General features: G+C 64.8%; 200 protein-coding genes, 1 tRNA gene, 2 other RNA genes and 1 riboswitch (2 of these 204 only partly in view). Of the genes, 121 read left to right on the top strand and 82 right to left on the bottom strand.

Annotated elements, in window-relative coordinates:
* A protein-coding gene (locus K6301_RS09985) for a glycosyltransferase family 4 protein (protein ID WP_425475331.1) crosses the window boundary here: on the bottom strand, positions 1–954 show its 5' portion. It extends 114 nt beyond the left edge of the window; only the first 954 of its 1,068 coding nucleotides appear in the window; it begins with the start codon at positions 952–954; the stop codon falls past the left edge of the window.
* Between the two features lie 11 nt (positions 955–965).
* The gene (gene greA / locus K6301_RS09980; RefSeq protein WP_134647113.1) at positions 966–1,442 is read right to left on the bottom strand and encodes a transcription elongation factor GreA; all 477 of its coding nucleotides are present in this window, start codon (positions 1,440–1,442) and stop codon (positions 966–968) included.
* 221 nt (positions 1,443–1,663) lie between these two features.
* Here greA and K6301_RS09975 point away from each other — a divergent pair, with 221 nt between their 5' ends.
* Genes K6301_RS09975 through K6301_RS09950 form a run of 6 tightly spaced genes read left to right on the top strand, consistent with a single transcriptional unit; the run spans position 1,664 to position 6,397 of the window.
* Entirely contained in the window at positions 1,664–1,927 is a 264-nt protein-coding gene (locus tag K6301_RS09975) for a hypothetical protein (protein WP_247216577.1), read from the top strand.
* Positions 1,928–1,936: 9 nt separating this feature from the next.
* Entirely contained in the window at positions 1,937–2,365 is a 429-nt protein-coding gene (locus tag K6301_RS25060; RefSeq protein ID WP_343298926.1) for a hypothetical protein, read from the top strand.
* Positions 2,362–2,679: a hypothetical protein gene (locus K6301_RS09965; protein ID WP_247220568.1), complete on the top strand. Its 318-nt coding sequence runs from the start codon at positions 2,362–2,364 to the stop codon at positions 2,677–2,679. The genes K6301_RS25060 and K6301_RS09965 overlap by 4 nt, the downstream gene beginning before the upstream one ends.
* Positions 2,680–2,689: 10 nt before the next feature.
* The gene (locus K6301_RS09960; protein WP_247216575.1) at positions 2,690–3,655 is read left to right on the top strand and encodes an SDR family oxidoreductase; all 966 of its coding nucleotides are present in this window, start codon (positions 2,690–2,692) and stop codon (positions 3,653–3,655) included.
* A gap of 58 nt (positions 3,656–3,713) precedes the next feature.
* The gene (locus K6301_RS09955) at positions 3,714–4,943 is read left to right on the top strand and encodes a putative DNA modification/repair radical SAM protein (RefSeq protein WP_247216573.1); all 1,230 of its coding nucleotides are present in this window, start codon (positions 3,714–3,716) and stop codon (positions 4,941–4,943) included.
* Positions 4,943–6,397: a UdgX family uracil-DNA binding protein gene (locus tag K6301_RS09950; protein ID WP_247216571.1), complete on the top strand. Its 1,455-nt coding sequence runs from the start codon at positions 4,943–4,945 to the stop codon at positions 6,395–6,397. Before K6301_RS09955 ends, K6301_RS09950 begins: the two co-directional genes overlap by 1 nt.
* A 6-nt stretch (positions 6,398–6,403) precedes the next feature.
* Here K6301_RS09950 and K6301_RS09945 read toward each other — a convergent pair whose 3' ends face one another.
* The 3 genes from K6301_RS09945 to blaOXA all read right to left on the bottom strand — a co-directional run bounded on the left by K6301_RS09945 (position 6,404) and on the right by blaOXA (position 11,391).
* Positions 6,404–6,598 carry a DUF2283 domain-containing protein gene (locus tag K6301_RS09945; protein ID WP_247216569.1) on the bottom strand — a complete coding sequence of 65 codons (195 nt, stop codon included), beginning with the start codon at positions 6,596–6,598 and terminating at the stop codon, positions 6,404–6,406.
* Positions 6,599–6,860: 262 nt separating this feature from the next.
* Complete coding sequence (gene carB / locus K6301_RS09940) at positions 6,861–10,343, bottom strand: carbamoyl-phosphate synthase large subunit (protein WP_247216567.1); 3,483 nt, start codon at positions 10,341–10,343, stop codon at positions 6,861–6,863.
* Between the two features lie 241 nt (positions 10,344–10,584).
* Entirely contained in the window at positions 10,585–11,391 is an 807-nt protein-coding gene (gene blaOXA, locus K6301_RS09935) for a class D beta-lactamase (protein ID WP_247216559.1), read from the bottom strand.
* Positions 11,392–11,501: 110 nt separating this feature from the next.
* On the opposite strand from blaOXA, the gene K6301_RS09930 reads away from it, so the two are divergent.
* On the top strand, positions 11,502–12,389 hold the full coding sequence (locus K6301_RS09930; protein ID WP_247216558.1) for a LysR family transcriptional regulator: 888 nt from the start codon (positions 11,502–11,504) through the stop codon (positions 12,387–12,389).
* A gap of 2 nt (positions 12,390–12,391) precedes the next feature.
* Here K6301_RS09930 and K6301_RS09925 read toward each other — a convergent pair whose 3' ends face one another.
* Positions 12,392–13,417 (bottom strand): zinc-dependent alcohol dehydrogenase family protein, encoded by a 1,026-nt coding sequence (locus tag K6301_RS09925; RefSeq protein ID WP_247216556.1) that lies wholly within the window; start codon positions 13,415–13,417, stop codon positions 12,392–12,394.
* A 56-nt stretch (positions 13,418–13,473) separates the two neighbouring features.
* Positions 13,474–14,133 carry a dihydrofolate reductase family protein gene (locus K6301_RS09920; protein WP_247216554.1) on the bottom strand — a complete coding sequence of 220 codons (660 nt, stop codon included), beginning with the start codon at positions 14,131–14,133 and terminating at the stop codon, positions 13,474–13,476.
* Positions 14,134–14,355: 222 nt separating this feature from the next.
* Here K6301_RS09920 and ypfJ point away from each other — a divergent pair, with 222 nt between their 5' ends.
* The 3 genes from ypfJ (at position 14,356) to K6301_RS09905 (ending at position 18,240) form a co-directional block, all read left to right on the top strand.
* On the top strand, positions 14,356–15,288 hold the full coding sequence (ypfJ, locus tag K6301_RS09915; protein ID WP_247216552.1) for a KPN_02809 family neutral zinc metallopeptidase: 933 nt from the start codon (positions 14,356–14,358) through the stop codon (positions 15,286–15,288).
* A 176-nt stretch (positions 15,289–15,464) separates the two neighbouring features.
* Positions 15,465–16,718, top strand: a complete 1,254-nt coding sequence (locus K6301_RS09910; RefSeq protein ID WP_247216550.1) for a TCR/Tet family MFS transporter — start codon at positions 15,465–15,467, stop codon at positions 16,716–16,718.
* A gap of 151 nt (positions 16,719–16,869) precedes the next feature.
* A complete protein-coding gene (locus K6301_RS09905; RefSeq protein ID WP_247216548.1) occupies positions 16,870–18,240 on the top strand; it encodes an MATE family efflux transporter in 1,371 nt (456 codons plus the stop codon).
* 84 nt (positions 18,241–18,324) lie between these two features.
* On the opposite strand, the gene carA is transcribed toward K6301_RS09905, so the two are convergent.
* The gene (gene carA / locus K6301_RS09900; RefSeq protein WP_134647138.1) at positions 18,325–19,533 is read right to left on the bottom strand and encodes a glutamine-hydrolyzing carbamoyl-phosphate synthase small subunit; all 1,209 of its coding nucleotides are present in this window, start codon (positions 19,531–19,533) and stop codon (positions 18,325–18,327) included.
* A 323-nt stretch (positions 19,534–19,856) separates the two neighbouring features.
* Here carA and K6301_RS09895 point away from each other — a divergent pair, with 323 nt between their 5' ends.
* The 3 genes from K6301_RS09895 (at position 19,857) to recQ (ending at position 24,342) form a co-directional block, all read left to right on the top strand.
* Entirely contained in the window at positions 19,857–20,306 is a 450-nt protein-coding gene (locus K6301_RS09895) for a GatB/YqeY domain-containing protein (RefSeq protein ID WP_134647140.1), read from the top strand.
* Between the two features lie 124 nt (positions 20,307–20,430).
* Positions 20,431–22,428, top strand: coding sequence for a DNA primase (dnaG, locus tag K6301_RS09890; RefSeq protein ID WP_247216546.1), 1,998 nt, complete (start codon positions 20,431–20,433; stop codon positions 22,426–22,428).
* A 75-nt stretch (positions 22,429–22,503) separates the two neighbouring features.
* Positions 22,504–24,342, top strand: coding sequence for a DNA helicase RecQ (gene recQ / locus K6301_RS09885; protein ID WP_247216545.1), 1,839 nt, complete (start codon positions 22,504–22,506; stop codon positions 24,340–24,342).
* 55 nt (positions 24,343–24,397) lie between these two features.
* Here the strand turns inward: recQ and K6301_RS09880 are convergent, their stop codons facing one another.
* Positions 24,398–25,168, bottom strand: a complete 771-nt coding sequence (locus K6301_RS09880) for an SDR family oxidoreductase (RefSeq protein WP_247216543.1) — start codon at positions 25,166–25,168, stop codon at positions 24,398–24,400.
* Between the two features lie 229 nt (positions 25,169–25,397).
* On the opposite strand from K6301_RS09880, the gene K6301_RS09875 reads away from it, so the two are divergent.
* The 5 genes from K6301_RS09875 (at position 25,398) to K6301_RS09855 (ending at position 32,345) form a co-directional block, all read left to right on the top strand.
* Entirely contained in the window at positions 25,398–26,585 is a 1,188-nt protein-coding gene (locus K6301_RS09875; RefSeq protein ID WP_247216541.1) for a glycine C-acetyltransferase, read from the top strand.
* Positions 26,586–26,618: 33 nt separating this feature from the next.
* Positions 26,619–27,656 (top strand): L-threonine 3-dehydrogenase, encoded by a 1,038-nt coding sequence (tdh, locus tag K6301_RS09870; protein ID WP_247216539.1) that lies wholly within the window; start codon positions 26,619–26,621, stop codon positions 27,654–27,656.
* Between the two features lie 43 nt (positions 27,657–27,699).
* Entirely contained in the window at positions 27,700–28,047 is a 348-nt protein-coding gene (locus tag K6301_RS09865; protein WP_247216536.1) for a GFA family protein, read from the top strand.
* Positions 28,048–28,463: 416 nt separating this feature from the next.
* Positions 28,464–30,518 carry an RNA polymerase sigma factor RpoD gene (rpoD, locus tag K6301_RS09860; RefSeq protein WP_247216534.1) on the top strand — a complete coding sequence of 685 codons (2,055 nt, stop codon included), beginning with the start codon at positions 28,464–28,466 and terminating at the stop codon, positions 30,516–30,518.
* Positions 30,519–30,698: 180 nt separating this feature from the next.
* On the top strand, positions 30,699–32,345 hold the full coding sequence (locus K6301_RS09855; protein WP_247216532.1) for an alpha/beta hydrolase: 1,647 nt from the start codon (positions 30,699–30,701) through the stop codon (positions 32,343–32,345).
* A 95-nt stretch (positions 32,346–32,440) separates the two neighbouring features.
* On the opposite strand, the gene K6301_RS09850 is transcribed toward K6301_RS09855, so the two are convergent.
* Entirely contained in the window at positions 32,441–33,547 is a 1,107-nt protein-coding gene (locus tag K6301_RS09850) for a branched-chain amino acid ABC transporter substrate-binding protein (RefSeq protein ID WP_134647163.1), read from the bottom strand.
* Positions 33,548–33,846: 299 nt separating this feature from the next.
* On the opposite strand from K6301_RS09850, the gene K6301_RS09845 reads away from it, so the two are divergent.
* The 6 genes from K6301_RS09845 to K6301_RS09825 all read left to right on the top strand — a co-directional run bounded on the left by K6301_RS09845 (position 33,847) and on the right by K6301_RS09825 (position 36,428).
* On the top strand, positions 33,847–34,419 hold the full coding sequence (locus tag K6301_RS09845; protein WP_247216529.1) for a transglycosylase SLT domain-containing protein: 573 nt from the start codon (positions 33,847–33,849) through the stop codon (positions 34,417–34,419).
* A 97-nt stretch (positions 34,420–34,516) separates the two neighbouring features.
* Entirely contained in the window at positions 34,517–34,870 is a 354-nt protein-coding gene (locus K6301_RS09840) for a DUF1428 domain-containing protein (protein WP_247216527.1), read from the top strand.
* 51 nt (positions 34,871–34,921) lie between these two features.
* Positions 34,922–35,044 carry a hypothetical protein gene (locus K6301_RS25025; protein ID WP_256365802.1) on the top strand — a complete coding sequence of 41 codons (123 nt, stop codon included), beginning with the start codon at positions 34,922–34,924 and terminating at the stop codon, positions 35,042–35,044.
* Positions 35,045–35,057: 13 nt separating this feature from the next.
* Complete coding sequence (locus K6301_RS09835) at positions 35,058–35,480, top strand: secondary thiamine-phosphate synthase enzyme YjbQ (RefSeq protein ID WP_247216525.1); 423 nt, start codon at positions 35,058–35,060, stop codon at positions 35,478–35,480.
* 58 nt (positions 35,481–35,538) lie between these two features.
* Complete coding sequence (locus K6301_RS09830) at positions 35,539–35,889, top strand: nuclear transport factor 2 family protein (protein ID WP_247216523.1); 351 nt, start codon at positions 35,539–35,541, stop codon at positions 35,887–35,889.
* 110 nt (positions 35,890–35,999) lie between these two features.
* Positions 36,000–36,428, top strand: coding sequence for a hypothetical protein (locus tag K6301_RS09825; protein WP_247216521.1), 429 nt, complete (start codon positions 36,000–36,002; stop codon positions 36,426–36,428).
* A 203-nt stretch (positions 36,429–36,631) separates the two neighbouring features.
* Here K6301_RS09825 and K6301_RS09820 read toward each other — a convergent pair whose 3' ends face one another.
* A complete protein-coding gene (locus tag K6301_RS09820) occupies positions 36,632–37,393 on the bottom strand; it encodes an SIMPL domain-containing protein (RefSeq protein WP_247216519.1) in 762 nt (253 codons plus the stop codon).
* Between the two features lie 157 nt (positions 37,394–37,550).
* Here K6301_RS09820 and K6301_RS09815 point away from each other — a divergent pair.
* Positions 37,551–37,626, top strand: a tRNA-Ile gene (locus tag K6301_RS09815).
* Positions 37,627–37,812: 186 nt separating this feature from the next.
* Positions 37,813–38,262 (top strand): DUF2383 domain-containing protein, encoded by a 450-nt coding sequence (locus K6301_RS09810; protein WP_247216517.1) that lies wholly within the window; start codon positions 37,813–37,815, stop codon positions 38,260–38,262.
* A 262-nt stretch (positions 38,263–38,524) separates the two neighbouring features.
* Here K6301_RS09810 and K6301_RS09805 read toward each other — a convergent pair whose 3' ends face one another.
* Entirely contained in the window at positions 38,525–39,271 is a 747-nt protein-coding gene (locus K6301_RS09805; protein ID WP_247216515.1) for an SDR family oxidoreductase, read from the bottom strand.
* Between the two features lie 92 nt (positions 39,272–39,363).
* Between K6301_RS09805 and K6301_RS09800 the strand changes: the two genes are divergently transcribed.
* Positions 39,364–40,296, top strand: coding sequence for an AraC family transcriptional regulator (locus K6301_RS09800; protein ID WP_247216513.1), 933 nt, complete (start codon positions 39,364–39,366; stop codon positions 40,294–40,296).
* A 94-nt stretch (positions 40,297–40,390) separates the two neighbouring features.
* On the opposite strand, the gene catB is transcribed toward K6301_RS09800, so the two are convergent.
* Complete coding sequence (gene catB, locus K6301_RS09795) at positions 40,391–41,017, bottom strand: type B chloramphenicol O-acetyltransferase (protein WP_247216511.1); 627 nt, start codon at positions 41,015–41,017, stop codon at positions 40,391–40,393.
* 241 nt (positions 41,018–41,258) lie between these two features.
* Positions 41,259–42,176 carry a LysR family transcriptional regulator gene (locus K6301_RS09790; protein WP_247216509.1) on the bottom strand — a complete coding sequence of 306 codons (918 nt, stop codon included), beginning with the start codon at positions 42,174–42,176 and terminating at the stop codon, positions 41,259–41,261.
* 137 nt (positions 42,177–42,313) lie between these two features.
* On the opposite strand from K6301_RS09790, the gene K6301_RS09785 reads away from it, so the two are divergent.
* From K6301_RS09785 to K6301_RS09775, 3 genes are all read left to right on the top strand, one after another.
* Positions 42,314–42,643, top strand: coding sequence for a nuclear transport factor 2 family protein (locus tag K6301_RS09785; protein ID WP_247216507.1), 330 nt, complete (start codon positions 42,314–42,316; stop codon positions 42,641–42,643).
* The gene (locus tag K6301_RS09780) at positions 42,640–43,419 is read left to right on the top strand and encodes an SDR family oxidoreductase (protein ID WP_247216505.1); all 780 of its coding nucleotides are present in this window, start codon (positions 42,640–42,642) and stop codon (positions 43,417–43,419) included. The genes K6301_RS09785 and K6301_RS09780 overlap by 4 nt, the downstream gene beginning before the upstream one ends.
* A gap of 203 nt (positions 43,420–43,622) precedes the next feature.
* Positions 43,623–44,609, top strand: a complete 987-nt coding sequence (locus K6301_RS09775; protein ID WP_247216503.1) for an aldo/keto reductase — start codon at positions 43,623–43,625, stop codon at positions 44,607–44,609.
* A gap of 68 nt (positions 44,610–44,677) precedes the next feature.
* Here the strand turns inward: K6301_RS09775 and K6301_RS09770 are convergent, their stop codons facing one another.
* The gene (locus K6301_RS09770; protein WP_247216501.1) at positions 44,678–44,875 is read right to left on the bottom strand and encodes a hypothetical protein; all 198 of its coding nucleotides are present in this window, start codon (positions 44,873–44,875) and stop codon (positions 44,678–44,680) included.
* Between the two features lie 479 nt (positions 44,876–45,354).
* Here K6301_RS09770 and K6301_RS09765 point away from each other — a divergent pair, with 479 nt between their 5' ends.
* Genes K6301_RS09765 through K6301_RS09750 form a run of 4 tightly spaced genes read left to right on the top strand, consistent with a single transcriptional unit; the run spans position 45,355 to position 49,174 of the window.
* Entirely contained in the window at positions 45,355–46,380 is a 1,026-nt protein-coding gene (locus K6301_RS09765; protein ID WP_247216499.1) for a sulfate ABC transporter substrate-binding protein, read from the top strand.
* A 5-nt stretch (positions 46,381–46,385) separates the two neighbouring features.
* Positions 46,386–47,249, top strand: coding sequence for a sulfate ABC transporter permease subunit CysT (gene cysT, locus K6301_RS09760; protein WP_247216497.1), 864 nt, complete (start codon positions 46,386–46,388; stop codon positions 47,247–47,249).
* Positions 47,239–48,102: a sulfate ABC transporter permease subunit CysW gene (cysW, locus tag K6301_RS09755; protein ID WP_134647197.1), complete on the top strand. Its 864-nt coding sequence runs from the start codon at positions 47,239–47,241 to the stop codon at positions 48,100–48,102. Before cysT ends, cysW begins: the two co-directional genes overlap by 11 nt.
* 19 nt (positions 48,103–48,121) lie before the next feature.
* Positions 48,122–49,174 carry a sulfate/molybdate ABC transporter ATP-binding protein gene (locus K6301_RS09750; protein WP_247216495.1) on the top strand — a complete coding sequence of 351 codons (1,053 nt, stop codon included), beginning with the start codon at positions 48,122–48,124 and terminating at the stop codon, positions 49,172–49,174.
* Positions 49,175–49,189: 15 nt separating this feature from the next.
* Here K6301_RS09750 and K6301_RS09745 read toward each other — a convergent pair whose 3' ends face one another.
* The gene (locus tag K6301_RS09745; RefSeq protein WP_160869614.1) at positions 49,190–49,333 is read right to left on the bottom strand and encodes a hypothetical protein; all 144 of its coding nucleotides are present in this window, start codon (positions 49,331–49,333) and stop codon (positions 49,190–49,192) included.
* A gap of 168 nt (positions 49,334–49,501) precedes the next feature.
* On the opposite strand from K6301_RS09745, the gene K6301_RS09740 reads away from it, so the two are divergent.
* The 5 genes from K6301_RS09740 to K6301_RS09720 all read left to right on the top strand — a co-directional run bounded on the left by K6301_RS09740 (position 49,502) and on the right by K6301_RS09720 (position 54,506).
* Complete coding sequence (locus tag K6301_RS09740) at positions 49,502–51,142, top strand: phosphoethanolamine transferase (RefSeq protein WP_247216493.1); 1,641 nt, start codon at positions 49,502–49,504, stop codon at positions 51,140–51,142.
* 94 nt (positions 51,143–51,236) lie between these two features.
* Positions 51,237–51,893 carry a response regulator gene (locus K6301_RS09735; RefSeq protein ID WP_160869610.1) on the top strand — a complete coding sequence of 219 codons (657 nt, stop codon included), beginning with the start codon at positions 51,237–51,239 and terminating at the stop codon, positions 51,891–51,893.
* A complete protein-coding gene (locus tag K6301_RS09730; protein ID WP_247216491.1) occupies positions 51,890–53,233 on the top strand; it encodes a histidine kinase dimerization/phospho-acceptor domain-containing protein in 1,344 nt (447 codons plus the stop codon). The genes K6301_RS09735 and K6301_RS09730 overlap by 4 nt, the downstream gene beginning before the upstream one ends.
* A 171-nt stretch (positions 53,234–53,404) precedes the next feature.
* Positions 53,405–53,626: a hypothetical protein gene (locus K6301_RS09725; RefSeq protein ID WP_247216489.1), complete on the top strand. Its 222-nt coding sequence runs from the start codon at positions 53,405–53,407 to the stop codon at positions 53,624–53,626.
* Between the two features lie 103 nt (positions 53,627–53,729).
* Positions 53,730–54,506, top strand: coding sequence for an SDR family oxidoreductase (locus K6301_RS09720; protein ID WP_247216487.1), 777 nt, complete (start codon positions 53,730–53,732; stop codon positions 54,504–54,506).
* A gap of 7 nt (positions 54,507–54,513) precedes the next feature.
* Here the strand turns inward: K6301_RS09720 and K6301_RS09715 are convergent, their stop codons facing one another.
* Positions 54,514–54,768 (bottom strand): hypothetical protein, encoded by a 255-nt coding sequence (locus K6301_RS09715; protein WP_247216485.1) that lies wholly within the window; start codon positions 54,766–54,768, stop codon positions 54,514–54,516.
* 63 nt (positions 54,769–54,831) lie between these two features.
* Complete coding sequence (locus K6301_RS09710; protein ID WP_247216483.1) at positions 54,832–55,680, bottom strand: LysR family transcriptional regulator; 849 nt, start codon at positions 55,678–55,680, stop codon at positions 54,832–54,834.
* A 130-nt stretch (positions 55,681–55,810) separates the two neighbouring features.
* On the opposite strand from K6301_RS09710, the gene K6301_RS09705 reads away from it, so the two are divergent.
* Genes K6301_RS09705 through K6301_RS09695 form a run of 3 tightly spaced genes read left to right on the top strand, consistent with a single transcriptional unit; the run spans position 55,811 to position 61,532 of the window.
* Positions 55,811–58,261: a GcvT family protein gene (locus K6301_RS09705; RefSeq protein WP_247216481.1), complete on the top strand. Its 2,451-nt coding sequence runs from the start codon at positions 55,811–55,813 to the stop codon at positions 58,259–58,261.
* Complete coding sequence (locus K6301_RS09700) at positions 58,258–60,705, top strand: GcvT family protein (protein WP_247216479.1); 2,448 nt, start codon at positions 58,258–58,260, stop codon at positions 60,703–60,705. The genes K6301_RS09705 and K6301_RS09700 overlap by 4 nt, the downstream gene beginning before the upstream one ends.
* Positions 60,702–61,532 (top strand): isocitrate lyase/PEP mutase family protein, encoded by an 831-nt coding sequence (locus K6301_RS09695; RefSeq protein ID WP_247216477.1) that lies wholly within the window; start codon positions 60,702–60,704, stop codon positions 61,530–61,532. Before K6301_RS09700 ends, K6301_RS09695 begins: the two co-directional genes overlap by 4 nt.
* 2 nt (positions 61,533–61,534) lie before the next feature.
* Here K6301_RS09695 and K6301_RS09690 read toward each other — a convergent pair whose 3' ends face one another.
* The 10 genes from K6301_RS09690 to K6301_RS09645 form a co-directional block, all read right to left on the bottom strand.
* A complete protein-coding gene (locus K6301_RS09690; protein WP_247216475.1) occupies positions 61,535–62,050 on the bottom strand; it encodes a hypothetical protein in 516 nt (171 codons plus the stop codon).
* 59 nt (positions 62,051–62,109) lie between these two features.
* Complete coding sequence (locus tag K6301_RS09685; protein WP_247216473.1) at positions 62,110–63,213, bottom strand: ABC transporter substrate-binding protein; 1,104 nt, start codon at positions 63,211–63,213, stop codon at positions 62,110–62,112.
* Positions 63,210–63,965: a siderophore-iron reductase FhuF gene (fhuF, locus tag K6301_RS09680; protein ID WP_247216471.1), complete on the bottom strand. Its 756-nt coding sequence runs from the start codon at positions 63,963–63,965 to the stop codon at positions 63,210–63,212. The genes K6301_RS09685 and fhuF overlap by 4 nt, the downstream gene beginning before the upstream one ends.
* A 169-nt stretch (positions 63,966–64,134) precedes the next feature.
* Positions 64,135–64,308: a DUF1328 domain-containing protein gene (locus K6301_RS09675; RefSeq protein ID WP_134647228.1), complete on the bottom strand. Its 174-nt coding sequence runs from the start codon at positions 64,306–64,308 to the stop codon at positions 64,135–64,137.
* A 262-nt stretch (positions 64,309–64,570) separates the two neighbouring features.
* The gene (locus K6301_RS09670) at positions 64,571–65,998 is read right to left on the bottom strand and encodes a gamma-aminobutyraldehyde dehydrogenase (protein WP_247216469.1); all 1,428 of its coding nucleotides are present in this window, start codon (positions 65,996–65,998) and stop codon (positions 64,571–64,573) included.
* Positions 65,999–66,114: 116 nt separating this feature from the next.
* Positions 66,115–66,930 carry an ABC transporter permease gene (locus K6301_RS09665; protein WP_247216467.1) on the bottom strand — a complete coding sequence of 272 codons (816 nt, stop codon included), beginning with the start codon at positions 66,928–66,930 and terminating at the stop codon, positions 66,115–66,117.
* The gene (locus tag K6301_RS09660) at positions 66,920–67,873 is read right to left on the bottom strand and encodes an ABC transporter permease (protein ID WP_247216465.1); all 954 of its coding nucleotides are present in this window, start codon (positions 67,871–67,873) and stop codon (positions 66,920–66,922) included. The genes K6301_RS09665 and K6301_RS09660 overlap by 11 nt, the downstream gene beginning before the upstream one ends.
* The gene (locus tag K6301_RS09655) at positions 67,873–68,865 is read right to left on the bottom strand and encodes an ABC transporter ATP-binding protein (protein ID WP_247216463.1); all 993 of its coding nucleotides are present in this window, start codon (positions 68,863–68,865) and stop codon (positions 67,873–67,875) included. The genes K6301_RS09660 and K6301_RS09655 overlap by 1 nt, the downstream gene beginning before the upstream one ends.
* 318 nt (positions 68,866–69,183) lie before the next feature.
* Positions 69,184–70,344 carry an ABC transporter substrate-binding protein gene (locus tag K6301_RS09650; RefSeq protein ID WP_247216462.1) on the bottom strand — a complete coding sequence of 387 codons (1,161 nt, stop codon included), beginning with the start codon at positions 70,342–70,344 and terminating at the stop codon, positions 69,184–69,186.
* A gap of 961 nt (positions 70,345–71,305) precedes the next feature.
* Positions 71,306–72,214, bottom strand: coding sequence for a LysR family transcriptional regulator (locus K6301_RS09645; protein ID WP_134651242.1), 909 nt, complete (start codon positions 72,212–72,214; stop codon positions 71,306–71,308).
* Between the two features lie 134 nt (positions 72,215–72,348).
* On the opposite strand from K6301_RS09645, the gene K6301_RS09640 reads away from it, so the two are divergent.
* Genes K6301_RS09640 through K6301_RS09625 form a run of 4 tightly spaced genes read left to right on the top strand, consistent with a single transcriptional unit; the run spans position 72,349 to position 74,666 of the window.
* The gene (locus K6301_RS09640) at positions 72,349–72,984 is read left to right on the top strand and encodes a LysE family translocator (protein WP_247216461.1); all 636 of its coding nucleotides are present in this window, start codon (positions 72,349–72,351) and stop codon (positions 72,982–72,984) included.
* Positions 72,985–72,997: 13 nt separating this feature from the next.
* A complete protein-coding gene (locus tag K6301_RS09635; protein WP_247216460.1) occupies positions 72,998–73,909 on the top strand; it encodes an alpha/beta hydrolase in 912 nt (303 codons plus the stop codon).
* A complete protein-coding gene (locus K6301_RS09630) occupies positions 73,906–74,325 on the top strand; it encodes an ACT domain-containing protein (protein WP_247216459.1) in 420 nt (139 codons plus the stop codon). The genes K6301_RS09635 and K6301_RS09630 overlap by 4 nt, the downstream gene beginning before the upstream one ends.
* Positions 74,322–74,666 carry a PAAR domain-containing protein gene (locus K6301_RS09625; protein WP_247216458.1) on the top strand — a complete coding sequence of 115 codons (345 nt, stop codon included), beginning with the start codon at positions 74,322–74,324 and terminating at the stop codon, positions 74,664–74,666. The genes K6301_RS09630 and K6301_RS09625 overlap by 4 nt, the downstream gene beginning before the upstream one ends.
* Positions 74,667–74,728: 62 nt before the next feature.
* On the opposite strand, the gene K6301_RS09620 is transcribed toward K6301_RS09625, so the two are convergent.
* Genes K6301_RS09620 through K6301_RS09605 form a run of 4 tightly spaced genes read right to left on the bottom strand, consistent with a single transcriptional unit; the run spans position 74,729 to position 79,875 of the window.
* Positions 74,729–76,360, bottom strand: a complete 1,632-nt coding sequence (locus tag K6301_RS09620; protein WP_247216457.1) for an ABC transporter ATP-binding protein — start codon at positions 76,358–76,360, stop codon at positions 74,729–74,731.
* Positions 76,353–77,180: an ABC transporter permease gene (locus tag K6301_RS09615; protein ID WP_134651230.1), complete on the bottom strand. Its 828-nt coding sequence runs from the start codon at positions 77,178–77,180 to the stop codon at positions 76,353–76,355. The genes K6301_RS09620 and K6301_RS09615 overlap by 8 nt, the downstream gene beginning before the upstream one ends.
* Positions 77,177–78,286: an ABC transporter permease gene (locus K6301_RS09610; protein WP_134651229.1), complete on the bottom strand. Its 1,110-nt coding sequence runs from the start codon at positions 78,284–78,286 to the stop codon at positions 77,177–77,179. The genes K6301_RS09615 and K6301_RS09610 overlap by 4 nt, the downstream gene beginning before the upstream one ends.
* Positions 78,286–79,875: an ABC transporter substrate-binding protein gene (locus K6301_RS09605; protein WP_247216455.1), complete on the bottom strand. Its 1,590-nt coding sequence runs from the start codon at positions 79,873–79,875 to the stop codon at positions 78,286–78,288. The genes K6301_RS09610 and K6301_RS09605 overlap by 1 nt, the downstream gene beginning before the upstream one ends.
* Positions 79,876–79,925: 50 nt before the next feature.
* Here K6301_RS09605 and K6301_RS09600 point away from each other — a divergent pair, with 50 nt between their 5' ends.
* Complete coding sequence (locus K6301_RS09600) at positions 79,926–80,066, top strand: hypothetical protein (protein WP_160869578.1); 141 nt, start codon at positions 79,926–79,928, stop codon at positions 80,064–80,066.
* A 92-nt stretch (positions 80,067–80,158) separates the two neighbouring features.
* Here K6301_RS09600 and K6301_RS09595 read toward each other — a convergent pair whose 3' ends face one another.
* From K6301_RS09595 to bcoG, 5 genes are all read right to left on the bottom strand, one after another.
* A complete protein-coding gene (locus K6301_RS09595; RefSeq protein ID WP_247216453.1) occupies positions 80,159–80,941 on the bottom strand; it encodes a carnitinyl-CoA dehydratase in 783 nt (260 codons plus the stop codon).
* Positions 80,938–82,998 carry an acetate--CoA ligase family protein gene (locus K6301_RS09590; RefSeq protein ID WP_247216451.1) on the bottom strand — a complete coding sequence of 687 codons (2,061 nt, stop codon included), beginning with the start codon at positions 82,996–82,998 and terminating at the stop codon, positions 80,938–80,940. The genes K6301_RS09595 and K6301_RS09590 overlap by 4 nt, the downstream gene beginning before the upstream one ends.
* Before the next feature lie 6 nt (positions 82,999–83,004).
* Entirely contained in the window at positions 83,005–84,165 is a 1,161-nt protein-coding gene (locus K6301_RS09585) for an acyl-CoA dehydrogenase family protein (RefSeq protein ID WP_247216449.1), read from the bottom strand.
* A 174-nt stretch (positions 84,166–84,339) separates the two neighbouring features.
* Positions 84,340–85,833 (bottom strand): carnitine 3-dehydrogenase, encoded by a 1,494-nt coding sequence (locus tag K6301_RS09580; RefSeq protein WP_247216447.1) that lies wholly within the window; start codon positions 85,831–85,833, stop codon positions 84,340–84,342.
* 173 nt (positions 85,834–86,006) lie between these two features.
* Positions 86,007–86,921, bottom strand: coding sequence for a 3-dehydrocarnitine:acetyl-CoA trimethylamine transferase BcoG (gene bcoG, locus K6301_RS09575; protein ID WP_134651215.1), 915 nt, complete (start codon positions 86,919–86,921; stop codon positions 86,007–86,009).
* Between the two features lie 114 nt (positions 86,922–87,035).
* Between bcoG and K6301_RS09570 the strand changes: the two genes are divergently transcribed.
* Positions 87,036–88,010, top strand: a complete 975-nt coding sequence (locus tag K6301_RS09570; protein WP_247216445.1) for a GlxA family transcriptional regulator — start codon at positions 87,036–87,038, stop codon at positions 88,008–88,010.
* Here the strand turns inward: K6301_RS09570 and K6301_RS09565 are convergent.
* Positions 88,007–89,176 carry a LysR family transcriptional regulator gene (locus K6301_RS09565; protein ID WP_247216442.1) on the bottom strand — a complete coding sequence of 390 codons (1,170 nt, stop codon included), beginning with the start codon at positions 89,174–89,176 and terminating at the stop codon, positions 88,007–88,009. The two genes, K6301_RS09570 and K6301_RS09565, sit on opposite strands and share 4 nt — an antisense overlap.
* Positions 89,177–89,344: 168 nt before the next feature.
* Here K6301_RS09565 and K6301_RS09560 point away from each other — a divergent pair, with 168 nt between their 5' ends.
* From K6301_RS09560 to K6301_RS09530, 7 genes are all read left to right on the top strand, one after another.
* Positions 89,345–90,883, top strand: a complete 1,539-nt coding sequence (locus K6301_RS09560) for an aromatic amino acid lyase (RefSeq protein ID WP_247216440.1) — start codon at positions 89,345–89,347, stop codon at positions 90,881–90,883.
* Between the two features lie 12 nt (positions 90,884–90,895).
* The gene (locus tag K6301_RS09555; RefSeq protein WP_247216438.1) at positions 90,896–92,272 is read left to right on the top strand and encodes a dihydroorotase; all 1,377 of its coding nucleotides are present in this window, start codon (positions 90,896–90,898) and stop codon (positions 92,270–92,272) included.
* A gap of 2 nt (positions 92,273–92,274) precedes the next feature.
* Positions 92,275–93,543 carry a Zn-dependent hydrolase gene (locus K6301_RS09550; RefSeq protein ID WP_247216436.1) on the top strand — a complete coding sequence of 423 codons (1,269 nt, stop codon included), beginning with the start codon at positions 92,275–92,277 and terminating at the stop codon, positions 93,541–93,543.
* Complete coding sequence (locus K6301_RS09545) at positions 93,543–94,640, top strand: thiohydantoin desulfurase (protein WP_247216434.1); 1,098 nt, start codon at positions 93,543–93,545, stop codon at positions 94,638–94,640. Before K6301_RS09550 ends, K6301_RS09545 begins: the two co-directional genes overlap by 1 nt.
* A gap of 182 nt (positions 94,641–94,822) precedes the next feature.
* Entirely contained in the window at positions 94,823–96,484 is a 1,662-nt protein-coding gene (locus K6301_RS09540; RefSeq protein ID WP_247216432.1) for a thiourocanate hydratase, read from the top strand.
* Between the two features lie 205 nt (positions 96,485–96,689).
* A complete protein-coding gene (locus K6301_RS09535) occupies positions 96,690–97,715 on the top strand; it encodes a glycoside hydrolase family 25 protein (RefSeq protein WP_247216430.1) in 1,026 nt (341 codons plus the stop codon).
* Between the two features lie 153 nt (positions 97,716–97,868).
* Positions 97,869–98,582 (top strand): L,D-transpeptidase, encoded by a 714-nt coding sequence (locus K6301_RS09530; RefSeq protein WP_247216428.1) that lies wholly within the window; start codon positions 97,869–97,871, stop codon positions 98,580–98,582.
* 13 nt (positions 98,583–98,595) lie between these two features.
* Here K6301_RS09530 and K6301_RS09525 read toward each other — a convergent pair whose 3' ends face one another.
* The 7 genes from K6301_RS09525 to K6301_RS09495 all read right to left on the bottom strand — a co-directional run bounded on the left by K6301_RS09525 (position 98,596) and on the right by K6301_RS09495 (position 105,793).
* On the bottom strand, positions 98,596–99,750 hold the full coding sequence (locus K6301_RS09525) for an ABC transporter substrate-binding protein (protein WP_247216426.1): 1,155 nt from the start codon (positions 99,748–99,750) through the stop codon (positions 98,596–98,598).
* A gap of 317 nt (positions 99,751–100,067) precedes the next feature.
* Positions 100,068–100,544 (bottom strand): 6,7-dimethyl-8-ribityllumazine synthase, encoded by a 477-nt coding sequence (locus tag K6301_RS09520; RefSeq protein ID WP_134651195.1) that lies wholly within the window; start codon positions 100,542–100,544, stop codon positions 100,068–100,070.
* 85 nt (positions 100,545–100,629) lie between these two features.
* A riboswitch (FMN riboswitch) is annotated at positions 100,630–100,776 on the bottom strand.
* Between the two features lie 104 nt (positions 100,777–100,880).
* Positions 100,881–101,942, bottom strand: coding sequence for an ABC transporter ATP-binding protein (locus K6301_RS09515; protein ID WP_247216424.1), 1,062 nt, complete (start codon positions 101,940–101,942; stop codon positions 100,881–100,883).
* Positions 101,943–101,951: 9 nt separating this feature from the next.
* A complete protein-coding gene (locus K6301_RS09510; RefSeq protein ID WP_247216423.1) occupies positions 101,952–102,734 on the bottom strand; it encodes an ABC transporter permease in 783 nt (260 codons plus the stop codon).
* Entirely contained in the window at positions 102,731–103,624 is an 894-nt protein-coding gene (locus K6301_RS09505; RefSeq protein WP_247220565.1) for an ABC transporter permease, read from the bottom strand. The genes K6301_RS09510 and K6301_RS09505 overlap by 4 nt, the downstream gene beginning before the upstream one ends.
* Positions 103,625–103,707: 83 nt before the next feature.
* Positions 103,708–104,811 (bottom strand): ABC transporter substrate-binding protein, encoded by a 1,104-nt coding sequence (locus tag K6301_RS09500; RefSeq protein WP_425475330.1) that lies wholly within the window; start codon positions 104,809–104,811, stop codon positions 103,708–103,710.
* A gap of 100 nt (positions 104,812–104,911) precedes the next feature.
* Positions 104,912–105,793, bottom strand: coding sequence for a MurR/RpiR family transcriptional regulator (locus K6301_RS09495; protein WP_425475392.1), 882 nt, complete (start codon positions 105,791–105,793; stop codon positions 104,912–104,914).
* 191 nt (positions 105,794–105,984) lie between these two features.
* Here K6301_RS09495 and K6301_RS09490 point away from each other — a divergent pair, with 191 nt between their 5' ends.
* The 7 genes from K6301_RS09490 to K6301_RS09460 all read left to right on the top strand — a co-directional run bounded on the left by K6301_RS09490 (position 105,985) and on the right by K6301_RS09460 (position 115,180).
* Positions 105,985–106,743 (top strand): N-formylglutamate amidohydrolase, encoded by a 759-nt coding sequence (locus K6301_RS09490; protein WP_247216416.1) that lies wholly within the window; start codon positions 105,985–105,987, stop codon positions 106,741–106,743.
* Positions 106,744–106,875: 132 nt separating this feature from the next.
* A complete protein-coding gene (locus K6301_RS09485; protein WP_247216414.1) occupies positions 106,876–108,396 on the top strand; it encodes an amino acid permease in 1,521 nt (506 codons plus the stop codon).
* A gap of 70 nt (positions 108,397–108,466) precedes the next feature.
* Positions 108,467–109,834 carry a glutamine synthetase family protein gene (locus tag K6301_RS09480; RefSeq protein WP_247216412.1) on the top strand — a complete coding sequence of 456 codons (1,368 nt, stop codon included), beginning with the start codon at positions 108,467–108,469 and terminating at the stop codon, positions 109,832–109,834.
* A 118-nt stretch (positions 109,835–109,952) separates the two neighbouring features.
* The gene (locus tag K6301_RS09475) at positions 109,953–111,338 is read left to right on the top strand and encodes an aldehyde dehydrogenase family protein (RefSeq protein WP_247216410.1); all 1,386 of its coding nucleotides are present in this window, start codon (positions 109,953–109,955) and stop codon (positions 111,336–111,338) included.
* Positions 111,335–112,480 (top strand): iron-containing alcohol dehydrogenase, encoded by a 1,146-nt coding sequence (locus K6301_RS09470; RefSeq protein ID WP_247216408.1) that lies wholly within the window; start codon positions 111,335–111,337, stop codon positions 112,478–112,480. Before K6301_RS09475 ends, K6301_RS09470 begins: the two co-directional genes overlap by 4 nt.
* Before the next feature lie 218 nt (positions 112,481–112,698).
* The gene (locus K6301_RS09465) at positions 112,699–113,400 is read left to right on the top strand and encodes a ParA family protein (RefSeq protein ID WP_247216406.1); all 702 of its coding nucleotides are present in this window, start codon (positions 112,699–112,701) and stop codon (positions 113,398–113,400) included.
* Positions 113,401–113,656: 256 nt separating this feature from the next.
* Complete coding sequence (locus tag K6301_RS09460; protein WP_247216404.1) at positions 113,657–115,180, top strand: globin-coupled sensor protein; 1,524 nt, start codon at positions 113,657–113,659, stop codon at positions 115,178–115,180.
* A gap of 134 nt (positions 115,181–115,314) precedes the next feature.
* Here the strand turns inward: K6301_RS09460 and K6301_RS09455 are convergent, their stop codons facing one another.
* Entirely contained in the window at positions 115,315–116,715 is a 1,401-nt protein-coding gene (locus K6301_RS09455; RefSeq protein WP_247216402.1) for a L,D-transpeptidase family protein, read from the bottom strand.
* Positions 116,716–116,956: 241 nt separating this feature from the next.
* Here K6301_RS09455 and K6301_RS09450 point away from each other — a divergent pair, with 241 nt between their 5' ends.
* Both K6301_RS09450 and K6301_RS09445 read left to right on the top strand, forming a co-directional pair.
* Positions 116,957–117,811 (top strand): DUF4432 family protein, encoded by an 855-nt coding sequence (locus K6301_RS09450; RefSeq protein ID WP_247216400.1) that lies wholly within the window; start codon positions 116,957–116,959, stop codon positions 117,809–117,811.
* 70 nt (positions 117,812–117,881) lie between these two features.
* Positions 117,882–118,220, top strand: coding sequence for a protein tyrosine phosphatase family protein (locus K6301_RS09445; RefSeq protein ID WP_134651159.1), 339 nt, complete (start codon positions 117,882–117,884; stop codon positions 118,218–118,220).
* Positions 118,221–118,320: 100 nt separating this feature from the next.
* On the opposite strand, the gene K6301_RS09440 is transcribed toward K6301_RS09445, so the two are convergent.
* The 4 genes from K6301_RS09440 to K6301_RS09425 form a co-directional block, all read right to left on the bottom strand.
* Entirely contained in the window at positions 118,321–119,970 is a 1,650-nt protein-coding gene (locus tag K6301_RS09440; RefSeq protein WP_247216398.1) for a thiamine pyrophosphate-binding protein, read from the bottom strand.
* Positions 119,967–121,163 (bottom strand): succinate--glutarate CoA-transferase, encoded by a 1,197-nt coding sequence (caiB, locus tag K6301_RS09435; protein ID WP_247216397.1) that lies wholly within the window; start codon positions 121,161–121,163, stop codon positions 119,967–119,969. The genes K6301_RS09440 and caiB overlap by 4 nt, the downstream gene beginning before the upstream one ends.
* Positions 121,164–121,327: 164 nt before the next feature.
* Positions 121,328–122,272, bottom strand: a complete 945-nt coding sequence (locus K6301_RS09430; protein WP_247216394.1) for a DMT family transporter — start codon at positions 122,270–122,272, stop codon at positions 121,328–121,330.
* Positions 122,269–123,228, bottom strand: coding sequence for an alpha/beta hydrolase (locus tag K6301_RS09425; protein ID WP_247216392.1), 960 nt, complete (start codon positions 123,226–123,228; stop codon positions 122,269–122,271). The genes K6301_RS09430 and K6301_RS09425 overlap by 4 nt, the downstream gene beginning before the upstream one ends.
* A gap of 175 nt (positions 123,229–123,403) precedes the next feature.
* Here K6301_RS09425 and K6301_RS09420 point away from each other — a divergent pair, with 175 nt between their 5' ends.
* The 4 genes from K6301_RS09420 to metF all read left to right on the top strand — a co-directional run bounded on the left by K6301_RS09420 (position 123,404) and on the right by metF (position 128,062).
* Positions 123,404–124,168, top strand: a complete 765-nt coding sequence (locus K6301_RS09420) for a ribonuclease T2 family protein (protein WP_247216389.1) — start codon at positions 123,404–123,406, stop codon at positions 124,166–124,168.
* Positions 124,169–124,275: 107 nt separating this feature from the next.
* A complete protein-coding gene (ettA, locus tag K6301_RS09415) occupies positions 124,276–125,925 on the top strand; it encodes an energy-dependent translational throttle protein EttA (RefSeq protein ID WP_134651147.1) in 1,650 nt (549 codons plus the stop codon).
* 210 nt (positions 125,926–126,135) lie between these two features.
* On the top strand, positions 126,136–127,143 hold the full coding sequence (locus K6301_RS09410; protein ID WP_247216387.1) for an ArsR/SmtB family transcription factor: 1,008 nt from the start codon (positions 126,136–126,138) through the stop codon (positions 127,141–127,143).
* Between the two features lies 1 nt (position 127,144).
* Positions 127,145–128,062 carry a methylenetetrahydrofolate reductase [NAD(P)H] gene (metF, locus tag K6301_RS09405; protein WP_247216386.1) on the top strand — a complete coding sequence of 306 codons (918 nt, stop codon included), beginning with the start codon at positions 127,145–127,147 and terminating at the stop codon, positions 128,060–128,062.
* Between the two features lie 484 nt (positions 128,063–128,546).
* On the opposite strand, the gene K6301_RS09400 is transcribed toward metF, so the two are convergent.
* The 4 genes from K6301_RS09400 to K6301_RS09385 all read right to left on the bottom strand — a co-directional run bounded on the left by K6301_RS09400 (position 128,547) and on the right by K6301_RS09385 (position 132,544).
* Positions 128,547–129,482, bottom strand: a complete 936-nt coding sequence (locus K6301_RS09400; protein ID WP_247216384.1) for a DMT family transporter — start codon at positions 129,480–129,482, stop codon at positions 128,547–128,549.
* Between the two features lie 115 nt (positions 129,483–129,597).
* Entirely contained in the window at positions 129,598–130,794 is a 1,197-nt protein-coding gene (locus tag K6301_RS09395; RefSeq protein WP_247216382.1) for a lytic murein transglycosylase, read from the bottom strand.
* Between the two features lie 139 nt (positions 130,795–130,933).
* Positions 130,934–131,713, bottom strand: coding sequence for a glycoside hydrolase family 25 protein (locus K6301_RS09390; protein ID WP_247216380.1), 780 nt, complete (start codon positions 131,711–131,713; stop codon positions 130,934–130,936).
* 156 nt (positions 131,714–131,869) lie between these two features.
* Complete coding sequence (locus K6301_RS09385; protein ID WP_247216374.1) at positions 131,870–132,544, bottom strand: outer membrane protein; 675 nt, start codon at positions 132,542–132,544, stop codon at positions 131,870–131,872.
* 232 nt (positions 132,545–132,776) lie between these two features.
* On the opposite strand from K6301_RS09385, the gene K6301_RS09380 reads away from it, so the two are divergent.
* Both K6301_RS09380 and K6301_RS09375 read left to right on the top strand, forming a co-directional pair.
* The gene (locus K6301_RS09380) at positions 132,777–134,336 is read left to right on the top strand and encodes a putative bifunctional diguanylate cyclase/phosphodiesterase (protein ID WP_247216371.1); all 1,560 of its coding nucleotides are present in this window, start codon (positions 132,777–132,779) and stop codon (positions 134,334–134,336) included.
* 72 nt (positions 134,337–134,408) lie between these two features.
* Positions 134,409–135,815: a serine hydrolase domain-containing protein gene (locus tag K6301_RS09375; protein WP_247216369.1), complete on the top strand. Its 1,407-nt coding sequence runs from the start codon at positions 134,409–134,411 to the stop codon at positions 135,813–135,815.
* Here K6301_RS09375 and K6301_RS09370 read toward each other — a convergent pair.
* Positions 135,800–136,201: a ketosteroid isomerase-related protein gene (locus tag K6301_RS09370; RefSeq protein ID WP_247216362.1), complete on the bottom strand. Its 402-nt coding sequence runs from the start codon at positions 136,199–136,201 to the stop codon at positions 135,800–135,802. The two genes, K6301_RS09375 and K6301_RS09370, sit on opposite strands and share 16 nt — an antisense overlap.
* An 81-nt stretch (positions 136,202–136,282) precedes the next feature.
* On the opposite strand from K6301_RS09370, the gene K6301_RS09365 reads away from it, so the two are divergent.
* On the top strand, positions 136,283–136,870 hold the full coding sequence (locus K6301_RS09365) for a GNAT family N-acetyltransferase (protein WP_247216361.1): 588 nt from the start codon (positions 136,283–136,285) through the stop codon (positions 136,868–136,870).
* Between the two features lie 102 nt (positions 136,871–136,972).
* Here the strand turns inward: K6301_RS09365 and K6301_RS09360 are convergent, their stop codons facing one another.
* From K6301_RS09360 to K6301_RS09350, 3 genes are all read right to left on the bottom strand, one after another.
* Complete coding sequence (locus K6301_RS09360; RefSeq protein ID WP_247216360.1) at positions 136,973–137,896, bottom strand: lytic transglycosylase domain-containing protein; 924 nt, start codon at positions 137,894–137,896, stop codon at positions 136,973–136,975.
* Between the two features lie 131 nt (positions 137,897–138,027).
* The gene (locus K6301_RS09355) at positions 138,028–138,657 is read right to left on the bottom strand and encodes a LysE family translocator (protein ID WP_247216359.1); all 630 of its coding nucleotides are present in this window, start codon (positions 138,655–138,657) and stop codon (positions 138,028–138,030) included.
* 79 nt (positions 138,658–138,736) lie between these two features.
* Positions 138,737–139,951, bottom strand: a complete 1,215-nt coding sequence (locus K6301_RS09350; RefSeq protein ID WP_247216358.1) for a pyrophosphate--fructose-6-phosphate 1-phosphotransferase — start codon at positions 139,949–139,951, stop codon at positions 138,737–138,739.
* Between the two features lie 240 nt (positions 139,952–140,191).
* Between K6301_RS09350 and K6301_RS09345 the strand changes: the two genes are divergently transcribed.
* The 18 genes from K6301_RS09345 (at position 140,192) to aqpZ (ending at position 159,751) form a co-directional block, all read left to right on the top strand.
* Positions 140,192–140,932, top strand: a complete 741-nt coding sequence (locus tag K6301_RS09345; protein WP_134649585.1) for a J domain-containing protein — start codon at positions 140,192–140,194, stop codon at positions 140,930–140,932.
* The gene (locus tag K6301_RS09340; protein ID WP_247216357.1) at positions 140,929–141,693 is read left to right on the top strand and encodes an N-acetylmuramoyl-L-alanine amidase; all 765 of its coding nucleotides are present in this window, start codon (positions 140,929–140,931) and stop codon (positions 141,691–141,693) included. Before K6301_RS09345 ends, K6301_RS09340 begins: the two co-directional genes overlap by 4 nt.
* Before the next feature lie 287 nt (positions 141,694–141,980).
* A complete protein-coding gene (locus K6301_RS09335) occupies positions 141,981–142,613 on the top strand; it encodes a lytic transglycosylase domain-containing protein (protein ID WP_425475391.1) in 633 nt (210 codons plus the stop codon).
* 79 nt (positions 142,614–142,692) lie between these two features.
* Positions 142,693–143,874 carry an NAD(P)/FAD-dependent oxidoreductase gene (locus K6301_RS09330; RefSeq protein WP_247216356.1) on the top strand — a complete coding sequence of 394 codons (1,182 nt, stop codon included), beginning with the start codon at positions 142,693–142,695 and terminating at the stop codon, positions 143,872–143,874.
* Positions 143,875–143,947: 73 nt separating this feature from the next.
* Positions 143,948–144,343: RNase P RNA component class A (gene rnpB / locus K6301_RS09325), an RNA gene on the top strand.
* Positions 144,344–144,958: 615 nt separating this feature from the next.
* Positions 144,959–145,399: a division/cell wall cluster transcriptional repressor MraZ gene (gene mraZ / locus K6301_RS09320; protein ID WP_134649582.1), complete on the top strand. Its 441-nt coding sequence runs from the start codon at positions 144,959–144,961 to the stop codon at positions 145,397–145,399.
* Between the two features lie 14 nt (positions 145,400–145,413).
* Positions 145,414–146,439, top strand: coding sequence for a 16S rRNA (cytosine(1402)-N(4))-methyltransferase RsmH (rsmH, locus tag K6301_RS09315; RefSeq protein WP_247216354.1), 1,026 nt, complete (start codon positions 145,414–145,416; stop codon positions 146,437–146,439).
* A 3-nt stretch (positions 146,440–146,442) separates the two neighbouring features.
* On the top strand, positions 146,443–146,832 hold the full coding sequence (gene ftsL, locus K6301_RS09310; protein WP_134649580.1) for a cell division protein FtsL: 390 nt from the start codon (positions 146,443–146,445) through the stop codon (positions 146,830–146,832).
* Positions 146,832–148,571 (top strand): peptidoglycan D,D-transpeptidase FtsI family protein, encoded by a 1,740-nt coding sequence (locus tag K6301_RS09305; protein WP_247216351.1) that lies wholly within the window; start codon positions 146,832–146,834, stop codon positions 148,569–148,571. Before ftsL ends, K6301_RS09305 begins: the two co-directional genes overlap by 1 nt.
* Before the next feature lie 62 nt (positions 148,572–148,633).
* Complete coding sequence (locus K6301_RS09300; protein ID WP_247216349.1) at positions 148,634–150,085, top strand: UDP-N-acetylmuramoyl-L-alanyl-D-glutamate--2,6-diaminopimelate ligase; 1,452 nt, start codon at positions 148,634–148,636, stop codon at positions 150,083–150,085.
* The gene (locus K6301_RS09295) at positions 150,082–151,515 is read left to right on the top strand and encodes a UDP-N-acetylmuramoylalanyl-D-glutamyl-2,6-diaminopimelate--D-alanyl-D-alanine ligase (RefSeq protein WP_247216347.1); all 1,434 of its coding nucleotides are present in this window, start codon (positions 150,082–150,084) and stop codon (positions 151,513–151,515) included. The genes K6301_RS09300 and K6301_RS09295 overlap by 4 nt, the downstream gene beginning before the upstream one ends.
* A 114-nt stretch (positions 151,516–151,629) precedes the next feature.
* Positions 151,630–152,730 (top strand): phospho-N-acetylmuramoyl-pentapeptide-transferase, encoded by a 1,101-nt coding sequence (gene mraY, locus K6301_RS09290; protein WP_134649576.1) that lies wholly within the window; start codon positions 151,630–151,632, stop codon positions 152,728–152,730.
* Positions 152,731–152,736: 6 nt separating this feature from the next.
* On the top strand, positions 152,737–154,134 hold the full coding sequence (gene murD / locus K6301_RS09285) for a UDP-N-acetylmuramoyl-L-alanine--D-glutamate ligase (protein WP_247216345.1): 1,398 nt from the start codon (positions 152,737–152,739) through the stop codon (positions 154,132–154,134).
* 106 nt (positions 154,135–154,240) lie between these two features.
* Positions 154,241–155,395 carry a putative lipid II flippase FtsW gene (ftsW, locus tag K6301_RS09280; RefSeq protein ID WP_134649574.1) on the top strand — a complete coding sequence of 385 codons (1,155 nt, stop codon included), beginning with the start codon at positions 154,241–154,243 and terminating at the stop codon, positions 155,393–155,395.
* 9 nt (positions 155,396–155,404) lie between these two features.
* Positions 155,405–156,526 carry an undecaprenyldiphospho-muramoylpentapeptide beta-N-acetylglucosaminyltransferase gene (gene murG, locus K6301_RS09275; RefSeq protein WP_247216343.1) on the top strand — a complete coding sequence of 374 codons (1,122 nt, stop codon included), beginning with the start codon at positions 155,405–155,407 and terminating at the stop codon, positions 156,524–156,526.
* Complete coding sequence (gene murC / locus K6301_RS09270) at positions 156,523–157,938, top strand: UDP-N-acetylmuramate--L-alanine ligase (protein ID WP_247216341.1); 1,416 nt, start codon at positions 156,523–156,525, stop codon at positions 157,936–157,938. Before murG ends, murC begins: the two co-directional genes overlap by 4 nt.
* Positions 157,935–158,909 (top strand): UDP-N-acetylmuramate dehydrogenase, encoded by a 975-nt coding sequence (gene murB, locus K6301_RS09265; protein WP_247216339.1) that lies wholly within the window; start codon positions 157,935–157,937, stop codon positions 158,907–158,909. Before murC ends, murB begins: the two co-directional genes overlap by 4 nt.
* Positions 158,910–159,064: 155 nt before the next feature.
* Positions 159,065–159,751, top strand: coding sequence for an aquaporin Z (gene aqpZ, locus K6301_RS09260; RefSeq protein ID WP_247216337.1), 687 nt, complete (start codon positions 159,065–159,067; stop codon positions 159,749–159,751).
* Between the two features lie 74 nt (positions 159,752–159,825).
* Here the strand turns inward: aqpZ and K6301_RS09255 are convergent, their stop codons facing one another.
* Positions 159,826–161,130 carry an MFS transporter gene (locus tag K6301_RS09255; protein WP_247216335.1) on the bottom strand — a complete coding sequence of 435 codons (1,305 nt, stop codon included), beginning with the start codon at positions 161,128–161,130 and terminating at the stop codon, positions 159,826–159,828.
* Positions 161,131–161,569: 439 nt separating this feature from the next.
* Between K6301_RS09255 and K6301_RS09250 the strand changes: the two genes are divergently transcribed.
* The 9 genes from K6301_RS09250 to ligA all read left to right on the top strand — a co-directional run bounded on the left by K6301_RS09250 (position 161,570) and on the right by ligA (position 172,853).
* Positions 161,570–162,496, top strand: a complete 927-nt coding sequence (locus K6301_RS09250) for a D-alanine--D-alanine ligase (protein WP_247216334.1) — start codon at positions 161,570–161,572, stop codon at positions 162,494–162,496.
* Positions 162,484–163,404, top strand: a complete 921-nt coding sequence (locus K6301_RS09245; protein WP_160869489.1) for a cell division protein FtsQ/DivIB — start codon at positions 162,484–162,486, stop codon at positions 163,402–163,404. Before K6301_RS09250 ends, K6301_RS09245 begins: the two co-directional genes overlap by 13 nt.
* Positions 163,401–164,732, top strand: a complete 1,332-nt coding sequence (gene ftsA, locus K6301_RS09240) for a cell division protein FtsA (protein WP_160869487.1) — start codon at positions 163,401–163,403, stop codon at positions 164,730–164,732. The genes K6301_RS09245 and ftsA overlap by 4 nt, the downstream gene beginning before the upstream one ends.
* Before the next feature lie 101 nt (positions 164,733–164,833).
* Positions 164,834–166,576: a cell division protein FtsZ gene (gene ftsZ / locus K6301_RS09235; protein ID WP_247216332.1), complete on the top strand. Its 1,743-nt coding sequence runs from the start codon at positions 164,834–164,836 to the stop codon at positions 166,574–166,576.
* A gap of 21 nt (positions 166,577–166,597) precedes the next feature.
* Positions 166,598–166,852: a hypothetical protein gene (locus tag K6301_RS09230; protein WP_160869483.1), complete on the top strand. Its 255-nt coding sequence runs from the start codon at positions 166,598–166,600 to the stop codon at positions 166,850–166,852.
* A gap of 39 nt (positions 166,853–166,891) precedes the next feature.
* Positions 166,892–167,848 carry a UDP-3-O-acyl-N-acetylglucosamine deacetylase gene (lpxC, locus tag K6301_RS09225; RefSeq protein WP_247216330.1) on the top strand — a complete coding sequence of 319 codons (957 nt, stop codon included), beginning with the start codon at positions 166,892–166,894 and terminating at the stop codon, positions 167,846–167,848.
* A gap of 154 nt (positions 167,849–168,002) precedes the next feature.
* Positions 168,003–168,869, top strand: a complete 867-nt coding sequence (locus tag K6301_RS09220) for an outer membrane protein assembly factor BamD (protein WP_247216328.1) — start codon at positions 168,003–168,005, stop codon at positions 168,867–168,869.
* A 75-nt stretch (positions 168,870–168,944) separates the two neighbouring features.
* Positions 168,945–170,615, top strand: coding sequence for a DNA repair protein RecN (recN, locus tag K6301_RS09215; protein WP_247216325.1), 1,671 nt, complete (start codon positions 168,945–168,947; stop codon positions 170,613–170,615).
* 78 nt (positions 170,616–170,693) lie between these two features.
* Positions 170,694–172,853 carry an NAD-dependent DNA ligase LigA gene (ligA, locus tag K6301_RS09210; RefSeq protein ID WP_247216324.1) on the top strand — a complete coding sequence of 720 codons (2,160 nt, stop codon included), beginning with the start codon at positions 170,694–170,696 and terminating at the stop codon, positions 172,851–172,853.
* 3 nt (positions 172,854–172,856) lie between these two features.
* Here the strand turns inward: ligA and K6301_RS09205 are convergent, their stop codons facing one another.
* From K6301_RS09205 to K6301_RS09190, 4 genes are all read right to left on the bottom strand, one after another.
* The gene (locus K6301_RS09205; RefSeq protein ID WP_247216322.1) at positions 172,857–173,771 is read right to left on the bottom strand and encodes a M23 family metallopeptidase; all 915 of its coding nucleotides are present in this window, start codon (positions 173,769–173,771) and stop codon (positions 172,857–172,859) included.
* A gap of 127 nt (positions 173,772–173,898) precedes the next feature.
* On the bottom strand, positions 173,899–174,309 hold the full coding sequence (locus K6301_RS09200) for a TIGR02588 family protein (protein ID WP_247216320.1): 411 nt from the start codon (positions 174,307–174,309) through the stop codon (positions 173,899–173,901).
* A 7-nt stretch (positions 174,310–174,316) separates the two neighbouring features.
* Complete coding sequence (locus K6301_RS09195) at positions 174,317–175,162, bottom strand: TIGR02587 family membrane protein (RefSeq protein WP_247216318.1); 846 nt, start codon at positions 175,160–175,162, stop codon at positions 174,317–174,319.
* A gap of 67 nt (positions 175,163–175,229) precedes the next feature.
* A complete protein-coding gene (locus K6301_RS09190; RefSeq protein ID WP_247216316.1) occupies positions 175,230–177,203 on the bottom strand; it encodes a DEAD/DEAH box helicase in 1,974 nt (657 codons plus the stop codon).
* Positions 177,204–177,480: 277 nt separating this feature from the next.
* Here K6301_RS09190 and panC point away from each other — a divergent pair, with 277 nt between their 5' ends.
* From panC to K6301_RS09170, 4 genes are all read left to right on the top strand, one after another.
* Positions 177,481–178,365, top strand: a complete 885-nt coding sequence (gene panC, locus K6301_RS09185; RefSeq protein ID WP_247216314.1) for a pantoate--beta-alanine ligase — start codon at positions 177,481–177,483, stop codon at positions 178,363–178,365.
* A gap of 1 nt (position 178,366) precedes the next feature.
* Positions 178,367–179,191 (top strand): 3-methyl-2-oxobutanoate hydroxymethyltransferase, encoded by an 825-nt coding sequence (panB, locus tag K6301_RS09180; RefSeq protein WP_134649554.1) that lies wholly within the window; start codon positions 178,367–178,369, stop codon positions 179,189–179,191.
* A gap of 151 nt (positions 179,192–179,342) precedes the next feature.
* Entirely contained in the window at positions 179,343–180,071 is a 729-nt protein-coding gene (locus K6301_RS09175) for an AzlC family ABC transporter permease (RefSeq protein ID WP_247216312.1), read from the top strand.
* Position 180,072: 1 nt separating this feature from the next.
* On the top strand, positions 180,073–180,384 hold the full coding sequence (locus tag K6301_RS09170) for an AzlD family protein (protein WP_247216310.1): 312 nt from the start codon (positions 180,073–180,075) through the stop codon (positions 180,382–180,384).
* Here the strand turns inward: K6301_RS09170 and K6301_RS09165 are convergent.
* The 4 genes from K6301_RS09165 to K6301_RS09150 form a co-directional block, all read right to left on the bottom strand.
* Positions 180,374–182,209, bottom strand: a complete 1,836-nt coding sequence (locus K6301_RS09165) for an aminopeptidase P family protein (protein ID WP_247216308.1) — start codon at positions 182,207–182,209, stop codon at positions 180,374–180,376. The two genes, K6301_RS09170 and K6301_RS09165, sit on opposite strands and share 11 nt — an antisense overlap.
* A gap of 478 nt (positions 182,210–182,687) precedes the next feature.
* Positions 182,688–183,569 (bottom strand): 50S ribosomal protein L11 methyltransferase, encoded by an 882-nt coding sequence (locus K6301_RS09160; RefSeq protein ID WP_247216306.1) that lies wholly within the window; start codon positions 183,567–183,569, stop codon positions 182,688–182,690.
* A 67-nt stretch (positions 183,570–183,636) separates the two neighbouring features.
* On the bottom strand, positions 183,637–184,236 hold the full coding sequence (locus tag K6301_RS09155) for an SCO family protein (RefSeq protein ID WP_247216304.1): 600 nt from the start codon (positions 184,234–184,236) through the stop codon (positions 183,637–183,639).
* A 122-nt stretch (positions 184,237–184,358) separates the two neighbouring features.
* Complete coding sequence (locus tag K6301_RS09150; RefSeq protein WP_247216302.1) at positions 184,359–184,535, bottom strand: hypothetical protein; 177 nt, start codon at positions 184,533–184,535, stop codon at positions 184,359–184,361.
* Between the two features lie 219 nt (positions 184,536–184,754).
* Here K6301_RS09150 and K6301_RS09145 point away from each other — a divergent pair, with 219 nt between their 5' ends.
* Both K6301_RS09145 and K6301_RS09140 read left to right on the top strand, forming a co-directional pair.
* The gene (locus K6301_RS09145; protein ID WP_134649548.1) at positions 184,755–185,219 is read left to right on the top strand and encodes a chemotaxis protein CheW; all 465 of its coding nucleotides are present in this window, start codon (positions 184,755–184,757) and stop codon (positions 185,217–185,219) included.
* A gap of 167 nt (positions 185,220–185,386) precedes the next feature.
* Positions 185,387–185,740 carry a hypothetical protein gene (locus tag K6301_RS09140; RefSeq protein ID WP_134649547.1) on the top strand — a complete coding sequence of 118 codons (354 nt, stop codon included), beginning with the start codon at positions 185,387–185,389 and terminating at the stop codon, positions 185,738–185,740.
* 54 nt (positions 185,741–185,794) lie between these two features.
* Here the strand turns inward: K6301_RS09140 and K6301_RS09135 are convergent, their stop codons facing one another.
* From K6301_RS09135 to K6301_RS09105, 7 genes are all read right to left on the bottom strand, one after another.
* Entirely contained in the window at positions 185,795–186,298 is a 504-nt protein-coding gene (locus K6301_RS09135; RefSeq protein ID WP_247216300.1) for a CreA family protein, read from the bottom strand.
* 62 nt (positions 186,299–186,360) lie between these two features.
* Positions 186,361–187,107, bottom strand: coding sequence for a copper homeostasis protein CutC (locus K6301_RS09130; RefSeq protein ID WP_343298925.1), 747 nt, complete (start codon positions 187,105–187,107; stop codon positions 186,361–186,363).
* Positions 187,108–187,126: 19 nt separating this feature from the next.
* Entirely contained in the window at positions 187,127–188,182 is a 1,056-nt protein-coding gene (locus tag K6301_RS09125) for a dipeptidase (RefSeq protein ID WP_247216296.1), read from the bottom strand.
* 57 nt (positions 188,183–188,239) lie between these two features.
* Positions 188,240–189,400 (bottom strand): N-acetylglucosamine-6-phosphate deacetylase, encoded by a 1,161-nt coding sequence (nagA, locus tag K6301_RS09120; protein ID WP_247216295.1) that lies wholly within the window; start codon positions 189,398–189,400, stop codon positions 188,240–188,242.
* Positions 189,397–190,419, bottom strand: coding sequence for an SIS domain-containing protein (locus K6301_RS09115; RefSeq protein WP_247216293.1), 1,023 nt, complete (start codon positions 190,417–190,419; stop codon positions 189,397–189,399). Before K6301_RS09115 ends, nagA begins: the two co-directional genes overlap by 4 nt.
* A gap of 22 nt (positions 190,420–190,441) precedes the next feature.
* Complete coding sequence (locus K6301_RS09110; protein WP_247216290.1) at positions 190,442–191,206, bottom strand: GntR family transcriptional regulator; 765 nt, start codon at positions 191,204–191,206, stop codon at positions 190,442–190,444.
* On the bottom strand, positions 191,203–192,090 hold the full coding sequence (locus K6301_RS09105; protein ID WP_247216288.1) for a glucosamine kinase nucleotide-binding domain-containing protein: 888 nt from the start codon (positions 192,088–192,090) through the stop codon (positions 191,203–191,205). The genes K6301_RS09110 and K6301_RS09105 overlap by 4 nt, the downstream gene beginning before the upstream one ends.
* Positions 192,091–192,285: 195 nt before the next feature.
* Between K6301_RS09105 and K6301_RS09100 the strand changes: the two genes are divergently transcribed.
* The 13 genes from K6301_RS09100 (at position 192,286) to K6301_RS09040 (ending at position 209,829) form a co-directional block, all read left to right on the top strand.
* Positions 192,286–193,209: an N-acetylmuramic acid 6-phosphate etherase gene (locus tag K6301_RS09100; protein WP_247216287.1), complete on the top strand. Its 924-nt coding sequence runs from the start codon at positions 192,286–192,288 to the stop codon at positions 193,207–193,209.
* Between the two features lie 14 nt (positions 193,210–193,223).
* Positions 193,224–194,483 carry an ABC transporter substrate-binding protein gene (locus tag K6301_RS09095; protein WP_247216284.1) on the top strand — a complete coding sequence of 420 codons (1,260 nt, stop codon included), beginning with the start codon at positions 193,224–193,226 and terminating at the stop codon, positions 194,481–194,483.
* 301 nt (positions 194,484–194,784) lie between these two features.
* Positions 194,785–195,735 carry a carbohydrate ABC transporter permease gene (locus tag K6301_RS09090; RefSeq protein WP_134649537.1) on the top strand — a complete coding sequence of 317 codons (951 nt, stop codon included), beginning with the start codon at positions 194,785–194,787 and terminating at the stop codon, positions 195,733–195,735.
* A gap of 15 nt (positions 195,736–195,750) precedes the next feature.
* Complete coding sequence (locus K6301_RS09085; protein ID WP_247216282.1) at positions 195,751–196,590, top strand: carbohydrate ABC transporter permease; 840 nt, start codon at positions 195,751–195,753, stop codon at positions 196,588–196,590.
* A gap of 8 nt (positions 196,591–196,598) precedes the next feature.
* The gene (locus tag K6301_RS09080; RefSeq protein WP_202402112.1) at positions 196,599–197,651 is read left to right on the top strand and encodes a Gfo/Idh/MocA family protein; all 1,053 of its coding nucleotides are present in this window, start codon (positions 196,599–196,601) and stop codon (positions 197,649–197,651) included.
* A 10-nt stretch (positions 197,652–197,661) separates the two neighbouring features.
* Positions 197,662–198,663, top strand: coding sequence for an ABC transporter ATP-binding protein (locus K6301_RS09075; RefSeq protein WP_247216280.1), 1,002 nt, complete (start codon positions 197,662–197,664; stop codon positions 198,661–198,663).
* A 187-nt stretch (positions 198,664–198,850) separates the two neighbouring features.
* Positions 198,851–200,128 (top strand): efflux RND transporter periplasmic adaptor subunit, encoded by a 1,278-nt coding sequence (locus K6301_RS09070; RefSeq protein WP_247216278.1) that lies wholly within the window; start codon positions 198,851–198,853, stop codon positions 200,126–200,128.
* An 11-nt stretch (positions 200,129–200,139) separates the two neighbouring features.
* Positions 200,140–203,277 carry an efflux RND transporter permease subunit gene (locus K6301_RS09065; protein ID WP_247216276.1) on the top strand — a complete coding sequence of 1,046 codons (3,138 nt, stop codon included), beginning with the start codon at positions 200,140–200,142 and terminating at the stop codon, positions 203,275–203,277.
* Between the two features lie 5 nt (positions 203,278–203,282).
* Positions 203,283–203,906 carry a TetR family transcriptional regulator gene (locus K6301_RS09060; RefSeq protein ID WP_247216274.1) on the top strand — a complete coding sequence of 208 codons (624 nt, stop codon included), beginning with the start codon at positions 203,283–203,285 and terminating at the stop codon, positions 203,904–203,906.
* 167 nt (positions 203,907–204,073) lie between these two features.
* Positions 204,074–204,769, top strand: a complete 696-nt coding sequence (locus K6301_RS09055; protein ID WP_247220559.1) for a TetR family transcriptional regulator C-terminal domain-containing protein — start codon at positions 204,074–204,076, stop codon at positions 204,767–204,769.
* Positions 204,770–205,028: 259 nt separating this feature from the next.
* Complete coding sequence (locus K6301_RS09050) at positions 205,029–206,447, top strand: amidase (protein ID WP_247216272.1); 1,419 nt, start codon at positions 205,029–205,031, stop codon at positions 206,445–206,447.
* A 251-nt stretch (positions 206,448–206,698) separates the two neighbouring features.
* Positions 206,699–207,901 carry a tlde1 domain-containing protein gene (locus K6301_RS09045; RefSeq protein ID WP_247216270.1) on the top strand — a complete coding sequence of 401 codons (1,203 nt, stop codon included), beginning with the start codon at positions 206,699–206,701 and terminating at the stop codon, positions 207,899–207,901.
* Between the two features lie 224 nt (positions 207,902–208,125).
* Positions 208,126–209,829 (top strand): methyl-accepting chemotaxis protein, encoded by a 1,704-nt coding sequence (locus K6301_RS09040; protein WP_247220556.1) that lies wholly within the window; start codon positions 208,126–208,128, stop codon positions 209,827–209,829.
* A 35-nt stretch (positions 209,830–209,864) separates the two neighbouring features.
* Here the strand turns inward: K6301_RS09040 and K6301_RS09035 are convergent, their stop codons facing one another.
* The 3 genes from K6301_RS09035 to K6301_RS09025 form a co-directional block, all read right to left on the bottom strand.
* Complete coding sequence (locus K6301_RS09035) at positions 209,865–212,339, bottom strand: ATP-dependent helicase (RefSeq protein WP_247220553.1); 2,475 nt, start codon at positions 212,337–212,339, stop codon at positions 209,865–209,867.
* Between the two features lie 102 nt (positions 212,340–212,441).
* Positions 212,442–212,855: a carboxymuconolactone decarboxylase family protein gene (locus K6301_RS09030; protein ID WP_247216268.1), complete on the bottom strand. Its 414-nt coding sequence runs from the start codon at positions 212,853–212,855 to the stop codon at positions 212,442–212,444.
* 48 nt (positions 212,856–212,903) lie between these two features.
* A complete protein-coding gene (locus K6301_RS09025; protein ID WP_247216266.1) occupies positions 212,904–213,725 on the bottom strand; it encodes a cyclase family protein in 822 nt (273 codons plus the stop codon).
* Between the two features lie 299 nt (positions 213,726–214,024).
* Between K6301_RS09025 and K6301_RS09020 the strand changes: the two genes are divergently transcribed.
* From K6301_RS09020 to K6301_RS09005, 4 genes are all read left to right on the top strand, one after another.
* Positions 214,025–215,191: an efflux RND transporter periplasmic adaptor subunit gene (locus tag K6301_RS09020; RefSeq protein WP_247216264.1), complete on the top strand. Its 1,167-nt coding sequence runs from the start codon at positions 214,025–214,027 to the stop codon at positions 215,189–215,191.
* Entirely contained in the window at positions 215,191–218,346 is a 3,156-nt protein-coding gene (locus K6301_RS09015) for an efflux RND transporter permease subunit (RefSeq protein ID WP_247216262.1), read from the top strand. Before K6301_RS09020 ends, K6301_RS09015 begins: the two co-directional genes overlap by 1 nt.
* Positions 218,347–218,438: 92 nt before the next feature.
* The gene (locus tag K6301_RS09010) at positions 218,439–219,860 is read left to right on the top strand and encodes an FAD-binding oxidoreductase (protein WP_247216254.1); all 1,422 of its coding nucleotides are present in this window, start codon (positions 218,439–218,441) and stop codon (positions 219,858–219,860) included.
* A 43-nt stretch (positions 219,861–219,903) separates the two neighbouring features.
* Complete coding sequence (locus tag K6301_RS09005) at positions 219,904–223,704, top strand: AsmA family protein (RefSeq protein ID WP_247216252.1); 3,801 nt, start codon at positions 219,904–219,906, stop codon at positions 223,702–223,704.
* Here K6301_RS09005 and K6301_RS09000 read toward each other — a convergent pair.
* From K6301_RS09000 to K6301_RS08980, 5 genes are all read right to left on the bottom strand, one after another.
* Positions 223,697–223,927 carry a ribbon-helix-helix domain-containing protein gene (locus tag K6301_RS09000; RefSeq protein WP_247216251.1) on the bottom strand — a complete coding sequence of 77 codons (231 nt, stop codon included), beginning with the start codon at positions 223,925–223,927 and terminating at the stop codon, positions 223,697–223,699. The genes K6301_RS09005 and K6301_RS09000 overlap by 8 nt on opposite strands.
* 70 nt (positions 223,928–223,997) lie before the next feature.
* Entirely contained in the window at positions 223,998–224,195 is a 198-nt protein-coding gene (locus tag K6301_RS08995; protein ID WP_134649520.1) for a DUF4169 family protein, read from the bottom strand.
* 8 nt (positions 224,196–224,203) lie between these two features.
* Complete coding sequence (locus K6301_RS08990; protein ID WP_247216249.1) at positions 224,204–224,725, bottom strand: SspB family protein; 522 nt, start codon at positions 224,723–224,725, stop codon at positions 224,204–224,206.
* 112 nt (positions 224,726–224,837) lie between these two features.
* Positions 224,838–225,199, bottom strand: a transfer-messenger RNA (tmRNA) gene (gene ssrA, locus K6301_RS08985).
* A gap of 30 nt (positions 225,200–225,229) precedes the next feature.
* Positions 225,230–226,331, bottom strand: partial view of a putative bifunctional diguanylate cyclase/phosphodiesterase gene (locus tag K6301_RS08980; RefSeq protein ID WP_247216247.1) — the 3' portion only. The gene runs 230 nt beyond the window's last position; only the last 1,102 of its 1,332 coding nucleotides appear in the window; the start codon falls outside the window, past its right edge; it ends in the stop codon at positions 225,230–225,232.

The raw sequence follows: 226,331 nt of genomic DNA, 5'->3' as shown, positions 1-226,331 counted from the left end.
ATCGTCGTCCAGCAGGGCCGCAGTCGCCGAGGTCATCGCCGACAGATCATTTGCGGCAATGAGCGTGCCGGTCTCTTCCGCGCCGCGCACGATCTGCTCGCTAAAGGCCCCCACATCCGTCGCGACGACGGGAACGCCGCTTGCCATCGCCTCGAGCGGGGTGAGGCCGAAACCTTCCCATCGCTGTGGTGCGACGAACAGATCCAGCGCCCGGTACCAGTCATTGATATTGGTGTGCTCGCCGACGAAGAGGATGCGGTCGGACAGGCCGGCATTCTCGACCTTGCGCTTCAGTTCCGCCTCGAAGGCGGCGTGCTGCGGCGTGGTCCGGCCCGCGACGATGGCCGACCAGGCCGGCCGTTGCGGCAAGAGCGCGATCATCGCATCGACGAAAAGGTCCGTGCCCTTCTGGTGGCGCACGCGGCCGAAGCAGCCGACGAATTTCCGGCTCCCATCCAGCCCGCAGGCCTTCTTTGCCGCGGCCTTGTCGGCCGGCGGCGAGAAACGGGCGATATCGATGCCGTGCAGGACGACGGTATTGGGGACACGCAGGTAGGACGCCGTCTTTTCGCTGGTCGCAATGACCGCATCCATCTTCGAGACGAGGAAACGGGTCCATCCGCTATGGGCGCGCTGCGAGGCGGAGGTGAAGACCAGCCTGAGCTTCATGCGCAACAGATCGCGCATCAGGATGCCCGGCAGCATTTCGAGATTGCGCCGGGCGTGCCAGACGCGGAACGGCTTCTGCGCCGGCGCCGTCCAGAGGGAAAGAAGGTGGCGCCAGCGCATCGACGGCAGGCTGGCGGGCAAGCCCGGCCCGAGGGTCGCAACCTTCTGGCCGAGCCGGTTCTGTACGGGGACAAGCTGGATGATCGTGGACGTCACGCCGGACAGCCGCCGCTTGAAATTCGGCGCGATGACCTCGACGTCCTGCATGTCCTTTATGTATGCCATGGAGGAAGGGGTCAGCCCCAGGTCACGGCGAGGATTTCGTAGGCCTTGGCGCCGCCGGGAGCGTTCACCTCGATCGAATCGCCGACTTCCTTGCCGATGAGGGCGCGGGCGATGGGCGAGGAGATGGAAATGCGGCCCTGCTTCACATCGGCTTCCTGGTCGCCGACGATCTGGTAGACCTTCTCCTCTTCGGTGTCCTCGTCGACGAGTTTCACGCGCGCGCCGAACTTGATCTTGTCTCCGGACATCTTGGAGAGGTCGATGACCTCGGCGCGGGCGACGAAATCCTCCAGCTCCGTGATGCGGCCTTCATTGTGGCTCTGGGCTTCCTTGGCCGCGTGGTACTCGGCGTTTTCCGACAGGTCGCCATGGGCGCGCGCCTCGGCAATCGCTTCAATGATTCGCGGACGCTCTTCCTGCTGACGCCAGCGCAGTTCTTCCTGCAGCTTGACGAAACCGCCCTGAGTCATCGGCACCTTTTCAACCATTTTATCCTGTCCTTCAGACTGCACCACGCGGATTTCGGCCCGCGTGAACGCAAAAGAAAACGGCCCCCGGAGAGAAATCCCCGGAACCGTCTGAAACATTCGAACGCCCCTTATAACAGATTGCCCGTTCCGAAAGCCAGTTTTTTCGCCGCAGGGGTAGCCGTTCACCGCTCGGAACATTCGCGCGGGGCTTCCGTTAGCCGTTCAGGCAGGAGGCAACAATGGCCATTGACGACACGATTCATCTGGAAGGCAGGATCAACGCACACAGGCGCCTACTGGTGGAACTCATCTCTGTCATGGCCGGCATTCCTGCGGCGCGCGAGGCGCTTGTCGCCATGGCGCGCGACAATGAAACGGTCATCGACCACGAGGAGGATCCGGGCAGCGACCCTGATCCGGCCTTCGCCGCCCAGCAGATCGCCGACGACGAACTGCGCGCGATCCTCAAGGCAGCGATGGCGCGTCTCGAAACCAGATTGTGAGGAAAGACCATGAGCGTGATGCACAAGATATCCGGTTATTTCAAGCAGCTCGCCGGCGAGGTTTCCGGCAGCCAGGCGCTGCATGACGAGGGCCGCCGCGAAGCGGGTTATCAGGAAAAGGACGAGCAGGTGGTTCCGGTGGTGCCCGTTGCCGGTTCCGGCGATGTGGTGTCCGCGCAGACGGGGCGCAGGACGACGGTCGAGGCCGATGCCGCTCCGCAGTTCGCGGTCTCGCAGGCGGGCAGCACCAATGACGGGGTTGTAAGCGCCAAGCCGCGCGTCATCACCGGCAGCGACGATGCGACGATGCGACGGCGCATCGCACGCCGCCCGGAACGCGTGGGCCGGATGCGGATTGGTCGGCCGGCTTCGACGAAAACGCACCGCGGCAGGATAGGGAAGCACCGGTTGCGGATTATTCCGATGTCGAGCAGCTGAAGCTCTACCGGCTCGTCCCGGTCGCGGCGGCTTCCGACACCAACTGGGACAACGCGCCCAACCAGGGTGAAGTCGTGGTGCGCGCCCGTTCCAGCGGCGACGCGCGCGTCGTGGCGGCGGAAGCGGAGCTGGATTTCACCGAAATCGATGCGCTTCCCGGCGACGGCAATTCCACGACGTCGTCGAGCGCCTTCCGCAACGAGAAGCTCTACACCGTCATCGACGAGACGGACTCGACCTATTCGGCGGACGGTCCGCGTGGGGTCGTCGACGGCACCGTTCGCGTCGACAATATCCGCCCCACCCAGCTTTGAGGAGGTTGTCATGACGCCCCACCAATCCGCAAGAACGGCTGCAAAGCAGCGCGATATCCAGGAGGATGTGGCTGAGACTGACCGCAAGGGCGACAGCCAGGAGCCGGAGGCCATGCAGGCCGGCGCGCGCCTTTATCCCGTGCCGCCTTTTCCCAAACAGCACCAGCCGAAACCCGGCCTGGAGGCGGAGCTCGATCCGCCACCGATGTATGACGCGCCCTTCTACAAGGGATCGGGCAAGCTGGAAGGGAAGGTCGCGCTCATCACGGGCGGTGATTCCGGCATCGGCCGGTCGGTCGCGGTGCTCTATGCGCGGGAAGGGGCTGATATCGCCATCTGCCATCTCGCCGAGGGCCGGGATGCGAAGGATACCATCGCCGCCGTGGAAGCCGAAGGGCGCCGTTGCATCGCTTTTGCCGGCGACGTCAAGGACAAGGCGTTCTGCGTGCAGACGGTGAAATGCGTGGTGCGCGATCTCGGCCGGCTCGATGTGCTCGTCAACAATGCCGCCTTCCAGGTCCACAGCAAGGATATCCTCGACCTCACTGAGGAGCATTTCGACGAGACCCTGAAGACCAATCTCTACGGCTACTTCTATATGGCGCAGGCCGCCATTCCCCATATGGAGCCGGGCTCGGCGATCATCAACACGGGCTCCGTCACCGGGCTTGAAGGGTCGAAGGACCTCATCGACTACTCGACGACGAAGGGCGGTATTCACGCCTTTACCCGTTCGCTTGCCAGCCAGCTGGTGCCGCGGGGCATTCGCGTGAACGCGGTTGCGCCGGGGCCGGTCTGGACGCCGCTCAACCCCTCCGACAAGGAGGCCGAGGATGTCTCGAAATTCGGTGCGCAGACCCCGATGAAGCGGCCCGCCCAGCCCGAAGAGCTTGCGCCCGCCTATGTCTTCCTCGCCTCGCCGCAATGCTCCAGCTACATCACGGGCGAGGTGCTCCCCATCGTCGGCGGCTATTGAGCCGCCGACCCCGCCGTTTTCCGTTGACTCTCCTCATTAGAACATATAGTGAACAAATATGAAGAAATCGCTGCAGGAACGTTTGGCCATTCTTTCGGATGCCGCCAAATACGATGCCTCTTGCGCATCGAGTGGAACGGAAAAACGCGACTCCGTGAAGTCGGGAGGCCTCGGCTCCACGGAGGGGGCGGGGATCTGCCATGCCTATGCGCCGGACGGGCGGTGCATTTCGCTCTTGAAGATCCTGCTCACCAATTTCTGCGTTTTCGATTGCGCCTATTGCATCAACCGCTCCTCCAGCAATGTGGAGCGCGCGCGCTTCACGCCGGACGAGGTGATCTGGCTGACGCTGGAATTCTACCGGCGCAATTATATCGAGGGGTTGTTCCTGTCGTCGGGCATCATCCGCTCGCCCGATCATACGATGGGGGAAATGGTGCGGGTGGTGCGCGACCTGCGCACCGTGCACGGCTTCCGCGGTTACATCCACCTCAAGTCCATTCCAGATGCCGCGCCTGAGCTGATCGAGGAGGCGGGGCTCTATGCCGATCGCCTGTCGCTCAATATCGAGCTGCCGACGGATGCCGGGATCGGGCGTTTCGCCCCGGAAAAGCGGCCGGACGGCATTCGGCGCGCCATGGGCGACCTGCGCCGCAAGATCGAGGCAGCTGGTGAGCCGACGCTGCGCACGAAGCAGCGCAAGCGTTTCGTGCCCGGCGGCCAGAGCACGCAGATGATCGTCGGTGCCGACGGCGCCGACGATGCGACCATTCTCAAGACCAGCGCGCGGCTTTACGGCAGCTATGGGCTGAAACGGGTCTATTATTCCGCCTTCAGCCCCATTCCCGATGCCTCGCGTGCGCTGCCGCTGATCAAGCCGCCGCTGGTGCGCGAGCATCGGCTGTACCAGGCGGACTGGCTCTATCGCTTCTACGGCTTCGGTGTAGACGAGATCACCTCGGCAACCGGCGGCATGCTCGATCTCGACATGGATCCCAAGCTCGCCTGGGCGCTCGCCAACCGTGCGCGCTTTCCCGTCGATGTGAACCGGGCGGAGCGCGAGATGCTGCTGCGGGTTCCGGGCATGGGCACCAAGACGGTGACGGCCATCCTGTCCAGCCGGCGTTTCCGGCGCCTGCGGCTGGAGGACCTGGCGCGGCTCGGCGTTTCGCTGCGCAAGGTGCGCGCCTTCATCGAGGCGGAAGGCTGGACGCCGCGGCGCCTTGCCGACCGTGCGGACCTGAAGACGCTGTTTGCGCGCAAACCGGAACAGCTTTCGTTGCTCTGATGCACACGATCCCTCTCCTTGGCCGGGGTGATTTTTCCGAATGGCGCGATGCCGCGCGCGCACTCGCCGCCGCTGGCATCTCGCCGCGCGAGGTCGACTGGCGGGTCAACGGATCGGAAGAGCTGTTCGAGGTCGAGGTTCCCGAATTGCCCGCGCCTTCCGCCACGGCGCCGCCTCTCACCGTGCCGCCGGCCTTCCTGCCGCTGGCCGAGGCGGTCGTCTGCCATACGGAGCCGGGCCGGTTCCATCTCCTCTACCGGCTGCTCTGGCGGCTGCAATCCGACAAGCGCCTGCTGGAGCTTTCGGCCGACAAGGATGTCGCCTGGGCGCGGATCCTGGCCAAGAACATCCATCGCGACAGCCACAAGATGACGGCCTTCGTGCGTTTCAAGGAAATCCCCGGCGAGGTCGAGGGGCGGCGGCGCTTCTTCGCCTGGTTCGAACCGTCGCATTTCGTCGTGGCCCGCACCGCGCCCTTCTTCCGGCGGCGCTTTGCCGACATGGACTGGATCATCGCCACGCCCAAGGGTACGGCGAGCTGGGATGGCGAGAGCCTGATCTTCGATACACGTCCGGGCGACAATCCCGGCCATGGCGACCCGACGGACGATCTGTGGCGCACCTATTATGCCAGCATCTTCAACCCAGCGCGCCTGAAGCTGAAGGCCATGCAGGCGGAGATGCCGAAGAAATACTGGCGTCATCTGCCGGAAGCCGACCTGATCCCGGAACTCATCGCCAATGCCGAGGCGAATGTGCGCGCCATGGCCGAGCGCGCGGCAAGCGACCCGCCGCTCTTCCACTATCGCCTGCGCGAGAATGCGCCGGCGCTGCCGCAGATCATGCCGGCCGCGGCCGATACCATCGAGGGGCTTCGCGAGGAGGCGCGCCGCTGCCAGCGCTGTCCATTGCATTGTACGGCCACCCAGACCGTGTTCGGGGAGGGGCCGCCGGATGCCCGCATCATGATGGTCGGCGAGCAGCCGGGCGACCAGGAGGACCTGGCCGGCCGCCCCTTCGTCGGCCCGGCGGGCAAGGTGTTCGATGCCGTGTTGAAAGAGGCCGACATCGCGCGCGATACGCTTTATCTCACCAATGCGGTGAAGCACTTCAAATACGAGCCGCGCGGCAAGCGCCGTATCCACCAGAAGCCTGACCGCAACGAAATCGAACATTGCCGCTGGTGGCTGGCCAAGGAGGTGGAAGTCGTCAAGCCGAAGCTCATCGTGGCGCTCGGCGCGACCGCCGTCTTTGCGCTCAGCGGCGAACGCAAGCCGCTCAGCCAGTTGCGCGGCAAGCCGATCACCATGCAGGGCGACGTCGTGCTCTACCCGACCATCCACCCGTCCTTCCTGCTGCGCCTGCCGGATGAAGCCGAACGCAAACGACAACACACCCTCTTCATCGAGGACATGCAGATGGTGCGGCATCTCGCGGAGACGATGGCGGCCTAAGTGGCCTCAGGCGGCTTGAGACAGCAGGTCTTTGGGCAGATGTGTGCGGGCATCCAGCACTTCCAGCCCAACGATACGGCCGTCCTTGTCGTAGTCGAGCATGATGCCCTGCGACACTTCTTCGGTCTCGATAATGTCTTCGTGGGAGAACCGGATATAGGCAGCATCCGCGACGGGGTCGTACTCGACTTTTACGGTCATGCCGGTTTCCTCGCGCCTCTGTCGATAAATGCTGAGACTATTCGTATCTCATCGGCCGTTTCAACACAAACGACGCGCAAGATTCGTCCCTCAAGGGCGGGAATGGACCGATACCGCCTCTGCGCTCCCGACCCTGCCGGGCCGGGCATGATCCATTCCGGTGAGCGCACGGCAGCGGCGATCCATGCCGGATCCAGCTTGCGCTCCCGCATCACGGTTGAGCGTGAAGCGAGTAGCGCAAGGGCTTGTCCATTGCCGACCCTCAGAAATACGCCTGCAACGGACGCACTTCCAGCTGGCCCTGCTTGAGAGCCTGGATGGCCTGGGCGGCGGCGAGCGCGCCGGCCATGGTCGTGTAGTAGGGTACCTTCTGCATCAGCGCGGCGCGGCGCAGCGACTTCGAATCCGAGATCGCCTTGTTGCCGTCGGTCGTGTTGATGACCAGCTGGACCTGACGGTTGCGAATGGCGTCCTCGATATGCGGACGGCCTTCCTGCACCTTGTTGATCTTGATGGCCTCGATGCCCTTTTCGGCGAGGAAGCGGGCGGTGCCCGACGTTGCCATCACCTTGAAGCCGATGCCCGTCAGGATGTTGATGGCGGCGAGCACGCGGTCCTTGTCCTCGTCGCGCACCGACACGAAGACCGTGCCTTCGCGCGGCAGGTCGACGCCGGCGCCGAGCTGCGACTTGGCAAAGGCGAGCGCGAAGTCGGTGTCGAGGCCGATGACCTCGCCGGTCGAGCGCATTTCCGGGCCGAGCAGCGTGTCGACGCCCGGGAAGCGGGCAAACGGGAACACGGCTTCCTTGACCGCGATGTGCTTGAGGTTGCGCGGGTCGGGCTTCTTGCCATAGGCGGCAATCGCCGCATCGAGGCCTTCACCGGCCATGACGCGGGCGGCGATCTTGGCGATCGGCGCACCGATGGTCTTGGCCACGAAAGGTACGGTGCGCGAGGCGCGCGGGTTGACTTCCAGCACGTAGATCGTGCCGTCCTTGATGGCGTATTGCACGTTCATCAGGCCGCCGACATTGAGCGCCTTTGCGAGGGCTTTCGTCTGGCGCTCCAGTTCGTCGACGATCTCGTTGGAGAGCGTGTGGACCGGCAGCGAGCAGGCCGAGTCGCCCGAATGGATGCCGGCTTCCTCGATATGCTCCATGATGCCGGAGACGAAAACGTCCTTGCCGTCGCAGAGCGCGTCGACGTCGACTTCCACGGCATTCGACAGGTAGCTGTCGAAGAGCAGCGGGTTCTTGCCGAGCAGCGTGTTGATCTGGCCGGTCTTGTCGTTCGGGTAGCGCTGCTTGATGTCCTCGGGGACGAGTTCCGGCACCGTGTCGAGCAGGTAGGTCTGCAGCATCGATTCCGAATGGATGATCTGCATGGCGCGGCCGCCGAGCACGTAGGACGGGCGCACGACCAGCGGGAAGCCGATCTCGCCGGCGATCAGGCGGGCCTGCTCGACGGAATAGGCGATGCCGTTGTTCGGCTGGGTCAGGTCGAGCTTCTGGAGCAGCTTCTGGAAGCGGTCGCGGTCTTCGGCGAGGTCGATCATGTCGGGTGCGGTGCCGAGGATCGGGATGCCGTTCTTTTCCAGCGCTTCGGCGAGCTTCAGCGGGGTCTGGCCGCCGAACTGCACGATGACGCCGACGAGTTCGCCATTGGTCTGCTCGGCCTTCAGGATTTCGATCACGTCTTCGGCCGTCAGCGGCTCGAAGTAGAGACGGTCCGACGTGTCGTAGTCGGTCGAGACGGTTTCCGGGTTGCAGTTGACCATGATTGCCTCATAGCCGGCATCCTTCAGCGCGAAGGCGGCGTGGCAGCAGCAATAGTCGAACTCGATGCCCTGGCCGATGCGGTTCGGGCCGCCGCCGAGGATGACGACCTTCTTGCGGTCGGAAATGCCGGCTTCCGAGCGCGTGGCGCCGGCGAACGGCGTCTCGTAGGTCGAGTACATGTAGGCGGTCGGCGAGGCGAATTCGGCGGCGCAGGTGTCGATACGCTTGAAGACCGGGCGCACGTCGAGGCCGTTGCGGAGTTCCGCGACTTCCTTCGGGCGCTTGCCGGAGAGCGTGGCGAGGCGGGCGTCGGAGAAGCCCATGGCCTTCAGCATGCGCAGGTTCTCGGCGTCGGCGGGCAAGCCATGCTCGCGGATGCGGGCTTCCATGTCGACGATGGCCTTGAACTGCTCGAGGAACCACGGGTCGATCTTGGAGCCTTCGTGCACTTCCTCCAGCGACAGGCCGAGGCGTAGCGCCTGGGCGACCATGCGCAGGCGGTCCGGAGTGGGCGTGGAGATGGCGGCGCGGATGGCGTTCTTGTCATTGCCGTCGCCGAGTCCTGGAATCTCGATCTCGTCCAGGCCGGTGAGCCCGGTTTCGAGACCGCGCAGCGCCTTCTGCAGCGATTCGGCGAAGGTGCGGCCGATGGCCATGACCTCACCGACCGACTTCATGGCGGTGGTCAGCGTGGGCTCGGCGCCGGGGAACTTTTCGAAGGCGAAGCGCGGGATCTTCGTCACGACATAGTCGATCGACGGTTCGAAGGAGGCCGGGGTCGCGCCGCCGGTGATGTCGTTCTCCAATTCGTCGAGCGTGTAGCCGATGGCAAGCTTGGCCGCGATCTTGGCGATCGGGAAGCCGGTCGCCTTGGAGGCCAGCGCCGACGAGCGCGAAACGCGCGGGTTCATTTCGATGACGACGAGGCGGCCGTTCTTCGGGTTGACGGCGAACTGCACATTCGAGCCGCCGGTCTCCACGCCGATCTCGCGCAGCACCGCAATCGAGGCGTTGCGCATGATCTGATATTCCTTGTCCGTCAGGGTCAAGGCCGGCGCGACGGTGATACTATCGCCCGTGTGGACGCCCATTGGGTCGATGTTCTCGATGGAGCAGATGATGATGCAGTTGTCCGCCTTGTCGCGGACGACTTCCATCTCATATTCCTTCCAGCCGAGCACGGATTCCTCGATCAGCACTTCGGTGGTCGGCGAGGCGTCGAGGCCGGAATTGACGATCTCGAAGAATTCCGAGCGGTTGTAGGCGATGCCGCCGCCGGTGCCGCCGAGCGTGAAGGACGGGCGGATGATGGCCGGCAGGCCGATTTCGTCGAGCGCCTGTGCGCCGATCGCCATGGCATGGCTCATATAGCGCTGCTTGCGGTCGGTCTCGCCGAGGTTCCACTGGTTTTCCAGCTCGTCCAGCGCCTTGTCGAGCGCTTCGCCGGACAGTTCGGCCTTCAGCTTGGCGCGCTGGGCCTCATGAACCTTGCGGTCCTGGTCCTTGATCTCGGTGGCGTTGGCGAGCAGCGACTTCGGCGTTTCCAGGCCGATGCGGGCCATGGCTTCTCGGAAGAGGGCGCGGTCTTCGGCCATGTCGATGGCGGCGGGCTTGGCGCCGATCATCTCGACATTGTATCGATCGAGAACGCCCATGCGCTTCAAGGAGAGCGCGGTGTTGAGCGCCGTCTGGCCGCCCATGGTGGGCAGCAGCGCGTCCGGGCGTTCCTTGGCGATGATCTTGGCGACGACCTCGGGCGTGATCGGCTCGACATAAGTGGCGTCGGCCAGGCCCGGATCGGTCATGATCGTCGCCGGGTTGGAGTTCACGAGGATGACCCGGTAGCCTTCCTCTTTCAGCGCCTTGCAGGCCTGCGTGCCGGAATAATCGAATTCACAGGCCTGACCGATGACGATCGGCCCCGCGCCGATGATGAGGATCGATTTCAAATCTTGGCGCTTGGGCATATCTCTATCCGTTCTTCCGCTTTGCCGCGTGCGCGAAAAACCGGCATGGCGATAGGTTCACCGGGCCGGGCGCGCAAAAGTGGTCTTTCAAGGCTAGAAGCGGCTTATAGGCAAATGCAGGGGCGAGCGGAACCCCGAAAATTGCCCCGTCGACAGGAAAAATGCAGCGCGCCGGATCAGCCGCTCGGGGCGGCGGCGGGAGGGCGCGCGCTCCCCACACCAAAGCGGGGAGCGGCCGGCCTCAATTCTTCGCGAGAATGGCCGGCAGTTCGGCGAGGATGCCGTCGCGGGCGCGCAGGCTGGTGCGCGGCTCCTCCTTCTTCTCGTCCTGCAACAGACGGGCGAAAACGACGGTGCGATCGTCGCGCCGTGCCCAGCCGACATACCAGCCCCAGGGTCTCGCATAATCGAAATTGCCGTCCGCCTTGCGGGGATACGCCATGCCGGTCTTGCCCTGCACGCGCCAGCCGTCGGCAATGTCCTTTCGTTCGACGATCTCCATGGCCGCGTCCATGGCGTCGGCGGAGACGGGCAGTTCGTGGTTCACGAGCTTGGCCAGGAACGCGACCTGCTCGCGCGGCGATATTTTCAAAGAGGACGCGATCCAGGCCCGCTCAAGCCCGTTGTCCTTGCGGGGGTCGCCTGTCATGTCGCCGTTGCCGTAGCCGAAGGCATCCGCATAGTCGCGCAGCTGCTCGTAGCCGAGGAATTCGGTGATGCGCTGCGAATACCAGACGACCGAAAACTCCATCCAGCGCTTCGGCGTGGTCGGCTGGCGCCAGTTGTCGCCGCCCCAGTCCGGATAGCCCTTCATGAAGGGCAGGACCGGTTCCTCCGCATTTTCCAGAAAGCCGGCGTCGTAGCCCATCACGGCAAGCGGCACCTTGAAGGTTGAGGCGGGCGTCACGCGCGTCTTGCAGTCGCCCTTTTCCAGAATCACCACGCCATCGGCAGCGTCCGTGACGATGGTACAAATAATGCGGGCTTCGGCTGGCGTGGAGAGGCTTGCAGCCAGCAGGGCGCCGGCCGCGAAAAGACGGATATCCATCACGGTTTCCTTGAATTCTGAATGACTTGCGTATTGTGGATAGCAATGATCTGATGCCGGGACAAAAGATCAATACTGGTCTCAGCCATTAGGAAAATTGGGGCATTGCCATGGTTCGGCCCTATCTGCCGCTGAACGCTTTCCGCGCCTTCGAGGCGTCCGCGCGCCATCTCTCCTTCACGCGCGCCGCCATCGAGCTGAATGTGACGCAGGCGGCGGTCAGCCATCAGGTGAAGAGCCTGGAGGAACAGTTGAACGTCGTGCTCTTCAAGCGGCTGCCGCGCGGGCTGATGATCACTGCGGAGGGCGAGAGCCTGCTGCCGGTGCTGCGCGACAGTTTCGATCGCATGGCTGATGTCGTGGAGCGGTTCCGGGGCGGTCATGTGCGGGAGATCCTGACGGTCGGTGCGGTCGGCACCTTCGCCGTCGGCTGGCTTCTGCCGCGCCTTGCTGCATTTCGCGAGCGCCATCCCTTCGTGGAAATCAGGCTTTCAACCAACAACAACCGTGTCGACCTCGCGGCCGAAGGGCTCGATTTCGCCATCCGCTTCGGGGCCGGCGCATGGCACGGCACGGATGCCGTCAGGCTGTTCGATGCGCCGCTTTCCGTGCTCGCCATCCCCGCTATCGCGCGCGGGCTGAAGACGCCGGAGGACCTGCTCGGCCTGACGCTCCTGCGCTCCTATCGGCGGGACGAGTGGACGCGCTGGTTCGAGGCCGCCGGCTTGCCGCGCACCCCGCCGCCGCAGAACGCCATCGTTTTCGATACCTCGCTCGCCATGATGGAGGCGGTGCTGCAGGGGGAGGGCGTGGGCCTCGCTCCGCCGCTGATGTTTTCCCGGCCGCTTTCGGCCGGCACGGTCGTCCAGCCCTTCGAGACCAGCGTCGCGCTCGGCAGCTACTGGCTGACCCGCCTGCAATCGCGCAGCCTCACCCCGGCCATGTCGGCCTTCGCGGCATGGCTGGAGGAGACCGTGGCGGCGGAGGCACTTGCCTAGTCTCAACGTCCTGGCATGACCAGCACCTTCACCTCTCCCGGCCGCGGCGGGTTCGCCAGCGCGTCCGGCAGGGCATCGAGGCCGATGCGGCGCGAGATCAGCGGCTCGACCCGGATCGTCCCCTCCGCGATCAGGGCGGCGGCGCGGGCATGGGTATCGGGATTGAGGAAAGCGGTCAGCACGCGCACTTCCCGGAACAGCAGGTCGAAAGGCTCGATGGCGACCGTCTCGCCCTGCGACATCACGCCGAGAATGACGACGGTGCCGCCGTTGCAGGCCAGTTTCGGCGCGTCCGCCATGGTCTCCGCCACGCCGGCGCATTCGATGACGACATCCGCGCCGCCGGGAAGCAGGCCATTTGGGCCGCCGATACCCTCGATGACATTGCCGCTGCCGGGATCGAAGGACGCGGTCGCGCCGGTCGCTTCCGCCAACTGGCGGCGTGCGGCCTGGCGGGTGACGAGGACGACGGATGTCGCGCCCGCCAGCCTCGCGAGCTGCACCACCAGCATGCCGATGACGCCGCCGCCCAGCACCACGACGGAACTACCCGGCCGGATGCCGGCCATGTCGATGCCGTGCAGGCAGCAGGCCAGCGGCTCGCAGAACGCGCCATGTTCCGGCGGCAGGGACAGGGGCAGTTCATGGGCCTGCCTTTGCGGCACCAGCACATAGTCTGCAAAGCCGCCGTCGCGGTGGATGCCGATCGCCTCCAGGTTCTCGCACAGATTGATGCGGCCGCGCCGGCACTGGGCGCATCGTCCGCAATGGATGTTGGGATTGCCGGTGATGCGCATGCCGGGGCGGAAATCGATCACGGCATCGCCGACGGCCTCCACGATGCCGGAGAATTCGTGGCCGAGCGTCACCGGAGGCCTGCAGGGGAATGTGCCGTGCAGGAGGTGGCGGTCGGTGCCGCAGATGCCGGCGGCCTCGATCCGCACGAGCAGTTCGTCCGGGCCGGGCGACGGCGTTTCCACCGCACGCACGTAAAATTCGCCGATCGCTTCGAGCCGCGCCGCCTTCATGCTGTCCTCCCTTGTCCTCACCGCGGATTGGATCGGGGAAGGGGCGCGCGGTCAAGTCATGTCAGGTTGCGGCGGCGCTCCAGCTCGGCATCGGTCGGTGTGTCGAACTCGAAGGAGCCGGTCGCGACATCGCCGGCGCGGACATAGCGGCTGATGACGATGCCGTTCTGGCTTGTTCTCGAGCTTTCAAGGGTGAGGGCGCGCGGGAAGGAGGCATCGCCGAACAGGCGCTTGCCCTTGCCGAGGATGACGGGGAAGACGAAGACGTTGATCTCGTCGACGAGGTCGTTTTCGAACAGCGTCCTGAGGAAATCGGGCGAGCCCTGCGTGAGGAGATCCGGCCCGTCGCCGCCCTTCAGCGCCTTCACGGCCGCGACGGCATCGGCGCCGAGTGTCTGGCAGTTCTGCCAGGCCGTGCGGAAGGCCGGGTTGCGGGTCGCGACATATTTGGTCACACGGTCGAAGAGCGGGCCGATGGGGTCGTTCGCATCCGCATAGGGCCAGTGGGCCGCGAATATGTCGTAGGTCTTTCGGCCGAGCAGCAGGTCGAAGGGCCGGGCGAACAGCTCGTCGATGACGCTGCCCGCCGTCTCGTCGAAATAGGGCGCGACCCAGCCCCCGAAGCGGAAGCCGCCGATGGGATCCTCCTGCGGCCCGCCCGGCGCCTGCATGACGCCGTCGAGACTGATGAATGCACTGACGATGAGCTTTCGCATGGGGGTACTCCTGGCCCTGATCGATGGATGATATCCAAAGACGATCGACGCGGCGACCGGCCGACAGGGTGGACGAAAAATCTCTGCAGCGCCGCTTCGGAGACGGTGCCGGGTGCCCGCTTTTCGTTTTGCAAGCGGGCCCGGCACGCCCTATAAGCTGTTGCTGAGGAACGAATTCGTGTCGTGAACGTTCGTCGGCAATTCAATGCGGGGAAATGCGCCATGGAATGGAAAGGTCGTCGCCAGTCGGACAATATCGAGGACCAGCGCGGAGCCGGGCCTTCCATGGGTGGCGGCAACCCGTTCGGCCGCGGCGGCGGGTTCCGCATCCCCATGGGCGGCGGGCGTCGTGCCGGCGGCGGCATGAGCATCGGAACGATCATCTTCCTCGTGGTGATCTATTTCATCTTCAAGGCCATGGGCATCGACCTGCTGCAGGTCATGGGCAATGGCGGCCAGGTCAGCGTGCCCGGTGTCGAGCAGACGGAAAGCGCCAACCGGCGCACCTCGCCGCAGGAAGAGGAAACCAAGGCCTTCATGGCGACGGTTCTGGCCGAGACGGAAGACACCTGGAACGGCATCTTCCAGGCGGCCGGCGAGCGCTACGAGGAGCCCAAGATGGTGCTCTTCTCCGGTTCGGTCCAGTCCGCCTGCGGCTTCGCGTCGGCGGCATCCGGCCCATTCTATTGCCCCGGTGACCGCAAGGTCTATCTCGACATGAGCTTCTTCGACGAGCTCGCCAGCAAGTTCGATGCGGCCGGCGATTTCGCCCAGGCCTATGTCGTCGCCCATGAGGTCGGCCATCACGTGCAGAATCTCACCGGCGTTCTGCCGCGCTTCAACCAGCAGCGCCAGCGCATGAGCCAGGAGGAAGCCAACCAGATGTCGGTTCGCGTCGAGCTTCAGGCGGATTGTTATGCCGGCATCTGGGGCAAGTACACGCAGCAGAAGGGCCTGCTGGATGCGGGCGACCTCGATGAGGCGCTGAACGCCGCCACCCAGATCGGCGACGATACGATCCAGAAGCGCATGCAGGGCTATGTCGTGCCCGAGAGCTTCAACCACGGCACGTCCGAACAGCGCCGCCGCTGGTTCAAGCGCGGCTTCGACACCGGCCGCGTCGATCAGTGCGACACGTTCAAGGTCGACGTCTGATCCCGTCGATCCATCGTCAACGAAAACCCTCCGGTCTGCCTGGCCGGAGGGTTTTTTCGTTGGAATGGCCGGCGATTTGCGATGTTCATGGATTGTTTCGCCCGGAAAACTGAAATAGAAGTCGCGGCCTGACATTTCCGTGCCCGATGGCGGGTGTTTTCGTTCGAGGTCTCTTCATGGTCGATGCCAGGTCCACCCGGCGCGGGCTCTTTCTCGTCTTCATGATCATGTTCCTCGACGTGATCGGCATCGCCATCGTCGTGCCGGTGCTGCCCACCTATCTGCACGAACTGACGGGCGACGATATCAGCCAGGCGGCAATCGACGGCGGCTGGCTGCTGCTCGTCTATGCCGGCATGCAGTTCCTCTTCGCGCCGCTCATCGGCAATCTCTCGGATCGTTTCGGGCGCCGGCCGGTGCTGCTGGCCTGCATCCTCACCTTCGCCATCGACAACCTGATCTGCGCGCTGGCGACGAGCTACTGGATGCTGTTTGCCGGCCGTGTGCTCGCGGGCATCAGCGGTGCGAGTTTCTCCACCGCCGCCGCCTTCATCGCCGATGTCTCCGACGACGAGACGCGGGCGAAGAATTTCGGCCTGATGGGCATCGCGTTCGGAACCGGCTTCGTGATCGGCCCCGTCATCGGCGGCGTGCTCGGGGAATTCGGCCCGCGCATCCCCTTCTACGGCGCCGCCGCGATCGCCTTCCTCAACTTCGTCGCCGCCTGCATCCTGCTGCCGGAAAGCCTCGCGCCGAAGAACCGCCGCCGGTTCGAACTCGCCCGCGCCAATCCGCTCGGCGCGCTGCTGCAGATGCGCAACCATCCCGGCGTGCTGTGGGTGGGCGTCGTGCTGTTCTGCTACGGGCTGGCGCATGCCGTCTATCCGGCGGTCTGGCCCTTCGTCGCCGCCCTGCGCTACGGTTGGAGCGAAGGCCAGATCGGCCTGTCGCTCGGCGTCTTCGGCATCGGCGGGGCGCTGGTCATGGGCTTCGTGCTGCCGCGCATCGTGCCGAGGATTGGCGAATACCGCACGGCGGTCGTCGGCATCTGCTTTTCCGTCCTCGGCCTTTGCGGCTACGCCGCGGCCTGGCAGGGCTGGATGGTCTATGTGGTGATCGTGCTGACGGCGCTCGAAAGCCTTGCCGATCCGCCGCTACGCTCGATTGCGGCCGCACGCGTTCCGCCGTCCGCGCAGGGCGAGTTGCAGGGCGCGCTCACCAGCATATCCAGCATCACCACCGTCATCGGTCCGCTGCTTTTCACCCAGGCCTTCAGCTACTTCACCGGCCCGAAGGCGCCGGTCACCTTTGCCGGCGCGCCCTATGCGCTGGCGGCAGCGATCCTGTTCATCGGGCTCATCGTCTTCATCACGACGTTGCGCGGCGCTGGCGCGGGCCCGAAGGCGAAAACGACGCCGGAAACGGCCTGAAGGCGCTTTCAATCGTGACATTTCGACGAAAAACCGTGCGGAAGCGGCCTGTTTCGGGCCGCTTTTCGTCTTTTTGATCAAAGCATCAATTCTATTCGATTGATCGCGGACGGGACTTGTGATCGGAAGCGATGCGAAAGTGAGAACCATCATGCACACCGCATCGCATCACGCCGACAACAGCTGGCGCGCGCATTTCCGCGCAACTTTAACGCTTGGCGTGCCGCTGATCGGCGCCCAGCTCGCGCAGCTCGGCATCCACACGACGGATGTGGTGATCCTCGGCCGGCTGGGTGCTGCGCATCTCGCGGCCATCGTGCTGGGAAGCCAGTTCTTCTTCACGCTGTTCATTCTGGGTTCGGGCTTCGCCAATGCCGTCATGCCCATGGTGGCGCAGGCGTATGGACGGGGTGACACCGTGTCGGTGCGCCGTTCCGTGCGCATGGGCATGTGGGTGGTGCTGATCTATTCCGCGCTCATGATACCCATCTTCTACAATGCGGAGAGCATCCTGCTCTATGCCGGCCAGAAGCCCGAAGTGGCGGCGCTCGCTGGCAGCTACCTGAAGATCGCCCATTGGGGCATGGCGCCGGCACTGCTCTTCATGACGCTGCGTGGCCTTGTCAGCGCGCATGGCCGCGCCGGCATCGTGCTCTATGTCACGATCGTCATTCTGACGGTCAACGCCTTCTTCGCCTATGCGCTCGTGCTCGGCCATTTCGGCTTTCCGGCCTGGGGCATCGAGGGAGCGGCCGTGGTCTCCTTCGGCGTCAACCTTCTCAGCTTCGTGCTGATCACCGCCTATATCCAGTCGCGGCCCGCCATGCGGCGCTACGAGCTTTTCGTGCGTTTCTGGCGGCCCGACTGGGCCGCATTCCGGGAGGTCGTGCAACTGGGATTGCCGATCGGCCTGACCATGCTGGCCGAAGTCAGCCTCTTCACCGGCGCCTCGCTGCTGATGGGCCGTCTCGGCACGCTGGAACTTGCCGCCCACGGCATCGCGCTGCAACTTGCGTCGCTCGCCTTCATGATCCCGCTCGGATTGGCGCAGGCCGGCACGGTGCGTGTCGGCGTGGCGCATGGGCGCGGCGATCGTCTGGGTGTGGTGCGTGCATCCTGGGCGGTGCTCGCCGTCGCCGCGACCATCGCGGTGTTTGGCGGCCTGCTCTTCGCGCTCGTTCCGCGCGAGCTCGCTGCTGTCTTCCTCGACAAGGCCGGCAAGGATTCGGCGGCGGTGCTGGCGATTGCCGGTCCCTTCGTGGTGGTCGCCGGCCTCTTCCAGCTGGTCGATGGCCTCCAGGCCATCGCCGCCGGCCTTCTGCGCGGTCTCAAGGACACGCGCATACCGATGGTTCTGGCGCTCATTTCCTACTGGCCGATCGGCTTCTTCTGCGCGTGGTTCCTGGCCTTCCCGGCGGGCTTCGGCGGGGTCGGCATCTGGTTCGGCTTCGTCAGCGGGCTGGCCGCCGCCGCCGTGCTGCTCAACTGGCGCTTCTACCGCCTCGTGCGGCAGCGGGTCTGATGGACGCCGCGCACTGACGTGTATTGATAAACGAAAAAGGCCCCGGACATGTCCGGGGCCTTCCAATTTCCGTAGCTCGAAACCTTACGCGCGTTCCGGCAGGGCTTCCTCGCCCTTCTTCGCGCGCACCAGATTGATGAAGCGGCGGAAGAGGTAGTGGCTGTCCTGCGGGCCGGGGGAGGCTTCCGGGTGGTGCTGCACGGAGAAGACCGGCTTGCCGACGAGTCGCAGGCCGCAATTCGTGCCGTCGAACAGCGAGATGTGGGTTTCCTCCACGCCGTCGGGCAGGGACGACGAGGCGACGGCGAAGCCGTGGTTCATCGAGACGATCTCCACCTTGCCGGTCGTGTGGTCCTTGACCGGGTGGTTCGCGCCATGGTGGCCCTGGTGCATCTTCTCGGTGGTGGCGCCGACGGCGAGGCCGAGCATCTGGTGTCCGAGGCAGATGCCGAAGATCGGCAGGCCGGTTTCGATCAGTTTCTTGATGACCGGCACGGCGTATTCGCCCGTTGCGGCCGGGTCGCCTGGGCCGTTGGACAGGAAGATGCCGTCGGGCTTCTGCGCCAGCACGTCGTCGGCGCTGGAGGTGGCGGGCATGACGGTGACCTTGCAGCCGAGGCCGGCGAAGAGGCGAAGGATGTTGCGCTTCACGCCGTAGTCGAGGGCGACGATGTGATACTTCACGTCGCTGTCGGCGAGGTCTTCATAGCCTTCGTTCCACACCCAGGGCTTTTCGCTCCAGCGCGAGGACTGGCCGGAGGAGGCGACCTTGGCGAGGTCGAGGCCGACGAGGCCGCCCCAGGCCTTTGCTTCGGCCTTCAGCGTCTCGATGTCGAAGACGCCGTTCGGGTCATGGGCGATGACGGCGTTCGGCGCGCCGTTCTCGCGGATCCAGGCCGTCAGCGCGCGGGTATCGATGCCCGACAGGCCGATGATGCCGCGGGCCTTCAGCCAGGCGTCGAGGTCCTTGGCCGAGCGGTAGTTCGAGGGATCGGTGATGTCGGCCTTGAAGATGGTGCCGACGGCGCCGTGGCGGGCGGCCGGCGTCAGGTCTTCGATATCCTCGTCATTGGCGCCGATATTGCCGATATGCGGGAAGGTGAAGGTGACGATCTGCCCGAGATAGGAAGGATCGGTCAGGATTTCCTGGTAGCCCGTCAGCGCCGTGTTGAAGCAGACTTCCGCGGTCACCTTGCCGGTGGCGCCGATGCCCTTGCCTTCGATGACGGTGCCGTCGGCCAGCACGAGCAGGGCGGTCGGCTTTTCAGAGGTCCATGCGGGGGTCGAGGTCATGTTCATCCCGTTTCCGGCACCGGAGCCGCCGGCTTGAAAGCCGCGGGGCCAGGCACCATTTGAGGTCGCAGGCAAGGGCGCGCGGAAACCCGCGTTGGTTCGCCCTGATTGCCAAATTTCGTGCAGGTGCCGGAAAATAGACAAAGCGGATGGCGGGGTCAACCGCCGCCTGTGGATTGCGTGGAATTATAAAGCGTTTTGAATCATGCGCTTACGCAATCCGTTTGCGGTCGAGCCCGTTGCCGGTCTATGAGCATGCACAATCGAACGACGACAAGGGCCTGTCGCGCATCCGGCGCCGGCGGCCTTTCATGGAGAAAATGATGCGCGAAATCTTCGCAAACGACCTGAAGGAAGCCCTCAAGGCAAAGGACGCCTGCCGTGTCTCCACGCTGCGCCTGATCCAGGCGACGCTGAAGGACCGCGACATTGCCAACCGCGGCGCGGGCAAGGGCCCCGTCGAGGACGACGAAGTGTTGCAGATCCTCGCCAAGATGATCAAGCAGCGCGAAGAATCGTCCAGGATCTTCGCCGATAACGGCCGCCCCGAACTCGCCGCCCAGGAACAGCAGGAAATCGCCGTCATCAAGGGCTTCCTGCCCGAGCAGCTTTCCGACGAGAAGGTGCGCGAACTGATATCGGGCGTGATCACCGAGATCGGCGCGCAGGGCCTGCGCGACATGGGCAAGGTCATGGCCGTGCTCAAGGAGCGCTATCCGGGCCAGATGGACTTCGCCAAGGCCTCCGGCGTGGTGAAGGACTTGTTGAAGTAAGACGGGAAGGGCGGCTTCGGCCGCCCTTTTCCTTTGTGCCGTCGCCTGTGGATTGCTGTGGGTGACGGACTATCGCTGGCGGCGGGGCGTCCGCGTGGTTATATGAACCTCGACCGAGGTAACCATGCGCTTTTCCAATGCCTTCCTAGACGAGATCCGTGACCGCGTTCCCATTTCGGACGTGATCGGCCGGCGCGTGACCTGGGATCGCAAGAAGACCAACGTTTCGCGCGGCGATTACTGGGCCTGCTGCCCGTTCCACGGCGAGAAGTCGCCGAGCTTCCACTGCGAGGATCGCAAGGGCCGCTATCATTGCTTCGGCTGCGGCGTGTCGGGGGATCATTTCCGCTTTCTCACCGATCTCGACGGGCTGTCCTTTCCGGAGGCCGTCCAGCAGATCGCCGACCTCGCCGGCGTGGCGATGCCCCAGCCCGACCCGCAGGCCGAGCAGCGGGAAAAGGAGCGCATGGGCCTCGTCGAGGTCATGGAAATGGCGACGCGCTTCTTCGAGGACCAGTTGCAGACCCCCGCCGGCGCCAAGGCGCGCGCCTATCTGCGCGACCGCGGCCTGACGGGGCGCACCATCGAGACGTTCCGCCTCGGCTATGCGCCGGAAAGCCGCAATGCGCTGAAGGAGCATCTGGCGCGCAAGGGCGTGCCGAAGGAGGCGATCGAGGCCTGCGGGCTCGTTGTGCACGGGCCCGAAATCCCTGTTTCCTACGACCGTTTCCGCGACCGCATCATGTTTCCCATCCATTCGGTGCGCGAGAAGGTCATCGCCTTCGGCGGCCGCGCCATGTCGCCGGATGCGCCGGCCAAATATCTCAATTCCAACGAGACCGAGCTCTTCCACAAGGGCAGCGTGCTCTATAACCATGCCCGCGCCCGAAAGGCCGCGCAGGGGGCAGGCCGCGCCGGAAACGCCGGTCAGGACGACAGGGCGACCGGCACGATCATCGCCGTCGAAGGCTATATGGATGTGATCGCGCTCCATCAGGCCGGCATCGAGAATGCCGTGGCGCCGCTCGGTACGGCACTGACCGAAAACCAGCTCGACCTTCTGTGGCGCATGACGCCGGAGCCCGTGCTGTGCTTCGATGGCGACGGGGCGGGCATCCGGGCGGCCAACCGCGCCGCCGATCTCGCCCTGCCGCTCATCAAACCGGAGCGCACCGTGCGCTTCGCGCTGTTGCCCGACGGCAAGGACCCGGACGATCTGGTGCGCCACGAAGGCCGCGCGCCCTTCGACAAGGTCATGGCCAGCGCACGGCCGCTCGCCGACATGATCTGGAACCGCGAGGTGCAGGGCGCGAATTTCGACACGCCGGAAAGCCGCGCGGCACTGGAGGCGCGGCTGCGCCAGGTCACGGCCGTCATTGCCGACGAGGACGTGCGCCGCCATTACCAGCAGGCGATGCGCGATCGGCTGAACAGCTTCTTCCGTCCAGTGCCGCGGCAGGGCGGCGGCAATTTCGGCGGCAACCGCCAGCAGAGGGGCGGCGGGCGTGGCGGCCAGCAGGGCAATGCGGTCGCGACGGGTATTTCCGACCGGCTTGCCCGCTCGGCGCTGGTGCGCGGCGCGCAGGAACTGCCGGCGCTGCGCGAGAGCGTTCTGGCGCTCACCGTCGTCAACCATCCCGGCCTGCTGTTCAGCGATTACGACGATATCGCCAGCATCGAGTACGACAACCGCGATCTCCAGCGCCTGTGGTCGGCGCTGCTCGGCATCGCCGGCTCCGTCGGCGCGCGGCTGGAGCGCGACCGGCTGATCGAGGATCTCGAAACAGCCGGTTTCGAGACGCTGCTCAAGGGGCTGGAACAGCAGATCCGCAATTCACGCCTGTGGACCGCGACGGCCGAAGCCGCGCCGGAAGATGCGCGCGAAGGCTATCTCCAGGCGCTTGCCCTGCACAAGCGCACCCGCGCGCTGCTGTGGCAGCGCCGCGAACTGGAACGGGAACTGGCCGTTTCCACGGAAGAGGGAGACGACGAGCGCGTGCCCCAGATCCTGCGCGCCCTCCAGGAGGTGCAGCTGGAGACCGTGCGCATGGAGAACCAGGAAGCCATCATCGAAGGCTTCGGCGTGCTCTCCGGCCGCGTGAAGGGGCCGGCCGGCAAGTAGGGGTAAACGACCTCGCAAAGGTTGCCTCCCCACGCTGCAAACCCCATATTCCGCCGTGAACGAAACGGGATTCGCATGCTCGACACCTCCACCGCAACCGCCCGCCCATCTCCCCTCGACGTGTTGAAGCGCGTCTATGGCTACGATGCCTTTCGCGGCAAGCAGCAGGCGGTGGTGGAGCATGTCACCCATGGCGGCGACGCGGTCGTGCTTTTCCCCACGGGTGCCGGCAAGTCCCTGTGTTTCCAGATCCCGGCGCTGTGCCGCGATGGTGTGGGCATCGTCATCTCGCCGCTGATCGCCCTGATGCGCGATCAGGTGGAGGCGCTGAAGCAGCTCGGCGTGAAGGCGGCGGCGCTCAATTCCTCGCTGTCGCGCGAGGAGTTTTTCGCCGTGCGCGATGCCATGCGCGCCGGCGAGCTCGACATGCTCTACGTCACGCCGGAGCGTATCGTTACGGATGGTTTCACCGACCTTGTGGCGGGCGCCCGCATCGCGCTCTTCGCCATCGACGAGGCGCATTGCGTCTCGCAGTGGGGGCATGACTTCCGGCCGGAGTACCGGACGCTCGGCATGCTCGGCGAGCGTTATCCCGGCGTGCCGCGCATCGCGCTGACGGCGACCGCCGATCCGCATACGCGCGAGGACATCATCGAGCGCCTGGGCCTCGACAGTGCGGAGGTCTTCACCACCAGCTTCGACCGGCCGAACATCTCCTACGAGATCGCCGAGCGCGACCAGCCGCGCCAGCAGCTCCTGCGATTTCTTTCCAAACATCAGGGCGAGAGCGGCATCGTCTATTGCCTGTCGCGCGCCAAGGTCGAGGACACGGCGGAGTGGCTGAACACGCAGGGTGTGCGGGCGCTACCCTATCACGCGGGCTTCGACCGGGCGGTGCGCGATGCCAACCAGGATGCGTTCCTCAAGGAGGAAAACCTCTGCCTCGTGGCGACCGTCGCCTTCGGCATGGGCATCGACAAGCCGGATGTGCGCTATGTCGCGCATCTCGACCTGCCGGGTTCGGTGGAGGCCTATTATCAGGAGACCGGCCGTGCGGGGCGTGACGGCCTGCCGTCGGATGTCTGGATGGCCTATGGCATGGCCGATGTCGTGCAGCGCCGCAAGATGATCGACGAGGGCGGGGCGGCCGAAGAGATCAAGCGCATCGAGCGCGCCAAGCTGATGTCGCTGCTGGCGATCTGCGAGACGGCCGGTTGCCGCCGGCAGGCGATCCTCGCGCATTTCGGCGAGAGCCACGCCGGCCGCTGCGGCAATTGCGATACATGCCGCAATCCGGTCGAGACCTGGGACGGCACCGAGGCGGCCATCAAGGCGCTGGCCGCGGTCTACCGAACCGGCGAGCGCTTCGGCGCCGCCCATGTCATCGATGTGCTGGTGGGCGCGGTCAATGAAAAGACCGAGCGTTTCGGCCATACCGAAATGCCGGTCTTCGGCGCGGGCAAGGACATCGCGAAAAGCGTCTGGCAATCCATCTTCCGCCAGCTCATGGCCATGGGGCTGGTCAGCGTCGACCATTCGGCCTTCGGCGCGCTGAAGCTGGAGCCGGAGGCGCGCGCCGTCTTCCGCCGGGAGCGGGAGGTGCTTTTGCGAAAGGACCGGCCGCAGACCGGCCGCAAGGCCCGGGCGGGCGGATCGCCTGCGTCGCGCGAACGCTCCAACCTCAGCGGTTCCGACCTGGCGCTGTTCGAGGCGCTGCGCGCCGAGCGCCTGGCCATCGCCAAGGACCTCGATATTCCGCCTTATGTCGTCTTCCCCGATACGACGCTGATCGCGCTTGCCCGCGAACGTCCCGCCGATCTGGAGGAGCTTCTGGACATTCCCGGCATCGGCGTCTCCAAGCGCGATCGCTTCGGCGAAGCCTTCCTCGCCGTCATCGAGGATTTTGCGGGATAGAGCATTTGCAGCCGAAGCGGGATCGCTTCGGAGTCGGACAATGCGGCGAAATCAGCTACATCCTGACCGTCATGCCGCCATCCACGACGAGCACATGGCCGTTGACGAAGGAGGCGGCATCGCTGGCAAGGAAAAGCGCGGCGCCGGCAATCTCGTCGGGGCGGGCCCAGCGCTGGACGGGAATGCGCTGGCGCACGAAGGGCATCAGCTCCTCGTTTGCGGCCATCGCCGCATTGGTCTCGGTGGCGAACCAGCCGGGCGCGATGGCATTGCTGGTGATGCCGAGCGGGCCGTAATCCACGGCCATGCTGCGCATGAGGCCGGTCAGGCCCTGCTTGGCGGCGGGATAGACCCCGTCATTGGGCATGGCGACATGCCCGCCGATGGAGGTGACGGCGATGAGCCGGCCGTGGCCGTTCTTCTTCATCAAAGCGGCGGCATCGCGCGAGAGGCTGATGGCGGACGAGAGGTCGGTGAGGATGAGGTCGTCGATGGCGGCGTCGTCCATGTCCGCAAGCGCACGCCGGTCGCGCGCACCGACATTGTTGACCAGCACATCCAGCCGGCCATGCATGGCCTCGATGTTCGCAAGCGCCCTGCGCTGCGCCGCCCGGTCGGCGATGTCGAAGGCGGCGGCGGAGGCCTGGCCGCCGCCGGCGACGATCCGGGCGACGGCCTCCTCCAGTGTCGCGGCGGTGCGTCCGCTCACGACGACATGCGCACCGGCCTGCGCCAGCCCCAGCGCGATCTCGAAGCCGAGCCCACGGCCGCCGCCGGTCACGAGCGCCACACGACCCTTCTGGGAAAACCTGTCCAGTATCGTCATTGCCCCAAGCCCCATTGTTCCCGCCACCGGACAATGGGAACGCCGGGCTGTCAAGCCTGCTCTGGTCATCCGCCCGCCATGGTGACTGCCGTCACCCCTCGCTTTTCCGCATGTGGAAAACGCGTTATGTCCTGTTCATTCGCATGTCGAGAAACGGACGCCTGAGGCAAGCCGGCATGCATCGGCCGACACTCATCGGCCGACAATCACTGGGAAGGGAGCCAAGCCCATGACCTCCGCGTTCATCGCCCATCTGCAATCCGAGATCGAGGGCCTCAAGGCCGGCGGCCTTTACAAGTCCGAACGTGTCATCACCTCCAAGCAGGCCGGCGAGATCGCGGTCCAGTCGGGCGAGCGGGTGCTGAATTTCTGCGCCAACAACTATCTCGGTCTCGCCGACAACGCGGAACTGGCCGAAGCCGGCAAGGCGGCGCTCGACCGCTACGGCTACGGCATGGCCTCGGTGCGCTTCATCTGCGGCACGCAGGAGGAGCACAAGCAGCTGGAAGCGCGCATCTCCTCCTTCCTCGGACTGGAAGACACGATCCTCTATTCCTCCTGCTTCGATGCCAATGGCGGCCTGTTCGAGACCCTGCTCGGTGAAGAGGACGCGATCATCTCCGATGCGCTCAACCATGCCTCGATCATCGATGGCGTGCGACTCTCCAAGGCCAAGCGCTTCCGTTACGCCAACAACGACATGGCGGCGCTCGAGGAGGAACTGAAGAAGGCGGAGGGCAGCCGCTTCAAGATGATCGCCACCGACGGCGTCTTTTCGATGGACGGCATCATCGCCAATCTCGGCGGCGTCTGCGACCTCGCGGAAAAATACGGTGCGATGGTCATGGTGGATGACAGCCATGCCGTCGGCTTCGTCGGCCAACATGGCCGCGGCTCGGCCGAACATTGCGGTGTCGAAGGCCGCGTCGATATCATCACCGGCACGCTCGGCAAGGCGCTGGGCGGGGCCTCAGGCGGCTATACGTCCGGCAAGCGCGAGGTGGTCGAATGGCTGCGCCAGCGCTCGCGGCCCTATCTCTTTTCCAACACGCTCGCCCCGGTCATCGCGGCCGCCTCGCTAAAGGTCTTCGACCTCGTCGACCACGGGGATGCGCTGCGCGCGCGCCTCTATGCCAATGCGGACCTCTTCCGCAGCGAGATGACGAAGCTCGGCTTCCGGCTCGCGGGCGAGGGGCATCCCATCATTCCCGTCATGCTGGGCGACGCCGCGCTGGCGCAGGAAATGGCAAGCCGCATGCTGGCAAAGGGCGTCTATGTCATCGGTTTCTCCTTCCCCGTCGTGCCTCGCGGGCAGGCGCGCATCCGCACCCAGATGTCGGCCGCGCACAGCGAGGCGGATGTCCGCAAGGCCATCGACGTCTTCGCTGAGGTGGGACGCGAACTCGGCGTTATTTGAACTGTCTTCTGAATCCCTTGCGGAGGTTTCGTCATGTCGAACATGATGCGTGCGCTGGTTAAGGCAAAGCCCGAGGTCGGCCTGTGGATGGAGCACGTGCCCGTGCCGGAGGTCGGCCCGAACGATGTGCTGATCCGCGTCAAGAAATCGGCGATCTGCGGCACGGACGTGCATATCTGGAACTGGGATCACTGGGCGCAGAAGACCATTCCCGTTCCCATGGTCGTCGGCCACGAATTCGTCGGCGAGATCGCCGAGATCGGTTCGTCCGTCACCAAGTACAAGGTCGGCGAGCGCGTCTCGGGCGAGGGGCATATCGTCTGCGGCAAGTGCCGCAACTGCCGCGCCGGGCGTGGGCATCTGTGCCATTACACGAAGGGCGTGGGCGTCAACCGTCCGGGCTCGTTCGGCGAATTCGTCTGCCTGCCGGAATACAATGTCGTGCCGATCCCCGATGACGTGCCCGACGAGGTGGCGGCGATCTTCGATCCGTTCGGTAATGCCGTGCACACTGCACTCTCCTTCGATCTCGTCGGGGAGGACGTGCTCGTCACCGGCGCCGGCCCGATCGGCATCATGGGCGCGATGGTCGCCAAGCGGTCGGGCGCGCGCAAGGTCGTCATTACCGACATCAATCCCGTCCGCCTCGAACTCGCCCGCAAGGTCGGCATCGATTACGTCGTCGACGCCTCCAGCCAGGACCTCGCGGAAGTGATGACGCAGATCGGCATGACCGAGGGCTTCGATGTCGGGCTTGAAATGTCGGGTGCGCCGCCGGCCTTCCGCTCGATGATCGACACGATGAACAATGGCGGCAAGATCGCCATCCTCGGCATCGCGCCCGATGGTTTCGGCATCGACTGGAACAAGGTCATCTTCAAGATGCTGACGCTCAAGGGCATCTATGGCCGCGAAATGTTCGAGACGTGGTACAAGATGATCGCTTTCGTGCAGGGCGGCCTCGACCTTGCCCCGATCATCACGCACAGGATCGGGATCGACGACTTCCGCGACGGCTTCGAGGCGATGTGCGCGGGCAATTCCGGCAAGGTCGTCATGGACTGGTATTGAGGCTTGCCACGCGGGCGGCGGCCACAGGCAGGGAGGAGACGCGATGATGTATGAGGGAAGCTGCCATTGCGGCAACATCGCCTTCGAGGTGGAGGGCACGTTCGACAGCGGGCTCGACTGCAACTGTTCCCTGTGCCGGCGCCGCGGCGGGCTCCTGGCCTTCGTTCCGGCGGAAAGCCTGCGGCTGACGACGCCGCGCGAGAACCTGTCGACCTACACCTTCAACCGCCACGTCATCCAGCATCATTTCTGTGCCAATTGCGGTATCGCGCCGTATGGCGAGGGCACCGACCCCAAGGGAAACCGCATGGCGGCGGTCAATCTGCGCTGTCTTCCGGCCATCGATATCGAGGCGCTGACGATCACCAAGGTGGACGGGCGTTCCTTCTGATCTCCTGAAGCGAATCGCCTTGGCCGGATTGCCGGACATCAAGCATTGGCAGGCTCTTGTCTTTGGGCGAAGAGCGCCTACATGAGGGACAATCACCCTGCTATGCCGGCTTTCCCGCCTAGAAACCCGAATCGTAGGCTTTTACGGGTTTTTTGCCGGAAAAGCTTGACGCAACCGAAAATTCTGGGAATCACCATTGTTGGCGAGCAAGGAATGGGTACGGCTATCGGGAAGTCATGCAGTCGTGTCGCCTCGGCGGCGCGTTCACAAGCCCGCAGGCCGGGCGTGGTTAATCGGGATTTAATTGTCCATCCGTTAGGTCAGGGATGCTGATTCGCGGTAACGCACGCCGAAGGGCGATCGGCTGCGGACCCCCAACCGCTTGGAAACGGATATTCAGGAAAGCGACAGAGTAAATGGCGACGAAGGTCAAAGAGAACGAGGAAGTCGAAAACGAACGCGAAGGCGCATCCGACGGCCCTCTTCTCGATCTTTCCGATGATGCCGTCAAGAAGATGATCAAGGCCGCCAAGAAGCGCGGCTATGTCACGATGGATGAGCTGAATTCCGTTCTGCCCTCCGAGGAAGTCACCTCGGAGCAGATCGAGGACACCATGTCCATGCTCTCCGACATGGGCATCAACGTCATCGAGGATGAGGACGCCGAAGAGGCGGCCCAGGGCGGCGACGACGAAAGCAGCGACGACGACAACGACGGCGAGGGCGGCGAGCTTGCCCCTTCCGGCGGCACCGCGCTTGCGACCGCCAAGAAGAAGGAACCGACGGACCGTACCGACGACCCGGTGCGCATGTATCTGCGCGAGATGGGTTCGGTGGAGCTCCTGTCGCGCGAGGGCGAAATCGCCATCGCCAAGCGCATCGAAGCCGGCCGCGAGACCATGATCGCCGGCCTCTGTGAGAGCCCGCTGACATTCCAGGCCATCATCATCTGGCGGGATGAACTCAACGAAGGCCAGACGCTGCTGCGCGAGATCATCGATCTCGAAACCACCTATTCCGGTCCCGAGGCGAAGGCCGCCCCGCAGTTCCAGTCTCCTGAAAAGATCGAGGCGGACCGCAAGGCCGCCGAGGAGAAGGAAAAGAACCGCAAGCCGCGCGCGGCAAATGACGACGACATCACCAATGTCGGCGGCGAGGGCCAGCCGGCGGAAGAAGAGGAAGAGGACGACGACGAGTCGAACCTCTCGCTCGCCGCCATGGAAGCGGAACTGCGTCCGCAGGTTATGGAAACGCTCGACACGATCGCCGAGACCTACAAGAAGCTGCGCAAGCTGCAGGACCAGCAGGTGGAAGCCCGCCTGCAGGCCACCGGCACGCTTTCGCCCGCTCAGGAGCGCCGCTACAAGGAGCTCAAGGACGAGCTGATCACGGCCGTCAAGTCGCTGTCGCTCAACCAGAACCGCGTCGACAGCCTTGTCGAGCAGCTCTACGACATCTCCAAGCGCCTGATGCAGAACGAAGGCCGCCTGCTGCGTCTCGCCGAAAGCTACGGCGTCAAGCGTGACTCGTTCCTCGAGCAGTATTCCGGCGCGGAACTCGATCCGAACTGGATGAAGTCGATCGCCAACCTGTCGGCCCGCGGCTGGAAGGAATTCGCCAAGAGCGAGAACACGACGATCCGCGACATCCGCCAGGAGATCCAGAACCTCGCCACCGAAACCGGCATTTCGATCGCCGAATTCCGCCGCATCGTCTCGATGGTGCAGAAGGGCGAGCGCGAGGCGCGCATCGCCAAGAAGGAGATGGTGGAAGCCAACCTCCGTCTCGTGATCTCGATCGCCAAGAAGTACACGAACCGCGGCCTGCAGTTCCTTGATCTCATCCAGGAAGGCAATATCGGCCTCATGAAGGCGGTCGACAAGTTCGAGTATCGCCGCGGCTACAAGTTCTCCACCTACGCGACGTGGTGGATCCGTCAGGCGATCACCCGTTCGATCGCCGACCAGGCCCGCACGATCCGCATCCCGGTGCACATGATCGAGACGATCAACAAGATCGTCCGCACTTCGCGCCAGATGCTGCACGAGATCGGCCGCGAGCCGACGCCGGAAGAACTGGCCGAGAAGCTCGCCATGCCGCTCGAAAAGGTCCGCAAGGTCCTGAAGATCGCCAAGGAACCGATCTCGCTGGAAACGCCTGTCGGCGACGAAGAAGATTCGCACCTCGGCGACTTCATCGAGGACAAGAACGCGCTGCTTCCGATCGACGCCGCCATCCAGGCGAACCTGCGCGAGACGACGACCCGCGTTCTGGCCTCGCTCACGCCGCGCGAAGAGCGCGTGCTGCGCATGCGCTTCGGCATCGGCATGAACACCGACCACACGCTGGAAGAAGTCGGCCAGCAGTTCTCGGTGACGCGCGAACGTATCCGCCAGATCGAGGCGAAGGCGCTGCGCAAGCTCAAGCACCCGAGCCGCTCCAGAAAGCTCCGCTCGTTCCTCGACAGCTGAGCCAGTCCTGAACCGTTCAAGGACCCGGTCGTTTCCGCGACCGGGCCTTTTTCGTTTCCGGATCGGGCCGGGCGGGCAAGAGGCAAGCGTTCATGCCCAAAGCATGGGCAAAAAGCCCGCCTGCGGTTGCCTCGCCGCGGTCGCCGTGCAAGGTTCCCTGTGACTGCGAAGGAGGTGCGGATGCGGGATCGGTTGTGGTCTTTTCTCTTGTCGTTCTCCGTGGTCGGCCTCCTGCTCGGCACGCTGTTCTTCGCGGTTTCGCTGACGCCGAGCCTTTTGCCGCGCACCTATGTCACGCAGGGCATTCTTTCCGGCGTCGCCATGGCCTGCGGCTATGGACTGGGCGTCGCGCTTGCCGCGCTCTGGCGCTGGTTCGAGCTGCCGGTGATGCAGGGGCCGGTGCGGCTGTGGCTTCGGGTCGTGGCCGGCGCGCTCTGCGCCATCGTCGTGCTCGTCTTCCTCTGGCGGGCGGCCGAGTGGCAGAATTCCATCCGCACGCTGATGCATCTGCCGCCGGTCGAGACGGCGCATCCGTTCTATGTCGGCGCCATCGCGCTCGGCATCTTCCTGCTCCTGCTTGCCGTTGGCAAGCTCTTCGCCCTCGTCGTGCGGCTCATTGCCAGCACGTCGCGTGTCGCCGCGCCGCGGCGTCTGTCCTACGTCATCGGCACGGCGCTCGCCGCCACGCTGTTCTGGACCATGGCCGACGGGCTGCTGCTGCGCTTCGTGTTGCATACGGCGGATTCATCCTTCCGGCGGCTCGACCAGGTCATCGAGCCCGACACGGAAGAGCCGTCCGATCCGCTGAAATCGGGAAGTGCCGCCTCGCTGGTGCGCTGGGACGCGCTTGGCCGCATGGGGCGCTCCTTCGTGGCCAGCGGTCCCTCGGCGCAGGACATCGCCTCCTTCACCGGCAAGCCGGCCGTCGAGCCGCTGCGCGTCTATGCCGGGCTCAATGCAGCGGAAACGCCGGAGGCGCGCGCGAAGACCGCGCTCGACGAGCTGATCCGCGTCGGCGGCTTCGAGCGCTCCACGCTGCTGGTCGTGATGCCGACCGGCACCGGCTGGATCGATCCCGAGGCTCTGGATACGGTCGAGTACCTGCACCACGGCGATATCGCGAGCGTCGCCATCCAGTATTCCTATCTTGCAAGCTGGCTGTCGCTGATCGCCGAGCCGGATTATGGCGCGGAGGCGGCCCGCGCGCTGTTCCGCACCGTCTACAATCACTGGACGACGCTGCCGAAGGACAGCCGTCCGAAGCTCTATCTCTACGGTCTCAGTCTGGGTGCGCTGTCGTCGGAGCAGTCGGCCGAACTGTTCGAGGTGATCGGCGATCCCTATCAGGGGGCGCTGTGGGCGGGGCCGCCGTTTCCCAGCCGCATCTGGCGCAAGATGACCGCCGACCGCAATCCCGGCACGCCTGCCTGGCTGCCGCGCTTCCGCGACGGTTCCTATGTGCGCTTCACCAGCCAGAAGAACGTGCTGCCCGAGGCCGGCGACCATTGGGGGCCGATGCGCATCGTCTACCTGCAATATGCCAGCGATCCCGTGACCTTCTACGATCCCTATTCGCTCTACCGCCAGCCCGCCTGGATGGCCGTGCCGCGCGGGCCGGATGTCTCGCCCGACTTCCAGTGGTACCCCGTCGTCACCTTCCTGCAACTGACGCTCGACATGGCGATGGCCACCACCGCGCCGATGGGCCTGGGCCATGTCTATGCCGGCGAACACTATATCGACCCATGGATCGCCGTCACCGATGTGCAGGACTGGAGCGATGCCGATATCGCACGACTGAAGGAGAAGTTCCGCGCCGGGCGATAAGGCGTGGAGGGGAGATACGTGGTTGCCCCTCATCCTCTCCACAAACAAAAACGCCGGGGCAGGGCCCCGGCGTTCGACTATCCACATCGCGCCGCTTACTCGGCGGAGACGATCTTGCCGTCTTCCCACTTGAAGAGCGAGAAGCTCTGCGAGGTGAGGTCGCCGGTTTCGCCGTAGGTCAGCTTGCCGATGGCGGTCGGGATCTCTTCGCCCGACTTCAGCGCGGTCGCGACAGCGGCCGGGTCATCGGCGCTACCGGCCTTTTCGATGCCGGCCTTCAGCACTTCCACGGCGGCATAGGCGTTGAGCGTGAAGGCTTCCGGCGGAATGCCCTTTTCCTTGAGCGCGGCGACGGCGGCCGAGGAATCGGGGTTCTTCAGCGCATCGGATGCGTTGGTGAAGATCGTGCCGGCAGCGGCTTCGTTGCCGATCGCCCAGTATTCGCTGTTCGACAGGCCTTCGCCGCCGATGATGGTGGCGTTGACCGAGAGGTCCTTCAGCTGGCGTGCGAGCAGGCCGCCTTCCGGGTGGTAGCCGCCGAAATAGATGACTTCGACGCCATCGGCCTTGAGGCGGGTGAGCAGCGAGGAGAAGTCCTTCTCGCCCGGCGTGACGGAATCATAGAGCGCCTCGGTGATGCCGCCGGCATTGATCGCCGCCTTGAACGCATCGGCAAGGCCCTTGCCGTAGGCGCCCTTGTCGTGGATCACGGCGACCTTCTTGTCCTTCAGGTTCTTCAGGACATAGGCGGCGGCGACTTCGGCCTGCTGGTCGTCGCGGCCGCAGGTGCGCAGCACGTTGGTGAGGCCGCGGGCCGTAAGATCCGGAGCGGTCGCGGTCGGCGTGACCATCAGGATGCCGTTTTCGGCCAGAACGTCGGAGGCCGGGATGGCGACGCCCGACGTGACCGGACCGACCACGAAGCGGATGCCTTCGCCGACGATCTGGTTGGCGGCCGAAACGCCCTGCTTGGGCTCGCCGCCGTCATCGGCCAGTTTCAGCACGACCTGTTCGCCGAGGATGCCGCCGTTCTTGTTGATCTCGGCGACAGCTGCTTCCGCACCGTTCTTGACCTGGTCGCCATAGGCCGCGACGGGGCCCGTCAGCGGGGCGATGAGGCCGATGACGATATCGGCGTGCGCAAGCGGCGCGAAGGCGACGGAAGCGGCGAGCAGGGCTCCGGCGAAAATGGGCTTCTTCATGATTTTCTCCTCAACGGGGGCCATCGAGGGCCCGGTTGCAAGCGCCCGTGCGAACGGATGGCGTTGGCCGAAAAATCCGGTTGCAGGGCCGTGTTCAGCGGTCCGGAACAATCGTGCGCGAGAGGCCGGCTAGCTATGGATTGATTAGGCTGCAAGGGCAAAAAGAGCAACAAAATAATGCATTTGCATCTTTGATGGGCGGATCAGCCGCGTAGATGGAACGGATATGCGGCAATTGAATCAAAACGAATTGTTAAGATTTACGATTTATAAATATCCGCGATTTTTGAGGAACTGCGATGCGTTGCGTATTGATCGTCGTTCTCCTGCTGCTTGCCGGTTGTGCGTCTGTCCCCAGGCAGACACAGAATGCCTGCGCGATCTTCGAGCAGCGCGATGGACTTTTCGATAACTGGCGGAAAGCCGCCTATGGCGCCCAGCGGGAATACGGCGTGCCCGTGCCCGTGCTGATGGCGACGATCTATGCCGAATCCGGTTTCCGGCACAATGCGCGCCCGCCGCGCACCAAGCTCTTCGGCTTCATTCCGTGGAAACGCCAGTCGACGGCGCTCGGCTTCTCGCAGGCGCTCGATGGCACCTGGAAGCGCTACCAGCGCGAGACGGGCCGCTGGTCGGCCAAGCGCACCAACTTCAGCGACGCGATCCGCTTCATCGGCTGGTATCACACCGAGAGCAACCGCCGGAACGGCATTGCGCTCAACGACACCTACCGCCTCTACATCGCCTATTACCACGGCCATGCCGGCTATCAGCGCGGCAATTGGAGCGGCACGGCGAAGGCCGGCGCGAAACGGGCCTCGACCATGGCGTCGAACTACGCCCGTCAGCTGCGGTCCTGCGGCGGCTGGTAGGCCGCCGTCGCAAGGCACCCAGAAAAAGTTCGTCCCCTTGTCGGATCGGGCCTCGGCCCCGCGTCCTTGTTCTGTGTGAACAGAAGGAGAGACGCTCATGACCTATGTTGACGGTTTCGTGCTGGCCGTGCCGAAGGCCAATATCGAGGCTTACAAGGAGATGGCCCGCACTGCTGGCGATGTCTGGAAGGAACTCGGCGCCATCGACTATGTGGAATGCATCGGCGACGACGTGCCCTATGGCGAGCTGACCTCGTTTCCCCGCGCCGTGCAGGCGCGCGACGACGAGGTGGTGATCTTCTCGTGGATCACCTACGCCTCCCGGGAAAAGCGCGATGAGATCAATGCGAAGGTGATGAAGGATCCGCGCATGCAGGGGGATACGTGGAAAGAGGTCTTCGACGGCAAGCGCATGATCTATGGCGGCTTCCGGCCCTTCCTCGAGTTGTGAGGTTGCACGCCCTGCGCTACTACTGTGCCATCCCACAGGAAAGGATGCAGCATGAACCTCTATTACGCGATCGTCGGCGAAACGACGGATACCAATATGGGTCTCGCCCGCTTCATGGGCGTGATCGTTGTGTTCATCGTGCTGGGCGGCGGGCTGTCCTGGCTCATCGGCTGAGGCGGGTTTCCTCGTGCCGCAACGGCTGATCGAGATATCCACGCGCGGGCAGGGGCTCTACGAGTTCACCCGCGAGGTCGAGGCTTTTGTTCGTGAAGCCGGCGCAGGGGAGGGTCTTCTGACCGTCTTCGTGCGCCACACCTCCTGCTCCCTGCTGGTCCAGGAGAATGCCGATCCCGACGTGCGGCACGATCTCGACCGGTTCTTCCGCAGGCTCGTGCCGCCGTCCGATGATCCCTCCATGCGCTGGGTCGTTCATACGATGGAAGGGCCGGATGACATGCCGGCGCATATCAAGGCGGCGCTCACGCAGGTTTCCATCGGCATCCCCGTCGTGGCCGGCCGGCTTGCGCTCGGCACCTGGCAGGGGCTTTATCTCTTCGAGCACCGTGACCGCCCGCACAGGCGCGAGATCGTGCTGCATCTGAGCGCCTGACGGGAACCCTTTTCGGGCTCGTCCGTTTGGCGCCTTGCCCACCGGAGAGGAGACCCCCATGGCCGATACGACCGACCTTGCCCGCAGCGTGATCGCTGCGCTGAACGCCCGCGATTTCGCCACGCTGTCCGCTCGTGTGCAGGAGGATGTCGTGCTCTCCGGCATCGGCGAGGGCAGCGACAACGGCCGCGAGGCGCTGCGCGACCGTTTCGCCCGCTATTTCCAGTCATCGGACGAGACCTATGCCGATGCGCTCGTCATGAGCGATGCCGGCGGCCAGGCCGTGGCCATCCGCGTGACGGCGCATGGCAAGACGGCGGGCGGCGGCGCCTATTCGCGCGAAAAGATCGTGTTGCTGGAAGTCGATGAGGGCGCGATCAGCCGCATTGCCCTGTTCAACGGTTCATGAAGTTGAACGCAAGCTGAACGGACGATTCCATTTGCGTTCAGCATCGCCGCCATAAGGTGTTCTCAATCGCCGGCGAGAAAAGGTTCTGCCGGAGCCAACAGGAGCCTCTCATGAAGACCTTTCTGACCAAGACCATTGTCGCCGCCGTCCTCGGCCTCGGTGCGCTGACCGCTTCTGTTCCGGCCGCCTCGGCTGCCGGCCTCAGCGTGACCATCGACACCGTCGGCTACCGCAACGGTTTCCTCCAGGTCCAGCAGGGCTGGGGCGATGATGGCGGCTGGGATCGCCGCGAGCGTCGTGACCGGGGCGATCGCTGGGATCGTCGCGACGACCGCCGTCATGGCGATGGCTGGGGCCGTGGCCGCGGCCGCTGCGCACCGGGCCTTGCCATCGAGAAGGCGCGTGATTTCGGTATGCGTCGCGCCAGCATTGCCGACATGTCGCCGCGCCGCGTCGTGGTCGAAGGCTTCCGCCGCGGCGAATACACCCGCATGGTCTTTGCCAACGAGCGCGGTTGCCCCGCCATGTGGCGCCGCTGAACAGCTGCGGGGCCGGCGTGACGCCGGCTCCCGCGAGGAAAGCTGTTCGCCTCGTCACCCCCGGCCGGCGGACGGCCTGCCCTCCCGACACCGTCGGGAGGGCTTTTGCGTTTGCACGCACCGAATAAGCGACCCGATCCTTCCGACAACGAAAAAGGGCCGGTTTCCCGGCCCTTTCGTCCTATCTGCGAGGCGGCGAGGCCTCAGTTGTTCAGCGCGAAGGTCACGTTGACGGTCACCGAGTAGCTGTTTTCGCCGGCCGCGATCGGCACGGCGCCAGCGGCGGCGAAATCCTTGGCCATGGTGCGGGCGATCGGCATCGCCTCGGCGCGGTAGGACGTTTCGGAAATCTCGATCACGCGGCCAAGGCCGACGCCGGCGGCTTCCGTCAGTTCCTTCGCCTTGGCGACGGCGTTCTCGACGGCCTTCTTGCGGGCGGCGCTCACGGTCGCTTCCGGCTTGTCGTTGACGAAGCGGATGCCGCTGCCCTGGTTGGCGCCGAGCGTCACGGTCTTGTCGACGATCTCGCCGAGCTTGGACAGGTCGCGCACGCGCAACGTCACCGTGTTGGTGACCTGGAAGCCAATGAGCACCGGCGGCGGGTTTTCGCCCGTCGAGCTCTGCGGATACTGGTACTGCGGATTGATCATGAAGCCGGAGGTCTGCACGTCGCGTTCCTCGATGCCGGCTTCCTTCAGCGCGGCGAGAATCTCGGCCATCGCCTTGTTGTTGGCATCGAGTGCCTCGCGCGCCGTCTTGGCGTCCTTGACGACGCCGAGATCGACCACGGCCATGTCAGGGGCCACTTCCGCGCTGCCTTCACCGGTTACGATGATGGTCGCCTCGCGTGGCTTCGCGGCGGCGGCGTCCTGGGCCTGTGCGGCGAGCGGGAGCGCGGTGGCGGCGGCAAGCGAAAGGGCGAACAGGTTGGCGGCCGTGCGACGGCCGGTGATTGCATGGAACATGCGCGAATATCTCCTGATGATTGTGTCCCTTGCCGTGTTCATCGTCGTTCATTGTGTAGAGATTACGGCAGTGCTTGTGAGAAAAGACTATTTCGTCTAGACGGTTAACACCGTCGGCCGCCATTGACCGACGTACCCCCGCCCACACGGCCGGGAAGGGCCTGTAGCTCAATGGTTAGAGCCGGCGGCTCATAACCGCTTGGTTGGGGGTTCGAGTCCCTCCGGGCCCACCATTTCTTCTCTTCACGATGAAAACCACAGGACGGTCCGCGCCTCTCTCACCGGGCGGGGATCGAGTTCGCCATTCCGCAGGCCTTCTGCAAGCGCAATTGAGCCCATTTTGCGAACCCTGCAATTCCTGGGAACTTATCGCCGTCGTCTCGGTTCGCATCCTACTGTTTCAAGACTAGGAGAATTCAATGGTCACCATGGTTGGCAATGAATCGACGATCGACAAGCTCGTCACGAACCTCATCTACCTCGAACACGATGCCATCGCCGCGTACGATTCCGTCATCGAACGCCTCGACGATAGGCACTTGAGCGCCCAGGTCGCCGAATTCCGTGACGATCACCTCCAGCATCTGCAGGTGCTCAACGAGATCGCCCGCGAAGTCGGAACGGAAGCGCCCACCGAAGGCGACATGAAGCAGATGCTCACGACCGGCAAGATCGCGCTTGCCGACCTGATGGGCGACGCCGCCATTTTGAAGGCGATGAAGACCAACGAAGACGACACGGTCACCGCATATGAGCGGGCCTCACGACATGAAGACGCCATCCCGCAATCGAAAGCCTTCTTCCTGAAGGCGCTTCATGACGAACAGCGTCATCGTGAATGGTTCGACACAACGGCGAAGACTATGTGACCTTGAAATCGGGCCATCGGGTTCGCATCTACGGATCACACCCCGATTGATGGCCGCCTGCTGTGACGACGACGTCGCGCGTTCGTGGCTGTCCGGGTTCGAAGGGCGCTCCCCTCTGTTAAGGGTCGAGCGCCCTTCGCATGTCCAGCAGATGACGGAAAACCTTCCGCCATTGCGCGGCCTCACCAGGACCCACTATTCCCACCTCAGTCACCTTGCCCGTAGAGACGGAAGAACGCCCGGCAGTCCGCGGCTTCCTCCGTCAGCGCGCCTGGGCCAGTGCGACGGCGTCGGCTCCTGCGGGGAATCGAAGCCGGTTGCCGGTCTCGTGGACGGCCTGCCAGATCGCTTCTGCAACATCGTTTTCCGTCGTGGTCAGGGACGGATTGGCGAATGCCTCGAGGATCGGCCAGGCGAAATCTGCGTAGCCGCCGGGAAGGAGGTCCGAGACGGGAACGATGGCATTCGCCCCGAACCGGGTGGTCGGCGCATAGCCGGGTTCGACGAGCTTCACCCGCACGCCGAAATAACCGAGCTCATGCGCAAGCGAAGCCGAGAAGCCTTCGATGGCCTGTTTCGTTGCGGTATAGGCCGCCGCGAGCGGGAATTCGCCCAAAGCGACGCTCGACGTGACGTTGATGATGGTGCCGGCCCGGCGCTCGCGCATCTGCGGGATGACCGCCTGGCACATGGCCATGACGCCGATCGTGTTGGTCTCGATGAGCTGCCGGATGAGGGACATCGGCATCGCCTCGAATGCCCCCACACCGCCAAGCCCGGCATTGTTCACGAGAACGTCGATTGGACCGGCGGATTCGAAAAGGCTGGCGATGCTGTCGGGGCATGTCACATCGAGCGGCAGCACGCGCAGCCGTTCGTTCGCCGCAAAAAGCGACGGGTCCGGGCGCCGCATGGTCGCCAGGACATTCCACCCGCGGGACAGGAAGTGTTCGGCGGTGGCCTTGCCGTAGCCGGATGATGTGCCGGTAATGAGGATGGTCTTCGTCATGTCGGTCTCCTTGGTTTCGGTGAGACAGGAATAGACAATCGGGGTAAGACGATCTATAATTCTACGTCCAGGAAATTTTATGGATCGTCCAAATGGACCCGCTCAGTGATATCGTCGCTCTCCTGCGGCCCAGGGCCGCGATCGCGAAGCCCATCTCCGGGCGCGGCCGATGGGGCGTTCGTTACAGGGCCTACGACGCGCCCGGCTTCACGCTCGTCCTCACCGGGGAAGCCTGGGTCGCGTTGGGCGACCGGGAGCCGCTTCGCCTTGGCGAAGGCGACTTTCTGCTTTTGCCGACGACGCCGGCGTTCTCCCTGTGCAGTGAACCCGGCGTCGCCTGCATTCCAGCCGAACCTCTGGCGGAAGCTGTCCGCCATGGCGAGCAGGACGGTGAGCCCGACTTCGCGGCGCTGGGCGGGAGCTTTTCGATTGAGAGCGTCAACGCGCAGCTGCTGCTCACACTGCTGCCCGATGCGATTTTTATCCCTGCTTCGGCGGGGCGGGGGACGCGGTTCGGCCGCATGATCGAACTCTTGTCCGAGGAGTGCATGGCTGATCATCCGGGCAAGGAACTGGTTATCCAGCGCCTGCTGGAAATGCTGCTGGTCGAGGCGCTGCGGTGGGACGTCGGCGGCAACACCGCGGCATCGGCGAACCTGTTGAACGGGCTGCGCGATCCCGCCATGGCCCGTGCCCTGCGCGCCATCCACGAGGATGTCCGCACGCGGTGGACGGTCGCCGAACTCGCAGGAATAGCCGGCATGTCGAGATCGGGTTTCGCCGCGCGATTCAACGAGGTTGTCGGTTGCGCGCCGATTGAATATCTCGCGCGCTGGCGCATCGCTATCGCCAAGCAGGCACTGCTGAGCGGCGCAAAGTCGCTCGACAGGATCGCGGATGAAATAGGTTACGAATCTGCCAGCGCGTTCAGCACGGCGTTCAGCAAGCGGCTAGGCTGCTCCCCGGGCCGGTTCGCCAGACGCCATGCCGTCAATGCGGGTGGCGGCGTACGCGCGGCCTCATAACGCCTCCGCCCGCTGATGGCGGAGAGGGACCACCGGTTGTTGCCGGTGGTCGAGAGCTGACAGGCAATCTGAAAAGCGATGGCTGTCGCCGGTTTTATCGTACCGAAAGCCAGTACCGGTGAAGATCATCGATCCGCTCGCTGGTCATGATGGGCATCGCGTCCTTCAGGCGGCCCTCCGGCCACGCCCACCACCGCATCTCCAGGAGCAGTGCGATCTCCCGTTCGGTAAAACGCTTTCGGATCACCTTGGCCGGATTTCCTCCCACGATGGCGTAGGGTTCCACGTCCTTCGTCACGAGGGCCCGTGTCCCGATCACCGCACCGTCGCCGACCGTGACGCCGGGCATGATGATCGCTTCGGAGCCGATCCAGACATCGTTGCCGATAACGGTGTCCCCGGCGGGAAGATAACCATTCGCCGCGCCTTCGAATGCCGCCACCTCCGACATGAAGAAGAAGGGGAAGGTGCTGATCCATTCGTTTCGGTGGCCCTGGTTGCCCGCCATGATGAAGGCTGCGCCGGAACCGATCGAGCAGAAGCTTCCGATGATCAGCTTGTCCGCACCCTCGTCAGGCAGGAGAAAGCGTGCGCAGTCATCGAAGCTGTGACCGTGGTAGTAGCCGGAATAGTAGCTGTACCGTCCGACGATCAGGTTGGGATTGGTGACCTGCTTGTCGAGCGTCACGCCTCGAAAGGGGCTTTCGAAAAAGTTTTCCATCTGTGTATCTCTGCATATGAATCTTCGTTTCCGCGTGCCCAGGCAAGCGGATGCGAGACGCGGAACCTGTAGGGTTCGCGTCGAGGCTCCTCGCGTTCAGCGGGAGCTAGATGCAGGGAATACTCGCGGTCTTGATCATGGGGTTTTCTACCGCACATTCTCGTGCCAGCCAAGGGAGCTCAGACCGCCATGCGCTTCCAGAGGGATATCGTCTTTCAGCACGTCCTGATCAGGACACCGGTCAAGAACCTAGTTGATCTTGTCTGCCATTCGCGAAATCCCGCGCTGACTTGATGAAGGCCGTGAAAGCAGCCGGCGGATTCTTCCTTCCGGGATAGTAAAGGGCCAGAGGCGCGAGGGCCGGGGTCCAGTCCTCAAGGACGCGGACAAGCCGCCCGGCTGCAATGTCCTCGCGCACGTCCGCCTCCATCATATATCCAAGGCCGATCCCGTTCTGGGCCGCGATCCTGACGAGGCTTGGCTCGTCGAGGGTGATCGCGCCCTGCACATCGATCTGGACGGCTTCCCCATCCTTTTCAAATCTCCATCGGAACAAGGCGTTGTTCGGCAGGCGCGCCCGGATGCAGCGAAACCGGTACAGGTCCGCGGGAACGGTCGGTGCACCGTGCGTGCGCAGGAACGCGGGGGACGCCACGACCGCATTGCTGCGCTTCAATCCCAGCGGCACGGCGATCATGTCGTTCGGCACCAGGTCGGCGGGCCGCAGTCCGAGGTCGAACCCGGCCGCGACGATGTCGATCAGCCGCCCCTCCGTGACCAGGTCGATATGCACCTGGGGATGGCGCTGCAGGAACGAGAGGATAAGCGGCTCCATCACCTCCCGGGCTGCCGTGGCGAACGCATTGATGCGCAGTGTCCCGGTCGGAACCTCCTGAAGCGACTGGGCCGCCAGCATGGCGTCGTGAATGTCGGTCATCGCCGGACCGACCCGTTCGACGAATGTCTTCCCCGCCTCTGTCAGCGAGACGCTTCTGGTCGTTCGGTTGAAGAGGCGGATGCCAAGGCGCTGCTCCAGCTTTGCGATGGAATTGCTGAGAGCCGTTGTGGATAGGCCGAGATCCAGGGCGGCGGCCCGAAACGAACCCAGGCGGGCGATGCTGAGAACGGCATCGAGTTCGGCAAGAACGGATCGGGTCATTGTCCCTCTTTTCGCAACGTCTCATCCTCCTTTGTCCCGCTTATTCTGTCAATGAGCGTGATCTACCTTTGAGCCAGTCGATCCCGGACGGAGGTCGAAACCGCAGCCGAGAGGCTCAGCCAGGACTGGAGAAACGAATGACGATCAAACTACCGAAGGCCATCGAGGACTACTTCGATGCGGACAGGACAGGCGATCCGGATGCGATAGCGGCCACGTTCACCGAGGCCGGCGTCGTCAAGGACAAGGGCAAGACCCATCGCGGACGCGATGCCATCCGGGAGTGGATGGTCGAAGCCGGGCAGCTTTACACCTACACGGTGGAGCCCTTCTTCATCGGCACCGAAAACGGAAAGACCCAGGTCACCGCCCACGTCGCCGGCAGCTTCCCCGGCAGCCCGATCGACTTGCGGTTCTTCTTCGTCCTCGCCGGCGACAAGGTATCGGAACTGGAGATCACCGTATGAGCGATTTTCTTTCCCTGGAGGGCCGCAGGGCCCTCATCACCGGGGGCACCTCGGGAGCGGGCGCGGCAACCGTGGCGCTGTTCAAGGAACTCGGCGCGCGCGTGCTGACCACCGCTCGTTCGAAGCCGGAGAACTTCTCCGGTGCGGCATTCGTCGAAGCCGACCTCACGACCAAGGACGGTGTTCGAACAGTCGTCGATGCCGTGGCTCGGGAGCTTGGCGGGCTCGACATCCTCGTGAACGTGCTGGGCGGTTCGTCCGCGCCTTCAGGTGGCCTTGCCTCGCTGAGCGACGAGGAGTGGGACAAGGAGTTCAACCTCAATTTCTTCCCGGCGGTCCGGTTGGATCGCGCGCTCCTTCCCGGAATGATCGCGCAGGGACACGGCGTCGTCATCCATGTGACATCGATCCAGAACCGGCTGCCTCTGCCGCAGGCGACGACGGGTTACGCTTCGGCCAAGGGAGCTCTCAACACCTATAGCAAAAGCATCTCGAAAGAGGTTTCGCCGAAGGGCGTCCGCGTCGTGCGGGTTTCTCCCGGCTGGATCGCCGATCCGGGCTCCAATGGTCTGGCTCTTCGCATAGCCGAGGAAGCGGGCATCAGCTATGACGAAGCCGTTCAGGTGATCATGAACACCCTTGGCGGCATCCCGCTGGGAAGGCCGGCCGCACCCGAAGAGGTCGCCGACCTGATCGCCTTCCTTGCCTCGGACCGTGCATCGTCCATAACCGGGACGGAGCACGTGATCGACGGTGGCACCGTTCCCACTGCTTGAAGACGGGGGTTGCGGCGAACCGCCCATGCCCCGACACAGGGAAGCCGGACCAGCAGCGGCCGGGGAGGTCACTCCGCCCCGGCCGCTTATCCGACGCCTGCACTCGCTGCGCTAAAAAGGATGGCCGGGCAGTGGAACCCATTGGTTTATGCGATAAGGTGCCGACAGCGGCCGGCAGGCCGATGTCATGAGGAGAGCATTGCATGAAGGATAGACAGTTCGGGCGCACGGGCCGTGTGGTCTCGGAGATCGGCTTCGGGGCCTGGGCCATCGGTGGCGCCTGGGGGGACGTTTCGGAGGAAGAGGCACGGGGCGCGTTGCATGCGGCGCTCGATGCCGGCACGACCTTCATCGATACGGCCGACGTTTATGGCGACGGCCGCTCGGAGCGCATCATCGCGGACGTGCTGAAGGCGCGCGGCGGCGAGCGGCCCTATGTGGCGACCAAGGCCGGGCGTCGCGCCGTGCCCCATGTCGCGGACGAGTATAACCGCAAGAACCTGACCGCCTTTATCGACCGTTCGCTGCAGAACCTTTCGACGGATTGCCTCGATCTCGTGCAGCTGCATTGCCCGCCGACCGAGGTCTATTACCGACCCGAGGTGTTCGGCATCCTCGACGACCTCATACAGGCGGGCAAGATCCGCAATTACGGCGTCTCGGTCGAGAAGGTCGAGGAAGCGCTGAAGGCGATCGAATATCCCGGCGTCGTCTCGGTGCAGATCATCTACAACATCTTCCGCCAGCGCCCGGCCGGCCTGTTTTTCCGCGAGGCGAAGGCGAAGGACGTGGCCGTCATCGTGCGCGTGCCGCTCGCTTCCGGCCTGCTGACGGGCAAGATGAACGCCGCCACGCAGTTCGCAGCCGACGACCACCGCGCCTTCAACCGGAACGGCGAAGCCTTCGACAAGGGCGAGACCTTCTCGGGCGTGCCCTATGATGTTGCGCTGGACGCCGTCGAGGCGGTGCGCAAGCTGGTGCCGGACAATGTCACGATGGCGCAGTTCGCATTGCGCTGGATCCTCATGGAGGAGGCGGTGAGCGTGGTCATTCCGGGCGCGAAGAATGCCGCCCAGGCGAAGGCCAACAGTGCGGCGAGCGACGTGGCGGCGCTGCCGGCCGAGACGATGGACGCGCTGCGTGCGCTCTATCGCGAGCGGATTGCGCCGCACGTGCACCAGCTCTGGTAGGCATCGAGCAAGACGGGCGGCGGCGGAGAGCGCCGCTGCCTGACCTGCTCCACCGATCCTGTTGCGGCTCAGAAGTTGAGGAACTGCCTCGGGTCCTGCCGCGCGCGCATCAGCAGATCGAGCTCCCGCTTGGACGGGCCGAACTTTTCGAAAAGCCGTTCGGCTTCCTTGTGCGACAGCCCGTAGGCCGTTCGAAAACTGTCGAGTGTGTAGCGTTCTCCCGAAAGCCGCCGGTGATCGGGAAAGAGTTTAGACTGTTCCTGCATTTGCCATCGTGCCCAAACAAGGTTGCGTGCCCTTTCAACCGGTTGGGGCAGCGATTGTTCCAGGCGTCCGCCGCAAAATCGCGGGCGGATACCGGGCGCGTGGCCGGACGGCGAAAGGCTGTCGCGCCACATCGCGATTCGGCCGCAATCGGACCGGAGGATTGCCGCATGAACCGTGTCGTCGTGACGGGCCCCGACCGCTGCCGAGCGGCGCCGTTGCCCGCCGCGTTAGGCGCAGTGGGCCGGATTTTTCGCTGAACGGACGCCGTGTAAGGCCCCTTCAGGGTGATTTCGCGTGAACGAATATGCTCGCGAAAGTAGGCTTGTCCCCGTTGTCTGTTCCATATGCCGGGTCTTTCGCGATGCGGCTTTTGCCCTATCCCGGCTGAAAGGGAACCGGTTTTGCAAACGTGTCGAGCATTGTTGACTAACTCTAGTAATTCCCTAGGCTTTTGGCGGAAACGCACAGGAGGTTGGACATGTCTATTTTGGTGAAACGGGTAGGGGCCTTGCTCCTGGGTGTCGGGCTGGCCTTTGGCAGCGTCACGGCGACATGGGCGCAGACGACGCTGCTCAATGTGTCCTACGATCCGACCCGCGAACTCTACAAGGATTACAACGAGGCTTTCGCCAAGCACTGGAAGGCCGAGACCGGCGAGGATGTCACCATCCAGCAGTCGCATGGCGGTTCGGGCAAGCAGGCCCGCGCGGTGATCGACGGCCTGGAGGCCGATGTCGTGACGCTGGCGCTCGAGAGCGACATCAACGCCATCGTGGAAAAGACCGGCAAGATCAACAAGGACTGGCGCACGCGCCTGCCCAACAATTCTTCGCCCTATACCTCCACGATCGTCTTCCTGGTGCGCAAGGGCAATCCCAAGGGCATCAAGAACTGGGGCGACCTGGTGAAGGGTGACGTGCAGATCGTGACGCCGAACCCGAAGACCTCGGGCGGCGCGCGCTGGAACTACCTCGCCGCCTGGGCTTGGGCGAATGAGGAATTCGGCGGCGACCAGGACAAAATCAAGGCCTATATCGCCGACCTCTACAAGCGGGCGCCGGTTCTCGACACGGGTGCGCGCGGCGCGCTGACGACCTTCGCCCAGCGCCAGATCGGCGACGTTCTGCTCGCCTGGGAAAACGAGGCCTATCTGGCCGGTGCCGAATTCGGCGCTGACGCCTTCGACATCGTCGCCCCGCCGATCTCGATCCTCGCGGAGCCGCCGGTCGCCGTGGTCGACGGCAATGTGGATGCCAAGGGCACGCGCAAGCAGGCCGAGGCCTATCTGAACTACCTCTATTCCGAGGAAGGCCAGAACATTGCGGCCAAGCACTTCTATCGCCCGTCCAAGCGCGACGTGGTGAAGCCGGAGTTGCTGCAACAGCTTCCCGAGATTAAGCTGGTCACCATCGACGACCCGATCTTCGGCGGATGGGCCAAGGCGCAGCCAGAGCACTTCGGCGATGGCGGCGTCTTCGACCAGATCTACAAGCCGGGGAACTGAGAACCTTGACGACGACTGCTGCTGCTTCCGGGCGGTGGCGACTGAGACAACCGAGCGTCATTCCGGGTTTCGGACTGACGCTCGGTTTTTCGCTCGCCTATCTCACGCTCATCATCCTTATTCCGCTTGCCGGCCTCGTCTGGCGTTCGGCGTCCCTGTCGGGTGCTGAATTCCTCGGCATCCTTTCCGATCCCCGCACGGTCAATGCGCTGAAGGTCTCCTTCGGCACGGCCTTCATCGCGGCCATCGTCAATGTGGTCTTCGGCGTCATCGTCGCCTGGGTCATCGTGCGCTACGAGTTCCCCGGCCGGCGCATCGTCGATGCGGTCGTGGACCTGCCCTTCGCGCTGCCCACGGCGGTTGCCGGCATCGCGCTCGCCGCGCTCTACGCGCCGAACGGCTGGATCGGCCAGATCCTCAACGTCGTCGGCATCAAGGCGGCCTTCAACCCGACGGGCATCGTGATCGCGCTGGTGTTCATCGGCCTGCCCTTCGTGGTGCGCACGGTGCAGCCGGTCATGGAAGAGATCGACAGCGAGATTGAAGAAGCCGCGGCGACGCTCGGCGCCAACCGTTTCCAGACGGTGTTCCGCGTATTGCTGCCGGGCCTGGCGCCGGCCATCCTCACGGGTTTCGCGCTCGCCTTCGCGCGCGGCGTCGGCGAATACGGCTCCGTCATCTTCATTGCCGGCAACATTCCCTATGTGTCGGAAATCGCGCCGCTGCTCATCGTCATCCGGCTGGAGGAGTTCAGCTACGCGGCAGCGACCGCCATCGCCACGATCATGCTTGCGCTGTCCTTCGCCATGCTGCTGGTCATCAACCTCATCCAGGCGTGGAGCCGCAGGAGATACGGTCATGGCGCATAAGTCTTCCCGCCGCCTGCGCTCGCCCACGACGGAGGCGCCCGCCGCCCGCTATACGCTGATGGCGCTGGCCTTCCTCTTCCTGACGCTCTTCCTGCTGTTGCCGCTGGTGGCCGTGTTCATCGAGGCGTTCCGCAAGGGCACCGCGGAGTTCCTGGCGGCCTTCGGCGATCCGGATACGCTGGCCGCCATCCGGCTGACGCTGCTGGTGGCCGTCATCGCCGTGCCGCTCAACCTGGTGTTCGGCGTGGCGGCGGCCTGGGCCATCGCCAAGTTCGAGTTCAAGGGCAAGGCGTTCCTGACGACGCTGATCGATCTTCCCTTCTCGGTCTCGCCGGTCATTTCCGGCCTCGTCTATGTTCTGCTGTTCGGCGCGGGCAGCGTGCTCGGGCCCTGGCTGAAGAGCCACGGCATCGAAATCCTCTTCGCGGTGCCGGGCATCGTGCTCGCCACCATTTTCGTCACCTTCCCCTTCGTGGCGCGCGAGCTTATTCCGCTCATGCAGGAGCAGGGCACGGGCGACGAGGAGGCGGCATTGTCGCTCGGCGCGAGCGGCTGGCAGACCTTCTGGTATGTCACGCTGCCCAACATCAAGTGGGGCCTGCTCTACGGCGTGCTGCTCTGCAATGCGCGCGCGATGGGCGAGTTCGGTGCGGTCTCGGTGGTTTCGGGCCATATCCGCGGCCTCACCAACACGATGCCGCTGCATGTGGAGATCCTCTACAACGAGTACAATTTCGTCGCCGCCTTCGCGGTGGCGTCGCTGCTCGCCGCACTCGCGCTCGTCACGCTGATCGTCAAGACGGCGCTCGAACTTCACTACGGCGCGGAAATCGCCGCCGGCCGCAAGCATTGATCTGAAAGGCACGCCCGCAATGGACGTCAGTGTAAAAAACCTTCGCAAGGAATTCGACCGCTACCCGGCGCTGCACGATGTCTCGCTCGACATACGCTCCGGCGAGCTGATCGCGCTTCTGGGGCCGTCCGGCTCCGGCAAGACCACCTTGCTGCGCCTCATCGCCGGCCTTGAGCAGCCCACCCTAGGCAGCATCCATTTCGGCGACGAGGATGCCTCGCACAAGACCGTGCAGGAGCGCAATATCGGCTTCGTGTTCCAGCATTACGCCCTGTTCCGCCACATGACGGTGGCCGACAACATCGCCTTCGGGCTGACGGTGCGCCCGCGCGGCGAGCGGCCGCCCAAGGCGGAAATCCGCCGCCGCGCCAGCGAGCTTCTGGAGATGGTGCAGCTTTCGGGGCTTGAGAAACGCTATCCCAACCAGCTGTCCGGCGGCCAGCGCCAGCGCGTGGCGCTGGCCCGCGCGATGGCGATCGAGCCGCGCGTGCTGCTGCTCGACGAGCCGTTCGGCGCGCTCGATGCCAAGGTGCGCAAGGAGCTGCGCCGCTGGCTGCGCGAATTCCATGATCGCACCGGCCACACCACCGTCTTCGTCACCCATGACCAGGAGGAAGCGCTGGAGCTGGCCGACCGTGTCGTGGTTATGAGCCAGGGCAAGATCGAGCAGGTCGGCTCCTCCGATGATGTCTACGACCGGCCAAATTCGCCCTTCGTCTTCTCCTTCATCGGCGACAGTGCGAGCCTGCCGGTCAGCATTGCCGACGGCTCGGTGCGTTTCCGGGGCAACGAGATCGGGGCTGCCACGCGTGAGGGCGATATTGCGAGCGGCGAGGCGACGCTGTTCTTCCGCCCGCAGGACGTGGCCGTCGTCACCGATCCGTCCGCGCCCGCGCTGGAAGGGCGCGTCGTGACCTCCCGGCGGCTCGCCGGCACGCGCATCGCGGATCTAGATATCGGCGGGGCGGACGGCCCGCTCCATGTCGAGATCGAGGTGCCGCTGGATGCGCAGGCGGCCAATGGCACGTCGATCCGCTTCCGTCCGCTCCGCTTCAAGCTGTTTGCGAAATAAAGGGAGGGACCGGCCTCAGTCGGTCCCTGTTCCGAAGGCCTGCCGCAGCGCCTCGTCATGCGAGCGCAGGGATGGACCCTGCGCGAGCGGTATGATCAGGACGAGCACGACCAGTGTCGTGATGAAAAGCGCCCCTGGCAGCAAGAACCTCGATTTCACGCATCACCTCATATCTGCACGCGCCCCTTCTTCCCGCTCAACCTGACAGAGGGCTGAATGGGCGGGGCTGCATTCGTTCAGCCGTCTGTCAGCTTGCATGGGCAGGGAAGGCGTCAGGATGGCGGAGCGCGCATGCGCCTTCGCCGGATGGACGTGAAAGGATAGACCATGCGCGAAGGAAGCGGCCGCTTCACCCTGTGGCGGCCCGAATTGGGAAGCGTCACCGTCAGCATTCTGACGGCGCTTTACCTGCTGGCCCTGACGAACTGGAGCTTCTGGTCCAAGGGCTGGCTCTATCTGCAAGGTCGACCGACAACCTTCGCCTCCATCGCCATCGGCATCACCTGCCTCTACATCGCGTTCTGCGTCGCCGTTTCGGTAAAATATGCGATGAAGCCGGTCTTCATCCTGCTTATTCTCGGCGCGGCGTCCGGCGCGTGGTTCATGGACCGCTTCGGCGTCGTCATCGACATCGAGATGATCCGCAACGCCGCGCAGACCAACAGCTCGGAGGCGGGCCACCTCGTCACGCCGGGCTTCCTGCTGCACATGTTCGTCTACGGCGTCCTTCCGTCGATTCTCCTGATCTGGGTCCGGGTGCGGCACAGGACCTTCCTTGCGAAGGTGCGCGGCAACCTCGCCGTCATCGCGCCGGCTCTCGTCATCGCGCTCGTCGCCGGCCTGTCGCACGGCCGCATCTATGCCGCCACCGTTCGCGCCCATCACGACTGGTTCGAGACGCTCAATCCCTTCGTGCCGCTCGTCACGGCCATCCAGTATGCCGCCGGCGAGACGAGCGACAGCAACATCGTGGCCGCCCCGCTGGGCGAGGACGCCCGTGTCGCCGACAGCCCGCTTGCCGAACGCAAGCCGCGCCTGATGATCGTGGTCGCCGGCGAAACGGCGCGCGCGGAGAATTTCTCGCTTGGCGGATATGGCCGCAACACCAATCCCGAGCTTGCCAAACAGGATATCCTTTACTTCCCGCAGACATCGAGCTGCGGCACGGCGACCGCCGTTTCGCTGCCCTGCATGTTCTCGGTCTATACGCGGGCGGAATACACCCATCGCAAGGGGCTGGAGACGCAGAACCTCGTCGACGTGCTCGGCCATGCCGGCGTCAATGTCGAATGGTGGGACAACAACACCGGCAGCAAGCAGATCGCCAGCCGCATCAAGGAGCTGGAACTGTTCAAGAGCGGCATTCCCGGCCTGTGCTCCGGCGAGGAGTGCCGCGATCAGGTGCTGCTTGACAATCTCGATGCGTTCATCGGGTCGGTGAAGTCGGACACGGTTCTCGTGCTGCACCAGATCGGCAGCCACGGGCCGGCCTATTACCAGCGTTATCCGGAGGAATTCCGCCGCTTCACGCCCGAGTGCCGGGCCGCCGATTTCTCCGAATGCAGCCGCGACGAGATCGTCAATGCCTATGACAATTCCATCGCCTATACGGACCATATCCTGTCGACCGTCATCGACAAGCTGCGCGGGCAGGAGGATCGCCTCGACGTCTCCATGATCTACATGTCGGACCACGGCGAATCGCTCGGTGAACTCGGCCTCTATCTGCACGGCACGCCCTACATGATCGCGCCCAGCCAGCAGACCCATGTGCCGTTCGTGCTGTGGCTCGGCAAGGACGAGAAGGCCGCCTATTCCGCGGATTGCCTCAAGGCGGAGACGGAAAGGCCGCAGTCGCACGACAACCTGTTCCACACGGTGCTCGGCATGATGCGGGTGCAGACCAAGGTGCGCGACACCGCGCTCGACCTCATGTCGGCGTGCCGGCGCTCCGGCGCCATCAGCTGAAACGGAGGCGATGGCGAGGTGCGCCGCATCCATGTATTCTCCGGATTCGGAAGGCGGGCGAAAACGCGCCGCTCACAGACGGAGAGCGCGGCGCTTGAGGGTTCTGCTGATCGAAGACGATGCCGTTCTGGGCGAGGCGGTGCGTGATTACGTCGCCGGCCTCGGCCACGCGGTGGACTGGATGCAGACGCTGGAGGATGCGCGGTCTGCGGCGGACGCCGTGGCCTACGATCTCCTCCTGCTCGATCTCAGGCTGCCCGACGGCAGCGGGCTGTCGCTGCTGACGGCGCTGCGCCGCGCAGGCGCGACCATGCCGATCATCATCCTCACCGCGCATGACCAGATCTCCGACCGCATCGAGGGGCTGAACAGCGGCGCGGACGATTATCTCGTCAAGCCGTTCAATCTCGGCGAGCTCGGCGCGCGCATGCTGGCCGTCACACGGCGCTATTCGGGCGCCGCCGTGCCGGTCGTGGCGGCCGGGCCGCTGACGATCCAGCTCGCCGACCGACGCGTGCTGCGCGAAGGCGAAGCCATCGATCTCTCGAGCCGCGAATGGGCCGTGCTCGCGCGCCTTGCGGCGCGCCCGGAGGCGATCGTCTCCAAGGGGCAGATCGAGGAAGCGCTCTATGCCTTCGGTTCGGAGATCGAGAGCAATACGGTCGAGGTCTATGTCAGCCGGCTGCGCAAGAAGCTCGGCAAGGATTGCGTCGAGACGCTGCGCGGCATCGGTTACAGGCTCGGCCGATGAGGGGGATCAACAGCCTTGCCGGCCAGCTCATGCTGTGGATCGCCGGCACCATCACCCTTCTCTGGCTGGTCGCCGTGGCCTTCGGCGCCTTCGTCATGCGCGAGGAATTCGGCGAGATCTTCGACGGTGTCCTGCAGGAGACGGCCGAACGGCTCGTGCCGCTCGCGCTGGACGATCTTCTGGCCCAGGCGAAGGCGGGTGCGGCGCTGCGTCGGGGCTCGCTGCCGGCCGAGCCGGGCGAGGGCAACCTGACCTATCAGGTCCGCGACGGTGCCGGAAACGTGCTGCTCCACTCCCATGCCGCGGCCGAAAAGCCGTTCGACGCGCCGCTGGAGACGGGGTTCTCCGAGGGCAGGGACGGGCGCGTCTATACCGCCTCGGATGAGGATGGCACGATCTTCGTGCAGGTGGTCTATTCCGCAGACGAGCGGCAGGAGGCGGTGATGGAGGGCTCGCTAGCGCTTCTCCTGCCGGTGTTGCTCATCGTTCCGGTTACGCTTCTGGCCGTATGGTTCGTCGTGCGGCGCGTGCTGTCGCCGGTGGAGGCGCTGCGCGCGGCGATCGGCGAGAAGGACGGCGGCAACCTCGCGCCTATCGAGGAGGTGACGCTTCCGCGTGAGCTGAAGCCGATCCAGCGCTCGGTCAACCTGTTGCTCGCCCGCCTGCGCGCCGTCATCGACGCCGAGCGCGAATTCACCTCCAACAGCGCGCATGAACTGCGCACGCCGCTTGCCGGCGCGCTCGCCCAGACGCAGCTCCTCCTCTCCGAACTGAAGGACGGCCCCGCGCAGACCCGTGCCCGCCAGATCGAGGCTGCGCTGCAAAGGCTGACGAAGCTCACCGAGAAGCTGTTGCAGCTCGCCCGCGCCGAGGCCGGCGTCGGCGTGACCGAAGCCACGTTCGACGTCGCCGATGTCGTCAATCTCGTCGTCACCGATTTCCAGCGCGCTTCCGAAGACGCCACGCGCATCCGCCTGCACGGCAATGTTTCGGCCGCTCTCCTGCGCGCCGGCAATGCCGACACCTTCGCCATCGTGTTGCGCAATCTCGTGGAAAACGCGCTTCTGCACGGACGCGACGGCGAACCGGTCGATATCCACATCGCGCCGACCGGCAATGTGCGCATCGTCAACGCAGCGCCAGCCATGAGCGCCACGGAGCTTGCGGCCCTGCGCAAGCGCTTTTCGCGCGGCAAGACGCTTGCCGCCGGCTCGGGGCTCGGACTTTCCATTGCCGAGCGGCTTCTGTCGCAGATGCGCGCCAGCCTCGTTCTGTCCTCGCCCGCACCGGGCCGGTCGGACGGCTTCCAGGCGGAGATCGTGTTTCCCGTCCCGGATTGATGCCCGGTTTGCCCGGTTCTGTTTTCTTTTCGAACATCCTCGTTTCCCGGCGTTCTCTCCTGGAGCGCCGGCGCGGCCCTGTGAGATATTTTCGCGTCTCATGTGAGAAAAATGTGGCTTTGTGCCATATTTTGTGGTTTTCTGTTTTCATAATCAAAAATGGTGGGGAACATGGGACGCAAACCGGAAGACTATGCGCGCCTGCTTGCCAGCGCGCTTTGCAAACTGCATGCGGCAGAGAGCGGCGGGGCACTCCCTCTGATTTCTGAAAACAGTATCCGCGTCATCAGCGAAACCTTCGCGGCAGCCATCGATGAAGCGCGAAAAATCTATATAGAACAGGATCTTGTGGCGCGGCGTGAACGCCACGAGCGCGTTCACCTCCATTCCTGATCCCGTGCCGGCCGCCTACGTCCGTCATGTCCCGCGATGACTTTCCCATCGCCCTGCGCTAGGTGTTCGCGCATCGAGCACGGCGATTGCGGGGAGAACGGATATGACGGACTGGGGCAGCACGGGCGGGGGCAGGGTCGCGCTGGTCACGGGCGGCGGCACGGGGATCGGCCTTGCCATCGCGCGCGGGCTGAGCGCGGAGGGCTATGCCGTGATCATCACCGGCCGGCGCGCGGCCGTGCTGGAAAAGGCGGCGGCGGAGATCGGCGCGGAGACCGGCCATGCCGTGCGGGCGATCGTCTGCGATGTCGGTGATCCCGTGCAGGTCAGGGCGACCTTTACCGAGGTGAAGCAGGATTTCGGGCGGCTCGACCTGCTCGTCAACAATGCCGGCTCCAATGTCTCGCCCGCACTTCTGGAGGACATTCCCTTCGAGGAATGGACGACCATTCTCGCCGCCAATCTCACCGGCGCGTTTCTCTGCACGCAGCAGGCGTTCCGCCTGATGAAGGACCAGAGCCCGCGCGGCGGGCGTATCATCAACAACGGCTCGATCTCCGCCACCACGCCCCGGCCGAACTCGGCGCCCTATACGGCGACCAAGCACGCCATTGCCGGCCTCACCAAATCCACGGCGCTCGACGGGCGCAAATACGACATCGCCTGCGGCCAGATCGATATCGGCAATGCCGCCACCGACATGACGGCGCGCATGAGCGCCGGCGTCTTGCAGCCCAATGGCGAGACGGTGAGCGAGCCGACCATGTCGGTCAAGCACGTCGCCGACGCGGTGATCTACATGGCGAGCCTGCCGCTCGATGCCAATGTGCTTAACATGACCGTCATGGCGACCAACATGCCCTTCGTCGGTCGCGGATAGCCAGGCGTCAGCGCCGCGGCTCGCCGCCCTCCGCATAGACCGTCTTCTGCTGGAACTTGAAGACGTGGCCGCAGCGGCAGCGGATCATGTGCTTGTCGGGATATTTCGATGCCCGCTCCGTCATGAAACCGCGCGGCAGTTCGTCCACCCTGAAATCGGGGTCCTTGCGCGTCGGCATGTCGTCTTCCGACACTTCCGCATAGCCGGAATGGCCGCACATGGCGCATTCGAGTTTGCGCGAATAGCGGTCGCGGGCGGCCATGGGAACTCCTTCGTCGGATCTGATTTGCCGTTAATAGGCAGCGCGTGAAGCAGTTTCAATGCTTCATGCGGCAAGAAGCGCCTGAAGGATGGAGATGATACGCCGGTGCTGGTGTGCATGGCGGGTGCGCACGTTCACCGCGGCATAGACCGGCTGGAGGATGGGCTCGGCGCCCTCCACACGCTGCACCGTGCCGGCGCGCACCAGCCGTTCGGCATCGGCCCGCGTCACGAAGGCGGAGCCGCCGAGCTTTTGCATCAGGGCGAGGATCGCCGTGGTCTCGCCGCTGGCGATCGGCGCCGTCGAGAGATCGGGATAGGCCTGCCGGTGCATCCGGTCGAAGGCAGGGGAATAGACGGCCTGGATGTAATCGTTCGGCCGCACGTCTTCGATGCGGCGCACCCGGTTGCTCACCATCTCGTAATGCATGTCGCCGATGCGCTCATAGTGCAGGTCGGGCAGGTAGTGCGGGGTGAAGAGAATGGCGAGGTCGAGGTCGCCCGCACCGAGGTCGCGGTTCATCTGGCTGGAATAATCCACCTCGAGATAGATGGAGGTGGCCGGCAGTTCGCGGCGCACCGCAGACAGCCAGTCGCCGGCGTAATGGGCGGCAAGATCGTGCTGCAGGCCGATGCGCATGGAGCGCTCGTAGGCGCCGGCCGTCTCCACCGCGCGTGTTGCCTCATGCCATTGATGTTGCAGGGCTTTCGCATGGTCGAGAAAGCGCAGGCCCGCGGCCGTCGGCTGCGTTCCGCCCTTGTTTCGGGCAAAGAGCTTGCGCGCGAAGAGCGCCTCCAGCGCATTGATGCGATGCGTGACCGTGGATTGCGTGACGTTCAGCCGCTCCGCCGTTCGGTTGAAGTTGCGGGTTTCCATCAGGTCCAAGAATGTCTCGATCAGAACGATTTGCATGAAGGCGCCGTCTTTTCCCGAATGTTTCGGGGAAATGTAATCGGTGCTTTCGATTAATAAAGCAAAATCCGCCGGGTTGCCGCCCTTCGCTTTGATTGCCAAAAATCAAGCGCAAAGAAGGGGAACGAGAATGTCCGCACTGCCAACCCATGCCCGCGTCGTCATCATCGGTGGAGGCGCCGTCGGGGCGTCCGCGCTCTACCATCTGGCCAGGGCCGGCTGGACGGATTGCGTGCTGCTCGAAAAGAACGAGCTGACCGCCGGCTCCACCTGGCATGCCGCCGGCAACGTGCCGACCTTCTCGTCCTCCTGGTCGATCATGAACATGCAGCGCTATTCCGCTTCGCTCTATCGCGAGCTTGGCGATCTGGTCGATTATCCCATGAACTACCACGTCACCGGCTCCATCCGGCTTGGCCATTCGAAGGAGCGCTTGCAGGAGTTCAAGCGCGTCGTCGGCATGGGGCGCTATCAGGGCATGGACCTCGATATCCTCACGCCCGACGAGATGCGGGGAAAATATCCCTTCCTCGAAACGCACGACCTGACCGGCGCGCTTTACGATCCCTATGACGGCGACATCGACCCCGCGCAGCTGACGCAGGCGCTCGCCAAGGGCGCACGCGACATGGGCGCGAAGATCTTCCGCTTCTGTCCCGCCACCGGCGCGCGCCGGGACGGCGACGAATGGGTGATCTCCACGCCGCAGGGCGAAATCCGCTGCGAGAAGGTCGTCAACGCTGCCGGTTATTATGCCCGCGAGGTCGGAAAGTGGTTCGGCCGCGACGTGCCGATGATGGTGATGAGCCATCAATATATCCTGTTCGAGGAAATTCCCGAGCTTGCGGCCTGGTCGAAGGACGCCGGCCACAAGCTGCCGCTGCTGCGCGACGTCGATAGTTCCTACTATCTCCGGCAGGAGAAGACGGGCATGAATCTGGGCCCCTATGAGCGCAACTGCAAGGCGCATTGGGTGACGCCGGACGATCCGATGCCGGACGATTTCTCCTTCCAGCTCTTCCCCGACGATCTCGACCGGCTGGAATGGTATCTCAACGATGCCGTCGAACGCGTGCCGATCCTCGGCACGGCCGGCCTGTCGCGCATGATCAACGGTCCCATTCCCTATGCGCCCGATGGCAATCCGCTGATCGGCCCCATGCCCGGCGTGCCGAACGCCTACGAGGCCTGCGTCTTCACCTTCGGCATCTGCCAGGCCGGCGGCGCGGGCAAGGTGCTGGCCGAGTGGGTGACGGAAGGCGAGACGGAGTGGGACATGTGGTCGTGCGATCCGCGCCGCTACACCAGCTTCGCGGCCGACAAGGACTACTGCATCGCCAAGGGCATGGAAGTCTACGGCCACGAATATGCCATGCACTTTCCCAAGCATGCGTGGCCGGCTGGGCGCGACCAAAAATTGTCGCCGATCCACGATCGCATCGCGGCGCTCGGCGCGCAGTTCAAGCCCTATAACGGTTGGGAACGCGCCATGTGGTACGCCCAGCCCGGCGACGACACATCGGAGGAATCGACGCAGACCTGGAACCGCGAGGGGCCATGGCGGCCGCGCATCGAGGAGGAGTGCCGCGCCGTCAGCGAGGCCGCCGGCATTCTCGATCTTCCCGGTTTCTCGCGCTTCCGCGTCAAGGGCGAGGGGGCGACGGCCTGGCTTTCCACGCTTACCACCGGCAAGCTGCCGAAGCCCGGTCGCATCGGCCTTGCCTATTTCGCCGACGACAAGGGTCGCATCGTCACGGAAATGTCGGTCATGATGCTGGCGGAGGATTTCTTCTTCCTCATCACGGCTGCGACCGCCCAGTGGCACGATCTCGAATGGCTGCAAAAGCATCTGCCCGACGATGCCGCCTTCACCATAGACGACGTGACCGACGCCTTCTCCTGTCAGATCCTGTCGGGCCCCAATTCCCGCGCCATCCTTGCAGGCGTTTCGGACGCCGATCTTTCCAAGGGCTGGCTGACGCATCAGAGCTGCCAGATCGCCGGCCGCTGGTGCCAGCTGGTGCGCGTCTCCTTTGCCGGCGAGCTCGGCTGGGAAATCCACACGAAGATCGAGGATACCGCCGCCATCTTCGACGCGGTGTGGGAAGCGGGCCGGAAGCACGGTCTCAAACCCTTCGGCATGGAGGCGCTGGACAGCCTGCGCATCGAGAAGGGCTACCGCGCCTGGAAGGGCGATCTTTCGACCGATTACACCGTTCTGCAAGGCGGCCTCGATCGCTTCGTCGATTGGGCGAAGCCCGATTTCAAGGGCAAGGCGGCGCTGGAGCGCGAGAAGCAGCAGGGCGTCACCAAGCGTTTCGTGCTGTTGACGGTGGAGGCCGGCGACTGCGACGCGCCCTACATGTCGACGCTCTGGCATGGCGGACAGGTGGTTGGCGAGACCACGTCCGGCAACTGGGGTTACCGTGTCGGCAAATCCATCGCGCTCGGCATGCTGCGCGCCGACCTCGCTATAGCCGGCACCGAAATCGAGGTGGAAATCTACGGCGATCGCTTCAAGGCAACGGTCCAGCCCGACGGGCCGCTCTTCGATCCCAACAATGAAAGACTGCGTGCATGAGCAAAGCCATTCCCTCCAAGGCGCGCGCCGTCATCATCGGCGGCGGTGTCTCCGGCTGCTCGGTCGCCTATCACCTGGCCAAGCTCGGCTGGACGGATGTGGTGCTTCTGGAGCGCAAGCAGCTGACATCGGGCACGACGTGGCATGCCGCCGGCCTCATCGGCCAGCTGCGCGCCTCGCAGAACATGACGCGGCTCGCCAAATATTCGGCCGATCTCTACACCAAGCTCGAAGCCGAGACCGGCATCGGCACCGGCATGCGCCAGTGCGGCTCCATGACGGTGGCGCTGACGGACGAGCGCAGGGAAGAGATCTACCGCCAGGCCTCGCTCGCCCGCGCCTTCGATGTCGATGTGCGCGAGATCACCGTCGACGAGGTGAAGGCGATGTATCCGCACCTCAACACGGCGGATATCAAGGCGGCCGTGCACCTGCCGCTCGACGGCCAGTGCGATCCGGCCAATATCGCCATGGCGCTGGCCAAGGGCGCGCGGCAGAACGGGGCGACGGTTTTCGAAGGCGTCAAGGTCACGTCCGTCGAGACCAGGGACGGCCGCGTGACGGGCGTCACCTGCGAGCAGAACGGCGAGACGTTCACCATCGAGACTGAAAACGTCGTCAATGCCGCCGGAATGTGGGGCCGCACGCTCGCCGATATGTCCGGCGTCACCCTGCCGCTGCATGCCTGCGAGCACTTCTACATCGTCACCGAGCCGATCCCCAACCTCCAGCGCCTGCCGGTGCTGCGCGTGCCGGACGAGTGCACCTATTACAAGGAAGATGCCGGCAAGATGCTGATCGGCGCCTTCGAGCTGAAGGCCAAGCCCTGGGGCATGGACGGCATTTCGGAGGACTTCTGCTTCGACCAGTTGCCGGAGGATTTCGATCACTTCCAGCCGATCCTCGAAAACGCCATCAACCGCATGCCGATGCTGGAGACGGCAGGCATCCACACCTTCTTCAACGGTCCGGAAAGCTTTACGCCCGACGACCGCTACTATCTCGGCGAGGCCCCGCAGCTGAAGGGCTACTGGGTCGCGGCCGGTTACAATTCCATCGGCATCGTCTCCTCCGGCGGCGCCGGTATGGCGCTGGCGCAGTGGATGAACGACGGCGAGCCGCCCTTCGATCTCTGGGAGGTCGATATCCGCCGCGCCCAGCCGTTCCAGAAGAACCGTGCCTATCTCAAGGATCGCGTTTCCGAAACGCTCGGCCTGCTCTATGCCGACCACTTCCCCTATCGCCAGATGGCGACCGCCCGCGGCGTTCGCCGTTCGCCCATCCACGAACATCTGAAGGCCCGCGGCGCCGTCTTCGGCGAGGTCGCCGGGTGGGAGCGCGCCAACTGGTTCGCGAAAGAGGGCCAGGAGCGTGAATACCGCTATTCCTGGAAGCGGCAGAACTGGTTCGAGAATCAGAAGGAAGAACACCTGGCGGTCCGCAACGGCGTCGGCCTGTTCGACATGACCTCCTTCGGCAAGATCCGCGTCGAGGGCCGCGATGCGCTGGCTTTCCTCCAGAAACTCTGCGCCAACCAGATGGATGTCGCCCCCGGCAGGATCGTCTATACCCAGATGCTGAACGCCCGCGGCGGCATCGAGAGCGACCTGACGGTGACGCGCCTTTCGGAGACAGCCTTTTTCCTTGTCGTGCCCGGCGCCACCTTGCAGCGCGACCTCGCCTGGCTGCGCAAGCATCTGCAGGACGAGTTCGTCGTCATCACCGATGTCACGGCCGCCGAGAGCGTGCTCTGCGTCATGGGGCCGAAGGCGCGTGATCTCATGCAGAAGGTCAGCCCGAACGACTTTTCCAATGCCGCACACCCCTTCGCCACCGCGCGGGAGATCGAGATCGGCATGGGTCTCGCCCGCGCGCACCGCGTCACCTATGTCGGCGAGCTTGGCTGGGAGCTCTATGTCTCCACCGACCAGACCGCCCATGTCTTCGAGGCGCTGGAGGAAGCGGGCGCGGATGTCGGCCTGAAACTTTGCGGCCTGCACACGCTGGATTCGTGTCGCATCGAAAAGGCATTCCGCCATTTCGGCCACGATATCACCGACGAGGACCATGTGCTGGAAGCCGGTCTCGGCTTTGCGGTGCGCACGAAGAAGGGCGAGTTCATCGGCCGCGATTCGGTTCTGCGCAAGCAGGAGGAGGGCCTGAAGCGCCGCATGGTGCAGTTCCGCCTGACGGATCCCGAGCCGCTGCTCTTCCACAACGAGGCGCTGGTGCGTGACAGCAGGATCGTCTCGACCATCACGTCGGGCAATTACGGTCACTATCTCGGCGGCGCCATCGGCATGGGCTATGTGCCCTGTGCAGGCGAGAGCGAAGCCGATATGCTCGCCTCCCGTTATGAAGTCGAGATCGCGGGCGTGCGGGTTGAGGCGGAAGCCTCGCTCGTGCCGCTCTACGATCCGAAAGCCGAGAGAGTGCGCGCGTGACCAGCCTTGCCGACCGTCATCGCCGTTTCCACGATCTTCACCAGTCGGGCTGCTTCGTCATCCCCAATCCCTGGGATATCGGCTCTGCGCGTTTGATGGCGGCATCCGGCGCCGTGGCGCTCGCCACGACCTCGGCGGGCTTTGCCTTCACGCTCGGCCGGCCGGATATGGGCCGCGTCAGTCGCGAGGAATCGCTCAGGCATGCCGAGGAGATCGTGCGCGCTACGCCGCTGCCGGTATCGGGCGATTTCGAGAACGGCTTCGCCGATGCCCCTGACGATGTCGCCGAGACGATCCGGCTTGCGGCTGAAGTCGGCCTGTCCGGCTGCTCCATCGAGGACACGCAGATGGTGGAGGGCAACCCGGCCTACGCGTTCGAGCTTGCCGTCGAACGCATCCGCGCCGCTGCGGACGCCGCCCGCTCGCTCGGCCGGCCCTTCATCCTGTGTGCCCGCGCCGATGGCGTGATGAACGGCGTCTACGATCTCGACGAAGCGATCCGCCGCATCCAGGCTTTCGAGAAGGCGGGTGCCGATCTCGTCTATGTGCCGGTGCCGCCGGGCGAGGCGGAACTGCGCCGCGTCGTCGGCGCCGTGTCCATCCCCGTCAATGCGCTGGCCGCCGGGCCCTTGCGCGCGCTCACGGTGCCTGACTTCGCCGCGATCGGCGTGCGCCGCATCTCGCTCGGCTCGATGATCGCGCGCGTCACCCATGCAGCGATCGCCGAGCAGATGGAGGCGATCATCAGGGATGGCAGCTTCGCCAAACTCTCGGCCGCCGCCTCGGGCGACCGCATCAACGCCATGCTGATCGCCGGCGCGGGCTGAACCTATCGGGCCACCGCACGCACATCGCGCACGCCGAAATCCCATTCGGGCGCCGTCACGGGCGTCAGGTCGCTGCCGGGGAACACGGCGAAGGTGGTGAAGTCCTGGGTTTCCCCGGGCAGCACGCGCAGCACGACGAGTGCATCGTCGCGGCCCACCTCCCGGCAGGTGCCACCGGGGCAATCCGACAGTACCATGTCGAGCCGGAAGGACTGCATGGGGCTTGTGCCCTTGTTGGCGACGCGGCCCGTGACACGATAGCTCGTTTTCGTCTGGCCCATCGTGGCCTGCATGTCGGAAAGCTGGACCATATCGGCAACGAGGACGGACGTCGCGACGTTTCCGGAAACCGGCTCGCCGGTCGGAATACGGTCCTCACGCATCCAGATCAGCAGGGCCGAGACGAGGCCGATGGCAACCACGATGGTCAGTGCGGGTTCGACCCAGCTTTGGAAGCGCCGGAAGCGCAGTGCGAGATAGAGAATTGTCGCCGCTGCGACCGCAAATGCCCAGATCATTCAAGTCCTCCTGGACCTGATATAGCCTCTGCCATCCGGTCCCGAAAGGGCGCGCGTGGTCAATTCGGCTTGAGGTCGATCCAGTAGGCGCCGTCGAAGGGCACGGCGGCGAAGCGCGCATTGATCTCCTTCAGGGTCGCGGCGGGATCGACGTCCGGAAAAACGTCCGGCCGCAATCGTTGCGCGAAGAATTCGGCGGCGACGATGTTGAGCGGCACGGCGTTGAAGAAGTTCCACAGCGCATGCACCCGCCCTTCGTGCACCGCGCGCAGGCTCGCGAGATGCGGTGCCTCCACCAGGCGGGCCAGCGTCTCGCGCGCCCGCTCGGGATCGACGCCCGGGCCGACGGTCAGCGACGTATAGGCGCCGTCGGGCAGGGCGGTGGCGATATAGACGTCGGGATCGGCGCCGATGACGAACTCCGCGCTCACCGTGCCGCCCTGCCGCGGCAGGTCCGCTGCGATGTTGCGGCTGCCGGTGATGGCGAGGAATTCGCCAAGGCCACCGGTGCCGAAGGCAAAGCAGCACTTGTCCGGGTTCGGCAGCCCATCCATGAAGACGGTGGGACCGGGTTCGGAATTTGCGGCGGCCAGGTCGCGGATGCGCTCCACCCGCGCCTCGTAGAAGTCGGCGAAGGCGTTGGCTTGCTCCTCACGGTTCAGCACGCGGCCGAGAAAGCGCATGTTGCGTGCGGTGTTCTCCAGCGCATTGCTGTTGAAATCTACGACGATGACGGGGACGCCTGCCTGTTCGAGAAAGCCGATCGCCTGCCGTCCCGCATCCGTGTCGGCCTGCCAGTTGGCGAGGATGGCGAGGTCGGCGTTCAGCGACAGCAGCGCCTCGAAGGATACCGATATGCCGTCGCCGATGACGGGCACGGTCTCGATAGCGGGGAATTTCTGTTTGAATTGGGCATAAAGGCCGGACTTGTCGCCCTTCATGTCGCCGGCCCAGCCGGCGAGCAGGCTGACGGGATCGGGATGGATGAGCGACAGCGCAACCAGATCGAGCCCGGTGCCAAGCAGGATCGCCTTCGGCGCGGCGGGGATCGTGACCTCCCGGCCGAAGGAATCCGTCACCGTCAGCGGGTACTGCACCTCGGCGCGGACGGGCAGGGCAGCGAGCAGGAGGAAGGCCAGAAGGGCAAGGGCGCGTTTCGTCATTGTTTTCTCAGTTCCGGCAGGGCGCAGAGTTCGCCGCAGGCCGGAATGCCCGGCAGCATGTAGCGCAGGCAACAGACCTTGCGGCGGCAGTGGATCGCGCCTGCTTCCACATCGTGGCGCAGGCATCCGAAAAAGGGATTGCGGCTGCCGTCGGCAAGGTGCTGGCAGGCGAAGAGCGCGCGCGACGGCCAGTGGTCGTCGCCCTCGGGCTGCGAGCGGTCCGTCGTGTTGAAGGCGTAGTCGATGTAGACGGCGGCGTTGGTCCAGGCCAGCCGCGCGGCGATGCCGGCCTTTTCCTTCAGCGCGTTGACCACCGGCGCCAGATGCGTCTCCACTAGCGGCGCGACGACATCGAGCAGATCGCCGTCCTCGCTCCATTCGCCTTCGTCCGGTAGGCCGAAGGCGCGCGGCAGGCCGTCCTCGGCAAGCGCGATGGTCATGGTGTCGATGGAGACGGGCAGCCGGGTTTCCGCACGCCGCGCCACCACATAGGGAATGTTGAGCGCCGAGAAATAGTAGAGCGACCAGTATGACGCGACCGCGCGGCGGTCTGTGGCCGGGTGGTGCGCCGCATAGCGTTCGAGCGCGTCGCGCAGTCCGTCGCCGTTCAGGAAGTCGCGAAGCGGCATCGCGTCCTCAAGCTCCGACGACAGCATCATCTTCTCGCCGCACCAGGCTTGCTCGCCCGAAAAGATCGCCTTCAGGCCGGGCGCGAACGCACCGGCAGCCTGCATCGTCGTCCCCGCCGTCATGCCACCTCTCCGGCGGCCGGGCGCTGCCGTTTCATGGCGCGGAATATGTGGGGGTGGGGCATGAGGATGACAGGCGATCGTGGGTTATAAGGTGATCGCTTTTATCATCTTTATTGCCGCCGTCACACCCCGGAGCGCGGAAAATCGCGCTCCGGGGTCGCGGGGTTCATCAGACCACAGCACTGCCGGCCATCAGCGCCAGCACGATGAAGATGAGGAAGATCACGAGGGCGATGGCGAAGAGGACCTTCGAGATCGTCGCGGTTGCCGACGACACGCCGGAAAAGCCGAGGAAGCCGGTGATCAGCGAGATGACGAGAAAAATCAGAGCCCATTTCAGCATGGAAGTACCTCCTGTCAGGTCTCGCAAAGACGCGCCAGGGGCGAAAAGGTTCCAGGGGCGGGGTCACCCCCCTCTGCCCTGCCGGGCATCTCCCCCACAAGGGGGGAGATTGGATGGAGCAATGGTTTCCATCCTCTCTATCGCCGTTGATTGCGTGCTACTGCCGTTGCTTAAGCGAAGGTCGCGCCCCTTGCCGATCTCCCCCCTTGTGGGGGAGATGGCCGGCAGGCCAGAGGGGGGTAACCCGCCCCGAGCCCCCAACTCACCCGTGATTGATCATCACATGGCGAACGGCCGTATAGTCCTCCAGCGCATAGATCGACATGTCCTTGCCGTAGCCCGACTGCTTGACGCCGCCATGCGGCATCTCGTTAGTCAGCATGAAATGCGTGTTGATCCAGGTGCAGCCATATTGCAGGCGCGACGCCGCGGTCATCGCCTTGCCGATGTCCTTCGTCCAGACGGACGAGGCGAGGCCGTAATCGCTGTCGTTCGCCCAGGTGATCGCCTGGTCGGCATCGGAAAAGCGCGTGACGGAGACGACGGGGCCGAACACCTCGCGGCGGACGATCTCGTCCTCCTGCGTGGCGCCTGCCACCACCGTCGGCTGGAAGAAGAAGCCGTCATCACTGCCGGCATGGCCGCCGGTGGTGATCTCGATATGCTTCACGTCGGAAGCGCGCTCCACGAAGCTTGCCACGCGGTCGCGCTGGCGGCGCGAGATCAGCGGGCCGATCTCGTTCAGCGTGTCGTCGGGGTCGTTGTACCTGATGGTGGAGACGGCGGCGGAGAGGTCGGCGACCAGCTTCTCGTAGATGCCGTCCTGCGCGTAGATGCGGCAGGCGGCGGTGCAGTCCTGGCCCGCATTGTAGTAGCCGAAGGCGCGAACGCCCGCGACGACCGCTTCCAGATCGGCATCGTCGAACACCACGACCGGCGCCTTGCCGCCGAGCTCCAGATGGGTGCGCTTCACGGTCTTGGCGGCGGCGGTCAGCACCTTCTTGCCGGTGGCGATGTCGCCGGTGATCGAGACCATGTTGATCTTCGGATGGTTGATCAGCGTGTTACCGACGGTCTCGCCGCGGCCGAGCACGATGTTGACCACGCCTTCCGGCAGGATCTCGGCGAGCAGCTTCGCCATTTTCAGCGCCGTCAGCGGCGTCTGTTCGGAGGGCTTGAAGACGACGGTGTTGCCGCCGGCAATGGCGGGCGCGAGCTTCCAGGCCATCATCATCAGCGGATAGTTCCACGGCGCGATCGAGCCGACGATGCCGATGGGGTCGCGGCGCACCATCGAGGTGAAGCCGGGCAGGTATTCGGCGGCAACCGGCGCCTGCAGCGAGCGGATGGCGCCGGCGAAGAAGCGCCAGCAGTCGACGATGGCCGGCAGCTCGTCGTTGCGGGCGGCGTTGATCGGCTTGCCGCAGTTCAGCGCTTCGAGTGCCGCGAAGGCATCGGCATCCTTCTCGATGGCGTCGGCGATCTTCAACAGATAGGCGGAGCGCTCGCCGGGCGTCGTCTTCGCCCAGGAGACGAACGCCTTTTCGGCGGCATCGACGGCGGCGTCGATCTGCGCGTGGGAGGCCTCCGGCAGGTCGACGATCTTGCCGCCGGTCTTCGGGTTCAGGATATGCTCTTCCGCCTCGGTGCCGGCTTCGAAACGCGCGCCGATCAGCATCTGGGTGTCCATGGCATGTTCTCCGTTGTTGGCGGAGCGAATAGCGAATGGCGAGTAGCGAATAGGGTTACCGGATATGCAGGCTGGAAGTCCCTATTCGCTATTCGCCACTCCCTATTCGCTCAGATTCACTTCCCGCTGCCGGCGACCTGGTCGCCGTCGCGGGTGAGGTAGTAGGCGCCGAGGATCGGCAGGAAGGTGACGATGACGACGACCATGGCGACGACATTGGTCACCGGGCGCTGGCGCGGCCGCACCAGTTCCTCCAGCATCCAGATTGGCAGGGTCGATTGCTGGCCGGCCGTGAAGGTCGTCACGATTACCTCGTCGAAGGACAGCGCGAAGGCGAGCATGCCGCCGGCCAGAAGTGCGGTGCCGATATTCGGCAGGATGATGTAGCGGAAGGTCTGGAAGCTGTCGGCGCCGAGATCCATCGAGGCCTCGATCAGCGAGCCGGAGACGCGCCGGAAGCGGGCCACCGCATTGTTGTAGACGACCACGACGCAGAAGGTCGCGTGGCCGAGCACGATGGTCCAGAAGGAGAAGGGGATTTCCGCAAAGGAAAAGGCCGAGCGCAGCGCGATGCCGGTGATGATGCCGGGCAGCGCGATGGGCAGGATGACGAGCAGCGAGATCGTCTCGCGGCCGAAGAATTTGGTGCGGGAAACGGCGGCGGCGCAGAGCGTGCCGAGAACCAGGGCGATCGCCGTCGAGATCGCGGCGACGCGCACGGAAAGCCCGAGCGCCTCCCACACGTCCGGCCGGTTCCAGGTGACGGCGAACCATTTGAGCGTCAGCCCCGGCGGCGGGAACTGGTAGCTCTTCTCCTCCGTCGTGAAGGCATAGAGGAAGATCAGCAGGATCGGCAGGTGCAGGAAGGCGAGGCCGGCGCCGGCGGCGATCTTCAGGCCGAGGGGTGCGGACGTGTTCCGGTCAGAGCGCATCGAAGGCTCCCTGTCGCTTGGCCATCCACAGATAGAGGCCCATGATGACGATCGGCACGACGGAGAAGGCGGCGGCCAGCGGGATGTTGCCGGCCGTGCCCTGCTGGGCATAGACCGCCTGGCCGATGAACAGCCGTGACGAGCCGATGATCTGCGGGATGATGTAGTCGCCCAATGTCAGCGAGAAGGTGAAGATCGAACCGGCGATGATGCCGGGCAGCGCCAGCGGAAACAGCACGAAACGGAAGGTCTGCGCCGGGTTGCCACCAAGGTCGGCCGAGGCCTCGATCAGGTTGCCGGGCACGCGCTCCAGCGCCGCCTGGATCGGCAGGATCATGAAGGGCATCCAGACATAGATGAAGACGATGAAGGTGCCGGTATAGCTGATCGACAGCGAGGACCCGCCGACCACCGGCAGCGCCAGCCAGGCATCGAGCAGCCACATGAGGTGCAGCTTGGCGAGGAACCAGGTGAGGATGCCCTCCTTGGCCAGGATCAGCTTCCAGGCATAGATTTTGACGAGGTAGCTCGACCACAGCGGCAGCATCACGCCGAGATAGAAGATCACCTTCCATTTTCCTTGGGCGTAGCGTGCGGCGTAATAGGCGATGGGGAAGGCGATGACCGCCGAGGCGAGCGTCACCATCACGGCCATGACGACGGTGCGCAGGATGATGTCGAAATTCGACGGGATGAGCAGCTGTCTGTAGGTGGAGAGCGTGAACTCGTAATTGATCAGCCCGGAAAAGTCGTCGATCGAGAAGAAGCTCTGTAACAGCAGCGCGATCAGCGAGCCGAGATAAATGATGCCGAGCCACAAAAGCGGCGGCGTCAGCATCAGGAGCAGCAGGATCCCGGGTTTGCGCCAGAAGAGGTCGGAGAGCCGGCCGGAAAGGCCGCCGCGGCGCGCGAGGATGGAGGTGTCGGTAATGACCGTGCTCATCACGCGTCATCCATCGTATGCAGGTCTTCCGGCAGGAAGGACAGCGTGACCATCTCGCCTTGCGCCGGCACCGCGACGGCGGCGGGTAGCATGGCGGCGATGCGGGTGCCGTTGGCGTCCACCGTCACGCGGTTGGCGGCGCCGAGGAAGCTTGCGGCGGTCACGCGGCCGGAGACATACTTGCGGCCCGGGCCGTCGCCGAGCGCGATCGCCTCGGGGCGCAGGCTGGCATGGTGGCGGCCGAAGCCGAGCATGTCGACGAAATCGGGCGGCAGCACGTTGGAGGAGCCGACGAAATCGGCGACGAAGCGCGTCGCCGGCCGCTTGTAGACCTCTTCCGGCGTGCCGAGCTGCTGGATCTTTCCGTCGTTGAACACGGCGATGCGGTCGGCCATGGAGAGCGCTTCGCCCTGGTCGTGCGTCACGAAGACGAAGGTGATGCCGAGCGATTTCTGCAGGGCCTTCAGCTCTTCCTGCATCCGCTCGCGCAGCTTGAGGTCGAGCGCGCCGAGCGGTTCGTCGAGGAGCAGCACGCGCGGCCGGTTGACCAGCGCGCGGGCGAGCGCCACGCGCTGGCGCTGGCCGCCCGAGAGCTGGCCGGGGCGGCGCGTGCCGTAGCCGGGCAGCTTGACCATGGCGAGCGCGTCTTCGGCCGCCTTCAGGCGCTCGGCTCTGGCCACGCCCTTGACCATCAGGCCATAGGCGACGTTTTCGAGGATCGAGAGATGCGGGAAGAGGGCATAGTCCTGGAACACCGTGTTGACGTTGCGCCGGTAGGGCGGCACGCCCTCGGCCGTCTCGCCGAAGATCTCGATATGCCCCGCCGTCGGCTGCTCGAACCCGGCCATCAGGCGCAGGCAGGTCGTCTTGCCGGAGCCGGACGGCCCGAGCATCGCGAAGAATTCCCCCTCGGCGATGGCGAGGTCCACGCTGTCGACGGCGCGCACGGCGCCGAAATGGCGGGACACTTGCTGGAACAGGACGGCGGTCATGGAGGCTCCCGGTGGTTTTGGACGATGGGCGAAGCGTCCATCGCGTGGAGATCATGGGCAGGAAAACGGTGCAGCTATCCGATCTCCACAAGAGTTGGGGCGTGGCATATGGAACTGTGAGGGCCTTTTGCCTCCTTCTCCCCCGCGGGGAGAAGGTCGCGGCAGCGGGATGAGGGGGTGGCGCAGACGACCGCGTCGTGCAAGCCCCTCATCCGACCCTTCGGGCCACCTTCTCCCCGCGGGGGAGAAGGAAAGAGCAGCATCGCCGTACCTCTTCAATCGCCCGCTTTTCGCGGGGGAGATCGAGAGAGGACGTCCTCACCGCCCGCCGATCACGCCGATATAGTCGGAGACCCAGCGGTGATACGGCACGCATTCGCCCTGGCTTTCGCACTTCGTCACCGGCGTGCGCCAGAAGTGGATCTTGTCGAAGTTGTCGAAGCCGTTGGTCGCGCAGCCTTCGTCGGTGAGCAGGGCATTGCCCTTGCAGGCCGCGGGCACCGAGGGCACCGCGCCGAACCAGGCGGCGGCGTCGCCCTGCACCTTTGATGACAGCGAGTGTTCCATCCACATATAGGCGCAGTTCGGGTGCTGGCTTTCGGCATGCAGCATGGTCGTGTCCGACCAGCCCGTGACGCCCTCTTCCGGGAAGGTCGAGGCGATCGGCTGGTTTTCGGCCTTCATCAGGTTGACCTGGAACGGCCAGGAACCGGAGGCGACGACGCCTTCGTTCTTGAAGTCGTCGATCTGGATCATCGCGTCGTGCCAGTAGCGGCCGACCAGCGTGCGCTGCACGCGCAGGAGGTCGAGCGCCGCCTTGTACTGGTCCTCGTTGAGCTCGTAGGGATCCTTGATGCCGAGTTCCGGCTTGTGCGCCATCAGGTACTGTGCGGCGTCGGCGATGTGGATCGGGCCGTCATAGGCCTGCACGCGGCCCTTGTTGGACTTGCCGTCCGGCAGCGTCATTTCCTCGAACACGACCTTCCAGCTCTTCGGCGCCTCGCCCTTGAAGGCCTCCGTGTTGTACATCAGCACGTTCGGGCCCCAGAGATAGGGGGTGCCGTAATGCACGCCGTTCACCGTATGCCACGGCGCATTCTGCAGCCGCTCGTCGATGGTCTTCCAGCTCGGGATGAGATCGGTGTTGATCGGCTGCACGCGCTTGCCGGCGACGAGCCGGAGCGAGGCGTCGCCGGAGGCCGTGACAAGGTCGAAGCCGCCTTCGTTCATCAGCGCGACCATCTCGTCCGATGTCGCGGCAGTCTTCACCGTCACCTTGCAGCTCGTCTTCTTTTCGAAATCGGTGACCCAGTCATAGGCCTTGTCCGTCTCGCCGCGCTCGATATAGCCGGCCCAGGCGACGATCGATACCTCGCCTTCGCCCGCTCCAAGCGCCTTCAGCGGCTCCTGGGCGACGGCGGATGTGACGAAGGCGAGCGAAAGGGTAAGCGCGGTGCAGGAATGCAGAAGTCGCGTCATGACAGTCTCCCGGTTTGGTCCGCATTCAGCGGTATTGTTCCCGGCGGAAAAGGTGCCGCGCTTTCGCCGCTTTCGCAAATTCATTAATCAGAATGTCGGTATCGGAAATTCCGAAATCGCGGACAGGTAGACCGCGGTCGCAGTCGAGGCCATCGCACAGAAGGTGCGTGTGGGGCACGGATCCTCGGATCAAGCCCGAGGATGACGGAGGGAGGCGTGGGTTTCCAGTCGGTGCAGCGGTGCGGCATGTGGGGCCGTCAGTTTGGCTCCGGCACATCTCTTCTGGCGTCATCCTCGGGCTTGACCCGAGGACCCACAGCCGCATGCGTCGCTGGCTTCACCGCCCCTCATCCGGGGACGTAAACGCATCGCATCCCCTGATTTCCCAGCGAAATCCCGCGCCAATTTCCCCGCCTTCTCCGACCGCGCCTACAATCCTCCCATCCCGCCCTCGGATACACCGCAAGGCGTTGCGGCGAGGCGGGGTCGGCGCGGGGCGTGAGGGGATGACGCGAAACCTCATGTCACGGGCCTGCGGAAAATGGTCTCCCTCCGGCGACACGGGGGAAGCGGCGGGATGTCGGACCGATCCTGTCGTTTCATGCCCCGAACGGCGCGTCGGGCGTGCCTGTGCGGCACACAAGGGGATCGGGATTGGCGGATGCGTCGGCATCGTCCGCCGGCATGGAGAAAGGCCGGGAGGTGGAGACACCTTCCACGGAGCGCCAAGGCGTGCGCGACGGATGTCAAACGGCACTGGCCATTCCGGAAACCGACGAAGGACACCGCCGTGTCGATCTTTGCAGAGAGACCGGAGTCGCGGGCAAAAACCGCCGAACGGGGCGCCGGAAGGTGTCACCTAATTTATTTTCAGTCGAGGCAGCTTCCGGCGCCCCGTCCGATATCTTTCGACACCCGGTGCGCCCGCACGCGGGTCCGTCGCCGCATGCCGTCAAGCCCGCTACCGTCCGCGCCCGCTTCTGAGCGCCTCGGCCAGCCCGACGAAGTCGCGCGCGGCCTGCGGCATGCCGGAGCCCTTGCGCCAGACCATGCCGATCTGCACCACGGGCAGGGCGCCGGAGACGTCGCGGCTTTCGATGCGGTCGCCTTCCAGCGACCAGGGCCGGTAGACGAGGTCGGGGAGAAGGGCGATGCCGGCGCCGGTCGCCACGAGGCTGCGCACCGCCTCCACCGAGCGCGTGCGGAAAGCGACATGCGGGCGCGCGCCAAGCGCCGACAGCAGCTTGCCGGTGTTCTCCTCGATTTCATCGACCGTCAGCATGATCAGCGGTTCCCTGGAAATATCGCTGACGGAGATGATGTCGGCCGAAACGAGCGGATGGCCGATCGGCAGCCACAGGCGATAGGGCGAGGTCTCGATGATCTCGGCCTGCAAGGCCATGCGGTCGCGCAGGTTGGAGATGACCATCACCGCCACGTCCAGCTCGCCGCCCACCAGCAGGTGTTCGAGATAGGAGCCGTTGTCCTCGATCGCGCTCACCTCGATGCCGGGAAAGGCGCGGCGGTAGCGCGACAGGAGGTCGGAGAGCACGTAGCCGGCGACGAGCGAGGTCACGCCGAGATTGAGCTTGCCGCGCTCCGGCGTGCGGTTGTCGGAGAAGGAGCGGCGCGCATCCGACACGTCGGCGAGGATCTTCGTGGCGTGGCGCAGGAACTGGTGGCCGTTATGCGTCGTGGTCAGCCCGCGCGGATGGCGGTCGAAAAGCTCCACGCCGAGATCCGATTCGAGCTCCTTGATCGCCTCGGTGATCGAGGATTGCGAGATCGACAGGTTCTGCGCCGCGCGCGTCACCGAGCCCTGTTCCGCGACGGCGACGAAATACTGCAATTGCCGGAAGGTGAAAGCCATGGCCGCGAGTTAATACGGCCGGCATCGGCGGCGCAAGGCGCCTCGTCATTGTACACATCGTCGTCGCGCTCGGCGCATTCCCCTGCACCCTTTCCTGCGATAAGCTTTGAAAAGAGACTGCGACAGGAGAGACCATGCCGCCCTTCGAGACATTGCTAGCCTTCTTCCTGACCACGGCGGTCTTCGCCTATGTGCCGGGCCCGGCCATGCTCTATGCGACGGCGCAGACCATCGCGCGCGGCCGCTGGTCGGGGCTGATGGCGACGCTCGGCATCCACCTTGGCGGCTATGCGCATGTCATCGCCGCAGCCGCCGGCCTTTCCGCGCTCTTCCATGCGGTGCCGTCGCTCTATCTGGCGGTGAAGCTTCTCGGCGCACTCTATCTCATCTGGCTCGGCATCCGCATGTTCCGCGCGCGGTTGGAGCCGCAGCCGCAGGTTTCGGCTGAGGACATCCGCAGGCGCGGCTGGCGCGCCTTTGCCGAAAGCGTCTCCGTCGAGGTGCTGAACCCCAAGACCGCGCTATTCTTCCTGGCGTTCCTGCCGCAGTTCGTCGATCCCGCGGCCGCTTTCCCCGTGTGGATGCAGCTTTTCATCCTCGGCGCCGTGGTCAACCTGATGTTCACCTCCGCCGATGTGGTCTGCGTCCTGCTGGCGGGCGCGCTCGCCACGCGGCTGAAGGGCTCGGCACGGGTGCAGAAGGGGCTGCAACGCGCCGGCGGAACCATCCTCGTCGGGCTCGGGCTGAACCTTGCCCTGCAGAAAAGCTGAGCGGGGGGCCGACATGAGCGAACGCCCCATGCCGAGCGAGGAAGGCATCCTCGCCTTTCACAAGCGCTGCGAGGATTTCTATCCGCCTGATGCGGTGGATGCGGATATCGTCCAGCAGCGCGCCTGGTACGATGCGCTCTGCGCCGCCTTCGATGCGCCGGCGCCCGCGGGCATGGTCAAGCAGGATGGCATGGTGGCCGGCCGCGTTCCCGTGCGCCGCTACCGGCCGGCGGCGGTCACCACCGACACGCGGCTCTTCTACATCCATGGCGGCGGCTTCGTCGTCGGCTCGCTCGACAGCCATGATGCGATCTGCGCGGAGATAGCGGAGGCGGCCGGGGCGGAACTTCTCGCCATCGACTACCGTCTTTCGCCCGAGCATGTCTGGCCCGCCGCCTTCGAGGATTGCTGGGCGGTGCTTGTCGATCTGCTTTTGAAGCCGGGGAGCGTGGTCGTCATCGGCGACAGCGCGGGCGGCAATCTGGCGGCCGGCATCGTCATGAAGGCGCGCGACGAGGGGCTGAAGGGCATTATCGGGCAGGCGCTGGTCTATCCCGGCCTCGGCGGCGATCTCGTGTCCGGCTCCTATGTCGAGATGGCCGAGGCGCCGGGGCTGACGACGGCCGATGTCGCCTATTACCGCGATATCTACAAGGCGCCGGACGACGCGCCGCACGCTTTCCCCTTGCAGGCGCACGACCTTTCCGGCCTGCCGGCCACCTTCATCACCGGCGCTTATTTCGATCCGCTGCGCGACGATGCGCGGGCCTATGCGGCGCGCCTTGCGCTGGCGGGCGTGCCCGTGGAATTCCGCGAGGAAAAGCAGATGATCCATGCTTGGCTGCGCGCCCGCTTCATGAGCGAGGGCGCGAAGGCCGGTTTTGCGGCGCTGTGCGATGCCGTGCGGCGGATGGCCCGGCCGTGAGCGGCGTCACCGATCTTGCCGCGCTGATCGAAACGATGGAGCCGGTTCTGGTGGAGGGCCGTTTCGTCTATGCCAGCGTGCCGGCGGGTGAACTTGCCTGTTATCTCGGACGTGCGCCGCTTGGCATGTTCCGCGAGGAGGAGGGCGTGACGCTGATCCTGCCGGCGGAGGCGGCCGGCGATCTCGCCGTCAGCCCGCCCATGCGCATGATCACGCTGACCGTGCATTCCTCGCTTGAGGCCGTCGGCCTCACCGCCGCTTTCGCCACGGCGCTCACGGCCGAGGGCATCAGCGCGAATGTGGTTGCGGGCTACCATCACGACCATATATTCGTGCCCGAGCGGCAGGCCGAACAGGCGCTTGCCGCCCTGCGGGCGCTGTCCCGCCGGGCGCGTGAAAAGGGAGAAGCAGGATGATTCTATTGCGGTTTGCCGGTCTCGGCGTGGTTCTCGGGCTTTCGGCGCTCGCCCAGCCATCCTTAGCCAAGGACGCGGCGCCCATCCCGTCCTGCGCCATGTCCGGCTCCAAGAGCGTGTTCATCGGCGGCGCGCCGGCGCTGCGGCTGTCGGACGTGGTGAACTGCCCGCCGGAGCTTTACGAAATCGTGCCCAGCATCATGATCGAGGGCCAGCCCATGGTGAAATTCCGCTCCGGCGCCGGCGAAAAGGGCAACTGCACCGCAAGCGGCGAAGAGACCGTGATGGCCGAAGGCGGACAGACCAGTCGCCTCGGCGATGTCTCCTGCTCGCAGAATTGAGGGGCATCAGGCCTCGGCGGTCCTGAAACGGAAACGGGCGGCCCGAAGGCCGCCCGGTTGGATCAGTTGCCGGCACTTTCCATGCGCCGTGTCGACAGCACCTTTTCCAGCCAGCCGATCTCCATTTCCGGGACGGATTTGAGGAGAAGGTCCGTATAGTCGTCGAAGGGCGGTGCCAGCACCTTCGATTTCGGACCGAAGCGCACGAGCTTGCCCCGATGCATGACGGCCACGCTGTCGGCGATCGCGCGAACGATGGCGATGTCGTGGGTGATGAACATGTAGGAGACATGCGTTTCGTCCTGAAGCTTCAAAAGCAGCTTCAGGATGCCCTCGGCCACCAGCGGGTCGAGGGCCGAGGTCGGCTCGTCGCACAGGATGAGCTCCGGCTGTGCGGCAAGTGCCCGGGCGATGGCGACGCGCTGCTTCTGGCCGCCGGACAGTTCGGCCGGGTAGCGGTCGGCGAAGCGGCCGCCCATTTCGATCTGCTCCAGCAGTTCCTTCACCCGCTCGGTCTTCTTGGCGCCGCGCAGGCCGTAATAGAAGGTGAGGGGGCGGCCGATGATGTCGCGCACCGTCTGGCGCGGGTTCATCGCGGTATCGGCCATCTGGTAGATCATCTGGATGCGGCGCAGCTGGTCGTTCGTCCGCCCTTTCAGCGCCTTGGGCAGCACGGTGCCGTCGAAGCTGATCGTGCCGTCCTGCGGGGGCAGGAGGCCGGTGATGACGCGGGCGAGCGTGGACTTGCCCGAGCCGGATTCACCCACCACCGCCAGCGTCTGGCCCTTCGGCAGGTGCAGCGAGACATTCTGCAGCACCTTGAAGCCGTTGGAATAGCCGGCGGTGATGTTTTCCACCTTCAGCAGCGTGTTCGTCTGGTCGGGCGCCTCGTCGCGGGCGGTGCCGCGCACATTGACGAGCGCACGGGTATACTCTTCCTTCGGCGCCTCGATGATGTCCTTCACCGAGCCGTATTCCACCATCTTGCCATGCCGGAGCACGAGGATGTCGTCCGTGATCTGGGCGACGACGGCGAGGTCGTGGGTGATGTAGAGGGCGGCGGTGTTGGTCTCCTCGATGGCGTGCTTGATGGCCGCCAGCACATCGATCTGCGTCGTGACGTCCAGCGCCGTGGTCGGCTCGTCGAAGACGATGAGTTCCGGGTTCGGGCATAGCGCCATGGCGGTCATGGCACGCTGCAGCTGGCCCCCGGAGACCTGGTGCGGATAGCGCTGGCCGAAGGTTTCCGGGTTCGGCAGGCCGAGCACCTTGAACAGGTAGAGCGCCCGCTTTTCCGCTTCCGCACGGCTCATGATGCCGTGTTTCAGCGAGGCCTCGATGACCTGCTCGCCGAGCCGGTGGGCGGGGTTGAAGGCGGCGGCCGCCGACTGCGCGACGTAGCAGACCTTGGCGCCGCGCACCTTGCGGATGCCCGACGGCGAGAGCTTGAGGAGGTCTTCGCCGTTGAGCTTGACCTCGCCGCCGGTGATGCGCACCCCGCCGCGGCCGTAGGCGAGCGCGGTGAGCCCGATCGTCGACTTGCCCGCGCCGGATTCGCCGATGAGGCCGAGGACCTTGCCCTTCTGCACGTCGAAGTTGACGCCTTCGACAAGGGTGACGGTCCGTGGCGCTTCACCGGGCGGGTAGCTGGTCGCCTCGATCTTGAGGTTTCGGACGGACAGAAGATCAGGCATCGCCGCGCCCTCCCTTGAGGCTGGAGGTTCGTTTCATCAGCCAGTCGACGACGAGATTGACGCAGATGGCCAATGCCGCAATCGCCCCGCCCGGAATGAGGGCGGCGGAAATGCCGAAGATGATGCCGTCCTTGTTGTCCTTGACCATGCCGCCCCAGTCCGCCGCCGGCGGCTGGATGCCGAGGCCGAGGAAGGAGAGGGTGGACAGGAACAGGATCGAGAAGGCGAAGCGCAGGCCGAATTCCGCAAGCAGCGGCGACAGCGTGTTGGGCAGGATTTCCTTGAAGATGATCCAGCCCGTGCCTTCACCGCGCAGCCGTGCAGCCTCGACGAATTCCATGACGGCGACGTCGAGCGCCACGGCGCGGCCGATGCGGTAGACGCGAGTGGAATCCAGGATCGCCATGACGAGGATGAGGATCCAGAGCTGCTGCGGCAGGACGGCCAGCACGACGAGGGCGAAGATCAGCGTGGGGATCGCCATCATCAGGTCGTTGAAGCGCGAGAAGATCTGGTCGATGAACCCGCCCGTCACCGCCGCGATGAATGACAGCAGCATGCCGAGCGAGAAGGAAAGTACGGTCGCCGCCAGCGCCACGAAGATCGTGGTGCGGGCGCCGAAGATCAGGCGCGAGAAGAGGTCGCGTCCGAGGTTGTCGGTACCGAGCAGATACTGGCCGCCCATCGGCTCCCAGACGGAACCGACGATCTGGCTTTCGCTGTAGGGCGCGATGAGGGGGGCGAAGATGGCACAGAACAGGGCAAGCGCAATGCCCAGGATGCCGATCCACGCGCTGACGGGAATGGAGCTTAGTCTCATCGCGGATGCCTCAATCTGGGGTTCGCGATGATCGCAAGGATATCGGCGAACATGTTGAGGAAGATGTAGAAGGCGGCGAAGATCAGGCCGCAGGCCTGGACCACGGGCATGTCGCGCACCGTCACGGCGTCGACCATGTACTGGCCCATGCCGGGATAGACGAACACCACCTCCACCACGACGACGCCGACCACGAGATAGGCGAGGTTGAGCGCGATGACGTTGATGACCGGGGCGACGGCGTTGGGCGCCGCATGCTTGGCGATGATGCGCAGGCTGGACAGGCCCTTGAGCTCCGCCGTCTCGACATAGGCCGAGGACATCACGTTGAGGATCGCCGCGCGTGTCATGCGCATCATGTGGGCGAGGACCACGAGCACGAGCGTCGCCGTGGGCAGGGCGATGGCCGACAGCCGCTGGCCGAAGGTCATGGATTCATAGACCGTGGCAGGGAAGGTCGCGACCCCCATCTGCACGGCGAAGAACAGGATCAGCAGGTAGCCGACGAAGAACTCCGGCAGCGAGATCGCCGCCAGCGAGACGACGTTGATGATCTTGTCGGGCAGGCGGTTTCGGTATTGCACCGCCAGCATGCCGAGCCCCACGGCAAGCGGCACCGATATGATGGCCGCGAAGAAGGCGAGGAACAGGGAGTTGCCGAGGCGCTTGCCGATCTGCTCGCTCACGGAGTTACGCGAGGCCCAGGATGTGCCGAAATCGCCCTGCAGCGCGCCGCCGAGCCACTGGAAGTAGCGCGTGGTGGCGGACTGGTCGAGGCCGAGTTCCTTGCGGATGTTCTCCACCGCCTGCGGCGTTGCGGACTGGCCGAGATAGGTCGTGGCGAAATCGCCCGGCAAGGCTTCCACGCCCCCGAAGATCATCAGGGACACGGCGAAAAGCAAGGCCACGCTGAGCGCGAGGCGTTGCGTGATCAGTGCCGCCAGCGGGCTGCTCTTGGCGAATTTCGCCCAGATTGAAGGCCTGGCTTCGACAAAAGGGGTTCCAGAGGACGCAACCGACCCGGCAGCGCCGGCAGACTGCGGGCTATCGCCCGCAGCCGCCGTTGCCGTCAGTTCCGGACCGTGCGCCGGTCCGCCGCCGCTCATCAGGCTTCGAGCCACACGCGGGTGGCGACATAGCCGTTCGACATGTCGTTGCCGATGTCGTGCACGTAGCCCTTCACGCTCTTGCTGGAGGCGTTCACGAAGTCGTTGAACATCGGCAGGATCAGGCCGCCTTCGTCACGCACCATCATGGCCATGGTGCGGTACAGGTCCTTGCGCTTGGCTTCGTCGAGTTCCGAACGCGCCTCGAGCAGCAGCTTGTCGAAGTCTTCGCGCTGGAAGCGCGTGTCGTTCCAGTCGGCCGTCGAGAGATAGGCGGTGGAGTACATCTGGTCCTGGGTCGGGCGGCCGCCCCAGTAGGAGGTCGAGAAGGGCTGGACGTTCCAGACGTTCGACCAGTAGCCGTCGCCCGGCTCGCGCTTTACCTCGATATCGATGCCAGCCTTCTTGGCGCTCTCCTGGTAGAGGACGGCCGCATCGACGGCGCCGGGGAAGGCGACGTCGGAGGTACGCAGCAGGACGGAGCCGCTGTGACCCGACTTCTTGTAGTGGAAGGCGGCCTTGTCCGGATCGTAGGTGCGCTGCTCGATGCCTTCGGGGAAGAGGGCATAGGTCTCGTTGATCGGGAAGTCGTTGCCGACCTTACCGTAGCCGCCGAGCACCTTCTCCAGCATGGTCTCGCGATCCATCGCATACTTGAGAGCCATGCGCAGGTCGTTGTTGTCGAACGGCGCCGTGTTGCAATGCATGATGAACACGTAGTGGCCGCGGCCGGAGGTGGAGAGGATATCCACGGTCGGCGCGCGCTTCAGGAGGTCCACGGTCTTCGGGCTGACGCGGTTGATGTAGTGGACCTGGCCGGAGGACAGCGCGGCGATACGGGCGGTGGCGTCGTTCATCGCGATCATTTCGACCGTGTCGACGTAACCGCGGTCCTGGCGCCAGTCATCCTTGTTGCGCTCGAAGGTGGCGCGCACGCCTGCCTCGAAGCTCACGACCTTGTAGGGGCCGGTGCCGATCATGGCGTTCGGGTCGTCCAGGCCGCCATTCGGCTGGATGATCAGGTGGTAGTCGGTCAGAAGGAGCGGCAGGTCGGCATTGCCTTCCGACAGGACGAGCACGAGCTTGTCGCCGTCGGCCTTGATTTCCTTGATCGACTTCATGACGCCGAGCGCGCCCGACTCCGATTTCTCATCGGTGTGGCGCTGCAGGGTCTTGATGACGTCGTCGACCGTCAGTTCCTTGCCGTCGTGGAACTTCACGCCCTTGCGGATGGTAAAGGTCCAGGTGGCGGCGTCGGCGGACGGCTCCCAGGATTCGGCAAGGGCCGGGACGGGCTGGCCGGTCAGCGGCTCGGATTCGACGAGCATGTCGCCCCAGTTGCGACCGACGACGAACATGAACTGCGACAGCGCCTTGGCGGGATCCTTCGAGTCGGTGGCGGCAGCGCCTTCCAGGCCGAGCTTCAGGTTGCCGCCGCGCTTGGGCTCCTGCGCGCGGGCTGCGGTGTCGAACATCGTGCCGGCGGCGGCGAGCGTGATGCCGAAGGCTGCGGTGCGGCCGAGGAACTCGCGGCGGTTCATCTTGCCGAGCGAGACCTGGCTCGTGAGGTATTTGGTGTAATCAGTCATTCCCCTGTTCCCTTTGCTGTGCTCGTGCGGGCGAGCATTTGTCGTTGTGATTGGCAGAATTTCTGTTTTTGGCTTTTAAATCAACCGTGCAGGCCGGTTTTTATCCCGGTGCCGGCGCATTCACCGGTTTTGCGAAAACCTGTCGTCGTTACCGCGAAGCGGATCCTCCTTCTGCGAATTTCGATGCCTGATGCATGGTGGGCATGAAAAATTTCTTAATTCTTTTCAAGTGTTTATGCTTTTGAAAGTGGCCGGCCCCGATCGAGGCCGGCCACCGGTTTTCTCATCGTCCCTTCCAGACGGGATCGCGTTTCTCGGCAAAGGCGCGCGCGCCCTCGAGCTGGTCCTCGCTGGAGTAGAGAATATCGACCGTCTTGAACTGCCGACGCGTGATCCTGTTCATCGTCGTCTGGAAGGTTTCGCCCTCGGCGGCGCGCACCACTTCCTTGATGGCGGCGTAGACGAGAGGCGGGCCGCTTTCGAGCAGGCGGGCAAGCTCCCAGGCCCGGTCCATCAGCTTGTCGGCGGGCAGCACCTCGTTGACGAAGCCCCACCGGTGCGCCTCCTGCACGTCGAGCCAGCGGCCCGTCAGGAGCATGTCCATCGCGATGTGGTAGGGGATGCGCTTGGGCAGCTTGATGGAGGCCGCATCGGCCACCGTTCCGGAGCGGATTTCCGGCAGCGCGAAGGTGGCATGCTCGGCGGCGAGGATCAAATCTGTGGAAAGCGCAATTTCCAGCCCGCCGCCGCAGCAGATACCGTTCACCGCGCAGATGATCGGCTTGTTGAGGTCGCGCAGTTCCTGCATGCCCCCGAATCCGCCGATGCCGTAATCGCCATCCACGGCATCGCCTGCGGCGGCGGCCTTCAAATCCCACCCCGGACAGAAGAATTTCTCCCCCGCACCGGTGATGATGGCGACGCGCAGGCTCTCGTCATCGCGGAAATTCGCGAAGATTTCGCCCATGATGCGGCTGGTCACAAGGTCGATGGCGTTCGCTTTGGGGCGATCGATGGTCACTTCCAGGATGCCGCCTTCGCGGCGTTGCAGGATCGGTCCGGTCATGGGTTCTCCCTCAGACGGATCAGTGCGTCGGCTGCGACGACACCGTCGCCAGCAGGCAGCACCATTATGGGATTAACGTCCAGTTCTTCGATTATTGAAGCGTTTGAAACGACATAGGATGCCGCTGATGCGACGGCGGCCACAAGGGCGTCGAAATCCCCCTCCGGTCCGCCGCGATAGCCGTTCAACAGCTTTGCAATCTTGAGGCGATCGATGGATTCCCGGATCGCCTTCTCGTCAGTCGGCAGGGTCAGAATGGCCGAATCCTCGATGAGTTCGACGAGGATGCCGCCGGCGCCGATGGTGAGGACCGGGCCTGCGACGGGATCGCGCATGGCGCCGATGATGAGTTCGGCGACGGGCTTGCCGACCATCTTTTCCACCAGGAAACCGGAGGCGACGCCGGCCATGGCCTCCGCCGCCTGCGCGACGGCCTCACGGCTTTGCAGGTTGAGCTTCACCGCGCCGGCTTCCGTCTTGTGCGCCACGCCGAGCCCCTTGAGCACGACAGGAAAGCCGAGCGTTTCGGCCGCGTCGGCGGCGGCTTGCGGCGTTGGGGCGGTCAGGCCCTTCGGCACGGTCAGGCCATGGGCGGCAAGCGCCTGTTTGGCCTCGTGTTCGGTGAGCGTGATGGCTTCACCTTCCCCGGCAATGCTTTTGAGCAGCGGCGCCGATTGCGGCCTGGACCAGGCTTCGCCGATACCGACGGCCGCATCGGCGGCGGCAAGCGCCTCCTCGATGCCGTAGAAGGGAACGACGCCGTTCTCCATCAGCATTTCGGCAGTCGCCTCCGGCATGTTCTCGCCCATGGAGGCGACAATGCCGGCATTGGCCCCCGTCGCCTTCGACGCATCGATGACGGCGTGGCAGGTGGTGGTCCAGTCCTCGGCATCGCAGCGATCGAGGCGGGGGAAATCGAGCACGACGAGGTTCAGGGCGTAGCCGCCCTGCATCATGGTGGTGAAGGCGGCCGTCTGCTTCTCGCGGTTGCCCCAGACGAAGGTGTGGTAATCGAGCGGGTTGGAGATCGTCACCATCTGGCCGAGCGTCTCGCGCAGCGGCTGGCGCTGGAAATCCCTGAGCGCGCGGTAGGTCACCTTGCGCTTCACCCCGGCATCCGCCATCAGCGACGCTTCGCCGCCCGAGCAGGACATGGAGGAGATGTCGTGGTTGGGAAGGGGGCCCGCGATATGCAGCAGCTTCAGCGTTTCCAGAAGCTCCGGCAGCGTCTCGACCCGGCCGATGCCGAGGCGGGCGAGTAGGGCGGAGGAAACGGCGTCGTTGCCGGCCAGCGATGCGGTGTGGGAGACGGTCGCAAGCTGCGCCTGTTCCGACTTGCCGACCTTGAGCGTCACGACGGGCTTCTTCAGCTCGCGGGAGCGAACGGCGAGGCGTTCCAGCGATTCCAGGCTGTCGAAGCCTTCGATATGCAGGCCGACGGCGGTGACGCGCGGGTCTTCCAGCACGGCGCAGGCGAGGTCGGCGAGGCCGGTCTGCGCCTGGTTGCCGGCCGTCAGGATATAGGCGAGCGGCAGGCCGCGCTGCTGCATCGAAATGTTGCAGGCGATGTTGGAGGACTGGGTGAGGACGGCCACGCCCTTTTCGATGCGCAGCATGCCGTGCTGGTCCGGCCAGAGCAGGGCGCCGTCCAGCATGTTGATGAAGCCGTAGCAGTTCGGCCCGAGGATCGGCATGTCGCCGGCGGCTTCCACCAGCGCCTTCTGCAGGTCGTCGCCGTCGGCAAGTTCGCTGACGGCCTCGCGGAAACCGGAGGCGTAGCAAACCGCGCCGCCGGCACCGCGCGCGGCGAGGTCACGGATGATGCCGATGGTGAGCTCGCGGTTGACGCCGACGAAGGATGCATCCGGCGCGCCGGGCAGCTCGGCGACGGAGCGGTAGCATTTGCGGCCGAGGATCTCGTCCTCGCGCGGGTGCACCGGCCAGATTTCGCCGGAGAAGCCCATCTTGTCGCACTGGAAGATGACCCGCCGCGCCTCCTTGCCGCCGAAGACGGCGATGGATCTGGGCCGGATCAGACGGTCGAGGGAACGGGTCATCTATGACTACGCTCCCAGGGGCCGCAGCAGGTCGCGGCTGATGATGTGGCGCTGGATTTCCGACGTGCCGTCCCAGATGCGTTCGACGCGGGCATCGCGCCAGAAGCGGGCGAGCGGCAGGTCGTCCATCAGGCCCATGCCGCCGAAGATCTGGATCGCCTCGTCGGTGACGCGGGCGAGCATTTCGGTGGCATAGACCTTGGCCGAGGCGATCTCGCGGTTCGACGGCAGGCCCTGGTCGAGCCGCCAGGCGGCGCTGAGCGTCAACAGGTCGGCGGCGTCGATTTCGGTGATCATGTCGGCAAGCTTGAAGGACACGCCCTGGTTTGCGCCGATCGGCTTGCCGAACTGCTTGCGCTCGGCGGCGTAGTTGAGCGCGTAGTCGAAGGCGCGGCGGGCGCGGCCGACGGAGGTCGCGGCAACCGTCAGGCGCGTCGCATAGAGCCAGTCGTTGGCGATGTCGAAGCCCTTGTGCACCTCGCCGAGGATCTGGGAGCAGGGCAGGCGGCATTCATCGAAATTCAGGATGCAGTTCTTGTAGCCGCGGTGCGAGACCGAGTTGTAGCCGTCGCGGATTTCGAAGCCCGGCGTGCCGCGGTCGACGAGGAAGCAGGTGATCAGCTTCTTCTTACCGCGCGGCGTGTCCTCTTCGCCCGTCGCGATGAAGACGATGACGAAATCGGCGATGTTGGCATGGCTGATGAAGTGCTTGGTGCCGTTGACGACCCAGTCGTCGCCGTCCTTGCGGGCGAAGCACTTCATGCCGCGCACATCCGAGCCGGCATCGGGCTCGGTCATGGCGAGCGCGTCGAACTTCTCGCCGCTGACGGCCGGCAGCAGGTACTTCTCACGCTGCTCGCCTTCGCAGGCCATCAGGATGCCGGACGGGCGGCCGAAGAAGACGGTGAGCGCCATGGAGCCGCGGCCAAGCTCGCGCTCGACCAGCGTGAAGGAGGTATGATCGAGACCCGCGCCGCCGACCTCTTCGGGGAAGTTGCAGCCGAAGAAGCCGATTTCCTTGCACTTGCGCGCGATCTCCTGGCCGAGCTCCGGCGGCACATGACCGGTACGCTCGACCTCGTTTTCATGCGGATAGATTTCCGTTTCCACAAACAGGCGGACCGTGTCCACGATCATCTGCTGTTCGTCGGTGAGTGCGAAGTTCATGGCTGTGTTCTCCCAGTATTCTCTTTACGGGAGGTGCGTTTGGTCCCCCCTCTGGCCTGCCGGCCATCTCCCCCACAAGGGGGGAGATTGAATCGTGGCACCGCTTTGCCTCCAGCCGATATCCCCCCTTGTGGGGGAGATGCCCGGCGGGGCAGAGGGGTAAGGGCTTGCGCCCTACGCGCGCTTCTGCCCGACGCTCCGGCCGGCACCTTCCGGCACCGGGAGCGTCGCGTGGGCGTCGGCGATCGGCTTGATCTTCGCCAGCACCTCGGCCGGCGCCTCGACGCTCTTGCCGGCCTTGGAGTCGACATGGACCATCATCTGCTCGGCGGTGGCGATGACGTCGCCGGTCGCCGCGTCGTGGATGCGGGTGAAGAAGTGCAGGCGCTTGGCATCGGATGACAGGAGTTGGAGCGTCGTATAGAGCGCCTGGCCGAGCTTGCCTTCGCCGAGATGGCGGATGTGGGTTTCCACCGTGTAGTAGCTGTGGCCGGCCTCGACATAATCGAAGTCCACGCCGATGAGGCGAAGCAGCGCATCCGAGGTGTCGCCGAACAGCTGGAGATAGCGATGCTCGGTCATGTGGCCGTTGTAGTCGACCCAGGCGGCGTTGACCTTGGTGTCGAGCAGGCGCAGCGGTTCGGCCGCGGAGACCTCGACCTTCGCCTTGCCGGCCTTGGCCCACAGATGCGCCTCGAATTCGGCGAGCAGCTTGCCGGAACCCCAGCCCTTGCCGTCATCGCCGGCCTTCAGCGCATGCATGATGCCGACGAGGTTCTGGTCGCGGATGCGTTCCAGTTCGCGGATGCCGCGCGCGCCGGACTGGGCGTCCGACTGGTCGGCGATCTTCTCGACCAGTTCGTCGTTGAGGTCGACGACATCGGTGAGCTTCGTCCACGGCCAGGAGAGGCAGGGGCCGAACTGGGCGAGGAAGTGGCGCATGCCGGCTTCGCCGCCGGCGATGCGGTAGGTCTCGAACATGCCCATCTGCGCCCAGCGCATGCCGAACGAATAGCGGATCACGTCGTCGAGCGTCTCGGTGTCGCAGATATCGTCCTTGATGAGCCAGAGGCCCTCGCGCCAGACGGCTTCCAGCAGGCGGTCGCCGACGAAGGCCTCGATCTCCTTGTTGATGATGACGCCCTTCATGCCGATGGGCGCGAGCTTGGCCTTGGCGTCTTCCAGCACCGCGCGCGACGTCTTCTGGCCGCCGACAAGTTCGGCGAGCGGCAGCAGGTAGACGGGGTTGTAGGGATGCGCCACGAACAGGCGCTCGGGGTGCTTCATGTCGCGCTGCAGGTCGGTCGGCATGAGGCCCGATGTCGAGGAGCCGATCAGCGCCTTGGGGTCGGCGGCGGCATCGATCTGGTTCAGCACGCCGCGCTTCAGCTCCAGGCGCTCGGGCACGCTTTCCTGAATCCAGTCAGCGCCTTCGACGGCTTCTTCAATGCTCCTGGCGAAGGTGACCTTTCCTTTCGGCGGCAGCGGCGCCATGGTGAGCATGCCATAGGCACGCTCGGCATTGGCCATGACTTCGCCGATGATGCGCTCGGCTTCCGGATGCGGATCGAAAATCTTCACGTCGATGCCGGCCAGCGCGAAACGCGCGACCCAGGCCCCGCCGATGACGCCGCCGCCGATGCAGGCGGCCTTGTGGATGGTGCTCATGCTGTCGTTCCCTCGTGTTTGTATGCGGGGTGGCTACCCCCTCAACCGCCTGCCGGCACCTTCTCCCCGCGGGGGAGAAGGGGATGTGGCAACGCCGTATCCTCCCCTCCCGTCTCCCCGTCGGGGAGAAGATGCCCGAAGGGCGGATGAGGGGGCAGGCGCTGCCGTTCCCGTCAACCGCGCGGCGCGCGCTTCGTCAGTTTCAGCTTCTCGCGCACTTCGGCCGGGCCGATGATGCGCGCACCCATGCTTTCGACGATGGTGACGGCCTTTTCGACGAGCTGCGCATTGGTGGCGAGCTGGCCCTTGGCGACGTAGAGGTTGTCTTCCAGGCCGACGCGGACATTGCCGCCGGCCAGCACGGCCGCGGCCGGATAGGCCATGGCGTTGCGGCCGATCGAGAAGGCCGAGAACGTCCAGTTGGACGGCACGTTGTTGACCATCGCCATGAAGGTGTTGAGATCGTCCGGCGCGCCCCACGGAATGCCCATGCAGAGCTGGATGAGGACCGGATCCTCGATGACGCCTTCCTCGACGAGCTGCTTGGCGAACCAGAGGTGGCCGGTGTCGAAGGCTTCGATTTCCGGCCGCACGCCGAGATCGGTCATCATCTTGCCCATGGCGCGCAGCATCGACGGCGTGTTGGTCATCACGTAATCGCCGAGCGAGAAGTTCATGGTGCCGCAATCGAGCGTGCAGATTTCCGGCAGGCATTCGGCGACGTGGGACACGCGCTCGGTGGCCCCCACCATGTCGGTGCCGGCGGGGTTGAGCGGCAGCGGTTGCTCGGTGCCGCCGAAGATCATGTCGCCGCCCATGCCGGCGGTGAGGTTGAGCACCACGTCGACCTCGGCATCGCGGATGCGCTCGGTGACTTCGCGATAGAGGTCGTTGCGGCGGCTGGGAGCGCCGGTTTCGGGGTCACGCACATGGCAGTGCACGACGGCGGCGCCCGCCTTGGCGGCATCGATCGCGGACTCGGCGATCTGCTTGGGTGAGCGCGGCACATGCGGCGACTTGCCGGCGGTATCGCCGGAGCCGGTGACGGCGCAGGTAATGAAGACGTCGCGGTTCATCGCAAGAGGCATTCTCGTTCTCCCAGTATTCTCGTTAGGGCCATTACGAGCCAAGAGCAGGCGCAATGCTTTCACTTTTCAGATCCATCCTTGACAATTTAAGAGGCGCATTTGCATGCTTGCGCCATGCTCGACCTCTCGTCCGATACGCTCGACATCGATCTTCTCATCCTGCCCGAGACGAACCTCATCCTCGTCGCCTCGGTCATCGAGCCGCTGCGCGCGGCCAACCGCATTTCCGGCCAGGCGCTTTACCGCTGGCGGATGTTCTCGCCGGATGGCCACCCCATCGAGACGCGCAGCCGCATTCCCGTTCCCGTCGACGGCGTGTTCCGGCCGGAAAAGGAGACGGCGCCGCTTTTCGTGCTGTCGAGCTATCAATGGCAGATGAGTGCGACGCCCCTGTTGCGGCGCCAGCTTTCACAGACCGCGCGCTACAGGACGATGATGGCGGGCATCGAATCGGGCAGCTGGCTTCTGGCGGAGGCAAGCCTGCTCGACGGCTCTTCCGTGACCGTTCACTGGGAGGACATGGAGGAATTCGCCTCGCGCTATCCGCAGATCGCCGTGATGCGGGAGCGCTATGTCATCGACGGCAAGCGCATCACCTCCGGCGGCTCGCTGCCGACGCTCGACCTGATGCTGGAGATCATCCGTCGACGGCAGGGCTATTCGCTGGCGCTGGAGGTGTCGCGGCTCTTCATCTACGAGCATGAGCGCACCGGCGGCCTCCTGCAGGTGCCGGCGCTCGGCAATATGCGGGTCGCCGACCAGCGCGTCAGCCAGGCGGTGCGGCTGATGGAGGAGACGGTGGATGCGCCGCTGACGCTGGCACGGCTGGCCAGGCGCGTCGGCATCAGCGCGCGGCACCTGCAGGACCTGTTTCAGGAATCGATGGGCGTGGCGCCGCACCAGCACTATCTGGCGCTGCGTCTCAACGCAGCCCGGCGCAAGGTCATCGAGACCAAGGCGGAGTTTGCCGATATCGCGGCGCTTACCGGGTTCAACTCGTCCTCCGCGTTCTCGCGCAGCTACCGCGCGCACTATCACGAAAGCCCGACGGAGACGCGGCGGCGGCTGCGGGCGGGCGTGAAGGTTTAAGGCGCGCGCCGCGACAGGATGGGGATCACCGTTTCCGCAGCCTGGCGGGACAGCGTGTCGCGCGGCCAGACCAGGCTCAGCGATTGCCGGTAGGCCGGGCCAAGCGGCAGCAGCACCGGCGGCGGGCGGATATTGGCCAGTGAGTTTTCGGGCAGGATCGACAGGTGGCCGTGTTTCAGCACGAGGTTGATGATGACGGGGATGGAATCCACCTCCACCAGCGTCAGGCGCGCCCGCTCGGCCGGCGTGAGCGTCGCCTCCAGAAAATGATCCGTCATCTGGCGCAGGCCGCTACGCGGGCTCGGCACGGCAATCGGATGGCGCCGCAGAAGGGCCGCGAGATCATGGCCGTCGTGTTCCCTCAGATCGCGAGGGGCGGCGAGGGCGAGCGGCGACTGGTCGATCAGGCAGCCGTCGAACTCCGCCGGATAGCGGTCGGTATCAAGTAGGATCAGGTCGAAACGGCGGTTCTTCAGGCCGGAAACGAGTTCGTCTGCCGTGGTCGAGGATAGGAAGAGCGGCTGGCGCGGGCGGGCGGCGCGCCACTCGACCGCCAGCCGCGCCAGCATGCCGGCGATCTCGCTTTCATGGCCGAAGGGAATGATGGCGCCGAGCCGCCAGGTGGCGACGCTGCGCCGGAAGCGTTCCGTCGATGCGGCGGCCAGCGTTTCCCAGGCAGCCGTGATGCGCTCGGCAAGCGCAAGCGCTTCAAGGCCCTCGGGCGTGCAGCCGATGCCCTTGGCCGAACGGTCGAGCAGCGTGCAGCCGATGGCCTTCTCCAGATGCGCGAGCTGGCGGGTGAGCTGCGGCTGGCCAAGGCCGTGGCTTCTGGCGGCGGCATTGATGCTGCCCGCCTTGGCCGCGGCGGCGAAGCGGGTGAGCGACGCCAGCGGAATGGCGTGCCCGCCCGGTGTTCCCTGCCCGAGGGACAGAAGCGTTGCGGCGGCGCGGGCGATCTCGGCAAAATGCGGCAGGCGGTTCTCCGCCTCCAGCGTCGGCACCAGCGCCTGCCCGTCGCGGCGTACCAGCGGCACCGAGAGCGCTGCCTCGACACGGCGTAGCGCGGCGCTCGCGCTGGAGGCCGGACGGCCGGCGCGGGCGGCTGCCCTGCGGATGCCACGCTGTTCCAGTATGTCATGCACGAGGCTGAGGGTGGCCAGATCCACGGGGCGCTTCCGTTTGCAGGATGATGTTCGGTTTGTAACATAGGCCGTGCGGATTTTGGGATATCTGTTTGCGCCCTGTTGCGCTTAACATCCCTCGCGTAGTTTTCTGCTTTCCAGGAGAGGCCGTGCGGCTTTTCCGACAGTGCTTTCGATACAGGCTTTGGGGACATGCTCGCTTCCGCCGATACGCTCTACCTCACCGGCCAGCCGCTCGATTTCGCCACGTTGGAGGCGATCGGCCGGGCGGCCCGGCCATCGGCGGCTTGCGAGATGGGCATGGGACGGGTCGCGAGCGCGCGGCATGTGGTGACCGACCGGCTCGCCACCGGCCTGCCGATCTACGGCGCCAACACCGGCGTCGGCTCGATGAAGGACAAGCTGTGGACGGCGGACGACCTCGTCGAGTTCAACAACAGCCTCGTCAAGGCGCATCATTTCGGCACGGGCGAGCCCTTCACGCTGCCGATCGTGCGCAAGGCGATGGCGATCCGGGTGAACACGGCGCTCGGCGGCTATTCCGGGTGCAGCCCGGAGCTGATCGACGCCTTCCTGGCGCTGCTCGAAAAGGATGTCGTGCCGGTGGTGCGCCGGCATGGGTCGATGGGCTGCGCCGATATCGGCCTGATGGGCCAGATCGCCGCCGTGCTGACGGGCGAGGGCGAGGCCTGGTATCGCGGCGAGCGCCTGCCGGCCGCCGAGGCGCTGAAACGGGCCGGATTGAAACCCCATCACATGCAGCCGCGCGATGCGCTGGCGGCGCTGAGCGTCAACGCCATCTCGCATGCCGCCGCCGCCGACGTCGTGCGCGAGGCGGCCAAGGCGATCCGCAATCTCATGGTGACAGGCGTTCTCTCGTCGCTGGCGCTCGGCGCATCCGCCGATCCGTGGCGGGTCGCCGCGCGCCTTTCGGCCCATGGCGAGGCGATGGCCGGCCGCTGGTTCGAGGCGCAGGCCGCCTCCGGCCACTGGCCGAAGCCATCTGCGATCCACGATCCGCTCAGCCTGCGCATGACCGCGCAGGTCTTCGGCGCCTGCCTCGATACGCTGATGAATGCCGCCGAGCGCATCGTGGAGGCCACCGCGCAGTCGGATGACAACCCCGTCGTCATCGACGGCGTGATCATGGCATCGGGCGGCTCGCTGCCGCTCTCGACCACGCTCTATGTCGAGGCCGCGCAGACGGGGTTCGCGCATCTTGCCCGCAACGTGCTGAACCGCTGCGTGCTGCTCGCCAACGGCGTGCGCCGCAACCTGCCGGTCAATCTCGTGGCGCCGGGCGAGGCGGCGACGGGCTTCGGGCCGCTGCTGAAACTCGCCGTCGAGCTCTACATGCGCATCCAGTCGCTGGCGGTGCCGATCTCCGCGCAATCCATCGTCGTGGCGGGCGGGCTGGAGGAGGAGGCTACCTTCCTGCCGCTGATCGTCGAGCGCATGGAAAGCCAGGTGCGCGACCTTCGCCAGCTTGCCGCGCTCGAAGCCATGCTGTCGGCGCAGGCGGTGGATCTCGCGGGCGACAATGTCGAGGGCGTGGCCGCCATCGCCTATCAGCGCACGCGCGCGATCAGCCCGTTCTATCGCAAGGACCGGCCGCTTTCCGCCGAGATCGAGGCGCTCGACCGCGATCTCGCCTGCCCGGATGCGCTGGCCGCCTTCCTGGACATGGCGCCCATGGCGGATTTCGACACCTTCTTTGCCCTCAAAGCCTGACGGAGACACGACATGGCCGATTTCGATCTCGTTGTGAAAGGCACCGTCGTCCTGGCGGACCATATCGTTGAAGGCGGCCACATCGCGGTTCGCGACGGCAAGGTGGTGCATGTAGGGCAGGGCGCCATGCCGGCGGCCAAAGAGCGGCACGACCTCTCGGGCGCGCTGATCCTGCCCGGCGCCATCGATGCGCAGGTCCATTCGCTGTCGCAGAAGAAGCAGGAGGATTTCATCTGGTCGACGCGTTCGGCGGCGGCGGGCGGCGTCACCACCATCGTCGATATGCCGTATGACGAGGGCAATCTCGTCTGCTCGGCCGAGGCGGTAAAGATCAAGGTCGATCATGCTTCGCCGCAGGCGCGCGTCGACTTCGCGCTTTATGGCACCGTCGATCCCGAGGAGGGGCCGGCGCGCATCGGCGAGATGGTCGAGGCGGGTGTCGCGGCCTTCAAGTTCTCGACCTTCGGCACGGATCCGAAGCGTTTTCCGCGCATTCCCGCCGCGCTGCTCGAAGACTGCTTCCGCGCCATCGCCCCGACGGGACTGACGGCCGGCGTACACAACGAGGACGACGAGGCGGTGCGCGCGGCCATCGCGAAGGTGAAGGCGGCCGGCATCACGGATTATCGTGCGCACGGCCTGTCGCGCCCGCCGCTGACGGAACTGCTCGCCTCCAACCAGATCTACGAGACGGGCGCTGAGACCGGGTGCCCGGCGCATGTCGTGCATTGCTCGCTCGGCCGCGGTTACGAGATCGCCAGCGCCTATCGTGCACAGGGTTTTCGCGCGACCATCGAATGCTGCATCCACTATCTGACGCTTGATGAAGAGAACGACGTGGCCCGGCTCGGCGGCAAGGCGAAGATCAATCCGCCGATCCGCCCGCGCGCCGAGGTGGAAAAGCTCTGGCGCCACGTGGCCGCCGGCAATGTCACCCTGGTGTCCACGGATCATGTCAGCTGGTCGGAGGACCGCAAGACCAACCCGGACATGCTGGCCAATGCCTCCGGCGTGCCGGGGCTGGAGGTCATGGTGCCGCTCTTCGTCAAGGGCGCGCTGGAGCGCGGCATACCGCTGACGCGCGCCGCCGAACTGATGGCGCTGAACCCGGCCCGGCACTTCCGCCTCGACCATGTGAAGGGCGCGCTGCAAGCCGGCAAGGACGCCGACATCACGGTGCTGACGCCCGAGCCTTACACCTATGACGCGGCGGCGAGCGGCAACAATGTCGCGGGGTGGTCGCCCTATAACGGCATCCGCCTGCCGTGGCGGGTCTCGGGCACCTATCTGCGCGGCAGGCTCGCCTTCGATGGCACGAAGGTGCTTGCCGAGCCCGGCACCGGCGCTTTCGTTCGGCCGCTGCCGACGCTCGTTTCCGGGGGAGGCTGAGAATGGCCCGTTCAACCAATCTGCCGGTCGATCCCGCGCGCATCGCTGACGTGATCGACGGGCTTGCCCGGCTTACCGATCCGGGACGGCCCTATACACGGCGTGCCTTTACCGCTCTGTTCCCGGCAGGGCGGGATTTTCTCGAAGGCGCGTTCCGCGCCGCGCGGCTCGAAACGCGGGTCGACGCGGGGGGCAACCTCGTTGGCCGCCGGCCGGGCCGCGCGCCCGATCGTGGCACGATCATGCTCGGCTCGCATTCCGACACCGTGCCGGATGGTGGACGCTATGACGGCATCGCCGGCGTTGCGGTAGCGCTCGAAGTGGCGCGCGCGCTGGCCGACCAGGGCATCGAACTCGAGCACGACCTGGAGGTCGTGGATTTCCTTGCCGAGGAGGTCTCTGTTTTCGGCGTTTCCTGCATCGGCAGCCGCGGCATGGCCGGCGTGCTGCCGGATGAGTGGCTGACGCGCGAGACCGGCGGACTGACGCTGGCGCAGGGCATCCGCGATGTCGGCGGCGATCCCGCGCGGATTGCCGCGGAAGCACGCCGGGACATCGCCGCCTTCCTTGAGCTGCATATCGAGCAGGGCCCGGTGCTGGAGACGGAAAAGCTCGATATCGGCGTGGTGACGGCGATTGCCGGGATCACGCGCATCGAGGTCGTCGTGGAGGGACGAGCCGACCACGCCGGCACGACGCCGATGGGTGCGCGGGCGGATGCGCTGGCGGCGGCCGCCCGGCTCGTGACGGGAATCGAGGCGCTGGCCAGATCGTTCTCCGAAGGGCCAAGCCATTTCACCGCGACCGTAGGCGAATTTTCCATCGAGCCGAATGCCGCCAATGTCGTGCCGTCGCGGGCGCGCCTGCTGATCGACGCGCGCGCCGAAGAGCGTACGACCATGGATGTGTTCGCCGCCTCCGTGGACCAGCTCGCCGAACAAATCGCGCGGGAGACGGGCACGGCCATCGCCGCGCCGCGGCGTCTGTCCGACAATATGCCGACACCCGGCGACCCGCTGCTGCTGGATGTGCTGGACGCCGCCTGCGAGGCCGTCGGTGCCGGGCATCGCCGCATGGCCTCCGGCGCCGGGCACGATACGGCCTTCATGGCGAAGGTGACGCGGGCCGCGATGATCTTCGTCCCGTGCCTAGGCGGGCGCAGCCACGCGCCGGAGGAATTCGCCGAGATCGACGACATCGCGCTCGGCGCGGCGGTGCTTTTTAACGCAGTGATTCAGCTGGATGAGAAACTGATTCAGGAGAACGCCTAATGGGCCGGATTTTAAAGGAAAAAGACGTCGAGGCGGCTGTCCGGGGCGGCTCGGTCTATGCCGCCGGTGGTGGTGGCTGGGCCGACCACGGGCGCATGCTGGGCCATGCGGCGGTGTCCATCGGCAAGCCGGAACTGGTGTCCATCGACGAACTCTCCGACGATGACTGGGTGGCGACGGCCGCGGCCATCGGCGCGCCGGCCTCGACCACGCGGTGGGAGATGCGCGGCGTCGATTACGTCAAGGCGGTGGAACTGCTTCAGGACGCGCTCGGCGAGAAGGTCGCGGCGCTGATGGTGGGGCAGAACGGCAAGTCCTCGACGCTGAACGGCTGGCTGCCGTCTGCCATCCTCGGCACGAAGGTGCTGGATGCCGTTGGCGACATGCGCGCGCATCCGACCGGCGACATGGGCTCGATCGGCATGGCCGGCTCGCCCGAGCAGATGATCCAGACCGCCGTTGGCGGCAATCGTGATGAGAACCGCTATATCGAACTCGTCGTGCGCGGCGCCACCGCGAAGGTCTCGCCGATCCTGCGTACGGCCTCCGACATGTCGGGCGGCTTCATTGCCTCGTGCCGCAACCCGCTGCGGGCGTCCTATGTGCGCAGGAACGCGGCGCTCGGCGGCATCTCGCTGGCGTTGAAACTCGGCGAGGCGATCCTGGCGGCGGAAGGCCGGGGCGGGGCGGCGATCATCGACGCCATCGTGAAGACGACGGGCGGCGCCATCCTGACCGAGGGCACGATCACCGACAAATCCGTGGTCTACACGAAGGAGGCCTTCGACATCGGCACGGTGACGCTCGGCAAGGGCGACACGGCGTCCGTGCTGCATGTGATGAACGAATACATGGCGGTGGAATCCGCCGACGGGACACGGCTTGCGACCTTCCCCGACGTCATCACCACGCTGTCGCCCGAAGGCGAGCCGCTGAGCGTCGGGCAGCTCGAAGTCGGCATGTCGGTCTTCGTGCTGCATGTGCCCAAGTCGATCATCCCGCTTGCGTCAAGCGTGCTGGATCCCACGGTCTATCCCTCGGTGGAGAAGGCGATGGGGATCGAGCTGGCGCGGTATGCGCTGGAGACGGTGGTTTGAGAGAAGAAGGTGCGGTTGCCCCTCACCCTAACCCTCTCCCCGCAAGCGGGGAGAGGGAACGTGCCATACGCGACGCCTGAATTTGAGGAACCGGCGCGGCAACTCCCTTCTCCCAGCTTGCGGGGAGAAGGTGCCGGCAGGCGGATGAGGGGCCGCACCCCACGATACGACAGGAGACACCCATGCCGAAGCCCAACCCACGCCACCCGAATTACCCCATCCCAAGCGGCCCCGTGCTGCGCGCCAAGGGCTGGCGGCAGGAGGGGTTGCTGCGGCTGCTCGAAAACGTGCTGTCGGTGGGTGAGGACCCGGACAATCTCATCGTCTACGCCGCGCTCGGCAAGGCGGCGCGCAACTGGGCGGCGCACAGGGCCATCGTCAAGGCGCTGAGCGAGATGGAGGAGGACCAGACGCTGGTCATCCAGTCCGGCAAGCCGGTCGGGCTGCTCAAGACCCATGCCAAGGCGCCGCTCGTCATCATGGCGAACTGCAACATCGTCGGGCAATGGGCGAAGGCGGAGGTGTTCTACGAGCTCCAGCGCAAGGGGCTGATCTGCTGGGGCGGGCTGACGGCCGGCGCCTGGCAGTATATCGGCAGCCAGGGCGTCATCCAGGGCACCTATGAAATCTTCATGCGCATTGCCGAAAAGCGCTTCGGCGGCAGTCTCGCCGGCCGCTTCATCCTGACGGCCGGGCTTGGCGGCATGGGCGGCGCGCAGCCGCTTGCCGGCCGCATGGCCGGGGCGGCCATCCTCTGCGTCGATATCGACCCGGCACGGGCGGCAGCGCGCAAGGCGGTCGGCTACCTCGAACATGTCGCGCCGGATCTCGATACGGCGCTCGCCATGATCGATGCGGCGGTGAAGGAAAAGCGCGCCACCTCCATCGGCCTCGTCGGCAATGCGGCGGAGGTTTACCCCGAGATCGCACGGCGCGGCATCGTGCCCGACATCGTCACCGACCAGACCTCCGCGCACGACCTCGTCTACGGCTATGTGCCGAAGGGCATGAGCCTCGACCAGGTGAAGGGCCTGCGCGACGACGGGCAGGGGCAGCTGATGGCGGCAAGCCGCGCTTCGATCGTCGAGCATGTCTCGGCCATGCTGGAGTTCCAGAAAAGAGGCTCGGAGGTCTTCGACAACGGCAACCTCATCCGCACGCAGGCGCGGGACGGTGGTGTGGCCGATGCCTTCGACATCCCGATCTTCACGGAAGCCTATCTGCGTCCGCTCTTTGCGCGCGCCATAGGTCCGTTCCGCTGGATGGCGCTCTCGGGCGAAGAGAGCGACATCGCCCGCATCGACGATCTCGTGCTGGAGATGTTCCCCGACAATTCCATCGTCACCAACTGGATCCGCCTTGCGCGCGAGAATATCCCCTTCGAAGGCCTGCCGGCGCGCATTGCCTGGCTGGGGCACGGCGAGCGCACCGCTCTGGCCTTGGCGGTCAACACGCTGGTCGCCGCGGGCGAGTTGAAGGGGCCGATCGCCTTTTCGCGCGATCATCTCGATGCCGGCGCCATGGCGCATCCCAACATCATGACGGAGCGTATGAAGGACGGTTCCGACGCCATCGCCGACTGGCCGCTGCTCGACGCCATGCTGCTCTGCTCGTCCATGGCCGATCTCGTCGTCGTGCATTCCGGCGGTGGCGGCTATGCCGGCTACATGACGAGCTGCGGCGTGACGCTGGTGGCGGACGGAACGAACGGCGGGGCTGAACGCCTCGAACATGCCCTGACCAACGACACCTCGCTCGGCGTGATCCGCTATGCGGATGCGGGCTATGACGAGTCGTTCGACGAGATCAAGCGGAAGGGCATCGGCCATATCGCGCCGGGATGATGTGGCATGCCTGATCGCCCGGCGTCAGGCTGTTTCGAGAGATTAATAACAATTGTCAGAAAACGCGAGGCATTTCGCCTTAAGTGACTGAAATGTCTCAGTCAGCTGTAAACGTTGCATTTAACATTTCGCGGTAATCTTCCGTTAGTAATTCCGTCCCTGCAGCGAGAGGGCGGGCTCCGGTTAGTTTTGCGTGCGAGTGCCTATGCGTCTTTCGATCCTTACGGCGGCCCTCCTTGGCTGTGTTACCCTGGCGGGCTGCGCGTCGAGCGCAGGTCCCGAAACGGTCCTGTCCATCAAGCCGTCGCGCGAGACGACGAGTTCGGTCAAGGCGACCGGGCCGGTGCCGGAAGTGGCGGTCGGCCAGGGCAAGGTGAAGGCCGAAGGTGCGAGCGAAATGCTCGCCTGGGCCGGGCCGGTGCCTGAAACCCATGCCTTCGAAGCCGTTGCCGAGAAGGCGGTGCGTCCTACCGCGCGTCCCGAAGAGGGCGCGGTAACGGCCGAGATGCCGTCCATCGGGAAGCTCGGCAAGCGCTCACGCATCTACAGCCAGCAGTTCCGCGATGCCAAGCCGATCAATTTCGGCAAGCGCGCGCCCAAGCACTACCAGGTCCACGGTGTCGACGTTTCGCGCTGGCAGGGCGATATCGACTGGGTGAAGCTGCGCACGCAGGGCGCCAACTTCGCCTTCATCAAGGCCACCGACGGCGGCGACCACACCGACCCGATGTTCCGTCACAACTGGCGCGCCGCCAAGGAGGCGGGCATCCGCCGCGGCGCCTATCACTTCTTCTACTGGTGCCGCGTGGCCAGCGAGCAGGCGGACTGGTTCATCCGCAACGTGCCGAAGGACCCGGACGCGCTGCCGCCCGTCATCGACGCCGAATACAACGGTGAATCGAAGTGCAAGCGCCGCCTGACGCGTGCGCAGTATGTCGAGAAGATCCGTGTCTTCGCCGAGCGGCTGGAGCGCCATTACGGCAAGCGGCCGATCATCTATACCGCACCGGACTTCTACGCCGACAACCTGTCGGGCGAGCTGAAGGAATATCCGTTCTGGCTGCGCTCGGTCGCCGCCCATCCGTCGGTGCGTTACCCGAACCGCCGCTGGCTGTTCTGGCAGTATTCCGGCTCGGGCCTGTCGCACGGCGTGAGCGGCAAGATCGATCTCAACGTCTTCGTCGGCAGTGAGAACGACTGGCACAACTGGCTTGCCGGCCAGTCGACCTGACCGTTTTGCGGCCGCTGCCGTGTCGTGACGGCAACGGCCGCGACGGTAACGCTGTGCATCCCGAAGATGTGATCTTCCAATCGCTTGCCGCCGGCATCGCCGTTGGCTAGCGATCCTGCATCCATACGGGATTTGCAGGAGTTGTTTCCAGAAATGTCTGAGATCGGTGTCTTGTCGCGCAGGGCCTTCCTCATGGGGGCTGCAGCGACGCTGGCGGGGTGCGCAACCACACAAGGCGGCGTGAAGAATGTGCCCGTTCCGCAGAAGGTCAGCTACCCGATCGTCCCGGCGACGGACGAGGAGCTTGCCGCGCGCTATGCGGCCGTCGAGGATGGCGGACATCTCATTCCCGCGATCCCCTACAAGGAGATCGACCCGAAATACTATCGCCAGCGCGTGAAGGATCCGACCGGCGAAGCACCGGGCACCGTCGTGGTGGATACGCCCGGCCGCTTCCTCTACCTGGTCGAGCCCGGCGGTACGGCGATGCGTTACGGTGTCGGTATCGGCCGCGACGGCTTTGCCTGGGAGGGCGAGGGCATCATCCACTGGCGCCAGCCCTGGCCGCGCTGGAAGGTGCCGGCCGACATGATCGCGCGCACGCCGAGCCTTGCCCGATATTCGGTCGAGAATGGCGGCATGGATCCCGGCATCAAGAACCCGCTCGGCGCGCGGGCGCTCTATATCTTCCAGGACGGGAAGGACACGCTCTACCGCCTGCACGGCTCGCCGGAATGGAAATCGATCGGCAAGGCGACCTCGTCGGGCTGCGTGCGGCTCGTCAATCAGGACGTGATCGATCTCTACAAGCGCGTGCCCTATCACGCGCGCATCGTCGTGCATCAGGGGCCGCTGGGCTCGGTCTGAGGCCGCCTGCGGCTCAGGCCGCCTTGAACCGCGCCATAATCTCGGCGCGGGCCGGATCCGTGAGCGTGACGGCGGCGCCGAATTCGAGCGGCGTGAGCGCGGCCTCGTCGGGATAGACGATCCTGTTGCCGGTGATTTCGGCCGGCAGCAGGGCGACGACGCGGCTGTCGGTGGCCGGCGTGCCATTGGCGATATGTTCGCGCACCGCCTTCTGCGGGTCCATCAGGAAGTTCAACAGCGCGTAGCCGGCTGGCTTGTTGGGCGCATTCTTCGGAATGGCGTAGAAATCCGACCAGATCTCCCCACCATCAGAACCGAGGGTGAAGGCGATCTCGGGCACGTCGCGACTGAGCTGCGCGCCGTCATTGGTCCAGCACATGGTCATCCAGGCATCGGTGCCGCGCATGGCGGGCTGATAGTCGCTGGTGACGGCATAGAGATGCGGCTTGACCTCAAGCAACAGTTCCCCCGCCTTGGCAAGCTCCTCGGGCTTCACCGAGTTGAAGGAGAAGCCGAGCGAGACGAGGGCGTTGCCGATGGCGGTGAGCTGGTAGTCGTGCACGATCGCGCGGCCGTCCGCCTCGTCCATGGCGGCCGCGAAAAACTCCTTCCAGCTCGTGACCTTCACCTTGTCCGTGTTGTAGGCGATGCCGGTCGTGCCCCAGTTCTTCGGCAGCGCAAAGACCTTGCCCTCGGCGGTACCCTGGCTGGTGAAGCGGGCATTTTGGGTGCCTGCATCGAAATTCGGCAGGCGGGACAGGTCGATCGGTTCGATCAGCCCGAGGCGGGCATAGGTGGAGATCGTGTAGTTGGTCGGCACGAACAGGTCCCATCGGGCGCTGTCGGCCCGCAGCGCCTCCAGCATCTCCTCGTTCGAACCGAAGATGTTCACCTCTACCGCGACGCCCGTGGCAGCGGTGAAGGCCTCGAACGTCGCCGGGTCGTGATAGTTCGGCCATGTCGCGATCGACATGCTCGATCCAAGATCGTCGCTCGCATGGGCGGCCGATGAGAACCCCGCCTGGCGGGCGAGAACGGCGGCGGCGAGGCCGAGGCCGGTTACTCCCAGGAAATGGCGGCGGGTGATCGAACCGCGCTTGAGGCGCATGAAGGTGTCCGTCAGCGCGCCGGCCTCCATCGCGTCATGTTTGCTGAACCGTTTCGACATCGCGCTGTTCCCCTGCCGTTAAGTCGGCCTCGTTGCCACGGGCCGGAAGGACGGGCATGCCGGTGGCCGCCGGAAATGAGCCCGCGCAACAGGCGGTCGTGCGCATGGTAAGCCGGGAGAGGTGATTTATCCGTAAATCGCGCACCCCCAACATTGGGACTTGTGCGGTGCATCGGGCATGCGGGCGGGATCGTCCGGCACGGCAGCGCGCCATGCTGGGACCATAGCAAACCCGGCCGGCGCCGGGTCTGCTCTTGTCATTTCAACGCGTTATCGCCATGCGCTGGCAGGACGATTCCGCTCGTTGAGGCATCGATTCAAGCGACGGCGGCGAGAGCGGCCTGCGCGCGGGCGTCGATGATCTGGCGCGCGGCGTTGGCGGCTTCCTTGCCCTTGATGACGAAATGGTCGCGGAAGAAGGCGATATGCGCTTCCGATTCCTGGAAGTTGTGCGGCGTCAGCACGGCAGAGAGAACCGGCACATTGGTATCGAGGCCGACGCGCACGATGGCATCCACCACGGTGCCGGCGACGAAATCGTGGCGGTAGATGCCGCCGTCGACGACGAGCGCGACGCCGAGAATGGCGGCATATTTGCCGGTGCGGGCGAGCAGCTGGGCATGGAGCGGAATTTCAAGCGCGCCCGGCACGTCGATCACGTCGACATCCTCGGCGCGGCCGCCAAGCGCTTTCCATTCGGCGACGAAAGAATCGACCGCCTGATCGACGATGCCGGCGTGCCAGCGGGCGCGGATGACGGCGATACGGGAGGAGGGGGTGGCATTCGCATTCATGTCTAGGCCTTTCAAGGGTTGAGCCATTTTTCAACGGTCCCCTTGGGCGAACATGCAAGCTCTCCGCCAGCGCGGCGGTGGTCCTGCTTGCCCTCTTTCATCCGGACTGTGACCGTCGGCTCCGGCATCGCACCGGATCTGCTGACCCTCCCATTCGCGGAAGGCGCTCGCGGGCTCCCGGATTGCTCCGGATACCGCCGGTGGGGAGTTTCACCCCGCCCTGAGAACATCAGGACCATAACGGGCAAACGCCCGCGGATCAAATCCGCGGGCGACGCAAAGAGCGACTTTCACGACAGAATTTTCCAACCTTCGCTGGAAGGCTGGAATGAACGGCTAGTCGCGGATGATGAGCAGGTCGCTCGCCACGAAACGCAGCGTGACCGTCTCGCCCACCACCGGGGGCACGAGGCCCGGGCTGTTGAACATGTCGAAGGAGATGATGCTTTCGCCGACCTTCATGCGGGTTCGGATGACCGAGCCCAGGAAGTTGGTGGAGACCACCTCGCCGGACAGCGCGGTATCGCCCTTAGCACCCGGCGCGATCGACCCGGCCTCGGGACGCAGCGCCAGCGAGATCGTGTCATCCGCCTTCACGTCGCCGAGCGGCTCGCGCAGGGTGACGCCCTGGTCGCCGATCGACACGCGGTTGGCGGCGGGATCGACGACCTTCGCCTCGATGAGGTTCAGCGTGCCGACGAAGTTGGCGACGAAGCGCGTGGCGGGGCGGTTGTAGATATCGGCGGGCGCGCCGATCTGGTCTGCGCGGCCGGCATTCATGACCACGATGCGGTCTGAGATCGACAGCGCCTCTTCCTGGTCGTGCGTAACGAAGACGGTGGTGATGCCGAGCTGCTGCTGGATCATGCGGATCTCTTCGCGCAGCGACACGCGGATCTTGGCGTCGAGGGCCGACAGCGGCTCGTCGAGCAGCAGGACCTGCGGCTTCGGCGCGAGCGCGCGGGCGAGCGCCACGCGCTGCTGCTGGCCGCCCGACATCTGGTAGGGGTAGCGGTCGGCGAGGTGGTCGAGCTTGATGAGGCCGAGCATCTCCTTGACGCGCTGGTCGATCTCCGCCTTGGGACGACCGGCGACCTTGAGGCCGAAGGCGACGTTTTCGGCGACGTTCATGTTTGGGAAGAGCGCATAGGCCTGGAAGACCATGCCGATGTTGCGCTGGTTGGGGCGCAGGTTCGCCTGGCTCTTGCCGTTGATGGTGATGGTGCCGCCGGAGGGCGTCTCGAAACCGGCGATCATGCGCAGCACCGTGGTCTTGCCGCAGCCGGACGGACCGAGGAACGAGATGAACTCGCCCTTCTCGATGGACATGTTGAAATCCTTGACGACCTGGACGGGGCCGAACGATTTCTGAAGGCTGGTGAGGGTCAGGAAGCTCATAAGGGGTCCTTAGGCGGCGCTTTGCGCGCCCTTCTGGAAACGGGAGACAAGCTGGATCAGGCCGAGGCAGCCCCAGGTGATGCCGAAGGCGATCACGGCAAGAGCCGCCGGCTCGTAGGCCCGGTTGGCGCCGAGCAGCTGCATGTAGGGTCCGAACGCCGGGCGGTTCAGAAGAGCCGCCATGGTGAACTCGCCGATGACGATGGCGAAGGTCAGGAAGGCGCCCGAGAGAACCGCGACCAGCACATTGGGCAGGATGATCTTGGCGAGGATCGTCGTCCAGCCGGCGCCGAGGCTCTGGGCGGCCTCCGTCAGCGTTGCGATGTCGATGGCGCGCAGGCCGGTGTCGACGGAACGGTACATGTAGGGCAGGGCCAGCGTCGCATAGCCGAACATCAGGAGGATGTTCGTGCCGGTCGCGCTGCCTGTCAGCGGCAGCCAGCTCGAGGTGTTGTAGAGCCTGATATAGCCGAAGACGATGACGATGGCCGGGATGACCAGCGGCAGGAGCGTGACGAATTCAACATAGGGGCGCAGGCCCGGAAGCTTCAGGCGGATCCAGTAGGCCGTCGGCACGACGAGCAGCACGCCGAAGGCGATGGTGAACAGCGCCATCACCACCGAGTAGGTGAAGGTTTCCTGGAAACGCGGATCGCTGAGGACGACGGCATAGGCATCGAACGAATAGGAGCCGCGCCGCATCTTGAGCGAAAAATTGGTCATGCCGACCAGCGGGAGAAGGAAATAGAGCAGCCCGAAGATGAGGGCGCCCCAGGCCCAGAACCTTTTCATTTCAGCCACCTTTCACTGCGGGCGCGAAGCCAGATGTAGATGGCGTTGGCGACACCGGTCACGACGATCATGCCGAAGGCGAGGGCATAGCCGAGATGCGGGTTGCCGAGCACATCGCCGCGGATCTGGGCGAAGAGCAGGATCGGCGCGATGTTGAGCGACGAGCCGGTGAGCGCCATGGCGGTGGCAACGGCGCCGAAGGCATTCGCGAACAGCAGTGCGAAGGCGCCGAGAAGAGAAGGCAGCAGGATGGGGAAGGCGACGTAGCGCCAGTATTGCGTGCCGGAAGCTCCCAGGATGTCCGCCGCTTCGCGCCACTCGCGTCTCAGCCCGTCGAGAGCGGGCGTGATGATGAGAATCATCAGCGGAATCTGGAAGAAGAGATAGGTTACCGTCAGGCCCCAGAAGGAGATGAGGTTGAAACCCAGCAGGCGCAGGTCCACACCGATCTGTGTCTTGAGGAAGACCGTCAGGATGCCGACGGGTCCGAGTGTCGCCAGGAAGGCGAAGGCCAGGGGGACGCCGGCAAAATTCGAGGCCACGCCGGAGAATGTCATCAGCGGGCCGCGGATGCGTTTCGGGAGCCCGCCGAGAACCACGCCATGAGCGACGGCGAAACCGATCAGGCCGCCGAGCGATGCCGAGGCGAGGCTGATCTTGATCGACACCCAGAAGGACGAAAGGATCGACGGGGTGAAAAGCCCGCGGATATTTTCGAGCGTGACGCTGCCATCCACCTTCTGGAAAGCCCCGATGACGATGTGCATCGTCGGCAAGATCAGGAACAGAAGGACGAAGATCGCGAAAGGTGCCGCGCCCAGCCAATGAAACGGCAGGCGGAGGGGCCTATGGCTGGCCGGTTGCGCGATGGCGGCAGGGTCTGAAGACATCAGGATCGCCTTGTCGAGGTTGTCTTGCGGGCGTGGCATCGCCGCCCCGGACCTTGCCGGCGCGGCGATGCCACCAGGTCACGTCACTGCACGTTCGCGCCGACCGTGGCATCCCAGCCGCCGGTCACCGCCGCCTTGTTCGCGTCGACTTCCTCCAGCGTCGGGAAGTAGGCCTTTTCGTACGAGGCCGCCGGCGGCAGGGCGTCGATCAGGTCCTGCGGAACCTTGCCGGCCTTGACCATGGCGTTGAAGCGTGCCGGATGGCAGTAACCCTTCAGCCAGCCGAGCTGACCTTCGTCGGAATAGAGGTGCTCCATCCACAGCTTGGCAGCGTTCGGGTGCGGCGCATAGGCCGAAATGCCCTGAACGTAGACGCCGGCGAGAACGCCGGATGCGGGAACGACGACCTCGGTCGGCGGGTTGCCGTTGAGTGTCTTGGCCCAGCCGAGCGCGTTGTAGTCCCACGCGATGATGATCGGGGTGGAGCCCTGAGCGAGCGTACCGGCCTTGCCGACGGTCGGGACAAAATTGCCGGCCTTGTTCAGTTCAGCGAAGAAGGCAAGGCCAGCCTCGCCTGCTTCCTTGCCGGACTTCGCGCCCTTGCCGAGGCCGGCTGCGAGAACGCCGAGGATCGCCTGGTTCGACGTGAGGGGCGGCCCTGCAAGCGCGACCTGGCCGGCATATTCCGGCTTCAGGAGGTCGGCCCAGTCCTTCGGCGTGTTGGCGACGAGGTCCTTGTTCACGAGGAACGACATCACGCCGTAATAGTCGCCGTACCAGTAGCCTTCGGCGTCCTTGATCGTGTCGGGGATTTCGTCCCAGGTCGAGACCTTGTAGGGCTGCAGCAGGCCTTCGGCCTTGGCCTGCGGGCCGAAGGCGAGACCGACGTCGATCACGTCGGGCGACTGCGGGCCCTTGTTGTCCTTGTTGGCCTTGATGGCTTCGACTTCGTCGGCCGAACCGGCATCCGGGTTCAGTTCGTTGACCTGGATTTCCGGATACTTCGCCTTGAAGGAGGCGATGACGTCACCGTAACCGCACCAGTCGTGCGGCAGGGCGATGGTGGTCAGCATGCCTTCCTTCTTGGCGGCTTCGATGAGCTCGGCGCTCGGCTCGGCAAGGGCGAGCGAGGGAAGGGCGATCGCGAGCGCTGTGGAGAGCGAGAGCAGACGTTTCGTAGATGACATCACGGGTGTTCTCCTTTTGTGTGTCAGTCAACTTCGGCGAAGCTGATACTGGTGGCGCGTGAACCTTATGTGACAGTTCCGTATCGCTTTTTTCTTTTGTTTATCGTGGTTTGTCCGGGAGCTCCGGCCGCGGCTTGCGAAAAAGCCGGCTGGCCTCGAACAGGCCCTCCAGCGTCTTCATTCGGTCGCTGGTTTCCTCCCAGCCCGAACTCTGGACGGCCTCGATCAGCGCCTCGACGATGAAGAGCGTCACGACGGAGGAATCCCAGGCCGAGGGCGCCTCGATATGCACGCGGAACATCTTCGCGGCGGCCTTGGCCACGGGCGAGGCCCATTGGTCGGTGAAGAGCACGATCTCGACGCCGCGCTCGCGTGCCACGCGGCCGAGCGTCTCCATCTCCTGCTCGTAACGGCGGATATCGAAGATCACCAGCACGTCGCCGGCCTTCATGTTCAGAACGTAGTGCGGCCAGGACGCGGGGTTGGCGGCGATCTGCGTGACGTTCGGGCGGATGACCTGAAGATGCGTGAAGAGATAATCGGCCAGCGCCTTCGTGATGCGCCCGCCGATGATGTAGATGCTGCGCTGGCGGTCGGCCAGAAGGGCGCTGGCGCTGTCGAAGTCGGCGGTCTCCACCTGCGAGAGCGTCTGGCGCATGTTGTTCATGATCGCATCGGCGAAGCGGTTGAGGATATGCGTGCCGGGCGCATTGGCGGCCCAGCGGTCATGCTTGGTGATCGGGTTGGAGAGCGTTGCCTCCAGCTCGTGGTGCAGACGTGCCTGGAAATCCGGGAAGCCGCGGAAGCCCAGCTTCTGGACCATGCGGGCGACGGTGGGCGTCGAGACGCCGGCATTGTCCGCCACCGTGGTGATGCTGCCCAGCCCGGAGACCGGGTAGTTGTCGAGCAATGATGTGGCGAGCTGCCGTTCGGCGCGCGTCAGCGCATCGAAGTGGGCAGAGATCACATCCGACACCGTCATAGATGCTTGATTGAGTGTCAAATTTTTCCCCTGCAGCCCCGGTCTTCGCCAGGGTTTCAACGATAAAACGCCCTGTCACAATGCGAGTCAAATGTTTTTTTGAAGAGATTTTTTCACGCGGCGGTTGACAGCGGCTGTTTGGTGAAGAATTCTTTTCAATAATGAGAAAAGCCGGTCGAGGGGATCAGGCTATGGGAATTCTGACTGGAGAGGAGGGCGATCCTGTCGCCCTGGAGAATGCTGTTGCGCAGGGCCCGGTGATCCTGGTGTGCGAGCACGCATCGCGCCAGCTGCCGGCCTCGCTCGGCACGCTCGGCCTTTCCGCCGAGGCGCTCGCCAGCCACATCGCCTGGGATCCGGGCGCGCTCGCGGTGTCGCGGCTGATGGCGGAGCAACTCGACGCCACGCTGCTGTTCCAGCGGTTTTCCCGCCTCGTCTACGATTGCAATCGCCCGCCGGAATCGCCGGCCGCCATGCCGGCCAAGAGCGAGGTCTTCGATGTGCCGGGCAATGCCGGCCTCGACCAGGCGGCGCGCGATGCCCGCACACGGGCGCTCTACATTCCCTTCCGCGACCGGCTGCGCGGCCTCGTGGAGGCGCGGATCGCAGAGGGCAGGCCGCCCGTCATCGTGACGATGCACAGTTTCACGCCGGTCTATTTCGGCAAGACGCGCGATGTCGAGATCGGCATCCTGCACGACGTCGATGCGCGCCTTGCCGACGCCATGCTGGCGGCCGCAGGCACGGACGGCCCCTATACCATCCGCCGCAACGAGCCTTACGGCCCCGAGGACGGCGTGACGCATACGCTTCGCGAGCACGGCCTGTCCAAGGGCCTGCCCAACGTGATGATCGAGGTCCGCAACGACCTCATTCAGGATGTAGCCGGCCAGAAGGTCGTGGCCGATTACCTTGCGGGACTGCTCAAACAAAGCCTGCCCGCCGCATAACAAAAAAATGACCTGGGGAGCGGCATGTCCGCGGAGAATGCGGCGGAGCGGGAATCCCCCGGATCTCGCCGAATGCACACCGGGAGCCTCTGCACTGCCTGCAGCGGCCGGCGGAAACAGGAGAGAAGGGACATGGAAAATTCACAGACGGGGGTCAGCTACAAGCGCGCTGATGCCTCTTACTTCGAGAAGCGCGGGCTTTCGCGCTATGCAGGCGTATGGTCGCTCTGGGCCCTCGGCGTGGGCGCCGTGGTCTCCGGGCACTTTTCAGGCTGGAATTTCGGCTTTGCGACCGGCGGCTGGGGCGGCATGCTCGTCGCCGGCATCATCATCGCGATCATGTATCTGGGCCTGACCTTTTCGATCGCCGAGATGAGCCCGGCGCTGCCGCACACCGGCGCCGCCTACTCCTTCGCGCGCACCGCGATGGGCCCGTGGGGCGGCTTTCTCACCGGGCTTTGCGAAAACGTGGAATACGTGCTGACGCCCGCCGTCATAGTGACGTTCATTACCGCCTATGTGAATTCGATCCTCGGGCTCGACCCGGTCTACTCGCCGTTGTTGTGGATCCTGTTCTACGCGATCTTCCTCGGCCTCAACATTTTCGGGCTTGAACTCTCGTTCAAGGTAACGCTGATCATCACCTTGATCTCGCTGGCTGTTCTGGTGTTCTTCTGGATCAGCGCCATCCCGAACATGGACTTCTCCCGATGGGCCCTGAACATCGGCGTCGGCCCCGATGGCGCTGCCGTCGAACTGCCGGAAGGTGGCGGCGACTGGTTCCCCTTCGGCTTCTCGGGCGTGCTTGCCACGCTGCCCTTCGCGGTCTGGCTGTTCCTCGCCATCGAGCAGCTGCCGCTGGCGGCGGAGGAATCGGTCGATCCGAAGCGTGACATGCCGAAGGGCATCATCCTCGGCATCATCACGCTGATGATCTCGGCCTTCATGATCGTGCTGCTCAACCCGTCGCTTCCGGGCGTCGGCGCCTTCCAGCTCAGCACCTCGCTCGAGCCGCTGCTGGACGGCTTCAAGTCGATCTACGGCGACAGCGGCGTGGTCATCCTCGGCCTCGTTGCGTTGACCGGCCTGATCGCGAGCTTCCACACGATCCTCTATGCGCAGGGTCGCCAGGTCTACTCGCTCTCGCGTGCCGGCTACTTCCCGACCGTGCTCTCGCTCACGCATTCCAAGTTCAGGACCCCGCATGTCGCCATGCTGACGGGTGCCATCGTCGGCCTCGCCGTCATGCTCGTCATCTGGTTCTCGCTGGGTGCGGAAACGGGCGGCAGCATCATCGGCAGCGTGCTGCTGAACATGGCGGTCTTCGGCGCGATGTTCTCCTACATCATGCAGGCGATCTCCTTCATCCTGCTGCGCAAGAAGCTGCCGAACATCGAGCGGCCGTTCCGCTCGCCGCTCGGCATTCCCGGCGCGGTGCTGACGATCATCATCGCGGTCGTCACGCTGCTCTACCAGGTTCAGGACCCGAACTTCTCCAAGGGCGTGGTCTGGGTCGCCGTCTGGTTCGCCGTCGCCATCGCTTATTTCGCGCTCGTCGGCCGCCATCGGTTGATCCTGTCGCCGGAAGAGGAATTTGCGATGGAGCACGGCAAGAAGGCCGCCGCCGCCGAGGCGGCTGCGCTGAAAGCCTGAGCCTTTTCTTCAACGACGGCCCCTCCCTGCGGGGCGGGGCCGTCATTCATTCAAACGATCGGACCGCCCCATGACGACCTACACTTTCGATGATCTCAAGAAGGATGTGGCCGACGGCCGTATCGACACCGTGCTCGCCTGCCTTGTCGACATGCAGGGGCGCCTGATGGGCAAGCGGTTCCACGCGCAGTACTTTGTCGACAGCGCCTACGAGGAGACGCACAGCTGCAACTACCTGCTGGCGACCGACATGGAGATGGAAACCGTCTCGGGCTACAAATCCACCAGCTGGGAGGCGGGCTACGGCGACTATACGATGAAGCCGGACCTTGCGACGCTGCGCAAGCTGCCCTGGCTGGAAGGCACGGCGATGGTGCTGTGCGACGTGCTCGACCACCACACCCATGAAGAGGTGCCGCATTCGCCGCGTGCCATCCTCAAGAAGCAGGTGAAGCGCCTGGAGGCGATGGGCCTCAAGGCCTTCATGGCAAGCGAGCTCGAATTCTTCCTGTTCGACCAGTCCTTCGACGATGCCCGCGAGAGCGGCTACCGGGACCTGCGTCTCGCCTCGGGCTACAACGAGGACTACCACATCTTCCAGACCACCAAGGAAGAGGATGTGATGCGCGCGTTGCGCAACGGCCTGCACGGTGCGGGCATTCCGGTGGAGAACTCCAAGGGCGAGGCCTCGGCCGGTCAGGAGGAGATCAACGTGCGCTATGCCGAGGCGCTTACGATGGCCGACCGGCATTCGATCATCAAGAACGCCACGAAAGAAATCGCCTGGCAGCGCGGCAAGTCCGTGACGTTCCTGGCCAAGTGGAACTACACCGCCGCCGGCTCTTCCTCGCACATCCACCAGTCGCTCTGGAGCCTCGACGGCAAGGAGGCGAAGTTCTTCGATAGCCAAGCCAAATACGGCATGTCCGATCTCATGCGGAACTATGTGGCGGGCCTGCTCGCCCATGCCAGCGAGATCACCTATTTCCTCGCGCCCTATATCAATTCCTACAAGCGCTTCGTCGCCGGCACCTTTGCGCCGACCAAGGCGATCTGGAGCAAGGACAACCGCACGGCGGGCTATCGCCTGTGCGGCGAGGGCACGAAGGCCATCCGCATCGAGTGCCGCGTCGGCGGCTCCGACCTCAATCCCTATCTGGCGATGGCAGCGCTGCTCGCCGCCGGCATTGCCGGCATCGAGCAGAAGCTGGAACTGGAGGCGCCTTTCGAGGGCGACGCCTATGGCGGCAAGGACATTCGCGAGATCCCCAAGACGTTGCGCGCGGCCACCGCGGTGCTGAAGGGCTCGAACATGCTGCGCGAGGCTTTCGGCGACGAGGTCATCGACCACTATGTCCGTGCGGCCGAATGGGAGCAGGAGGAGTACGATCGCCGCATCACCGACTGGGAGGTGGCGCGCGGCTTCGAGAGGGCGTAAGGCTCAAGCCAGTCAAGGTCGAAGCGGCCCCGGCGCATAGCCCTTCAGGGATATTTGCCGCGTGGCTGGATCGGCTATTGTCCGGCGGAAAGTTCATATCTGAAACAGGAAATCGATCATGACTGTGATCAAATGCATATCCCCCGTGGACGGCTCGGTTTACGCCGAGCGTGAGGCGATGCCGCTGGCGAGCGCACAGGCGGCCGTGGCCCGCGCGAAGAAGGCGCAGAAGGCCTGGGCGAAGCGCCCGCTCGACGAGCGTATCCAGCTCGTGCTGAAGGGCGTCGCCCGCGTCAACGAGATGGCCGACGAGATCGTGCCGGAAATCGCCTGGCAGATGGGCCGCCCGGTCCGTTACGGCGGCGAGTTCAAGGGTTTCAACGAGCGCTCCAACTATGTGGCCGAGATCGCCGGCTCGTCGCTGGCGCCGATCGTCATCGAGAATTCCGAGCGCTTCGAACGCCGCATCGAGCGCGAGCCGCACGGCATCGTCTTCGTCATCGCGCCGTGGAACTATCCCTACATGACGGCGATCAACACGATCGCGCCGGCGCTGATGGCCGGCAATGTCGTCATCATCAAGCATGCCGCCCAGACGCTGCTGGTCGGCGAGCGTCTCGTGCGCGCCTTCAACGAGGCCGGCGTGCCGGAAGATGTCTTCCAGAACGTGTTCCTCGACCATGACACGACCTCGGCGCTGATATCCGGCAACGCCTTCGACTTCGTGAACTTCACGGGCTCCGTCGAAGGTGGCCGCGCGATCGAGCGTGCCGCCGCCGGCACCTTCACGCCTGTCGGTCTCGAACTCGGCGGCAAGGATCCGGGCTATGTGATGGAGGACGCCGACCTCGACGCTGCCGTCGACACGCTGATGGACGGTGCGACCTACAATTCGGGGCAGTGCTGCTGCGGCATCGAGCGCATCTATGTCAACGAAGCGCTCTACGACGAATTCGTCGAAAAGTCGGTGGCCTGGGTTTCCAACTACAAGCTCGGCAACCCGCTGGACCCGGAAACGACGCTCGGCCCGATGGCGCACAAGCGCTTTGCCGCGACCGTGCGTTCGCAGATCGCCGACGCCGTCTCGAAGGGCGCCAAGGCTCTGGTCGATCCCAAGCTGTTTCCGGCCGATGACGGCGGCGCCTATGTCGCCCCGCAGATCCTCGTCGATGTCGATCACTCCATGGAGTTCATGACGGAAGAGACCTTCGGCCCGGCCGTCGGCATCATGAAGGTGAAGAGCGACGCCGAAGCGCTCGCCCTGATGAACGACTGCAAGTACGGCCTCACCGTCTCGCTGTGGACGAAGGATAGCGAGCGCGCCGCCACCATCGCACGCGACCTGGAGACCGGCACCGTGTTCCAGAACCGCGCCGACTATCTCGATCCGGCGCTGTGCTGGACGGGCGTGAAGGAAACGGGCCGCGGCGGCTCGCTCTCCGTCATCGGCTTCCACAACCTGACCCGCCCGAAATCCTACCACTTCAGGAAAGCACTCGCATGACCATCACCGCCAACTGGAGCTATCCGACCGCGATCAAGTTCGGGGCAGGGCGCATCAAGGAACTGGCCGATCATTGCAAGGCCGTCGGCATGAAGAAGCCGCTGCTGATCACTGACCGCGGCCTCTCTACCATGGCGATCACCCAGGGCGCGCTCGACATTCTCGACGCCGCAGGGCTCGGCCGGGCGATGTTCGCGGAGGTCGACCCGAACCCGAACGACAAGAACCTCGAGGCCGGCGTCAAGGCGTTCAAGGACGGCGGCCATGACGGCGTCGTCGCCTTCGGCGGCGGCTCGGGCCTCGACCTCGGCAAGGCCGTCGCCTTCATGGCGGGCCAGACGCGGCCCGTCTGGGACTTCGAGGATATCGGCGACTGGTGGACGCGGGCCAATTCCGACGGCATCGCGCCGATCGTCGCCGTGCCGACGACGGCCGGCACCGGCTCGGAAGTCGGCCGCGCCTCCGTCATCACCAACTCCGAGACGCATACCAAGAAGGTGATCTTCCACCCGAAGTTCCTGCCGGCAGTCACGATCTGCGACGCGGAACTGACGGTCGGCATGCCGAAGGTCATCACGGCGGGCACCGGCATGGATGCCTTCGCCCATTGCCTGGAAGCCTACAGCTCGCCGTTCTACCACCCGATGAGCCAGGGCATCGCGCTGGAGGGCATGCGTCTCGTCAAGGAATACCTGTCGCGCGCCTACAAGGACGGCACCGATATCGAGGCGCGCGCCCATATGATGTCGGCCGCCGCCATGGGGGCGGTCGCCTTCCAGAAGGGGCTCGGCGCGATCCACTCGCTGTCGCATCCGGTCGGCGCGATCTACAACACGCACCACGGCATGACGAATGCCGTCGTGATGCCGCCGGTCCTGACCTTCAACCGCCCGGCCATCGAGGCGAAGATCGCCAGCGCCGCCGCCTATCTCGGCATTGCCGGCGGTTTCGACGGCTTCTTCGACTATGTGCTTCGGCTGCGCGAGGAACTCGGCGTTCCCGACAAGCTGTCGGCGCTCGGCGTCGGCACGGACCGTATCGACGAAATGGCGGAGATGGCGATCGTCGATCCCACCGCCGGCGGCAACCCGGTGGAACTTACGCTCGAAGCTGCCAAGCGGCTCTTCAGCGAGTGCATCTGACTTCTCACCCGTGACAATTGATAGAAGCCCGGAAAGCCTTGGTTTTTCGGGCTTCTTTATTTTTCCGGCCGAGTTTTCGGCTGCCTGCCAATCCGGGCGGGGCGGATATTTGCATTTCGTTAACCCTGTTTTGAAAGATTCGATTAACCGACGCCATTTCCTTCCGGCGCCCTGAAGAGAGCGATGACGCCGCTCGCCCGCATCGTAAGAGGAACGCCATGCCAGTCATCACATTCGCCAATGCCAAGGGCGGCGCGGGCAAGACCACCGCAGCGCTGATCCTCGCCACCGAGCTTGCAAACCAGGGATACCGCGTCACGATCCTCGATGCCGATCCGCAGCGCTGGATCAGCCATTGGCACGACGTGACCGGCCGCCAGCGCAACATCGACGTGATCTCCGAGGTGTCTATGGCATCCCTTCAGGGCCACATTCGCGAGAACCGGGAGACGACGGATTATTTCATCATCGACCTCGCCGGTGCGCGCGATGCGCTCGTGGCCACCGCCATCGGCCTGTCCGACCATGTGATGATCCCCGTGCAGGGCTGCGCGATGGATGCCCGCGGTGCCGCGCATATCCTCGACCTGCTGGGCCAGCTTGCCGAGAAGGCGGGCATCCGCATCGCTCATTCCGTGGTCCTGACGCGCATGAACGCGCTGGTGACCACCCGCGCCATGACCGCCATCAAGGCGCTGCTGTCGGCCAAGGGCGTGCATGTGCTGGATACGCCGATTGCCGAGCGCACGGCGTATCGCGACATCTTCGATTGCGGCGGCACGCTCGCCACGATGGACCCGGCAAAGGTGAGCAACCTCGACAAGGCGCGCGAGAATGCACGGCTTCTCGCGCAGGAGGTGCTTCGGCTCGTTCCCGCGCGGCGCCGCAGGGCAGGTTCCCTGTCCCGACTGGCGGCGTGACCGGGAAACTTGATGGAATGCAGGACCGGCTGCGACGATTTGTGCAGCCGGGATCATACGGATATCGGGTCGCGCGGTAATCAACAATTTACCATGCATATCTAAGAGTGGCGCATCAGAAAGCCATCCACGGAAGGTCTTGTGCCTTCTGAAAAACCCATGATGGGTTGCGGACGCGCGCATGCCGTCAGGCCTGCCGTCCCGATGGAACCGTGCCGCTTTCACATTCTCCATTTTCTCCGGGGTTGTTTTCAGAATGAAGTCCTTATCGCCCGCTGCCGGACCCAATCACGATATTGCCCGCCGTCTCGATTATCTCGGCCTGGACGCTGCCGCGCTGGAACGGTTGCGCAGCCTGAAGCCCTTCATCGAGAAGGAGCTCGGCCCGGCACTGGACAAGTTCTATTCCGTCGTGCGCAACAGCCCGGAAGTGAACCACCTCTTCTCGAACGACGCCCACATGAACCGCGCGAAGAATGCGCAGCTCGGGCACTGGGCCAATATCGCCGCCGGCGATTTCACCGCCGATTACGCCACCAAGGTCACGACGATCGGGCATGTCCATGCGCGAATCGGGCTTGAGCCGCGCTGGTATATCGGCGGCTACGCGCTGATCATCGAGCACCTGCTAACGGAGTCGGTCCGTTCGCTCTGGCCGAAGAAAGGGCTTTTCGCGCGCGCGGAAATCACGCCTGACGAGTTCTCTGCCCGGATCAGCAGCCTCATCAAGGCGATCTTCCTCGACATGGACCTGTCCATCTCGGTCTATATGGATACGTCCGACGTCGCCAAGCAGCAGGCGGTGCAGGCGCAGGTTCTTGCCGAAGAGCGCCAGCTCGTCAGCGATGCCTTCGGCGCGGCTCTGAAGCGTATTTCGGACGGCGACCTGACCGCGCGCATCACCGGTCCGCTGCCGGAAGCCTATGGCGCGCTGCGCGAGGACTTCAATCACGCCATTTCGGCCCTGTCGCAGGCCATCGGCAATATCGGCGTCGGCGCGGGATCAATCCATCTGAGCGCGCGCGAAATCGCGTCTGCCTCCGACGATCTCGCCAAGCGCACGGAGCGGCAGGCCGCCAATCTGGAGGAGACCGCGGCCGCCGTCGAGCAGGTCACGACCACCGTCCGCCAGACCGCGCAGAGCGCCAACGAGGCCAATGCGCTGGTCATGGCCGCGCGCGACAATGCGCAGCGCAGCGGCGAGGTGGTGGAGGAGGCGATCTCCGCCATGGGCGAAATCCAGGCGTCGTCCGCCGCCATCGCCAACATCATCGAAGTGATCGACGAGATCGCCTTCCAGACCAACCTGCTGGCGCTCAATGCCGGTATCGAGGCCGCGCGCGCGGGCGAGGCGGGCCGCGGCTTCGCGGTGGTGGCTTCGGAAGTGCGGGCACTCGCACAGCGTTGCGCCGAGGCGGCAAAGGATATCCAGGACCTCATCGCCAAGTCGCATGGACAGGTCGAAGGCGGCGTGCGTTCGGTCAACGAAGTCGCCCAGTCTCTGCGCCAGATCGTCTCGCAGGTCGTGGAAGTAAGTTCGGTGTTCAACACCATCCGCGCCAGCACCGCCGAACAGGCAACCGGCCTCCAGGCCGTCAACCAGGCGGTCAACGCGATGGACCAGATCACCCAGCAGAATGCCGCCATGGTCGAGCAGGCCAATGCCGCCAGTCAGGCGCTGACGCAGGAGGCGGCCTCCATCGCCGCACAGCTCTCCACCTTCCGCACCGATGGCACTGCGCGACCGGCGCAGGGCTCGGGCTACACAAGGGCGGCGTGAACCACGCCTCAACGAAAGGCCGGGCAGGACCCGGCCTTCACTTGAGATAAGTCACTTTCCGGTTTCTGATGCTAACAAAGAAAAAGCCGACCTCGAAAGGCCGGCTTTTCTATTTGTGCGTTGATTATCCGCCGTCAGTCGACGAATTCGACCGTGACGCCGGCGCTCGTCATCTTGGCGAGCTCGGTGGCGTCCCAGTTGGTCAGGCGGATACAGCCGTGGCTCTGGGTCTTGCCGATCTTTGACGGCTCGGGCGTGCCATGGATGCCGTAGGTCGGTTTGGAGAGCGCGATCCACACCGTTCCCACCGGGCCGTTCGGACCGGGCTGGAGGGTGAGCACCTTGTCGTTGCTGCCCTGCTTGAAGTTGATCTTCGGATTGTAGGTGTAGCCCGGATTAAGCGCGATGCGCTCGACCGTGACCGTGCCGGACGGCGAGGGCGTATCGGCCGAGCCGATGCTCGCCGGATAGGCGGCGATCAGCGTGCCATTGGCATCATAGGCCAGCACCTGCTTGCGGCCCTTGTCGGCGAGGATCTTGGCCACCTTGCCGGTCTTCGGCTTGCCGATATCCACGACCTTCACGATCGTGCCGGGAATGGTGAAATCCACACCCGGATTGATCTCCTTCAGATAGGCCTCGTCCATGTGGAACTTCTCGGCCAGCATTTCCGTAGTCGAGGTGAAGGACAGGTGCGGAAGGGCCGCCTTGTGAGCGTAGTCTTCCGGGATCGACGCCACGTAGGGACCGGCCGCATCGGCGGCAGTGATCTCATAGGTGGTGAAGGCCATGCCGCCGGACAGGCGCAGGCGTTCCAGGATGTCCTCTGTATTGTTCGGGTCGAGCGTGTCGCCCGTCGCGTTCTGCCAGGCCTCGATGGCCTTGGTGACGTTCGAGCCCTTCTTGCCGTCGATGACGCCGGGCGAGAAGCCCTCGCGGTCGAGGAAGACCTGGAGCGCCGTGACCTCGTTGGACGACATCTTGCCAAGCGCGGTGGCGGGCGCGAATTTCGGGCCGGGCACGAACTCCTGGTTCGGATCGGCCGGCAGGGCGGCCATGTCGTCGTTGTTGAATTCGGGCATGGCCTGCGAGCCGCCGAAATCGGCGTCGGGCAGTTGCTGGCGCTCGATGTCGCCCGGCAGCGCCTCACGCATCTCCGGCACGGAGCCCGTCGTCACGTCGTCGCCATAGTCCGAGCCGGGTGCCGGCGGAAAGTATTCCGGGTTCGTTTCGTCATAGCCGCGCACCGGGCGATAGCGGTCACGACGGGGGCGATAGTCGTCGCCGCGAGCGAAGTAGCGATCTGCCGGCATGGCAGTGGCGATCACGTCACCCCACGAATCGACCAGCACCGGGCGGCCGCGATTGTCGCGGGTCCAGCGTACGCTGCCATCGTTGGGAACGTAGTCGAGAATGTCGCCATCCGGCGAAACGAGAACCGTATCGCGGGGCAGCTGATGCTGCTGCGCGGCGGCGGGCAGGGTGACGATTCCGAGAACGGAGATCGCAGCAATAAGAGAAATGCTTGATTTCAATATCGATTTCACGGTCTCAACCTGCCAGACTGCCTATATCGCGCGGACGGAACACTTGAATTCAGACCTTAATATGAAAAATCTAAATCGATGGTGAACGTAACGTCAACGCATCGTGCAAATAGTTGTTACCAATGCTGCGAGCGGCCAGAAATCTGAGGGCTGGTCCGCGCTGCCGGTGGCGTTGTGTGACTGTTGGCACTAGCATCCCGTTCTTCTCAATCCTCGGCCGGAGCCAATCATGACTTTCGCCCTGACCACCTCGACGGAAGACCAGGCCTTTCACCTCGAGCTGAAGCCGCGGTCTGCACTCGATGTCGGCGCCGCCGTCTTCCATGGCGTGGACATCACCCCCGGCACGGCCATACCGTCCGACGGCGATCCTCGCATTGATAAGGCGCTACCGGGCTTTTTGTTCACCTGCGGGCCCGATCATATCCGCCACCCGGTGCCGGTTGAGGGGTCGACGGACGGCCGCCGCTATCCGCTGCACGGGTCGCTCTCCTCCCATCCCGCCCGCGACATCCAGATCGAGGCGGACGAGGGCGAGGTGGTCTGCGAGGGACATGTCGATGTCGCGCTGGCGCATGGCGGGACGGCGGCGCTCTCGCGCCGCTGGCGGGCCGACCGGCTCACCGGCCACATCACGCTCGACGATCTCGTGACCAATACCGGCGAAACGTCCTGGCCGCCCTTTGCCATGTACCACATCAATTTCGGCACGGGCCTGTTCGATGCGGAGACGCGGCTGACCGGCGCGATGCTGCCCGGCGGCAGCGTTCCCTGGCGCTTCCAGGACGGCGACATGCGCATCTTCTGCGTGCCGGCGGCGGAGACGGCCGTGCACGGCTGGGCCGAGATATCGGTCGGGCCGATCGCCGCGCTTCGCGGACGCAGCGTGCATATCCGCTTCCGGACAGATACGCTGCCCTGGCTTCAGGTGTGGCGCAACCAATCGGCGGGCTGCGCGGTGCTCGGCATCGAGCCGGTGTCCCATCGCCTGGCCGCACGCGAGGAACTGATCGCCAGCGGCGAGGCGCCCGATTTCGCGCCCGGCGAAAGCGTCGGCTACGCGCTCTCCTTCGAGGTGCGCTAGCACGCGCGATTGACGCTCCCGCGGCACGGGCTTAAACGGTGTTCGCATCTTTTTGGGAAAGGACACGTCCATGGATATCCGCGAGATCAACGACGAATATTCGGTTTCCGGCCAGATCACGGTCGAGGACCTCGACGCGATCGCCGCCATGGGTTTCAAGTCCATCGTCTGCCACCGCCCCGACCACGAGGAACCCGGCCAGCCGGAATTTTCGGCGATTGCCGCGCGCGCCAGCGAACTCGGCATCGAGACGGCCCATGTGCCGGTCGGCCCGATGGGCGTGACGGTGGAGGCGGTGCAGGGCATGGTCGATGCGCTCGACGAGCTGCCGCGCCCCATGCTCGGCTATTGCCGCTCGGGCATGCGCTCGACGAAGACCTACGAACAGACCCAGCATATTCGCGGCTGAGGGCGCAAACAGCCCCTCATCCGCCTGCCGGCACCTTCTCCCCGCAAGCGGGGCGAAGATCGTAGCAGAGGGATGATGGGCCTTCGATGCCCGCTCCAGACTACTTCCCGCTCCGGATATCCGAGAGCGTGCGCAGCGGCGTTATCGCTTCCGGGTCGAGCTTCACCTCGATGATCGCCGGCTTGCCGCTGGCGCGGGCGCGCAGGAAGGCCGGCGCGAAGTCTTCCGTTTTCTCCACCGTCTCGCCATGGCCGCCATAGGCGATGGCGAGTGCCGCGAAGTCCGGGTTGGTGAGGTCGGTGGCGCTGACGCGGCCGGGATATTCCCGCTCCTGATGCATGCGGATCGTGCCGTAGATGCCGTTGTTGACGACGACGGCGATGATCGGCAGGCCGTAGCGCACGGCGGTCGCGAATTCCTGGCCGTGCATCATGAAGCAGCCATCACCGGCAAAGCAGACGACCTCGCGCTCGGGAAAGAGCCGCTTGGCGGCGACGGCGGCCGGCAGGCCGTAGCCCATCGAGCCGGAGGTCGGCGCGGCCTGCGTGGCGAAACGGCGGAAGCGGTGGAACCGATGCACCCAGGTCGCGTAGTTGCCCGCGCCATTGGTGAAGATGGTGTCCTCCGGCGTGTTTTCCTCGATCCACGCCATGATCGGGCCCATCTGCACGTCGCCCGGGCCCGTCGTCGGCGGCGTCGACCACTTCAGATAGGCCTCATGCATCGTTGCGGTGCGGGCTGCCCAGCGCGGGGCGGCTTTCGGGGTGAGACCCTCCAGCGCGGCGACGAAATCGTCGGGCGCGGCGCAGATGGCGAGGTCCGGCCGATAGACGCGGCCGAGTTCGGACGGATCGGGATAGACATGCACCAGCGTCTGCTGCGGATAGGGGCTTTGCAGCAGGCTGTAGGTGGACGAGGGCATTTCGGAATAGCGGCCGCCGAGAAGCAGGACGAGATCGGCTTCGCGGATTTCCTTGCCCAGCGCCGGGTTGATGCCGATGCCGGAATCGCCGGCATAGTTCGGGTGCAGGTGATCGAACAGCATCTGCCGGCGGAACGAGCAGGAGACCGGCAGGGACCAGCGCTCGGCGAAGGCGGTGACATCAGCGACGCTCTCCTGCGACCAGCGCGTGCCGCCGAGAATGACGAGCGGGCGTTCGGCTTTTTCGAGCAGGGCGGCGAGTTCGGCCATCTGTTTTGGGCCGGGATGGGCTTCGACCGGCCTATAGGCCTTCGCGTCCACGGCCTCGACCGCGTCCCTCAGCATGTCCTCCGGCAGGGCGAGCACGACGGGACCGGGGCGCCCGGAGGTCGCGACGGCGAAGGCGCGGGTCACGAATTCCGGGATGCGGCGGGCGTCATCGATCTCGGCCACCCATTTCGCCACCTCGGTGAAGGCGCGGCGGTATTCCACCTCCTGAAAGGCCTCTCTTTCGCGCGCGTCGCGCTGCACCTGGCCGATGAACAGGATCATCGGGATGGAATCCTGCCGGGCGATATGCAGGCCGGCAGAGGCATTGGTGGCGCCCGGGCCGCGCGTGACCATGCAGATGCCGGGCTCGCCGGTAAGCCGGCCCCAGCAATCGGCCATCATCGCCGCACCGCCTTCCTGGCGGCAGACGAGCACGTCGATATCGGTATCGTGCAGCGCATCGAGCACGGCGAGATAGCTTTCGCCCGGAACACAGGCAACGCGTTTGACGCCATTGGCGACGAGGGCATCGACGATCAGCTGGCCACCGGTCTTCATGCGTTTTTCTTTCCCGTTTCGAGCGTTGCGAGTTCGGCCATCACGGCTTCGGTGTGCTCGCCGAGCCGCGGGCTCGGCCTGTCGTAGACGAGCGGCGTGCCGGAAAAGACGATGGGCGTGCGCACGCCGGGAATGACGTTGCCATCCGCATCCGGCAGGTCGACGCGCAGGCCGCGCGCCTTGACCTGCGGATCGTCGAAGGTCTCGGCAATCGAATTGATCGGCCCGGCCGGCACGCCGTCCCGTTCGCAGGCAGCCAGGAGCTCGGCCTTGGCGATGGCCGCCGTCGCGGCAGTGACACGGCGGCGCACCTCGTCGCGGTTTGCGACACGCGCGCGGTTGGTGGCGAAGCGCGCGTCGTCCGCCATGCCTTCGAGCTTCAGGATGCCGCAGAGCTTGCGGAACTGCCCGTCATTGCCCACGGCCAGAATGACATGGCCATCCGATGCCGGCACGACCTCGTAAGGCGAGATATTGGGATGGGCGTTGCCGAGACGCGTCGGCGCCGTGCCGGAGGCCAGGAAATTCATGTTCTGGTTCGCCATCACGGCGGATTGCACGTCGAGCAGCGCCATGTCGATGTGCTGGCCCTTGCCCGTCTTCATGACGTGGATGAGGGCGGCCTGGATTGCGGTGACGGCATAGATGCCGGTGAAGATATCGGCGATGGCGACGCCCGCCTTCATCGGCTCGCCGTCCGGCGCGCCGGTGACGGACATGAAGCCCGACATGCCCTGCACGATATAGTCGTAGCCGGCGCGTGCGGCATAGGGGCCGTCCTGCCCGAAGCCGGTGATCGAGCAGTAGATGAGCTTCGGGTGCCGTTTGGCGAGGCTCGCATGGTCGAGCCCGTATTTCACGAGGCCGCCCACCTTGAAGTTTTCGATCACCACATCCGCCGTGGCGATGAGGCGGTGGACGGTGTCGCGGCCTTGCTCGGTCTTCAGGTCGACGGCGATGGAACGCTTGCCGCGGTTGGTGGAATGGTAATAGGCGGCCGAGAGGTTTTCGCCGTCCTTGCCCATCACGAAGGGCGGGCCCCAGGCGCGGGTATCGTCGCCGCCATCCGGGTTCTCGATCTTGATGACATCGGCGCCCAGATCGGCCAGCATCTGCCCGGCCCAGGGGCCGGCAAGGACCCGTGCCAGTTCGATGACCCTGATGCCGGCAAGCGGCAGGTTCGACTTGTCCATGGTGCACTCCTCCGCGATGGCCGCATGCATGCACCCATCGGGCTTTTCGCCTGTTTTCCCCTGGATAACAAAAAGCCCGCGGGCCGCATAGCGGCGGGGACATGGCAGGTGATGACGGCTCAGACTGACTTGATGCCTGCCGCGCGCGCCGCATTTCGCTTTCGTCAGATCGGCGTGTTGACCGGCGGGATGGTGGCGGTCTTGCCGACCTGCCGCTCGCGCCAGATGACATAGAGGCCCGAGCCGATGATGATGGCGATGCCGAGCCATTTGACGGCATCAGGCAGATGATCGAACACCCACCAGCCGAGCACCGTCGCCGAGACGATTTCCAGATATTGCAGCGGCGCGAGTGTCGAGGCCGGCGCGGAGCGGTAGGCATAGACCCCGAGCACGCCGGCAATGGTGGCGGCGATGGCGGCGCCGGCAATGTAAAGCGTGTTCTCCAAGTCCGGCATGACCGGGGTCAGCATGCCGATGCCGAGGCTGTTGCCGACGGCGAGCAGCAGGCCGGCGAACAGCGCACCCCAGAAGCCGGCATAGAACTGCATGGACCAGGGATCCTCCTTCTGGGCAACCAGCCGTGTCAGCAGAAAGAAAAGGGCCAGCGAGAACGCCGCGACGACAGGCATCAGCGCGATGAGACCCACCTCCTGCAGGCTGGGCCGGATGACGAGCAGCGAGCCGAAGAAGCCGACGGCGCAGGCCGTGTAGCGCCGCCAGCCGATGGTCTCCTTCAGCACGATCGAGCCGAGGATCGTCAGGATGATCGGCTCGACGAAGAAGATGGCGATGGCATCCGCCACCTCCATGACGGCGAGCGCCGTGACGAAGCTGATCATGGTGATCGCCATGAGCAGGCCGCGGGCCGCATGCAGGCCCATCTTGCGCCAGGTCACATCCAGCAGCGTGCCGCGCATCAGGCAAATCGGTGCCAGCACCACCATCTGGAAGAGCAGGCGCACGAAGGTGATCTCGGTGGCCGGCACGGCGGTGACGGCGAGCTTGGCGAAGATATCGATGACAGGGGACACCAGCACCGAGAGAACCATGAGGAAGAGCCCGAGGCTGACCTCGTTGCGCAACGGCGTTACGGCAGACGTGCTCATGCGGCTTCGGGGCTCCGGCGTTTCGTTTCCGCCACGCGCCGGCACCAGCCGGAAAAGGCGTCCACGGCCGGGTCGCGCAAAGGCGGGATCTCGTTCAGCGTCTCGTGGCGCATGCCGGGATAGACTGTTGTCGTCACGTCCTCAAGCCGCGATTTTTCCAGCCGCGCTGCGAAGGCGCGCGTCGCCCTGCCGTTCTCCGTCGCTGGATCCTCGCCGCCGCCGACCAGGTGGATCGGCAGGGATTTCGGCAGGCGGCCGAGCCCTTCGGCGGAGGCATCGGCGAAGGTGACGGCGAAAATGTCGAGCCACATCGAGACATTCACATCGAAGCCGCACAGCGGATCGGCGATATAGGCATCCACCGCGGCGGCATCGTGCGACAGCCAGTCGAAGGGCGTGCGCGCGCCGGCGATGCGCTTGCCCCAGGCGCCGAAGGTGAGGCGGGGCAGGATGCCGCTCGGCACATCGGACCCCTTCAGCATGCGCTCCGCGGCCAGCACGACCTGCGCGACCCGCCCGGCCAGTCCCGGCTCCAGGTTGGAATTCCACACGGCCAGCGCATCGATATCGCCGGGACGGGCCTCGGCATAGGCGAGCGCAAGAAGGCCGCCCATGGAATGGCCGAACAGCACGACGGGCAGGCCCGGATGCCGGCCGATGGCCAGGTCGCGGACCGCGCGCATATCCTCCAGCACGCGGTCGACGCCGTTCTTCGGCGCGAACTGGCCGCGCGGTGCATCCCGCGCCGTCGTATGGCCGTGGCCGCGATGATCGTGCGCATAGACATGGAATGCCTCGTCCGCCATGCGCGCCGAAAAGGCGCCATAGCGGGCGCTGTGTTCGGCAAGGCCATGGCTCAGGAGCAGGATGCCGCGCGGCTTACCGCGCGCCGGCGCATGGCGCAGCGCAAGCGTCGCGCCGCTCGGGCTGTTGAGCGTCTGGACTTCGGAAAACACGGCCATTCCTCCCGTTTGCCTAGAGGTCAACGTGATTTGCGCAGGAAAGACAATGGGATGCGACGTGTATTTTCGCCAATGCTCGCGTTTATCGCGATTTTCATTCTCTGGGGTTGCATTTTCATGATTTTTGGTTGCATATGATCTTGTTTTGTTCTCATCAAGGGAGCCCGTCATGAAGACGATCGTCGCCTTGCCTGTTCAGGCCGCATTATCCCTGTTCATCGCCTGCCTCATGGTTTTCGCACCGGCCGCCGCATGGGCGCAATCCGCGCCCGCGAAGGGCGGCACGCGTGAGGTCTTGTCCGTCGGCTGGCAGGCCGGCTATTGCGCGGCGCGGCCGAAGAGCAAGGGCTGCATCGGGTTTTCGGCTTCCACTGGAGCGGTGCAACGTTTCTCGCTGGTCGGCCGTTTCCAGCCGCGCAAGAGCTATTGCGGCGTCGAGACCGGGCTCGCGCAGAAGGCGAAAAAGGGGACATGGACCGATCTGCCCGAGGTCACGCTCGCATCGGCGACCAGGGACCGCCTCATGGCCGCCATGCCGGCCGTGCGATCCGGTTTCGACCGCAGGCTTTGGCTGAAAAGCGGCAGCTGCGTCGCGGCGTCGGCGGAAGCCTATTATGCCCGTTCGCTGGATCTGCTCGACCAGCTCAACGCATCGCCGGTGCTGACGGTCTTTGCCGGCAAGGCCGGCGGCACGGTCACGCTGGCGGAGGTGCGCAAGGCCTTCGATGCCGCCTTCGGCTCAGGCGCCGGCGAACGTGTGCGCCTGACCTGCCGCAAGACCGGCAACCGCACCGTGGTCACCGGCCTGACCATCGGCATTGCTGCCGGCGAGGGGGCGCTTCCAATGCTGATCGCAGACGCCAAGCCCACGACGTCGCGGTGCACGGAGGGTTGGACGGGCGCGCCGACGGCCGACCGGGCGGCCCTGCAATAGACGCCGGCCGCTCGCATGGGCCTGTATGCGCTGGCTTCAAGAGATTGCCGCGGGCGGATAATTCGCCTACATAGCGGGCAAATTTGTCCGACCCGGAGCGCGTTTGCATGGCACGTCAATTCATCTATCACATGTCGGGGCTCAACAAGGCCTACGGCGCCAAGAAGATACTCGAGAACGTCAACCTGTCCTTCTACCCGGATGCCAAGATCGGTATCCTCGGTCCCAACGGTGCGGGTAAGTCGACCGTTCTGCGCATCATCGCCGGCAAGGACAAGGAATATACCGGTGAAGCTTGGCTCGCCGAGGGCGCGACCGTCGGTTACCTCGAGCAGGAGCCGCAGCTCGACCCTGCCAAGACCGCCTTCGAAAACGTGATGGAGGGCGTGGCCGACAAGCAGGCTGTTCTCGACCGCTACAACGAACTGATGATGAACTATTCCGACGAGACGGCGGACGAGGGCGCCAAGCTTCAGGACATCATCGACAGCCAGAACCTCTGGGACCTGGAGCAGCAGGTCGAGATGGCGATGGAGGCCCTGCGCTGCCCGCCGAAGGATGCCGATGTCACGGTGCTTTCGGGTGGTGAACGCCGCCGCATCGCGCTCTGCCGCCTGCTTCTGTCGCAGCCGGACCTGCTCCTGCTCGACGAACCGACCAACCACCTCGACGCCGAAACCATCGCGTGGCTGGAAAAGCACCTGCGCGACTATCCCGGCGCCGTGATGATGATCACCCACGACCGCTACTTCCTCGACAACGTCACGGGCTGGATCCTCGAGCTCGACCGCGGCCGCGGCATTCCCTACGAAGGCAACTATTCCGCCTACCTGCAGGCCAAGGCCAAGCGCATGCAGCAGGAGTCGCGTGAAGAAGCCGGTCGCCAGAAGGCACTGTCGCGCGAACAGGAGTGGATCGCCTCCAGCCCGAAGGCCCGCCAGGCCAAGTCCAAGGCCCGTATCAAGGCCTATGAGCAGCTGGTCGATGCCGCCGAGAACATCCGGCCCGGCGACGCGCAGATCATCATTCCGGTCTCCGAGCGCCTCGGCAACGTCGTCGTCGAACTGGAAGGCATCAAGAAGGGCTTCGAAGGCCGCACGCTGATCAACGACCTGTCGATCAAGCTGCCGCCGGGCGGCATCGTCGGCATCATCGGGCCGAACGGCGCGGGCAAGTCGACGCTGTTCAAGATGATCACCGGCCAGGAGCAGCCGGATGCCGGGTCCATCCGCATCGGCGACACCGTCCATCTCGGCTATGTCGATCAGAGCCGCGACACGCTCGACCCGAACAAGACCGTCTGGGAGGAAATCTCCGGCGGGGCGGAAGTCATCAAGCTCGGCAAGTTCGACATGAACAGCCGTGCCTATTGCGGCGCCTTCAACTTCAAGGGCGGCGACCAGCAGCAGAAGGTCGGCAATCTCTCGGGCGGCCAGCGCAACCGCGTGCACCTCGCCAAGATGCTGAAGGCCGGCGGCAACGTGCTGCTGCTCGACGAACCGACCAACGACCTGGATACGGAAACGCTGGGTGCGCTCGAAAGCGCGCTCGAAAGCTTCGCCGGCTGCGCGATCATCATCAGCCACGACCGCATGTTCCTCGACCGCCTCGCGACGCATATCCTCGCCTTCGAAGGGGATGGCCATGTCGAGTGGTTCGAAGGCAACTTCGAGGACTACGAGCAGGACAAGGTCCGCCGCCTCGGCCCCGATGCCCTCAATCCGGGCAGCCAGGCCTACAAGCGCCTGACGCGCTGAGCCTGCTACCGACGCGTTCGAAAAACCCCGGTTCTCCGGGGTTTTTCTTTGCCGCCGATAATGGGAAGATCGGTATCCCAGCGGCTTGCCGCCAGTCCTGCGATGATCAACGGCGGGGCGGGTTTGCGCGGGACAGGTTCCTGTGGATTGGCTCTTGCAAGTAGCGGGTTAATCACATAAACATATCTTTATGTCTTGATTGGAAAAGCCATGGGCGACGCGCAGAAACTCGGACTTGATGACATCGTTGATATCCTGAAGGCCGCCGGCGAGCCGACGCGCCTTCGTCTGCTCGCGCTGCTTGCCCATGGCGACCTGACCGTGACGGATCTTACCGACATTCTCGGCCAGTCCCAGCCGCGCATTTCGCGTCACCTGAAGCTTCTCGCCGAAGCCGGGCTTGTCGATCGCTATCAGGAGGGGGCATGGGCCTTCTTCCGGCTCAGCCAGGGCGGCGCGGCCGTGGCGCTGGCGCGCCAGCTGCTTGACACGGCCGATGGGGCGGATGCGGTTCTGGCGCGCGACGACGAGCGGCTGCGTGTGCTGAAGAAGGTGCGGGCCGACAAGGCGCAGGCCTATTTCAGCCGCAACGCGGCCGACTGGGATGTAATGCGCCGCCTCCATGTCAGCGATGCGGAGGTGGAGGCGAAGCTTGCCGCGATGATCGGCACCGAGCCGGTCGATGCCTTCCTCGACCTCGGTACCGGCACGGGCCGCATTCTCCAGCTGTTCGAAGGGCTCTACCAGCGCGGCGTCGGTGTGGATGCCAGCCGCGACATGCTGGCGGTGGCGCGCGCCAATCTCGACCGCGCGGGCATCACCAAGGCGTCGATCCGCCACGGCGATATTTTCAACCTGCCGCTCGAGCGCGATGAGTTCGACGTGGTGACGATCCATCAGGTGCTGCACTTCCTCGAGGAGCCCGAGGCGGCGATCGCGGAAGCGGCGCGCATGCTCGCACCCGGCGGCCGCCTCGCTATCATCGACTTGGCGCCGCACGGGCTGGAGCATCTTCGGAACGACCACGCCCATATCCGCCTCGGTTTCTCGCACCAGATCCTTGCCGACTGGCTTGAGAAGGCAGGGCTCGCCGTCGAGGAGATCGTCGATCTGAAGCCCGCGCATTCGGCCGCCGATGCGCTGACCGTGACCATATGGCTTGCCCGCGACCGGCGTGAACCGGCGGCCGGCAAGATCGCCATCCGCAGAAGGAGTTGACATGACCAAGGCGACCGACAATGCGTCCCGGGGCCCATCTCGCAGGGATATCCGCCTGTCTTTCGAGTTCTTCCCGCCCAAGACGGCGGACGCGGAAAAGCAGCTCTGGGAAACGGCCACGCAGCTCTCGGCCTATGAACCGGCCTTTCTGTCGGTGACCTATGGTGCCGGTGGCTCCACCAAGGCGCCGACGCTGGCGACTGTGCGCCATCTGCTCGGGATGGGGCTGCCCGCGGCCTCGCATCTCACCTGCGTCGGCGCGACGAAAGAAGAGGTCAACGCCGTCGTCGCGGAATTCCAGGCCATCGGCGTCAGGCATTTCGTGGCGCTGCGCGGCGATCCGCCGGGCGGCGTGGGCACGGCCTACCAGCCGCATCCGGGCGGCTATGCCAATGCGGCGGAACTGGTCGCCGGCCTGCGCGGCCTTGCCGATTTCGAAGTCTCCGTATCCGCCTATCCGGAAAAGCATCCGCAAAGTGCCGATGTCGCGGCTGATATCGACATGCTCAAGCGCAAGGTCGATGCGGGCGCCACGCGCGCGCTGACGCAGTTCTTCTTCGACAACGACCAGTTCGAGCACTACCTGGAGCGCGTGCGCCGCGCGGGCATCACCATTCCGGTCGTGCCGGGCCTGCTGCCGGTGCACAATCTGGCGCAGGTCCAGAAATTCGCCGGCATGTGCGGCGCCACGGTGCCGGCCTGGCTTGCCGAGCGCCTGTCGCCTGTCGACGACAAGCCGCAGGAGCGCACGGCCGTCGCCGTCGAACTTGCCGTGCGCCAGCTTGAGGATCTCATTTCGCGGGGCATCGACGAGTTCCATTTCTACACGATGAACCGCGCCAATCTCGTCTCCGCGGTCTGCGACGGCGTGGGCCTTGCGAAGATCGACCGCCGTCGGGCTGCCGGCGCTGCGGCGTGATCAAACGACGCTTCATTCCCCGAAACGAAAAATGCATGGCACCGTCTCCGGGCCATGCATTTTTTTCAAAAGGATCCGGCAGGGATTTCTTGTTGTAGCCTGCCGCTCGAGTTTCGCTTGATCGCCTCAGATGAAGATCATCGTCGCGATGAAGAGGAATGCTGCACTGATCATCAGAACATTCAAGGAATGTGTGAGTCCCATGGCGACCTCCTTGCGTTAACTGTTCGATATTACGACCGAAAAAACCGGATTGAAAAGGTGTTTTGTTGCTGCGATGCAACATCGGTCCTACGGCAGCCGGTTATTCACAGGTCTAACATGCTGTAATTTCTGCACAAAAGCACTCGCCACAAAAAATTCACAATCCCTACCAAATGACGAATGCCGGCAATGTTCATTTACCAGTGTGGCGCAACCGTGGCGTCGCAAGGCTGCGTATTTCGCAAAAACGGTGCCGAAAGCCCTTTGTTCCCCGGGGGTATTAACGTTTTGGAAACCGGGCGAGCAGGCGGCCGTCGAGAACCACGAGGCCGAGCAGGACCAGCGCCATTCCCAGCATTCCGAGCGGTGTGAGCCGTTCGCCCAGGAAGACGGCGCCAAGCAGGATGGCGCTGGGCGGCACGAGCAGGGTGACGAGAGAGGTGTTGGTCGCGCCGGCCGCCGCCATGATTCGGAAGAACAGGATGTAGCCATAGGCCGTGGAAACGAGCGCGAGCGCCAGAACGGCAAGGATGGCGCCGGTGGGCGGCAGGGGAAGCTGCCAGGGCGCGTCGAGGGCGAGCGAGACCGGCAGCATGAGCAATGTGGAGGCCGTCAGCTGCCCGGCCGCGATGACCGGCGGAGCGGTGCCGCGGAACCGCTTGCCGTAGGTCGCGGCGAAACCGTAGGACACGGCGGCGAGCACGGGCAGCACGACGGCCCAGAGCGGCGGGCCGCTGTCGCCGGTGAACGGCGCAAGCGCACGCGGGCCGATGAGGACGGCGGTGCCGGCAAGGCCGATCAGGCACCCGGCGATCTTCGCCGGAGACAGCTTCTCGTCCGCGGTCATCCGGTTGGCGATCAGCACGGTGAAGATCGGCGTCGTCGCATTGAGGATGGAGGCGAGGCCGGCGCCGATCTGCGTCTGGCCGAGAAAGATCAGCATATGCGGCACGGCGTTGTTGATGAGGCCGAGCAGCAGGAACGAGCGCCAGCGGGCGCGCAGCGTGGCATAGATCGAGAAGCGGCCGGCGATGTAGATATGCAGGGCGAGGGCGGCGATGGCCACGCGCAGCAGGACCAGCGTGGCCGGCGGCACGTAGGGCACCGCCACGCGCGCGAAGAAGAACGAGCCGCCCCAGATGAGGCCGAGCAGGCTCAGGAGCCCCCAGGTGGCCGCAGATATGCGTGTCGAAGCCGTTGATGCCTGCTGTGTCATCGATTGTTCCAAGCGCCGGGACGAGAACGAAGCGGCGCTGCCGGGATGGGCCGGCAGCGCCGCTCAGGTCTTGCAAGTCCTAGCGCAAGGGATGGCGCCGCGCCACCCGATTTCGTCAGAGCGCGGCCAGCAGCGCGGGCGTCGCCCAGCCATCGGCGGGCATGCCGAGGCGCAGCTGTTCCTTCTGGATCGCCGCGCGCGTGCCGGAGCCGAGAATGCCGTCGATCTTGCCGACATCGTGGCCATGGGCCTGGAGCTTCGTCTGAAGCTCCTTCATGCCGTCTTCCGACAGGCCTTCCTCGGGCGTGCCGCGCTCATAGGGCGGGGCACCGGCCAGGCGCGTGGCGAAATAGGCCGCCGACGTCGTGTAGATGAAGGACTGGTTCCAGGCGAGGTAGATGTTGAAGTTGGGATAGGTGATGAAGGCGGGTCCCTTGCGGCCCTGCGGCAGCACGAGCGAGGCTTCGAGATTGCCGAAGGCGGTATCGCCGTCGCGCGGCTTCACGCCGAGGGCGAACCAGTCCGACGCCTTCATGCCCGGCTGAAGGCCGGTCTTCTCGAAGGGCAGGACATCGGGAACGGATACTTCCTGGATCCAGGGCTGACCCTTCACGAAGCCGAGATGCTGGATGAACTTTGCGGCCGTCAGGATGGCGTCGGGCGCGCTCTGCTTGACATTGACGTGGTTGTCGCCATCGCCGTCCACGCCGAATTCGATGATATCCTTCGGCAGCATCTGCACCTGGCCGATCTCGCCGGCCCAGGCGCCCGTCGTGCCGTTCGGGTCGAGGTCGCCGTGACCGACCATCTCGACGGCGGCGATGAGCTGCGGGCGGAAGAGTTCGGGGCGGCGGCAGTCATGCGAGAGCGTGACGAGCGCGTTGCGGGTGTTGAAATCGCCCTGCACCGCGCCGAAGTCCGTTTCCATGGCCCAGAAGGCGGCGATGACGGGGCCGGGCACGCCGAATTCCTGCTCGGCGCGGCCGAACACGGATGCAAGGTCGTTCAGCTTCCTGCGGCCGATATCGAGGCGCGACTGGCTGACCGTGCGCTTGGAGAACTCCAGGAAGGTCTGCCGGAAGACGCCCTGCGCGCGATCGCGCGACAGGACCTTCTGGTCGATCGCGGCGCCGGCAAGCGCGCGGTCGGCCACATCCGCGGAGACACCGCGCGTGAGTGCTTCGGCCTTCACGCCCTCCAGGAAGGCGCCGAGATCGCCGCCGCAGGCCGCTGCCGTCTGGGCCTGCGCGCCGCCGGCCAGCAGGAAGGCCGCCAGGCCCGCCGCGAGTGTCGTCTTCAGGTTCTGCCGCATCTGGTGCTCCTTGAGTGCGCCGCCCTTGAAACATAGGGCTGTAACATAGGGCCGGCTGTCTCAGATGAATGTGACGGAAGCAAGAAGAAAAAGGCAAGCCCGCAGGCTTGCCGTGATTTCCGTTCTGCGTGTTGCGCGCTCAGCGGGAAACGGAAGCGACCCACTTGTTCCAGTTCTTCGCGGAACCGGCGAAGACGTTGATATCGGTGTTGCCGGAAATGCCGGGCACGACGCCGGTGGAGGTATATTGCCAGAAGGCCCACTTGCGCGCGGGGTAGATGTTTTCCGGGTGGTTGGCGACGGAACGCAGCCAGAAGTGATAGCCTTCGAAATGGCCGACGAGGTTGTCGCGGTGGAAATCCACGGTCGTATAGATGATCGGCCGCTTGCCGTAGTGGGCTTCGAGACGGTCCATGAAGCGCTTCAGCACCGTGCGCACCTCGTCTGCCGGCGGCCGCAGCTTGCAGGTCGGCGAGGCGGCGTTCCATTCGGCGTCCAGCACCGGCGGAAGGTGCACGGCCTCCTTCGGCACATTGGCGATGAACCAATCCGCCTGCGCATCCGCCGTCGAGCAGAAATAGTAGAAATGATAGGGCGCGTGGGCGACGCCCGCGGCCTTTGCGCCGCGCCAGTACTCGGCGAATCGGCTGTCGAGACGGTCGGTGCCTTCGGTGGCTTTCAGGAAGGCGAAGGAGACACCGCCGGCCTTGGCGGCGTGCCAGTCGATATCGCCGTTCCACTTGGAAACGTCGATGCCGTGGACTTCATGACGATGCGGGTTGCGCGCGCCAAAATCCTGCGGATCCTTGTCCTCGAAGCGCGGCGGAACGGACGAGGTGACCCCGAGATCGTAGTCGGTGGTCGAGCAGGCTGTGGCGAGAAGGGCGAGCGGCAGGAGGGCCAGAATGAACCGACGCATGAGTGTCCCGTGGTTGCGCGTTTACCGATCCTGCCTCGAAAGGGGCGGAGCGTAAAGAGCAGCGCGCGAGACGGGTCAAAGACCTGTCGCATATCCTGGTAAAATTACGGTTAGCGGAGCGTTAAGCCGGGGCGACGGATCGCCCCGGCTTCAACCTCAGAACTTCATGCTGACACCCACCATGACGGAGTGAGTCTTGAAGTCTCCGCGCGCGCCCGCCGCATCGAAGACGTCGGACTTGCCGTAGTCGCTGTAGCGATATTCGACACGGCCGACCACGGAGTCGGTGAAGGCCTGTTCGACACCGGCACCGATCGTCCAGCCATGGAGCGTGTCCTTTTCCCGAACGCCGGTCGTCTCGTTTTCCAGAGCGGCGTTGGTGAAGGCGTAACCGCCCGTGCCGTAGATCAGCGTGCGGTCGATGGCGTAACCGAGACGCGCCCGGACCGAACCGCCCCAGAGTGTTTCTGTCTTGAACGTATCGGTGCCGACATCGAAACGATCGTCGTTGAAGTCGTGTTTCACGTCAGCTTCAATACCGTAGACGAAGCCGTTGTTGAAGAAGTTGTAGCCGGCATAGGCGCCGACGGCCCAACCGTTGAGGTCACGGTCGAACAGGGACGCGCCTGTCGCGGCCGAGGAGTAGTCGGCTCCGGTCCAGCCGTAGCCGGTGTTCACACCGACGTAAAAGCCGCCCCAATCGTAGACGCCGGCGACTTCCGTGATCGGCGTTTCCACAGGCGGTTCGGCGACCGCCATGTCAGCGGCAAAGGCCGGCAGGGCGCCAGCGGTAACGATGATGCCTGCGGCACCGAGGATCATGGATTTCATGTAAGGGTCCTTCCCACTCTATGGTCGCGCGAAGCCCCGCACGCGAATGACAACACCCCCCAAACGCCTCAAGGCCGGCTTGGTTCCGAGAAAAATTCCCCCCGTGAATTCTTGTGGTGCGGACGCCAATACACTCTTAACACTCTGTCATCCTTTGTCGGCTAGAACCGTCATGCGCCTCGATGTGGCTGGGCGCGTCTGTTGTCATGATAACAACGGCTTAGGGGGCATGATGTTCAAAACCTCGTCGCCAGGGATCGAGCGGCGCTATGCGCTGGCCGGATCGGTCTTCGGTGCGTTCCTGCCAACGATCTGCCTGGTGGCGGATCACGTCACCCGAACCGAGATGCAGGAAAGCCTCTTCAACCTTTCGGCGCCGACCGCGACGGCGCTGGCGCTGATGCCCGTCTTCTTCGGGGTGGGTTTCTACCAGATCGGCCGATCCAAGGCGCAGCTGATGCGCGAGCTCAACCAGCGGCGCCAGACGGAGCGGCTGTTGGCGCATGAAGCCCATCACGATCGCCTGACGGGGCTTTCGAACCGGTTCTGTCTCGAACGCGATATCCCGGCCCTCGTGGAGGCGAGCGGAAAGGGCGCGCACGCTGCGCTGCTGCTTCTCGATCTCGACCGCTTCAAATTCGTCAACGACAGTCTCGGTCACGATGCGGGCGACCTTCTCCTGGCGACGATTGCCGACCGGCTTTCGCATGCGGTCTCACCGGCCGCTGGGGTTTACCGGCTGGGCGGCGACGAATTCGTCGTGACGATCCCCGGCAGTCCCTCGCAGGGCAAGATCGAGGACGTCTGCCGCACCATCTGCCGTCTTTTCGATATGCCGATGGACCTGAAGGGGAAGCGCGTGACGAGCGGCTGCAGCATCGGGGTCGCGTTGATCGCCGATGGGAGCAGCACGGCGGCGGAACTGTTGAAACGAGCGGACGCCGCGCTCTACCAGGCTAAGGCCGTACCGGGAAACAGCTACCGCTTCTTCGATGCGGCTCTTGCCGCCGACATCGCGGCGGGTGCGGCCATCGAACGCGATCTCGCCCGGGCGATCGATGCGGAGGAATTCTTCCTCGAATACCAGCCCATCGTCGGCGTCGAGAGCGGTTCGGTCCGCGCCTTCGAGGCGCTGCTGCGCTGGCGGCACCCGCAGAAGGGGATCACCGTCCCCGACGCGTTCATTCCCGCCGCGGAGAAGACAGGCCTCATCCTACCCCTGGGGAACTGGGTGATGCGCGAGGCCTGCCGCCAGGCCAGCGGATGGCCGGCGCCCACGGGTGTGGTGGTCAATGTGGCGAGCGCCCAGTTCCGTGACAGGGCGTTCGTGGATCATGTCATGCATTGCCTGGCCGAGACCGGCCTTGCGCCGGGCCGCCTCACCGTGGAGGTGACGGAATCGGTGTTTTCGACCGACGACATGGCCGTCCGCGAGGGCCTTCGTGCGCTGCGTGCCCACGGCGTTCGTGTCGCGCTCGATGATTTCGGCCTCGGCTTCTCGTCGATCAACAACCTGCGCACATTCCCGATCGACCAGTTGACCGTCGACCGCTCCTTTGCCCGCGCGATGATGGAGAACAAGCGGGAGGCCGACCTCGTCGACATCATTCTCAAGCTCGGGCAGGCCTTTCAGGTGACGACGACGGTGAAGGGTATCGAATCGGAGGAGCAGCTCGACTTCATCCGCCAGCGTGGTGCTTGCGAGGCGCAGGGCTATCTGATCTCGGCGCCGGTGCCCGCATCGGAGGTACCAGCAATCCTTGCGAGGCCGAAAAGCCGGCTTTCGGCCTGACTGTCACCTATTCGAAAGGTCTTTCCATGACGGTCAAATCCTGATTGTGTCCGCAATGAAGGGAGAGGCTGCATGAGACGATTCTACAGGCGTCTGGCCTGGACAATCTCCGCGCTCGCATTGTTCATGGCGGTCGCGGCGAGTTGGCTCATCGTTTCGCCGCCGGCACTTCTCAGTGTCGGCTCCGGCTATGCCGCCAAGATCGTCTGCTCCAACACGTTCATCGCCGGCCGCGACCCTGTCGCTGTGTTGAACGAGGACGTGCAGGCACCGGGCCACCCGCTGCTCAAGCTCATGCGGCAGGACGTCGATCTCCAGGAAAAGACCGTAACGACCCGGCTTCTCGGCCTTTTCGCACCCGGCTATGCCGCATGGCATGCGGGCTTCGGCTGCACGGGCGTTCCGGACGGCGACTTTCAGGCGGCGCGCCAGGCCGTCTCAGACGTGCCTCTTGCCTCCATTCCCGTGGGCGATCCGGCCATCGCGTGGCCTGACGGCGAGGGCGTGACGCAGGACGAGCGCATTGCCGCCCTGCTGGCCGATCCGGAATTGACCGGGCCCGGCATGCGGGCGGTCGTCGTCGTGCATGACGGGCGGATCGTGGCGGAAACCTATGGCCCGGGCTTTTCGGCGCAGACACCGCTGCTCGGCTGGTCCATGGCGAAGTCGGTCAATGCCGCGCTCCTCGGCCGGCTGATGCAGGCGGGCGCGCTGTCTCCGCGGATATCAGGCCTGTTTCCCGAATGGCAGGGCGATGCGCGGTCCGCCATCACGATCGCCCAGCTGCTTGCGATGGAAAGCGGGCTCGCCTTCAACGAAAGCTACGGCTCCGTCACCGATGTCACGCGCATGCTCTTCCTCGAGCCCGACATGACGCGTTACGTCATCTCGCTGCCGATGCAGGCCAATCCGGGCGAGGTTTTCAACTATTCCAGCGGCACGTCGATGCTGCTGTCGCGTCTTTGGATGAGTGCGGCCGGTGGGCGGTCGCAGGCGCTGTCCTTTCCGTCGCGGGCGCTGTTTGCGCCGCTCGGCATGGCGAGCGCGGTTCTGGAGCCGGACGAGACGGGCATCTTCGTCGGCTCGTCCTACATGTATGCCACCGCGCGCGACTGGGCGCGCTTCTCGCTTCTGTTGCTGAACGACGGGGTCTGGAAGGAAAACCGCCTGCTGCCCGCCGGATTCGTGACCGCCATGGCCATGCCCACGGAAGCCTCCCGGGGCGCCTACAGCCACATGCAGACCTGGACGAAGGGGCCGGGCGAAAAGACCGATGCGGAATACGGCCTGCCGCCGGGCTCCTTCTGGATGCTCGGGCATGACGGCCAGTCGGCTGCCATCGTGCCGGCCCGCGGGCTCGCTGTGATCCGGCTGGGTCTGACGCCGTCGAAACTCGGCTATCGGCCCCAGCCGTTGGTCAGGCGCATCCTCGATGTGCTGGATGCGTCGGGTGCCGAGGCGGATCAGCCGCCGACCTGAGCGATCCAGTCGTTGAGGTTGTAGGTGTTGGTGATGCGCGCGACCTTGCCGTCGCGGATCTCGAAGAAGGCGCCGGCGGGCAGCACATAGGTCTGGCCGTTGGCTTCCGGCAGGCCCTCGTCCGTTGCCAGATACTGGCCGTTGACGACGAATTCGGCCGCACCGCGCGTGCCGTCCTCGTTCGACATGATGACGATGTCGGTCAGCGTTTCACGATAGCTGCGGTTCATGTGCGCCATGAATTCGCGGAAGGCGTCCTTGCCGACCTGACGTCCGCCCTGGTTGATATCGTGGACAACCTCATCATGCAGGAGGTCGAAGAAGGCCTCCATGTCCTGCCTGTTGAAAGCGTCGTAATAGGCGCGGATTGTCTCTTTTGCTGGCATGTCATCCCTCATATCTTTATGTCCTGGCCGAAGCCGCCCGACTTATAGCACTGTTCAAGCCTCTGGGAACATTCGCATATCATGCAGATCAAGATTGTCCATGGCGATGCCGTGACGCCCCATATCGCCGACCTTGCCCGCCTGCGCATCGCCGTGTTCCGCGCCTTTCCCTATCTCTACGAGGGCAGCGAGGACTATGAGGCATCCTACCTCGCGACCTATGCAAAATCGCCCGAAAGCCTGTTCGTGCTGGCGCTCGACGGGGACCGTATCGTGGGCGCTTCGACGGGCGTGCCGATGACGGATGCGTCCGGTGAATTCACGGCGCCGTTCATCAGCGCGGGCATCGATCCGCAGACGGTGTTCTATTTCGGTGAATCCGTGCTGCTGGACAGCTATCGGGGCAGGGGGCTCGGCGTGCGCTTCTTCGAGGAGCGCGAAGCCTATGCGCGGCGTCTGGGGCGGTTCGACTGGTGCGCCTTCTGCGCCGTCGAGCGCCCGGCCGATCATCCGCTGCGCCCGGCCGGCTATGTGCCGCTCGACGCATTCTGGGGCAAGCGCGGCTATAAGAAGCGCGCGGACCTGCGCACCATGCTGTCCTGGCAGGATATCGGCGAGGCCGAGGAGACCGAAAAGCCCATGACGTTCTGGCTGAAGCCGTCGCGCTAGAGCATTTCCAGCCGAAGCGAAGTCGCTTCGGCGTCGGATAATGCGGTAAAAACAGGAATCTAGAGTATTTCCGGGGAACCGGAAATACTCTAGGACTGCGGCTCAGCGCAGGCCGGTCTCGTCAAGCAGGCCCTTGCGCTTGGCGTGATAGTAGTAGCCGGCCGCATAGAGGCGCACGGCGCCGTCATTCTTGTCGTCGGCGACCAGCCAGGCGCCGCGCAGGTACTTGCCGGCATATTTGATGTTGGTTTCGGCGTCGAACAGGCCCTCGGCCGGGCCTTCGTAGCCCATGCTCCTGGCCGTCGCGTACTTGATCTGCATCAGACCGTAGTGGCCGCGGTTATAGGCTCTGGGATTGTAGGTGCTTTCGCGCCTGACGACGCGATGCAGGAGCGATTCCGGGATGCCGTAGAGGGTGGCATATTTCGTGATGATGTCGTCGATCGGCGTGCCGGACTTCCTGAAGGGCTGTTCGGCGCGCGGCACGACGAGGCCGGTCTGCGTGGTCAGCACCGCGTTGCTGATCGTCGGCTTGGCCAGCGGCACGATCTTGTGCGTTGCGACGAGCTGCTCGAGGCCTTCCGGCTCACCCGTGTCGAAACCGGGTTCCATGACGGAGACGCCGATGACCGTATCCGTCGTCTGGGGCATGTCGGCCACGGCGATCACACCGCCATTCGTCTGTCCGGCAAGCGCGGCTGTCGCGGCGGCGGCACCGGTTACCGCCTTTGTCTCAGTCAGGGCGGAGACAGGGGCATTTTCCGTCACAACCGCCACGGCGATCGGGGTCGGCAGCGCCATGGCGGTGTTTTCCGTACCGGGCTTGGCGACGGGCAGGACGGCATAGGCCACTTCCGTCGTCGAGCCATCGGTGGCGGCAAGTTCCGTCGTCGTGGCTGTCGGCGTCACCGTCTTCGCCGAGGTCGCATCTTCGGCGACGCTGGCGCAGCCGGCGAGCGTCACGAGGAGGCCTGCACAGGCAAGCGCAGGGATGCGCGCCGAACGGAAAACGGGGGTATCAGCCATGATCGTCGTACTCGGTTTGCCGGGATGCGGGGCGCCGGAACGCCCCTGCTTTTGCAAATCAATCGGCCGTGGCCGTCAGACGCTCTTAACCGATCAGGCGCGATGCGGCAACCCGCCCGAGCCGAACAGCCCTAGGCAGAGGCCCGCTTGAGGCCCGCCGTCAGCAGTCCGGCGCCGATGAGCAGCGTCCCGCCCGTGCGGTTGACGACCTTCTGGACGGAGGGTTTCCGGATGGTTTTGCGGGCAGCCGCAGCCACCAGCGCATAGGTGAAGGCGTTGAGCGTCGCCAGCACGAGGAAGGTGATTTCGAAGATCACCATCTGCGGCAGAACGGGCCGGGAAAGATCGAGGAACTGCGGAAGAAAGGCGACGAAGAACACGATGCTCTTGGGGTTGAGCGCGGTGACGACATACGTGTGCGCGAAGACGCGCAACGGCTTTTCGTCTGCGGGTGCCGCGGCATCCGCGCCTGCTGCGACCGGTGCGCGCCACAACTTGATGCCGAGCCAGACAAGATAGGCCGCGCCGATCCATTTGAGCACGGTGAAGATCGCCGCGGAGGTGGCAAGCAGCGCGCCGAGACCGAGCATCGAGGCGGTCATGGCGGTGAAGTCGCCGAGTGCCACGCCTGCGACGGTGGCGCCTGCGGTGCGGCGTCCATGTCCCAGCGCGTAGGAAATGACGAGCAGGATCGTCGGGCCGGGAATGGCCAGCATGACGGCGGATGCGGCCGCGAAGGCCAGCCAATGTTCGAAAGACATGAAAAACTCCCCGGATCGATCTCGATCCGGGGAGCAAGCCATCGCCCGTTCAGGACGTCAAGCGCGTTTTAGGCGGGTTTTAAGCGGCGGGCTTCCACTTCTGGCCGATCACCTCCATCACCTCGCCGAACCACTTGGCAGAGGTGTCGAAGTGCTTGCCGCCCTTGATGCGCGGGAACTCGATGGTGCGTAGCCGCCCGCCCTGGCCCTCGTCATGGCCGGTGACGCCCGAGACCTTGTTCAGCGCGCTCTCGACGGCGAGGTCGGTCATGCTCTGGATCAGGCGAAGATCATCGCGGTTGGCCGGTGCCGAGCGGGCATAATAGCCCGACTTCTGGACCATGGAGCGCTCGGCGCCCAGGAGCGCTGCGAACTGCTTGGAGAACCAGTTGCCGACATTGATCGTATCGATCTTCACATGGCCGAAGGCGTCACGCTTGACGGTTTCGCCGGCGGCTTCGCGCTCGGCGACGATGGCGTCGAGGCAGGCGCCTTCCGACACGAAGAGCGTGACGAAGCCGGTACGCTCCATGATCGCTTTCAGGCGCTCGGCCTCGGCGGCCAGGTTGAAATCCATTTCCGGCAGGTAGAGGCCGTCGATGTTCTTCATCTGCGCATTCATCATGAAGCCGTCGACATATTCGTTGGCGCTGGTCTTCTGGATATAGGCGCGTGCGGTCGCGGCGGTGAGCCAGCCGCTGTGGCGGCCCATCACCTCGTGCACGACGAGCGTCTTCGGCGCCGCGCTCTGCTCGTTGCTGACATTGTCGAAGAAGCCGGCGCCGACTTCGGCCGCCGTCCAGGCGCCGAGCGACTGGCGGATCGGAACGACGTCGTTGTCGACGGTCTTCGGCAGGCCGACCACGGTGAGATTGTAGCCGTTGGCGCCGAGATAGGCGGCGAGGTCCGCCGCCGTCGTGTTGGTGTCGTCACCGCCGATCGTGTGGAGAATGGTGACGCCGTCCTTGGCGAGCCGCTCGGCGGCAACGCGCAGCGGGTTTTCGCCGTCCTTGACGAGGCCGCGCTTCACGCAGTCGGCGGTGTTGGTCAGCTTCACGCGGCTGTTGCCGATCGGCGAGCCGCCGTAGCGGTGCAGGAGAGGGGCCTTCTCGCGCATCTGCGGCGTGATCTCGATGCGATCGGCGAGCAGCAGGCCCTGGTAACCGGAGCGGTAGGCGATGAGCTCGATATCCGGCGCCACGTCGCTGTAGCGTTCGATGAGGCCGCCGACGGCGGACGACAGGCAGGGCGCGAGCCCGCCCGCGGTCAGCATTGCGACTTTCTGCTTGGCCATGATTCCTCCTCGGCTTCTGTACGTCTGGTGGGTTGGCGTTGCTCGTAGCGCAGAATCCCCTTCAAGGGAAACGGCGCGGCGAACTTATCCGCACTCCATGACGGATTGTCTTCATCGTCCACAGGCGTCGCTACGGCGTCCATAAAATTCGGATGACCCACTTAATGAGGGTCATCAAAATTTATTTATCCTGCCGTTCCTGCCTTGCTTTCCCTGCAATTGTCTGATCAAGATCACCTTATGTTCCAGAATTCGCCAAGTTGCTTCATCAGTGCCGTGTGGGATCGCCTCGTCGGCATGGTCTCGGATGCCGCCAGCAATGTGCTGACGGGCGTGGTCGAGGCCGTGCGTACCCTGTTCGAGGGCGACCCGGAAACGCGCCGGCAGGTTGCCTTCTCCGTTGCGATGATCGCGCTTTCGGCCAAGATGGCGAAGGCCGACGGCGTCGTCACGACCGCCGAGGTCGATGCGTTCAAGGATATCTTCAAATACCCTGACAATCAGGCCGCCAATGTCGCGCGCCTCTACAATCTCGCGCGCCAGGATGTCGCGGGCTACGAAGCCTATGCCGAGAAGATGAAGGCGCTTTGCGTCTCCTGCGAGAACAATTGCCCGATCCTTGAGGATATCATCGACGGTCTCTTCCATATCGCGAAGGCCGACGGTCTCATCCATGAGAACGAGATGGCCTTCCTCCAGCGCGTCGCCGATATCTTCGGCATGGCCGAGGATCGCTTCGAGCAGATCACGGCGCGGCATGTCCATGTCAGCGGCCGCGACCCGTACAAGGTGCTGGGCGTCAAGCCGAGTGACGATTTCGCCGATATTCGCAAGCGCTACCGCGTGCTTGCTTCGGAGAACCATCCTGATAGGCTGGTGGCGCGTGGCGTGCCGGCCGAGTTCCATCAGATTGCGAACGACCGCATGGCCGCGCTCAACGCTGCCTATGAGGCGATCGAGAAGGAACGCTGCGCTGCATGAGCGCATTCACATGTGACTATGCCGGCGCGACCCCCGCGCCGTCGCCGAACTTCGGCGGGCGGGCGGGCGGGCGCGTCCCTGACATCATCCTCCTGCATTATACGGGCATGGAAACGGCGGAAAGCGCGCTGAAGTGGCTGCGTGCGCCCGAAAGCCAGGTGTCCTGCCACTACTTCGTGCATGAGGATGGGCGCGTCGAGCAGCTCGTACGCGAGGCCGATCGCGCCTGGCATGCCGGCAAGAGCTTCTGGAAGGGGGAGGTCGACATCAATTCGGCTTCCATCGGCATCGAGATCGTCAATGCCGGCCATCCCGGCGGCCTGCCGGATTTCCCCGAAAAGCAGATCAACGCGGTCGTGGAACTGTGTCTCGATTGTGGCCGAAGGTGGAATATCGCCCCCGAACGGGTGCTCGCGCACAGCGATGTGGCCCCCATCCGCAAGGTTGATCCGGGTGAAAACTTTCCCTGGCAGAGCCTTCATGCGGCAGGGGTCGGGCACTGGGTCGAGCCGTCCCCGATCGCCGGCGGCCGCTTCTTCCAGAAGGGGGATGCGGGCCAGCCCGTCGAGGCCTTACAGACCATGCTGTCGCTCTATGGCTATGCCGTTGAAATCGATGGGGTTTACTCGGAAAAGACCGAGGGCGCCGTGGCGGCTTTCCAGCGGCATTTCCGGCCCGCGCGGGTCGATGGTATTGCCGATTTCTCGACCATCGATACGCTCCACAGGCTGCTCTCCGCGCTGCCGCGTCTGGGCGCCTGAAGCCATATCATTCTCTCCTAATATTACAGAATGTAACGGAAGTTTACCGTTTCGCCACATCCTGACCCGATTGGGGATGTTCTTTCCGCTTGCGTTCGTTGCAGCGCAACATGCGGTCAGGGCCTGATCGCTATCAACAGGATCAAGACGTTTGCGCGGGATGCGCGGCCTGATCGCCGCGCGTCCAAGGCTCTGCCTTTGCGCCTTTTGGAGACGATAACTCGATGAGAAGACTTTCTGCTGCCTTCAGCGCGGCCTGCCTTTTTGCGTCCGTTTTTTCTGCCGGAGTGGCGCATGCGGGGCCGGGCGGCTTTCCGACGGGCGGCAACAAACCCGCTTTCCAGACTGCCGCGAAAGACAAGGCCGACACGGTCAAGAAGGCGAAGAACGAGCGGGCCGATACCGCCGGGAAAACGCGGAAGGTTTCCGGCAAGCGCAACAAGCAAAAGACCGGCGCCGGCAAGGGCGACGTCGTCGTCGGTACGCTGAAGACCTATCGCAGCACCGCAGGCTATCCCAAGGCGGAGAACCCGCTGGTCGCCGGCGTGAAGACCGCGAGCTATTCCGGGCTGATCCAGACCTACGCGAAGACCTATGGGGTGCCCGTCGATCTTGCCCATGCCGTTGTTCGCGTCGAGAGCAACTTCAACCCGCGGGCGCGCGGCAGCGCCGGCGAGATCGGCCTCATGCAGATCAAGCCGGCGACGGCGCGCATGATGGGCTATCGCGGCGGGGCCAAGGGGCTCTACGACCCGGAAACGAACATCAAATTCGGCATGAAGTACCTTGCCATGGCCCATGAACTGGGTGGCGGCACGGTCTGCGGCACGATCCTGAAATACAATGCCGGCCACGGCGCCAAGCGCATGAACCCGGTCTCCAAGCGCTATTGCGGCAAGGTGCAGAGCTACATCGACTGATGGGTGGAAAAGTCCTTTTTCTCCTTGCTGGAATCGGCGCGCCGTCATGCTATGCCTCTGGCAAAGAGTAGGGCGGCACATGGTTCGGCATTTCGATTTCGTGGTGGTGGGAAAAGGCATGATGGGGGCAGCCGCGGCGCGGCACCTCGCGAAGACGGGGGCGACGGTCGCGCTCGTCGGGCGCGGCGAGCCGGCCGACTGGCAGAAGCATGACGGCGTCTTCGCCAGCCATTACGACAGCGGCCGCATCACCCGCACCATCGACAGCGATCCGGACTGGGCTTTGCTCGCCCGACGGTCGATCGCCCGGTACCGGGACATCGAGGCGGAGAGCGGCATCGGCTTCTATAGCGAAGTCGGCTGCCTGATCACAGGTACATCCGGTGGCAGCTTCGTCCGATCCGTGGAGGATGTCGCCCGGCGCTATGCGCTGGAGGCTCCCTCGCTGGACCGGGAAGGGTTGCGTGTCCGTTTTCCGTGGTTCGCGCTGCCGGAAACATCGGCCGGTGTGTTCGAGCCGACGGGCGCGGGGCATATCGATCCGCGCAAGCTTGTCGCCGCCCAGGTCGCATGCTTCAAAAAGGCTGGCGGGGTTTGCATTGAAGACGATGTCGTCGCCGTGACCGACCTCGGCGACCGCGCGTCGGTCAACCTGAAGTCCGGCGGCGCGGTGACCGGCGACCGGGTGCTTGCCGCCACCGGCGGCTTCTCGCGTGCTTCGGGGCTTCTGCCTGACCGGCCGGACCTCGTCGTGCGCGCCCGGACCGTCGTCCTGGCGCAGCTGACACCGGCGCAGGCTGAGGCCTATCGCGACATGCCGTCATGGATCGACGAGAGCAGCAACCCGTCCGAACACTTCTATTTCCTGCCGCCCATCACCTATCCCGACGGCAACAGCTATCTCAAGATCGGCGGCGACCCGACCGATATCGAGGTGGAGGAGCAGGGCGCCATCGTGGACTGGTTCCGGGGTGAGGGAAATCGTGAGGCGAGCCAGCACCTCAAGGCGCTGTTGATGCGGTTCATCCCGGATCTGGAGCCGGTGCGCATGGTTTCCGCACCCTGCGTCACCACCTTTACGGTGCACGGCTACCCCTATGCCGGCTTCGTCGGAGGCGAACGCATCGCGCTTCTGACGGGCGGCAACGGGGCGGCGGCGAAGAGTTCCGACGAGATCGGCCGCATCGGTGCGGACATGCTGTTGCGCGGGCGCCTGGACGAGCCGGACTACCAGACCGACTTCGCCGTCCACTTCCGCTAAACCGGCTTGTGCCTTCGCCGGAATCGCACGGTGCCTCTGGTGTTTCATGCCGGCATGGGCTAGTCAGCGCCTGCCAGTTGGCCGGGCAGCCGCGCCTTGCAAGGGCCGAAAGGCTGCAGGGTGAGGAAAGTCCGGGCTCCACGGAAACACGGTGCCGGATAACGTCCGGCGGGGGCGACCCCAGGGAAAGTGCCACAGAAAGCAAACCGCCTTCCTTGGAAGGTAAGGGTGAAAGGGTGGGGTAAGAGCCCACCGCGTGCATGGCGACATGGACGGCACGGTAAACCCCACCGGGAGCAAAACCGAATAGGGATGACGCGGAGCGCGCAAGCGCTCCAGCCTGTTTCCGGGCCGGTCATCCGGGTGGGTTGCAAGAGGCCGGGCGCAAGTCCGGTCCCAGATGAATGGCTGCCACGTTCCGGTGAAAGCCGGAGCCTTACAGAACCCGGCTTACAGGCCAACTGGCAAATTCTCTTCTCTGACCACGATGTGCAGGCATCCCGGAGGGCGCGCTCCGCCCATTCAAGGTTGTGATTCGCAGCAGATTTGCCTGCCGCAGCGCTGCCGCTGCCGCTGCCCGGCTTTTCGACGAAATATTCCGAATGTAATAATTCGTGATGACAAGCGGCGGGCTGCTTGCGCAAGGGATCGGCCCGCAAGCGGAAACGTGCGCGCTTTCAAACGCCTCCGCTGCATTTCCTGTTTTGTTCCGAGCCACGCTTTTTAACGTCATGTTAACCCTTCCTATCTAAGGTTAACAAACTGTTTTTACGTGCGAAAAATTGTCCGCGAGAGTGAGGTTTCCTGGCCGGTGCCGAGGCACGCACCGGCATGCATCCGACGGTCCAAAGAGGGGAAGTGAGGTTCTCTTCCCATTGACGCCCATATGGTCCCATGGTATCCCAAAATCACACTGCACGAGGACGCATGAGCGTCCGATCATCGCAAAGTCTAGTGGCAAACCGGCCGGGGACGGTGCGGCGCGCAAGCGTTGCATCAGGGTTGGCGCATGGGCGTTGTTTTGTGTCGGTAGTGCCGGGGGGCATGCACGGCGTCCCGGCTTTGGAAGCGGCTGTATCGCGTCATGAACCGGTTCCTGTCGAATGCGACAAACAAGATCGATGCCAAGGGGCGGGTTTCCGTGCCTTCGGCCTTTCGTTCCGTTCTGTCGCAGCGAGACATCCGGGATCTGTATTGCTTCCAGGATTTCCTGTTTCCGGCGATCAGCGTCGGCGGGCTGGATTTGCTCGATCGTTTCGAGCGCCAGATCGTCAGCGAGGATGCGTTTTCGCCGTTGGCCAATCAGATGTCGCTCCTCATTCACGGGGGCGGGGTCTTCATGAAGCTCGATTCGGAGGGGCGTCTGCCGGTCACGGATTTCATCCGCGACTATACGGGGATCACCACGGACGTGACCTTTGTCGGTCGGGCGGATCATTTTCAGCTCTGGGCACCGCAGGCATTTCAAGCCACGCAGGCGGCGGCCCGGGAAGAGTTCAGAATGCGAGGTCTGGGCTCGGGGTAAGACGGAGAGACGGGATGGCGGCGGATCTTGGCGGAGGCTCTTTCGAGGCCGATGGCGGACCGGTCCGTCACATCCCGGTTCTTCTTTCGGAGGTGATCCAGGCGCTGGCGCCGAAGCCCGGCCAGACGATCCTCGACGGCACGTTCGGAGCGGGCGGCTATACATCGGCCATTCTCGCCGAGGGCGCCAACGTCATCGGCCTCGACCGCGACCCGAATGCGATTGCGGGCGGGCAGGATCTGGTCAAGGCATCCGGCGGGCGCCTCACGCTCATACATTCGCGCTTTTCAGAGCTTGCCGAGCATGCGCCCGCGGGCGGGCTCGACGGCATCGTGCTGGATATCGGCGTTTCCTCCATGCAGATCGATGAAGCCGAGCGCGGTTTCTCCTTCCAGAAGAACGGCCCGCTCGACATGCGCATGTCGGCCTCGGGCGTATCGGCGGCCGATGTCGTCAACCGCGCCAAGGTCTCGGACCTCATCCGCATCTTCGGTTTTCTCGGCGAGGAAAAGCAGGCGGGGCGCATCGCCCGCGCCATCGAGCGGGAGCGGGCCAAGGAGCCCTTCACGACGACGCGCCAGCTCGCCAACGTCATCGAACTGACCACGCCGCGCAAGGCCAAGGACAAGATCCATCCGGCCACGCGCGTTTTCCAGGCGCTGCGCGTCTTCGTCAACGATGAACTGGGCGAGCTTGCCCAGGCGTTGCTGGCGGCCGAGCGCGCGCTGAAGCCGGGCGGTCGGCTGGTCATCGTCAGCTTCCATTCGCTGGAAGACCGGATCGTCAAGAAGTTCTTCCAGGATCGCGCCGGCAAGGCGGCCGGCTCCCGGCATCTGCCCGAGGTCCACGACCGCGCCGCAACCTTCACACCAGTCGGGCGCCCTATGGTCGCCGCCAGCGACGAGGAAAGCGTGGTCAATCCGCGCGCCCGGTCCGCGAAACTGAGAGCGGGCGAGCGCACCAGCGCCCCTGCCGGGACAGATGACCTGTCCATCTTCAACCTGCCAAACCTTGCCGCCCTCGAAAAGATGGGAAGCTGAGCCATGTTCCGTACCCTCGATGTCGTGATGATCGCGGTGATGACCGCCGCAGCCACCGTCACCTACTCGATCAAGCATCAGGCCGAGAACAAGCGCGAGGAGGTGCGTAAGCTCGATGCCGAGATCAAGCTCGAGGAAGACACGATCGACCTCCTGAAGGCCGACTGGGCGCTGCTGACCCAGCCGAACCGGCTGACGCGGCTCGTGAAAGCCTTTGAAGCCGATCTCAAGCTCGTGCCGACGGAATCGACCCAGCTCGCCCAGCCGAACGAACTGCCCATGCCGACCGCCGAGCTGCCCGCGCTCGAGCCGGAGAAGGACGACAAGGTGGCGAAGTCCAACAAGAATGGTTCCGCTACGGACACAATCCAAACCGGATCGGTGGCACGCTGATGTCGTTTCTCTCCCGCATCATGGACGTCAAGAGCAAGGCGCACTTCAATGCCGGCGGCAACAACAACCGCACGGGCGGCCCGGCCTTCGAGGGCACGCGCAAGCGCTCGGGATCGCAGGCCCGCAGCCGCGTCGCGGTCATCATCTGCTGCTTCGGCGTGGCCTATGCCGCCATCGGCGGCCGTCTCGTGCAATACGGCATGGCCTCGTCTGAAACGACCTCCAGCATCGGCCCTGCCGATCACCTGATGGCGTCGCGCCCCGACATCGTCGACCGCAACGGCGAGATCCTCGCGACCGACATCCGCACCGTCTCGCTCTATGCCGAGCCGCACAAGATCGTCGATGCCGACGAGGCCGTCGAAATGCTCGCGACGGTCCTGCCCGATCTCGACCGGCGCGGCATCTACCGCAAGCTTACCTCGAAATCCCGCTTCCAGTGGCTGAAGCGCCAGCTCACGCCCAAGCAGCAGAGCCGTATTCTCGCGCTCGGCATTCCCGGCGTCGGCTTCCGGCCGGAAAAGCGCCGCTTCTATCCGGGCGGCGCGACGGCCTCGCACATCGTCGGCCACGTCAATATCGACAACCGCGGCATTGCCGGCATGGAGCGCTACATCGACAGCCAGGGGCTGGCCGACCTTGCCGCCATCGGCATGACGAGCGACGCCAAGCTGGAGCCGGTGCGCCTGTCCATCGACCTGCGCGTGCAGGCGATCGTGCGCGACGTCGTCAAGGACGGCATGGAGAAGTACAAGGCGATCGCCGCCGGGGCCGTCGTTCTCGACGTGAACACCGGCGAGGTCCTCGCCATGGCCTCCTATCCCGATTACGACCCCAACAATCCGGCCGAAGGCGCCAAGGAAGGCTGGATGAACCGCATGTCGAACGGCACGTTCGAGATGGGCTCCACCTTCAAGTCCTTCACCACGGCGATGGCGCTCGATTCCGGCAAGGTGAAGATCACCGACAGTTTTGACGCGCGCGCGCCCATCCGCATCGGCGGCTTCACCATCAAGGACTTCCACGGCAAGCACCGGGTGCTCTCGGTTCCGGAAATCTTCCAGTATTCCTCGAATATCGGCACGGCCAAGATGGCCGATGTCGTCGGCATCGAGGCGCACAAGGAGTTCCTGACCCGGCTCGGGCTTCTGACGCGCATGGAAACGGAGCTGCCCGAGGTCAAGACGCCGAGCCAGCCGCGCGAATGGAAGAAGATCAACTCGATCACCATCTCCTTCGGCCACGGGGTCTCCACCACGCCCTTGCAGACGGCGGTGGCCGGTGCCGCGCTCATCAACGGCGGCAGGCTCATCAACCCGACCTTCCTGCCGCGCACCCGCGAGGAAGCGGACGAGATCGCCAAGGCGGTCATTTCGCAGAAGACCGTGGACAGCATGCGCTACCTCTTCAAGCTCAACGCCAATGACGGCTCGGGCCGCCGGTCGCTCGTGCCGGGCTTCAATGTCGGCGGCAAGACGGGCACGGCCAACAAGGTGGTGAACGGGCGTTATTCCAACACGCAGAACTTCAACGCGTTCCTGTCCGGCTTCCCGATCGACGATCCGAAATATGTCGTGCTGACCTTCATCGACGCGCCGCAGACGGGCGAGGGCGGTGGCCGCACCGCCGGCCTCAACGCCGCGCCGATGGTGGGCGAGATCATTCGCCGTTCCGCCGCTCTTCTCGGTGTAAAGCCGAAATTTGGTGAGGACGGGTCTGCCTTGCTTGTGTCTTATTGAATCGGGAAGACGAGGCGCCGATTCGAGACGGACCGGCGCCAACGAAGATTGCAGAGCGGACAATGAAGATCAGTGACCTCGCCGGAACCGACATCGACACCCTGGGCGCCGCCGCCGCGACTGATGTAAGCGGCATTACCAGCGACAGTCGAACGGTGAAGCCCGGCGATCTCTTCGTTGCCCTTTCCGGCAGCAAGGCCGATGGCAGCCGCTTCATTGCCGATGCCGTCGCGCGAGGCGCCGCCGCCGTGGTCGTCGCCGAAGGCATAACTGCCGATGTTTCTGTTCCTGTTATCCCGGTCGCCGTTCCGCGCCGCTTCCTGGCGCTGGCCGCCGCACGCTTCTACGGCCGCCAGCCGGAAACCATGGTTGCGGTGACCGGCACGGCGGGCAAGACTTCGGTCGCCTCCTTCACGCGTCAGATCTGGGCGCATGCCGGCCATGCCGCCGCGATGATCGGCACGACTGGTGTCGTGGCGCCGGGTCGCAACGATTACGGTTCGCTGACGACGCCCGATCCGGTCTCGCTGCAGAAGCTTCTTGCAGAACTTGCCGATGCCGGCGTGACCCATGCGGCGATGGAAGCCTCCAGCCACGGCCTCGACCAGTCGCGCCTCGATGGCGTTAAGCTTGCTGCCGGCGGCTTCACCAATCTCGGCCGCGACCACATGGATTACCATCCGACGGTCGAGCACTACATGGCCTCCAAGATGCGGCTGTTCGATGCGCTTTTGAAGACAGGCCAGCCTGCGATCATCTATGCGGATGACGAGTGGTCGGGCGTGGCGATCGACGCGGCGCGCAAGGCGGGCCTCGATGTGCGCACCGTCGGCCGCAAGGGAGACTTCCTGGCGCTCAAGCGCGTCGAGCATTTCCGCCACAAGCAGACCGCCGAAATCCATGCCGGCGATGAGATCCACGAGGTTCACATCCCGCTGGCCGGTGATTTCCAGGTGGCGAATGCGCTGGTCGCGGCCGGTCTCGCCATGTCGACGGGTGTGCCGGCCGCCACCGCGATGGCCGCGCTCGAGAAGCTGGTCGGTGCAGCCGGCCGCCTCGAACTGGTCGGCCACGCGAAGAACGGCGCGCTCGCCTATGTCGACTATGCTCACAAGCCCGATGCGCTGGAGAATGTGCTGACCTCCGTGCGTCCCTTCACCACCGGCCGCGTCGTCGTGGTGTTCGGCTGCGGCGGCGACCGCGACAAGGGCAAGCGCCCGATCATGGGCGAGATCGCGACGCGCCTTGCCGATGTGGTGATCGTCACCGACGACAATCCGCGCTCCGAGGTTCCTGCCGTTATCCGCTCCGAGATCATGGTGGCCGCCAAGGGCGCGACGGAGATCGCCGACCGCGCGGAGGCGATCCGCAGCGCCGTCGGCATGCTGCAGCCGGGCGATACGCTGATCGTGGCCGGCAAGGGACATGAAGAAGGGCAGACCGTGGGCGCCGTCACGCTTCCCTTCTCCGACCATGCAGAACTGCGCAAGGCGCTGGAGGGCCTCTCCCGGTGAACTGGCTCTGGACCACTCCCGATCTGATCGCGGCCATGCATGGCAGGCCTGTGGGCAACCTGCCACAAGGTGTCACCGGCATTTCCATCGACAGCCGCGCCATTGCCCAGGGCGAGGCCTTCTTCGCCATCAAGGGCGACCGCGTCGACGGGCATGATTATGCAAGCTTCGCCGTCGCCAACGGCGCGTCCCTGCTCGTGGTCAGCGAAGGCAAGCTGCCGGCGCTCGGCCGTCTCGTCACCCCCATGATCGTGGTGCAGGATGTGCTTCAGGCGCTGGTCGATCTCGGCTGCGCCGCACGTGACCGCACCGCCGCACGGATCATCGCCGTCACCGGTTCCGTCGGCAAGACGACGACGAAGGAAATGCTGCGCCAGGCGCTTTCGCCCTCCGGCAGCGTGCATGCTTCTGTCGCCTCCTTCAACAATCACTGGGGCGTGCCGCTGACGCTCGCCCGCATGCCCGAGAATACCGATTACGGCATTTTCGAAGTGGGCATGAACCATGCCAACGAAATCCGCCCGCTCGTCTCGATGGTGCGCCCGCATATCGCCGTCATAACCACCATCGCGCCGGCCCATCTCGGCAATTTCCGCAACCTTGAGGAAATTGCCGCCGCGAAGGCGGAAATATTCGAAGGGGTGGTGCCCGGCGGGCATGCCATTCTCAACCGCGACAACGCGCAGTGCGACTTTCTGGAAAAGGCCGCCCGCGCCGTTGGCGTCACGCATATTCACAGCTTCGGCGCGGCCGCCGATGCGGAGTTCCGGTTGCTCGATTTCATCAGCGGCCCGGAGGGCGGGCTGTTGCGGGCTGCCGTCGGCGGCCAGACATTGGAAGTGCCGATGGGCGCGCCCGGCCGGCACATTGCCGAGAACGCTGTTGCCGTGCTCGGCGCCGTGCATCTTGCGGGCGGCGATATCGAGAAGGCGATGGCCGGGCTTGCGACGATGCAGCCTGAAAAGGGCCGCGGCCGGCGCTACCAGCTCGCCAAGGACGGCGGGTGGTTCACGCTGATCGACGAAAGCTACAATGCCAATCCGGCGTCCATGGGAGCTGCCATCGCCTTGCTGCGCGATACCGAACCCTATGGCGGCGGCCGGCGCATTGCGGTGCTCGGCGACATGCTGGAAATGGGCGAACATTCGCAGGCGGTTCATGCCGGGCTGGCCGCGCCGCTGCTCGAATCGGGAATAGGCACCGTCTGGCTGGGCGGCCCCGACATGGCGGCGCTGCGCGATGCGCTGCCCGAGGGTATCGAGATCGAATATCGCGAGACCGCGGATGCGCTTGCGCTGCATGCGGTGGAAAATGTGCAGCCGGGCGACGTTCTCGTCGTGAAGTCGTCGAAGGGGACCGGCTTCAGCCGCATCGTTGCGGCGCTGCTTGACAAATATCCGGCATTCTCCGAGAGGGAGCGCCAAAGTTGATGTGAGGTTCGGCCGGGCTTTCGCCTGCCGGACCTTCTTTTATGGAATCTGCTTCTCCTGCGCGGTCGGTCACGCCGCGGATCGATCGGGGAACCTGTTGGGGAAAGGGTGACAATGCTCCTTTGGCTCGTCGAGCTGGCGAACACCGTGCCGGTGTTCAACCTGTTCCGGTACATCACGTTCCGGACCGGCGCCGCGCTGTTCACCTCCGCCACCATCGTCTTCCTGTTCGGGCCGATGATCATTTCCTCCCTGCGCATCCGCCAGGGCAAGGGCCAGCCGATCCGCGCGGACGGGCCGCAGACGCATTTCAAGAAGGCCGGAACGCCCACCATGGGCGGCCTGATGATCCTTGCCGGGATCGTCGGCAGCGCGCTGCTCTGGGCAGACCTTTCCAACGTCTATGTCGTCGCGACGCTGCTCGTCACGCTCGGCTTCGGCGCCATCGGCTTCTATGACGACTATCTCAAGGTCACCAAGCAGACGGACAAGGGCTTCTCCGGCAAGGCGCGCCTCGGCCTGGAATTCCTGATTGCCGGCATCGCCACCTATTTCATGATGCGCGCCACGCTGTCGGCGGGGACCGCCGGCTCCACGTTCGGCTCGTCCATCACCTTCCCGTTCTTCAAGGACATGCTGGTCAATCTCGGCATCTTCTTCGTGCTGTTCGGCGGCTTCGTCATCGTCGCGGCCGGCAACGCGGTCAACCTGACGGACGGCCTGGATGGTCTTGCGACCGTTCCGGTGATGATCTCGGCGGCGTCCTTCGGCGTCATCGCCTACCTCGCCGGCAACGCGGTGTTTGCGAACTATCTGCAGATTCATTTCGTGCCCGGCACCGGGGAACTCGCCGTCGTGCTCGGCGCGGTCATCGGCGCGGGCCTCGGCTTCCTGTGGTTCAACGCGCCGCCGGCCGCCATCTTCATGGGCGATACCGGCTCGCTGGCGCTGGGCGGCCTGATCGGCACCGTCGCCGTCGCCACCAAGCACGAGATCGTCATGGCCATCATCGGTGGCCTGTTCGTCATGGAAACGCTGTCGGTCATCATCCAGGTCGCTTCGTTCAAGCTGACCGGCAAGCGCGTGTTCCTCATGGCGCCGATCCACCACCATTTCGAGAAGAAGGGCTGGACCGAAAGCCAGGTCGTGGTGCGCTTCTGGATCATCGCGGTCGTGCTGGCCCTTGTCGGCCTCTCGACACTGAAATTGCGGTAACAGCCGATGATCCCGGTCACCACCTTCAAGGGAAAGACGGTCGCGCTCTTCGGGCTCGGCGGCTCGGGCCTTGCGACGGCCATGGCGCTCGCCGCCGGTGGGGCCGACGTCGTGGCCTGGGACGACAATCCGGCCAGCGTCGAGAACGCTGCGACGACTGGCATCAGGACCGGCGACCTGCGCACGCTCGACTGGACCAAGGTCGACGCGCTGGTGCTGTCGCCGGGCGTGCCGCTGACCCACCCCAAGCCGCATTGGAGCGCCGATCTGGCGCGCGCGGCAGGCGCGGAGATCGTCGGCGACATCGAGCTTTTCGCGCGCGAGCGCCGCGCCCATGCGCCCGATTGCCCGTTTATCGCGATCACGGGCACGAACGGCAAATCCACCACCACGGCGCTGATCGCGCATATCCTGAAATCAAGCGGCCGCGACACGCAGCTCGGCGGCAATATCGGAACGGCCGTTCTGACGCTCGATCCGCCGAAGTCCGGGCGCTTCTTCGTGGTCGAGTGCTCGTCCTACCAGATCGACCTTGCGCCGACGCTCGATCCCTCTGCCGGCATCCTGCTCAACCTGACGCCCGATCATCTCGACCGGCACGGCTCCATGCAGCACTATGCCGAGGTCAAGGAGCGGCTCGTTGCCGGTAGCAGGACAGCCGTTGTCGGTGTCGACGACAGCCATTGCGCGATGATCGCCGACCGCATCGAGCGGACCGGCACGAAGGTCGTGCGCATTTCCCGGCGCAATGTCCTGGCCGACGGCATCTATGCCGATGGTGCGCGGCTGATTGCGGCGCAGGGCGGGGCGACGCGGGAGATCGCCGACCTCTCCGCCATACAGACCCTGCGCGGCAGCCACAACGCTCAGAACGCGGCAGCAGCGATCGCCGCGTGCCTTGCCGTCGGCGTGAGCGAAGACGAGATCCGCGCGGGGCTCACGACCTTCCCGGGGCTGAAGCATCGCATGCAGCCGGTCGGCCGCAAGGGTGACGTGCTCTTCGTCAACGATTCCAAGGCGACCAATGCGGATGCCGCCGCACCCGCGCTGTCGAGCTTCGAGCGCATCTACTGGATTGCCGGCGGCGTGGCGAAGGAGGGGGGCATCACCACCCTCGGCGGTTTCTTTCCGCGCATTGCCAAGGCCTACCTGATCGGCGAGGCGGCGCCAGCCTTTGCGGCGACGCTCGGCGACCGGGTTCCCTTCGAGATTGCCGGCACGCTGGAGCGTGCGGTCGCGGACGCGGCTGCCGATGCCGGGCAGGATGCAGGCGGCCCCGTTGCCGTCCTGCTGTCCCCGGCTTGCGCAAGCTTCGACCAGTACAAGAACTTTGAAGTCAGAGGCGATGCCTTCGTGAAGCACGTCGCGGCGCTGCCGGGCGTGTCCATGCTGGTCGAGGTTTAGTGACGATGTCGGGCACCACCTCTCTTCCGTCATCTCCGGGGTCGAACCCGGGGATGATGGAGGAGAGGGCTGCGGACCCGAAATCCTTCAACGAGGGGATTTGATCATGGTAAGTCGCGCCGAACGTGGTGCATTGGCGGACTGGTTCTGGACGATAGACCGGTTCTTCCTCGCGGCCTTCATCCTTCTGATGGGGCTCGGGTTCATGCTGTCCTTCGCGGCCAGCCCCGCGGTTGCCGAACGCATCGGCCTCGACAGTTTCCACTTCGTCAAGCGGCACGCCTTCTTCCTGCTGCCGTCGATCGTCGTGATGTTCGGCATCTCCTTCCTCTCGCCGCGCCAGGTGCGGCGCGCGGCGATGATCCTTCTCGTCGCCTCGCTCGCCGCCATGGTGCTGGCGCTGTTCTTCGGCGTCGAGGTCAAGGGATCGCGGCGCTGGCTCGCCATCGGCAGCCTGTCCGTGCAGCCGTCGGAATTCATGAAGCCGGCCTTCGTCGTCATCTGCGCCTGGCTCTTTTCCGAACACGCACGCCAGCCGGAAATTCCCGGCAATCTCTTCGCCATCATCCTCTTCGGCATCGTGGCGGCGCTGCTCATTGCCCAGCCGGACCTCGGCCAGACGGTGCTCACGGCGGCGGTCTGGGGCGGCATGTTCTTCATGGCCGGCATGCCGTGGCTGTGGATCATCATTCTCGGGGGCGCTGCCGTCGGCGGCCTGCTCACGGCCTATACGCTCCTGCCGCACGTGGCCGCGCGTATCGACAAATTCTGGACGGGCGAGGGCGACACGTTCCAGATGGATACGGCGCGCGAGGCCATCATCCGCGGCAACTGGTTCGGCCAGGGTCCGGGCGAGGGCACCGTCAAGCGCATCATCCCCGACAGCCATACCGATTTTATCTTCTCGGTCGCGGCCGAGGAGTTCGGCATCATCTTCTGCATGGTCATCGTGCTGATCTTCGCCTTCGTTGTGATGCGCGGCCTCAATCATGCCTTCAAGGAGCGCAACGATTTCACGCGCTTCGCCGTCGCCGGCCTCGTGCTGCAGATGGGCATCCAGTCGATGATCAACATCGGCGTCAATCTCGAACTCATGCCGGCCAAGGGCATGACCCTGCCGCTGATCTCCTATGGCGGTTCGTCCATGGTGGCGATCTGCGTGACAGCCGGCTTCATCCTGGCGCTGACCCGCCACCGCCCGGAAAAGCGCGCGTCCGAGCGCAGCCTCTTCCGCGGTGGTATCGTGGCGGCGGCCGAATAAGGAACAGGCATGAGCAAAGGCATCGTTCTTCTCGCCGCCGGTGGTACCGGCGGCCATCTTTTTCCCGCGGAAGCGCTGGCCCATGAGCTGAAGGCCGGCGGCTGGTCGGTGCATCTCGTGACCGACAGCCGCGCCGAGCGCTTCGCCGGCAAATTCCCTGCCGACGAAATCCACATCGTGCCATCGGCGACGATCGGCTCGAAGAACCCGGTCAGCGTCGCCAAGTCGCTGTTCACGCTGTGGAAGGGCATGCGTGCCGCGCGCCGGCTTCTGGCGCGGCTGAAGCCGAAGGTCGTCGTCGGCTTCGGCGGTTATCCCACCGTGCCGCCGCTTCTGGCCGCGACCGGGATGGGCATCCCCTCGATGATCCACGAGCAGAATGCCGTGATGGGCCGCGCCAACAAGGCGCTCGCCAACCGTGTGCGCGCCATTGCCGGCGGCTTCCTGCCGGAGACGGGCGGTCCCTATGCGGCAAAGACGGTGACGACAGGCAATCCGGTGCGGCCGGCCGTGCTGGAGGCTGCCGCGGTCCCCTATACGCCCTCGACGGACGGCGAATTCCGGCTGGTCGTGTTCGGCGGCAGCCAGGGCGCGCAGTTCTTCTCCAAGGCCATTCCCTCGGCCATCGCGGCGCTGGAGCCGCAGGACCGGGCGCGGCTGAAGATCACGCAGCAGGCGCGCACGGAGGACAAGGACGAGGTGGTGCGCAGCTATGCCGATCTCGGCATTCCCGCCGATGTCTCGCCCTTCTTCAACGACATGGCGGCGCGCATCGGTGCCGCGCATCTCGTCATCAGTCGGTCCGGCGCCTCCACGGTATCCGAGCTTTCGGTGGTCGGCCGTCCGTCCATCCTCGTGCCCTATCCCTATGCGCTCGATCACGACCAGGCGGCCAACGCCGCGGCCCTGGCAGGTGCCGGCGGCGCCAAGGTGATCCCGCAGGCGGAGCTTTCGACGGAGCGCCTGGCGCGGATCGTCTCGGGCGCCATGCATGATCCGGCTAAGATGGCCACCATGGCCGCAAGCGCCAGAAATGCAGGAAAACCGGATGCCACGCGCTTGCTCGCTTCCATGGTAGAGGCTATTGCGGGCGGCAGGACGATTGCACAATTCAAGGGAGAACGGCCATGAAGATGCCGCAGAGCATAGGGCTCGTTCATTTCATCGGCATTGGCGGCATCGGCATGAGCGGCATCGCCGAGGTGCTGCACAATCTCGGCCACAAGGTGCAGGGCTCCGACCAGGCAGACAGCGCAAACGTGCAGCGCCTGCGTGAGAAGGGCATCGAGGTCTTCGTCGGCCACAAGGCGGAAAATCTCGGCGAGGCGGAAGTGGTCGTCGTTTCCACCGCCATCAAGAAAAGCAATCCGGAATTGATCGCGGCGCGCGAAAAGCTGCTGCCGGTCGTGCGCCGCGCCGAAATGCTGGCCGAGCTGATGCGCTTCCGCAATGCCATCGCCATCGGCGGCACGCACGGCAAGACGACGACGACCTCGATGGTCGCGACGCTGCTGGAGGCCGGTGGCCTCGACCCGACCGTCATCAATGGCGGCATCATCAATGCCTATGGCACCAATGCCCGCATGGGCGAGGGCGAATGGATGGTGGTGGAAGCCGACGAATCGGACGGCACCTTCCTGAAGCTTCCCGCCGATATCGCCATCGTCACCAATATCGACCCCGAACATCTCGACCATTACGGCAACTTCGACGCGGTTCGCGCCGCCTTCCGGCAGTTCGTCGAAAACGTGCCGTTCTATGGTTTCGGCGTCATGTGCCTGGATCATCCCGAAGTGCAGGCCATGGTCAGCCGCATCGAGGACCGCAAGGTTATCACCTATGGCGAAAACCCGCAGGCGGACGTGCGTTTCGGCAATATCCGCATGGACGGCGCGACCTCGGTCTTCGACGTGGAGATCCGCCGCCGCCGCACCGGCCAGGTCATTTCGCTGAAGGACCTGCGCTTGCCGATGCCGGGCCGGCACAATGTGTCCAACGCGACGGCGGCGATTGCGGTCGCGCAGCGTCTCGGCATCTCGCCGGAGCTGATCGCCAAGGGGCTTGCCGGCTTCGGCGGCGTGAAGCGCCGCTTCACCTTCACGGGCAGCTGGAACGGCGTGAACGTCTATGACGACTACGGCCACCACCCCGTCGAGATCAAGGCCGTGCTGCGCGCCGCGCGCGAGGCCTGCGCGGGTCGAATCATCGCCGTGCACCAGCCGCACCGCTACAGCCGCGTCGCGAGCCTTTTCGAAGAGTTCGCCGGCTGCTTCAACGACGCCGACAGCGTGATGATCGCGCCGATCTATGCGGCGGGGGAAGACCCCATCGAGGGCGTGACGGCGGAAGAACTGGTTTCCCGCATCAAGTCGGGCGGGCATCGCGATGCGCGCGTGCTGGCTTCGCCGGATGCGCTGGCCGGTATCGTCGCCGGCATTGCAAAGCCCGGCGATTTCGTGGTTCTCTTGGGGGCTGGCAGCATCACGCATTGGGCGCAGGCGTTGCCGCGGGAATTGGCAGGCATTTCGGGTGAGGTGGCATGAAGCGGGTTGATGGTGCGAAACTTCTGGCGTCGTTGGGTGAAGGCATCAAGGAGGTGCGCGGACGCCTGACACCGGATGCACCGATGGACCGTGTCACCTGGTTCCGCGCCGGCGGCCTTGCCGAGCTGATGTTCCATCCGCACGATGTCGAGGACCTCGTCGCCTTCCTCAAGCTGCTGCCGGAAGAGGTGCCGCTGACGGTGACGGGCGTGGGCTCCAACCTTCTGGTGCGAGACGGTGGTATTCCCGGCGTCGTGATCCGCCTTTCGGCCAAGGGCTTCGGCGATGTCGAGCTTGCCGGCGATAACCGCATCAAGGCCGGCGCCATCTGCCCGGACAAGAACATCGCGGCCATGGCGCTCGACCACAACATCGCGGGCTTCGAATTCTACTACGGCATTCCCGGCTCCATCGGTGGTGCGCTGCGCATGAATGCGGGCGCCAATGGCGGGGAGACCAAGGACCTCGTCGTCGAGGTTCATGCCGTCGACCGCAAGGGCAACCAGCACGTGCTGTCCAACGCCGACATGGGCTACAGCTATCGCAAGTCGTCCGCGTCTGGTGATCTCATCTTCACCCATGCCGTCTTCCAGGGGCAGGCGGGCGAAAAGGACGAGATCCGCGCGAAGATGGACGCCGTGCGCCAGCACCGCGAGACCGTCCAGCCGATTCGCGAGAAGACCGGCGGTTCCACCTTCAAGAACCCCGAAGGCCATTCGGCCTGGAAGCTGATCGATGAGGCCGGGTGCCGTGGCCTGATGATCGGTGGTGCGCAGATGTCGCCGATGCACTGCAACTTCATGATCAATACCGGGCAGGCGACGGGCTACGAGCTTGAATATCTTGGCGAGACCGTGCGCAGCCGCGTGCTGGAGCATTCCGGCATCATGCTGCAATGGGAAATCAAGCGCCTCGGCAACTTCATGCCCGGTTACGAGGTGAAGGAATTCCTAGGCCGCGCCACGGCCTGAAACCCTCTCCCTGAACGGATTGCGCGCATACGGTGATCGCGTGAGTCGCATTTTCCCGTTCAGCTTGCGTTCGTGCGCAATTTCCGAAACCTTGGCTCTGCGTGGTGATCACGCGGAGTGATTCCGGATTTTCGGAAGTGGGACAGGGGGTCCTCATGTTCAAGAAGCTTTCAGCCGAGTTTCTCGGCACGTTCTGGCTCGTCTTAGGCGGTTGCGGCAGCGCGGTGCTGGCTGCCGCTTTCCCGGAGGTGGGCATCGGCCTGCTCGGCGTGGCCTTCGCCTTCGGCCTGACGGTGCTGACCATGGCCTATACCGTCGGGGGCATTTCCGGCGGGCATTTCAATCCGGCCGTCTCTGTGGGGCTCACGGTCGCCGGCAAGTTCCCGGTATCGAGCCTCGTGCCCTACATCGTGGCGCAGGTCGTGGGTGCGGTGGCGGCTGCCGCGGTGCTCTACGTCGTGGCGTCCGGAAAGGCCGGCTTCACGGCGGGCGGCTTCGCATCGAACGGTTACGGCGAGTTGTCGCCAGGCGGTTATTCGCTGACGGCGGCTCTGGTCATCGAGGTGGTGCTGACGGCGTTCTTCCTCCTCATCATCCTCGGCTCGACCCATGGCCGTGCCCCTGTGGGCTTTGCGCCGATTGCCATCGGTCTCGGCCTGACGCTGATCCACCTCGTTTCCATTCCAGTCACCAACACCTCGGTCAATCCGGCGCGTTCCACGGGTGTCGCGCTCTTTGCCGAGACGGCGGCGCTGTCGCAGCTCTGGCTGTTCTGGGTGGCGCCGATCCTCGGCGCGGTCATCGGCGCGGTGATCTGGAAGGTCGTCGGCGAGACCGATTGATCCGCAGACAAAAAGAAACCCGCCGCGTCGGAACGCGGCGGGTTTTTCGATTCAGGCCCTGCGAGAGGGTCGGGTCAGACTTCTTCCTTGCCCGAGAGCAGGATGCAGGCCAGCGTGATCGCGGCGGAAATGCCGAGATAGTAGCCGACATGGGTCATGCCGTAATTGGCCTGGAGCCAGGTGGCGATGTAGGGCGCGAGCGATGCGCCGAAGATGCCGGCGAAATTGAACGTGATCGACGAGCCCGTGTAGCGCACCTTCGTGGGGAAGGGCGCGGCAAGCGCCGTGCCGATCAGGCCGTAGGTCATGCCCATCAGCGCCATCGCGAAGATCACGAAGATGAAGATGCCCTGTTCGCCGCTGGTCATCAGGCCCGGCAGGAAGAACGAGAAGACGCCGATCAGGATGGTCGTGAGGATGAGCACCTCGCGGCGGCCGAACCGTTCCGCCAGCTTGCCGGCGACCGGAATGAACAGGCCGAAGAGCACGGAGCCCAGGATCTGTACCTCAAGCGCCTCGATGAACGGGATGTTCAGGACCTTGACGTTGTAGGACAGCAGATAGGCCGAGCCGATATAGAACAGCACGAAGGTGGCCAGCGCCACGAAGGTGCCGAGCACGAGGCTGCGCTTGTGGTTGCGGAAGAGTTCCATGACGGGAACTTCGACGCGCTCCTGCTTGTCGATCGCCTTCTGGAAGGCCGGGGTTTCCGTGATCGACAGGCGAACCCAAAGACCGACGGCGATCAGCAGGATCGACGCGACGAACGGGATGCGCCAGCCCCAGGCGAGCAGCGCCTCCTGCGACATGAAATGCAGCAGCAGCCAGAACACGCCCGACGACAGGAAGAGCCCGATGGGCGCGCCGAGCTGCGGGAACATGCCGTACCAGCTGCGCTTGCCCGGAGGGGCGTTTTCGGTTGCGAGCAGCACCGCGCCGCCCCATTCGCCGCCAAGCCCGAAGCCCTGGCCGAACCGGCACAATGCCAGCAGCAGCGGGGCCAGCACGCCGATCGTCTCATAGGTCGGCAGGAGGCCGATGATGACAGTCGATACGCCCATCGTCAGCAGTGCGGCGACGAGCGTGGTCTTGCGGCCGATGCGGTCGCCATAGTGCCCGAAGACGATGGCGCCGAAGGGGCGGGCAAAGAAGGCGATCGAGAAGGTCGCGAAGGACGCCAGAAGGGCCGTCGTCGGATCGCTGTTCGGGAAGAACAGCGTCGGGAAGACCAGAACTGCGGCGGTGGCGTAAACGTAGAAATCGAAGAATTCGATGGTCGTTCCGACCAGGCTTGCAAATAGAACACGCGCTGGAGAATTGAGGCCGGCGCGGTTGGACTGCGTTGCGGTCGGCGACCCTGTGTGGAGTGTTTCACTCATTGTGGGTGCCTTTTTAATGTTTTTTCTTGCCGTCGTGGGAGGCAGCGGGGCGTTCCTACGCCACGTGGCCGGCCGATGAAACAATAAAAATGCGTCCGGCATCAAAGAATCATACTTTTCTTTCCTTCGCCGCGATGCCCGCATTTACCAAGGCGTTGGGCCCGATGACGCCACGCTCAAGCGCGAAGCCGCGGGCACTTTGTCGTGCGGTTTTTCTTGCATGGTGAGCAAGGCTCTGATTCTAGAGAGAGAATCGTAGCGTGGCTTGATTCGGGACAGGAAAATTTGATCCACGGTGCGTCCGGTTAACGAAAGTAAACGCTTCATTAACCTTAATGGCGCTCTAGTGGTCCTCACGCGACTCGCCGAAGCGGACCCTGACGAAATCAGGTCCACGCAAGCAGCGCGGAGCAGAATGCGGAATTCAGTTGGGGGTTCTATGAGCGTAAAGCATGTCGCGATGCTGATGGGTGGTTTTTCGTCGGAACGGCCGGTGAGCCTTTCGTCGGGCAACGCCTGCGCCGACGCGCTTGAGGCCGAGGGCTACAAGGTCACGCGCGTCGATGTCGATCACGACGTCGCAACCGTTCTTGCCGAACTGAAACCGGATGTCGCCTTCAATGCGCTGCACGGGCCGTTCGGCGAGGACGGCACCATCCAGGGGCTGCTCGAGTTCCTGCAGATCCCCTATACCCATTCCGGCGTGCTTGCCTCCGCGCTTGCCATGGACAAGGCGCAGGCCAAGATCGTCGCCAAGGCCGCCGGCATTCCGGTCGCCGAGCAGCGGCTGATGAACCGTTTCGATTTCACCTCCGCGCATCCGCTGACGCCGCCCTATGTGGTGAAGCCCGTGCGCGAGGGCTCGTCCTTCGGCGTCGTCATGGTCAAGGAAGACCAGTCGCACCCGCCGCAGATCATCACCTCGGAAGAATGGCGCTATGGCGATGCGGTCATGGTCGAGCGCTATGTCTACGGCCGTGAACTGACCTGCGGCGTCATGGGCGATGTCGCGCTCGGCGTCACCGAAGTGGTGCCGCAGGGCCACGCCTTCTACGACTATGATTCGAAATACGTGAAAGGTGGCTCGAAACACATCATTCCGGCGCAGATTTCACCGAATATTTACCAAAAAGTACAAACACTCGCACTCAAGGCGCATCAAGCGATCGGGTGCCGTGGCGTCAGCCGTTCCGACTTCCGCTACGACGACCGTTTTTCAGAGAATGGCGAGCTTATCTGGCTGGAGATCAACACCCAGCCCGGCATGACCCCCACCTCCCTGGTGCCTGAAATGGCCGTCCATGCCGGCCACTCTTTTGGTGAATTCTTGAGTTGGATGGTGGAGGACGCGTCGTGTTTGCGTTGAGCGCCAAGAAGAGCAGGGTGCGCCCCGTCGGTCTTCCGGAAACGGAAGGCGGTCGTGTGCTGCCGCGCCCGCTGCGCCGTATCGTGCGTTTCCTCGTCAGCCTCGCGGCTGGCCGCATCCATATTCCCCGCCACACCGGCAGCATCGCCACCGCACTGTTTCTCGGTGCGACGGGCTTCTACGGCATGTCGCTCGGCGGTCACTCGCAGGATTTCGCCCAGGCCTCGACGACGGCGATCGGCTTCGCCATCGAAGACGTGAAGGTTTCCGGTAATCGCGAGACCTCGGAAATCGATATACTGGAGCGCCTTGGGTTGGATGGCACGACCTCGCTCGTCGCGCTCGACGTCAAGGATGCGCGCAAGAAGCTCAGCGAACTGCCCTGGGTCGAGGACGTGTCGGTCCGAAAGGTGTATCCGGGCACGATCGAGATCACGCTGAAGGAGCGCGAGGCGTTTGGCATCTGGCAGCATGGCAGCGATCTGTCGCTGATCGAGAAGAACGGCAGCGTGATCGCGCCGCTTCGCGACAACAAGTTTTCCACGCTGCCGCTGTTCGTCGGCCGCGATGCCGAAACGGCCGCCGCCGGCTTTTCCGACGAGTTCGACAACTGGCCGGAGATCAAGTCGCGCGTGAAGGCCTACATCCGCGTCGCCGGCCGCCGCTGGGACCTGCGTCTCGACAACGGCATCGTCGTGAAGCTGCCGGAGCACAACGTGCCCCGCGCCATGGATACGCTCGCCACGCTCGAAGCGGAGGAAAGCATCCTGGAGCGCGATATCGCGGCTGTCGATCTGAGGCTTGAGGACCGCACGACGGTGCGTCTGACGGAAGGGGCGCTCGAACGTCGTAACAAGATGGTCGAGCAGAGGACAAAGGACCTGAAGAAGGCAGCGAAGCGCACATGAGCATTTTCGGTTCGTCCCATTTCGGCCTGCCGCGCTTGAAGCCGCTTTCCTCGAAGCGGGCTCACGTCGTTTCGGTCCTCGATATCGGCTCCACCAAGGTGGTCTGCATGATCGGCCGGCTGACGCCGCGCGCCGAGAGCGAGATCCTGCCGGGTCGCACGCACAATGTCGAAATCATCGGCATCGGCCATCAGAAGTCGCGCGGCGTGAAGAACGGCGTGATCGGCGATCTGGATGCGGCTGAAAGCGTGGTCCGCCTTGCCGTCGACGCGGCCGAGCGCATGGCCGGCCTCACCATCGAGAGCCTGATCGTCAACGTATCCGCCGGCCGCCTGCAGAGCGACGTCTACACCGCGACCATCGACCTCGGCGGCCAGGAAGTCGACGCCAACGACCTGCGCAAGGTGCTTGCCGTTGCCGGCCACCAGTCGCTGCGCCAGGACCGCGCCATCCTCCATTCGCTGCCGACCGGCTTCTCGCTGGACGGCGAGCGCGGCATCCGCGATCCGCTTTCCATGTTCGGCGACGTTCTGGGCGTCGACATGCATGTTCTGACGGCCGAGCGTTCGGCGCTGAAGAACCTCGAGCTCTGCGTCAACCGCGCGCACCTCTCCGTCGAGGGCATGGTGGCGACGCCCTATGCGAGCGGCCTTTCGGCGCTTGTCGACGACGAAGTCGAACTCGGCTGCGCCTGCATCGACATGGGCGGCGGCACGACGACGATCTCGGTCTTTGCCGAAGGCAAGCTCGTCCATTCCGACGCGGTCTCGCTCGGCGGCCACCACGTCACCACCGATCTCGCACGGGGCCTTTCGACCCGTATCGAGGATGCGGAGCGCCTGAAGGTCGTACATGGCTCGGCCCTGCCGAATGCCGGCGACGAGCGTGACATCATCACCGTTCCGCCGATCGGCGAGGACGACCGCGACCAGCCGACCCACGTGCCGAAGTCGTTGATTTCGCGGATCGTGCGCGCCCGGATCGAGGAGACGCTCGAACTCATCCGCGACCGTATCCAGCGCTCGGGCTTCTCGCCGATCGTCGGCAAGCGGATCGTGCTGACGGGTGGCGCAAGCCAGCTGACGGGTCTGCCCGAGGCGGCGCGCCGCATCCTGGCCCGCAACGTGCGCATCGGCCGCCCGCTCGGCGTCTCCGGCCTGCCGACGGCAGCCAAGGGACCGGCTTTTTCGACGGCGGTAGGCCTGATGATCTACCCGCAGGTCGCGGAACTGGAAGAACACGCTGTGCAGGGCGGCATGCTCTCGCAGCTGACGGGGGGTAATGGCCGCATCGCCCGCATGGGACAGTGGCTGAAGGAAAGTTTCTGACGGGTTTGCCGGCGGCGTAGCGAGTGCCGGGAAAGACCGACAACTGAGTTTTGGGAATAGACCGGCTGGGCGAAGCGGCCGGAAACGAAAGGAACACTGCAATGACTATCAAGCTCCAGAAGCCTGACATCACCGAGCTGAAGCCCCGCATCACCGTCTTCGGCGTCGGTGGCGGTGGCGGCAACGCCGTCAACAACATGATCACCGCGGGCCTGGAAGGCGTCGACTTCGTCGTTGCCAACACCGACGCCCAGGCGCTGACCATGACCAAGGCTTCGCGGATCATCCAGATGGGTGTCGCCGTCACGGAAGGCCTCGGCGCCGGCTCGCAGCCGGAAGTCGGCCGCGCCGCCGCCGAAGAGTGCATCGACGAGATCATCGATCACCTGAACGGCACCCACATGTGCTTCGTCACCGCCGGCATGGGCGGCGGAACGGGCACGGGCGCGGCACCCGTCGTCGCACAGGCCGCCCGCAACAAGGGCATCCTGACCGTCGGCGTCGTCACCAAGCCGTTCCACTTCGAAGGCGGCCGCCGCATGCGCCTGGCCGAAGAAGGTATCCAGGAACTGCAGAAGTCGGTCGACACGCTGATCGTCATCCCGAACCAGAACCTGTTCCGCATCGCCAACGACAAGACGACCTTTGCCGACGCCTTCGCGATGGCCGACCAGGTTCTCTATTCCGGCGTTGCCTGCATCACCGACCTGATGGTCAAGGAAGGCCTCATCAACCTCGACTTCGCCGACGTCCGCTCGGTGATGCGCGAGATGGGCCGCGCCATGATGGGCACGGGCGAAGCCTCGGGCGAGGGCCGCGCAATGGCCGCTGCCGAAGCTGCGATCGCCAACCCGCTGCTCGACGAAACCTCGATGAAGGGCGCCCAGGGCCTGCTGATCTCCATCACCGGCGGCCGTGACCTGACCCTCTTCGAAGTCGACGAAGCTGCAACCCGTATCCGCGAGGAAGTCGATCCGGACGCAAACATCATACTCGGCGCTACCTTCGACGAAGAGCTCGAAGGTCTGATCCGCGTCTCCGTTGTTGCAACCGGTATCGATCGCGCGGCCTCGGAGGTGGCTGCACGGAATGCTGACTTTCGCAACCTCAGCAAGCCGGTAGTTCGTCCGTCCGCCGCCATCCAGCCGCAGCCCGTCGCCGCAGCACCCCAGCCGGTCAGCCAGCCGCAGCCGGTGCTGCAGCAGCAGCCGGTCGCCCAGCAGCCCGCCGTCGACCCGATCGCCGAGGCCATCCGCGCCTCGGAAGAAAGCCTCGATCGCGAGCTGTCCATTCCGATGACGCGTCCGGCCCCGGTCCAGCAGGCTGCCGTGCATCAGGAAGAGCCCCGCCTGCAGAACCGCATCTTCGCGGCTCCGGCGGAAGCCCCGGCCGTCCAGCGCGTTGCGCCGGTGCAGCAGCAGGCGCCCGTCATGCAGCAGGCTCCGGTGATGCAGCAGCGCGTCGAACAGGCCGCCCCGATCATTCGTCAGGAGCCGCAGTCCATGCGCATGCCGAAGATCGAGGACTTCCCGCCGGTCGTGCAGGCCGAGATGGATCACCGCGCTGCCCAGCAGCCCGCCGCCCATCACGAAGAGCGCGGCCCGATGGGCCTGCTCAAGCGGCTGACCTCGTCGCTCGGCCGTCATGAGGAAGCCCACCCGGCCCAGGAGCCGGCTCCCGTTGCCCAGCAGCAGCAGCGCCGTCCGCTGTCGGCGGAGGCAAGCCTGTATGCGCCGCGTCGCGGCCAGCTCGATGACCACGGCCGCGCCAACCCGCAGCCGCGTGCCCTGCACGAGGACGACCAGCTGGAAATCCCGGCCTTCCTGCGCCGTCAGTCGAACTGAGCCGCAACGGCTTTGTCACAGATGCCCGGATCATCGATCCGGGCATTTTTGTTTCCTGATTTCTTTCAAGGACTTGCGATGCGGATTTTGCGTAACAAACCGAAAGAAACAGTGATTTGTATGATGACGACCGGCCGACTAAATTCAGGCTGGGCAAAGGGGCAGCAGGAATCACGCCACGGCATGGCCGCGCGCAACGAAACCTTCAAACGTTCCGGCAGGCTTGTCGGCGAACGCAAGGCGTTCAGCCGCGGTACTGTTCGGCCCGCGAATTGAAATGTCGGCGACGAATGCGCCGAGACTAAGACGAGGCGAATGCACATGACGATGCTCGGTTTCCAGACGACGATTGCGGCCCCGGTGACGATTTCCGGAACGGGCGTGCATTCCGGCGCGGCCGTGTCGATCACCCTGAACCCGTCGGAAGCCGACAGCGGCATCCTCTTCCAGCGGCTGCACGATGACGGCACCGTCAGCGAATACCGCGCGGTATCCTCGCAGGTCGGCAACACGGATCTTTGCACCGTTCTCGGCTTTTCCGCCGCGACCTCCATCGCCACGGTCGAGCATGTCATGGCCGCGCTTTACGCGCTTGGCCTCGACAACCTGCTCGTCGAAGTGCACGGCTCGGAAATGCCGATCATGGACGGCAGCTCGGCTCCCTTCATCGATGCCATCGATCAGGTCGGAATCGTGCCGCTTTCGGTCAAGCGCCGCTATATCCGTGTCATCAAGCCGGTTCGCGTCGATGCCGGTGCGTCCTGGGCCGAGTTCTCGCCCTATGACGGTATGCGATTCGAAGTCGAGATCGATTTCGATTGCCCGCTGATCGGCCGTCAGGCCTGGAAGGGCGACATGACGCCCTCGACCTTCCGCAACGAGCTTTCCCGCGCCCGCACCTTCGGCTTCATGCGCGACGTCGAGCGTCTGTGGGCCTCCGGCCATGCGCTCGGCTCGTCGCTGGAGAACTCCGTCGTCATCTCCGACGACAACACCGTGATCAATGTCGAAGGCCTGCGCTACGCCAAGGACGAGTTCGTGCGTCACAAGACGCTGGACGCCGTTGGCGACCTGGCGCTGGCCGGTGCACCCTTCATCGGCCGCTACCGTTCCTATCGCGGCGGCCACAAGATGAACGCCTACGCGCTCAAGGCGCTGCTCAGCGATCCGACGGCCTACGAGGTGGTCGAAGATGCCGGGTCGCGTTCGCGGGCGGGTCAGCGTGAGCTGGTTGCGGTCAATGCGCCGGAATTTGCGCCCTGGGCTTTGTGAGGCCGGGCGCAATTAAGCCTTTCTCCCGTCACGACTGCCATAAAAATGCGTTAATGCGCCGGCATGGCGTTGCGATCTTCACGCTTTTGGAGATACAACGCGGGGCGCATGTGCGGCCCGCCCGCATTTGGTGCCGTTGAACTGGGATTGTCTCATGGTTGTTGCAGGATCTGTTGGTGTGAAGAAGACGGCACGTATTGTCTATCTTACGCTTTTCGCTACGGCGGCGTCTGTCGTTCTTTCCGCCTGCCAGTCGGATCCGGACATCGACATCACCAAACTGACGGGCGAAACCGAATCGTCCCAGACGCTCTACAACCAGGGCCTGGCGAACATGAACGCCGGCAAGGTGGGCGAGGCGGCCCGCAAGTTCGAGGCCGTCGACCGCCAGAACCCGTTCTCCGACGAGGCCCGCAAGTCGCTCGTCATGCTGGCCTTCACGAATTACCGTCAGGGCCGCAATGAAGAAGCCATCAAGGCCGGCAAGCGTTATCTGAGCCTCTATCCGGGCTCCGAAGACGCCGCCTATGCGCAGTACATCGTCGGTCTCGCCTATTGGAAGCAGATCCCGAGCGTGACGCAGGATCAGCGCGCCTCGCAGCAGACGATCGAGGCCATGCAGGCCGTCGTCGACAACTATCCGAAGTCGGAATATGTCGAGGACGCTCAGGCTAAGATCCGTTTCGCCCGCGACCAGCTCGCCGGCAAGGAAATGCAGATCGGCCGCTACTATCTCGAGCGCAAGGAATATATCGCGGCGGCCAGCCGCTTCCGCGTCGTCGTCGAGAAGTATCCGATGACCAACCAGATCGAGGAGGCGCTCGCTCGTCTTGTCGAGACCTATTACGCGATGGGCGTCGACAGCGAGGCGCAGACGGCGGCTGCCGTTCTCGGCCACAACTATCCGGACAGCCAGTGGTATTCCGACAGCTACAAGCTCTTGCAGACCAAGGGCCTGGAGCCGCGCGAAAATTCCGGCTCGTGGATCGCGCGCGCGGGCAAGAGGCTTATCGGGGCTTGACGCCGGCCCGGTTGAGCGGAAAGTGTGCGGCAGTTCTGCGTCCGGAATCGCGATAACAAAGAGATCTGACACGGTATGCTGGCGCAGCTATCGATCCGCGATATCGTCCTGATCGAACGGCTCGATCTTGCGTTCGAGCCGGGCCTGTCCGTGCTGACCGGCGAGACCGGTGCCGGTAAATCCATTCTTCTCGACAGTCTTTCGCTGGCGCTCGGCGGGCGCGGCGACGGTTCGCTGGTGCGACACGGAACGGAGCGCGGCCAGGTCACGGCCGTTTTCGACGTGCCGCTTGATCATGCCGCGCGCGCGCTCCTGCGTGAAAACGGCATCGACGACGACGGTGACCTCATTTTCCGCCGTCAGCAGTCGGCCGACGGGCGCACCAAGGCCTTCGTCAACGACCAGCCCGTCTCCGTGCAGCTCATGCGGCAGGCGGGGCAACGCCTTGTCGAGATCCACGGCCAGCATGACGATCGCGCGCTGGTCGATACGGATGCGCATCGCCTGCTGCTCGATGCCTTCGGCGGTCTCAACGACGCGGCCGCCGATGTCGGCAGGCTTTATCATCAATGGAAGGACGCCGAGCGCACCCTGCGCCGCCATCGCGACAAGGTGGAGGCCGCCGCCCGCGAGGCCGATTACCTGCGCTCCTCGGTCGAGGAGCTCGAGGCGCTGTCGCCGCAGGATGGCGAAGAGGATGCGCTGGCCGAGGTGCGCGCCCGGATGATGAAGGCCGAGCGGATTGCCGGCGACATCAGCGAGGCGAGCGACTTCCTCAACGGCAATGCATCGCCCGTGCCGCTGATCGGCTCCATGGTGCGGCGGCTGGAGCGCAAGAGCCATGAGGCGCCCGGCCTGCTGGAGGAAACCGTCGAACTGCTCGACCAGGCGCTGAACCACCTGTCCGACGCGCAGATGGCCGTTGAGGCCGCGTTGCGCAAGACGGAATACGATCCGAAGGAACTGGAGCGGACGGAAGAGCGTCTCTTTGCGCTGCGCGCGGCCGCCCGCAAGTATTCGGTGCCCGTTACGGGACTGCCGGCGCTGGCGGCGAAGATGATCGCGGATCTCGCCGATCTGGATGCCGGCGAGGAGAAGCTGGTGCAGCTCGAATCGCGGCTCACGGAGGCGCGGGCGGCTTTCGAGATCACCGCGCGCTCGCTTTCGGAAAAGCGCCATCGTGCCGCCGAGGCGCTCGCCGCCGCCGTGATGGCGGAGCTGCCGGCCCTGAAGCTCGAGCGGGCACGTTTCACCGTCGAAATCACCACCGACCCCGAAGGCGGCGCGGAGGAGGGGATCGATACGGTCGAATTCCACGTGCAGACCAATCCGGGCACGCGGCCAGGGCCGATCATGAAGGTGGCCTCGGGCGGCGAACTCTCGCGTTTCCTGCTGGCGCTCAAGGTGGCGCTGGCCGACCGCGGTTCTGCCCCGACCCTCGTCTTCGACGAAATCGACACCGGTGTGGGCGGGGCTGTGGCCGATGCTATCGGCCAGCGGCTGAAGCGGTTGTCGTCGACGGTTCAGGTCCTGTCCGTCACGCATGCCCCGCAGGTCGCAGCGCGTGCGGCAACGCATCTCCTCATCTCCAAGGGGCCGGTCGAGGGCAGCGAAACGGTCGCCACCCGCGTCGCCCGCATGGACGACGGCGCGCGGACCGAGGAGATCGCCCGCATGCTGGCCGGCGCATCCGTGACCGAAGAGGCGCGGGCCGCCGCGGCCCGTCTGCTTTCCGGTGGTGGTTGAGGGGCAACCCCACCCGCACTCCCACCTTTTCTTTCGCCAACTTTGCTCTAAAACCGGTGGCAGAATCCGGAGCATGTCATGGCCAACGCGAAAATCCCTGTCGAGACGCTGACCGAAGAAGAGGCCGCGGCCGAACTGGCCAATCTTGCGGCGGAGATCGCGCGCAACGACGAGCTCTATCACGGGCAGGATGCGCCGGCGATCTCGGACGCGGACTATGACGCGCTGAAGCGCCGCAACGAGGCGATCGAGGCGCGCTTCCCGGCCTTGGTGCGCGATGACAGCCCGTCGCGCCGCGTCGGTGCGGCGCCGCTTCCCACCTTCGCGCCGATCACCCATTCGCGCCCGATGCTGTCGCTCGACAACGCGTTCTCCGACGAGGACGTGCGGGATTTCGTCAATAGCGTCTATCGTTTCCTGGGGCGCCTGCCCGACGAGACGATCGCCTTCACCGCCGAACCGAAGATCGACGGCCTGTCGATGTCCATCCGCTATGAGAACGGCCGCCTCGTATCGGCGGCCACGCGTGGCGACGGAACGACGGGCGAGAACGTGACGGCCAACGTGCTGACCATCAGCGAGATACCGAACCGCCTGCCGCCCGGCGTGCCCGATGTCGTGGAGGTGCGCGGCGAGGTCTACATGGCCAAGAGTGACTTTCTGGCGCTCAACGAGAAGATGGCGGCCGAGGGCCGGCAGACCTATGTCAACCCGCGCAACACGGCGGCGGGGTCGCTGCGCCAGCTCGATGCGAGCGTGACGGCAAGCCGCAAGCTGCGTTTCTTCGCCTATGCCTGGGGCGAGATGTCGTCCATGCCGGCGGATACCCAGTTCGGCATGATCGGCGTGCTGAAATCGTGGGGCTTCCCGGTCAACCCGATGACGCAGCGCCTGACCCGGGTGGAGGATATCATCGCCCACTATCGCGAGATCGGCCTGACCCGGCCGGATCTCGATTACGATATCGACGGCGTCGTCTACAAGGTGGACGAACTGGCGCTGCAGGAGCGGCTGGGCTTTCGGTCCCGTTCGCCGCGCTGGGCGACGGCGCACAAGTTCCCGGCCGAGCAGGCCTTCACGATCGTCGAGAAGATCGACATCCAGGTGGGCCGTACGGGCGCTCTCACACCCGTCGCGCGCCTGACGCCGGTCACGGTCGGCGGCGTGGTCGTCACCAATGCGACCCTGCACAATGCGGATTATATCGAGGGTATCGGCAACAGCGGCGAACGCATCCGCCCCGAGGGGCACGATATCCGCATCGGAGACACCGTCATCGTTCAGCGTGCCGGCGACGTGATCCCGCAGGTGCTCGACGTGGTGATGGAAAAGCGCCCATTGGATGCGGCGTCCTATGTCTTTCCCAAGACGTGTCCGGTCTGTGGCAGCCATGCCGTGCGCGAACGGCACGAGAAGACCGGGCGGCTCGATTCCGTGACGCGTTGCACCGGTGGCTTCGTCTGTCGCGCGCAGGCCGTGGAACACCTCAAGCATTTCGTGTCGCGCAATGCCTTCGATATCGAAGGGCTGGGCGCCAAGCAGATCGACTTCTTCTTCGAGGCGGAGGATGAGGCCCTGCGCATCCGCACGGCGCCCGATATCTTCACCCTCCGGCAACGGCAGGAGGCCTCGCCTCTCGTCAAGCTGGAGAACATCGACGGTTTCGGCAAGGTCAGCGTGCGCAAGCTTTTCGATGCGATCGATGCCCGCCGGTCGATCGCGCTCAACCGCTTCATCTATGCGCTCGGCATCCGCCATGTGGGCGAAACCAACGCCAAGCTTCTGGCGCGCGCGTATGGCACCTACGATGCCTTCGCGACGGCGATGAAGGAGGCCGAAAGCCTGTCCGGCGATGCTTGGAACGACCTCAACAATATCGAGGGCATCGGCGAGGTCGTCGCGCGCGCCATCGTCGAGTTCTACAAGGAGCCGCGCAACCTCGATGTGCTCGACCGGCTGCTGAAGGAAGTCACGCCCGAGGCGGCGGAAGCGGTGGTCGTCTCCTCCAGCCCGGTGGCGGGCAAGACCGTCGTCTTCACCGGTTCGCTGGAAAAGATGACGCGGGACGAAGCCAAGGCCATGGCGGAGCGTCTGGGCGCGAAGGTCGCCGGTTCCGTTTCCAAAAAGACCGATCTCGTCGTGGCCGGGCCGGGAGCGGGTTCCAAGCTCGACAAGGCGCGCGAATTCGACATCGAGGTAATCGACGAGGACGGCTGGTTCGAGCGCATCAAGTCGTGACCGTCATGGCACGCTGACGATCGAGCCGCGGACCAGGAAACGGTCGCCGAACGTTATCGGAACGCCTTCGCCTTCATTGTAGTCGACGGTGCCGCCGAGATAGGCGTGCATGTGCAGATGCGGCTCCGACGAATTGCCGGAATTGCCGACCTGGCCGAGCGTCTGGCCGGCGGTTACCTGTTCTCCCGCGCTGACGGCGATCGACCGGGGTTCCAAATGGGCCAGCAGGACGCGCACCGAGCCGCAGGCGAGGATGACATGGTTCCCGGCCGGCTCCCGGCTGTTCGTTTCCCCGATCGCATTGTCCGCGACGCCGTCATGCGTGGAAATGGCGATGCCGCTGCACGGGCTTTTCACCGTCCTGCCGAAAATCACGTAATCGGCAAGCGCACGCGGCATGACGCCATCGGCGCGCGCACCGAGCCTGTTCAGCGCGACGATGTCGAGCGCGAAGCGCTGGCTCTTGTCGGTATGATGGTTGTTGATCGACGTCGTGCTGCCGCCCTGGCCGATATAGTATTCGCCGCGATCGAAGGGAAACGCGAGGTCGACGGCGGTTTCGTGGTAGCCGTAGCCGGACAGGCCGCGCATCGCGAGCGCCAGGAAGAAGACGCTCATGGCGGCGGTGAAACCGTGTACGCGCACGGGGGAGGCGGCGGTGTTCCACGGACGGTTGCGAACGCGCACGAACGACAGGAAGGCCGCAATGGCGAAGACGGCCGGCAGGATGACGGTGAGCGTAACGCTGAGAAAATCCCAGCGCCCCAGGACCGTGATGAAGACAAGGTAGCATGCACCGTAGAACACGCGCATGAACCACGCCAGCTGGTCGGGCGGGCGCGGCCACCAGAGCCAGATCAGGAAGAAGGCCGGCAGAAAGACCTGTGTCGTCAAGAGGATGGCAAGCGAAAGCTGCATGAGTCAGACCTTGGCGATTGGCCAGGTCTCGCTGATCTCGGACCCCGGCAATTGTCTGCGTTCAATACTCTCCAGCGGGATTGGTTCCGCTTTTCGCGAGTCTATTCCAAGGCTTGCCGTCGTTTTTTTAAGGGCTTGTATAGCCCGCCGGCGCAATCGACATTTCGCCCGCGGCCGGATCGTTGCGGAAGAAGATGGCCCCTTCGGTCTTCGACTGTGCCGCGACATAGTCGAAGAAGACAGGGTTCTCCTCGATCACGCGGCCGTCCTGGATGATCCGGCCGATCACGGTGACGGCCGCGGCTGTCGTCGTGCCTGCATTGGATATATCGAAAGCCACGCGGTAACCGCCGGAGGCTCGTTCCGTCGACACGACGTGGATGGAAAGATCGGGAGGCGTCGTCGGGCGCATGATGGCCTCCCAGCCGAGCCAGCCGAGCATGCCGGCCACGAGGAGTGCGGAGACGACACCGGTCAGCCACTCGATCCAGTGCGGATCCTGTCGTTCGCGCTGACGGCGGTTTTCCTGTTTCGTCATGACATTCTCACAGAATCAACCGTGCGCCGGCAGCACCGAGCGCGGCGGGAAAGCCGAGCACGATCACGGATACCATGATCTCGATTGCCGAACTGTCGCCGAGGCGTTCGAAAATCCAGAGCGTCAGCACGCTGACCGCCAATGCGACGACATAACCGGGCAGCGTGAAGCGCACGAAGGCGTGCCACCACGGCGTTTCGGGCGAAAGCTCGTGTCCGCCGATGAAGGATACGGCATAGACCAGCCCGTGCATCAGCGCGATCGAGAGGAGCGAGACGACGAGAGCGTGCCAGATGGTCATCTTGTAGGAAAGCACCATCATCTCGTCCGTCGGGGCTATGTTGAGCGACAGGAAGAGCGCGCCTGTGCCCATCAGGAAGAGTTCGCTGTGATAGGGCGTTGCTTTTTCCTCGGTGTCGTCGTCCTCATCATCGCCGAGCTGGCTGCGTCCGAGCATGGCGCCGATGCTGGCGGGAACCGATTGCAGGGCAATCTTGCCGATGAGTTCGCTTGCCGACATGTCCCCGCGCAGCAGGCCGAGCGCGGCGAGCACGATGACGCTGGTGAGGATGCCGATACCGTAGGCGACGACCGCGTCGCGCGCGGCATCGCGCCAGCTCACGGTTTTCTCAAAGCCGATGCGGTGCGCCAGAACGACGAGAAGCGGAATGTTGAGGATGAAGAGCAGCAGCAGCCGCTCGCGGGCCATGTAGAAGCCGAGATACCACATTTCCATGGTCATCAGCATGGGCAGTGCGAAGAACAGCGCGCCTGCGACCCCACGGCCGAGGCCCGTTATGAAACGGCTGAATTCGCTTTGATCGTCTTCGGCGGATGCCGTCTGGTCTGCCATCGCGCTTCCCCCACAGAAGTGCGACGGTAACGTGGTGCGGACCCGAATGTTCCGCACCACGAAGGTTCTAGCTGCGATCCGTCTTCTTGAACTTCGGCTTCTTCGGGCCGCCTTCGGGCTTGGCGAATTTCTCGTCGCGCTTGCCCTTGAAGGGCTTCGGTCCACCGAAGGGCTTGCCTGGTTTCTTGGCGGCGTTGTCGTCGCGGTCCTTCCATTGCGGCTTCGCGCTCGCACCTTCGGGCTTTGCGGAATCGGGCTTCTTGTCGAAGTCCTTTTTCTTGCCGAAGCCCGGCTTCTTCTCAAATTCGCCGCGCGGCTTCCAATCGGCGCGACGCTCGCCGCGGAACGGCTTGTCGTAGCGTTGCGTCTTCTCACCCGGCGTGCGCTCGTAGTATTGCGGCGTGAGGTCGGGCATGCCGTCCAGCACGGTCACGCGGACACCACGTTCCAGCATCTTGTCCGGGCCGAGCGCGCCGAGGAAGGCGTCGGAGGCATCGGCGGAAAGCTCGATGTACGTCTCCTCCGGTTGCATCTTGATGGCGCCGATCTCGTTCTTGGTGAGGGCGCCGTTGCGGCACAGCATCGGGATGAGCCAGCGCGGCTCGGCGCGCTGCTTGCGGCCGACGGAAACGGAGATCCAGGTGCTGCGCGCGAAACTGTCACGCGGGCGTTTGGTTTCGGCAGGGATCGCATCGTTGCTGCGCTCGCGCGGCTTGCGCTGCTCCAGCGAGACTTCGACCAGATCCTCCGGCGCAGAGCGGCCGGCCTTGAAGTAGCGCGCGACGGCGGCGGCGAGCTGGCGGGCATCGAACTTGCCGACGAGCGCATCGATGGTCTCGATCTCGTCGTCACCGATCGCGTCGGTCAAAGTCGTATCGGCAAGCAGGCGCTCGTCGTCGCGACGCAGGATTTCCTCGGCCGAGGGCGGGGTCGCCCAGTCGGCCTTGAGGTTGGCGGCCTGCAAGAGGCGCTCGGCCTTGCGGCGGGCACTCAGCGGCACGATGAGCGCGCTCACGCCCTTGCGCCCTGCACGTCCGGTACGGCCGGACCGGTGCAGCAGCGTATCCGGGTTGGTGGGAAGGTCAGCGTGCACGACAAGCTCGAGGTTCGGCAGGTCGATGCCGCGGGCGGCGACGTCTGTCGCGATGCAGACGCGGGCGCGGCCGTCGCGCATGGCCTGCAGCGCGTGCGTGCGCTCGTTCTGGCTGAGTTCGCCCGAGAGCGCGACGACAGAGAAGCCACGATTGTTGAAGCGGGCCGTCAGGTGGTTCACGGCCGCGCGCGTCGAGCAGAACACAATGGCGGTCTGGGCGTCGTAGAAGCGCAACGTGTTGATGATGGCGTTCTCGCGATCGGCCGGCACGCAGAGCAGGGCGCGGTATTCGATATCGACATGCTGCTGGCGTTCCGCGGCCGTCGAGATGCGCATGGCATCGCGCTGGTAGTTCTTCGCAAGCGCTGCGATCTCCTTCGAGACCGTCGCGGAGAACATCAGCGTGCGGCGCTCTTCAGGGGCGGCTTCGAGAATGAATTCGAGGTCTTCGCGGAAGCCGAGGTCGAGCATCTCGTCGGCCTCGTCGAGCACGACGGCGCGAATGGCGGAGAGATCGAGATTGCCGCGCGTGATGTGGTCGCGCAGGCGGCCCGGCGTGCCGACGATGATATGGGCGCCGCGCTCCAGCGCGCGCCGCTCGTTGCGCACGTCCATGCCGCCGACGCAGGAGGCGATGACCGCGCCGGTCAGTTCGTAGAGCCATTCCAGCTCGCGCTTGACCTGCATGGCAAGCTCGCGCGTCGGCGCAATGACCAGCGCCAGCGGGCTTGCCGCGCGGTCGAAGCGCTCTTCGCCTTCAAGCAGCGTAGGGGCGATCGCAAGGCCGAAGGCAACGGTCTTGCCGGAGCCGGTCTGGGCCGACACCAGCGCATCGGCATCGCCGATCTTGGGATCGGAGACGGCGATCTGCACCGGCGTCAAAGTGGTATAGCCGCGTTTTTCCAACGCCTTTGCCATCGCCGGAGCGAGGCTGTCGAAACTCGTCATGTGGGGTCTTCCGGAATTCGGGTTTAGCGGCGATCTTGCACCGCACTCTCAAGCCCGCGGGTGACGGGCATGTTGACGCGCTCTCTACTGGTCAACGGGCGAAATGTACAGTGCGCAAAACGCAAAGCTGCCCGTCAGACGGGCAAAGCGTGCCAAATCCGTTTGCCGATTGTCTTTTTGCGCTGCACAAGATAGAAAATGCCGCCCCGGAAGCGCTCCAGAGAGAATGCACCTGGGATCGCCCGCGGGAGAGGGCGAGAGCAAGGAGGAACCGGCGATGCAGACCTTTACCACCATCGCGGAATTGCGGGCGGCTCTTGCGCCGCACCGGCTGGATGGCCGGACCATCGGCCTCGTCCCGACGATGGGCTATCTTCATGTCGGCCACATGGAACTCGTCCGGCGCGCGCGCGCCGACAACGACATCGTCGTCGCCACCATCTTCGTCAATCCCCTGCAGTTCGGCGCCAACGAAGACCTGTCGCGCTATCCGCGCGATCTCGCGCGCGACCAGGCCATGCTCGAGGCGGAGGGCGTGCACTATCTCTTCGCACCCGGCGTCAAGGACATGTATCCGCAGCCGATGGAGACGGTGGTCGACGTGCCGAAGCTCGGCGCCGAGCTGGAAGGCTCCGTTCGTCCCGGGCATTTCGCGGGCGTTGCCACCGTCGTCACCAAGCTTTTCAATATTGCGGGGCCGGACCGTGCCTATTTCGGCGAAAAGGATTTCCAGCAGCTCACCATTATCCGCCGCATGGTGGCCGATCTCGCCCAGCCGGTCGAGGTGATCGGCGTGCCGACGGTGCGCGAGGCCGACGGGCTCGCCTGTTCGTCGCGCAATGTCTATCTCTCGCCGCAGGAGCGCGCCGCCGCAGCCGTCGTGCCGCGGGCGCTGGACGAGGCCGAGCGGCTGCTTGCCGCGGGAGAGACGGATGCGCGAAAGCTGGAGGCGGCGGTGCGTGCCTTCATCCAAAGCGAGGCGCTGGCCGAGCCCGAAGTCGTTGCGCTTCGCGATCCCCAGACACTGGCCGACGTCACGACCATCGGCGAAAAGCCTGTTCTCCTGTTGCTTTTCGTGCGCTTCGGCAGCACGAAGCTTCTCGATAACCGGGTCCTCGGCCCGAAAAATGCAATGCCTGAACATGCAAAGAAGGTAGCGTGACATGAGCGTACACACCGCCAAGCGCCGTTTGGCCCCCGCCGACATCAAGGCCCTGAAGGGTGAACGCCCCATCGTCAGCCTGACCGCCTATACGACGCCCGTCGCCAAGCTCATGGACCAGCACGTCGATTTCATGCTGGTGGGCGACAGCCTCGGCATGGTGCTCTACGGCCTCGATTCCACCGTCGGCGTGACCCTGGAGATGATGATCGCCCATGGCCAGGCCGTCATGCGCGGTTCGTCGAACGCCTGCGTCGTGGTCGACCTGCCGTTCGGCTCCTACCAGCAGTCGAAGGAACAGGCCTTTGCCACGGCCGCCCGCGTTCTCAAGGAAACCGGCTGTTCTGCCATCAAGCTTGAAGGCGGCGCGGAGATGGCCGAGACGGTGCATTTCCTCACCCAGCGCGGCATTCCGGTGCTCGGCCATGTCGGCCTGATGCCGCAGCTCATCAACACGACCGGCGGTTACCGTTCGCTCGGCCGCAACGACAAGGAAGTCGAAAAGATCCGCAAGGATGCGGCTGCCATTGACGATGCGGGCGCGTTTGCCATCGTCATCGAAGGCACGGTCGAGCCGCTGGCGCGCGAGATCACCGGCGCGGTCAAGGTGCCGACCATCGGCATCGGCGCATCGCCGGCCTGCGACGGCCAGGTGCTGGTGGTCGATGACGTGCTCGGCATCTTCACCGATTTCAAGCCGCGCTTCGTCAAGCATTTCGCCAATCTCGCGCCGCTGATGAGCGAGGCCTTCGCGACCTATGCGCAAGAGGTGAAGGCCCGAAGCTTCCCCGGCCCGGAGCATACGTTCCAGCTCAAGAAGGGCTGACCGCCGGATTTTTTCGGCTCGACTATCGATCAACGGCGTTCGTGCATCGCCGTTGAGGGATCAATTTCGTTGAACGGATCATCAGCCATATTGGTTTGTGAGCGGGGCTTCGCTGCTCTATGGCTTGCAGATTCCCAAGAGAGCGGATGTCATGAGTCCCGAAACGAAAGAAGAATTCCGCGACGCCTTCCGTCGCGGTGGCGCGGTTGCCATCGCGGCCGCCCCGTTCGCCGTGCTGTTCGGCGCGGTTGCCGTCGACAATGGCCTTAGCATCGCCGAGGCGACCTTGATGAGCGCGACGCTCTATGCCGGCGCCAGCCAGCTGGTCGGCGTGGAACTGTTCAACCATCATGTCGCGCCCTGGCTCGTCGTGCTGTCGATCTTCGCCGTGAATTTCCGGCACGTGCTCTATTCCGCCGCCATCGCCCCGCATATCCGCCACCTGACCTTCTGGGAAAAGGCGACATCGCTCTTCCTGCTGACCGATCCGCAATTCGCCGAAACCGAGCGGCGGGCCGACAGGGGCATCCGCGTCAGCTATCTCTGGCTGATGGTGCTGGGCCTCAGCGTCTATGTCCCGTGGCTGTTGCTGACCATTCTGGGAGCTTTCCTAGGCAACCTGATCGGCGACCCCAAGGCTATCGGCATCGATGTTCTGCTGCCGGTCTATTTCATGGGACTGGTGCTCGGTTTCCGCAGCCGGGCGCACTGGCTGCCCGTGGTGCTGGCCTCCGGGGCGGGCTCCATCCTCGCCCTGCATTTCGTCGGTTCGCCCTGGCATGTCAGCCTCGGCGCCCTGGCGGGCATCATCGTGGCCGCGCTGCTGCCGCTCGACAACGCCGAAGCGCCGGCCGGCGACGTCGTCGAAGGGGAGGCGTGACATGGAAAGCCTGTTTCACGCCCAGACGCTGCTCATCATCGCCGCGGCCGCCATCGCGACCTATCTCACGCGCGTCGGCGGCTATGTCTTCATCACGCGCATGAAGCGCATTCCGCCGCGTGCGGAAGCGGCGCTCAACGCCGTGCCGGCCGCGGTCCTGACCACGCTGGTCGCGCCGGCCGCCATTACCGGCGGCTGGGATGTCAGCCTGACCATGGCGATCGCTTTCCTCGTCGGCCTTCGCCTGTCGCTGCTGCCGATGCTCGCCGTGTGCTGGATCGTGGTTATGGTGATCCGTCACCTCATCGTCTGATCGGGGCCGTCGCCTTTTCGAGCCAGGCTTTCGTCGCGTCGTCCGTGAGGAGCGGCGCGATCTTTTCCCGTGTCTGGTCATGATAGGCGTTGAGCCAGTCCAGCTCCTCGTCCGTCAGGAGATGCGCGAGAACGAGCCTGTTGTCGATGGGGCAGAAGGTCAGCGTCTCGAAGCCGAGCATGTCGATATCGCCGCCCGCGACGGGCGCGGCAGGCAGGACATGCACGAGGTTCTCGATGCGGATGCCGAAGGCGCCGGGACGGTAGTAGCCCGGCTCGTTCGACAAGATCATGCCGGGCAGCAGTTCCTGGGTCGCAAGCCGCGAGATGCGCTGCGGACCTTCGTGCACAGAGAGGTAGGAGCCGACGCCGTGGCCGGTGCCGTGGGCGAAATCCGCGCCCGCCTTCCACAAGGCGATACGGGCGAGTGGATCGAGATCGCAGCCGCGCGTGCCCTTGGGAAAGCGGGCGAGGCTGATGGCAATCATGCCCTTCAGCACCAGGGTGAAGAAGCGCTTTTGCTCCTCCGGCACGTCGCCGATGGCGACGGTGCGGGTGATATCCGTCGTGCCGTTGACATATTGCGCGCCCGAATCGATCAGGAACATCGTTCCAGCTTCGATTGCCGTGTCGCTGTCGGTTGTCACCCGATAGTGCATGATCGCGGCATGGGCGCCCGCGCCGGCAATGGTGTCGAAGGACACATCCTTCAGCGGGTTCTGGTGGCGTTCGCCCACTTTGCGGCGGGCCTCCTCCAGCCGTTTCGTCACGCAGATTTCCGTCTGCGAGCCAGGGGTCGTGCTGTCAAGCCAGGCAAGGAACTCCACCATGGCCGCGCCGTCCTGAAGGTGCGCGCGCGCCGAGCCCTGAAGCTCGACGGCGTTCTTGCAGGCGCGGGGCAGGCGGGCGGGATCGGCCGCTTCGACCAGTGTTCCGCCCTTGCTGCGCACGATCTCCGCCAGCGCGAAGGGCGCCTGGTCGGGATCGATCAGGATGCGCTTGCCGGCCGCCGCCAGCTTCGCGACCTCGTCGTCGAACTGCGAGGGCGGCAGCAGATCCGCCAGCTGCGTCAGGTAGGCCTCCGGTTCGATGCCCGTCTTGCGTTTGTCGAGGAAGAGCTGCGGGCGGCCTTCGGCGGGAATGATCGCGCGGGCGAGCGGGTGCGGCGTATGCGGCACATCGCTGCCGCGGATGTTGAAGATCCAGGCGATGGAGGAGGGGTCGGTCACGGCGAGTACATCCGCTCCGGCCTTCGCCGTGGCCGCGGCCATCGTCACCAGCTTGTCCTTCGCCAGCTCCCCGGCATGGTCGATGTCCTGGATGACCACGCGGCCAAGCGGCTCGGCGGGGCGGTCGGTCCAGGCCCGGTCGAGCGGATTGTAGGGCAGGAACACGAGCTGGCCGCCAAGCTCGGCAAGCGCCTTCTCCAAACGGCGCACCTCGGCGCCCGTGTGAAGCCACGGGTCGATCCCGAGACGAAAGCCCTTCGGCCCGTGGTTGCGCAGCCATAGATGCGGCGGTTCCCCGACAAGATCGCCGCCGGTGAAGACAGCGCCGTCGACCTGTTCGGCGAGCTGCGTGACATAGCGCCCGTCCACGAAGACGATCGCCCTGTCGCGCAAGACAAGCGCGATGCCGGCGGAGCCGGTGAACCCCGTCAGCCAGGAAAGCCGCTCGGCGGAGGCCGGCACGTATTCGCCCTGATATTCATCGGCGCGCGGCACGAGGAAGCCGTCGATGCCGAGCGCATCGAAGGTGGCGCGCAGCGCGTCCACGCGCGCGCGGCCGAACTGGGGCGTGGAGGTGACGTCGAAACTCTGGAACATGGGGCTTCCGATGCGGCGTTGAATCGTGAGCGGCAATCTATCCCATCGCCGGGTGGCGTCAAAGGCGGGGCGGTGGTTTCGCACGGGAGAGCGCGTAACTATGCGCTGCGTGCATGGCACCCATGCCCCATTAGCGCTGTCCAGTTTTTCGGAATCGTCTATAAGCGGCGCCAACGAAGCGAACACAAAACGCGCTTCAAGCGAAACGAAGTGAACTCCTCCTCCCACGCTTCGTATCGCGGAATAAATGCCGAAAGGCACAAAGCTAGGTGTTTCGATCAGGCGTCTTTCTGGTCACTCCTCCTCCCTCCTCCGGGAAGGCGTTCGGAACACGTAGGACCGCTTGAGCGCTCCTCCTCCTCAAGCTCGCGGTCTGGCCGGTTCGCCGGTCCAATAGGCGGTGCCTCTGGCACCGCCTTTTCTTTTGCCTGCTCTTCAAAAACTTAAAGGGCGGGGAAATCCCCGCCCGCAATGCCGTTCAGCGCCGGTTGTCGAGATGGATGGTGACCCAGCCTTCGCGCCATATCGTGCGCACGTGGCGCAGGCCGAGGCTGTTATAGGCCGCCAGCACCTTCCAGCGCTGCGAGGCGAGGATGCCCGACAGGATGACGCCGCCGCCCGGGGCAAGCCGGGCCGCAAGCTGCGGGGCCATGCGCATCAGCGGTCGGGCGAGGATATTGGCGATGATAAGGTCGAAGGGACCGTGGCGGCCGAAGGCGGTGGAATGAAAGCCGGGTGCGGTTTCCAGTGCGATGCCCGAGGCGATGCCGTTGAGGCGAACGTTCTCGCGCGCGACACGGGTGGCGATCGGGTCGATGTCGGTGGCCAGCACCGTGACGGGGGCGAGCTTGCGGGCGGCGATGGCGAGCACGCCGCTGCCGGTGCCGAGGTCCAGCACGCGCCTGACCCTGCGTGCGCGCATGACGTTATGGATCATCTCCAGGCAGCCGGCCGTCGTTCCGTGATGTCCCGTGCCGAAAGCCTGGCCGGCATCGATCTCGATGGCGATTTCGCCGATACGGGCCGTACCGCGGTCATGCGAGCCATGCACGACGAAGCGTCCGGCGCGCACCGGCTTCAGGCCTTCCAGCGACTTGGCGATCCAGTCGATATCGGGCAGCTCCTCGCGTTGGATCTGAACACCGGGGAAGTCGGCGGCGAGCAGGGCGGCGAACCGGTCGTAAACCTCGGCCTCGTCGGGCTGGAAGACGTAGACGGAGGCTTCCCAGATGTCGTTCTTCTCGTCGATCTCCATCGTCGCGATGGCGAAGCCCTCTTCTTCGAAAGCATCGCTCATCAGCGCGAGCGCGTGCTCCGCCTGCTTTTCGGTGGTGGAAATGTAGAGGCGGATTTCGCTCACGGCTCTTGGTCCCTGTTGTTTGCGGACCGCCTAGCATGTCCGAAAGTCGAGGGCAAAGGCCGAATGGTCATCGCGTGATGAGGTTGGCCAGCTTCTGTTCCGCGGTCTCGGCATTCTCGCCATAGGCGATGGTCCCGACGAATCGGCCTTTCGCATCGAGCAGGAAGACCGAGGCCGTGTGGTCCATGGTGTAGTCGCCGTCGGGCTTTGCCTCGTCGAGCGGCACCTTGCGGTAATAGACGCGGAAACCCTTGGCCATGTCCAGCACCTTGGACGGTTCGCCGGAAATGCCCGTGATGCGCTTCGAGACGTTGCCGACATACTGGCCGATCAGCTCGGGCGTATCGCGTTCGGGATCGATCGTCACGAAATAGGCCTGCAGCTTCGAGCCATCGGGATCGACCTTGCCGAGCCAGCCGTTCAGTTCGAACAGCGTCGTCGGGCAGACTTCCGGGCAATGGGTGAAGCCGAAGAACAGCGCCGTGGGCTTGCCGGTGAAGGCCTTTTCGGTGATCGGCGTGCCGTCCTGCGCGACAAGCTGGAAGGGAACGCCAAAGGGTTCGCCGGCGATCTGGTCCTTTGCCCGCGTCATTTCCAGCGTCAGCCAGCCGAGCAGGCCGGCGATGAGCGCGACGGCGATCCAGAGTACGAGACGCAGGGTTTTCATGGCAATCCTTCGAGAGGCGGGGTCGGCGCGTGTTCCCGCGCTTCTTAATCCCTAGCGCAGGGTCGCGCAAACGCGCCATTTGACGCAAGGGGAGACACCGCGGGCGGCTCGCGCAATCGTGATCAGAAGCACCAAGCCATGCCCGATTCGGCGAGGCTGAGCAGGATCGCCGGCCCGTGCTCGAGCCAGCCCGCGAACGCCGCCGTTGCCGCCATGATGCTGAGCCCCAGCGCGATCAGCACGGCGGGAAGGAGCGTATATCTGCGCGCAGTATCCTTCATCGCCGCAGTATAGGCCAAAAGAGGGCATTTTCCAACCGCGCCTGCGCGCCACCGGCCTCCACAGCCGGAAATACCGTTTCAGGCTACGGTCCTTTAGTCTTTGTTTAATCTCTCTTTGCCACTTTCGAGCAACGCGCAAAGGGCGGCAAATCCGCCGGACATGATGTCCGCCGTGCGCCGGAGACGGCGAGCTGCGCAATTCAAACCGTTTCCTTGTCTCTGGAAAGAGGTCCATCCATGTCCAATGCCATCAAGCAGTCCGGCGCCTATCTCGAAATCGTCTCGTTCCATCTGGGCGAGCAGGAATTCTGCATCGACATCATGGCCATCCGCGAAATCCGCGGCTGGGCTCCGGTGACGCCGATGCCGCATACGCCCCCCTATGTGCTGGGCCTCATCAACCTGCGCGGCGCCGTCATTCCCGTGATCGACATGGCCTGCCGCCTCGGCATGAAGATGACGGAGCCCTCCGAGCGCTCGGCGATCATCGTCACGGATATCGCCGGCAAGCTGGTCGGCCTGCTGGTCGAGCAGGTATCCGACATGATGACCATCAAGAGCGAGGAGCTCCAGCCGGCACCGGAAATCATTCCGGAGGCACAGCGTGCCTTCTGCCGTGGCATCGTCGCCCTGGAGAAGTCGATGGTCTGCTTCCTGAACCTGGATACGGTCATCGCGGACGAACTCGCCCAGGCTGCCTGAGGCGACGCCGGGCGACAAGCTGATCTTGCGCGGGTTTTGGCGTGTATAACGCGCCGCCGAAAACATTAATTATCGTTCATGTTGGGTTTTTCGCAAAACCCGGCAGGAACAATCGCGGGATGTTCCCATTCTCCCCCTGCATTTCAATCCAACAGTGGAGAATGAAAATGAACAAGACTGTTACCATCGCCCTTGCTTCGCTTCTCGCCGTTTCGCCGGTTGCCGGCATCGCGCATGCCCAGTCCGCCACCACGACGGAAACCATGACGACCGGCTCGATCTCCGCCGACAACGTGTCCGTCGTGACGCTGTCCTCGCTGGAAAACGACAGCTCGTCCAAGGGTGAATACGATCGCCTGAACGCCAAGGCCCAGGACGCCGCTGCTGTTGCCAAGACGCAGGACGAACTGCGCACCGATACGGCCCTGACGGACGTCCTCGTCTCGAAGAACGTTCAGCTCGAGAACGTGATCGACGTAACGACCGCAGCGAATGGCGGCAAGATCGTTTACGTCAAGTAAGCGGCTTCCACCGTCAAGAAAAAGCCCCGGTCACCGTAAGGTGCCGGGGTTTTTTTACGGCTTGCCGTTCGTCCAAGTGACGTTTTCGCCATAGAGCGGCACGGTCGATATCGACATCTTCGCCGAACCGTCCGTCAATTCGCGGGAATGGGCGAGATAGATCAGCGTGTCGTTCTTCTTGTCATAGACGCGCGTGACGATCAGCGATTTCCAGATCAGCGACAGGCCGGACTTGAACACCTCCTCGCCGCCGCGCGATAGGTCGATCTCGCCGATCGTGACCGGCCCCGTCTGGCGGCAGGCGATGGCGTTGTTGGACGGATCCTCGAACCAGTTTCCGTTCTTCAGCCGGTCGATGACGCTGCGGTCGAAATAGGTGACATGGCAGGTGACGCCGGAAATCTTCGGATCGCTCACCGCATCGATGTAGATATCGTTGCCGATCCAGTCGACGCCCACCTTGCCGACGGTTTCTGCCGCCGCGGGAAGGGCGGCAAGCGTCAGGAGGGTGGCGGCAAGCACGGTGCGCAGGCGCGGCAGGACGGATGACAGGGGCATGGCGGTCTCCATTGTTTCGCTGACACGTAAGGATGGCCGCCCGCCGCGCGCAAGTGGCGCGGTCAGGATTTTGCAGCGGCGATGGTTTCGCGCACGGCGTTCTCGTCGGTGATCGTCAGCTGATATTCGCGATCCTTCTCGGTGCCGCCCATGCCGACATGCGGATTTCGGAAGACCATGCCGCTTGGAACCGTTGTGAGGGCGGCGAAATGCAGCTCGGTGAGGCCCGTCGCATCCCGCACGGCGCGAATGTTTGCGGCATCCAGCCCGCCGCAGCCCATGATGACGATGCGGCCGGCCGCCTGTTCTGCCGCTTGCTTCAGGATGGCAATGCCTTCCACGGCGGTGTCGCGCTGTCCGGACGTCAGAACGCGGTCGACGCCGCAGCGCACGAGCGCTTCCAGCGCTTCACCGGCATCGGCCGTCATGTCGAAGGCGCGGTGGCAGGTGACGGACATGGGGCGCGCGGCTTCCACCAGCGCCTTGGTGCGTGCCTCGTCGATCCGCCCATCCGGCGTCAGGCAACCGATGACGACGCCCGATACGCCTTCGGTGCGAAGCGCCGTCACGTCCTCCAGCATGCTGGCGAACTCGGCCTTGGAATAGAGGAAATCGCCGCCACGCGGGCGGATGATGACGTGAACCGGGATATGCGCCGCCTTCACGGCGGCGCGGATGGTGGCAAGGCTCGGCGTCAGGCCGCCTTCCAGCAGGCTGGCGCAGAGTTCCACCCGGTCCGCGCCGGCGGCCTGGGCGGCAAGGAAGCCGTCTATGCCTTCGACGCACAGTTCGATGAGAGGCTTGGACATGACGGGTCTCCGCAGTTGCTCAGGCTTCATGCCAGACGGTTTTGAGAAGTCGCAGCCAGTTTTCGCGGCACAGTTTCGCCAGGTCGTCTTCGCCGTAGCCCGCCGACCGCAGGGCTTCGACGAGCGCCTGGTTTCCGGCGGCGTCGCCGATGGCGGAAGGAATGGTCGCGCCGTCGAAATCCGAACCGAGCGCCACGCAGTCGATGCCCATGCGCTCGACCATGTAGTCGATATGCCGCACCATGTCGGACAGGGGGGTGTCCGGGTTTTCGAGACCATCGGGCCGCAGCATGGTGGTGGCGTAGTTGAGCCCGGCGATGCCCTTGCGTTCGCGGATCGCGTCGAGCTGGCGGTCCGTCAGATTGCGCGAGATCGGTGTGAGGGCGTGCGCGTTGGAATGGGTCGCGACCAGCGGCTGCGTGCTGACGCGCTCGACATCCCAGAAGCCTTGTTCCGTGATATGGGCAAGGTCGATCATGATGCCCATGCGGTCGCACGCCTTCACCAGTTCGATGCCTGCATGCGTCAGTCCGGGGGCCGTATCCGGCGAGGAGGGGAAGGCGAAGGGCACGCCATGGCCGAAGCGGTTGTGCCGGCTCCAGACGGGACCGAGCGAGCGCAGGCCGGCGGCGTAGAGCGTTTCGAGCGTCGACAGGTCCTCGGCGATCGGTTCGCAGCCTTCGACATGGAGCACGGCGGCGAAGCGGCCAGCGGCCATGGCCGCGCGGATGTCGGCGGTGGAGCGGCAGATGGCAAGCGCCTCGGCGCGCTCCAGCCGGAAAGCGATGGCCCCCATCGACAGCGCCGTGTTCAGCGCCTCCTGCTGGTTCAGCGGGCCGACCATGCGGATGTTGTAGTGGCCGTTCGCATCGACCTCGCGCGGCGGGTAATCCTCGTTGGGCGGGATGAAGATGGCGCAGAAACCACCGGCAAGGCCGCCCTTGCGCGCACGCGGGCCATCGATATGGCCGAGTGTCGTTCCCTGCACGAATTCGGCAACCGGATCGGCGCCCGCCTTCGCGTTCTCCCACAGCCGCAGCAGTACGTCGTTATGGCCGTCGAAGATCAGTTGCATGCGCCGCTCCTATGCTTGTCGCGCCGGTAGAGCCGATTCCGCCAGCATCGGCAAGGATCAGGCGGCGAAGACCGGCGTGCCGCCGATCCAGGTCGAGACCACGTTTACGCCATCATCGATGACGGCGAAATCGGCGTCGTGGCCATGGGTCAGCCGCCCCTTGCGTCCCGTCATGCCGATGGCCTCGGCGGGATAGAGCGAGGCCATGCGCAGCGCTTCCTCCAGGTCGACGCCGACCGCCTTGTGCATGAACCGGATGCAGGACGCCATGTCGATATCGGCCCCGGCCAGCGTGCCGTCGGCGAGCGTCAGGCGTCCGCCTTCGCGGAAGATCTCCCGGCCGTTGAGGAAGAAGCTCGTCATATCCGTGCCGAGCGGCGACATGGCGTCGGTGACCAGGAAGATGCGGCCGGGGCCGCGCTTGGCGCGCAGCGCCGTGCCGATCGATACGGGATGCACATGGTATCCGTCCGCGATGAGACCGGCATTGATATGGCCGAGATCGAGAGCCGCGCCCACCATGCCGGGCTCGCGGTTGCCGAGCTGGCTCATGGCGTTGAAAAGGTGCGTCGTCATGTGCGCGCCGGCCGCGACGGCGGCGGCCGCGGTGGCGTAGCCGCAATCGGAATGGCCGAGGCTGACGGTGACGCCGGCTGCGTGCAGGGCGGCGATCTGCTCGTTGGTGGCGTTCTCGGGCGCGAGCGTCATCAGGAGGGCATCGAGACCCGTGCGGGCCGCGATGGTGCGCGCAAGGTCTTCCTGTTCCATGGGCCGGATGAAGGCCGGGTCATGTGCGCCCTTGCGCGCGATGGAGAGATGCGGGCCCTCCAGGTGAAGGCCGAGAAAGCCGGGAACGGCTGCGGCCCGCGCCGCAAGGCCGGCATCGATCGCGGCCGTCGTGACGGCAACGCTGTCGGTGATCAGCGTCGGCAGGAGGGCCGTGGTTCCGAAACGGGCGTGCGCCGCGCAGATGGTGCGGATGCCCTCGACATCGGGACGCTCGTTGAGCAGTACGCCGCCGCCGCCATTGACCTGCAGGTCGACGAAGCCGGGAACGAGCGACAGCCCGTCCATCGGCACGATACGGGCTTCGGCCGGCACATCGCGGTACGACGCGATGGCGGCGATCCTGCCGTCCGCAATCAAAAGCGCGCTGTGCTCATGCCAGAGATCGCCATCGAAAATGCGGGCGCCGGTAATGGCGGTGAGCGCTGTCATCGGGTTTCCGTCACTTTCTTGAGGTTGACCGGCTTGTCGGGGTCGAGGCCCTTGCCGCGCGACCAGGCCTCCACGAAGCCGTAGAAGGGCACGATCAGCGCCAGCGCATCGGTGATCGGATGGCCGGTGGCGACAAAGGGCAGCGTGCGCGCCGCCTTCGCGGTGTCAGAGGTCACGCAGGCATAGGCGCCCCGCTCGGCAAGGCCATCGGCCATGCCGGTGACGGAGGCTTCCGCAGCGTCGCGTGCGGCGAGCGCGATGACGGGAAACGACGGGCCGACAAGCGCCACCGGACCATGCACCACCTCTGCCGAGGAATAGGCTTCGGCATGCATGCCCGACGTTTCCTTGAACTTCAGCGCGGCCTCGCTGGCTATCGCCAGGCCGGGGCCTCGGCCGAGAACGTAGAGCGACTGGGCGTCCTTCAGGTCGCCGGCGAGGTCAGACCAGTCCAGCGCCACGGCCCTGGCGAAATGTTCCGGCAGGTCCTGAACGGCCCGGCCGAGCGCGGTGTCGCCCGTCCATTCGGCCAGCACGGCGAGGCCTGCGACGATGGAGTTCACATAGGACTTCGTCGCGGCGACGGAGAGTTCGGGACCGGCCGACAGATCGAGCGAGTGCGTGCAGGCTTCAGCGAGCGGCGAGGGCAGGGTGTTGGTGAGCGCGATGGAGACCGCACCGCCCTTCGTGGCGCCATCGGCCATGGCGACGATATCGGGGCTCTTGCCGGACTGGGAAATGGCGATGGCCGCGCCGCCGGCCAGTTTCAGGCGTGCACCGTAGATCGAGGCGAGCGAGGGGCCGAGCGAGGCGACGGGCCGGCCGGCCGTCAGTTCGATGGCATATTTCAGGAAGAGGGCGGCGTGGTCGGACGAGCCGCGTGCGACGGTCACGAAAAACTGCGGGTCGCGTTCGCGCAAAGCCAGGCCGGCCGCTTTGATCGCACCGGCCGACTGTGTCAGCACGCGGGCCGCGGCCTCGGGGATTTCGTTGATTTCTTTGCGCATATTGGTCTGCATGGACGTCTCTTTCAGGTAGGGCTCACGTGTCGGACAGCGTGAGCTCGGCGACGAAGTCATAGGCGTCGCCGCGATAGATGGAGCGGGTGAACTCGACCACCCGGCCCGTGCGAAGATAGGAAACACGCTCGATGGAGAGCCCCGCCGAACCGGGCGGCACGCCGAGGATGGACGCGTCGGGATCCTTCATGTTGTAGGCGGAGATGCGCTGGACGGCGCGCACCGGCCGGCAGCCGCGCTTTTCCAGCGCCGCGTAAAGCGAATCCTGCACCTGCAACGGTTCCGGCAGGAACTCCGCGGAAATGCAGGCGCGTTCGATGGCGAGCGGCATGCTGTCGGCGATGCGCAGGCGGCCCAGTCGCGCGACCAGGGCATCGGCCGGCAGGCCGAGCATCATCATCTCGTCGGGCGAGGGTTGGAACAGGCCCCGGTCGAGCCATTCGGCGCGCGTCGTGAGGCCACGCCGTGCCATGTCCTCGGTGAAGGAGGTGAGGCGCGAAAGGGACTGCTGCACCTTGGAGACCGGCTTGGCGACAAAGGTGCCGGAGCCGTGGCGGCGCACCAGAAGTCCGTCCTTGACGAGATCGTCCACCGCCTTGCGCACGGTCACGCGGCTGACATTGGCGTGGTCGGCCAGATCGCGCTCGGCGGGCAGGGCATCGCCGTAGTTCAGCCGACCGGAGGTGATCGCCTCTTCCAGCGTCTGACGCAGCTTCACATAGAGCGGGCCGGGCACGCCCGATTGCAGGCTGTTGGGCGGCAGGATGGCGGACAGCGGCGTCGTCATGCGGCCGCTCCCGTACGCTCCCGGTAGCCCTTGGCGGCGAGCGCGACCGCACCCGTCAGGGCATCGGCCTCGGCCTCCATCAGGATCGCGCGGTGCCCCTGCGAGAGCCATTCGGGATAAAGCGGCGCAAGCCCGCCGAGCAGGCACAGGCGCGGCGCGCCGGCGAGCTTCATGATGGCGTCGAGGGCCTCGTTGACGGACGCGGCCGCCGCCTCGACGATCGCCAGCGCCTGGCGGTCGCCCTGGCGGGCATGGTCGAAAATCAGCGGCGCGAAACGACCGAAGTCGCCGGGCTTGGACAGCCGGGCGAACTCGACGATGCTGCGCGGATCGCCCTTGAATTCGTCCAGAACGGCGTCGGTCACGGTCGAGCGCGGACGCACGCCGTCATGGGCGAGCAGCGCTTCCTGCAGGAGGGCATGGCCGAGCCGCGCGCCGCCGCCGAGATCGCCGACCGTAAAGCCCCAGCCGCCGATGTAACGCACCGTGCCGTCCTTGCGGCCCATATAGATGGAGCCGGTGCCGAGGATCGCCACCGCGCCGTCCTCGTCGCCGATCGCGCCTTGCAGGGCGACCAGGCCGTCCGAGTCGATGTCGGTATGCCGGAAGGGCAGGCGGTCGTGCACGTAGCGGGTGAGGTCGCCGACATTGGTGCCGGCAAGGCCGAGAAAGGCGGAGGCGCTGTTGATGCCGGCCTCGTCGAGGCCCGCATCGCGGTAGGCGGCCTTTGCCGCCTCGGTGATCGAGATGATCGCGTTGTTGGGATCAGTAAGGATGTTGGCCGCGCCGCTCTTGCCGCGCCCCAGAACCATGCCATCAGGTGTGGCGACGGCTGCGCGGCAGCTGGTGCCTCCGCCATCGATGCCGAGAATGTAATGGGTCATGGCCACCTCCGGAGACGACGATACCAAAAAAATACCATTAACCAAGGGGTATGGTGGTATCGAAGCGCGACTTTCTCCTAATTGACTGTTTTAAATATATAAAAATGAACGCGGTCAAAAAATTGGTCTCAAAAATTAATTCTCTATGGACAAGTGGTATTTTTTTGGCATTAATTTGGCCAAGGGAGAACAAGCATGGCCGAGCGCAGAACGGAAGGCAGGCATGAACACGCGAAGGGGCTGGACGCGCGCCAGCCGCTGGATGTTCTTGGCGTGCTTGCCGATGCGCAGAAGGCGGCCGTCGCAGCCGTGGACCCCGCGCTTGCCGATATCGCCGCCGCGTCACGCCTTGCCGCCCATGCCCTGCTTGCCGGTGGGCGTCTCGTCTATGCGGGCGCCGGCAGTTCTGGCCTGATGGCCATGGCCGATGCGCTCGAGCTTCCCGGCACCTACGGTATTTCGCGCGAACACATCGTCATCCTGCTTGCCGGCGGCGCCGCGAGCCTGGTGGACCTGGCCGGAGGCTTCGAGGACGACCGGGCGCTCGCCGTTTCCGATGCGAAGGAAGCGGGGCTTCGGGCCGGTGACTGCGTGATCGCCGTTTCCGCAAGCGGCAGCACGCCCTATGCGCTTTCCCTGATCGCCTATGCGAAGGAGAAGGGCGCCAAAGTCATCGCGATGGCCAACAATCCGGGTGCCGCGCTGTTCGATGAGGCCGACGTGTCGATCCTGCTGCCGACGCCGCCGGAGGTGATTTCCGGCTCGACGCGCATGGGTGCGGGCACCGCGCAGAAGATCGCCTTCAACCTCTTCTCGACGCTCCTCGGCATTCATCTCGGCCACGTTCACGATGGCCATATGGTCAATCTTAAGGCCGACAATATCAAGTTGCGCGGCCGCGCCTGTCGCATCGTTTCCGACATTTCGGGTGTCGGTCTCGACGATGCGGAGCGCCTGCTCACCTTGTCCGACGGGTCGGTCAAGGCGGCGGTGCTGCTGGCCAGGGGCGTGGAGGATAACGCCGCCGCGCAGGTCGCGCTCGACCGTTCGGGGCAAAGCCTCCGCCGGGCCCTCGAAGCCCTGGAACAACAGAATCTCAAAGCGCGCCACGGCGCATAAAAGGGGAGAATGACATGACACGCAACGCAATCAAGGGCCTGCTTCTGGCCTCCAGCATGCTCGGCACGGCCGGGCTTGCGCAGGCGCAGGACGTGACGCTGACGGTGGAAAGCTGGCGTAACGACGACCTGTCGATCTGGCAGGAGAAGATCATCCCGGCCTTCGAAGCGAAGAACCCGGGCATCAAGGTCGTCTTCTCGCCGTCGGCCCCGACGGAGTACAATGCCGCGCTCAACGCCAAGCTCGACGCCGGCTCGGCGGGCGATCTCATCACCTGCCGTCCGTTCGACGCCTCGCTCGAACTCTTCAACAAGAAGCACCTCGTCGGCCTGAACGATCTGCCGGGTATGGAGAACTTCTCCGACGTCGCCAAGTCCGCCTGGACGACGGACGATGGCGCGACGACCTTCTGCGTGCCGATGGCATCGGTCATCCACGGCTTCATCTACAATGCAGACGCCTTCGCGGAAGTCGGCGTGGAAGTGCCGAAGACCGAAGCCGAGTTCTTCGCGGTCCTCGACAAGATCAAGGAAAACGGCAACTACACGCCGATGGCCATGGGCACGAAGGACCTCTGGGAAGCCGCCACCATGGGCTACCAGAACATCGGCCCGACCTACTGGAAGGGCGAGGAAGGCCGCAAGGCGCTGATCGCCGGCACTGAGAAGCTGACCGACGCGCCTTGGGTCGAGCCGTTCCGCGTTCTCGCCAAGTGGAAGGATTATCTCGGCGACGGCTTCGAGGCGCAGACCTATCCCGACAGCCAGAACCTCTTCACGCTCGGCCGCGCGGCGATCTATCCGGCCGGCTCGTGGGAAATCGGCCTGTTCAACACGCAGGCCCAGTTCAAGATGGGTGCGTTCCCGCCGCCGGTGAAGAACGAAGGCGATACCTGCTACATCTCCGACCATAACGACATCGGCATCGGCCTCAACGCCAAGAGCCCGAATGCGGAAGCCGCGAAGAAATTCCTGACCTTCGTCGCCTCGCCCGAGTTCGCCGATATCTATGCCAACTCGCTGCCGGGCTTCTTCAGCCTGAATTCGACGGCGGTGAAGATGAACGACCCGCTGGCGCAGGAATTCGTTTCCTGGCGCGAGAAGTGCAAGCCGACGATCCGCTCGACCTACCAGATCCTGTCGCGTGGCACGCCGAACCTGGAAAACGAGACCTGGACGGAATCCGCCAACGTCATCAACGGCACGGACACGCCGGAAGTCGCTGCGGAAAAGCTCCAGAAGGGCCTCGACAGCTGGTACAAGCCCGCGAAGTAAGACGGCTTGCCGAAGGGCAGGGATCGCTCCCCGCCCTGAGCCTCTTCCCGCAAGCGGGAAGAGGCAGGTCTTGAAGCCGGTCTTCCTCTCCTCGTTTGCGAGGGGAGGAGGCCCGCAGGCAGGAGCCGGGACATCGCGCCCGCCCAGCCGCAAGCGGACGTAACGCCTCCGCGCAAAATCGGGGCGGCAGCCTCAAGCCGAATGTGTATGCTGACCTTGGCCCTGTGCGGCACAGCCGTCCGTGCATGGCGTCCGTTCCTGCGGGCATTCAACGAAGAGCAACCGGATGGGGCAGGCTTTCATGAGCGACGCAACTTCTTCCCGCGACACGATGGCGCCGATCCGGCGTCCGAGGCGCTGGCATATCGCCGTCTTCCTGCTGCCGGCCTTCCTGGTCTATTCCGCGGTGATGATCCTGCCCCTGATCGAGACGCTGCGCCTTTCGCTGTTCAACACGGTGGACGGCGAGCCGGCCTTTGTCGGGCTCGCCAACTTCAAGGTCCTGTTCGGCGATGCGCGCTGGGCGGCGGATTTCTGGAACGCGCTGAAGAACAACGTCATCTTCTTTATCATCCACATGCTGGTGCAGAACCCGATCGGTGTCGCGCTCGCCGCCATGCTGTCGATCCCCAAGCTGCGTTTCGCCGCCTTCTACCGAACGGCCATCTTCCTGCCGACGCTGCTTTCCTTCGTGATCGTCGGTTTCATCTGGAAGCTGATCCTGTCGCCGATCTGGGGCGTGTCGCCTTATCTGATGGACCTCGTCGGCCTGAAGTCGTTCTTCTCGCCCTGGCTCGGCAAGCCCGATACGGCGCTGATCGCCGTCTCGCTCATCTCCGTCTGGCAGTATGTCGGCATCCCGATGATGCTGATCTACGCGGCGCTCCTCAACATTCCCGAAGAGGTGATCGAGGCTGCGGAATGCGACGGCGTGACGGGCTGGAGCCAGTTCTGGAAGATCAAGCTGCCGCTGATCCTGCCGGCCATCGGCATCATCTCCATCCTGACCTTCGTCGGCAATTTCAACGCCTTCGATCTGGTCTATACCGTGCAGGGGGCGCTCGCCGGTCCCGACAAGTCGACCGACATCCTCGGCACGCTGCTCTACCGCACCTTCTTCGGGTTCCAGCTCCAGCTCGGCGACCGCTCGATGGGCGCGACGATCGCGACGGTCATGTTCCTGATCATCCTCGCCGGCGTCTCGCTTTACCTCTTCGTCATCCAGCGGCGCATGCGCCGCTACCAGTTCTGATCGGGAGGGCCTGATATGTCCAAGGCACGCGCTTCGCTCAGCCGCACGACCCTCGTTCATCTCGCGCTGATCGGCTATACGCTCATCGCGGTCTTTCCGGTGTTCCTGACGCTCATCAACTCGATGAAGAGCCGCAACGCGATCTTCCGCAATCCGATGCAGCTTCCCACGGCCGAGACCTTCGATCTCGTGGGGTACACGACGGTTCTGGGGCAGGGGGACTTCGCGTCCTACTTCCAGAACAGCTTCATCGTGACGGTGGCCGCCATCGCGCTGGTTCTGCTGTTCGGCGCTATGGCCGCCTTCGCGCTTTCCGAATACCGCTTTCGCGGCAACACGCTGATGGGGCTCTATCTCGCGCTCGGCATCATGATCCCGATCCGGCTGGGCACGGTGGCCATTCTCCAGGGCATGGTCGCGACCGGGCTCGTCAACACGCTGACGGCGCTGATCCTCGTCTACACCGCGCAGGGCATACCGCTCGCCGTCTTCATCCTGTCCGAGTTCATGCGCACCGTGTCCGACGATCTCAAGAACGCCGGGCGTATCGACGGTCTCTCGGAATATGCGATCTTCTTCCGCCTCGTGCTGCCGCTGGTGCGGCCGGCCATGGCGACAGTCGCCGTCTTCACGATGATCCCGATCTGGAACGACCTGTGGTTCCCGCTGATCCTGGCGCCGAGCGAGGCGACCAAGACGGTCACGCTGGGCTCGCAGCTCTTCATCGGCCAGTTCGTCACCAACTGGAACGCGGTTCTGGCGGCGCTGTCGCTTGCCATCCTGCCGGTCCTCGTCCTCTACCTTGTCTTCTCGCGGCAATTGATCCGCGGCATCACTTCGGGAGCTGTAAAGTGAGTTCTGCCATGACCCCCATCCGTGTCCTTTCCGCCGGCCTCGGCAACATGGGCAGGAGCCATGCGCTCGCCTATCATGAAAACCCCGGTTTCGAACTCGTTGGGCTGGTCAACCGCTCGAAGGTGCCGGTCCCGGCGGGGCTGGAAGGCTACGAAATCCATCCGTCGTTCCTCGATGCCCTCCACGAATTCAAGCCGGAGCTCTGCTCGATCAGCACCTATTCCGACAGCCATGCCGACTACGCGGTGGCGGCGATGGAAGCGGGCGCCCATGTCTTCGTGGAAAAGCCGCTGGCGACCACGGTCGCCGATGCCGAACGCGTCGTGGCCTGCGCCAAGGCCAATGGTCGAAAGCTCGTCGTCGGCTATATTCTCCGCCACCATCCGTCCTGGGTGCGGCTGATCGACGAGGCGCGCAAGCTCGGCGGCCCCTATGTCTTCCGCATGAACCTGAACCAACAGTCGAGCGGCGCGACCTGGGCGACCCACAAGGCGCTGATGAACACGACGCCGCCGATCGTCGACTGCGGCGTGCATTATGTCGACGTGATGTGCCAGATCACGGATGCCAAGCCCGTCGAGGTGCGCGGCATGGGGCTGCGCCTGTCGAACGAGATCGCGGCCGACATGTACAATTACGGCCACCTGCAGGTGCTGTTCGACGACGGTTCGCTCGGCTGGTACGAGGCGGGCTGGGGGCCGATGATCTCGGAGACGGCGTTCTTCGTGAAGGACGTCATGTCGCCGAACGGCTCGGTTTCCATCGTCATGGACCCGAACGCCAAGTCCGACGATATCGACACGCACACCAAGACCGCCGTGATCCGCGTGCACAATGCAGCGACCGGGCCGGACGGAAAGTTCCTGTCGCCGGACGAGGACATGACGATGGCGGGCGAACCCGGCCATCAGGAGCTCTGCGACCGCGAACAGGCCTATGTGCTGAAGGCCATTCGCGAGGACATCGATCTCACGCGGCACATGGACGATGCCGTGCAATCGCTGAAGATCTGCCTTGCGGCGGATGAAAGTGTCAGAACCGGCCAGCCGGTCAAGCTCTAGAGGATATCGCGTGGGCTCTCTTCAACTCAAATCCGTCCGCAAGTCCTTCGGCCCGGTCGACGTGCTCAAGGGCATCGATCTCGATGTGAAGGATGGCGAGTTCGTCATCTTCGTCGGCCCGTCGGGCTGCGGCAAGTCCACGCTGCTGCGCATCATCGCCGGTCTCGAGGATGCGACGTCGGGCTCCATCACGATCGATGACCAGGAGGTGGTGACGGTGCCGCCGGCCAAGCGCGGCATCGCCATGGTGTTCCAGTCCTACGCGCTCTATCCGCATCTGAACGTCAAGGACAATATGGGGCTCGGCCTCAAGCAGGCCGGCATGCCGAAGGACGAGATCGACAGGCGCGTCGCCAAGGCCTCGGCGATGCTGTCGCTCGAAAAGTATCTCACCCGCCGTCCCGCCGAACTGTCGGGCGGACAGCGTCAGCGCGTGGCCATCGGTCGTGCCATCGTGCGGGAACCGAAACTGTTCCTGTTCGACGAGCCGCTCTCCAACCTCGATGCGGCGCTGCGCGTCAATACGCGGCTGGAGATCGCAAGGCTTCATCGCGAACTCAAGGCGACGATGATCTATGTGACGCACGATCAGGTCGAGGCGATGACACTCGCCGACAAGATCGTGGTGCTCGACGCCGGCGTCATCCAGCAGGTCGGCTCGCCGATGGAGCTCTACAACCGCCCGGCCAACCTGTTCGTTGCCGGCTTCATCGGTTCGCCGGGCATGAACTTCATCGACGCCGGCCGGCTGGGCGTCACCGATGCGACGACGATCGGGGTGCGGCCCGAGCATGTCGCACTGTCGCGCGATGCCGGGACATGGCAGGGCAAGGTCGTGCATGTCGAGCATCTCGGTGCCGACACGATCGTCTATCTCGAATCCGAGGCCATCGGCACCTTGACGGTGCGCCTGTTCGGCGAGCATCATTACGCCGTCGGCGATGTGGTTTTCGCAACGCCGTCGGCAGATCAGACGCATCGTTTCGATGCAGCGGGGCAGGCGATACGTTGAGGCCCCTCATCACAAATCCGTGATCATAGCGGATCATGGTGCGTCCGGCATGTGTGCCGGATTGTCAAATGGCAGGAATTAACATACAGCCGTGTTTGTATGTTGCGATGCGGTGGTCCTCTCGGCCGCCGCATCTGTTTGTTTTCAGCACCCAGCCGCTCTGCCGGCGCCTTCTATGGAAGAACCGATGCGTTTCACGAGACCGATTTCGATTGCGACCCTTGGCGCCGTTTTGATTATCGCAGGATGTCAGGAAGAGCAGGCGCCGCAGGGTGGCGCTGCCTTTCCTCCGCCGGCCGTCGCAGTCATCACCGTGAAGGCCGAGGATGTGCCGATCACCAACGAGCTGCCCGGCCGCATCGCTGCGACCCGCACGGCGGAAGTCCGCCCGCGCGCGTCCGGCATCATCATCGAGCGTGTTTTCGAGCAGGGCTCGCAGGTCAAGGAAGGCGATGTGCTCTACCGGATCGATCCGGCACAGTTCAAGCTGCAGGTCGATAGCGCCGAAGCTACGCTGCGTCGCGCCCAGGCCGTCCAGGCCCAGGCGAAGAACGACACGGCACGCCAGGAGCAGCTGAAGAAGTCGAACGTCGCCTCCGCGCAGAACTATGATGACGCCATCGCCAAGCTGGCTCAGGCCGATGCGGATGTCGCGAGCGCGCAGGCCGGTCTTGCCACCGCCAAGCTGAACCTCGAATACACAGAGGTAAAGGCGCCGATCAGCGGCCGCATCGGTCGCGCATTGATCACCGAAGGGGCGCTGGTTTCGGCCAACGGCACGGAAAACCTCGCGACCATCCAGCAGCTCGATCCGGTTTATGCCGACTTCACCCAGTCCGCCACGGACCTTATCCGCCTGCGCAAGGCGCTGGAGGATGGTGACCTGATGGCCGACAACAATTCGGCCGCCGTCAAACTTATTCTCGATGACGGTTCGCCGTATCCGCAGCCCGGCAAGCTTCTGTTCTCCGAAGCCGCCGTTGACGAGACGACCGGCCAGGTGACGCTGCGTGGCGAATTCCCCAATCCGGACGGCGATCTTCTGCCGGGCATGTATGTCCGCGTGCAGATCGAGCAGGGCGTCGAAAAGGGCGCTGTTCTGGTGCCGCAGCAGGCTGTTCAGCGCGATAGTTCCGGCAGTGCGCTCGTCTACGTCGTGAGCGCCGACAACAAGGCGGGCGTGCGCCCGGTCCGCGTCGGCCGTGCCGCCGGAACGCGCTGGGTCATCACCGATGGCCTGAAGGACGGCGAAACCATCATCGTGGAAGGCTTCCAGAAGGTTCAGCCCGGCGGCGAGGTCGTTCCGTCTCCGTGGGATCCGAACGCCGTGGCCAAGGACGCCGAGAAGGCGGATGCGGAAGGTGCTGCGACCGAAAACGGCGATGCCAAGCCCGCCGACGCGCAGACGGATGAAGCCGGCAAGGCCGAAGGCTCGGACGGCGCCAAGACCGAGCAGGCGAAGTAAGGACCGCAACGATGCCCAGTTTTTTCATCGACAGGCCGATTTTCGCCTGGGTGGTCGCGATCTTCATCATGATCGCAGGCGCCATCTCCATCCCGTTGCTGCCGATCTCGCAGTATCCGGATGTCGCTCCGCCGCAGATTTCCGTTTCCACCTCTTATGCCGGCGCGTCGTCGCAGGACACCTACCAGAGCGTCACCAAGCTCATCGAGGATGAGCTGAACGGCGTGGAAGGCATGCTCTATTTCGAATCGACCTCGAGTGCGTCGGGTTCGGCCGAAATCAACATCACCTTCGCGCCGGGCACCGATCCGTCGCAGGCCTCGGTGGACGTGCAGAACCGTGTCAGCCGCGTCGAGCCGCGTCTTCCCGACTCGGTCCGCCGCCAGGGCGTGCAGGTCGAGGAAGCCGGTTCGGGCTTCCTGCTGATCGTGTCGCTGACCTCCACCGACGGCTCGATGGACGCGATCGGTCTCGGCGACTACCTCAACCGCAACATCCTCTCGGAAGTGCAGCGCGTACCCGGCGTCGGCCGTGCGCAGCTGTTTTCCACCCAGCGTTCCATGCGTATCTGGCTCGATCCCGCCAAGATGCTCGGCCTCAACCTGACGGCAGCCGACATCACGGCCGCTGTCCAGGCGCAGAACGCGCAGATCGCAGCGGGTTCGATCGGCGCGCAGCCCAATCCGATCACCCAGCAGATCGCCGCTCCCGTCAACATCCGCGGCCAGCTGACCACGCCGGAAGAGTTCGGCGCCATCGTGCTGCGCGCCAATGCGGACGGTTCGGCCGTGCGCCTGCGCGACGTTGCGCGCGTGGAAGTGGGCGGCGAGACCTACTCGTTCTCCACGCGCCTCAACGGCCAGCCTTCCGCCGCCATCGGCGTGCAGCTTTCGCCGAGCGGCAACGCCATGTCGACATCGGCAGCGATCAAGGCGCGCATGGACGAACTGTCGAAGTTCTTCCCGCCGGGCCTCGAATACTCGATCCCCTATGACACCTCGCCTTTCGTGAAGGTGTCGATCGAGAAGGTGCTGCACACGCTGCTGGAGGCCGTGGGTCTCGTGTTCCTCGTGATGTTCCTGTTCCTGCAGAACATCCGCTACACGATCATTCCGACGCTCGTCGTTCCCGTCGCGCTGCTCGGCACCTGCGCCGTCATGCTCGCCATGGGCTTCTCGATCAACGTGCTGACCATGTTCGCCATGGTGCTCGCGATCGGCATTCTCGTCGACGATGCCATCATCGTCGTCGAAAACGTCGAGCGCATCATGTCGGAAGAGGGGCTGCCGCCGAAGGAGGCGACCCGCAAGGCGATGAAGCAGATCACCGGCGCCGTCATCGGCATCACGCTGGTGCTCGCCTCGGTGTTCATTCCGATGGGCTTCTTCCCCGGCGCGGTGGGCGTCATCTACCAGCAGTTCTCGCTGACCATGGTGGTGTCGATCCTGTTCTCGGCGTTTCTGGCGCTCTCGCTGACGCCTGCGCTTGCCGGCAGCTTCCTGAAGCAGGTGCCGAAGGGGCATCATCACGCGAAGGGCGGCTTCTTCGGTTGGTTCAACCGCGGCTTCGACCGTACGTCGAAGGGCTATAGCGGCAGCGTCAGCTGGCTCGTTCGTCGCGCCGGCCGGTTCATGATCATCTACCTCGCGATCCTCGCGGGCCTCGGCTACATGTTCATGAAACTGCCGTCCTCGTTCCTGCCGGATGAGGACCAGGGCTTCGTCATCGTCATGATGCAGCTTCCTTCGGAAGCGACCGGCCACCGCACGGATGAAGTGCTCAGCCAGACCGAGAAGATCTTCGGGCAGGAGGCTGCGGTCGACAAGATCGTCGGCATCAACGGCTTCTCGTTCTTCGGTGCGGGCCAGAATGCCGGCCTTGCCTTCGTGACGCTGAAGGACTGGAGCGAACGCGGGCCTGAAGATGCCGCGCAGGCGATCGCCGGGCGGGCCAGCATGGCGATGAGCCAGATCAAGGATGCGATCAGCTTCGCGCTGTCGCCGCCGCCGATCCAGGGCCTGGGCACGACTGGCGGTTTCTCCTTCCGCCTGCAGGACCGTGGCGGTCTTGGCCAGGAAGCCTTGTCGGCCGCCGGCCAGCAGCTGCTCGGCCTCGCCGCGCAGAGCGATATCGTCGCCGGTGTGCGTGTGGAAGGCATGCCCGACGCGGCGCAGGTCAATGTCATGATCGATCGCGAGAAGGCCAACACCTTCGGTGTGACCTTCGCCGATATCAACACGACGATCTCGACCAACCTCGGCTCCACCTATGTGAACGACTTCCCGAATGCCGGCCGCATGCAGCGCGTGACGGTGCAGGCAGACCAGAACGAGCGCATGCAGGTCGCCGACCTCCTGAACCTCAACGTTCGCAACGCGAGCGGCGGCATGGTGCCGATCTCGGCCTTCGCAACCGCCGAATGGGTGAGGGCTCCCACGCAGACGGTGGGTTACAACGGCTATCCGTCGATCCGCTTCAGCGGCGACACCAAGCCGGGCTTCTCCTCGGGCGATGCCATCGCGGAAATGCAGCGGCTCGCCGCCCAGCTTCCGCCGGGCTTCGGCTATGAGTGGACCGGACAGTCGTTGCAGGAAATCCAGTCCGGTTCGCAGGCGCCGATCCTCGTCGGCCTCTCGATCCTCCTGGTCTTCCTGTGCCTTGCGGCGCTCTATGAAAGCTGGTCGATCCCGTTTGCGGTCATCCTCGTCGTGCCGCTCGGCGTCATCGGCGCGGTCATCGCGGTCACGCTGCGCGACATGTCGAACGACGTGTACTTCAAGGTCGGCCTGATCGCGATCATCGGCCTCTCGGCGAAGAACGCGATCCTGATCATCGAGTTCGCCAAGGAGCTCATGGAGGACGGCCGGTCGCTCATCGATGCGACCATCGAGGCCTGCCACCTGCGCTTCCGGCCGATCCTGATGACCTCGCTCGCCTTCACGCTCGGCGTTCTACCGCTCGCGATCGCCACCGGTGCGAGCGCGGGCAGCCAGCGCGCCATCGGTACCGGCGTGATGGGCGGCATGATCACCGCGACGGTGCTTGCCATCTTCTTCGTGCCGATCTTCTTCGTCTTCGTGATGAAGCTGTTCGGATACGGAAGAAAGAAGGAGGAGCCGGCTCCGGCGGCGACCAACCCGGCCGAGTAAGCCGCATGCGCCGGACCAAGGCCAGGGCCAAGGAAACCCGCGAGCAGATTTTGCTCGCGGCCGAGAAGGTCTTCTACGAAAAAGGTGTTGCGCACGCCTCCATGGAGGATGTGGCGCGCGCCGCGGGGGTGACCCGCGGCGCCATCTACTGGCACTTCGCCAACCGGGCGGATCTGGTGCTGGAACTCTACAATTCCCTGCCCATGCCGCAGGAAGAGCTGATCGCACGCGAGCTCGAAGCCGAGAATGCCGATGTGTTCGGCGTGCTGGAGCGTGTGGGCCGGGAGTGGCTGGAGCTGCTGGCTTCCGACGAACACCGCCAGCGCATTCTCTCCATTCTCCTGCGCTGCGACCACAGTGGCGAATTCGCCGCGATCGCCGAGCGCCAGAACGATATCGACGACGAGCATATGCAGGCGCTGGAGGCAGCATTTGCGAAGGCCGATGGCCAAGGCAAGCTCGGCGGCACCTGGACGCCCCATTCGGCGGCATCGATGCTGCGCTGGGTGATCAAGGGCCTCTGTTCGGAATGGCTGCTGTTTGGCCGTCGCTTCGATCTTGCCGGGGAGGGCAAGGAGGCGCTGCGCCGGCTTTTCGCCAGCTATGCCCAGCCCGCGCCGTCAGGCTGAGCGGCATCGACGCCGCTCCTTTTTGATCCGAACCCGCCTGTCTGCGTCGTCAAAAGGTTCTTGACAGCGGCAAGCATTGTCCCGCTCTGCTGCATCACGCCATGGCGGCCCTGTGGGCGTCCATGACCAGTATGCTTGATGATCCGGGAGGCAAGGTGACGGCGAAGATGCGGGCAGGCGGGGGCGAACAGGGCTCGATCGACGGCGAGAAGCGCGGTCGCAAGGCCTCCAGGGAGACGCGGCGCCAGCAGCTCATCGAGGCGACGATCGATTCGCTGGCCAAACGTGGTTATTCCGACACGACGCTGGCGGATGTCGCCGTTGGGGCCGGACTTTCCCGCGGGATCGTCAACTTCCATTTCGAGAGCAAGGAAAACCTGCTTATCGCCACGCTGCAGTTCCTGTCGGAGGAATATAGCGACAACTGGCAGGCGGCTCTGGAGAAGGCGGGGCCCAGCGTCGCCGGCCGGCTGTGGGCGCTCGTTCATGCGGATTTCAGCAGAAAGATTTGCACGAAACGCAAGATTGCCGCATGGGGTGCCTTCTGGGGCGAGGCCAAGTCGCGTCCGACCTACCAGGCCCTCTGCGGCGCGCGCGACGTCAAATATCGCGAGACGGTCATTGCGCTATGCACCGAACTGAAGGCGGAGGGCGGTTACGATTACCAGCCGGAGCCGATCGCGCTGTCGCTCTGCGCCATGCTGGAAGGCCTGTGGCTGCGCCTCTTGATGGGCGACGGCACGACGCGCGAAAAGGCGCTGGAGGCGGCCTCCGCATTCGTTGCGGCGGTCTTCCCACGACACCTCACACCGCAGGGACCGCGGCCGGATCAAGCGCCCGCCGCTCAACGGGACAGGCCTTAACCGCCCGCTAACCCTTCCGCATCGCCGGCATGACGGCGGATTGACCTTTCGCAAGCCGCGGGCGTAGGTGATGCAACCGCCATGATGGCGGCCAGCAGTTCGTGGTCCTGGACGCGGGCTGCGCCCTGTCACCGACACGCTGTTTTCGATGTAAATCCGCCGCGTCCGTCTCGCCCGCCCGCCGCAGCGTTCATGCCCGGGCTGGCGCTCCGATTTTCCACCTGCTAGCTCTTGCTCGACCAGATCGCCGGAGCAGACCTTGCAGGACATCACAGACCTTTCCGCCCTCGCTCTTTCCACCGCCATCGCCGAACGACGGCTCGATTGCCGAAGCGTCATGACGGCCTACCTGTCGCGGATCGAGGCCATCAATCCCCGCATCAACGCCATCGTGAGCCTGCGGCCGGCCGAAACGCTGCTGGCGGAGGCCGAGGCGGCCGACCGGGCCCTTGCCGCCGGCGATTATCGCGGCTGGCTGCACGGCATTCCCTTCGCTGTGAAGGACCTCGCGGAGGCCAAGGGCATTGTCTGTTCGTTCGGCTCGGCCAACTACGCGGATTTCGTGCCCGATTACGATGATATCCAGGTCGAGCGCATCCGTGCTGCCGGCGCCATCATCATCGGCAAGACGAACGCGCCGGAAATGGGCCTGGGCTCGCACAGCTACAATCCGGTTTTCGGCGTGACCCGCAATCCCTACGACACGACGAAGAGTGCGGGCGGGTCGTCCGGTGGCGCCGGGGCGGCACTCGCTGCCCATCTTCTGCCGGTCGCCGACGGCAGCGACATGATGGGTTCGCTGCGCAATCCAGCCGCCTTCAACAATGTGGTCGGCTTTCGCCCGTCCTTCGGCCGCGTGCCGTCGCTGGGTGCGGAACTCTTCCTCGGCCAGCTTGCGGTGAACGGGCCGATGGGGCGGACCGTCGCCGACGTAGCCGCGCTTCTGGCCACGCAGGCCGGATACGATGCGCGCGACCCGTTGTCGCTTGCCGATGAGGACCTTTCCCCCGATAGGGAGCGGGACCTCTCTGGCGCCCGCATCGGCTGGCTCGGTGATTTCGGCGGCTACCTGCCGTTCGAGCCCGGTGTGCTGGAGCTGTGCCGCAGTTCGCTCGACGTGTTCCGGCGGCTCGGCTGCGCGGTCGAGGACGTGGCGCCGGGCTTCGACATGGCGGCGCTCTGGCAGACATGGCGCACCTTGCGCCACTTCCTCGTATCGAACGGGCAGGCGGCGGATTACGCCGACCCCGCGCGCCGCGCGCGCATGAAGCCGGAGATGATCTGGGAGGTCGAGAACGGCCAGCGGCTGTCGGCAGGGGACGTTTACGCGGTCTCGCTCGGGCGCAGCGAATGGTATCGATACGTCGCCGGCCTTTTCGAACGCTACGATTTCCTGGTCCTGCCGTCGGCGCAGGTCTTCCCGTTCGATGCCGAACTGGACTGGCCGAAGAGCATCGACGGGCGCTCGATGGACACCTACCACCGCTGGATGGAGGTGGTCATCGGCCCGACGCTCGCGGGTCTTCCCGTCGCGGCCATGCCGGCCGGTTTCGGCGCGAACGGCTTGCCCGCCGGCATCCAGATCATCGGCCCTGCCCGGGCGGATCGGGACGTGCTTTCCATGGCCGCGCGCTATGAGAAGGCGACGGACTGGCTCGGCCGGCATCCCCAGTTCTAGGGAGCCGGGCAGCGCGGACACGCGAGCGCCGCATTTCCATGACAGGGAGCCTTGCCGGGCGATGAGCGCCCACAGGGCCTATTCCCGCAAAAACATGGGGCGCCGTAAAGGAATTGCTTACCATATTTCGTCATTCTTTACCCGATCGGCAGGAACCGGAGGCGCACCGCCCCGCCCGCCGCAAGCGTAATGGCTTCCGCAGGATGTCGTCTGCGGCCGCGCCGAGTAACGAGTATCGGGTAACGAGTATCATGGCGTCTGTGTACAGTTCCGCGCGTTCCGCGTCGAAATCCCGTCGGGGTCGCCCCGGTGGCATTCTTGTCAGCGCATTGCTTGCCTGCGGCGTTATCGCCGGGTCCGCCTGGGCCGTCGTCTCGACGCTCGGGGCCATGCAGGAAGCGGCGTCATCGCTTTCGCAGAGCAAGAAGCACCTTGCCCTCTCGCTTCCCGGCCAACCTGTTTCGGCCGAAAAGATGCAGGCCGAGCGCAATCTGAAGATCGCCAAATTCTCGCGCCTGTCGCCGCCGTCGGAAAGCGATATCCGCCAGAAGCAGCTGACGGCCGAGGCCATCCAGGCCGCGCATCAGCGCAAGATTTCCGTCCAGCTCGCCTCCGCCGTCAAGCGCGAGAAGCAGAAGGCCATGATGATCGAGGCGGCCTTTGCCCGCGCCGAACGCTCGGTCGAGCAGGAAAAGGCGATCACGGGCCAGCCGGCGCTGGTGACCGCGCTGCTGCCCGACGATTCTTCGCGCAAGAACGTCCAGCCGTTCGGCCTCGTCATGGCGAAGCCGGAAGCCGAGGACGAAGACGAGGATTTCCTGGCGTCGATCCCGCTGCCCGAGGCACGGCCGGCGCTGGAGACGGTGACGATCGAGCGCAAGCCGGCCGCCGAGGAAAAGCCGGTCGCCCGCGCCAAGCGCGACGAGGCGAAGGACAAGGACGAGGACGTCGCCTTCGCCAAGCCGGAGCGCTCGCTGTTCGGCGATCTCTTCAAGGGCAAGGGCAGCGGGTCCGGCTGGCCGGGCAAGGGAACGCGCGTCGCGATCTACGATGTCTCCAACGCCACGGTCCACATGCCAGACGGCACGAAGCTGCGCGCCCATTCCGGCATCGGCAAGATGCGTGACAACCCGCGCTACGAGCACGTCAAGATGAACGGTCCGACGCCGGCCGGCATCTATCGCCTGCGGATGCGCGAAAGCCGCTTCCACGGCGTCGAGGCGATCCGCATGCTGTCGGTCGATGGCCGCGATCCGAAGAACCGCACGGGCCTGCTCACCCACACCAACTTGCTGCGCGGGCAGAAGGGATCGCATGGCTGCGTGGCCTTCCAGAACTACGAGCCCTTCCTGAACGCCTTCAAGCGTGGCCACGTCACCATGCTGGTCGTGGTGCCGGAACTGCCGTCCTCGCGCAACCAGCTGGCGGCGCTCTATCGCAAGGCGGGCGCCTGAGCCATTCCGTTTCCTTCTACCAAGACCGGCGCCATGGCGCCGGTCTTGGTGTGTGCGCCACGTCCCGTCGTCCGGCACGCCGGTTTTTTTATCAAATGTCAGCTCTCCGGCTGCCGTGGTTTAGCAAACGCTAAGAATTTTAGGCGATTTCTGGTCAGCCGCGGATTGGACCGCGGCGTTTCGCGTTTCGTCTGGGGTGCTACGTGGCTACTTTTGATTTCGGAATGAATGCACGCGCCGTTCTGGCGGCGGTGAACCGCTCGCAGGCGATCATCGAGTTCGACCTGACAGGCCGCATCCTCCACGCCAACGAGAATTTTCTTGAGGCCGTTGGCTACACGCTGCCGGAGATCGTCGGCAAGAGCCACCGCATCTTCGTCGCGCCTGACGAGGCGGCGTCGGCAGCTTACGCCGCCTTCTGGGCCAATCTGGCGAAAGGCAATTTCGACCGGGGCCAGTACAGGCGCATCGCCAAGGACGGCCATGAAATCTGGATCGAGGCATCCTACAATCCGGTGTTTCGCGGCGGCAAACCCTACAAGGTCGTGAAGTTCGCGACCGATATCACGGTCCTGAAGCGCAAGGCGCTTGAGGACGAGGGCAAGCTTGCCGCGCTCGGCCGCGCGCAGGCGGTCATCGAATTCACGCCCAAGGGCGACATCCTCACGGCGAACGCCAATTTCCTCTCGACGCTCGGCTACAGCCTTTCGGAAATCGTCGGCCGCCATCACTCCATGTTCTGCACGCGCGATTATGTCGACAGCCCCGACTATGCGCGGTTCTGGGCGCGGCTTGCCGAGGGCCAGTTCGTTTCGGACCAGTTCACCCGCATCGCCAAGGATGGCAGCAGCGTCCACATCCAGGCCTCCTACAATCCGATCCTGGATGCCGACGGAAAGGTCTTCAAGGTCGTGAAGTTCGCGACCGACGTAACGGAACGCGTGCGCGCAATTTCGGAGATCGGCGCGGGGCTCGGGCGGCTGGCCGAATGCAACATCCGCGTTACCATCGACGACGCTTTCGTCAGTGAATTCGAACCGTTGCGGCGCGACTTCAACAATTCGATCGCCGCCTTCCAGGAGACGCTTTCGCTCGTCCTCGACCAGACCTATGTGCAGAACCGCAGCGGCCAGGACATGCGCAAGGCTGCCGAGGAGCTTTCCGAGCGCACGCGCAAACAGGCCGTTGCGCTGGAGGAGACGGCCGCAGCCCTGACGCAGGCGACGATTGCCGTGCGCTCCTCCACCGAGCGCACGCACGAGACGCGCAAGCTCGTGCAGGATGCGCGCGTTTCCGCGAGCAGTTCGGCGCAGGTGGTGAACGATACGGTGAGCGCGATGCAGCGCATCGAGGCCGCCTCCAGCGAGATCGGCCAGATCATCGGCGTCATCGACGAGATCGCCTTCCAGACCAATCTGCTGGCGCTCAATGCAGGTGTGGAGGCGGCGCGTGCGGGGGACGCGGGCAGGGGCTTTGCCGTCGTCGCGCAGGAGGTTCGCGAGCTCGCTCAGCGCTCCGCCAAAGCCGCGCGCGAGATCAAGACGCTGATCACCAATTCAGGCGCGGAAGTGCAAGATGGCGTTCGCCTCGTCGGCGAAACCGGCCGGGCACTGCAGGAAATCGGCAGCTTCGTGCAGAAGATCAACGAGAATGTCGATGCCATCGCGACCTCGGCCGCAGAGCAGGCGTCCGGTCTCGAGGAGATCAGCGCTGCCGTCTCCGATGTCGACCGCATCACGCAGGAAAACGCCGCGATGGTGGAGCACACGACCGCCACAAGCCAGACGCTGGCCGAAGGCGCGGTCAAGCTGAGCGATCTCGTCAACCGCTTCCAGCTCAACCGCCGCGCCCGTCGTCGCGACGGCGGCGATATCTGGACGCCGGAGGAGCGTTCGGCGCGCCTCGGAACGATGCGCAAGGCATCCTGATCCCTCGATAAGCCACGGGGCCGCTGTCGGCCCCGTCAGGCCTTCTCGACGAAGCCGTCCAGCACGCGCTTCTGGCCGGCGCGGTCGAAGTCGATGGTCAGCTTGTTGCCCTCGATCGACGCGACATTGCCATTGCCGAACTTGAGGTGGAACACGCGGTCGCCGATGGCGAATTTCGAGGGCTCGCTTGTCGCCGATTTGGCGATGAGCTCTCCTTCGATCGTGCGGCCCCGCGGGCCGCTTTCACCATAGCCGACGCGTTCGACCGCATGGCCCGAGCGCGAGCCCCAGTTGTCGCGCGTCGCGTCGGTGCGGTTTGCCTGCGCGCGCCGCCAGCCGGGCGTCGAATAGGCGTTCTGGAACGGCTCCTGCTTGTCGAAGCGGGATTGGCCATAACCGCCCCCGCGACCATAGCCGCCATAGGATTGCTCGACCTCCGCCACTTCGACATGGCTTTCCGGCAGCTCGTCCAGGAAGCGGGACGGCAGTGTCGATTGCCACAGGCCGTGGATGCGCCGGTTGGAGACGAACCAGATGTGGCAGCGGCGCTTGGCGCGCGTGATGCCGACATAGGCGAGGCGGCGTTCCTCCTCCAGCCCCGAGCGGCCGCCCTCATCGAGCGAGCGCTGGTGGGGGAACAGGCCTTCTTCCCAGCCGGGCAGGAAGACGGTCTCGAACTCCAGGCCCTTGGCCGAGTGCAGGGTCATGATCGACACGGCGTCGAGGTCGGCATTCTGCTCGGCATCCATGACCAGCGAGACGTGATCCAGGAAGCCGCGCATGGACTCGAACGCTTCCATCGAGCGGATGAGTTCCTTGAGGTTGTCGAGGCGTCCGGGTCCTTCCGCCGACTTGTCGGCCTGCCACATCGCCGTATAGCCGCTCTCGTCGAGGATCTGCTCGGCAAGCTCGGTATGCGGCATCGTCTCCAGCAGCGATTGCCAGCGGCGGAAATCGGTGACGACATCGAACAGCGCCTTGCGAGCCTTCGGCTTCAGCTCGTCGGTCTCGATGATATCGGCGGCGGCGGCGAGCATGGGGATGTCGCGGGCGCGGGCATAGTCGTGCAGGTTGCGGATCGTCGTGTCGCCGAGGCCGCGCTTGGGCGTGTTGACGATGCGCTCGAAGGCGAGGTCGTCGGACGGCTGGCTGACGAGGCGGAAATAGGCGAGCGCATCGCGGATTTCGAGCCGCTCGTAGAAGCGCGGGCCGCCGATGACGCGGTAGTTGAGGCCGAGCGTGACGAAACGGTCTTCGAATTCGCGCATCTGGAAGGAGGCGCGCACGAGGATGGCCATGTCGTTGAGCTTGTGCTGCTTGCGCTGGAGCTGCTCGATTTCCTCGCCGACGGCGCGGGCCTCTTCCTCCGAATCCCAGGCCGCGTGGACCACCACCTTGTCGTCGTCGGGGTCGTGCCGGTCTGTGAACAGGGTCTTGCCCAGCCGGTCCTCGTTATGGGCGATCAGGTGGCCGGCCGCACCCAGGATATGGGCGGTGGAGCGGTAGTTGCGCTCCAGCTTGATGACCTTGGCGCCGGGAAAATCCTTCTCGAAGCGCAGGATGTTGTCCACCTCGGCACCGCGCCAGCCATAGATGGACTGGTCGTCGTCGCCCACGCAGCAGACGTTCTGCGGCGTGCCCTTCGGGCGCTGGGCGAGCAGGCGCAGCCACATATATTGCGCCGTGTTGGTGTCCTGATACTCGTCGACGAGGATATAGCGGAATTTCTGGTGGTACTCGGCCAGCACGTCCGGATTGGCGCGGAACATGCGGATCGGGTGCAGCAGCAGGTCGCCGAAGTCGCAGGCGTTCAGCGTCTTCAGGCGGTTCTGGTAGGCAATGTAGAGTTCGCGGCCCTTGCCGTTGGCGAAGGCGCGCGCATCGCCTTCCGGGATCTGCGCGGGGTCGAGGCCCTTGTTCTTCCAGCCGTCGATCATGCCGGCGAACTGCTTGGCCGGCCAGCGCTTGTCGTCGATGTTCTCCGCCTGGAGCAACTGTTTGATCAGTCGCACGACATCGTCGGTGTCGAGAATGGAGAAGTCCGAACGAAGGCCGACGAGCTCCGCATGGCGGCGCAGCAGCTTCACGCCGATGGAATGGAAGGTGCCGAGCCACGGCATGCCTTCCACGGCGCCGCCCACGAGCAGGCCGATGCGTTCCTTCATCTCGCGCGCGGCCTTGTTGGTGAAGGTCACCGCGAGAAGCTGGCTCGGATAGGCGCGGCCGGTGGCGAGGATATGGGCGATGCGGGTGGTCAGCACCCGCGTCTTGCCGGTACCGGCGCCGGCGAGCACAAGAACGGGCCCGTCCAGGGTCTCGACGGCTTCGCGCTGTTCCGGGTTGAGGCCGGAGAGATAATCGGGCGCGCGGTTGGCGTCGCGCGCCGCCATGGCGCGCGCGGCGATGCCGAGCCCCGACCCGCCACCCGCTTTCGGGACGGGTGCGGCCGGATTGGGGCCGAGCTGCGGGTCTTCATCGAAGAAGGGAATATCGTCGTAACCGCTCATCATGCGGCTCAATGTAGTGATTCGGGACCGAAAGGCCAGTTTTGCGTTCTGCTTTTATTCCACGGGCAAAAAGATCGAGGCGAATATTGTGGAAAGGGCGGCCCGTCAGGGCTTCGCGGCATCCGCATCGAAAACGCTGTCCACGGGGACCTGCAGGCCCAGAGCGAGCTGGTTCGTCTTGCCGGCCAGGGAAATGATCGAGAGCAGCTCGGCATATTGCGCGTCCGTCATCCCCTTCGCCTTTGCCGCCGCCGTGTGCGAGTGGACGCAGTAGCTGCAACCGTTCGTCACCGAAACGGCGATGTAGAGCATTTCCTTGATGAGGGGGTCGAGTGTCGAGGGCGTCGCCATCACGGTCCTCACTTCGGCCCAGGTCCGTTCCAGGAGGGTGGGATCGAAGGCGAGATAAAGCCACATGTTGTTGATGAAATCCGATTTGCGCGTGGCGCGGATATCATCGAACACCGCCTTCACGCGGTGATCGGCTTCGAGGTTTTCGGCGGGCGTAATGGTGCTCATGACAATTCTCCGGAGGAGGCCGGCGGTGGTGCCGCCGGCCGCATGACATCAGGCTAGGGCGAAGACGCGGGATGGACCGCCGGTACCGCCCCGCACCTTGGGCGCCCCCACGATCAGGGTGGCGCCCTTGGCGGGAAGCTGATCCAGATTGGCGGCTGCTTCAAGCCCCCAGTGACCGGAGGCGAGCCAGGCATAGTGCGTGGCAAAATCCGGTGAGATGCCGTAGTCGAGCGACAGCGTGTCGACGGCGATGCCGACGGCGGTCGAGTTTTCCGCAAGATACTGCACCGCTTCGACGTGGAAGCCGGGGAAGTGCATCTTGCCCTCGCTGTCGGCGTTGCGGAATTTGTCCGTGCCGAGATGCTTGTCCCAGCCGGACAGAAGCGCGACGCAGGCCTTATCCGGCAGGTCGCCATTCGTCGCGATCCAGGCCTTGATATCGTCGGGCGTCAGCTGCGCATCGGCATTCTCGGCGGCCTTCTTACGGATGTCGATGACGGCGAGCGGCACGACGAGGTCGGAAACCGGGATCTCGGCAACCGACTTGCCGTCCTCGGAAAAGTGCAGGGGGGCATCGATATGGGTGCCGGTGTGTTCGTTCACCCGCAGCTCGAACAGATTGAACTTGTGTTCCTTGTAATTGAACTTCTGCTCGCGCCAGAACTGCTGGTCGCCGAAGAAGGTCGGGAATTCCTCGTAGAGTTCGTGCGTAAGGTCGGTCGCTTTCGTCGGTGCCTGTGCAAGGGCGGGGCTGAGCGCACCCGTGCTGGCTACGGCGGCGGTCGCCGCGCCGGCTGCCGCCGCACGGAAGAAGCCCCGGCGCGAAAGCATGCGGTTCTTGACGGATTCGATGACGCAGGCGTCACACATGAGTTTCCCCTCTCGTTTGATGCGTCCCCAAGGATGCGTGCCGGCCACGGACGACAAATTGGCCGGTAGGGACGCTATCACAAGCCGTGCCATGATCCAGATTACGCCATGCTCAAAGAGGCGGCGAACGGGAAACTTTTCTCCCCGGCGTCTTACCGTCCTGTAACGAACCGGCCGGGCAATCTTACAATTCCGTAATGATCGGATTCTTTCATTGCCGGTTCATTTCCAAATCGGGATACTCGCCCTATGTCGCGACGCAACATGTCGCGGTTTGCTTGTCATCGGAGAGAGAGTGCATGCGGGTTTGGAAACAGCTCCTTCTTGGCGTCGGCGTCATTACGGCCGGCGTGCTGCTTTGGGGCCGTTTCGTGCCGGGTGCGAACGGTGTTCTGGAGGCCGCCGGCCTGCCGGAGACGGTGGTCGCTGCGATTGCGCCGGCCGGTGAGGGCAACGGGCAGGCGGGCGGCGAAGGCGGCGGCAGGAGCGGTGGCTTCGGCGGCGGCCCGGCGCTCGTGGTGACCAAGCCCGTCGCCATGGCGCTCGTCAACGACCGGCTGAATGCCATCGGCGACGGCGAGGCGATCCGCTCGGTGACGGTAACGCCCTATGCCACCGGCAACCTGACGGAGGTTCTCGTTCAATCCGGCAGCCGGGTGGAGCAGGGGCAGGTGATCGCCCGCCTCGACAATGACGAGCAGAAGATCGCGGCCGATCAGGCCCGTGTGGCTCGTGAAAGCGCTGCCCAAAAGGTGACGCGCCTGACCAACCTGCGCTCCTCGACCAGCGCGGCCGATCTGCAGGATGCCGAGACCGCGCTGAAGGCCGCGGAGCTGGCCTTGCGCAACGCCGAACTCATGCTCAGCCGGCGCGACATCACCGCGCCCTTCGCCGGCACGGTCGGCATCATCTCGGTCAATCCCGGTGATTACGTCACGACCACGTCCGCCATCGCACGCGTCGACGACCGCTCGAAGATCCTCGTCGATTACTGGGTGCCGGAGCGCTTCGCGACGAACATCCGCGTGGGCGGTGAAGTCACGGCCACCGCCGTGGCGCGTCCGGGTGAAACCTTCACCGGCACCATTCAGGCGATCGACAACCGTATCGACCAGGAAAGCCGCACGCTGCGCGTGCGCGCCCAGATCGAAAACCCGCAGGATCTGCTGCGCGCGGGCATGTCCTTCCAGGTGACGATGCATTTTGCCGGCGACCGCTATCCGAGCGTCGATCCGCTTTCCGTGCAGTGGAGCGCGGACGGGTCGTTCATCTGGCGCGTCAGCGGCGACAAGGTGGAGCGCGTGCCCGTGCATATCGTCCAGCGCAATCCCGACAAGGTGCTCGTGAAGGCCGACCTCGCCGATGGCGATGCCGTCGTCGTCGAAGGCGTGCAGACGCTCAGGCCGGGCGGCGCGGTGCGCACTGCCGCGGAGCGACAGGCCCCCGCCGGCACGGAGGGTTCGTGATGTCGGGCGATGCGGTGGAGGCGAATGGCGGCGGCAAGGCGGGGTTTACCGCGCTCTTCATCCGCCGCCCGATCTTCGCGCTCGTTCTCAATACGCTGATCGTGGTCGCGGGGCTTGCCGCCTTCAACGGCGTCGAGATCCGCGAGCTTCCTTCGGTCGACCAGCCCGTCATCAGCGTCACCACCGATTTCGACGGGGCGTCGCCCGAAACGGTCGACCGTGAACTGACCGATATCGTCGAGGGGGCGGTCTCGCGCGTCCAGGGCATCAAGGACATTTCCTCCACGTCGTCCTTCGGTCGTAGCCGCGTCACGCTTCAGTTCTCCGACACGACCGACGTCAACCAGGCAGCAAACGACGTGCGCGACGCGCTCGGCCGCGTGGCGAACAACCTCCCGGATGGCGCCGAGGAACCGCGCGTCGTCAAGGCGGATGCCGACAGCCAGCCGATCATGCGGCTTGCGCTCACCTCCGATACGCAGTCGCTCGAAAACCTGACGCTGCTCGCCAATAACGAGATCACCGACCGTCTCGCCTCCGTGGAAGGCGTCGCCGACGTGGTCGTCTACGGCGATCAGGAAAAGATCTTCCGGGTCGACGTCGACCAGTCGCGGCTTGCCGCGCGCGGGCTGACCGTGGCCGACCTGCGCAATGCGCTGGCGACGGCGGCCTTCGACGTGCCCGCCGGTTCGCTGAAGAGCCAGAGCCAGGACATTACGGTTCGGGCGACGGCCGACCTTGCCACCCCCGCCGATTTCGAGAACCTCATCCTGAAGAACCACGTGCGCCTTGGCGATGTCGCGCTGGTGACGCTCGGCCCCGACGATGGCTCGACCGCCTTGCGCTCGAACGGCCGGGCGGGCATCGGCCTCGGCATCATCCGTCAGGCGCAATCCAACACGCTCGACATTTCCGCGGGTGTGAAGACCATGATCGGGCAGTTCGGCGACGTGCTTCCGCCGGGAACCGAACTCAAGGTGACGAGCGACGATGCGGTCTTCATCGACGGCGCGATTCATGAGGTGGAGATCGCGCTGGTGGTCGCCGTCCTCATCGTGACGCTCGTGATCTACCTCTTCCTGCTCGACTGGCGCGCGACGCTGATCCCGACGATCAGCATGCCGATCGCGCTGATCGGCACCATCGCGGCGATCTACATGGCCGGGTTCTCCGTCAACATCCTGACGCTGCTCGCCATCGTGCTGGCGACGGGGCTGGTGGTGGATGACGCCATCGTGGTGCTGGAAAACATCGTGCGCCGCCGCGCCGAGGGCCTCAAGCCGCGCGCGGCCGCCATTATCGGCACGCTTGAAGTGTTCTTCGCCGTCATCGCGACGACGGCAACGCTCGCCGCCGTCTTCGTGCCTCTGTCCTTCCTGCCCGGACAGGCAGGCCGGCTGTTCCGCGAATTCGGCTTCGTGCTCGCCTTCGCGATCCTGCTCTCCTCCTTCGTGGCGCTCACGCTCTGCCCCATGCTCGCGTCCCGCATGCTGACGAAGGACATGACGCATGGGCATACGGGCCTGCTCGCGCGCATCGGCGGCGCGGCTTCGCGCTTCTACCGCTCCACCCTCAGCGCCTGTCTCGGCGCCCCCGTCATCGTCTTCGTTGTCGCACTGCTTTTCACGGCCGCGGGCGCGACCTCGTTCTTCACCATCAAGTCGGAATTGACGCCGACAGAGGACCGGTCCATGGTGATGCTGCGCGTGAACGCGCCGCAGGGCGTGTCGCTCGAATATGCGCAGGACCAGATGCGGCGCATCGAGGGCAAGCTGCGCCCGCTCTACGACAAGGGCGAGATCGTCAACATCTTCTCGATTTCCGGGCAGGGCGGCTCGACCAACAGCGGCTTCATGGTTCTGACGCTGGCGCCCTGGAGCGAACGCGACCGCAGCCAGCAGCAGATCGTGCAGGACATCAACACGGCGGTCGCCGAGGTGCCGTCCGTGCGCAGCTTCGTCACGCAGCCGAACAGCCTCGGCATCCGCGGCGCTGGCAACGGCCTTCAGGTCGCGCTCGTCGGCAACGATTATACCAAGCTCGGCAATGCCGCGGCCGAACTCGTGCGCAAGATCGAAGACAGTGGGCGCTTCCAGAATGTACGCCTCAATTACGAGGCCAACCAGGCGCAGCTCTCCGTGACCGTCGACCGCGAGCGCGCGGCCGATCTCGGCATCGATATCACCGGTCTTTCCGCGGCCCTGCAGGCCATGCTGGAAGGCACCAGCGTCGTCGATGTCTATGTCGAGGGCCAGTCCTATCCGGTCAAGCTTTCCTCGACCACCACGCCGATCAACGATCCGACGGACCTGGAAAATATCTTCCTGAAGACCGGGGACGGAAAGATCGTGCCGATGTCGTCCATCGCCACGCTGGAGGAGAAGGCCGTCGCGCCGCAGCTGTCACGCGAGCAGCAGCTGCGCGCCGTGTCGCTTTCGGCGGGCCTGAAGGACGGCCTGGCGCTCGGCGAGGCGCTCCAGCTGGTGCGCGAGATGGCCGAGCCCTTGCTTCCGGAGGGTTCGCGCGTGCTGCCGCTGGCGGAAGCGGCAACGCTTCAGGAAAACTCCAACGGCCTCATCATCACCTTCGGCTTCGCGCTCGTCATCATCTTCCTGGTGCTGGCCGCGCAGTTCGAAAGTTTCGTGAGCGCCATCATCATCATGGTTACGGTGCCGCTCGGGCTGGCCTGCGCCGTCTTCGCGATGGTCGCGACGGGGACGTCGCTCAACATCTACAGTCAGATCGGACTGGTGCTGCTCGTCGGCATCATGGCGAAGAACGGCATTCTCATCGTGGAGTTCGCCAACCAGCTGCGCGACCGCGGTCAGGATATCCGCAGCGCCATCGAAAACGCCTCGAATATCCGCCTCCGCCCTGTCCTGATGACGATGATCGCCACGGTCGTCGGCGCCGTGCCGCTCATTCTGGCGAGCGGCGCCGGTGCGGAAGCGCGCATCTCGCTCGGCTGGGTCCTGGTGGGTGGTCTTGGCCTTGCCACCGTCGTGACGCTTTATCTGACGCCGGTCGCCTACCTTGTCATCGCGCGGTTCACCAGCCCGCATGCCGACGAGGAGCGGCGCCTTGCCGCGGAGTTGCAGCATGCCGCGACGATCGAGCGCCGCGAGGAGCCGCAATTGCCGCAGGCGGCGGAATAGGCACGCCGAAATGCTGCCGAGGAGCCGCGATTGGCGCTGGACAGGGCAGCGCCAATTTGCACAGTAACGCCTCACGGATGTGAGGACCCAGCATGGCATTGGCGGATATCAGGCGCGGCACACGCAACGACACGGGCATCGCCGCGGCGCTGCCGCAACTGGCGTCGCGGTTCGGGCAGCGCTTCCAGACAGGCGAGGCGATCCGCACCCAGCATGCGCATACCACCACCTACATCCCGGCCCAGCTCCCCGACGGCGTCGTCTTCGTGGAGAATGCCGAGGACGTGAAGGCGGTCGTGGCGATCTGCGCGGCGCTGAAGGTGCCGGTCATTCCCTTCGGCACCGGCTCCTCGCTGGAAGGCCAGGTGAATGCGCCCGAGGGCGGTATCTCCATCGATTTCAGCAACATGAAGCGCGTGCTTTCGGTCAATGCCGAAGACCTCGACTGCACGGTCGAGCCCGGCATCACCCGCGAGGAGTTGAACGTCTACCTGCGCGACACCGGGCTGTTCTTCCCGATCGATCCGGGTGCCAACGCCTCGATCGGCGGCATGGCCTCGACGCGGGCCTCCGGCACCAATGCGGTGCGCTACGGCACGATGAAGGACAACGTCCTGGCGGTCACCGCGGTGACGGCGACGGGCGAGGAAATCCGCACCGCGCGGCGCGCGCGCAAGTCTTCGGCCGGTTACGACCTGACCCGACTTTTCGTCGGCGCGGAAGGTACGCTTGGCGTGCTGACCTCCGTCACGCTGCGCCTGCAGGGCATTCCCGCCGTCGTCGCCGGCGGCATCTGCGGTTTCCCGACGCTGAAGGATGCCTGCAATGCGGTGATCATGACGATACAGCTCGGCATCCCCGTCGCGCGCATCGAACTGCTCAACACGTTGCAGATCAAAGCCTGCAATGCCTATTCCGGCCTGACCCTGCCGGAGCAGCCGACGCTTTTCGTGGAATTCCACGGCAACGCGGAGAGCGTGCGCCTGCAATCGGAAGAATTCGGCACCATCGTCGCCGAATGCGGCGGCGGCGAATTCCAGTGGAGCGCCGATGCCGACGAGCGGGCGAAGCTCTGGAAGGCGCGGCACAATGTCTACTGGGCGTCGAAGGCGCTGCGTCCCGGCTATGAGGCGATTGCCACCGATGTCTGCGTGCCGATCTCCCGCCTGGCCGATTGCGTGGCGGAAACGGAGCGCGACATCGAGGAGAACGGCCTGCTCGCGCCGATCGTCGGCCATGCCGGCGACGGTAACTTCCATGTCTGCGTCGTCTTCGATGACAAGGATCCCGTGCAGATCGAACAGGTCGAGGCTTTCGTCGGACGGCTTGCCGCACGCGCGCTCGCCATGGATGGCACCTGCACGGGCGAGCATGGGATCGGGCAGGGAAAACAACGTTTCCTGCCAGACGAGCTCGGCGGCGCCGTGCATCTGATGCAGCAGATCAAGCAGGCGCTCGACCCCGACGACATAATGAACCCCGGCAAGATTTTTTCGTCACTTCCGTCGATTTAGACGTTATCCTCTGAACGACTGAAGGACATTCGAGGCATGCGGCGTGCTTTCTAGGATCGGGCTTATCGTTGGCGGCTTGGTGGTCGTGGCGCTCTTCGTGGCGCTTCTCGCTCCCCTGTTCGTGGACTGGACAAGCTTTCGGCGGGATTTCGAGCGCGAGGCGAGCCGTATCATGGGGCGGCCCGTCACCGTGCACGGCAGCGTCGATGCGCGGCTGATCCCGTTTCCCTCCGTGACGCTCAACGACGTGCGGGTCGGCTCGCCGGAGGACGGCCAGCCGCTCGTCGAGGTCGCGCGTTTCTCGATGGATGCCGAACTCGCGCCGTTCCTATCCGGCGAGGCGTTGATCTTCGACATGCGCATCGAGGAGCCGAAGGCGCGCATCAAGCTTTTCAAGGACGGCACGCTGGATTGGGCCCGCGGCCGGAAATCCGATATCCCCGCCCGCACCGTCATTCTGGAAAATGTTTCGATCACCGGCGGCGAGATCGAATTCATCGACGAGCAGACCGGCCGCACCCGCCATGTGACGGGCCTCGATGCGCAGATTTCCGCGAAGTCGCTCGGCGGACCGTGGCGCATCGACGGGCGCGGTGCGCTCGATGGAGAAGCCGGTGCCTTCCAGCTTTCGAGCGGGCAGGTGGAGGACGGCGCGCTTTCCCTGCGCACCCGCATCGTACCCGACCGGCTGTCCTTCACCGCCGATCTGGATGGCGCCTTGAAACTCGTCGATTTCCGGCCGCAATATGCGGGCGGCTTCACCCTGTCGGAAAAGCCGCGCGCCAAGGGCGAGAAGCCTGCCGCTCCGATCCGCGTCGGCGGCAAGTTCGAGCTTTCTAACGAGCGCATCCGCGTGCCGGAGTACCGCCTTGAAGCCGGGGCGCAGGCCGATCCCTATGTGGTGACCGGCGAAGCGACACTCGATACCGGCCGCGCGCCGGAATTCCTGCTCACCGCCAATGGCCAGCAGATCGACGTGAACCGCATCGGCAACAGCGGGGAGTCGGGCAAGACCGGGCGCAATCCGCAGGTCTCCGCCCGCCAGCGGCTTCAGGCGCTGCTTTCGATCGCTGCCGACATTCCCATTCCGCAGGTCCCGGGGCGGGCCAGCCTGCTGCTGCCCGCCGTGGTGATCGGGGATACGACGGTGCGCGAAATCCGGCTCGACGTGAAGCCCGATGGCGACGGATGGCTCGTCGACCAGGCGACCGTGCTTTTGCCCGGCCGCACGACGCTGGAGGCGAAGGGGCGGCTGACGCTCAAGGACAACCGCGGCTTCATCGGCGACCTCCTGGTCGCCTCCAACCAGCCGTCGGGGCTTGCGACATGGCTTACGGGCTCCGTCGATCCTGAGATCCGCAAGCTGAAGACAGCCGGTTTTTCCGCCCGGGTGAACCTTGCCGACGAGTTGCAGCGCTTCGAGAACCTGGAGATCGCCATCGGCGGTGCAAGCCTGCTGGGGCGGATGGAGCGTGAATCGCGCTCGAATGCCGTGCCGGCGCTTTCGCTGCAATTGCAGGGCAACGAGGTGCGGCTGGAATCGCTTCAGGCGCTTGTCGGCCTCGTGGCCGGCGATGCCTCGCTTTCCAGCATTGCGAGCAACGCAATCGCGCTCGACCTCAAGGCCGACAGGCTGGTTGCGTTCGGCGAGACCGCATCCGGCGTGAACGCGGTCCTCTCTTCCAGGAATGGTGCGCTGACGCTCGACCGGTTCAACGTGGCCTCGCTGGCGGGCGCGGCGATTTCGGCGAAAGGCACGCTGGGCGGATCGCTGGACGCACCGGATGCCGGGCTGGACGTGACCTTGAAAGTGGAGGCGATGGAGCCGCTTGCGGCCCTGCTGGCGCGTCATCTGCCGGCGCATCCGCTGCTGTCGCGCTTTGCCGAGAATGCGGGCTATTACGACAACGCCGATCTCGCCATGCGCATCGCCGCCTCAGGCGGAGACGAGAGCCCTGCGACCGTGACCGTGTCGGGACCGGTCAATGACGGGCGGGTGGATATCAGGCTTTCGGCCGCGCGGCTCGCCGACCTGCTGGCAGGGCGCAATTTCGAATTGAACGGCAGCCTGTTCAATCCGCGTACCGTGGTTCTGGCGGGCCAGGCAGGTCTTGCCCCCCTTCCGTTCGATGCCGATCCGGACGGAACCATCACGATCGAGGCCAAACAGCCCGCCGATGGGCCGGCGGCGGTTTCCGCGGCGTTCAAGGCCGGCAGCACGACGGTTTCCGCCGCGGGCACGGCCGCGCTTTCGGCAGACGATTTCCTGAACGGCTCTCTTACGCTCTCGGTCGCCAGCGACGACATCGAGCCCTATCTGATGATGAACGGCATTGCGGTACCGCAGGCGGGCACCGGGTTGCCGCTCACCTTGCAGGCCAAGCTGGACACCGGCGCCGAGAGCGTCGCGATCACCGACATCGCCGGCAAGGCGGACCGCAACGGCTTTTCCGGCGCGTTGACCTTCGACCGTGCGGCGACCGCGCTGAAGGGCACGGGCTCGCTGCGCTTCGACACGGTGGATTTCGCGTTCCTCGCCGAGGCGGTCGGCGGGCCGGTCACGGACGTGGCGGATGGCGGACTGAACAGCGCGCCGCTGACGCAACCCCTGCTGGATAATGCCGACGTTTCGGTGGCGCTGGAGGCCGGCGCGTTATGGCCGGGCCTCTATGGCGCGGTGGACGGTTTCAAGGCGAACCTTGCCTGGAAGGGCAGCGAATTCGAGCTGACGGATATGGCCGGCGCGTGGTTGGGCGGCAGGCTTTCCGGCCGTGTTAAGGTCTCGAATGCCGAGGAGAACGGCCTGTTCGAGGCGCGCGTGGACCTTGCCGGGGTGGATGTCTCAAAAGTGGTTTGGGCCGCACCGGGTGGCGTGGTCGCGAGCGGCAAGGCGGATGTGATGCTGGCTGTCGATGCCTCGGGCAAGAGCGTGCGCGGCATGGTGGAGGGCGCCAGCGGCTCGGGCGAGGCGAACATCTCCGACCTCGTGCTGCACGGCCTGGACACGTCGGCCTTTCCCGCCCTGCTGGCGGCGGCCGACGCGATCGAGGGCGACATCACGCCGGAGCGGGTGGCGGGCTTTGCCGCCGACGCCATCCTGAAGGGCGAGGCATCCCTTGGTGCCGTGCGTGTTCCGCTCGCGCTTGCCAGCGGCAGGTTGCGCGCGCAGAGCGTCGCAGCCGAAAACAGCGGTGCGACGCTCTCCGCCGATGCCGATCTCGATCTTGCCGGCGATGCGATGACCGGTCGGCTCGCCGTCACCTTCAAGGCGGGTGAGGATGCGCTGGCGGGTGCCGCGCCCGAAGTGTCGCTCGATTACCGTGGTCTCATCGAGGCGCCCGGCGTGACGCTCGATGTCCAACCTCTGGCCAACTATCTCTCCCTGCGGCGTTTCGAGACGGAGCGCCGGCGCGTCGAGACACTCCAGGCCAATGTGCTGGAGAAACAAAGGTTGCGGCGCGAAGCCGCCCTTTATCGCGCGCGTGCCGATGAACGCGCGGCCCGCGCCGAGGCTGAGCGCCTGCAGATGGAGGAAGAGCAGCGCCGCCGCGTCGAAGCCCAGGAGCGCGCCGAGCAGGAACGGTCCACCCGGGCGGCGGCCGAGGAAGCCGAACGCACGCGGCGCAACGAGGAAGAGAACGCTCGCCGTATCCTGGCCGCGCAGGAAGAAGCGCGCAGGCTCGCCGAGCAGCGCGCCGCGCAGGAGGCGCGCAAGGCGGAGGAAGAGGCGCGTCGCCGCCGATTGCCGGCCACGGGCGGGGAGGCGGTGGAGCGCGGCGGCGAGTTGCCGCCGGCCGAGGGCGGGAGAAACCTGAACTTCGAAAGCCTGCCGGGCGTCAACTGATCGCGGCGTCCCGCACTTTCGTCTTCAGCCATTCCAGCACATGAAGGCGCAGCGCCGAAGAGAGGTTGTCATCAACCGCACGCGCGTCGTCGATCTCGCGGATCAGCGCGGCGACGGGCATTGCCCGTTCGTCGGCGATGGCCTTCAGCTCGTCGTGGAAAAGCGGCTCGAGCGAGAAGCTCGTGCGGTGGCCGTGCAGCGTGGTGGAATATTTGCGGATCATACCGATCGTGGTGTCTGGCTGGGGGAGATTGGCAGATCGATTCCGGTTCCGGCGGCAAGCCGTTGAAAGATTACTCTTTCGTCTCGTCGGGCCGCTCGATGCGGCCCTGATCGAGCGTGCGCCTTGCCTTGTCGTTGAGGGCATCCGTCAGCGTCTTCTCGGCCTTGGTGCGGCCGAAGGTCAACCGGTTCTGCTCGGCCTGCCGCTCCTTTTCGGAGCGGGCCTTCTGCTTGCGGAACTGGCGAAGGTTGACGACGTCGCCGCTCATGCCGCTGCTCAGTTCTTCTTGCGGAAGGAATCGAGCGAGACCACGGAGCCGCCCTTGTCGCCGCCACCGCCGGTGGGGGGCGTGGGTTCCTCGACGGGCTCCTCGGTCTTTTCCGCGACCGGGTAGGCGGTGATTTCGGCGGAGTGATCGTCCTCGCCCTCGTCCTCGGCGGCGGGAACGTCGAACTCCAGCTCGAAGCTGACCGAGGGGTCATAGAAGCCGCGGATGGCGTTGAAGGGAATGACGAGCTTTTCCGGCGTGTCGGAGAAGGACAGGCCGATCTCGAACAGGCTTTCGGTGACCTTGAGGTCCCAGAACTGGTGCTGCACGACGATGGTCATCTGCTCGGCATATTTCGCCTTGAGATGCTGCGAGATGCGCACGCCGGGCGCATTGGTTAGGAAGGTGATGAAGAAATGGTGCTCGCCCGGCAGGTGGCCGGTGACCGCGACTTCGGACAAAACCTTGCGAATGACGCCGCGCAGAGCGTCCTGGGCGAGAATGTCGTAGCGAATGTGGTCTTGCGCCATCCGTTCCTGTCTTTCTTCCTGATGCCTTTGTCTTCAGGCATTGCACTTCATCTCGTGCCTTCCGACGCGAGTCATCTGGGACAGCTATAGACCATTTCAAGAGATTGGAGAAGGTGAAGGCTTCTGTTGCCAGGTGCCTTCGGACCCCGCCTGCCGGTGCGACCCGTCAGGACTTTGAGTGAAGTGTCACACCGCCATTAGGCAGCGAGACGAGCTTCCGCATAGTTGTCGTTTGCAACTACAAGTTTAGCCCGATAACGGTGGTACAATGCCGAGCAAAAAGTCGATCTTTACGCCCTTGTCGATCCTATTTCGCCCCCATCAAAAGCCGGTCGGTCATGTTTCGACCGGTTTTTGGTGGAGGCGCCGGGTACCGCCCCCGGGTCCAATGGGTTTATTACACCGCTCGTTTATTGCCATAGCTGCCGAAGCAGCAATGCACATATAGGCATTCTGTCCGGCCAAGGAAAGGGGGGGCGGCAGGGATTTGACACGGGGTGGCGTTCAGGCGATCCGTGCAGCCGGTGGAACCGGCATCTCCGCCCACTGCGACTGGAATTCGCTGCGTGGCACGGGGCGCCCGAAGTAATAGCCTTGGAAGGCGGTGCAGCCGAAGGACCGGAGCAGACCCAGCTGTTCCGACGTTTCGACCCCTTCGGCAACCACGGAAAATTCCAGCACATGCGCCATGTCGAATATGCTTTTGAGCAGCACGCGGTTTCGCCGGCTCTCCACGATATCCTGTACGAAGGAGCGGTCGATTTTGATTTCCTGCACGGGCAGCCGGCGCAGGTGGCTGAGGGAGGAATAGCCAGTGCCGAAATCGTCGAGCGATATGAAGAGACCGGCAGCCCGCAGGGCGCGCATCTTGTCGCTGATCGCGTCGATATCGTTGGCCATCATGCTTTCGGTAAGTTCGAGCTTGAGAAGCGCCGGATCGAGCTCCAGCGTGCGCAGGCAATCCAGGACCGTGTCGACAAAATCCGGCTTCATGAAGTGGTCGGCGCTGACATTGATCGCGAGTTTCAGCCCGCTCGTCGCCGGGTCGTGACGCCAGGCCGCGAGCGTCTCGCAGGCCTGTGCCAGGACCCAGTCGCCGATGGCCGGCATCAGGCCCGCCTGTTCTGCGGCGGGAATGAATTCGGCGGGCGGAACATGGGTTCCGTCGCCGCGTCGCCAGCGCAGCAGGGCTTCGGCCCCCGTCAGCCGGCCGGCCTCGTCGACCTGAGGCTGGTAGAACAGCTCGAATTCCCGGTTTCGCAGCGCCATCTTGATGGCGCGCGCCTTGTCGATATCGCGGGCGAGCTCCAGCTGCATGACATAGACGCCGACGCACAGCAGGCCGACGGCGACGATGGTGTTCACCCAGGAGCCGTAGATCTGGATCGTTTCCGGTATCGGCCGGGCGAAGGAGGGGGCGGCTGTGCTGCTGGCGAAAACGACAAAGGCGATCACGCAGAGCGCCACGATCGCAAGCTGCGGCCGCGATTGCTCGCGCCGGTAATTGATGTAGCCCAAAAGCGCCAGCACGAGCAGGAAGAGATGGGATACCCTTGGCGCGGCGGCGCGCGGCACGTCGAAGACCAGACAGAACGTGGTGATGATC

It is taken from the genome of Shinella oryzae, assembly GCF_023038235.1.
In the GTDB taxonomy this organism is placed as follows: Bacteria; Pseudomonadota; Alphaproteobacteria; order Rhizobiales; family Rhizobiaceae; genus Shinella; species Shinella sumterensis.
This window is presented reverse-complemented; position numbering and strand designations above follow the sequence as displayed.

What these genes read in the sequence shown, in the direction of transcription:
- K6301_RS09620 (WP_247216457.1), bottom strand. Translation starts at nt 76,360, where the DNA reads ATGCCTGATCTTCTGTCCGTCCGAAACCTCAAGATCGAGGCGACCAGC.
- K6301_RS09805 (WP_247216515.1), bottom strand. Translation starts at nt 39,271, where the DNA reads ATGACGAAGACCATCCTCATTACCGGCACATCATCCGGCTACGGCAAG.
- K6301_RS09945 (WP_247216569.1), bottom strand. Translation starts at nt 6,598, where the DNA reads ATGACCGTAAAAGTCGAGTACGACCCCGTCGCGGATGCTGCCTATATC.
- K6301_RS09875 (WP_247216541.1), top strand. Translation starts at nt 25,398, where the DNA reads ATGACCTCCGCGTTCATCGCCCATCTGCAATCCGAGATCGAGGGCCTC.
- K6301_RS09175 (WP_247216312.1), top strand. Translation starts at nt 179,343, where the DNA reads ATGAGTCCCGAAACGAAAGAAGAATTCCGCGACGCCTTCCGTCGCGGT.
- recN (WP_247216325.1), top strand. Translation starts at nt 168,945, where the DNA reads ATGCTGGCGCAGCTATCGATCCGCGATATCGTCCTGATCGAACGGCTC.
- K6301_RS09715 (WP_247216485.1), bottom strand. Translation starts at nt 54,768, where the DNA reads ATGGCCGCCCGCGACCGCTATTCGCGCAAACTCGAATGCGCCATGTGC.
- ligA (WP_247216324.1), top strand. Translation starts at nt 170,694, where the DNA reads ATGGCCAACGCGAAAATCCCTGTCGAGACGCTGACCGAAGAAGAGGCC.
- aqpZ (WP_247216337.1), top strand. Translation starts at nt 159,065, where the DNA reads ATGTTCAAGAAGCTTTCAGCCGAGTTTCTCGGCACGTTCTGGCTCGTC.
- K6301_RS09840 (WP_247216527.1), top strand. Translation starts at nt 34,517, where the DNA reads ATGACCTATGTTGACGGTTTCGTGCTGGCCGTGCCGAAGGCCAATATC.
- K6301_RS09330 (WP_247216356.1), top strand. Translation starts at nt 142,693, where the DNA reads ATGGTTCGGCATTTCGATTTCGTGGTGGTGGGAAAAGGCATGATGGGG.
- K6301_RS09705 (WP_247216481.1), top strand. Translation starts at nt 55,811, where the DNA reads ATGTCCGCACTGCCAACCCATGCCCGCGTCGTCATCATCGGTGGAGGC.
- K6301_RS09440 (WP_247216398.1), bottom strand. Translation starts at nt 119,970, where the DNA reads ATGAAGACCGGTGGCCAGCTGATCGTCGATGCCCTCGTCGCCAATGGC.
- K6301_RS09515 (WP_247216424.1), bottom strand. Translation starts at nt 101,942, where the DNA reads ATGAGCTTCCTGACCCTCACCAGCCTTCAGAAATCGTTCGGCCCCGTC.
- K6301_RS08995 (WP_134649520.1), bottom strand. Translation starts at nt 224,195, where the DNA reads ATGAGCGGCGACGTCGTCAACCTTCGCCAGTTCCGCAAGCAGAAGGCC.
- K6301_RS09100 (WP_247216287.1), top strand. Translation starts at nt 192,286, where the DNA reads ATGGCCGAGCGCAGAACGGAAGGCAGGCATGAACACGCGAAGGGGCTG.
- K6301_RS09035 (WP_247220553.1), bottom strand. Translation starts at nt 212,339, where the DNA reads ATGATGAGCGGTTACGACGATATTCCCTTCTTCGATGAAGACCCGCAG.
- mraZ (WP_134649582.1), top strand. Translation starts at nt 144,959, where the DNA reads ATGAACCGGTTCCTGTCGAATGCGACAAACAAGATCGATGCCAAGGGG.
- ypfJ (WP_247216552.1), top strand. Translation starts at nt 14,356, where the DNA reads ATGGAATGGAAAGGTCGTCGCCAGTCGGACAATATCGAGGACCAGCGC.
- K6301_RS09385 (WP_247216374.1), bottom strand. Translation starts at nt 132,544, where the DNA reads ATGAAATCCATGATCCTCGGTGCCGCAGGCATCATCGTTACCGCTGGC.
- K6301_RS09730 (WP_247216491.1), top strand. Translation starts at nt 51,890, where the DNA reads ATGAGGGGGATCAACAGCCTTGCCGGCCAGCTCATGCTGTGGATCGCC.
- catB (WP_247216511.1), bottom strand. Translation starts at nt 41,017, where the DNA reads ATGGAAAACTTTTTCGAAAGCCCCTTTCGAGGCGTGACGCTCGACAAG.
- K6301_RS09125 (WP_247216296.1), bottom strand. Translation starts at nt 188,182, where the DNA reads ATGCAACTGATCTTCGACGGCCATAACGACGTACTGCTGCGGCTGTGG.
- K6301_RS09220 (WP_247216328.1), top strand. Translation starts at nt 168,003, where the DNA reads ATGGTTGTTGCAGGATCTGTTGGTGTGAAGAAGACGGCACGTATTGTC.
- mraY (WP_134649576.1), top strand. Translation starts at nt 151,630, where the DNA reads ATGCTCCTTTGGCTCGTCGAGCTGGCGAACACCGTGCCGGTGTTCAAC.
- K6301_RS09020 (WP_247216264.1), top strand. Translation starts at nt 214,025, where the DNA reads ATGCGGGTTTGGAAACAGCTCCTTCTTGGCGTCGGCGTCATTACGGCC.
- K6301_RS09530 (WP_247216428.1), top strand. Translation starts at nt 97,869, where the DNA reads ATGTCTGAGATCGGTGTCTTGTCGCGCAGGGCCTTCCTCATGGGGGCT.
- K6301_RS09000 (WP_247216251.1), bottom strand. Translation starts at nt 223,927, where the DNA reads ATGATCCGCAAATATTCCACCACGCTGCACGGCCACCGCACGAGCTTC.
- K6301_RS09305 (WP_247216351.1), top strand. Translation starts at nt 146,832, where the DNA reads ATGTCGTTTCTCTCCCGCATCATGGACGTCAAGAGCAAGGCGCACTTC.
- K6301_RS09055 (WP_247220559.1), top strand. Translation starts at nt 204,074, where the DNA reads ATGCGGGCAGGCGGGGGCGAACAGGGCTCGATCGACGGCGAGAAGCGC.
- K6301_RS09085 (WP_247216282.1), top strand. Translation starts at nt 195,751, where the DNA reads ATGTCCAAGGCACGCGCTTCGCTCAGCCGCACGACCCTCGTTCATCTC.
- carB (WP_247216567.1), bottom strand. Translation starts at nt 10,343, where the DNA reads ATGCCCAAGCGCCAAGATTTGAAATCGATCCTCATCATCGGCGCGGGG.
- K6301_RS09205 (WP_247216322.1), bottom strand. Translation starts at nt 173,771, where the DNA reads ATGCAGCTTTCGCTTGCCATCCTCTTGACGACACAGGTCTTTCTGCCG.
- K6301_RS09380 (WP_247216371.1), top strand. Translation starts at nt 132,777, where the DNA reads ATGTTCAAAACCTCGTCGCCAGGGATCGAGCGGCGCTATGCGCTGGCC.
- K6301_RS09845 (WP_247216529.1), top strand. Translation starts at nt 33,847, where the DNA reads ATGCGTTGCGTATTGATCGTCGTTCTCCTGCTGCTTGCCGGTTGTGCG.
- K6301_RS09640 (WP_247216461.1), top strand. Translation starts at nt 72,349, where the DNA reads ATGCCGCCCTTCGAGACATTGCTAGCCTTCTTCCTGACCACGGCGGTC.
- K6301_RS09725 (WP_247216489.1), top strand. Translation starts at nt 53,405, where the DNA reads ATGGGACGCAAACCGGAAGACTATGCGCGCCTGCTTGCCAGCGCGCTT.
- tdh (WP_247216539.1), top strand. Translation starts at nt 26,619, where the DNA reads ATGTCGAACATGATGCGTGCGCTGGTTAAGGCAAAGCCCGAGGTCGGC.
- K6301_RS09395 (WP_247216382.1), bottom strand. Translation starts at nt 130,794, where the DNA reads ATGCGGCAGAACCTGAAGACGACACTCGCGGCGGGCCTGGCGGCCTTC.
- K6301_RS09030 (WP_247216268.1), bottom strand. Translation starts at nt 212,855, where the DNA reads ATGAGCACCATTACGCCCGCCGAAAACCTCGAAGCCGATCACCGCGTG.
- K6301_RS09190 (WP_247216316.1), bottom strand. Translation starts at nt 177,203, where the DNA reads ATGACGAGTTTCGACAGCCTCGCTCCGGCGATGGCAAAGGCGTTGGAA.
- K6301_RS09525 (WP_247216426.1), bottom strand. Translation starts at nt 99,750, where the DNA reads ATGTCGAAACGGTTCAGCAAACATGACGCGATGGAGGCCGGCGCGCTG.
- rsmH (WP_247216354.1), top strand. Translation starts at nt 145,414, where the DNA reads ATGGCGGCGGATCTTGGCGGAGGCTCTTTCGAGGCCGATGGCGGACCG.
- K6301_RS09370 (WP_247216362.1), bottom strand. Translation starts at nt 136,201, where the DNA reads ATGCCAGCAAAAGAGACAATCCGCGCCTATTACGACGCTTTCAACAGG.
- K6301_RS09400 (WP_247216384.1), bottom strand. Translation starts at nt 129,482, where the DNA reads ATGACACAGCAGGCATCAACGGCTTCGACACGCATATCTGCGGCCACC.
- murD (WP_247216345.1), top strand. Translation starts at nt 152,737, where the DNA reads ATGATCCCGGTCACCACCTTCAAGGGAAAGACGGTCGCGCTCTTCGGG.
- cysW (WP_134647197.1), top strand. Translation starts at nt 47,239, where the DNA reads ATGGCGCATAAGTCTTCCCGCCGCCTGCGCTCGCCCACGACGGAGGCG.
- K6301_RS09615 (WP_134651230.1), bottom strand. Translation starts at nt 77,180, where the DNA reads ATGAGACTAAGCTCCATTCCCGTCAGCGCGTGGATCGGCATCCTGGGC.
- K6301_RS09490 (WP_247216416.1), top strand. Translation starts at nt 105,985, where the DNA reads ATGGGAATTCTGACTGGAGAGGAGGGCGATCCTGTCGCCCTGGAGAAT.
- K6301_RS09700 (WP_247216479.1), top strand. Translation starts at nt 58,258, where the DNA reads ATGAGCAAAGCCATTCCCTCCAAGGCGCGCGCCGTCATCATCGGCGGC.
- nagA (WP_247216295.1), bottom strand. Translation starts at nt 189,400, where the DNA reads ATGACAGCGCTCACCGCCATTACCGGCGCCCGCATTTTCGATGGCGAT.
- K6301_RS09765 (WP_247216499.1), top strand. Translation starts at nt 45,355, where the DNA reads ATGTCTATTTTGGTGAAACGGGTAGGGGCCTTGCTCCTGGGTGTCGGG.
- K6301_RS09390 (WP_247216380.1), bottom strand. Translation starts at nt 131,713, where the DNA reads ATGCGTCGGTTCATTCTGGCCCTCCTGCCGCTCGCCCTTCTCGCCACA.
- K6301_RS09510 (WP_247216423.1), bottom strand. Translation starts at nt 102,734, where the DNA reads ATGAAAAGGTTCTGGGCCTGGGGCGCCCTCATCTTCGGGCTGCTCTAT.
- K6301_RS09010 (WP_247216254.1), top strand. Translation starts at nt 218,439, where the DNA reads ATGGCATTGGCGGATATCAGGCGCGGCACACGCAACGACACGGGCATC.
- K6301_RS09445 (WP_134651159.1), top strand. Translation starts at nt 117,882, where the DNA reads ATGGATATCCGCGAGATCAACGACGAATATTCGGTTTCCGGCCAGATC.
- K6301_RS09690 (WP_247216475.1), bottom strand. Translation starts at nt 62,050, where the DNA reads ATGATCTGGGCATTTGCGGTCGCAGCGGCGACAATTCTCTATCTCGCA.
- K6301_RS09905 (WP_247216548.1), top strand. Translation starts at nt 16,870, where the DNA reads ATGCACACCGCATCGCATCACGCCGACAACAGCTGGCGCGCGCATTTC.
- K6301_RS09360 (WP_247216360.1), bottom strand. Translation starts at nt 137,896, where the DNA reads ATGGCTGATACCCCCGTTTTCCGTTCGGCGCGCATCCCTGCGCTTGCC.
- K6301_RS09590 (WP_247216451.1), bottom strand. Translation starts at nt 82,998, where the DNA reads ATGACCCGTTCCCTCGACCGTCTGATCCGGCCCAGATCCATCGCCGTC.
- K6301_RS09930 (WP_247216558.1), top strand. Translation starts at nt 11,502, where the DNA reads ATGGTTCGGCCCTATCTGCCGCTGAACGCTTTCCGCGCCTTCGAGGCG.
- K6301_RS09485 (WP_247216414.1), top strand. Translation starts at nt 106,876, where the DNA reads ATGGAAAATTCACAGACGGGGGTCAGCTACAAGCGCGCTGATGCCTCT.
- K6301_RS09610 (WP_134651229.1), bottom strand. Translation starts at nt 78,286, where the DNA reads ATGAGCGGCGGCGGACCGGCGCACGGTCCGGAACTGACGGCAACGGCG.
- greA (WP_134647113.1), bottom strand. Translation starts at nt 1,442, where the DNA reads ATGGTTGAAAAGGTGCCGATGACTCAGGGCGGTTTCGTCAAGCTGCAG.
- K6301_RS09430 (WP_247216394.1), bottom strand. Translation starts at nt 122,272, where the DNA reads ATGAGCACGTCTGCCGTAACGCCGTTGCGCAACGAGGTCAGCCTCGGG.
- K6301_RS09090 (WP_134649537.1), top strand. Translation starts at nt 194,785, where the DNA reads ATGAGCGACGCAACTTCTTCCCGCGACACGATGGCGCCGATCCGGCGT.
- K6301_RS09710 (WP_247216483.1), bottom strand. Translation starts at nt 55,680, where the DNA reads ATGCAAATCGTTCTGATCGAGACATTCTTGGACCTGATGGAAACCCGC.
- K6301_RS09555 (WP_247216438.1), top strand. Translation starts at nt 90,896, where the DNA reads ATGGCCGATTTCGATCTCGTTGTGAAAGGCACCGTCGTCCTGGCGGAC.
- K6301_RS09865 (WP_247216536.1), top strand. Translation starts at nt 27,700, where the DNA reads ATGATGTATGAGGGAAGCTGCCATTGCGGCAACATCGCCTTCGAGGTG.
- K6301_RS09350 (WP_247216358.1), bottom strand. Translation starts at nt 139,951, where the DNA reads ATGGCCAAGCAGAAAGTCGCAATGCTGACCGCGGGCGGGCTCGCGCCC.
- K6301_RS09645 (WP_134651242.1), bottom strand. Translation starts at nt 72,214, where the DNA reads ATGGCTTTCACCTTCCGGCAATTGCAGTATTTCGTCGCCGTCGCGGAA.
- K6301_RS09040 (WP_247220556.1), top strand. Translation starts at nt 208,126, where the DNA reads ATGAATGCACGCGCCGTTCTGGCGGCGGTGAACCGCTCGCAGGCGATC.
- ftsZ (WP_247216332.1), top strand. Translation starts at nt 164,834, where the DNA reads ATGACTATCAAGCTCCAGAAGCCTGACATCACCGAGCTGAAGCCCCGC.
- K6301_RS09255 (WP_247216335.1), bottom strand. Translation starts at nt 161,130, where the DNA reads ATGAGTGAAACACTCCACACAGGGTCGCCGACCGCAACGCAGTCCAAC.
- K6301_RS09580 (WP_247216447.1), bottom strand. Translation starts at nt 85,833, where the DNA reads ATGAGCACCATCCACAAGGCCGCCTGCATCGGCGGCGGCGTCATCGGC.
- K6301_RS09830 (WP_247216523.1), top strand. Translation starts at nt 35,539, where the DNA reads ATGGCCGATACGACCGACCTTGCCCGCAGCGTGATCGCTGCGCTGAAC.
- K6301_RS09665 (WP_247216467.1), bottom strand. Translation starts at nt 66,930, where the DNA reads ATGCGCTCTGACCGGAACACGTCCGCACCCCTCGGCCTGAAGATCGCC.
- ftsW (WP_134649574.1), top strand. Translation starts at nt 154,241, where the DNA reads ATGGTAAGTCGCGCCGAACGTGGTGCATTGGCGGACTGGTTCTGGACG.
- K6301_RS09060 (WP_247216274.1), top strand. Translation starts at nt 203,283, where the DNA reads ATGCGCCGGACCAAGGCCAGGGCCAAGGAAACCCGCGAGCAGATTTTG.
- K6301_RS09365 (WP_247216361.1), top strand. Translation starts at nt 136,283, where the DNA reads ATGCAGATCAAGATTGTCCATGGCGATGCCGTGACGCCCCATATCGCC.
- ftsA (WP_160869487.1), top strand. Translation starts at nt 163,401, where the DNA reads ATGAGCATTTTCGGTTCGTCCCATTTCGGCCTGCCGCGCTTGAAGCCG.
- K6301_RS09535 (WP_247216430.1), top strand. Translation starts at nt 96,690, where the DNA reads ATGCGTCTTTCGATCCTTACGGCGGCCCTCCTTGGCTGTGTTACCCTG.
- murC (WP_247216341.1), top strand. Translation starts at nt 156,523, where the DNA reads ATGAAGATGCCGCAGAGCATAGGGCTCGTTCATTTCATCGGCATTGGC.
- fhuF (WP_247216471.1), bottom strand. Translation starts at nt 63,965, where the DNA reads ATGACGGCGGGGACGACGATGCAGGCTGCCGGTGCGTTCGCGCCCGGC.
- K6301_RS09920 (WP_247216554.1), bottom strand. Translation starts at nt 14,133, where the DNA reads ATGCGAAAGCTCATCGTCAGTGCATTCATCAGTCTCGACGGCGTCATG.
- metF (WP_247216386.1), top strand. Translation starts at nt 127,145, where the DNA reads ATGACCAAGGCGACCGACAATGCGTCCCGGGGCCCATCTCGCAGGGAT.
- K6301_RS09080 (WP_202402112.1), top strand. Translation starts at nt 196,599, where the DNA reads ATGACCCCCATCCGTGTCCTTTCCGCCGGCCTCGGCAACATGGGCAGG.
- blaOXA (WP_247216559.1), bottom strand. Translation starts at nt 11,391, where the DNA reads ATGGATATCCGTCTTTTCGCGGCCGGCGCCCTGCTGGCTGCAAGCCTC.
- K6301_RS09660 (WP_247216465.1), bottom strand. Translation starts at nt 67,873, where the DNA reads ATGAGCACGGTCATTACCGACACCTCCATCCTCGCGCGCCGCGGCGGC.
- K6301_RS09115 (WP_247216293.1), bottom strand. Translation starts at nt 190,419, where the DNA reads ATGCAGACCAATATGCGCAAAGAAATCAACGAAATCCCCGAGGCCGCG.
- murG (WP_247216343.1), top strand. Translation starts at nt 155,405, where the DNA reads ATGAGCAAAGGCATCGTTCTTCTCGCCGCCGGTGGTACCGGCGGCCAT.
- ftsL (WP_134649580.1), top strand. Translation starts at nt 146,443, where the DNA reads ATGTTCCGTACCCTCGATGTCGTGATGATCGCGGTGATGACCGCCGCA.
- K6301_RS09045 (WP_247216270.1), top strand. Translation starts at nt 206,699, where the DNA reads ATGGCGTCTGTGTACAGTTCCGCGCGTTCCGCGTCGAAATCCCGTCGG.
- K6301_RS09790 (WP_247216509.1), bottom strand. Translation starts at nt 42,176, where the DNA reads ATGACCCGATCCGTTCTTGCCGAACTCGATGCCGTTCTCAGCATCGCC.
- K6301_RS09595 (WP_247216453.1), bottom strand. Translation starts at nt 80,941, where the DNA reads ATGACCGGACCGATCCTGCAACGCCGCGAAGGCGGCATCCTGGAAGTG.
- K6301_RS09720 (WP_247216487.1), top strand. Translation starts at nt 53,730, where the DNA reads ATGACGGACTGGGGCAGCACGGGCGGGGGCAGGGTCGCGCTGGTCACG.
- K6301_RS09785 (WP_247216507.1), top strand. Translation starts at nt 42,314, where the DNA reads ATGACGATCAAACTACCGAAGGCCATCGAGGACTACTTCGATGCGGAC.
- ettA (WP_134651147.1), top strand. Translation starts at nt 124,276, where the DNA reads ATGGCACGTCAATTCATCTATCACATGTCGGGGCTCAACAAGGCCTAC.
- K6301_RS09420 (WP_247216389.1), top strand. Translation starts at nt 123,404, where the DNA reads ATGAAGACGATCGTCGCCTTGCCTGTTCAGGCCGCATTATCCCTGTTC.
- K6301_RS09960 (WP_247216575.1), top strand. Translation starts at nt 2,690, where the DNA reads ATGACGCCCCACCAATCCGCAAGAACGGCTGCAAAGCAGCGCGATATC.
- K6301_RS09140 (WP_134649547.1), top strand. Translation starts at nt 185,387, where the DNA reads ATGAACAAGACTGTTACCATCGCCCTTGCTTCGCTTCTCGCCGTTTCG.
- K6301_RS09495 (WP_425475392.1), bottom strand. Translation starts at nt 105,793, where the DNA reads ATGACGGTGTCGGATGTGATCTCTGCCCACTTCGATGCGCTGACGCGC.
- carA (WP_134647138.1), bottom strand. Translation starts at nt 19,533, where the DNA reads ATGACCTCGACCCCCGCATGGACCTCTGAAAAGCCGACCGCCCTGCTC.
- K6301_RS09450 (WP_247216400.1), top strand. Translation starts at nt 116,957, where the DNA reads ATGACTTTCGCCCTGACCACCTCGACGGAAGACCAGGCCTTTCACCTC.
- K6301_RS09145 (WP_134649548.1), top strand. Translation starts at nt 184,755, where the DNA reads ATGTCCAATGCCATCAAGCAGTCCGGCGCCTATCTCGAAATCGTCTCG.
- K6301_RS09195 (WP_247216318.1), bottom strand. Translation starts at nt 175,162, where the DNA reads ATGGCAGACCAGACGGCATCCGCCGAAGACGATCAAAGCGAATTCAGC.
- K6301_RS09475 (WP_247216410.1), top strand. Translation starts at nt 109,953, where the DNA reads ATGACTGTGATCAAATGCATATCCCCCGTGGACGGCTCGGTTTACGCC.
- K6301_RS09740 (WP_247216493.1), top strand. Translation starts at nt 49,502, where the DNA reads ATGCGCGAAGGAAGCGGCCGCTTCACCCTGTGGCGGCCCGAATTGGGA.
- K6301_RS25060 (WP_343298926.1), top strand. Translation starts at nt 1,937, where the DNA reads ATGAGCGTGATGCACAAGATATCCGGTTATTTCAAGCAGCTCGCCGGC.
- K6301_RS08990 (WP_247216249.1), bottom strand. Translation starts at nt 224,725, where the DNA reads ATGGCGCAAGACCACATTCGCTACGACATTCTCGCCCAGGACGCTCTG.
- K6301_RS09540 (WP_247216432.1), top strand. Translation starts at nt 94,823, where the DNA reads ATGCCGAAGCCCAACCCACGCCACCCGAATTACCCCATCCCAAGCGGC.
- K6301_RS09505 (WP_247220565.1), bottom strand. Translation starts at nt 103,624, where the DNA reads ATGTCTTCAGACCCTGCCGCCATCGCGCAACCGGCCAGCCATAGGCCC.
- K6301_RS09570 (WP_247216445.1), top strand. Translation starts at nt 87,036, where the DNA reads ATGCTCGACCTCTCGTCCGATACGCTCGACATCGATCTTCTCATCCTG.
- bcoG (WP_134651215.1), bottom strand. Translation starts at nt 86,921, where the DNA reads ATGCCTCTTGCGATGAACCGCGACGTCTTCATTACCTGCGCCGTCACC.
- K6301_RS09345 (WP_134649585.1), top strand. Translation starts at nt 140,192, where the DNA reads ATGTTCCAGAATTCGCCAAGTTGCTTCATCAGTGCCGTGTGGGATCGC.
- K6301_RS09950 (WP_247216571.1), top strand. Translation starts at nt 4,943, where the DNA reads ATGCACACGATCCCTCTCCTTGGCCGGGGTGATTTTTCCGAATGGCGC.
- K6301_RS09880 (WP_247216543.1), bottom strand. Translation starts at nt 25,168, where the DNA reads ATGACGATACTGGACAGGTTTTCCCAGAAGGGTCGTGTGGCGCTCGTG.
- K6301_RS09605 (WP_247216455.1), bottom strand. Translation starts at nt 79,875, where the DNA reads ATGACTGATTACACCAAATACCTCACGAGCCAGGTCTCGCTCGGCAAG.
- K6301_RS09135 (WP_247216300.1), bottom strand. Translation starts at nt 186,298, where the DNA reads ATGCCCCTGTCATCCGTCCTGCCGCGCCTGCGCACCGTGCTTGCCGCC.
- K6301_RS09855 (WP_247216532.1), top strand. Translation starts at nt 30,699, where the DNA reads ATGCGGGATCGGTTGTGGTCTTTTCTCTTGTCGTTCTCCGTGGTCGGC.
- K6301_RS09955 (WP_247216573.1), top strand. Translation starts at nt 3,714, where the DNA reads ATGAAGAAATCGCTGCAGGAACGTTTGGCCATTCTTTCGGATGCCGCC.
- K6301_RS09670 (WP_247216469.1), bottom strand. Translation starts at nt 65,998, where the DNA reads ATGGACACCCAGATGCTGATCGGCGCGCGTTTCGAAGCCGGCACCGAG.
- K6301_RS09095 (WP_247216284.1), top strand. Translation starts at nt 193,224, where the DNA reads ATGACACGCAACGCAATCAAGGGCCTGCTTCTGGCCTCCAGCATGCTC.
- K6301_RS09015 (WP_247216262.1), top strand. Translation starts at nt 215,191, where the DNA reads ATGTCGGGCGATGCGGTGGAGGCGAATGGCGGCGGCAAGGCGGGGTTT.
- recQ (WP_247216545.1), top strand. Translation starts at nt 22,504, where the DNA reads ATGCTCGACACCTCCACCGCAACCGCCCGCCCATCTCCCCTCGACGTG.
- K6301_RS09770 (WP_247216501.1), bottom strand. Translation starts at nt 44,875, where the DNA reads ATGCAGGAACAGTCTAAACTCTTTCCCGATCACCGGCGGCTTTCGGGA.
- K6301_RS09655 (WP_247216463.1), bottom strand. Translation starts at nt 68,865, where the DNA reads ATGACCGCCGTCCTGTTCCAGCAAGTGTCCCGCCATTTCGGCGCCGTG.
- panB (WP_134649554.1), top strand. Translation starts at nt 178,367, where the DNA reads ATGAGCGTACACACCGCCAAGCGCCGTTTGGCCCCCGCCGACATCAAG.
- K6301_RS09520 (WP_134651195.1), bottom strand. Translation starts at nt 100,544, where the DNA reads ATGAATGCGAATGCCACCCCCTCCTCCCGTATCGCCGTCATCCGCGCC.
- K6301_RS09910 (WP_247216550.1), top strand. Translation starts at nt 15,465, where the DNA reads ATGGTCGATGCCAGGTCCACCCGGCGCGGGCTCTTTCTCGTCTTCATG.
- dnaG (WP_247216546.1), top strand. Translation starts at nt 20,431, where the DNA reads ATGCGCTTTTCCAATGCCTTCCTAGACGAGATCCGTGACCGCGTTCCC.
- K6301_RS09500 (WP_425475330.1), bottom strand. Translation starts at nt 104,811, where the DNA reads ATGTCATCTACGAAACGTCTGCTCTCGCTCTCCACAGCGCTCGCGATC.
- murB (WP_247216339.1), top strand. Translation starts at nt 157,935, where the DNA reads ATGAAGCGGGTTGATGGTGCGAAACTTCTGGCGTCGTTGGGTGAAGGC.
- K6301_RS09895 (WP_134647140.1), top strand. Translation starts at nt 19,857, where the DNA reads ATGCGCGAAATCTTCGCAAACGACCTGAAGGAAGCCCTCAAGGCAAAG.
- K6301_RS09480 (WP_247216412.1), top strand. Translation starts at nt 108,467, where the DNA reads ATGACGACCTACACTTTCGATGATCTCAAGAAGGATGTGGCCGACGGC.
- K6301_RS09550 (WP_247216436.1), top strand. Translation starts at nt 92,275, where the DNA reads ATGGCCCGTTCAACCAATCTGCCGGTCGATCCCGCGCGCATCGCTGAC.
- K6301_RS09105 (WP_247216288.1), bottom strand. Translation starts at nt 192,090, where the DNA reads ATGACCCATTACATTCTCGGCATCGATGGCGGAGGCACCAGCTGCCGC.
- K6301_RS09780 (WP_247216505.1), top strand. Translation starts at nt 42,640, where the DNA reads ATGAGCGATTTTCTTTCCCTGGAGGGCCGCAGGGCCCTCATCACCGGG.
- K6301_RS09635 (WP_247216460.1), top strand. Translation starts at nt 72,998, where the DNA reads ATGAGCGAACGCCCCATGCCGAGCGAGGAAGGCATCCTCGCCTTTCAC.
- K6301_RS25025 (WP_256365802.1), top strand. Translation starts at nt 34,922, where the DNA reads ATGAACCTCTATTACGCGATCGTCGGCGAAACGACGGATACCAATATG.
- K6301_RS09585 (WP_247216449.1), bottom strand. Translation starts at nt 84,165, where the DNA reads ATGAACTTCGCACTCACCGACGAACAGCAGATGATCGTGGACACGGTC.
- K6301_RS09675 (WP_134647228.1), bottom strand. Translation starts at nt 64,308, where the DNA reads ATGCTGAAATGGGCTCTGATTTTTCTCGTCATCTCGCTGATCACCGGC.
- panC (WP_247216314.1), top strand. Translation starts at nt 177,481, where the DNA reads ATGCAGACCTTTACCACCATCGCGGAATTGCGGGCGGCTCTTGCGCCG.
- K6301_RS09685 (WP_247216473.1), bottom strand. Translation starts at nt 63,213, where the DNA reads ATGACGAAACGCGCCCTTGCCCTTCTGGCCTTCCTCCTGCTCGCTGCC.
- K6301_RS09340 (WP_247216357.1), top strand. Translation starts at nt 140,929, where the DNA reads ATGAGCGCATTCACATGTGACTATGCCGGCGCGACCCCCGCGCCGTCG.
- K6301_RS09800 (WP_247216513.1), top strand. Translation starts at nt 39,364, where the DNA reads ATGGACCCGCTCAGTGATATCGTCGCTCTCCTGCGGCCCAGGGCCGCG.
- K6301_RS09545 (WP_247216434.1), top strand. Translation starts at nt 93,543, where the DNA reads ATGGGCCGGATTTTAAAGGAAAAAGACGTCGAGGCGGCTGTCCGGGGC.
- K6301_RS09200 (WP_247216320.1), bottom strand. Translation starts at nt 174,309, where the DNA reads ATGACGAAACAGGAAAACCGCCGTCAGCGCGAACGACAGGATCCGCAC.
- K6301_RS09625 (WP_247216458.1), top strand. Translation starts at nt 74,322, where the DNA reads ATGATTCTATTGCGGTTTGCCGGTCTCGGCGTGGTTCTCGGGCTTTCG.
- K6301_RS09165 (WP_247216308.1), bottom strand. Translation starts at nt 182,209, where the DNA reads ATGTTCCAGAGTTTCGACGTCACCTCCACGCCCCAGTTCGGCCGCGCG.
- K6301_RS09250 (WP_247216334.1), top strand. Translation starts at nt 161,570, where the DNA reads ATGAGCGTAAAGCATGTCGCGATGCTGATGGGTGGTTTTTCGTCGGAA.
- K6301_RS09925 (WP_247216556.1), bottom strand. Translation starts at nt 13,417, where the DNA reads ATGAAGGCGGCGCGGCTCGAAGCGATCGGCGAATTTTACGTGCGTGCG.
- K6301_RS09465 (WP_247216406.1), top strand. Translation starts at nt 112,699, where the DNA reads ATGCCAGTCATCACATTCGCCAATGCCAAGGGCGGCGCGGGCAAGACC.
- rpoD (WP_247216534.1), top strand. Translation starts at nt 28,464, where the DNA reads ATGGCGACGAAGGTCAAAGAGAACGAGGAAGTCGAAAACGAACGCGAA.
- K6301_RS09355 (WP_247216359.1), bottom strand. Translation starts at nt 138,657, where the DNA reads ATGTCTTTCGAACATTGGCTGGCCTTCGCGGCCGCATCCGCCGTCATG.
- K6301_RS09560 (WP_247216440.1), top strand. Translation starts at nt 89,345, where the DNA reads ATGCTCGCTTCCGCCGATACGCTCTACCTCACCGGCCAGCCGCTCGAT.
- K6301_RS09750 (WP_247216495.1), top strand. Translation starts at nt 48,122, where the DNA reads ATGGACGTCAGTGTAAAAAACCTTCGCAAGGAATTCGACCGCTACCCG.
- K6301_RS09470 (WP_247216408.1), top strand. Translation starts at nt 111,335, where the DNA reads ATGACCATCACCGCCAACTGGAGCTATCCGACCGCGATCAAGTTCGGG.
- K6301_RS09410 (WP_247216387.1), top strand. Translation starts at nt 126,136, where the DNA reads ATGGGCGACGCGCAGAAACTCGGACTTGATGACATCGTTGATATCCTG.
- K6301_RS09825 (WP_247216521.1), top strand. Translation starts at nt 36,000, where the DNA reads ATGAAGACCTTTCTGACCAAGACCATTGTCGCCGCCGTCCTCGGCCTC.
- K6301_RS09155 (WP_247216304.1), bottom strand. Translation starts at nt 184,236, where the DNA reads ATGAAAACCCTGCGTCTCGTACTCTGGATCGCCGTCGCGCTCATCGCC.
- K6301_RS09975 (WP_247216577.1), top strand. Translation starts at nt 1,664, where the DNA reads ATGGCCATTGACGACACGATTCATCTGGAAGGCAGGATCAACGCACAC.
- K6301_RS09850 (WP_134647163.1), bottom strand. Translation starts at nt 33,547, where the DNA reads ATGAAGAAGCCCATTTTCGCCGGAGCCCTGCTCGCCGCTTCCGTCGCC.
- K6301_RS09070 (WP_247216278.1), top strand. Translation starts at nt 198,851, where the DNA reads ATGCGTTTCACGAGACCGATTTCGATTGCGACCCTTGGCGCCGTTTTG.
- K6301_RS09110 (WP_247216290.1), bottom strand. Translation starts at nt 191,206, where the DNA reads ATGACGACGCCGCTGTCCGCCATCCTGCCGCCCAACAGCCTGCAATCG.
- lpxC (WP_247216330.1), top strand. Translation starts at nt 166,892, where the DNA reads ATGCACATGACGATGCTCGGTTTCCAGACGACGATTGCGGCCCCGGTG.
- K6301_RS09775 (WP_247216503.1), top strand. Translation starts at nt 43,623, where the DNA reads ATGAAGGATAGACAGTTCGGGCGCACGGGCCGTGTGGTCTCGGAGATC.
- K6301_RS09810 (WP_247216517.1), top strand. Translation starts at nt 37,813, where the DNA reads ATGGTCACCATGGTTGGCAATGAATCGACGATCGACAAGCTCGTCACG.
- K6301_RS09170 (WP_247216310.1), top strand. Translation starts at nt 180,073, where the DNA reads ATGGAAAGCCTGTTTCACGCCCAGACGCTGCTCATCATCGCCGCGGCC.
- K6301_RS09065 (WP_247216276.1), top strand. Translation starts at nt 200,140, where the DNA reads ATGCCCAGTTTTTTCATCGACAGGCCGATTTTCGCCTGGGTGGTCGCG.
- K6301_RS09650 (WP_247216462.1), bottom strand. Translation starts at nt 70,344, where the DNA reads ATGACGCGACTTCTGCATTCCTGCACCGCGCTTACCCTTTCGCTCGCC.
- K6301_RS09460 (WP_247216404.1), top strand. Translation starts at nt 113,657, where the DNA reads ATGAAGTCCTTATCGCCCGCTGCCGGACCCAATCACGATATTGCCCGC.
- K6301_RS09230 (WP_160869483.1), top strand. Translation starts at nt 166,598, where the DNA reads ATGCCCGGATCATCGATCCGGGCATTTTTGTTTCCTGATTTCTTTCAA.
- K6301_RS09300 (WP_247216349.1), top strand. Translation starts at nt 148,634, where the DNA reads ATGAAGATCAGTGACCTCGCCGGAACCGACATCGACACCCTGGGCGCC.
- caiB (WP_247216397.1), bottom strand. Translation starts at nt 121,163, where the DNA reads ATGGACAAGTCGAACCTGCCGCTTGCCGGCATCAGGGTCATCGAACTG.
- K6301_RS09130 (WP_343298925.1), bottom strand. Translation starts at nt 187,107, where the DNA reads ATGTCCAAGCCTCTCATCGAACTGTGCGTCGAAGGCATAGACGGCTTC.
- K6301_RS09025 (WP_247216266.1), bottom strand. Translation starts at nt 213,725, where the DNA reads ATGTGTGACGCCTGCGTCATCGAATCCGTCAAGAACCGCATGCTTTCG.
- K6301_RS09375 (WP_247216369.1), top strand. Translation starts at nt 134,409, where the DNA reads ATGAGACGATTCTACAGGCGTCTGGCCTGGACAATCTCCGCGCTCGCA.
- K6301_RS09820 (WP_247216519.1), bottom strand. Translation starts at nt 37,393, where the DNA reads ATGTTCCATGCAATCACCGGCCGTCGCACGGCCGCCAACCTGTTCGCC.